Genomic DNA, 227,338 nt, shown 5'->3' with positions numbered 1-227,338 from the left:
CGCATTATTGATGAGGAAGACCCCATGACGAGCGATACAGCCGCACTTGCCGCCGAAATTGTGGATTTCTGGAAGAAGGCAGGACCGGACAAATGGTTCGACAAGGACGCCGCCTTCGACGATCACTTTCATGACCGTTTCCGCGATGCCCATTTTGCCGCTGCAAGGCGCGAATTGGATGGCTGGCTGGACGGTGCGGAAAGCAGCCTCGCGCTGATGCTTCTGCTGGATCAGTTCCCGCGTAACTGCTTTCGCGAGACAGCGCATATGTATGCGACCGATCCGCTGGCACGCATGTTCGCCAGCGAGGCCATCCGTCGCGGCCACGATCAGGCGGTGACCGAGGATTTGCGGGTCTTTTTCTATCTGCCCTTTTCCCATTCGGAAAGCATCGAGGATCAGGAGCGTGCCTGCACGCTCAACCGGCCGCTTGGCGGGCTTTATCTCCACCATGCCGAAGAGCATCGCGATATCGTCGCGCGTTTTGGCCGCTTTCCGCATCGCAACGACATATTGCTGCGGGAAACGGCGCCGGAGGAACGGCAATATCTTGATGCGGGCGGTTTTACTGGCTGATATCAACGAAAAACGCCGCCAGTCCCGAAAGACGGCGGCGCTTTTTTTTGGTGGGTAACGGCCGCAGATCAGCCGTCGAAGAATTCCTTCATCCGGGCAAAGAAGCCGGTCGATTCCGGATTATTCTCCTGGGACGAGAGTTGCTCGAACTCCTGCAACAGCTCGCGCTGGCGCTTGCTGAGCTTCTGCGGTGTCTCGATCTGGATCTGGATGTAGAGATCGCCAGTCTGCGCCGAACGCAGCACCGGCATGCCCTTACCCTTCAGGCGGAACTGCTTGCCTGGCTGGGTGCCTTCCGGAACCGTGACGCGAGACTTCGTGCCGTCGAGCGTCGTCACATCGAAGGTGCCGCCAAGAGCGGCCGTCGTCATGGAGATCGGCACGGTGCAATAGAGATCGGCGCCGTCGCGCTGGAAGAACTCATGGGGACGCACGGACAGGAAGATGTAGAGATCACCCGCCGGGCCACCACGCATGCCGGCTTCGCCTTCGCCCTGCAGGCGAATGCGGGTGCCATCCTCGATACCCGAGGGAATGTTGACCGAAAGCGAACGCTCTTCCGTCACGCGGCCCTGGCCGTGGCACTTGCTGCACGGATCGGAAATCGTCTGTCCACGCCCGTGGCAGGTGGGGCAGGTGCGTTCTACCGAGAAGAAGCCCTGGGCTGCGCGCACGCGACCGGAACCCTGACAGGTGCCGCAGGTTTTGGGTTGCGTGCCGGGTTTTGCGCCGGAACCGGAACAGACATCGCAGGTTATCGAGGTTGGAACCCTGATCTGCGCCGTCTTGCCGGCAAACGCTTCTTCCAGCGTGATTTCCATGTTGTAGCGAAGGTCGGCGCCGCGCTCGCGACCGCCGGAAGAGCGGCGTGCGCGTCCGCCGCCCATCATCTCGCCGAAGATGTCTTCGAAGATATCCGAGAAGCCGCCATTGGCGAAACCGCCGCCGCCCATACCACCGCCGCCCATGCCGCCATTTTCAAAGGCGGCGTGGCCAAAACGGTCATAGGCCGCGCGTTTTTGCGGGTCCTTCAGCGTTTCATAGGCTTCGTTGATTTCCTTGAACTTCCGTTCGGAATCAGCATCATCCGGGTTCTTGTCCGGATGGTATTTCATCGCGAGTTTGCGGAAGGCGCTTTTCAGCTCTTTTTCGTCCGCGGTCTTGCTGACGCCGAGTGTTTCGTAAAAGTCTGCTTTCGCCATTAAGATAACAAGCCTCGCAAATGGATTTCCGGCTGCACTTCGGCAGCCGGATGTCTTGCATGTATCGACAGGAGACGGGAAGCCACGCGATTATGCGGACTTCTTGTCGTCCTTGATTTCCTCATAGTCGGCGTCGACGACGTCGTCCTTGCCGCCTTCTCCGTTAGCACCGGCTTCAGCCTGCTGCGCTTCGTAGATGGCCTGACCGAGCTTCATGGAAACTTCCATGAGGGTCTGGGTCTTTGCCTGAATGTCGTCGGCATCCGGTTCGGAAGCCTCAACGGCCGTCTTCAGGCTGGCAATGGCGTCTTCGATGGCCTTGCGGTCGGTTTCGGAAACCTTGTCGCCATATTCCTTCACCGATTTCTCGGTGGAGTGAACGAGGCTTTCGGCCTGGTTCTTGGCTTCGACACCCGCACGACGCTTCTTGTCGGCTTCGGCATTGGCTTCAGCGTCCTTGACCATCTTCTCGATGTCGGCATCGGAAAGACCACCGGAAGCCTGGATACGGATCTGCTGTTCCTTGCCGGTGCCCTTGTCTTTCGCCGAAACCTGCACGATGCCGTTGGCGTCGATATCGAAGGTCACTTCGATCTGCGGAACGCCGCGGGGTGCCGGCGGCAGGCCGACGAGGTCGAACTGGCCGAGCAGCTTGTTATCCTGTGCCATTTCGCGCTCGCCCTGCGAGACGCGGATCGTCACGGCCGACTGGCTGTCTTCGGCGGTCGAGAAGGTCTGGCTCTTCTTCGTCGGGATCGTCGTGTTGCGATCGATCAGACGGGTGAAGACGCCACCCAGCGTTTCGATGCCGAGCGACAGCGGCGTCACGTCGAGAAGCAGAACGTCCTTGACGTCGCCCTGCAGAACGCCGGCCTGAATGGCGGCGCCCATGGCAACCACTTCATCAGGGTTCACGCCCTTGTGCGGCTCCTTGCCGAACAGCTGCTTGACGACTTCCTGCACCTTCGGCATGCGGCTCATGCCACCAACGAGAACGACTTCGTCGATCTCGGCAGCGGTAACGCCGGCATCCTTAAGGGCAGCCTTGCAAGGGGCGACGGTGCGCTGCACCAGATCGTCCACCAGGCTTTCGAACTTGGCGCGGGTCAGCTTCAGCGTCAGGTGCTTCGGACCGGAAGCATCAGCCGTGATGAACGGCAGGTTGATTTCGGTCTGCTGCGACGACGAAAGTTCGATCTTGGCCTTTTCGGCAGCTTCCTTGAGGCGCTGCAGAGCGAGCTTGTCGTTCTTCAGGTCGATGCCCTGATCCTTCTTGAACTCGCCGGCCAGATATTCGACCAGACGCATGTCGAAGTCTTCACCGCCGAGGAAGGTATCGCCGTTGGTGGACTTCACTTCGAAAACGCCGTCGCCTATTTCCAGAACGGAAATATCGAAGGTGCCGCCGCCAAGGTCGTAAACGGCGATGGTCTTGCCGTCCTTCTTGTCGAGGCCGTAAGCGAGGGCTGCTGCGGTCGGCTCGTTGATGATACGCAGGACGTCCAGACCGGCGATGCGGCCGGCATCCTTGGTTGCCTGGCGCTGGGCGTCGTTGAAGTATGCCGGAACGGTGATGACGGCCTTCTCGACCTTTTCGCCGAGGTAGGATTCAGCCGTTTCCTTCATCTTCTGAAGGATCATCGCGGAAATCTGCGAAGGGGAATAGTTCTTGTCCTGAGCCTTCACCCATGCGTCGCCATTGTCGCCCTTGACGATTTCAAAGGGAACGAGAGCCTTGTCCTTTTCGACGGTCGGGTCTTCATAACGGCGACCGATGAGGCGCTTGACCGCAAACAGGGTGTTGGTCGGGTTGGTGACCGCCTGGCGCTTGGCCGGCTGGCCGACAAGGCGTTCGCCATCGTCGGAAAATGCCACCATGGATGGCGTAGTGCGCGCGCCTTCCGCGTTTTCAATAACTTTCGTGTCCTTGCCGTCCATCACTGCAACGCAGGAATTGGTTGTGCCAAGGTCGATACCGATTACTTTTGCCATGCTCTTCTCTCCTTGAAGCGAGCTGTCGGAACCCCGTGAGGCATTCCATGGACAACTCCTTGACTTGGATTTGCAGTATTCGCTGCTGTTATGCGGCGTATATAAGGAGCGATTTTTCCTGCTGCAAGGCGCAAGAGAGGGTGAAGCGCTGCAAAAAAGCGGATGAAACCCCTGTCTGTGCAGAAGCATAGCCATCAAGGCATGCAGAAGGGCAAAAACGTGACTTTGACTGCCACGGTCATGGCGACGCGGAGGCGCGTTTATAAAGTCATTGAGGTGAGGTGAAATGGCGGACAGGGTGGGATTCGAACCCACGGTACGCTTTCACGCACACACGCGTTCCAGGCGTGCGCCTTAAACCACTCGGCCACCTGTCCTTTTTTCAAATCTGCATGTTTTGAGGAATGCAAATCACTGGAACGGCGCGATATATACCGATGAATTCGCTGGGATCAACACGAATCTGACAGTTTTTTGAATTGTCGGCAATTTCCTGCCTTCCGATGCGATTGCAAACCGGTTTTCCCGCCTTTATCGATGCAATATATCTTTCAAAACATGGCTGTCGAAACGACGGGCCGCAACCGAGGTATCCTGATGAAAGCTTTTTTGCGGTTTTTGAGCTTTCTTCTTCTCACTGCAGCTGTTTTTCTTGGCGTACTCGATTCGATCCGCTCGGTTTCCACATCCTCGGTCAATATCACCGGCATCCTGTCCGTCTGGAACTATCTTCTTCCTGCCTCGCGCACCATGGTGGAAACGGCCTTGGCTCACTATATTCACCCTGAAGCGTGGCGCTTCATTGAAAATGCCCTGTCGGGACTGCCGGCATTTGCTTTTTTCCTCGCGCTATCCCTGCTTTGCTGGATGGCCGGTTACAGGAAGCGCAAAGTGATGAGGCGTTCGTCAGTCTGAATTTATCAACTGACAGCGCGCGCCCCGCAGATGTGAACCCTGAGAAGCGGCATAATCGGCCGCACGGAGGACCGAATGTTCCTGTTCGATACGCTTTCAAAAAAGACGACGATGCCGACCGAAGAGACGGCTTTGCCCGGCCGTGAAGAGGCGCTTGCCGTGCCCGAGACCCATTTCGTCAATGGTCGGCCCTTGAAGGGGCCTTATCCCGATGGTTTGGAAATCATCTATCTGGGTATGGGTTGCTTCTGGGGTGCGGAGCGCCTGTTCTGGCAGACGCCGGGTGTGTGGGTGACGGCGGTGGGTTACGCCGGCGGTTTTACCCGCAATCCCACCTATCAGGAGACGACGACGGGCCAGACGGGCCACGCCGAAGTGGTCAAGGTCGTCTACGATCCGACCGTCATCTCGCTGTCAGGGCTGCTCAAGATATTCTTCGAGGAGCATGATCCGACGCAAGGGATGCGGCAGGGAAACGATGTCGGCACGACCTATCGTTCCGCCATCTATGCCAATACCGAAGGCCAGTTGCAGCAGGCGCAGAAGGCGCACGACACTTTTCAGCAGGCTTTGGACGAGGCGGGGCATGGCCGCGCCATCACCACCGAAATTGGACCGCTTGAAACATTTTATTACGCGGAAGACTATCACCAGCAATATCTTGCCAAGAATCCGGGCGGCTACTGCGGCCTCAGGGGAACCGGCGTAAGCTGCAATATCGGCTAGATTTTTTGCACGTTGCCCAGGTGGAAAGACCAAAAAAACGCCAGAATAAAGTTTTTCCACCGGGTCAAAAAAACCGGATGAATTTTTCATTGAGCCATGCAAGGATATGAGCCAAGCACAGCCGGGATAACGGCTGGCGGTTCCGCAGACATTCCCGGTCAACGGGTTTGCGGGAGGACCCTTAAAATATCAATTGCAACAACAGGGCTGCACAATGAAAAAATCCCTTCTGACGCTTTTTGCGCTCGCCGCCATGTCGGCTTCCGCGCTTGCTGCCGATATCAAGCCGGCATTGGTTTATGGTACGGGCGGCAAGTTCGACAAGTCGTTCAACGAAGCCGCCGCGGCTGGCGCTGAGAAGTTCAAGGCAGAAACGGGCATCGAGTTCCGCGATTTTGAACCGACCAGCGATACGCAGGGCGAGCAGGCTATCCGCAACTTCGCCAGCAAGGGCTTTAACCCGGTTGTTGCCGTGTCCTTCGCCTGGACGTCGGCCATGGAAAAGGTTGCAGCCGAATTCCCTGACACCAAGTTCGTCATCGTCGATTCCGTCGTCGAGCTGCCGAATGTCCGCTCGGTCGTCTACAAGGAGCACGAAGGCTCTTATCTCGTCGGTCTTCTGGCAGGCATGGCCTCCAAGACCGGTAAGGTCGGCTTCATCGGCGGCATGGATATTCCGCTGATCCGTAAATTCGCCTGTGGTTATGCGCAGGGCGCCAAGGCTGCCAACGACAAGATCGAAGTCTTCCAGAACATGACCGGCACCACGGGTGCGGCCTGGAATGATCCGGTGCGCGGTGGCGAACTGACCAAGAACCAGATCGACCAGGGCGCTGACGTGATCTACGCGGCAGCCGGTGCGACCGGTATCGGCGTGTTGCAGACCGCTGCCGACAACAAGAAATTCTCGATCGGCGTCGATTCCAACCAGAACCACCTGCACCCCGGCTCGGTTCTGACCTCGATGGTCAAGCGCGTCGATCTGGCTGTCTACAACGCCTACAAGGATGCCAAGGACGACAAGTTCACCCCCGGCATCGTTGCTCTCGGCGTCAAGGAAGACGGCGTTGCCTATGCTCTCGACGACAACAACAAGGCCCTGATCTCGCCGGAAATGACCGCCGCCGTGGACAAGGCGAAGGCCGACATCATTGCCGGCACCATCAAGGTTCATGACTACATGGCGGACAATTCCTGCCCGAAATGATATGATATGTGTCTGGGGCGCATGGTGATTTTTCACCTTGCGCCCTTTTCATATCCAGCCTTCGGAGAGGTTTCGGTTTGAGTATGGACCCAGCAATCGAACTCGTGGGCATCGATAAAAAATTCGGTGCCGTTCACGCCAATAAGAATATCAACCTGACCGTTGCCAAGGGTACGATCCACGGCATCATCGGGGAAAACGGTGCCGGAAAATCGACCCTGATGTCGATCCTCTACGGTTTTTACCAGGCTGATGCCGGTGAAATCCGGGTAAACGGCGCGCCGGTATCGATCCGCGACAGCCAGGCTGCGATCAGTGCTGGCATCGGCATGGTGCATCAGCATTTCATGCTGGTGGAAAATTTCACCGTGCTGGAAAACGTCATGCTGGGCGCGGAAGGCGGCGCATCGCTTGCCAAGGGGAGGGCTGCTGCGCGCAAGGAGTTGAAGCGCCTTGAAGACGACTACGGGCTGGAAGTCGATCCGGATGCTGTGATCGAGGAACTGCCGGTCGGCCTGCAACAGCGCGTCGAAATCCTGAAAGCCATGTATCGTGGCGCCGAAATCCTGATCCTCGACGAGCCGACCGGCGTTCTCACGCCTGCGGAAGCCGATCATCTTTTCAAGATCCTCGGTGTCCTGCGTGAGCAGGGCAAAACCGTCATCCTCATCACCCACAAGCTGCGCGAGATCATGGCGATCACGGATTCCGTCTCCGTCATGCGCCGCGGCGAAATGGTGGCGACCCGCAAAACCTCCGAAACCAGCGTTGAGGAACTGGCCGAACTGATGGTCGGCCGTCGCGTGCTGCTGCGGGTGGAAAAAGGCGAGACGACGCCGGGCGAAGTTCTCCTTTCCATCCGTAATCTGACCGTCAAGGACAGCCGCGGCGTCACCATGGTGGACGATGTCTCGCTCGATGTCCGCGCCGGTGAAATCGTCGGCATCGCCGGTGTGGCCGGCAATGGCCAGTCCGAACTTCTCGAAGCGATCGCAGGCATCCGCAAGCCTTACTCAGGCGAGATATGGGTGGCCGGGCAGAAGGTTGACCGACCCGATCCGTCCATTCTGCGCGAACTCGGTCTCGCACATATTCCGGAAGACCGGCACCATATGGGGCTGGTGCTGAAATTCGAGGAATATGAAAATTCCATCCTCGGCTATCACCATGACGAGCGATACGGCAAAGGCCCTTTCCTCAACCCCGAGGCCATCCGCAAGGATGCGGTCGAAAAAATCGAGAAATACGATATCCGCCCGCCGAACCCGCAGCTGAAGACCGCCAATTTTTCCGGCGGCAACCAGCAGAAGATCGTCGTTGCCCGCGAAATCGAGCGTGACCCCAAGATGCTGATCATCGGCCAGCCGACCCGCGGTGTGGATATCGGCGCCATCGAATTCATCCATCGCCGCATCATCGAAATGCGCGATGCCGGCAAGGCGATCTTGCTGGTTTCGGTCGAACTCGATGAAATCCGTTCCCTTTCGGACCGGATCATGGTCATGTTCGCCGGGCGTGTCGTTGGAGAAAAAACGGCGGAAGCCGAAGAACAGACGCTGGGCCTGATGATGGCCGGCATCGCCGCATGAGGCATGAATGAGCACCGCTTCCGTACCCCTGCCAAACTGGATCACCTACGGCCTCCTGCCGTTTTTAAATGTAGTTACCGCATTTCTGATTTCCGGCCTCGTCGTCTGGTCGATCGGTGAAAATCCGCTCGCGGCGCTTCGCCTGCTCATCGAAGGGGCGCTAGGTCGTGGCGATGCCATCGGCTTCACGCTGTTTTATACGACGAGTTTCATCTTCACCGGCCTCTCTGTGGCGGTCGCCTTCCATGCCGGTCTGTTCAACATCGGTTCTGAAGGTCAGGCCTATATTGGTGGATTGGGCGCGGCGTTGGTGGCGCTGGCGCTCGACCGTTATGTGCCGTGGTATGTGACGATGCCCTTCGCCATCATCGGCGCTGCGGTTTTCGGCGCGGCCTGGGCGTTTATTCCGGCATGGCTGCAGGCAAAACGCGGTAGCCACGTCGTCATAACCACCATCATGTTCAACTTCATCGCTGCGGCGTTGATGGTCTATCTGCTGGTGAACGTGCTGATCGTGCCGGGCAAGATGGCGCCGGAAACGCGCACCTTTCTGCCAGGTGGGCAATTGCCGAAGCTCGACTGGCTGATGGCGCTGTTCGGCCTGAAGCTCGGGCCGGCGCCGTTCAACGTCTCCTTCATCATTGCACTGGTCATGTGTTTTCTCGTCTGGGTGCTGATCTGGCGCACCAAGCTCGGTTATGAGATGCGCACGCTCGGCGTCAGCCCCTCGGCCGCCGTCTATGCCGGCATTCCCTATGCGCGCACCGTCATCATCGCCATGCTCATTTCCGGCGGTCTGGCAGGTATGATGGCGCTGAACCCGGTCATGGGAGCTTCCGCCCGCTTGCAGGTGGAATTTGTCGGCGGTGCGGGTTTCGTCGGCATCGCCGTGTCGCTGATGGGGCGAAGCCACCCGCTCGGCATCCTGTTTTCGGCGCTGCTGTTCGGCATTCTCTATCAGGGTGGTGCAGACCTCTCTTTCGAGATGCCGAATATTACTCGTGAGATGATCGTCGTCATCCAGGGTCTGGTTATCCTGTTTGCCGGCGCGCTCGAATACATGTACCGGCCGGCTATCGTCCGCATCTACCAGCGCTTGGCAAAGGGGTGAGCTGATATGGATTTCTTCGATATGCTGGTCAGCATTCTCGGCTCGACCGTCCGTCTCACCATCCCGCTTCTGTTCACGGCGCTTGCCGGGCTGTTTTCCGAACGCGCGGGCGTGTTCGATATCGGCCTTGAAGGCAAGATGCTGGCGGCAGCCTTTGCTTCGGCTTGTGTCGCCTATCTCACCGCAAATCCCTGGGCCGGCCTGCTTGCGGGCATTGCCGTCTCCATCCTGTTTTCGCTGATCCACGGCTTTGCCGTCATCACAAATCGCGGCAACCAGATCGTGTCGGGCGTGGCGCTCAACTTCATTGCCGCCGGTCTGACGGTGGTTCTGGGGCAGGCGTGGTTCGGGCAGGGCGGGCGCACGCCGCAATTGCCGGGCGAAGGCCGTTTCGCACCGATCATCCTGCCCGGTGCGGATGCGATGCGCGAAGTGCCTTTCATCGGCCCGCTCTACGCCAATGTCATTTCCGGCAACAATATCCTGACCTATCTCGCCTTTCTGGCGGTGCCGCTGTCCTGGTGGGTGCTTTACCGTACCCGTTTCGGCCTTCGCCTGCGCGCGGTGGGTGAAAATCCGGGCGCGGTCGATACGGCGGGCATTTCGGTGACATGGATGCGTTACCGCGCCGTCATCGTTGCCGGCTTCCTCTGCGGTTTCTCGGGCGCCTATCTCGCCGTTGCGCAATCGGCGGCCTTCATCGCCAACATGTCGGCCGGTAAGGGCTATATCGCACTCGCCGCGCTGATCTTCGCGAAATGGAAGCCGGTGCCGGTCATGTTCGCATGCCTGCTCTTCGGTTTCCTGGACGCTTTCGCCAACTTCATGCAGGGCAAATCCGTGCCGGGTATCGGTGAAGTGCCGGTGCAGATTTTCCAGGCCATGCCCTATATTCTGACCTGCATCCTGCTTGCCGGTTTCATCGGCGTCGCCAAGCCCCCCAAGGCCGGTGGCGTTGCCTATGCGAAGGAGCGTTAAATCCATGTCCCGTGAACCAATGTCCCATCAGTTGTTCGAGGCAGCGGTGGAGGCCATGGCCTTTGCCCATGCGCCCTATTCGAAATTCCCTGTCGGTGCGGCAATCCGCGCTGAAGACGGTAAGATCTACAAGGGCGCCAATATCGAGAACCTCTCCTTCCCTCAAGGCTGGTGCGCCGAGCCTTCGGCCATCAGCGCCATGATCATGGGTGGAGCAAAGAAGATAAGCGAGATCGCCGTCATCGCGGAAAAGCTTGCTCTTTGCCCGCCCTGCGGCGGCTGCCGGCAGAAGATCGCCGAATTCGCCTCGCCAGACACCAAGGTCTATCTCTGTGACGAAACCGGTGTTCAGAAAGTCATGACCATGGATGAACTTTTGCCCTTCAGCTTCAAGACCGAGCTGCCCTGATGCCGGATACGCTGATCGATATTCTGGTGGAGCGTCTGAATGGCCTGATGCCGCGCATCGCCATCGTGCTGGGCTCAGGCCTGGGGTCGCTGGTGGACGAGGTCAGCGATGCGATCCGCGTGCCCTATGCCGAACTTCCCGGTTTCCCTGCAAGCGGCGTTTCTGGCCATGCGGGCGAGTTGGTGGCCGGATATCTCGGTGGCGAGCCGGTGATGATGCTGTCCGGCCGGGTGCACTATTACGAAAAAGGCGATCCGGCCGCCATGCGCGCGGTCATTGAGGCGCTCGCCGGTCTTGGCGTGCAGTCGCTCATCCTCACCAATTCTGCAGGCTCGGTCAGGCAGGACATACCGCCCGGCTCGGTCATGCAGATCACCGATCATATCAATTATTCCGGCATGAACCCGCTGATTGGCGAAGAGAGCGACAACCGCTTCGTCGGCATGACCACGGCTTATGATCCAGACCTGATGCTCGCCATGCGTAATGCCGCGATCCGCGCGACGGTGCCCTTGTTCGGCGGCGTCTATATGTGGTTTTCCGGCCCGAGCTTCGAAACGCCGGCGGAAATCCGCATGGCGCGGCTGCTGGGTGCGGATGCCGTCGGCATGTCCACCGTGCCGGAAGTCATCCTCGCCCGCTTTTTCGGGATGCGCGTTGCCGCCGCATCGGTTATTACCAATTACGGTGCCGGCATGACTGGCGCTGAACTGAGCCATGAGGAAACCAAGGACATGGCTCCGGTAGGCGGCAAGAGGCTTGCCGCCATCTTGAAAGAAATGATCGCAGGAGGAGCGTGACCATGGAACTCCAGCGTCCGCGCGAAGCGGCTGCCCTGACATTATCCTTGCTGGACCTGACCAACCTCAAGGAAGACTGCACGCCCGAGCAGATTGCTGCTTTGTGCCAGAGGGCTCATACCGAATACGGCAATACCGCCGCGATCTGCATCTGGCCGCGTTTCGTCGCCCAGGCGCGTGCCGCTTTCGGAAAAGACCATGCGATCCGTATCGCCACGGTCGTCAATTTTCCGTCGGGCGATCTGGATGTTGCGACCGTGGTGGCGGAGACCGAGGCGGCTATCCGCGACGGTGCCGACGAAATCGATCTGGTCATCCCCTATCGTAAGTTCATAGCAGGCGATGAAACGGCTGTTTCCGAGATGGTGGCTGCCGTACGCAAGGTCTGCGTCGCACCCGTTCTTCTCAAGGTCATTCTCGAAACCGGCGAGCTGAAGGACAAGGCTCTCATTCGTCGTGCTTCCGAACTCGCCATTGCCGAAGGGGCCGATTTCATCAAGACCTCAACAGGCAAGGTCGCCATCAACGCCACGCTGGAAGCCGCCGATATCATGTTGCAGGCGATCCGCGACAGCAGGCAGAAGGTGGGCTTCAAGCCTGCCGGCGGTGTCGGCACGGTGGAAGACGCCACGCTTTATCTGCGGCTGGCGGAAACAATCATGGCGCCCGACTGGGCCATGCCGTCCACGTTCCGCTTCGGCGCTTCCGGCGTTCTCGATGATGTCCTGAACGTGCTGGCCGGCGGCGAACCGGCCAAGGCCGCCAGCGGGTATTGAGCTTGATCCCGCAGGAAATCATCCGCCGCAAACGTGATGGCCTGTCTCTTGCGCCGCAGGAGATTGCCGCTTTCATCGAGGCGCTGTCCAAGGACGGCATATCGGAAGGCCAGGCCGCTGCCTTTGCCATGGCGGTGTTTTTCCGGGGTATGAACCGCGACGAGATGGTGGCGCTGACACTCGCCATGCGCGACAGCGGTGATGTCCTGTCCTGGAACGATATTGGCAGGCCGGTGGCGGACAAGCACTCGACCGGCGGCGTCGGCGACAACGTCTCCCTGATGCTCGCCCCGATCGTTGCCGCCTGCGGTCTTGCGGTGCCGATGATTTCCGGCAGGGGCCTTGGCCATACCGGCGGCACGCTCGACAAGCTGGAAGCGATCCCCGGTTACGATGTGATGCCGGACGAAGCCCTGTTCCGCCGGACGGTCAAGACGGTCGGCTGTGCCATCATCGGCCAGACGGGCGATCTCGCCCCCGCAGACAAGCGCCTCTATGCTATCAGGGACGTGACCGCGACGGTAGATTCCATCCCGTTGATCACCGCCTCCATTCTATCGAAGAAGCTTGCGGCCGGACTTCAGACGCTGGTTCTGGATGTGAAGGTCGGCAACGGCGCTTTCATGCAGAGTGTGGAGGATGCCCGTAATCTCGCCGTCGCGCTGGTCGATGTGGCAAATGGCGCAGGCCTGCCGACGACGGCTCTTATAACCGACATGAACCAGCCGCTTGGCGATGCCGCAGGCAATGCGGTCGAAATCGTCAATTGCCTGGACTTTCTGGCTGGCCGCAAGGCTGGAACACGTCTCGAAAAGGTGGTTCTTGCCTTTGCTGCGGAAATGCTGGTGCAAGCGGGCAGCGCGGCCACTCTGGATGAAGGCGAGGCGCTGGCTGAGGCCGCCCTTTCCTCCGGGCGTGCCATGGAAGTCTTTGCGAAAATGGTCGCAGCACTTGGCGGGCCTGCGGACTTTGTCGATCATCCATCGCGTTACCTGCCATCGGCGCCGGTCATTCTCCCGGTTTCGGCTGAGCGCAGCGGCTGGCTGGCATCCTGTGCGACGCGCGATCTCGGCATGGTCGTTGTCGAGCTTGGCGGCGGCAGAAGAATGCCGTCAGACAAGATCGACCCTTCGGTCGGGATTTCCGATATCCTGCCGCTCGGCACAAAAGTGGAAAAAGGCGAACCACTCGCCTGCGTCCATGCGGCCTCTAAGCAAGAAGCGGAACTTGCCGTCAAAAGGATTACGGCCTGCTATGGGGTTGCTGACACTGCGATGGAAACCAGCACTGTGGTCCTCGAGCGAATTACCTGACCAGCCTCATTTCGCCACCCGATACCTTGAATGACGATAGTTGTTTCAGGAAGCTCATGCCAACAAGCATGTTGCTCAACGCATTATCTTTCAGCACCATGGCGTCGACATTCTGAACGCGGATCGTGCCGATTTCCACCCGGTCGAGCTTCAGATAGGCCGCCATGGTCTGGCCGTTGGCGGTTGAGATCGGATATTTGAAATCGAGGCTGTTGACGCCGAAACCGAGCCGCCGGGCGATCGTCTCATTGATGGCAACCATGGAGGCGCCGGTATCGACAAGCCCGTCGAAAGATTTACCGTTGATACGGAAGGCGGCGTTGAAGTGGCCGCGTGCGTCCGCTTTCAGATTGACGCCACCAAGCGAAACGGGCTCCGGTTTGACGGCTTCCGATTTGACTTCGGCTTTTTCCACCGTGGCTTCCGGGCGCGGCTGAAATTTTTCCACCAGCGCCGGAATCTGCGTGGCGCTGACCGAAAGACCGATAAGCAGAAAAATCGTACGCGCCAGCAAGTCGTCGCTCCTGAGAAGGCAGGGTTATCCCTATGCAGAATAGACGCAAAACGTGCTGAAATCTTAAAAGAAAAAAGCCATTCGCCGCTTGTTGGTCGGCGAATGGCTCAAACGGTTAAGCGATGATGAACGGTGTTATTTCGTGCCGTACATGCGGTCGCCCGCATCGCCGAGGCCGGGAACGATATAACCCTTTTCATTCAGCTGCTTGTCGATTGCGGCAGTATAGATCGGCACATCGGGATGCGCTTCACGGAAATTCTTGATGCCTTCGGGTGCAGCCAGCAGACACAGGAAGCGGATGTTCTTCGCGCCCCGCTCTTTCAGCTTTTCAACCGCAGCGATGGAGGAATTGCCGGTCGCCAGCATTGGATCGACGACGATGATAAGGCGGGCATCGAGGCTTTCGGGAGCCTTGAAGTAATATTCGACCGCCTCCAGCGTATCGTGATCGCGATACACACCGATATGCGCAACACGCGCCGAAGGCACGAGTTCGAGCATGCCTTCCAGAAGGCCGTTGCCGGCACGCAGGATGGAGGCGAAAACCAGCTTCTTGCCCTCCAGCACCGGAGCCTCGATGGTTTCGAGCGGCGTATCGATGGTTTCCATCGTCATTTCAAGGTCGCGCGTCACTTCATAGCAGAGCAGCGTCGAGATTTCCCTGAGCAGGCGGCGGAAGCCGGCTGTCGAGGTTTCCTTCTTGCGCATGATGGTAAGTTTGTGCCGCACCAGCGGATGTTCGATGACTGTGACGCCGTCCATGAAACTGGCCTTCCTTTTTTATCCTGTGCCCCTGTAATTCACCGAAAGCAGGCTTTTCGCAAGCCTTCTTCGCGGTTTTACCCCGCCAACCGATGCCTAGTGGCTATCGAGTTTCGCAAGCAGCCGGGCGCGTGTGACTTCATCCACAAAGGCGCTTTCCAGTGCGGTTCGGGTCATGCGGTTGATCTCGGCATCGCTGAAACCGAAAGCATCCGCAGCCAGCGCGTATTCCCGGGCAAGCGAGGTAAAGAAGAATGGCGGATCGTCGGAACTGATGCAGACGCGCACCCCGGCATCGCGCAACGCCCTCAGCGGATGGCTGCCGAAATCGGGATAAACGTTGAGCGCGATATTTGATCCGGGGCAGACCTCAAGCACTGTTCCCGCCTCAACCAGCCGGGCGACGAGAGCGGCGTCTTCGATGGCGCGCACGCCATGCCCGATGCGCGACGGCTTTACGAGGTCGAGCGCATCGACGACGCTTTCCGGTCCGCAGACCTCACCCGCATGGATGGTCAGCCCAAGGCCGGCATCGCGGGCAATGTCGAAGGCGCGTGCGTAATCGGCGACGCGGCCCATGCGCTCCTCGCCCGCCATGTTGAAACCGGTCACCAGCGGGTGTTTCGTCCGTGCTGCATATTCAGCCGCCGCGATGACCCGTTCAGGACCGAAATGCCGCTCGCCGGTCACGATGATGCGGGTTTCGATACCGGTCTTTTCTTTCGCGATCCGGATGCCCTCGGCGATACCGGAGAGATAGGCGTCAGCGCCGAGCCCGATGCGGTCGCCATGATCGGGCGAGATGATGAGCTCGCTATAGATCGTATTGGCCTCGGCAAGTTCGGTCAGATAGGTTTGCGTCAGAACCGCATAGTCCTCATCGGTCTTGAACACCTGCGCCACCGCATCGTAGCACTGGATGAATTGCGCAAAATCCGACCAGACGTACTGGCCGTCGCGCAGAAAGCTACTGGTGTCTATGCCGTATTTCTCGGCCTGTTTTGCGACGAGGGCAGGGGGTGCCGCACCTTCCAGGTGGCAGTGAATTTCCGCTTTCAGCAAATGCGATGTCAAATGAAGCTCCTGCCGTGCGAACCGGCCTCGATACCTAGATGGTGGGCGATGCTCTCGCCGATGTCGGCGTAGCTTGAACGAATGCCGACATCGCGGGAGCGGATGCCCGGCCCGAATGCCATGATCGGGACTCTTTCCCGTGTATGGTCCGTGCCCCGCCATGTGGGATCGCAACCATGGTCAGCGGTAAGAATGGCGATGTCGCCCGGCGCCATTTTGCGATGGATTTCCGGAATGCGCGCATCGAAGGCTTCAAGCGCCGCCGCATAACCGGCAACATCGCGGCGATGGCCGTAGAGCATGTCGAAATCCACGAAATTGGTGAAGACAAGATCGCCGTTTTCGGCTTCGTCAATAGCGTGCAGCGTTGCATCCATCAGGGCGCTGTTGCCATTTGCCTTGATGACGCGCGAGACACCCTTGTGGGCATAGATATCGCCGATCTTGCCGATCGCGTGCACTTTCCTGCCAGCCTCCACAAGGCGGTCGAGCAATGTCTGTTCGGGCGGCGGAACGGAGAAGTCGCGGCGGTTGCCGGTGCGTTCGAAGGTTGCGACCGTCTCGCCGATGAAGGGACGGGCAATGACACGGCCGATATTCAGCGGATCGAGCAGCTTGCGCACCGTCTCGCAGAGCGTGACGAGCCGCTGCAATCCGAAATGGGCCTCGTGCGCGGCGATCTGGAACACGGAATCGGATGAGGTGTAGCAGATCGGCTTGCCGCTCCTGATATGCTCTTCGCCGAACTTCGCGATGATCTCGGTGCCGGAAGCGTGGCAATTGCCGAGAATGCCTGGAATATCCGCTTGCGTGCAGATGGCTTCCACCAGTTCGGGAGAAAAGGCGTCGCCTTCTGTCGGGAAGTAGCCCCAGTCGAAGGTGACGGGCGTGCCCGCGATCTCCCAATGGCCTGAGGGCGTATCCTTGCCCTTCGATATTTCGCTGGCAGAGCCATGCAGGCCGAAAATACGTTCCGGCGGTTCCATGCCGGCGGGAATGTCGCCGCTTGATTGTCGCGCAATCTCCAGAAGACCAAGCGAAGACATGTTGGGCAGCTTCAGCGGACCCGCCCGAAGGCCAGGCCTGTCGGCAGCACCTGCCGCGCAGAATTCGGCGATATGACCGAGCGTATTGGCGCCGAGGTCGCCATAATGCTCCGCGTCAGGCGCACCGCCGACACCGAAGGAATCCAGAACGAGAAGAAATGCTCTTGCCATAACTCACCGAAACGAAAATGCGCCGACGGGCAATGTCAGGCCGAACTGTCGTTATAGATCAGCAAAACGTGAAGAAGGAAGTGATTTTATGAACCATCCGGTAAAACCGGCTGTTCAATCCTCTTCCCGTTTCGATTTCGGCGCGTTGAGATTGCGCAGCACATACCATCCAGCGGCAATTACCATGGCCGCCAGAATATACCATGTGATGGCGTACGACAGGTGGTTGTTGGGGAAGGTGAGCATGGTCTTGCCGCCGACCGGTAGGCCACCCGGATTGGGCGTCGCATCGGCATCGACATAAAAGGGCGCCACGCCGGAAAGGCCGGATGCCTGCGATATCTGCGGGATATTGCGGGAGTACCAGCGCCGATTTGCCGGATCGTTGGTTCGAAGGAAAAGCCCGCCGGTTTCTGGCGCGCGCATCAGCCCGACGATCTCGACCTGCCCGGTTGGTTCCCCTTCGCGGCGCGAGGATGGATCGCGTTTGTCGGAAGGCACGAAGCCACGATTGACGATGATATTCGATCCGTCATCGCGTCTCAGCGGCGTCATCACCCAGTAGCCGGGGCCGAGATCGCTGACCGTATAGACCTGGACCTCCTTGTCGTTGAGGAAGGTGCCGGACAGTTTCACGCGGCGATATTCATACTCTGCGGGATCGGCAAGGGCCGGCCATTCGCGGGCTGCCGGTGCATCCACAGGTGCGGCATGGGCGCGAGCTTCGACGCGTTCGATGAGATCGAGCTTCCAGAAGAGGCGTTGAACCTGCCATGTTCCAAGCGCCAGCAGGAAGCCTGTCAGTACAATAGTCAGAAGCAGGACGACGATTGCTGCGGGGCGGATGCGTCGCGTGTGCGGGGCGGTTGTCGACGGATCGGTCATGGTTTCACAGTCCTTGCAAGGCCATGCGGTTTGCTGCGGCAACACTGTCGGCTGTCGGCTGTCGGCATCCGGGTCTTCCAGCAAATAACCCCATAAATCGCGCCGACGATTCATGGGGTTATGCGCTGCGGGGGTCGTGTGCTGGCGCAGAAAGCGGCCCGCCGGAAATCCGGCAGGCCGTTGATCTATGGCTGCTCAGGGCAGGTTTTTCACATCCTCGATGTGCAGCGGCATCATGTTCTTGTTCATGTTGTACATGACCCAGAGTGAGCCGGAGAGCGTGATCAGCAGCACCACGACGGTGAAGATCAGCGCCATGAAGGTCCAGCCGCCTTCGGACTTGGTGTCCATGTGCAGGAAGTAGATCATGTGCACGAAGATCTGGATGACGCCGAGACCCATGATCGCGATGACCAGCAGCGTCTTGTTTTCAAGAACGTCGCCCATGACCAGCCAGAACGGGATCGCCGTCAGGATGACCGACAGGACGAAGCCGATCATGTAGCTTTTGAACGTGCCGTGGCTGGCGCCATCATGGTGATGATGGTCGTCGCCATGCGCGTCGTGGTGTGCGTGTGCTTCGGAACTCATCAAAGAACTCCCATGAGATAAACGAAGGAGAAGACGCCGATCCAGATGACGTCAAGGAAGTGCCAGAACATCGACAGGCACATCAGGCGACGCTTGTTTGCGGCGATCAGACCATGTTTTGCGACTTGGAACATCAGTGTGACGAGCCAGATCACGCCGAAGGTGACGTGCAGACCGTGCGTTCCAACCAGCGCGAAGAAGGCGGAAAGGAACGCTGAACGCTGTGGACCTGCACCTTCTTCGATCAGGTGATGGAACTCGTAAAGTTCCACGGCGAGGAAGGCGAGACCGAAGAGACCGGTGATGCCGAGCCAGATCAGCGTCGTCTTCACCTTCTGCTTTTCCATTTCCAGCATGGCGAAGCCATAGGTGATGGAAGAGAAAAGCAGGAAGGCGGTGTTGATCGCCACAAGCTTCAGATCGAACAGATCTGCGCCCGAAGGGCCGGCCGCGTAGTTGCGGCCGACAACGGCATAGGTGGCAAACAGCGTTGCGAAGATGAGGCAGTCGCTCATCAGATAGAGCCAGAAGCCCAGCGAGGTGCCGTTCTCCGGATGGTGGTCTTCTTTCAGGTAGAAGACCGGTGTTTCCGCGCCCGCGGCGCTTTGTGCAGGTGTATGAGCCATATTCGTTACGCCTGTTCCGCAAGCAGCTTCGTACGTTCCGCCTCGACTGTCGAAACATCGGAGGCAGGAATGTAGTATTCGCGGTTGTAGTTGAAGGTATGGGCGATCGAGACCGCGATGATGGCGAGCATGGACAGAGCCGCCAGCCACCAGATGTGCCACACCAAGGCAAAGCCAAGCACGACGCTGATGGCGCTGATGATTACGCCCGCACCGGTGTTCTTCGGCATATGGATCGGTATGAAGCCTTCCTTGGGACGGTCGTAACCGCGCTTCTTCATATCCGCCCAGGCGTCGACGTCATGCACAACCGGCGTGAAAGCGAAGTTGTAGGCAGGCGGAGGCGACGAGGTCGACCACTCCAGCGTACGCCCATGATAGGGATCGCCTGTCACGTCACGGAGCTGATCGCGCTTCAAGAAGCTGACGATGAGCTGGATGACGAAGGAAGCGATGCCAAGCGCGATCAGGAAGGCGCCGAAGGCTGCGATCAGGAACCAGATCTGGAGCGAATTGTCTTCGAACTGGCTGATACGGCGGGTCACACCCATCAGGCCGAGAATGTAGAGCGGCATGAAGGCGAAGTAGAAGCCGATGAACCAGAACCAGAAGGACAGCTTGCCCCAGAACGGATCGAGGCGGTAGCCGAAGGCCTTCGGGAACCAGTAGACGATACCCGCAAGCACACCGAACACCACGCCACCGATGATGGTGTTGTGGAAGTGGGCGATGAGGAACAGCGAGTTGTGGAGCACGAAGTCCGCCGGCGGAACAGCGAGAAGAACGCCGGTCATGCCGCCGATGACGAAGGTGATCATGAAACCGATCGTCCACAGCATCGGAACGTCGAACTTGATGCGGCCCTTGTACATGGTGAAGAGCCAGTTGAAGATCTTCGCACCGGTCGGGATCGATATGATCATCGTGGTGATGCCGAAGAAAGCGTTGACGCTTGCGCCGGAACCCATGGTGAAGAAGTGGTGCAGCCAAACGATGTAGGCGAGGATGGTGATGACACCCGTCGCATAGACCATCGAGGCATAACCGAAAAGACGCTTGTTGGAGAAGGTCGAGACGATTTCCGAGAAGACGCCGAAGGCCGGCAGCACCAGGATGTAAACTTCGGGATGGCCCCAGATCCAGATGAGGTTGACATACATCATCGGGTTGCCGCCGAGATCGTTGGTGAAGAAATTCGTGCCAACGTAACGGTCAAGGGTCAGAAGGGCGAGCGTGCCGGTGAGGATCGGGAAGGATGCCACGATCAGGATGTTCGAACACAGCGACGTCCAGACGAAGATCGGCAGGCGCATCATGGTCATGCCAGGTGCGCGCATCTTGATGATCGTGACGATCAGGTTGATACCCGAGAGCGTCGTGCCCACACCGGCGATCTGCAGACCCCAGATGTAATAATCCACACCCACGCCCGGACTTCCATCAATGCCGGAAAGCGGCGGATAGGCAAGCCAGCCCGTCTGCGCATATTCACCGATGAACAGCGAGATCATGGTGATGACGGCGCCGGCCGTGGTCATCCAGAACGAGAAGTTGTTGAGGAAGGGGAACGAAACGTCGCGGGCGCCGATTTGCAGCGGCACGACGAAGTTCATTAGACCGGTGATCATCGGCATGGCCATGAAGAAGATCATGATGACGCCATGGGCCGTAAAAATCTGGTCGTAATGGTGCGGCGGAAGATAGCCTTCCGATCCACCAGAGGCGATCGCCTGCTGGACGCGCATCATGATGGCATCTGCGAAACCGCGCAGCAGCATGACGAGTGCCAGAATGATGTACATGATACCGATCTTCTTGTGATCGATGCTCGTGAACCATTCATTCCAGAGATAACCCCACAGCCGGAAATAGGTGAGGGCGCCGACGACGGCGATGCCGCCCAGAGCCACTGCCGCGAAGGTCGCGACGAGAATGGGCTCGTGAAGCGGGATGGACTCCCATGTCAGCTTCCCGAACAGGAATGACGTTTGATCGGAATTGACGATCATTTTTAGCCTCTTGCGATTCTAAGACATAAGATCGGCGCAGCCATTGGCCGCGCCGCATAATGCCGGGACTTATCCGTCAGCCAGCGACTTGTTTCGTTTCCGGCAGCGCCGCGGGTTCGAAAGTCTGTCCTTCGATCGCAGCCGGAGTGGATTGGGGTCCGCTCGCGACACCGTAAGGTGAAAGCGGTGTACAGACGACGGAGTTCAGCGCCTTGGCGATATCGATGCCTTCCTTGCCGCCGCCGCCCTTGGCGTCGATATGCATCATGTCACGCATGCAGAGCTTGTTGGGCTCGACACAGCGGTTGAGGATGGCATCGTAAAGCTGCGGATCGACGGAGGCGAAATATTGCACCGGCTCACGTTCCGAAGGCTTGGCAAAGTCGAGATATTCCTGGCGGCCGAAGCCTTTGCCGCCATCCTTGATCTTCGCAACCCACTGATCGAAGCCTTGCTGGCTGAGACCATGGAACTTGAAGCGCATATGCGAGAAGCCAGGGCCGGAGAAGTTGGCCGAGAAGCCGTCATAAACGCCTTCCTTGTTGATGACCGCGTGCAGCTTGGTCTGCATGCCACCCATGGCGTAGATCTGGCCGGCGAGTGCCGGAACGAAGAACGAATTCATCGCGGTCGTGCCGGTGATCTTGAAGTTGATCGGAACATCGACCGGAGCTGCAAATTCATTGACGCTGCCAATGCCGAGCTCGGGGTAGAAGAACAGCCACTTCCAGTCCATGGCCACCACTTCCACCGTAAGCGGCTTGGTCTCGGCGGTAACCTGACGGTTTTCGTCGATACGCTCCAGCGGGCGGTAGGGGTCGAGACGGTGGGTGGAAATCCAGGTCACCGTGCCTAGCATCAGGATGATGGCGACCGGGGCGGACCAGATCACCATTTCAAGGCGCGTCGAGTGATGCCACTCGGGATCGTAGTCCTCGGCCTTCGCCGATTCGCGATACTTCCACGCGAAGAACAGCGTCAGGGCGATAACCGGGACGATGATGAGCAGCATCAGAACCGTGGACGTGATGATGAGGTCGCGCTGCTGGATGGCGACGTCGCCCGAAGGGTTCATCACCACGAGGTTACAGCCGCTAAGCAGCAGCAGTGCGGGGATTGCCAGAAGGGCAGATGTGATTTTCTTGATCATGCGCACGTTCTTTGAACTCGTACAGTTTGGATTATGCCGCGATTAATTGCCGAACATCATTTTTGAAATGAGGTATATTGTCGCGGTGCAGCGAAACCTTCGCGATGCACCATAGGCTTAGCGGAGCCGCGTTTGAAGGCGGAGCGGCTGCATTATCGCATAGGGAGCTTGCGGGGCAAGCCTTTCTTATCAAACTTCAATTGACGTTACGTAGGGTGCGTGTGACAATCCGTCGCATCGTAACGCTAAGGAAGAGGAGCCGGCGCGTTACAGGAAATGGTTCGTCCATGACGCAGGAGGGATATTATGAGTTATACTGATGCTGCTCCATCTTTTGGGCAGGCGCCGGAAGCGAAGGGACATGGGACCGATCCGGTCAAGGTCGATCCGGATCGCATTACAATTGCTGTCATTCTTGCGAGAATGACGGAGTTTTTCGACTTTTTCATCTACGCCATCGCCTCCGCGCTCGTTTTTCCGCATGTCTTCTTTTCCTTCGTCGATCCGCTGACGGCGACGCTTTATTCCTTCGCGGTCTTCTCGCTGGCCTTCATCGCTAGGCCGATCGGTTCATTGATCTTCCTCCAGATCGACCGAAAGTTCGGCCGTGCCGTCAAGCTGATGGCGGCCCTGTTCACTCTTTGCGGTTCCACGATGGCGATCAGCTTTCTTCCGTCCTATGCGGAAGCCGGCATGCTTGCCCCCTGTCTTCTGGCGGTATTCCGTATCGGTCAGGGACTTGGTCTCGGCGGTGCCTGGGATGGTCTTGTCTCGCTCCTCGCCATGAACGCACCGCCGAAGCAGCGCGGCTGGTACGCCATGATGCCGCAAATTGGTGCGGCGATGGGCTTTGGTCTTGCCAGCGCATTCTTCATCGTGTTCGTGACGCAGCTCTCCAGCGCGGAATTCTTGGCCTGGGGCTGGCGTTTCCCGTTCTTCGTTGCACTGGCGCTCAATGTTCTCGCGCTCTTTGCCCGCCTGCGCATGATTGTCACGCCGGAATTCCAGTCCATGCTTGCACAGCATGAGCTGGAGCCGCGCGCCGTGTTCAAGATGCTGCGCTCGCAGTTTCCGGTCGTGCTGACGGGCGCTTTCGTGCCGTTGGCAAGCTTCGCGCTCTTCCATCTTGTCACGGTCTTCCCGCTGAGCTGGGTTTCCCTCAATACCACCCAGCGGGTTTCGGACTTTCTGTTCGTGCAATTCGTCAGCGCCATCATCGCCGGCGGCATGATCGTCGTGTCTGGTATTCTCGCCGACAAAATCGGCCGGCGGAAGCTGCTGGCTTTCGCCGCAGTGCTGATCGGTCTTTTCAGCCTCGTGGCGCCGCTTCTGCTGAGTTCGGGCGATATAGGGCGCTATCTTTTCGTCTTGGTCGGCTTTGCATTGCTTGGTCTGTCCTTCGGCCAGGCGGGCGGTGCGCTCGCCTCCCGCTTCAGCCGCGAATACCGTTATACCGGCGCTTCGCTCACCTCGGATATTTCGTGGCTGATCGGCGCTGGTTTTGCACCGCTCGTGGCGCTCGGATTTTCGTCCAAATTCGGACTGTTTGCGGTCGGCATTTACCTGATGTCGGGTGCAGTCTGTACACTGGTCGCACTGTGGTTCAGCCGAACGCTGGACATGCCCTCGGAGTGAGCAGGGCAATATAAACATCTCTGCAGCCATCGCGCCGCGGAATCCTGTCGGATTTCGCGGCGTTTTTGTTTTTTTATTGCGTGGGACCGATTTTAATCTTGACTCGGCCAATCATGAAATATTATGTAAGCAATACTGACGTAATTCAATGTGTCTCACTGCCGGAATTGCCGGCCATCAGGGAACGCAATGCGAACGATGACGATCATTATTTGCGAGAAAGCGGCCAATGCCGCCACGCCGTTTGGCGGCCGCAAAACGACCGTTCGCGCCATTAAACGCCGATAAGCAGAAAAGAAGAGGAGCAGCCAGGTCGCCTGCGGCTCCGCCCGCAGAGTGCCGGCTGACGCGCCGGGTTTCGGGAAAAGGGCGATGCCGCGCGGAATGCGCAACGAGAGGAGAGAACCTTGAGCGTGACGGAGCAAAAATTCGGCCTTTACGATGCGGCTTTTGAGAAAAGCAGCTGTGGCGTCGGTTTCATCACCCGCAAGGACGGCGTGCAGACGCATGATGTGCTGAAGCGCGGTCACGAGGCGCTCTGTGCCGTGCCGCATCGCGGCGGCATGTCGGCGGAGGGCGTGGGTGATGGTGCTGGCGTGTCGCTCGATCTTTCACTCTCATTTTTCCGGAAGCTGACGGACAACGATTCCTTGCAAGCCGGCCGGTTCGGCGTCGGCAATTTTTTCCTGCCGCAGAACCCTGCTTTTCATGACCAGGCGATCGGCATCATCGGCAGTGCTCTGGAGGAACAGGGCTTCTCGATCCTGCTCGTCCGCAATGTACCGGTGAATGACGCGGCCATCCGCGCGGCCGCCATTTCCTACCAATTGCCGATCCGGCAATGGGTCTTTTCGGCCCCAGCGGAATGCGCAACCCTTGCCGAGTTCGACTGGCGTATTCACAAGGCGCTGCTCGCTATCGAGGCGCTTGCCTATACTGCGCCGGAACTTGCCGGTTTTTATCCGCTGTCGCTCAGCGCACGCACGCAGGTTCTGAAAGGGCGTTTGAACTCGCATGAGGTCATGCCCTATTTCTGCGACCTGACCGATCCGCGCCATGAAGTGCATACGATGTATTTCCACACGCGGTTTTCCACCAATACGGATCCGCACCCCTCCATGGCGCAGCCCTTTCGGCTGATGGCGCATAATGGCGAACTCAACACTGACAAGAAGAACCGGCTGTCGGAAGCGGCCGTGGCGCTGGCGAAAAATGCAAGCATCATCCGGCCGAAGGGCCAGTCTGATAGCTGCCGTCTGGACCAGACATTGCAGGCGCGGGTGATGGAAGACGGTCTCGACCTCGTCACCGCCGTCGTCTCGATGATGCCGCCCGCCTGGGAAAACGACGACACGCTCTCGCCCGGCGTCAAGGCGATGCTGGAATATTTCTCGCTCTACGAGGAGAAGAATGACGGCCCGGCTGCGCTGATTTTCGGCGACGGCACCGTCATCGGCGCACGGCTTGATCGCCTCGGCCTGCGCCCGCTGCGGACCGTCGAGACAGACGATTATCTCTGCGTCATGTCGGAGGCGGGGCAGATCGCCTTTCCGGCCGAAAGCGTCATTCGTCGCGGCCGCATCGAGGCCGGCGGCATGCTTTATTACGACCACGCCGAACGGCGCGCCTTTTCCACCGTCGAGGCGCTGGAGCTTCTGGCGGCGCGGCGGGACTACCCGTCGCTATTGTCTGAAGCGCGCGTCATGCTTGCGGATTTGCCGGAGGTGCCCGCCGAAAAGCAGGGATCGCCGCTTCGATACAATGGCGATCTGGAACGGCATCAGCGTTATGTCGCCTATTCGCACAATCAGGAAAGCTTCAAGTTCCTGATGGATCCGATGCTGGCGTCGGGTGCTGAAAAAATCTCGGCCATGGGTTATGGCAATGCCATCAACGCGCTCTCCGATCAGGAAGGCGGGGTCGCCAAATATTTCTCGCAACGCTTTGCGCAGGTCACCAACCCCCCGCTCGACAGCATTCGTGAAGCCGATGGCATGACGCTGCGCGTGGCGCTTGGCGCAAAGCCGAATAGCGGTGCGAAAGCGGCCCGGCAGATTGTCGTGCGCTCCCCGATCCTGACCCATCTCGACATGCTGCGCATTCGCGAGCAGTCGGAGACGCCAGTTCGTCGTTTCGAGATGCTTTATACGCCGATCTTTGATGCTGCGAGTGCCAACGAAGCGGCCTTGCGTCAGGCGATAGATGGCCTCTGCGGTGAGGTTGTGGCTTTCGCGGCCGGGGAGGGCGGTATTGCCGTCGTCACTGACCGGCACGTTTCGGCAGGTCGTGCGGCGTTGCCTATGATCATGGTCGTCTCCGCCATCAACCAGCGGCTGATCGAGGAGGGGCTTCGGCTACGCGTGTCCCTGATCGTTGAAAGTGGGCAATTTTCCTCCTCGCATCACATCGCAGCGGGCCTTGGTTTCGGGGCTTCGGCTGTCTACCCACTCGGCGTGCAGTTCCGTGCCGAGGAGAAATTTGGTGCCGATGCTGACAAGGCCTTCAAGCGTTTTGCCAAGGCGGCTGAAAAGTCGCTGATGAAGACCATGGGCAAGGTCGGGCTGTGCACGGCGGAAAGCTATATTGGCGGCGAGTTCTTCGAACCGAACTTCCTCGACACCAACGATCCTGTGCTGAAGCGTTATTTCCCCAATGTTAAGACCCCGGTCGGTGGCGTTACCTTCGCTGTCATCGCGCAGGCGGTGTCGGATTGGCATCGCAAGGCGCTGTCGGTAAAGGGTGAAAACGACATTCCGCTGCTCGGTCTCTTCAAGGAGCGCGCCGAAGGTGCTGGCCATTCCTATGGCACGACGGCGGTTCGCGGTTTCGTCGATATGACGGAGGAAAAGATCGGTTTCGACAAGGGAACCGACAACGAAGAGGCGCTGCGTCTCCTGCCGCTCAACCGGCTGGAGGATGCTTTCGGCCTCAGCGATGCGGCCTATTATCACAACAGCTTCGACCGGCTGACGCCCGAAGCAATCGACGCTTTCGAGGTAACGCCGGGTTACCGCGCCTTCGCACGCATGATGGCCGAAGAAAGGGCCCGCCGTCCGGCAGCCCTGCGTGATGTTCTGGAATTGCCGGCTGATGTGACCTTTGCCGGTTCGGCCGAAGAATTCCGCCGCGAGATGGGGCGCTTTTCCAGACGTGGCAACAACAGCTTCATGGTGCGCGGATTGCTCTGCGAAAGTGGCGGGGAAGGCGCGTTCCGGCTGCAATTGACCGGCCCGCACGGTCATGAGCTTGCCCGGCTTGCCGCACTCGGACAGTCGCTGCTCGATCGTTTCGGTGAGGATATTGCCGGCCATTGGCTGGAGGGCGGCGCGCTTCTGGTTCGGGCGAAGGGTGAAGCATTCACCTATCTGTCGCTGATCCGCACCGCACCTGACAGCATTGCGCTCGACGCTGTGCAAAAGGCGAGTGAGATCACCAAGACCCTCGCTTCGGGTGCGATGAGCCATGGCGCGCTGGTCGCAGCCGCCCATGAGGCGGTGGCGCATGGCACCAATATGGTTGGCGGCATGTCGAATTCTGGGGAGGGCGGCGAGCATATTTCCCGTTACGGCACCATCCGCGCCTCGCGCATCAAGCAGTTCGCCTCTGGCCGTTTTGGTGTCTGGGCGGGTTATCTTGCCGACCCGATGCTGGAGGAAATAGAGATCAAGATCGGCCAGGGTGCAAAGCCCGGCGAGGGCGGGCAATTGCCGTCTCCCAAGGTAACGGTGGAAATAGCCGCGGCCCGTGGCGGCACCCCAGGCGTCGAGCTGGTTTCGCCGCCGCCGCACCATGATACCTATTCGATCGAGGATCTGGCCCAGCTTATCCACGACGCCAAGGCGGCGCGCGTGCGCGTCATCGTCAAGCTCGTTTCGTCGGAAGGCATCGGCACGATTGCAGTCGGTGTTGCGAAAGCGGGTGCGGATGTCATCAACGTTGCCGGCAATACCGGTGGCACGGGTGCGGCCGCTGTCACCAGCCTCAAATATACCGGCCGCGCGGCGGAAATCGGCATCGCCGAGGTGCATCAGGCGCTTTGCGCCACGGGCCTTCGTGCCAAGGTGCTGCTGCGCTGCTCCGGCGCGCACCAGACGGCGAGCGACGTGGTGAAATCGGCCCTTCTCGGCGGCGACAGCTTCGAATTCGGCACCACGGCGCTGATGATGTTGAAATGCGTCATGGCGAAGAACTGCAACATCAAGTGCCCCGCCGGTCTCACCACCAATCAGGAAGCCTTCAACGGCGATCCGCGCGCGCTGGCGCAATATCTCATGAACATCGCCCATGAAACCCGCGAGATATTGGCCGCACTGGGGCTGCGCTCGCTGCGCGAAGCTCGGGGCCGTTCCGATCTTCTTCACCTCCTCGATCATCCGGCTAGCGTCGGCCAGCTTGACCTGCGGGCGATGCTTACGGTGGTGGAGGAAGTGAAGATCGACAGCCCGGTCTATATGGAAAAGGACTTCGCGCTGGACGATGCCTTCATTGAACTCGTGCGCTCGGCTCTGATCGACAGCAGACGGGAAAACATCGAGCTTGGCGGCAACCGCTTCCTCAACAATTGCAACAAGAGTGTTGGCGGCCAGCTCGCCGTCGATATCGAGCGCATGCTGAACCACGAACTTTCCGACGAAGAGGCGGATGCGCTTCCGGCTGTGAAGCGGGATAGCCGTGGCCGCCGTTTTCTGGAGGCGGGTTCGGTGCGCATCGAAACATCAGGTTCAGCAGGGCAGTCCTTCGGCGCTTTCTGCAATGACGGCATGGTCATGGTCCATACCGGTACCTGCAATGATGGCGTCGGCAAAAGCGCCTGCGGCGGCACCATTGTAGTGCGCTCCCCCGGTGGCGGTTCGCAAGATGCTGATGGCAATGTGCTCGTCGGCAATTTTGCATTGTTCGGCGCCACCGGCGGTCGCACTTTCGTGGAAGGGCAGGCGGGCGACCGTTTCGCGGTGCGCAATTCGGGTGCGACAGCCGTTGTCGAAGGTGTGGGCGACTTCGCCTGCGAATATATGACCAATGGCGCTGTGCTTAACCTCGGCAGTTTCGGCAAGGGTTTCGGCAACGGCATGAGCGGCGGCTTCGTCTATCAATATGACCCTTACGGCGATCTGCTGAAGAAGGTGAGCCATGATTCCATCATGCTCGGCTCCATCACCGGCGAGGACGAACAGGCATCTATCCACAATCAGGCCGTTCACCAGCTTTTGACCTGGCATGTCGACGAAACAGGGTCGGCCAAGGCCGCATGGATTCTGGAAAACTGGGAAAGCGAACAGCACAATTTCGTTTACGGCATGCCGCGCGCCCTGTTGCTTTATCAGGACAGCGACGAAATTCTGAAAGCCAAGCCCCGCAAGGAGCTGCTGGAGGAACTGGCATCCGCGCTTGCCGCCCATCAGGTGCGGAAGTTCAAGCTGGCCTATCGCGACCGCAAGGCCGTGTTGAACGGAACCGTCCCTGGTTATGGTGAGACGGATACGGAAGACATGTATGCGCTCATCAACAACTACACGGTTTTGAGTATGGCGCAGGCCATTGCTCTCCAACGGTTGCCGATGGCATCCGGTCCTTCCGATCCCGCCATCGAAAAAGCCGTGCGCAATCTCGTCCTCACGGAGGACTATGCGCTGATGCAGCGGCTGCTGAAATATGCGCGCGAGGCGCTTTCCGATCATGATGACGAGCAGCTTGCGGTGATGATCGCCGCCAAGCGGCTTGACGATTACAAGCAGGCGCTTGCGCGCCGCAACATCTGGTCGGTGGATAGTCCCGGCACCTATGGCTGGATCATTCAGCAGAACCGCAAAAACATCGAGAAGATCGGTCGTCTGCCGGGCTTTGAGGAGCTTTTCGCGGCGCGTGCCATTCCCGACCTTGCCACCGCATCCAGCCAGAACAGGGCAGCATGATGAAGATACCTTACATTCCTCAAGATGCCCCTTTCAATGGCGACCAGCGCGCTTGGCTATCCGGCTTCCTGGCCGGGCTTCATTCCCGCGCAGCAATGGGTATGGACACATCGGTTGCCGCTGCCGCTCCCAAGGCGGCGGCCAGCGTGCTGAACATTCTCTTTGGCACCCAGACCGGCAATGCCGAGGCGCTGGCGATGGATATAGCCGACGCCGCCCGTGCCCAGGGCATGCAGCCTGTGGTGACAGCCTTGGACGATGTTTCCATGGATAGTCTGGGCGTCATGAAGCGCGTCATTGTCGTCACCTCCACCTACGGCGAAGGTGAAATGCCTGACAATGCCCAGCTTTTCTGGGAGGCACTTTCCACGGAGGCCGCACCCCGGCTGGATGAGATGAACTTTGCCGTGCTTGCGCTTGGCGACACCGGTTACGATGGCTTCTGCCAGGCGGGCAAGCTCATCGATACCCGCTTCGAGCAGCTTGGCGGCAAACGCATGAAGACGCGTATCGATTGCGATATCGATTTCGAAGATGTCGCCGCCAACTGGATCGGCGAGACCCTGCCACTCGCGCTCGCCATCGATGGTGGCAATAAGGTGGCGGTTGTGCCGGCGATCGCCGAGGCGCCCGCGCGGGCAAAACAGGGCTGGAGCCGCAAGAACCCCTATGCTGCGCAGGTGAGCGTCAATCGCCTTCTTTCCGGGCATGCTTCGTCCAAGGAAATTCGCCACTACGAATTTGATCTTGGCGAAAGTGGTCTCGATTATGAGGCGGGGGATGCTCTGGGCGTCGTTCCCCTAAACGACCCGAAACTAGTGGGCGCGCTGCTCGAACGCTTCGGAGTGAGCGCGGATGGCGAAGTCGCCGGACTCGACCGTCCGGTCGGCGATGCGCTTCTCAATATGTTCGAGATATCGACACCGTCGCGTGAACTGGTCGCGGAGATCGGCAAGCGCGCAGGGCACGATGAACTCAGCCACATCCTTGCGAATGGAGACAGGGAACAGCTTGCCGCCTTTCTCTGGAGCAAGGATATTCTCGACCTGCTTAGTCTCGGTGAAAAACCCGTATTCGAGCTTGCTGAATTCGTGACTTTCCTGAAGCCGTTACAGCATCGCGCCTATTCTATCTCTTCCAGCCCTCTGGCCGCGCACAACAGCGTGCATCTGACAGTCGCCAGCGTGCGTTATCGCGCCGAAGGTCGCGAGCGTGGCGGCGTGTGCTCCACCTATCTCGCGGACCGGGTAGAAGCGGGGCAGAGTGCCGGGATTTTCGTCTCTCCGAACAAGGCGTTTCGCGTGCCTCAGGATAATGACGCACCTGTTATCATGGTGGGACCCGGCACGGGCATTGCGCCATTCCGGGCTTTTTTGCAGGAACGGCAGGCGCGGGGCGCAAAGGGCCGGAACTGGCTGTTTTTCGGCGATCAACACCGGCAGTCGGATTTCATCTACGAAGACGAACTTGGAAAGATGAGTCGCGATGGCGTGCTGACCCGTCTCGATCTCGCTTTCTCGAGGGATCAGGCCGAAAAGATCTATGTTCAGACCCGTATGCGCCAAAACGGCAAGGCACTCTATCAATGGCTCGAAGAGGGCGGCCATTTCTATGTTTGCGGCGACGCGACCCGCATGGCGAAGGATGTTGACGATGCCCTGTACCGGATCGTTATTGACGAGGCGGGCATCTCTGCGGAAGCGGCAAGCGACTATGTAAACCGGCTGAAGCGCGAAAAACGGTATCTGCGCGATGTTTATTAGAGCAAAGCGCTGAGGCGCATCAGCAATTGGAGCAGGTTATCTCAGCGTCGCGCTGCTTGAAGAAATAATCGCGTGCGATCGTGATCGATCGTACGCCGGACGAAGAAATATCTGGCATGAACATCAACAATTCATGCGGCACGGAAAGCTCGACGTGGATGAGGAAACTGTCCGCTACAAGCAAACGTGTGGGAACGGAGACTGGTGATCCCACCACATAGGGCCGCGCGTTTTTCTCGTTCCAGGACCAGGCGATAGTCGCCTGTTTCTGCTTGTCGATCTTGATGCCGCTGATCTTCAGCTGCAGACCCTTGGTGCTGTAAGGCGCAAAGACGGCAGCCGTTACGTCCTGCATGCTTGTCAGATAAGCCTTGTCGACGGAATTTGTTTTGGAGATCAGGTCGTTGATCGTTGCGGAGGCGCTGCTTGCCCGCTTGTAGGTATTATAGCCGATTGTGAGTTCGAAGGACGTCAGATAAAGCGCAAGCAATATCGGGAAGACGATTGCAAATTCTACCGCACCCACGCCACGGCGATCCCTTGCGAAGCGTGCAACGAGCGCGATGAAACGAAGTCGGCCGTTCGTGATGGTGGAAACAAGACCTGCCATCATGAGCCCCCGCTCGTGGTGTATTTCTCATTCATGAAAGCGTCGGTCGCGACAATGAGGAAATGCGACGGCATCGACCCGTCGGCTGGGCGTATTTTGGTAAGATATGGTCGGATGATATCTGCGACTACACGCCAGCGATAATAGACGCGCAGCATGTTGATCGTGTCCGGCCCACCCGGCTTGAAGCCGAATTGCGCCGTGTCGAGATCGTAATATTCGCCGTTAGCTTTCAAAGGTATCGTAGTTGGAATATCTTTGAAGGCGGTGAAGGAGCGAAGGTCTATGTAAAGCTTCTGTTCTTTTTTGATCTCATCAGCCGAGCAGGTGATAATCACCGAAACTTCGTTGCAGAAACTCTTGCGAAAATCCTCTTTGGAAATCGAACTGCTGATCTGCCCGGTGCGCAGACGCCTCGCCATCGTGTCGGTAGCATTGACGACCACTTGCTCCGCCATCAAGGCGATGAAAGTTTCGATGATCGCAAAGACGACGAGGAAATAGGGAAGCGCCAGGATCGCGAATTCGATGGCTGCTGTCCCGTCACGCGAGAGCCCGAATTTTTCCAGCAATGGCTTCAATTTGGCCAGTCGCATATGTCGGTGTCGATCTTTAGAATATGCGGCAAGCGCAACCGTTGAATTTGTTGCGGACCATAACCAGCCGGTGTTTAAATTCAGTTACCCCAACGAGTTATACTTTATCAGTTCGCAAAAATGGCACAGGCTATAAACGCAAAAAGCCCGGCATATCGCCGGGCTTTTACTTACTGGAAAAACGATAGCTTATTCCGCATCCGCTTTTGAGAGAACCTCAAGGGTGGGTGTGGAGGTGATGTTGTAGCCGCAATCCACGTAGTGGCACTCGCCGGTAACGCCGCGCGACATGTTGGACAGCAGATAAAGTGCCGATCCGCCGATATCGTCGATATCCGCTGTCCGCCGCAGCGGTGCGTTTTTCTGGTTCCACGCATAAATTGCGCGCGCATCGGAAATGCCGGCGCCCGCCAGTGTGCGGACCGGTCCGGCCGAGATGGCGTTGACGCGAATATCGCGCGGGCCATAGTCGGCAGCGAGATAACGCACGGACGCTTCTAGAGCTGCCTTGGCAACGCCCATGACGTTGTAGTTGGGGATGACCCGCTGCGAACCGTTATAGGTCAGCGTCAGCATGGATCCGCCATTCGTCATCAGTTCGGCGGCACGCTTGGCGATTTCTGTGAACGAGAAACAGGAGATAACCATAGTGCGGCTGAAATTCTCGCGGGTCGTATCCGCGTAAAGACCCTTCAGCTCGTTCTTGTCGGAAAAGCCGATCGCGTGCACGACGAAATCCAGCGTACCCCATTTTTCGCGGATTGCCGCAAAAAGCGCGTCAACCGAGGCGATATCCTCGACATCGCAAGGCACGATAAAGTCGGATCCGAGCTCGGCGGCGAGCGGCTTTACCCGCTTGCCGAGCGCCTCACCCTGATAGGTGAAGGCGAGCTCTGCGCCCTGCGCCGCAAGAGCCTTGGAGATACCCCAGGCGATAGAGTGATTGTTTGCGACGCCCATGATGAGGCCGCGTTTACCCTGCATGATGCCGTTCATGGCAATTATCCGTTATGACGCTGGAAGACCAGCGTGGCGTTGGTGCCGCCGAAGCCGAAGGAATTGGAAAGGATCGTGTCGATCTTGGCATTGTCGATGCGGCTGCGAACAATCGGGACGCCCGCAAATTCCGGATCGAGTTCGGAAATATGCGCGCTCTCGCCGATGAAGCGTTCCTGCATCATCAACAGGCCGTAGATCGATTCCTGAACGCCTGCTGCGCCCAGCGAGTGGCCGGTGAGGGACTTGGTCGACTGGATATGCGGGATCTTGTCGCCGAAGACTTCCCGGATCGCGCCGATTTCCTTGCTGTCGCCAACCGGCGTCGAGGTGCCGTGGGTGTTGATGTAGTCGATATCGCCCTTGACGGTGGAAAGGGCTTGACGCATGCAGCGGATCGCGCCCTCGCCGGAAGGAGCCACCATGTCGTAACCATCCGAGGTTGCGCCATAACCGACGATCTCGGCGTAAATCTTGGCGCCGCGCGCCTTTGCATGTTCCAGCTCTTCAAGAACCAGTACGCCAGCACCGCCGGCGATCACGAAACCGTCGCGGTTGACGTCATAGGCGCGGGAAGCGAGGTTTGGCGTCTCATTATATTTCGACGACATCGCGCCCATGGCGTCGAAGAGGTTGGACATGGACCAATCGAGGTCTTCATGGCCGCCAGCAAACATCACGTCCTGCTTGCCCCACTGGATCATCTCCGCGGCGTTGCCGATGCAATGCGCCGATGTGGAGCAGGCCGAAGAGATCGAATAGTTGACGCCGTGGATCTTGAACCAGGTCGCAAGTGTAGCCGATGCGGTCGAGGACATGGCCTTCGGCACGGCAAACGGGCCAATACGCTTCGGACTGTTGTTCTTCAGCGTGATATCGGCGGCTTCGACGATGGTGCGGGTGGAAGGACCGCCCGAACCCATGATGATGCCGGTGCGCTCGTTGCCGCTGATGTCGCTTTCCTCGAGACCGGAATCGGCAATCGCCTGCTTCATGGCAACGTGGTTCCATGCGCCGCCCTGCGAAAGGAAGCGCATGGCGCGACGGTCGACCAGCTCGGTCGGATCGAGAGACGGCTTGCCCCATACCTGGCACTTGAAACCGTGTTCAGCAAAATCCGGTGAAAATGAAATGCCGGATTTGGCGTCGCGCAGGGATGCGGTGACTTCGGCGGCATCACCACCGATGGAAGAAACAATGCCGAGGCCGGTGACAACAACTCGTCTCATGAAATGGACCTTTTCTTAAGATTTCGGCTGGACGACCGAAGCCGCCCGGCGTTTGCCAGGACTATTCCGTCCGCTTCAGGCGGTCTTTTCCTTCGACAGCCCCACACGAAGGTCCGTCGCTTGATAAATGGTTTCGCCGTCTGCCTTCAGCCATCCGTCTGCGGTACCCAGGACGAGACGTCCGCGCATCACGCGCTTGAAATCTATGCCGTACTGGAGGAGCTTCGTCTCCGGGCGAACCATGCCCTTGAACTTGACTTCGCCGGTGGAGAGCGCCATGCCGCGGCCTTCTTCGCCCAGCCAACCGAGGAAGAAGCCGGTCAGCTGCCACATGCCGTCAAGGCCGAGGCAACCCGGCATGATCGGGTTGCCCTGGAAATGGCAGGGGAAATACCAGTCGTCTGGGCTGACATCGTATTCAGCGCGGATGAAACCCTTGTCGAACGCGCCGCCGGTTTCGGAAATTTCGGTGATGCGGTGAACCATGAGCATGGGAGGCAACGGAAGCTGGGCATTTCCCGGACCGAACAATTCGCCGCGTCCGCAGGAAAGGATCTCCTCGTAATTGTAACTTGATTGCCTCGTTGCCATACCGCTTTCACTTCCTCAATCACTGGTGTTTATCGACTTCACTAGAGCAAGTTAGGTTCAAAATGAAGCGCTGCAAGGGCAGAGGCCATTATGCCCCCATTCTTTGTCTTCGAACCTTCTTTAGAGAAGTCATTACCTCAATATGCCGTCCGCATACAGGAACCATCCGGCAGGAACCAGAGGAAATTTGCAAGAATGGCCGGTTTGCAGCCATTTGCGACACTCGGCGACGCTGAAACTATTGAAAGCATTCACCGCAAAAGATATATGCTATTGCAATTGATGGGTTTCACACCTGTGTTTGGAATGGGATTGCATGGCATTTGACGCCACATTGGATATCGGGACGAGGCTGCGGCGCTCGGGGCTGCGCCCCACGCGCCAACGCGTTGCTTTGGGCGATCTTCTTTTTGCAAAGGGTGATCGCCACCTGACGGTCGAGGAGCTGCATGACGAGGCGGTGACCGCCGGCGTGCCCGTTTCTCTCGCGACGGTATACAACACGCTGCATCAGTTTACCGAAGCCGGCCTGATCCGCGTTCTGGCCGTCGAAGGTGCGCGCACCTATTTCGACACCAACGTGTCCGATCACCATCACTTCTTCGTGGAAGGAGAGAACGAGGTTCTCGACATTCCCGTCAACAATCTCCAGATCGACAATCTGCCAGAGGCGCCCGAAGGCATGGAAATCGCCCATGTGGATGTGGTCATTCGCCTGCGTCGCAAGCGCGGTTGAAGCTTTTACCCTATCACGGAATGTAAATGGCGCCCACGGGTGCCATTTCTGTTTTCAGCGCTCATTTCTGTGGAATGTTTCGATGGCTTATGCTTTCGGCTGAGGCAGAACTTCGCGCCGAAAGTATTAATTCTTCTTCGATTCACAACGTTCCCGTGCGATCAATTTTTTCCGTAAATTATCTTATGTAGTTGTGTTGAGTTTCAAAGTATTTTATAAGAAATTCTCTATATTAATGGCTTATTTTTTGGATTTGTATTTTATGAAAAATAACAAAAAAAATTCTACTTTAGAAAAAATAGAAAAAGACACAACAAATTACTATAAATTATTCAATGGTGGAGAGCAAATTAAAGGAATTTTTAATGGAATTAATTTAATATTGTCGCTTTTCATTAAAAAAACAAAAATAATACTGATGAATGAATATAATGCAATGCAAATATAGGGATGTAAAATACGAACTGGGTAGCGAACGCCGTAGTCATGTGCTGTCTTTTAGAGACGAGGAAAATGATGCTGAATTTATGGGTTTGGTATTCTCAGCGCTGGAGTTGTTTCCTATCTAGAACTTAAAGGGTCACCGCAAGAGTTGGCGCGACCGCCATAGGCGTAAGTTATATTACTTCAATATATCTTCAGGCCGTCTGCCGGGCTTGCCCTTATAGGGCGGAAAGGTCCATCCGAAGATCAACGCTCCGGACCGGACACCGAAAGCCGTCAATACGCCGATGCCCGACGCGACATAAAGCGGCGCGCCGAGGAAATAAGCGCCGGTGAAGATGGAGGCCCCCAAAAGCGCGCAAGTGATGTAGATTTCCGGGCGCAGCAGCACGGAGGGTTCTCCCGCGAGAACATCGCGCAATACGCCGCCGAACGTCGCTGTCAAAACGCCTGTCACGATCGCCACGGTTGCGGAGCCGCTTGCAGCCAGACCCTTGGCGGCTCCCATGACGCAATAGGCTGAGAGGCCGACGGCATCGAGCCAGATGAGCACCCGATACCGGGATTCGAACAGGTAGGCGGTGAAGAAAAGCAGAACCGCAACCGATACGCAGACCAGAATATAGGTCGGGTTCAACACCCAGAACACGGGCGCCCTGCCCAGCACGAGATCGCGCACCGTGCCGCCGCCGATCCCGGTCGCGGCGGCGAAAAACAGGAAGCCGATCAGGTCGAGCTGCTTGCGTGAGGCGGCCAATGCGCCGGTTGCGGCAAACACGGCAACGCCGGCATAATCGAGAAAACCCAGCAGTGTCATGGAAAAGGTCCCCCCGGAAATTTGGATGCGTTTGCGTCAGTGTCGCGCAAGCACGGAACTCTAGGCTGGTCGCCCGGATGATCGCAACATCCATAAACGAAACGGATGCAAAGGAAAATGCCGTGCGAATCGCTATCGTTGCCGCTCTTCAGGCGCTGGTCCTCTTGATGTTTCCGGTCGCGCTGGCGGCACAGCAGCAGCTGGTGAACGATCCTGAGATCTATGAGAAGGATCATTTCCGCAAGGAGTGCAAGACGGCTGGCTTCGGCGATGATTTCATCACCAGACTGGATATCAACAATGATGGCCTGATGGATGCCGTCGTCAATCACGGCGTGCTGGATTGCGATGGCGAAAAAGGCCGCAGCTGCGATGACGAAGGTTGCCCTTACAATTTTTACGTCCAGGTCAAAGAGGGCGGATATCTGATGATCGCGACGGCCCGGATTTACGGCTACGATTTCATCAAACGTTTCGGCAACATGGTCTTCGTACTGAAGATGCACCCGCGTTATTGCGATCGAACCGACAAGGAAGCCTGCCTGATGACGGTGCGGGTGCGCGGCACGAAATTCGTCACCATCTCACGCAAGTGACGACGCAGTCCGTCAGGGCGAGATGCGCCTGATCCGGACCCTTTGATTATAGCGGTGGCGAAGCGAACGCGGAATGACGAGTGTGGCGATGGCGACCGCAAAAACGGTTGCCGCAACCACCCACAGGGCATCGTACTGCAGCGTGGCGCCCAACACCGCCCCGCAGATTGCGCCGCTTATCATACCGAGCCAGGGCACGATCTGGATGCCCCAATCGAGGCTTCGCTCCCCCAGAAGATAGCGACCGATGCCACGGCCAAAACGGGAAAGGGCGCCGGTCACATAGGTAAGACCGATCGGCAGCCCCTCAATATGTTCGACGGCAGCGTTGACCATCCCCATGGCGAAAACGACAAGATAAAACTGCGCCAGGGCGGAAGCATCGCCGCGCAGCAATGCGGCAATCGCCACCAGCGACCCGACGGCCACGAGAACGGCAAAGATGCTCCGGTCGAATTTATGCGCGACCACGATACCGCCAGCATTGCCCGCCACGAAAGCGATGATCGCGAAGAGTAGTTTCGCCGCATGGGAATAAACGCCAGCTTCCACCGAAATGGCCGCGCGGGTGGTGTTGCCGGTCATGAAGGAAACGAAATCGCCGGAAAGATGAAGACCCACCGCATCTGTCATTCCGGCGATGAATGAAATGGCGGCGACGAGCGCAATGCCGGTGCCGGTGCGCCTTGCCCTGATGATGTTACGGCGTCTCTGTCTGGTCATGGAAAAGCTCGATATGGAAAACAGCGGGCCGATGCGCCGGGCTGTGCTATCCTATGTCTAGAATGCCGGGCGGCTTGTTTGCAATCTTTCTGGAAGCGTTTGAGCGCCTCTATTTTGTCTAGACAAATGCAAAATCCCTGCCTAGCATGCCTCAAATAAAGCGAAAAAAATATCGCACAAAAATAAATCAAAAGGGGTTCCGATCATGAAAAAGACATGGGTTATCGCCGCAATCGCGACGCTTGTTTCATCTGCTTCCGCCTATGCCGAAACATCGGTTACAATAGGCATGTCCGGCTGGACCGGCTTTGCGCCACTGACGCTTGCCAAGCAGGCCGGCATTTTCGAAAAGAATGGCCTCAAGGTCGATATCAAGAAGATTCCGCAGGCAAGCCGGCATCTGGCGCTTGCTTCCAGTGACATCCAGTGCGCCGCCACCACGGTCGAAACATGGATCGCGTGGAATGCCAACGGCGTGAAGTCCACCCAGATTTTCCAGATGGACAAGTCGCACGGAGCCGACGGCATTGCGGTGCGCAGTGATGTTGCAAAGGTGTCGGACCTGAAGGGCAAGACGGTTGCCGCTTCTGCACCGGGCACATCCCCCTATTTCTTCCTTGCCTGGATACTGAAGGAAAACGGCTTGACCCTGAAGGACGTGAAGGTCGTCAACCTTGAGCCGGGACCGGCCGCGCAGGCATTCGTCGCCGGCCAGAATGAAGCCGCCATGACCTATGAGCCTTATCTGTCCACAGTGCGCGCCGCACCGGACAAGGGGAAAATCCTTGCGACGACGCTGGATTATCCCGCCGTCATGGATACGTTCGGCTGCACGCCGGATTTCTTGAAGGCCAATCCGCAGGCGGCAAAAGCCCTTGCGGACAGCTATTTCCAGGCGCTCGAGCTCATCAAGACGGACCCTGCAAAATCCTATGAGACCATGGGAGCGGACGTAAAACAGGCGGGCGAGGCATTCGCAGCTTCGGCGAAATTCCTGGAATGGCAGGACAAGGCCGCCAACCAGAAGTTCTTCGACGGTGAATTCAAGACATTCTCCGAAAAATCGGCTGATCTGCTTCTGGAAATCGGCGTGATAAAATCGAAACCCGATCTTTCGACACTCGCGGACACGTCCTTCATCAAGTAACAGAAGCAAACTGCTGCTTTTCCTTCGGGGATTATTGCAGCCAGTGAGAAGCCTTACAGCGCCTGTGTGTCACGGACGACGCACGGCGCCTAGATGGTGCGGCGATAGAGTGCCGCGCCCGTTTTCCGGACAGGCGACAGAATGCAACCTCTTCAACCCATAAAGAACAGCACGCGGATTTTTCTCGGCATTCTGTTCTTCGTGCTTTTTTTCTCCGCCTGGGGCTTTGCCACGCTCGGCGGCTTCGTATCGCCGACCTTTCTGGCTGACCCGATCACCATGCTGAAGGACGGCATCTATCTGCTGACCGATCAGGGATTTGCCAGCGATATCGGCATGACGATCTGGCGTGTTGTCGGCGGCTTCGTGCTGGCCTCGCTCGTTGCCGTACCGGTCGGCATCGCCATGGGCGCTTACAAGCCGGTCGAGGCGCTGCTTGAACCCTTCGTCTCCTTCGCGCGCTATCTTCCGGCTTCCGCCTTCGTGCCGCTGCTTATTCTCTGGGCCGGCATCGGCGAGATGCAGAAACTGCTGGTGATCTTCATCGGCGCAGTTTTCCAGATCATTCTCATGGTTGCCGTGGCGGTTGCCGGCACAAGACGCGATCTGGTGGAGGCTGCCTATACACTTGGCGCAAAAGACCGGGGCGTGGTCCGCCGCGTTCTCATTCCCGCCAATGCGCCCGATATTGCGGAAATTCTCCGTCTCGTCCTCGGCTGGGCCTGGACCTATGTCATTGTTGCCGAGTTGATCGGCGCGTCGTCGGGCATCGGCTATATGATAATCAACAGCCAGGCGCTGATGGCGACCGGGCAGATCATCTTCGGCATCATCGTCATCGGTGTCATCGGACTTATTTCTGACTTCGCGTTCAAATCGCTGAACCGGAAGCTTTTCGCCTGGAGGCTTGCCTGATGAGCGAACTCGTTATCAAGGGCGTCAGCCGCACTTTCCCCGGCGTTCAGGGCGGCCAGCCAACGCTGGCCTTGCAGCCCACGGATCTGGAAATCTCCCGCAACGATTTCGTCACCATTCTCGGCCCGTCCGGATGCGGAAAGTCGACCTTGCTGCGCATCATCGCCGGTCTTGACCGTCCAACGACGGGTGAAGTCCTTTTGTCCGGCCGGGCAGTGACAGGGCCGGGGGCGGATCGCGGCATGGTGTTCCAGTCCTACACGCTGTTTCCGTGGCTAACGATCCGGGAAAACGTCGCCTTCGGTCTGCGCGAGCGTGGTGTGGCCGAGAAGGAAAAATGGGAGATCGTCGACAGCTATATCGACAAGGTTGGCCTGCGCGGTTTCGAGAACCATTGGCCGAAACAGCTGTCCGGCGGCATGCAGCAGAGAACAGCCATCGCTCGCGCTCTGGCAAACGGCCCGAAAATCCTGCTGCTGGACGAGCCTTTCGGCGCACTCGACAACCAGACGCGCGGACTGATGCAGGAATTGCTGCTCGGCATATGGGAGCGCGAGCAGAAGACCGTCATTTTTGTGACGCATGACATCGAGGAGGCGGTATTCATGGCGTCGCGGGTTGTGACGATGTCAGCGCGGCCGGGGCGCATCAAGTCGATCATGCCGGTCGACCTGCCGCATCCGCGTCACTACACCGTCAAGGCCAGCCCGGAGTTTTCGCAGCTACGCGCCAAGTTGACGGAGGAAATTCGCAGCGAGGCGATTGCCGCCGCTGCCCATGGATAGTTGATCCATAGAACCGGGAGGAAGGAAGCATCGGTATGAGGAGTATAGGCGCCGATCTTCAGGAAAAATCACTGCACGAGCGCATCCGCAACGATGTCGAGCGCCACATCATGTCGGGCGAGTGGCCGCCGGGGTACCGTATTCCCTACGAACACGAGATGACCCGGCAATATGCCTGCTCGCGCATGACGGTGAACAAGGCGCTCGGCGAACTGGTGCAGCGTGGCCTGATTGAAAGACGCCGTCGTCTTGGCACTTTCGTTCGCCAGCCCCATGCGCAATCGGCCGTGCTGGAAATCCACGATATCGAGCGGGAGGTGCAGGCCCTCGGCCTCGTTTACGGTTACCGTCTCGACAGACGGCGACTGCGCCCTGCGGGGGAAGAAGACGGCGCGGCCATGGCGCTTGCCGCGGATGCCCCGGTTCTGGAACTCACCTGCACGCATTTTGCCGGCGGCGTTCCCTTTTGCCTCGAGGAACGCATCATCAATGTCACCGCCGTTCCGGAGGCTGAGGCAGCGGATTTTTCACAGATCGGGCCGGGCACTTGGCTGCTGAAAATGGTTCCCTGGAGTGCCGCGGAACATCGCATCAGCGCAGTTTCCGCTGATCGCAAAAATGCGACCGCGCTCGGCATTGCTTCCGGTGCGGCGTGTCTGGTCATCCACCGCCGCACCTGGCACGGAGCGGATTATGTCACCAGTGTTCGGGTCACCTATCCCGGCGACCGACACGCGCTGGTGGCGCAGTTTTCGCCTTCGCAAAACACCTGAAGACCGCAGGTGGTCAATTTTTTGTAAAGAAGAGTTTACGGGTCGTCTTTTGGCAATATAATAGTTGTCAAAAGAACTCAGGTTTATTATCGGAACGTCAAGCTTTCACGACGGCATCCGTTCATGGCCCCGGTTTTAATGAACCGGTCAATCTGCGGATGAGTTCATCGACGGAAATCCGGGATAAAAATTATGTCAGCTGAGACCTCAACTTCTTCCGCGTGCTTCACCAGAGCAAACAAAACACGGCATATCTCACTTGCCATGACGGTCACTTTGCTGGCCGGCTTGAGTGCCGGAGCGGTTTTTGCTCAGTCGGCATCCGAAACCCAGATCCAACCAGCACCTGCACCGGCAACGGAAACGATGCAGCCCGCGCAGTCGCCGGCTGAGACGCCGAGCGCTCCGGCAGTCCAGCCTGTGCCGCCTTCCGCTGCCGCGCCCACACAGCCCGCGCCGGCCCAGCCTGCGCCCGCCGCAAGTAATCCCACGCCGGCAGCCGAAGGTGTTTCACCGCAGCCGACACAGACGGAGCAACCCGCTCCGACGAACGGTACGGCAGCGCCGAACGAGGTCTCCACCCCGGTTGAACCGGTAGTCGCCGAACCCGCAAGTGCCGGACATCGTGCGGACATTCCGCACAACCTGTCTCCCTGGGGCATGTTCATGGCGGCGGACTGGGTCGTGAAGGGCGTGATGATCGGTCTCGCTTTCGCATCGCTCGTCACCTGGACGGTCTGGGTGGCGAAGTCTATCGAGCTGGCCGGTGCACGGGTGCGCGCCGGTGCGACGCTCAAGGTTATTCGCAGGGCGAAAACCCTGAACGAGGCGACTGAGGCCGTCGAAAAGAAGGGCGGGCCGGCAGCGCTGATGTTGCGCATGGCAACTCACGAAATGCAGCTTTCCGACGCGGTGGTCGAACACACCGACGGCGGCGGCATCAAGGAGCGTGTATCCTCGGCCCTGTCACGCATTGAAACCCACGCCGGTCGCCGCATGTCGCGCGGAACGGGCGCCTTGGCGACCATCGGCTCCACCGCTCCCTTTGTCGGTCTGTTCGGTACCGTCTGGGGCATCATGAATTCCTTCATCAGCATCTCGGAATCGCAGACCACCAATCTTGCCGTCGTGGCACCCGGCATTGCCGAGGCGCTGCTTGCCACGGCAATCGGCCTTGTTGCTGCTATTCCAGCGGTGGTGATCTACAACGTCTTCGCCCGCTCGATCACGGGATACCGGCATTTGCTGGCGGATGCCGCAGCCGGCGTGGAACGCCTCGTCAGCCGCGACCTCGATTTCCGCCGCATTCCGCCGGGCAGCAGCAAGCCCGCTGTGTCGTTGGTTGGGCGGTGATCGGTCATGGCTGGCGGTATTCGCGAAAATAGCGGAGACGATCTCTCCGAAAACCACGAAATCAATGTCACGCCTTTCATCGACGTGATGCTGGTTCTGCTCATCATCTTCATGGTTGCCGCACCGCTGGCGACCGTGGATGTGAATGTCGATCTGCCCGCATCCACCGCCAAGCCGGCGGAGCGCCCGGAAGAGCCGCTTTATCTGACCGTCAAGGATGATCTGTCGCTCAATCTCGGCAATGATGCGGTTGCCCGCGAAGCCCTGGCAGCGGCGATCGACCGGCAGACGGGCGGCAAGAAAGATACGCGAATTTTCCTGCGCGCCGACAAAGCCGTCGACTATGGCCACTTCATGGAAATCATGAACCTGCTTCGCGATGCCGGATATCTGAAAATCGCTCTGGTAGGGCTGGAAAATGCCGCTGCGGCAACGCAGCCAGCCGGTGCCGTTCCGCCCGCCGCGCCCGCAGTGCCAGGAACCGCGCCATGACTGAAAACGGCTACCCGCAGTCCCGACATTCCCGCCTCGGGGAAGCGGCGTTGTGGTCCGCCGCAGCACTGCTCATGCTGGGCGTTCATGCGGGTTTTGCCTATTACCTGATGCAGGAACCAGAGGAACTGGATGCCGGCGGGCCGCCGCCTGCCGCGATCATGATCGAAATGGCAGCCATACCGGAAGCCGTCAACACCGAGGAAACGACGCCTGCGCAGGACGTTGAAGATGCCGAAGAGGTAAAGAGCGACAACAGCCAGCCGGTAGAGGAAGTCACCCCGGAGGAGCCGCCGCCGCCTGAGCCGGTTGTGGAAACGCCGCCGCCGGAACCCGTGCAGCCGCCGGAACCGCCGGTCGAGGAGATCGTCGAGCCGCAGGAAATTCCCGAACCGGTGGAGCCGATCGATCCCGTGCAGGAACAGATGATGGCGGAACTCGAAAATGTCGAGGTTCCCTTGCCCGTCATCCGGCCGCCGCCGCCGCCGGTCGAAAAGAAGGTGGAGAAGAAAGAACCGGACGACAAGAAGAAGGTCGAGCGCCAGCGCCCCAAACCGCAACAGGCATCGGAACTGCGCGAAACGGCCAAGGCCGAGACACAGCAATCCGACCGGACGGCGGCATCGCGCAACAATGCCGGTTTCTTCTCTTCATCCTCCGCCTCGCCGGCAAAATGGGGATCGAAGGTTCGCTCGCATATCCAGAGGCGTAAGCCCCGCTCGCTTCGCAGCGATGCGATGACAGCGACCGTGCGGTTCCGGGTTAACGATACAGGCGCCATCAGCGGTGTCAGTGTGGTGCAGTCCACTGGTGATTCCTCCATCGACCAGCAGATTGCGGCCTGGATCCAGAGCGCGTCACCCGTGCCCGCGCCGCCACCGGATGCAAATAAGACAATCACCTTGCCGATCAGCATCCGCTAGATCGATTCCAAGGCCACGTCGCGGTTCTGCTGGAATAAGCTCTTGCCTGGTATGACGCCCTGCCAAAGGGCGAATGCGTGCCCGACCGTTATTCTCGATAAGATATCCATTCGGGCCTGAATTGCATTTCGCGAATGTTTTCGATGGTGTAGGTCTTGTCGACTTAACACGCAGAGGCATTCCGGAATGAAATTCTCAATCGCAGAGGCGGAGGATCTCGTATCCTCTATCTTTGAGCGTAACGGCGTTCTGCCGCAAAACGCCCGCTCCGTGGCGAAGGCGCTCGTGGCATCCGAGGCTGCAGGCCAGGGCGGCCACGGTTTTCGGCGTATCCCCGTTTATGTCCGTCAGGCGCGGGTTGGCAAGGTCAATGGCAATGCGCGGCCGGTGGCAAGTCGTGTCAAACCGGGTGTGCTGTCAATCGACGCTAACAACGGTTACGCCTATCCCGCGATCGACTGCGCCGTAGACGAGTTGCCGGACATGGCCCGGCAGCAGGGCATCGCGCTCGCCGCGATCCATCGCTCCCATCATGCAGGCGTCATGGCACTTACAGTCGAGCGTTTCGCGGAAATGGGCCTCGTGGCGCTGATGTTCGCCAATGCGCCTGCATCCATGGCGCCTTGGGGTGGCACCAAACCGCTCTATGGCACCAATCCGATTGCTTTCGCCAGCCCTGTTGGCGAGGCAGATCCGCTGGTGATCGATCTGGCGCTTTCCAAGGTTGCGCGCGGAAAGATCATGGCGGCCCGCCAGAAGGGCGAAACCATTCCGGGCGACTGGGCGCTTGATACGAATGGCCGGCCCACGACCGATCCCGAAGAAGCCCTAGCCGGAACGATGGTGCCTGCGGGCGAGGCCAAGGGTGCTGCCCTGGCGCTGATGGTGGAGATCATGGCCGCCGCGCTCACCGGTGGAAGCTTCGCCTTCGAGGCCTCTTCCCTTCTGGACGACAAGGGTGCGCCACCCTCTCTCGGCCACACGATCATCGCCATAGACCCCGTATCGTCGGGCGGTGCGGCCTTTACCGAGCGACTGGCGCTTATCGCCGGAGAGATAGAGAAGCAGGAAAACGTGCGTTTGCCCGGTCGGCGAAGCCAGGGCATTCGAAGGCAGGCGCTGGAAAGCGGTATCATCGTCGAAAGCGATATTCTTGCCGAGATTCAGTCGCTGTGAGGAACTGAAAATGAAAACCCGGCGGACCGGAAAGTCCGCCGGGTAAACCGTGTATGGCTGCCTTGCAGTTGCGCCGATAGGCCGGAAATCATTTCCGACCCGCCTTTTGGTCCGCCGTCCCGCCATCGAAATGGTGGGTTTTTGGCGCAGAAAGCAACACATCCGGTTTTGGCTTACGGGAAGGGGACGATTTCGCGTAAGCTTTTGGAGCGAGAGGGAAGCTCTAAATATCCTGTTCGATCAGTCCACGCAGCAGGGCGATGCTGACGGCATTCAGCAGATTGGCCGCACCTAGCCTTAGGCGGACCCGTTCCAGAGTATCTTTAACATCCGCTTCGTCCGCTCCCGTTATCAAGGCAATGTGAGAAGGATGTCGGCCTCGCGCAACGAGCCCCAGATATTGCCGCTCACGATCCGAAAGGACGATTTCACGCGCCTGATGACGTTCATGCTGCGTTTTTGACGACATAGTCTTTCAGCCTCAAAAGAGATTGACCTTCCCAAAGCCGGATGTGGCCTCAGGAACCAGGCAGTAAGCAGCTGATCTCGCAGCCAGCCGGTCCCGGCATGGGCATATCCTCGGCGATGAAAGAATGACTGCATCGTCCTTCCCAAAAACCTGAAATCGGTTCTTGTCCAGAACAATGTAAAATTCAAAGCTTTGGAATGTTTTCCGTCATGCCCGAAGGCATATTGCGGCGTTCTATTAGGCGGTCTGCCATCTCAAGAGAATAACATCTCACGCCAAGTTTTGCGTTTTTATTGTTATGTTTCGATACATAATCCAATGAACGCCGACATATTTCCCAATTTTATTTTGGATATATGGAATATTGATGCTGGGAATGCGTCCTATACGGCGGAATGATGCGCGTGTTTCTTGCGAATATCCGTGGGCGTTGCCCCGAACCAGCGGGAAACGGAACGCGAAAACGCACCCGGCGTAGAATAGCCGAGCCTGTAGCTGATATCGGAAACCGGAAGATCGCTTTCCACGAGGAGCTTGAAGCCGGCATTCTTGCGAATGGCGTCCTTTATCTCGTTGAGATTAGTCCCAAGCTCGGCAAGCCGTCTTTGAAAACTGCGTTCCGACAGGTTGAAATAGGGGGCGATCTCGCTCAGCGAAAGCTCGGCATCCGACAGCCGCACCTGCATGTAACGCTTCACCTGATCGATGAAATGCGTGGCGTCTGCCGATGTCTCCGGCCGCAGCATCCGGCATTGCAAGTTCATCAGCTCGAACAGCCGCTCATCTGCATTTGGGTTGACCACGTCCAGAAGTGATGTGGGAAGACGCATGGTATGGATGGGTTGCGAAAAGCTGACGCGCTTGGTCATTCTTTCTTTAAATAGCTGAATATTAACCGGTTTCGGCCGTTCCAGACCGATCTCGATCAGGTTGACGCGCTCCCCCAGAATATCGCGAAGGCGCTGGATCAGAGCTGTCAGCGACAAATCCACATATTGATCGCGTTTGGCGATGACAGGCGCAAAGGACCACGACAGGGTTACGTGCGCGGCATCCGTGACCATGGTGAAATTGCTGTTATTGGTCGCGTAATAAACGTGATCCTGAAGAAAACGCAGGAAAGCCCGCACTGTCGGCGCGCTGATCAGGCCATATCCGAATGCGCCGGATGCGCCGGCGGGAAAGGTGGACGCGCATTGCAAACCAAAGGCGTCGTCGCCGGAAATCAACGCACATGTCTCGAGCAGGCGGCAAAATCGGTCGAGGCTGATGCGCTCCGTCACGCTGCCGAAAGTGGCGGGATCGATATCGAGAGCCTTGCAGATGGGGGCAATATCGATGCCCCGCGACCGTGCATAATTGGCGACGCCGGCGGCCAGACCGGCCACCACTGTTATCTCGTCGCTGACCCTCTTTTCAGGCATCCCTCGCCTTGGCGTACCATGTTTGGAAATTGTCGCCTGATGGTAAGCGTTGGGAAGCCATTTGTCGAGCAGTTCGGCCTATGGAGTTTAAATGTGGCGACGGCAGGCGCTCTGCTCCAGCACCTGCATGATGGTTTTGCCCGCATCTTCCATGGAACCGCTATTGTCCACGGTCGTCACATCAAAATCTCCGACGACCGTGAGCGAACTGCGTTCCAGCCGCCGGAGAATATCCTCCCGGCTTTCCCGCCCGCGCTGCTCCAGCCGCTTCGCCAGCACGTCCGGCCGTGCAACGATGTTCACGACCTTGAGGCGCGCAAAGGCGGTGCCGAACTGGGGCAGGGCCGAGCGGGAGCCGTTGGCGATGACCACGTCTCCCGCATTAAGATGACGATAGACGGCGGCCGGAATGCCATATTTCAGCCCATGCGCCTGCCAGGAAACGGCAAAAGCACCTTCCTCTTCCAGCCGGTTGAACTCGTGCATGGAAACCGCATCGTGATTTTCGCCGCCGGCATCGCCGCTGCGGGTAATGACCCGGCGGGTGAAATGGAAGCCCGGCCGCCCGGACAGCTGCGCTGCCGCATAATCCATCAGCGTGTCCTTGCCGGCCCCACTCGGGCCGACAATTACGATCATGGTTCCGGGCACCGTACCCAGTGTCTGGCCGTCAAGCCGGCTATCCTGTCCGTTGCCGGTCATGCCACACGTTTGCCCTGACGCCAGACCGAGCGGGCGACGGGAACGCCGTCCTCACGGTGAACTCGGACCAGATCGGCCCGCAATCCCGTTGCGATGCTGCCGCGATCGCGAAGGCCCACCGTTCGTGCCGGCGTGGAGGTAACCATGCGCAACGCTTCCGGCAGAGTGATGGCTTCCACCTGGTCGGCGAGCAGGAACGGTGCGTAAAGCAGGCTGAACGGCACATAGTCGGAAGAGAGAACATCCAGCACGCCAAGTTCGGCAAGATCACGCGCGGCGATGTTGCCGGAATGGGACTTGCCGCGAACGATGTTCGGTGCGCCCATCAGCACGCTCATGCCGGCGCTGTGCGAAGCCTTAGCCGCCTCGACGCTGGTGGGGAACTCCGCGAGTTTCACGCCGTGCCCGATCGCTTCGCCCACATGCGCTTCTGTAGCGTCGTCATGGCTTGCAACGGTTATGCCGCGCTCGGCGCAGCGGGCCGCCAGGTAATCCCGGTGCTTGGCAGAAAACTCCGCCGATGCCGTCTGCCGGCGTCTGACGAACTCGGCGAAAGCCTCGTCGCTCAGTCCGCGCTTCTTCTGGTAATAGAAGATATATTGGTCCATCGACTGGAACTGGCGCTGTCCCGGGGAGTGATCCATCATCGAAATCAGCCGTACACGCGGATCGGTCTCAAAATCTTCGAAATGCTCGAGCACATCGGCGGAGGCGACTTCACAGCGCAGGTGCAGCAGGTGATCTGCCCGCAGGCGGTTCTGATCGGCAGCGGTTTCAATGGCATCCGCCATTTCCCGCATCTCGCCCTTCTTGAACCCGCCATCTTCGTCGGAGCCCAGCCGCAGGCAGTCGAAAACAGTGGTAATGCCTGATGACGCGACCTGCGCATCGTGAGCCTGAATGGCGGCGATCTTATCCCAGATAACCCCGGGACGCGGCGAATAGTGCTGTTCCAGATGGTCGGTGTGCAGTTCCACCAGACCCGGGATGAGGAAATCGCCTTCAAGATCCTCACCGGTTTTGGAGGCGCCTTCGCTGATATCGGCGATCTTGCCGTCACGGATCAGAACGGATCCCAGAATAATATCGTCTTCCAGAACGATACGGGCGTTGGAAAGGGCATGCTCGGTCATGGGTCAGCATCTTTCTTTGGCGGCTGGCCAAGCGGGTGCCAGCGATGAACGGTAAATGGTGCGCCGCGCGTTTCCTCAACGAACAAAGCGAGGCCGGAAATGGTGAGAGGCCGGTCGACGAACTCGGAAAACTTTGTCGAAAGCACACCCTCGATAGCGGGCGCGTCGCTTTCGTCGATGCGGCCCGTCAGCGTCATATGAAAGCGGAAGTCGTCCATGACATGCGGATAACCCCAGAGCGAAAGATTTTGCCGCTGGCTTTCGGTCAGGTTTTGCGGGCGCCGGCGGGCAATGTCGGTCTCGGACAAGGGCGCGCGAAACCGGTCGAAATGGTCGACGATCTCAGCGGCAAAATCCTGCAGCGGCTGGTAGGTGCGATCCGGAACGAGCGCGAAAAACGGCCCGAGTGCGCCGATGACAACACGCGGAATATCGAAGACGGACTGGCTGGCCGCAAACTGTTCGAGGGCGGCGACGAGTTCCGCTTCGCTGTATTTTTCGGAAAGCTCGAAGGGGGCTTTCAGCGTCGCGTGGAAACCGTAACGGCGCGGCTCCTCCGTCATCTCCGCATAAGCGGCATGGTCATCATGTTGCGCGCCGGAAAACGCATTGCGTCCCAGCCAGCGCGACGCCGCTTCAGTCAGTGGATGATCTTTAGCCGGAGAAAAATAGATGGCGTAGCGCACGGCAAGCACTCTTCGGTGTCATGGAAAACCTGGATGAAAAGCTATTTGGCGTGACTCGCCCGCTTCCCGCAAGGTCAGGAGTGCGAGGTAATCGCTTTCCGTGACAGAATGATGATGCCCCAGGAAAAAAAGCGCTTGAAACGCCGCGTGTCTCTCGAATGTCCGCAAGACGGATGCTGGCGCATTGAGGGGATGTATCTGACTTTGCAAAGAGGTTCCGGTTTTGCGCACGTCTCGGGAAGCGGGATAACCAAACCCCGCTCCCGCTTTATGAATTAATGCTGGGTTTTCCCGATCAGGCGCGATCGCAGGGAATTCGAGATGTGGTCGAACAGGAAAACCACGAAGAGAATGAGCAGCACCATATAAGCGACCTTGTCCCAGTCGGCATTGGTACCCATCGCTTCCAGCAGTTTCAAACCGATGCCGCCAGCGCCAACCGCACCGATGATCGTGGCGGAACGGGTGTTGCTTTCCCAGAAATAAAGCGACTGGGAAATGAAGACCGGCAGGACCTGCGGAAGCACGCCGAAACGATTGACGGCAATGGGAGAAGCGCCAACCGATTTGACGCCCTCGCGCTGCTTGTCGTCAACATTCTCCAGCGCCTCGGCATAGACCTTGCCGAGCGCACCGGTATCGGTGAAGAAGATCGCGGCAATCCCGGGGATCGGCCCCGGACCGAAGCTGCGGGTGAAAAACAGCGCCCAGATCAGCATGTCGATCGAGCGCAGGAAGTCGAACAGACGCTTCATGCCCCAGTTGGCGGCCCTGTTGGCGGTGATATTGCGTGCGGCGAGAAAAGCGAGCGGCAGGGCAACGAGCGTGCCGAACAGCGTACCCACAAAGGCCATCACCAGCGTCTGCATCAGCTTGGAAAGAATATCGGCGTGCTGCCAGACACCATTGTCGAGGAAATCATCGACCATGTGGCTGATGTTTGAGCGCGTGGGATCGAGCCTTTCCCCCCACAGCGCCAGTGCGGCAAGGTCGCCGTAGCCCTTGCCCCAGAATTCCGATTTGGTATCGAACAGGAAGTTCGCCCACCCGAGGAACCGCCGCTGCACGTAAACCTGGCTGGTGCGGATTTCCGCCTGTCCGGCAAAACCGTAGTGCACGAGAACCTTGTTGCCGTCCTGCGTGATCTCTTGCGGCAGGACCTCAGGCGCCAGAGCCTTGTCGCCATTGATGATGACGGGATAGTTCTTGCCGTCCACATAGACGTCCACCCGGGTCGGCGTTACGTCGAGACGGTTTTGCGTGCCCGCGTAAACGACGCTGTAGCCGCCATCCGGCAAGGGTTGCAGCCAGTCGATCGGCGCATCGGCGGGATATTGCATCCGGCTTGACCACTGCGGGTTCACCTTGCCGTCTTCGAAACGAAGGCGTGGCTGGGCCCGCCAGGAATACCAGTCCTGAATGTAGCTCGAAGCGCGATCCCATCGACCCTGCATGAAAGCGGGGCCGACATTGAAGAAGAAAAAGCAGGCGGTGAGATAGACGAGGACGGCGACAATACCGGTCAGCAAGCCGTATCGCTGCATGAAGCCGCGATTGAAAATTGCGGGATGTGCGGCCGTCAGCCTCTCGCGGTCTGCGGTATTGAGAATGAAGCTGGACGACATCAGGCCGCTCCCCGTCCGAATTCGAAGGATTGATGGCCGATCAGCCTGCGGCGCAACCAGCTTGAAAACTGGTCTACGGCGATGATGGTGATCAGCAGCAGGATGATGATGGCATAGGTCTTGGAAGCGTGATCGTTACCGATCGACAGCCGGAAGACCTCGCCAATGCCGCCACCACCAACGGCGCCGATGATGGTCGAGGCGCGTACGTTGATTTCGGCACGCAGCAATGCATAGGACACGAAATTGGGCAGGACCTGCGGCACGATGGCAAAGCGAACCCGCTCCAGCCAGTTGGCACCCGCGGCACGCAGGCCTTCATCCGCCTTCATGTCGGCATTTTCCACGACTTCGAAGAATAGCTTCCCCAGAGCCCCGATGGTGTGCACGGAAATCGCGATGATCGCCGCGATCGGCCCGATCGATAAGATGGCAGTCAGCAATCCCGCGACGACGATCTCCGGAAAAGCGCGCAGGATCTCCATTACCCGGCGTACAACCCAGCGCACGAGGCCGGCACCGATAAGGTTGGTGGAGGCAAAGAAGCACAGCACAAATGCGAAGGTCGTGCCTATTATCGTCGAGACCAGCGCGATGTTGAGCGTGATGATCAGCTGATAGATGAAATGCGGTATGTAGAAACCGTTGGTGATGTAAACGCGATCCGCGACATAGTTGTATTTCAGCGAACCGTTGTCATAGGGCGACGGCAGGTCGAACATCGCCCGGAAGACCTCGAGCGGGCTATCCGGCACGAATGTTTTCATGAAGTCGAAAAAATATGGCAGGCGCTCGAAGAACTTGCCCGAATTGGCCTCATTGGCGAAATTCAGTGAGGCGGCAAGGACGATGAGGAAGATAACGAGCGACATAACGGTATAAATCCGCCGTGTCCTAAGCTGCTGTTGATAATGACGCATCACCGTTCGGGACGATGCGCTCAATCCCTCGGGCGTGAGGGTACCATGTTGCAGTGTGGTCGCCATGCCGCTTTCCTTTATTGGCAAAAGCGGCGGTGCCGCAAGGCACCGCCGCTTCCGGATATGATCTGAGGATCAGCCGCCGATAACGGACTTACGGGCGTCGATGATCGTCTGGTAGAAAGCCGGGTCGACCTTGATGTAGGCAGTGTTCTTGCCCTGGGTGTAACCCTGGAAGCAGGCGAGATCCTTCTTCGGCAGTTCCATGAAGAAGTCTTCGACCTTCTGCTTCATGCTGTCACCGATCTTGTTGGCAACGAGAAGCGGACCGTTCGGGATCAGCGGGGATTTCCAGACCTGAACGATATCGTCCATGTCGAGGTTGCCCTTCTTGACCATCTGGTGAAGGTTGCCGCCGGAGTAGCCTTCTTCCCACTTGCCGACGCCCGAACCGAATGTCGTGCCGACGTCGAACTTTTTGTCGAGAACGGCGAGAACGAGGTTCTCATGGCCGCCGCCGAAGCCGGTTTCGGAGAAATATTCCTTGACCGGAACGCCGGTTTCCTTCGGGATCGATACGTTCGGGACGAGGAAGCCCGAGGTGGAGTCAGGGTCGGCGAAGCCGATCTTCTTGCCCTTGGCGTCAGCCAGAGACTTGATGCCGCTGTCCTTGCGGGCAACCATGATCGTGTAGTAGCCGCTGGAACCGTCAGAGCCGGTATAGGTCAGGATCGGATCGACGGCCTTGGGATCGGCAATGGCGATCTTGGCGTAGGAAGAAGCGCCCATGGATGCAATGTCGATGGTGCCGCCGAGCAGGCCCTGGATAACGCCGTTATAGTCCGGCGACGGGAAAACCTGAACTTCGGAAACGCCGGTTGCAGCCTTGAGGCCATCGGCAACGCACTTCGTGTTGCGGATCTGGTCGGCTTCATTTTCCGAACCGTCGAGGCCGATACGCAGGACCTTGACGTCCTGAGCCATGGCCGAACCGGCCAGAACGCCAAGGGCGACTGCCGAAAGAAGGATTTTCTTCAACATGGACTTTCTCCTGTTTCCCGGCGAGCCGGAGTTTGTTGTGAAGTATCGGCCCTTGACGCGGGCGCAAACGATGCTGAGCGGTTCCTCAGAGCCCGGCGAGAGCCAGCGGTTCGGGACCGGCAGATTGCTGAACCGGACGCGCGGCAAGCTGCGCGCCGGGAATATTGATGCTGGTCGAGGTCATGGTCTCGTCGATGCCGGCGCCGTGTGAATCCGTGCCGTAAATCTCCGTGACCGCCGCCGCCGTCAGTTCGGCGGGTGTTCCGTCGAAAACGACTCGACCCTGCGACATGCCGATGATGCGTTCGCAATAATTGCGCGCCGTATCCAGCGTATGCAGATTGGTGATGACGGTGATGCCTTCACGCTCGTTGATGTCGCGCAGGGCGTCCATGACGATCTTGGCGTTCAGGGGATCGAGAGAGGCGATCGGCTCGTCGGCGAGAACCATCTTCGGAGACTGCATTAGTGCCCGGGCGATAGCGACGCGCTGCTGCTGGCCGCCGGAAAGCGTGCCCGCCGCCTGCATGGCCACGTGCTCGATGCCGAGCCGCTCGAGGGCGGCAATCGCCATCAGGCGCTCTTCATCCGTGAAAATGTTGAACAGGCTGAGCACGGTCGAACGGTGGTTCAGGCGGCCGAGCATGACATTGGTGAGCACGTCGAGACGCGGCACCAGATTGAACTGCTGGAAGATCATCGCGCAGTCGCGCTGCCAGTTGCGCAGGGCGGCACCCTTCAGCGAAGAGACTTCCGTGTCGTTGAAATGAATGGAACCCGAGGAGGGATCGACGAGGCGGTTGATCATGCGCAGCAGCGTTGACTTTCCTGCGCCAGAACGTCCAATCACGCCAACCATCTGGCCTTGCGGAATTTCCACATTCACGGAATCGACCGCAGTGTGGTTGCCGAAACGGCGCGTGACTTGCTTCAGGTGAAAGCTCATTTCCCCGTCCAATCTTCTTCTGATGGGGTTCGACCTAACAGCGGTGCGTGAAGCGTGAATGTCAGTTTGATGAAGAAAATATTACAGAATGCGCAGATAAGGCGTGCGCGTGGTCGCCTGCGAACCTTTTAGTAGTCGTGCCAAGGGCTTGAAGCCCGCGCTTTGTCTCGCAGACATGGTTAGGGAGACCCCGGAGCATGACCCCGGAATCTGCAGTTTCTTCGGTGTGGGGCGATTTTACCCGGCGTATTTCGCCACGAAATCCTCGGCGGCGAGGGTGCGGAAATCGTCCAGTGCGCCGCGCAGCTTTGCGTGGTCCCAGTCCCACCATTTGAGATCGTCCATGCGCTGGCCAAGGTCCGCCGGGAAGCGGTTCCTGATCAGCCGGGCGGGTACGCCGCCGACGATGGTATAGGGCGCAACGTCTTTCGACACGACCGCACCGGCCCCGATTACCGCACCGTTTCCGATTGTGACGCCAGGCAGGATGGTCGCGCCATGGCCGATCCAGACATCGTGGCCGATCACCACGCGCTTGGCGCGGCGGGCGGCGAAGAAGTCATTTTCATCATCGGCGTCGTCCCAATAATTGCGGGCGCGGTAGGTGAAATGGTGAAGTGTGGCGCGCGACATCGGATGATTGGTCGCGTTGATGCGGACGGATGCGGCGATGTTGACGAATTTGCCGATGGTGGCGCACCAGATCGCACCGTCCTGCATGACATAGGAATAGTCGCCCATCTCCACTTCCTCGATGCGGCAGCGTTCCGAAATTTCGGTATAGCGGCCGATCGATGAATTGGTGACGCGGGCACTTTCGTGGACAACAGGTTCGAGACCGACCTTCACACTCATGCCGCTGCCTTCCGGGGGGAGAATTGCGAGACATCCAGAACGCGATCGGCCACGGCTTCCCGCACTTCCTCGTCATGGAAAATACCGAGCAAGGCCGTCCCTTTGCGCTTCTTTTCCGCGATCATCTCCACGACCACCCGTCGGTTGGCGGCATCCAGGGATGCGGTCGGTTCATCGAGAAGCAGGATCGCGTGATCGGTGATGAAACCGCGTGCGATGTTGACGCGCTGCTGCTCGCCGCCGGAAAAGGTTGCTGGCGGCAGCGACCACAGTTCCCGCGGCAGGTTGAGTTTCGAAAGCAGAACGGCTGCCTGCTTGCGGGCCTCTTCCGCGGCAACCTTGCGCGCAAAAAGCGGCTCGGCGACGACGTCGATCGCCGGAACGCGCGGCACGGTGCGCAGAAACTGGCTGACATACCCGATGGTGCGATGGCGAATCTCGAGGATGGTGCGCGGCGAGGCGCTGCCCATGTCGATGACCTGATCCTCGTGGCGGATGAGGATCTGGCCGCTGTCGATGGCATAATTGCCATAGAGCATTTTCAGGATCGAGCTTTTGCCGATGCCGGACGGGCCGCCGAGCACGACACATTCTCCGCCGGACACGGAGAAACTGACATCGCGGACAACAGGCAGTTCGATGCCATCGCGAAGATGCATGGTGAAGCTTTTGAAGACTTCCGAAACGATGAGGGGTGTCGGCATGGCGTCAAACCTGCAAAATGGAGGAAACAAGCAATTGCGTGTAGGGTTCGCGCGGATCATCCAGCACCCGGTCTGTCAGACCGTGTTCGATGACGTCACCACCCTTCATCACCATCATGCGATGGGAAAGCAGCCGCGCGACCGCCAGATCATGGGTGACGACGATAACGGCGAGGCCGAGATCGTTGACGAGACCACGCACGAGATCGAGCAGGCGTGCCTGCACCGAGACATCGAGGCCGCCGGTCGGTTCGTCCATAAAGACGAGGCGCGGTGAGGTCACCAGGTTGCGGGCAATCTGCAGACGCTGACGCATGCCGCCGGAAAAGGCGCGTGGCTGGTCGTCAATGCGGTCTGTGCCGATTTCCACCCGCTCCAGCCACTCGCTGGCTGATTGCCGGATATTGCCGTAATGCCGGTTACCGACAGCCATAAGCCGCTCGCCGACATTGGCGCCCGCCGAAACCGCCATGCGTAGTCCATCCGCTGGGTTCTGGTGCACGAAACCCCAGTCTGTCCGCATCAGGAAACGCCGTTCGGCCTCGCCCATATGATAGAGGTCTCGCACCGAGCCATCGCGCATGCGATATTCCACGCTGCCAGCCGTCGGCACGAGCCGTGTGGAAATGCAGTTGAGAAGCGTGGTCTTGCCGGAGCCGGATTCACCGACGATTGCCAGAACTTCGCCCGGATAAAGCTCGAAGGAGACGTTGCGGCAACCGGCGCGGTCGCCGTAATATTTCGAAACGTCCCTGACTTTCAGAAGCGGTGCGTCGCTCATTCTGCGGCCTCCTTCACATCCGCCAGCAAATGGCCCTTGTGGCCATGGGCGCGGCGGTCTTCGCAATGGTCGGTGTCGGAGCAGACGAACATCCGCCCGCCCTTGTCGTCCAGCACCACCTCGTCCAGATAGACATTCTCCCCGCCGCACAGCGCGCAGGGCTTGTCGAAGCTCTGGATTTCAAACGGATGGTCCTCGAAATCCAGGCTGACGACATCCGTGTAGGGTGGCACGGCATAGATGCGCTTTTCGCGCCCGGCCCCGAACAATTGCAGGGCGTCCGACAGGTGCATTTTCGGATTGTCGAACTTCGGGGTTGGCGAGGGGTCCATCACATAGCGCCCCGCAACCTTCACCGGATAGGCATAGGTGGTGGAGATACGGCCGTTGCGGGCGATGTCCTCATAAAGCTTGACGTGCATCAGGCCGTATTCCTCCAGCGCATGCATGACGCGGGTTTCGGTCTCACGCGGCTCGAGGAACCGCAAGGGTTCAGGAATGGGAACCTGATAGACAAGCACCTGCCCCGAATGCAGTTCTTCTTCGGGAATGCGGTGCCGCGTCTGGATGATGGTTGCATCCTTGGTGCGGGTGGTGACGGCGACATCAGCGACCTTCTGGAAGAAGGCGCGGATGGAAACGGCGTTGGTGGTGTCGTCGGCGCCCTGGTCGATAACCTTCAGGACATCGTCTGGACCGAGGATGGCGGCGGTCACCTGCACGCCGCCGGTGCCCCAGCCGTAAGGCATGGGCATTTCACGGGAAGCGAAGGGAACCTGATAACCGGGAATGGCAATTGCCTTCAGGATCGCCCGGCGGATCATCCGCTTGGTCTGTTCGTCCAGATAGGCGAAGTTGTAGGCAGCCAGCCCGTCGTCGAATGAAACTTCTTTAAGCATTGCGCGTTAACCTTGCGAAAAAAGGAGTACAAGCTCATGGAGATTGGAATTCTTGCAGCCGTGTTCTTTGCCGCTTTTGCAGCATTGACCGTCTTTTGCGCCTATTGGTTCGGCGAGCAGCACAGTCGCTGATTTATTCGGCGGCATCGCTCATCCATTCCCCGGCATCGGTGTCGGTCGCGTCGAAATCGGCGCGCATTTTGCGCACCAAGCCCAGTTCGGCCTGAAAATCCACGTAGTGCGGCAATTTCAGATGTTCGACAAAGCCCGTCGCCTGCACATTGTCGGCGTGCGAGATGACGAATTCCTCGTCCTGCGCCGGGGCAACCACATCCTCACCGAATTCAGCGGCGCGTAGCGCACGGTCGACCAGTGACATGGCCATCGCCTTGCGCTCGCTCTGGCCGAACACCAGACCGTAACCGCGGGTGAATTGCGGAGGTGCCTTGGCAGAACCCTTGAACTGGTTGACCATCTGACATTCGGTGACCTTGATGTCGCCGAGCGAGACAGCAAAACCGAGCTCCGGCACATCCAGTTCGACCTCCACCTCGCCGATGCGGATTTCACCGACGAACGGGTGTGTGCGTCCGTAACCGCGCTGCGTCGAATAGGCGAGCGCCAGAAGAAAGCCCTCGTCGCCGCGTGCAAGCGATTGCAGGCGCAGGTCGCGCGCCATCGGAAACTCTATTGGTTCGCGTGTCAGATCGCCGGCAACGTGGTCATCCGGCATGTCGCCGTCACTTTCGATCAAGCCTTCTTCGGCGAGAATGTCGGATACGCGCATGACGTATTCTGTCTCGCCCTCACGGATGGCAGGGATCTCGACAGCTCCGTTCTCCAGCAGCGAGGGATCGAGCAGGCGGTGGGTGTAATCGAAGGTCGGTCCCAGCAATTGCCCGCCCGGCAAATCCTTGTAGGTCGCCGAAACGCGCCGTTGGACCGTCATCTTCGCAGTATCCACGGGAACAGAGTAGCCGAAACGGGGCAGGGTCGTGCGGTAGGCGCGCAGCAGGAAAATCGCTTCTATCATGTCGCCGCGAGACTGCTTGACGGCAAGGGCGGCCAGCGACTGGTCGTAAAGCGAAGCCTCCGCCATGACCCGGTCAACGGCGAGCGAAAGCTGCGAAACGATCTGCGTCACCGTCATGGCGGGCAGGTCGCGGTCTCCGCGCCGCTTGTCGGCCAGAAGCCGGTGGGCGTTGGCGATGGCGGTTTCCCCGCCTTTGACAGCAACATACATCTTATGCCTCCACGGGTTGAATGCGCGTCGTGCGTGGCAGGCAGACGAATTTGTCGCCAGCCGTCAGGATGATGTCGATGCCGCGCGGGAAGATGGCGTTGTTTTCCGCCCATAGCCTCGGGAATATGTCCGGCAGGCCGGATGGGCTAATGATGTTGATATGGCGGATGCCGGGGCCGGACAGCAACAGTTCCCGTCCGCCGTCAAGATCGGGCAATTCGATGATGACCGTCGTGGAACGGTCGGGGTATTCCTGACTGCCCTGGGCAAAGAGACCGAAGGAGGCAATTGCGCTTCCCGCCTCAATGACGGCGAAATGCGCCGCGCTTTTTTCCTCTGTTGTAACCGCCCCGGTGTGAAATCCGATCCATCCCGGCACCGTGGTTTTGCGTAGCGTGCCGCTCAGCCAGACCGGCGTGTCATGGTCGCAAAGTGCAAGAAGAACGGCGCCGCTGGCCGCGCCAAGCGGCAGCGGCGGGGCAACTGTTGTTTCAGTGGTTTGCGCTGTGCCTGGCCGGGCCATGCCGTCCATGAGCTTCTTGAAGATTCGCTGTGAATCGAAAACGGCGTCGGAAAAACCGCCCGTCAATGCTTCCGCTTTCACGCCCATCAATCCTCTCCTCGAACCATGGTGAAGAAATCCACACGAGTTGCGGCTGTTTCTTTCGTTTTCCGGTCTTTCTCCTCGGCCAGTCTTTTTTCGACCGGTGAAAGAAGCTCGGTCTCGATGAAGCCGCGTGTCGGGTTTTCCTGCCAGAGCGCATCGAAAACCGCAGCGTACCAGGCCTTCTTGCGACCGGTGCCGAGCACATGCGCATGGCCGACGGTGCCGGATGCGAGCTTCACGGTTGCCCGGGTCACGGTGGTTTCGCCCAGATTAAAGGGCGCACCGCCGCCGCCGATACGGCCCTTGACCATCACGAGGCCGGTTTCAGGCCCCCGCACGTTTTCCGTCTGCGGGCTGGCATCCTGCCGGCTCCAGACGGCCTCAAGTTCCTGAACGGTGGCGCGGGCAAGAAGTGCTGCCACCCGTTTCCTTTCCGCATGTGAATTCGCATCTTCGTTATTCATCGCTTGACCTCTAATGTCTATTGATATAGACAACTATACAATATAAGTTACAATTAACGTCGATGAATGACAAGCGTGTGACATGAGCCCTTCGGCAGCGATGAAAAGAAAGAACGGCGTGGCGCTCTGGCGACAGATCGCCGACAGGATCAGGGGCGAGATCGCAGCGGGCGATCACGACGCAACCGGCATGTTGCCGCCAGAAATGACGCTGGCCGAAAAATTCGGTGTCAACCGCCATACCGTCAGGAGCGCCATTGCCGCGCTGGCAAGCGAAGGCATTCTCGAGGCGAGGCAGGGGCGCGGCACGATGATTGCGCGCAAGGAACGACTGAGCTTTCCGATTTCACTGCGCACACGGTTCACGGCCGGTATCAGCGATCAGGTGAAGGATATGCAGGCGCTGCTTCTTTCCCACACCACCGAGCCGGCAAATGCCGACTTGGCGGCACGGCTGCAATTACAGCCGGGTGCACCGCTTGTGCGTCTGGAAACCCTGCGAAAGGCCGACAGCCGGCCGGTTTCCCGCTCGACCACGTGGTTTCCGGCGGACCGTTTTTCAGGGATAGGGGAAGCCTATCAAAAAAGTGGGTCGATCACCGCCGCCTTCGAAATGCTGGGCGTCGCGGATTATGTGCGCATCTCTACCGTCATTTCCGCGAGCCACGCTGATACGCAGGATCTGGCCGATCTCGAATTGTCGCCGGGCGCAATACTGCTCGTCACTCAGGCGCTGAACGCGGATATGGACGGCATTCCCGTGCAATATGCCATCAGCCGGTTCTCGGCCGATACGGTTGAGTTTACCGTGGAAAATTAAGGCGCAGACATAGACTGAAGCGTTATTCTGCCTGCGAAAGGCCGAGAACATCCAGCATCGAATAGAAGCCCGGCTTCTTGTCGAAGGCCCAGACCGCCGCCGCAATCGCGCCGCGTGCGAAGATGGAGCGGTCCCCGGCGTAGTGGGAAAGCTCGACGCGCTCTCCCTCGCCAGCGAAGATCACCGAATGTTCGCCGATCACCGAGCCGCCGCGCAGCGTCGCAAAACCGATTGTGCCCGCTTCGCGCGCACCCGTATGCCCGTCACGCACACGAACGGAGGAGGTGGCGAGATCGACCTTACGGCCCGCTGCCGCCGCTTCGCCGAGCAGCAGCGCTGTTCCGGAGGGCGCGTCCACCTTGTGTTTGTGGTGCATTTCCAGGATTTCGATATCCCAGTTCTGCGCATCCAGTGCCTTGGCGGCCTGCTGCGTCAAAACGCTGAGCAGATTGACGCCGAGGCTCATATTGCCCGATTTGACGATGCGGGCATGGCGTGACGCTGCCTTGAATTTTTCCTCGTCGCCCAGTGAGCAACCGGTGGTGCCAATGACGTGCACGATGCGGGCCTGCGCGGCGAGACCGGCGAAAGTGACGCTGGTTGCAGGCGAGGTGAAGTCGATCACCCCTTCCGCATGCAGGAATGCCTGCAAGGGATCGCTGGTGATCTCGATGCCGATTGGTCCGAGACCGGCAATCTCGCCGGCATCGCGGCCAACAAAAGCAGACCCTTCGCGCGCCACGGCGGCATGCAGCGTTACACCCGGTGTCTGGTGAATAAGGCGGATCAGCGCCTGTCCCATGCGGCCCGCCGCACCAACCACCACCAGTTTCATATCGCTGCCGCTCATGCCTTCACTCACTTTTCACGTCCTGCCGTTCAAGGTCGCCATTCAATTGACTGACCCATACCTCACCGACGTTAATGACCGCCCGCCCGCTTCGCAAGCCTGTCCCAAGCGCAGATCAGGCTCTCCAGCGCCGCCCGTCGAGTGAAAGGCCGAAATCCGAAGGGGTGCGCGCGTAGGTGGCGAGACCGGAAAGGGCCGCCTGTGGATGCGTAACGACGAAGGTGGGAATGCTGCGCATCAGGGCACTGTGCGGCGCCTTGTCTTCGAACGCCGCCCGGAATTCAGGGCTTTTCAGCGCCGGAACGATTTTCTGCGAAATGCCACCTGCGAGATAGACACCGCCCTTGGCCATGAAGATCAGGGCAAGGTCACCCGCCACACGGCCGAGATAGGTGCTGAAAAGCGAAAGCGTCTCTTTCGCCTGCGGGTTCTGGCCCGAAAGCCCCTGCGAGGTTATGTCGGCCGGATCGGAAAAGATCGGCTCGATGCCATCGGCGGTGCAGATGGCCCGGTAAAGATTGACCAGCCCGCGCCCGCAAAGGATCTGTTCGCCGGCGACACGGCCCTCGATGGTCTCGATATGCGGAAAGACCGCATAGTCACGCGCGCTTCTGGGGCCGATATCGATGTGGCCGCCTTCGCCGGGCACTGGAAACCACATATGCCGGGCGTAAACCAGACCGGCAACGCCAAGGCCCGTGCCTGGTCCGAGAACGACGCGCGATGCCAGCATGTCTTTTTTGCCGGAGCCGATAGAATCGCGGTTGTCGTCGTCGAGCGCGGCAATAGCCAGTGCCTGCGCCTCGAAATCGTTGATGACGATGACGTCTTTCAGGCCGAGTTTGGCCAGCATATCTTTCGGCTTCACAACCCAATGGCAGTTGGTCAGCGGAATTTCGTCGCCTTCGATGGGGCCGGCGATCGCAAGGATGGTCGACACGGGCTGAAGCGAGGTCTTGTCCAGAACCGCCTGCTGGATGGCGTCGTCAATTGTCGGATATTCCGCTGTTTTCACGGTGGTGAGGTGCACCGGTTCCGCAAAGGAATCGATCAGAATGGAAAAGCGGGCATTGGTGCCGCCGATGTCGCCAAGAAGGATCGGAAAGGAAAGATATTCGGTATCGGACGTCTTCGGCATTACCTGTTCCATGTTGGCGCGTCATTTGGCGAGGTTGAAGTCGATCAGGTTTTCTGCGGTGGCGCGATTGAGCGCCATGGGAATGTCGTAAACCGTGGCAAGCCGCGTCAGCGCCTTCACATCCACATCATGCGGCATCGCCGTCAGCGGGTCGGTGAAGAAGATAAGCATATCGACCTCACCGGTGGCGATCATCGCACCGATCTGCTGGTCACCGCCAAGCGGGCCGCTTTTGAGGCGAATGACGCTGAGGTCGGGGCAGGCTTCCTGAACGCGCCCGCCGGTGGTGCCGGTGGCGACGATCTTGAAGCCGGAAAGCACCTTTTGGTGATGACGCGCAAAATCCGCCATATCGTCTTTTTTCTCGTCGTGAGCGATGAGTGCGATACAGCGTTGTCCTGCCATGTCCCCAGCCTGTTCCCATAAAGAATTAAATCGATTTGAAGCCTTCTATAACAGCTTGTCCCCATTTGAAAAGGGAAGCTGTTTAATGCCGCATTTCTGTTTCAGTTCAATGTCGGGCGCTGGGTCGGAAGCGGAATATCCGCAGGTGGCTGAATGGCCGGAGCGTTCTGGATGATCTGTTCCACGCCTTGCTGGCGCACGGCCTGGGCCGGGGAATATGCCTGGGCAGCAAAACCTTCCGTATTGGCGGATGGGGCGGCGGCCACGGCGGCACAGGCTGCGGGCAGATCGGAGACCATGACCTGACGGGGTTTCACAGGCTTGGCATTGGGGTCTTTTTTCGGCGGCGCCCATGGTTCCTTGGTGAACCACCAGGCCAGCGACTTGTCGCAACCGTCACCTTTGCCAACTTCGGCCTGAGGTTTGCAGTTGGGCGCGCCAGGCGGGCATTCCAGCCGGATGTGGAAATGTTCGTCGTGACCGTAGATTGGCCTGATCTTGCCCATGAAGGTGCGGTCGCCGGTCCATGTCTGGCAGAGTTTCTGCTTGATTGCCGGGTTAACGAAGACCCGCTCCACCTGCGGATAGCTCGCTGCCATCATTACCAGCCGTGCATTGAGCGGCGACCATTTGCGGTCATCGACCGTCAGGAACTTGGACTTATCAAGCATGGAAATGAAAGGCAGCGTCTCGCGCTGCTGCACCGTCAGCCTTGGGTTCGGCATGGGCCGCCACCACACATCGACATCGAGGCCGATCTGGTGCGAGGCATGGCCTGTCAGCATCGGTCCACCGCGCGGCTGTGAGATATCTCCGAGCAACAGGCCCGGCCAGCCGATTTTCTGTGCATCCTGCGAAAACCGCTCGAGGAAGGAAATCAGCTGCGGTTGGCCCCAGTTGCGATTGCGGGAAAGGCGCATGGCTTGCCACGTCGGGCCATCTGCGGGCATGGCGATGGCGCCGGACTGACATCCCTTTGCATAGGAGCCGATCGGCTGGGAGCTATTCGCAGATGGCAGGTCGATGTGGCCGAATACTTCTTTCGCGGGCCTGTCCTCGGCCGATGCGATTTGCGTCTGCAACTGGAGCGCCGAAACGACCGAAATCGCCAGCATGGCCGCCTTGAAAATTCTGGATGATCCCGCCGTCATATATTCGTGCCCGTTCCGACTAAATGATTCTCTCGCCCCTCAGGATAAACTGGATCGGGATTTTGTTGAAACCATGTTTCAAGCCGCCTGCACCAAGGCATGCGAATAAAGGCCTCAATAAAGAGCTTGTGAGCCGGAGCATCTGTTTTTTGCCAATGTTTGTTTTATGCTCTCTTCAACAAACACGAAAACAGGGAACGTCCCGAATGAAATTGGCACCGTTGAAATCCCGGCTCCTCGTCGCTCTTGCGGCCTCCGCCATGCTGATGCCGGCGGCCGCCTCCGCACAGTCTGCGGATGTGTGGCGAAAGGGAATCTCGACGGTCGGTGAATTGAAGCATCCCGATGGTTTTGATCATTTTGACTATGTGAACACCAAGGCGCCGAAAGGCGGCACACTACGCCTGTCGACATCGGGAACCTTCGACACGCTCAATCCGCTGCTCGCCAAGGGTGAGGCGGCCACAGGTCTTTCGCTGGTTTTCGACACTCTTATGAAATCGACGGAAGAGGAACTCTCGGCCTCCTACGGTCTCCTGGCCGAGGGTGTGAGCTATCCCGACGATATCTCCAAAGCCACCTTCCGGCTGCGTGCAGAAGCGAAATGGGCCGACGGCAAGCCGGTGACGCCGGAAGATGTCGTCTTCAGTTTTGAAAAAGCCAAAGATCTCAGCCCGCAGCTTGCGACCTATTACACCCATGTCACCAAGGCAGAGGTGACGGGTGAAAGGGACATCACCTTTACCTTCGATGAAAAGAACAATCGCGAATTGCCGCAGATCGTCGGGCAGTTGCTGATTGTTCCCAAACACTGGTGGGAGGGCGTTGGTCCGGATGGCAAGCCGCGCGACATATCGCGTGGCACGCTGGAGCCGGTGATGGGTTCTGGCCCCTATAAAATAGCGTCGCTGTCTCCCGGATCGACGATGACCTATGAGCGACGTGACGACTATTGGGGCAAGGACATCAATGTGAATGTCGGCCAGCACAATTTCAAAACAATCACCTATACCTTCTTTGCCGATCAGGACGTCGAGTTCCAGGCTTTCAAATCAGGCACAGTCGATTTCCGGCAGGAGGCTTCTTCCAGCCGCTGGGTCACTGGTTATGATTTTCCGGCCGTCAAGGAAGGCCGCGTCACAAAGGAGGAATTGCCGAACATCTATCGCGCCGTCGGCATCATGCAGGCCTTCGTGCCGAACATGCGGCGGGAGAAGTTCCAGAACCCGAAACTGCGCAAGGCGCTTAACTATGCTTTCGATTTCGAAGAGCTGAACAGGACGCTGGCTTACGGTCAGTTTCAGCGCATCAACAGCTTTTTCATGGGCAGCGAGCTCGCCTCTTCCGGCCTGCCGACCGGTCGTGAACTCGAAATTCTTCAGGAGTTGAAGGATCAGGTGCCGCCGGAGGTCTTCACCACCGAATATAGCAATCCCGTCGCCGGTGAACCCGCCAAACAGCGTGACAATCTGCGCGAGGCGGTCAAGCTGATGAAGGAGGCCGGTTATGAGCTTCGCGGCAACCGCATGGTCAACGCGGCGAGCGGGCAGCCGCTGGATATGGAGTTTCTGATCGATTCCTCCGGCATGGAAAGAACTATCCTGCCCTATGTCCAGAACCTGAAGAAGATCGGCGTCAATGCGACCATCCGCACCGTCGATGCCTCGCAATATACCAACCGTACCCGCAGCTTCGATTTCGACGTTGCGGTCAAGCTCTGGGCGACGTCGGCAAATCCCGGAAACGAACAGGCGGATTTCTGGGGTTCGGCGGCGGCCGACCGGCAGGGCTCCAACAATCTCGCCGGCATCAAGAACCCTGCCGTCGACGCTTTGGTCAGGAAGGTCATATTTGCGCCCAACCGGGATGAGCAGGTGGCCGCCGCGCGGGCGCTTGACCGGGTGCTTCTGGCAAACAGCTACGTCATACCGCAATTTTATCGCGGCGAGATGTTCATCGCTTACTGGAACACGCTCATCCGTCCGGAAAACCTGCCGCAATATGGCATCGGTTTTCCGGAAGCATGGTGGTCCAGCCAGGCCGCAAACTGACGCCGCGCTTGCTTTCGCGCCGAAGGCTTGATTCACATAGGGCGAGACGAATCGCTTGGATCGCGCAAGGCAGCGCTTTCAGGAAAGGACCGGGTTTGACAGAAACGAAAACCGCTGACGTATCAGCCGGGAGCAAAGGCTGATGGGCGCCTATATTCTCAGACGTCTGGCGCTGATGATCCCGACCATTATCGGCATTATGGGCATTTCGTTTCTTGTCATCCAGTTCGCGCCGGGCGGGCCGGTGGAACAGGTCGTCGCGCAACTGACTGGGCAGGGCGACAGCGCCTCCGACCGCCTCTCCGGCGGCGGCGATCTTATGGGCCAGTCCGGCGGTTTCGATGAAAGCGGCTCGAAATATCGCGGTGCGCAGGGCCTTGATCCGGAGCTGATCGCCAAGCTTGAGAAACAGTTCGGTTTCGACAAGCCGCCGCTCACCCGTTTTCTCGAAATGATGTGGAATTACATACGCTTCGATTTCGGCGACAGCTTCTTCCGCAATTCCTCGGTCATCGATCTCATCATCGACAAGCTGCCGGTCTCGATGTCGCTCGGCTTCTGGATCCTGATCATCTCCTACATGATCTCCATTCCACTCGGCATCAAGAAAGCCGTTTCCGACGGCTCGACCTTTGATATCTGGACATCAGGCATCATCATCATCGGTTATGCCGTTCCAAGCTTCCTGTTCGGCATTCTTCTCATCGTGCTTTTCGCCGGCGGATCGTTCTTCGACTGGTTCCCGCTGCGCGGTCTGGTATCGGACAATTTTGACCAGCTGAACTGGTGGCAGAAGATCATCGACTATTTCTGGCACCTGACCCTGCCGCTGATCGCGCTATCGCTTTCGGCTTTCGCGACGACGACGCTTCTGACGAAAAATTCCTTCATTGACGAGATCAAGAAGCAATATGTCGTGACCGCCCGCGCCAAGGGGCTCAGCGAACGCAAGGTTCTTTATGGCCACGTCTTCCGCAATGCGATGCTGATCGTGATCGCCGGTTTTCCGGGCGCCTTCATCTCGGCATTCTTCACCGGTTCGCTGCTGATCGAGAATATCTTCTCGCTGGATGGCCTAGGCCGCCTCGGTTATCTCTCGGTCGTCAATCGCGACTACCCGATCGTGTTCGGCACGCTCTTCATCTTTTCGCTGATGGGCCTCGTGGTCAGCCTCCTATCCGACCTTATCTACACATGGATCGATCCGCGAATCGATTTCGAGCGGAGGGACGTGTGATGACGCTTGCCCATACCGCCGCAACGGAAACATTGGTAAAGCCGAAGCGCCCGTGGTTTTCACCAACCACCAAGCGCCGCTGGCAGAATTTCAAGGCAAACCGGCGCGGTTACTGGTCCTTCTGGCTGTTCCTGATCCTGTTTTTCCTGAGCCTGATTGCGGAATTCATCGCCAATGACAAACCCATTTTCGCTTCCTACAAGGGCGAATTTCTGGTGCCGGTCATGGTCGATTATCCGGAGGAAAAGTTTGGCGGGTTCCTTGCCCAGACTGACTACAAATCCTCCTTCATTCAGGACGAGATCAACGCCAATGGCTGGATGATCTGGCCGCCGATCCGCTATTCCTATCAGACGGTCAATTCCAACATTCCGCATTCCGCCCCCACAGCACCCTTCTGGCTGATGGATGAAAAGGACCGCTGCTCGGCCTATCCGCAGGGTAATGCCGATCCCGGCTGTACGCTCGGCAATCTCAATTGGCTTGGAACCGACAATCAAGCGCGCGACGTCACGGCGCGGATGATCTATGGCTTCCGTATTTCCGTGCTTTTCGGCCTGACGCTGACGATCGCATCCGCCCTCGTTGGGGTGACTGCCGGCGCCATCCAGGGTTATTTCGGCGGCTGGACGGACCTGCTGTTGCAGCGTTTCATTGAAATCTGGTCATCGATGCCAGTGCTTTACATCCTGCTGATCATCGCGGCTATTCTGCCGCCGGGTTTCTTCGTGCTGCTTGGCATCATGTTGCTGTTTTCATGGGTCGGCTTCGTCGGCATCGTGCGCGCGGAATTCCTGCGTGCCAGAAACTTCGAATATGTCCGCGCCGCCCGCGCCCTTGGCGTCGGCAACTGGACAATCATGTTCCGGCATCTTCTGCCAAACGCCATGGTGGCAACACTGACCTTCCTGCCGTTCATCCTCTCCGGCTCGATCACCACTTTGACCTCGCTCGATTTCCTCGGCTTCGGCATGCCGCCGGGATCGCCATCGCTGGGCGAGATGATCGCGCAGGGCAAGAACAATCTTCAGGCGCCCTGGCTTGGCCTCACCGCCTTCTTCACCATGTCCATCATGCTGTCGCTGCTGATCTTCGTCGGCGAGGCGGTGCGAGACGCCTTCGACCCACGCAAGACGTTCCGGTGATCGCCATGATGGAAACAAAGACGCAGCCGCTTCTCTCCGTCCGTGATCTCTCCGTTGCCTTTCATCAGGGTGGAGCGACCAGCGTCGCCGTAGATCATGTCTCCTTCGACCTGATGCCGGGCGAAGTTGTCGCCCTAGTCGGGGAATCCGGCTCCGGAAAATCGGTCACGGCGAACTCCATTCTCAAATTGCTGCCCTATCCGGCGGCGAGCCATCCTTCAGGCAAAATCCTGTTCGACGGCAAGGATATGCTGACCCTGCCGGAACGCGCGTTGCGCGCTGTTCGCGGCAACGACATCACCATGATTTTCCAGGAGCCGATGACCTCGCTCAACCCGCTCCACACCATCGAGCGGCAGATCGGCGAGATTCTGGAGCTGCATCAGGCAATCACCGGCGCTGAAGCGCGGGCGCGCACGCTGGAACTGTTATTGCAGGTGGGCATCCGCGAGCCGGAAAAGCGCCTGAAGGCCTATCCGCATGAATTGTCCGGCGGCCAGCGGCAGCGCGTGATGATCGCCATGGCGCTTGCCAACCGGCCGAAACTGCTGATCGCAGATGAACCCACGACCGCACTCGATGTAACCGTTCAGGCGCAGATCCTTGAACTGCTGAGCGACCTCAAAAACCGGCACGGCATGTCCATGCTGTTCATCACCCACGATCTCGGCATTGTCCGTAAGTTTGCCGATCGTGTCTGCGTGATGACCAAGGGAAAGATCGTCGAGACCGGCACGGTTGAGCAGGTGTTTACCGATCCGCAGCATGCCTATACCCGCCATCTTCTGGCTGCCGAACCCAAGGGCGAGCCGCCGCTTTCCGATGCCAGCAAACCTGTCGTCATGCAGGGCGACGACATAAAAGTCTGGTTCCCGATCAAGGCGGGGCTGATGCGCAAGGTGGTCGACCACGTGAAGGCGGTTGACGGTATCGATATTACCCTGCGCGCAGGACAGACGGTTGGCGTCGTGGGCGAATCCGGCTCCGGCAAAACGACACTTGGTCTCGCCCTATCGCGTCTTATAGCGTCTGAGGGGCGTATCAGTTTCATCGGTCAGTCGATCGACAGCTATTCCTATGAAATGATGAAGCCGCTCAGAAATCGGCTTCAGGTGGTGTTTCAGGATCCTTATGGTTCGCTCAGCCCACGCATGTCGGTGGGCGAAATCGTTGCCGAGGGTCTGAAGGTGCACGAGCGACAGCTTTCCGCCGATGAGCGGGATACCCGTGTCGCCCAGGCGCTGGAAGAAGTCGGGCTCGACCCGGCGACGCGCTGGCGCTATCCGCATGAATTTTCCGGTGGCCAGCGTCAGCGTATCGCCATTGCCCGCGCCATGGTGTTGAAACCCCGCTTCGTCATGTTGGACGAGCCCACATCGGCGCTCGACATGAGCGTGCAGGCACAGGTGGTCGATCTCTTGCGCGATCTTCAGGCCCGCCACGAACTCGCCTATCTCTTCATCAGTCATGACCTGAAGGTAGTTAAAGCGCTTGCCAACGACGTAATCGTCATGCGCAACGGCAAGGTGGTGGAGAGCGGCCCGGCAGCGGAGATATTCGCCGATCCGCAACAGGAATATACCAAGGCCCTGCTGGCTGCTGCTTTCAATATCGAGGCAGTCGAAACTAAAGCGGTGAGCCAGTAGCAGGCGCATTGCTCTTTCTATTAAGACGATGATTTTTCTGTTGCTTTGCGCAAAATGCCGACCCATGTTGAGGGGACGAGATACGCAAACGGATTGAATGCCATGGCAGCGGATGTGATCGTTTTGGGGGCGGGGATCATCGGGGTCTCCGTCGCTTTGCAACTGGCCCGCAGGGGCAAATCGGTGGTGCTGGTGGACCGGCGGGGACCGGGTGAGGAAACCTCCTTCGGCAATGCCGGACTGATCCAGAGAGAGGGTGTCGTTCCCTACGCCTTCCCGCAGGAAGTTAGCCGGCTTCTCCGCTATTCCCTGAACAACAGCATCGATGCCCGTTATCATCTCTCGGCCCTGCCCAGGATCGCGCCTTTTCTTGGCCGCTACTGGTATAATTCCGCAGCCACGCGCCACGCAGCAATTGCCCGCGCCTACGCGCCGCTGATCGAGCACTCGGTCTCCGAACACAGCATCCTGATCGATGAAGCCAAGGCTGGCGATCTAATCGTGAAAAACGGTTGGATGGAGGCCTACAGGACCGCCGAAAGGCGGGATGCAGACTTTGCTTTCGCCGAACGTCTGGCGCGCGACCACGGCATCTCCCACACGAAACTCGATGGGGCGGAACTCGCCGCGGCGGAGCCGCATCTCAGCCGGGATTTCGTCGGCGGTTTGAAATGGAACGATCCATGGTCGGTGCGCGATCCACATGCGCTGACGCTCGCCTATGTCAAACTGTTCGAGAGCCTTGGCGGAACCTTTGTCCGGGGTGATGCATCCACGCTCAGCCAGACGACAAGTGGTTGGACGGTACGCACCGAAACCGGGGCGGTGGAGGCTGAACATGCCGTTGTCGCACTAGGCCCCTGGGCGGATACGGTGACGGAACGGCTCGGTTACCGCTTTCCGCTCGGTGTGAAACGCGGCTATCACATGCACTATGCGCCGCAGGAGGGCACCAAGCTCAACAACTGGTTGATCGACGCCGAGCGCGGTTATTTCCTCGCGCCAATGCGCAAAGGCATCCGCCTGACGACCGGCGCGGAATTTGCCGAACGCGATGCGCCGAAATCTCCCGTGCAGATCGAGCGGGCGGAACGGGTCGCCCGCACCGTCTTTCCTCTGGGCGGCAGGCTGGATGCGGAACCCTGGATGGGCGCGCGTCCCTGCACACCGGATATGATGCCGATCATCGGCAAGGCGCCGCGCCACAGGACATTGTGGTTCTCGTTCGGTCACGCCCATCACGGCCTGACACTCGGGCCCATCACTGGCCGTGTGCTGGCGGAAACCATGCTGGGAGAAACGCCGGTCATCGCCATCGATGCCTATCGACCCGAAAGGTTCAATCCCTAGATCCTGATGAACTGAAATCATCTCTGGCGAAAACCGTGTACACTTTTCGCCATCCCGCTCTGATGGCCGAATCCGCTGGCCTTCCCGCGGCGGGCCACGTAACATGAGCTTATAAAAAGGGAAAAGGGGCAAGCGTCATCATGACGGCGAGGTTTCTCATCTATCAACAGCAGGACGATTTTCGTTAGCGAAGCGCTTCTGCGCGCGAAACAGAAGAGAAACAGCCTGCTGGTGCATGATGGATGATATTGAAAAAGCAAAGAAATTTTTCGACGATAACCCCGATATCGAAATTCTCGAAGCCTTCGTCATAGATGCAAATGGCGTGCCGCGCGGCAAATGGATTCCGCGCGAAAGGGCGATCGATGTCCTTGAAAAGGGAATGGCGATCCCACGCTCGGTCTATGCGCTGGATATCTGGGGCCGCGATGTGCATGCCGCAGGCCTCGCCGAAGGGACGGGCGATCCGGACGGGTTCTGCTTTCCTGTTCCCGGCACGCTGTCTCGGGTGACATGGCTCGGCCGGCCGACCGCGCAAGTCCTGCTCGCGATGAAAAATCCTGATGGAACCGGGTTTTATGGCGATCCGCGCAATGTTCTGGCAAGGGTGCTGGAAGCCTACAAAAAGGCCGGCCTCACGCCGGTCGTGGCGACCGAACTTGAATTTTACCTGATCGACCCGGTTCGCTCTGCGCTCGATCCGGTGCGTCCGCCGCACAGCCGCGAAGGCCGGTGGCACACGGGCCAGACACAGGTTCTGTCGATTTCCGAATTGCAGGATTTCGAGGATGTCTTCCATGATATCGCAACCGCATGCAGGGCGCAGGGTGTTCTTGCCGACACGACGCTGCGGGAGAACGGCCCCGGCCAATATGAAATCAACCTCAATCATGTGCCGGACGCGTTGCGGGCCGCCGATTTCGCTGTTTTCCTGAAACGTATCGTCAAGGGTGTGGCGCGGCGGCACGATCTCGACGCCACCTTCATGGCGAAGCCGTACGGGTTACAGGCCGGCAATGGCATGCATGTGCATTTTTCTGTTCTCGATAGTGACGGCAGGAATATCTACGCCGGCGAAAACGGCCCATCGGACGCGCTGATGCATTCCGTCGGCGGCCTTCTGGAAAACATGGGGGAGAGCATGGCGATCTTCGCTCCCCATGCCAATTCCTATCGCCGCCTGACGCCCAGCGAACATGCGCCCACCTATGCCTCCTGGGGCATAGACAACCGCTCGGCGGCGGTGCGCGTTATCACTGCCAGCAAGGCCGCAACCCGCATCGAACATCGTGTCGCCGGTGCCGATACCAATCCCTATCTTGTTGTGGCGATGATCCTGAGTGCTGCCCTTGCCGGCATGAAGGAAAAACGCCAGCCGGGCGGCGCGATTTCCGGCGACAGCCACGCCATCAATCACGAACCTTTGCCCACCAACTGGGATTATGCATTGCAGCGTTTCACGCGTTCGAGTTTCGCCTATGCGACGCTTGGCCAGCGTTATCGCACGCTGTTTTCTGCCTGCAAACAGCAGGAACTTTCCGAATTTTCCCTGCGTGTAACCGACGTCGAATATGACGCCTATATCAGGACGGTGTGAGATGGCTGAGGTGACGACTATTCCCAATCCCGGCCACACATCCTCCTGGTATGCGGCCTCCGCCAATGTCAAATCCGTGCGGCCAACGCTTGAAGGCGCAATGGAAGCGGATGTCTGCGTCATCGGTGGCGGGTTTACCGGTATTTCCGCAGCACTCGAACTTTCCGAACGCGGCTATTCCGTTATCGTGCTGGAAGGCGTGCGGGTCGGCTTCGGCGCCTCGGGGCGCAATGGCGGCCAGATCGTCAATGGCTATAGCCGCGACCTCGAAACAATCGCCAGTCGTTACGGCCACGACAAGGCGGTGAAACTCGGCGAAATGTCGCTGGAAGGCGGGGAGATCATCCGCAGCCGCATTTCGAAATACGCTATCGATTGCGATCTCGTCGATGGCGGTTTCTTTGCGGCCTTTACGACGAAACAGATTCGCGAGATGGAGGCCCACAAGGCCCATTGGGAAAAACATGGCCATGGCGGGCTTGAGATGGTCTCCAAAGCCGATGTCGGAAAATACGTGCGGACCGATCGTTATGCCGGCGGCATGATCGACCGTTTCGGCGGCCACATCCATCCGCTCAATCTGGTGCAGGGGGAAGCCGCGGCGGCCGAAAGTCTCGGTGCGCGCATATTCGAAAATTCGAGGGTCATTTCGCTGGAGCAGGGCGTAAACCCTGTCGTGCGCACGGCGACGGGCAGCGTGAAGGCGAAATATGTTCTCGTCTGCGGCAATGCCTATCTCGGCAAGCTGCTGCCGGAAATCGGCGACCGGATGATGCCGGTCTCAAGCCAGGTCATGGCGACAGAGCCGCTTGATGCCGATCTGATCGAGCAACTCCTGCCAGCCAATTATTGCGTCGAGGATGCCAATTATATTCTCGATTATTATCGCCGCACCTCCGACAACCGCCTGCTTTATGGCGGTGGTATCGGTTATGGCGGCAGCGATCCGGCGGATCTGACCGGGGTGATCCGTCCGAATATGCTGAAGACTTTCCCGCAACTGGAAAAAACGAAGATCGATTTTGCCTGGAGCGGCAATTTCGCGCTGACGCTGACGCGCATCCCGCATATGGGCAAACTGTCGGACAATGTCTATTTTTCGCATGGCGACAGCGGCCACGGTGTCACCACCACGCATCTGCTCGGCAAGATATTGGGCGAGGCCGTTGCAGGCCACGCAGAGCGTTTCGATGTCTGGAGTTCCCTGCCGAATTATCCGTTCCCGGGCGGTAAGACGTTCCGCGTGCCGCTGACCGTGCTTGGTGCATGGTGGTACGGCCTGCGCGACAGGCTCGGATTTTAAAAAATCACCGCTTTCAGGCCCGAAAGTGCGTTTGCGGTAATTTCCTCCGGCGTGGCGTCGATGCTGACGGTTACGACGCCGGGTTCGCCGGTCGGCACTTCCAGCGTGGCAAGCTGGGTCTGGAGCAGCGAGAGCGGCATGAAGTGGCCCTTGCGTTCGCCCATACGCCTGCTGAGAAGTTCCAGGCTGCCGTCCAGATAGACGAAAGCGAGCGGGCCACCGGTAGCCTCGCGAAGGCGGTCGCGATAGATTTTCTTCAGCGCCGAGCAGGAAACGACGACACCGCTATTTTCGTTTCCCTTGCGCAGTTCTGCGCCAATCAGATCGAGCCAGGGCCAGCGATCTTCGTCGGTCAGCGGAATGCCCTCTGACATTTTGTCGACATTGGATTTCGGGTGAAGCTTGTCGCCCTCAATAAAGGCAATGCCCAGTTTTTCCGCCAGTTCCTCTGCGACCGTGGACTTGCCAGAGCCGCTCACTCCCATCACGACGATTGCCTTTGTCACCCGAACCTCGAATGTTTCTGTTTCGACGGTCCGCCCCTAACATGCGCGGCGGATGTCGTGAACATAAAAATGAGGAGCTTGCATTTGTCAGTGCCCGGTTTTGCGGGCCGCTGCTTTTTCCAGTGCAGAAAAGCTGGCGTGGATCAGGATTGCCAGCACAGCGACGATCAATCCGCCCTGAAGGATGAAGGCGAGATTGTTGGATTGCAGGCCGGCGATAATCACCTCTCCGAGCGTGCGGGCCGCGACGGTGGAACCGATGGTTGCTGTTGAAAGGCTGATCACCGCCGAAAGCCTGATGCCTGCGAGGATCGCCGGAAGGGCAAGTGGCAGCTCCACCTTGACGAGCCGTTGCCAGCCGGTCATGCCGGCGCCCTTTGCGGCATCCATGACGGTTGGCGGCAGCGTGGTCAGCCCTGTCAGCGTATTTTCGAAAACCGGTAAAAGCGCATAGAGAAACAGCGCGATGAGCGTCGGTTTCTCGCCAAAGCCGATCATCGGCACGGCAAGCGCCAGCACCGCCACCGGCGGAAAGGTCTGGCCGATATTGACGATGCTGCGCGATAGCGGCAGAAAATCCGCGCCGAAAGGGCGGGTGACGAGAACCGCAAGGGCTCCCGCCACCAGCGTGGCCAGCCCCGTTGCGATTGCGACAATGGTCAGATGCGACAGTGTCAGGGAAAGCAGATTGGCCTGCGTGTAGATCGCCGGCGCGTTGGTCTGCACAAGAGGGCGGAATATCGGTGCGAAAACCTGCGGCGCCGCGAGAAAGGCCATCAGCGCCAGCACCAGAAGCCCGGGGGCGAAAAACGAAGCGGCATTTTTCATGGGGTTCCGGCAGCCCGCTGGAGCAGAACATCGCGCCGCACGATACCTGCGGGTTTGCCATCGTCTTTCAGCACCGGCAAGGTATCGCAGCCCGCCCACAACATTGCAGACAGGGCGTCGCGCTGGCTGGTATGTTCATTCAAAGGTTCGCCTTCAGCGCTTCCCGGCTCCACGACGTCTGCAACCGACAGGACGGATAGCAGTTTCAGGGCGCGCTCGTTTTCGCCGATCATGGTGCGGACGAAATTCGTTGCCGGTTTCAGCACCAGCTCGGCCGGCGGGCAGTCCTGAACGATACGGCCCTTGTCCATGACGGCAATACGATCCGCCAGGTGAAAGGCCTCGTCCATATCATGCGTGACAAGAACGATGGTCACACCGAGCTTCTTCTGGATATCGAGAAGATCGTTCTGGGCCTTGGCGCGGATAACCGGGTCCAGTGCACCGAAAGGTTCGTCCATCAGGAGAATGTTCGGTTCTGCTGCAAGCGCGCGCGCCACGCCGACACGCTGTTGCTGGCCGCCTGAAAGCTCATGCGGAAAGCGGTTGGCATAAAGCGCCGGATCCAGCTGGAAGAGCTGCATCAGCGCGTCGATTTTCGCATCGATGCGCTTGCGGTCCCAGCCGATGAGCTGCGGAACCGTCGCGATATTCTCCGCCACGGTGCGATGCGGAAACAACCCATGGCCCTGAATGGCGTAGCCGATCTGACGGCGCAGCTTGTAGCCGGGCATGGTGCTCACATCGTCTCCGTCGATGCGGATAGTGCCGGAGGTCGGCTCCACCAGCCGGTTTATCATGCGCAGCAGTGTGGTTTTTCCCGACCCGGAAGTGCCGACGATGACGGTGACGGTGCGCGGCGCCACAGTCAGGGAGACCTGGTCGACCACGACCGTATCGCCATATCGTTTCGTGATGGTGTCGATCTCGATCATGCCTTTTGCCTTCCGCCTGCGCTGAAGAGATTGCTGTCGATAAGGGCGTCGAGCGTAATCGCGGCGGCGAAGCCGAGCAGAACGGTCGGCACGGTGCCGAGCAGTACGAGGTCCATCGCGGTCTGCCCTATGCCCTGAAACACGAAAACGCCAAATCCACCGCCGCCGATCAGAGCTGCGATGGTCGCAAGACCGATATTCTGCACCAGTACGATACGGATGCCGGTGAGGATGACGGGCATGGCGAGCGGAAACTCCACCCGCAGCAGCCTTTGCAGTGGCGTCATGCCAAGCCCGCGCGCGGCTTCCCGCACTGCCTGCGAAACGCCGGACAGGCCGACCACCGTATTGGAGACAACGGGCAGCAGCGAATAGAGAAATAGCGCCACGAAGGCCGGCGCCATGCCGATGCCGGCGATGCCGATCTTCGCCGCACCCGGCACATTGGCTGCCATCCATCCGAGTGGCGCGATCAAAAGGCCGAAAAGCGCGATGGAGGGAATGGTCTGGACGATATTGAGAGCGTTCAGTAGACCGGAGCGCAAACGCTCGACCTTGTAACAGAGAATGCCGAGCGGGATACCGGCGAGGGTGGCTGCAACCAGCGACCCGATGGCAAGTTCCACATGCCGCAGTGCTTCGGTCCAGAAGATATCTGCCCGGCCGGTATATTCCTTGATGATGGAGAGATCGTCCCAGAGGCCGCTTGTCAGTACCGCCGCAAGCGTCCCGGTTGCCACCAGCAACAGCAAAATCCGCAAAGTGGGTTTCGGCTGGAGACGTGCAATGCAATCGGCGGCAAGCAATGCAAGCCCTGCAAACATCAACCAGAAACCGCTGGCGGGCGAAACGCGGGCAAAACTGTTGCCCTCAGGTGTCAGCGCAGACGCCGCCTGCCCGACGAAGATCGCCAGTGCCGCGAGACCGACCAGCGCAGCGGCGAGTTTCAGGTGCGCCGGAAACCGGAAAAAGGCGATGAAGGCGGCGACAATAATGATGGCGACGAGGAGGGTAGCAGCAGCAACCGGAAGCGCCTCGAAGATCGTCCGCGTTTCACCCTGAATGATCCGGTTAGCTCGGAATGTCATGAAGGGGGCCGCTGCAAGCGCGTAGAGAAGCAGGCACGAAATCAGCACGCCTACCTTGTCAGGCCATTTCGTCAAATTCCGCTCCCCCGGGTCATAGGTTCGGACGGGATGGTGAACCTCACATCGTTTCCGATATCCCGCCCCAACGGTTCTCTGGAAATTACTTGAGGAAACCGTTCTTTGTCAGGAAGTCGGTCGCAACTGCCTTGGCCTGTTCGCCCCCCACCTGCACGCGGGCGTTCAGCTCCTGCAAGGTTGCCAGATCCAGCTTTTCGAAAACAGGTTTCAGCAATGTCTCGATATTGGGGTTCTTTTTCAGAACTTCCTCGCGAATGATCGGCGCGGGCTGGTAGACGGGTTGCACATGCTTGTCGTCCTCAAGCACGACAAGACCGGACGGCGCTATGCCACCATCGGTGCCATAGACCATGGCCGCATTGGCATTGTTCGTCTGATTTGCGGCGGCAGCGATAGTGGCAGCCGTGTCGCCACCGGAAAGCGTGATCAGCTGATCCGGCTTCATGGTAAAGCCGTAGGTTGTCTGAAATGCCGGCAGGGCGGCTGCGGAATTGACGAATTCCGAGGAGGCGGCAAGAACCACCTCACCGCCACCGGCAATGTATTTGCCGAAATCCGAAAGCGTCTTCAGATTGTTCTTGTCGGCAACATCCTTGCGCAGCGCGATCGCCCAGGTGTTGTTTGCGGGCGATGGTGTCAGCCAGACGATCTTGTTGGCGTCATAGTCGAGTGTCTTGGCTTCCTGATAAGCCTTGGCGGCATCTTTCCAGAGCGGGTCGTCCGCCTTGGAGAAGAAGAAGGCGGCGTTGCCTGTGTATTCCGGATAAATGTCGATCTCGCCAGCAGTGATCGCTTTTCTGACGACCGGGGTAGCGCCAAGCTGGATGCGATCCGTCGTCTCGATATTGTTCTTGTTCAGCACGGCAAGGATGATGTTGCCGAGAACGCCGCCCTCCGTGTCGATTTTAGACGACACCACCACCTGCGCCTGAGCGAAGGAAACAGAAAGGGCAAGCGCAAATCCGGCGCCTGTCAACATCATCAAGCGGTTCATGAATAGTCCTCCGGTGGGTCAGCCTGTCGAACACGCGAAAAATCGCCGCCGCAATTGCGGAGAAACATGAACGGCCAGAGGAACAAATGGTTGCAACGCCATTGGCGTTTTTTACCTGAATGGCGAGGGCGCTGGCCCGGCTTAGATTTCGCCGTCCCGCTTGCGTGCATCCTTGCCCATGACGAGCGGCATGAGAACCGACAGGAACAGGAGCCGTAAGACGTGATGTGACCCGACATAGGCGGTATCGGCATGCATCATCACGGCCATCGCCGCCATGGTTTCAAGACCGCCCGGCGAATAGGCGATCATCACCGCATTGAGCGGAACGCCTGTAATGTTGGAAATCATCCAGGCGATACTTCCGGCGATCACCATCACGGCGATGGTGACGACGAAACCTGCCAGAAAGCCTTTTCGCACATCCATCAGCGACACATTCGAAAAGCGCGTGCCGATGAGACAGCCGATCAGCACATAGACCGGCAGGCTGAGCCAGCTCGGAACACCGCCCTCGGTAAGGCCGGTAATATGAGTGCCGATGGAAACGGCGACGCCGCCCAGCAGCAGGGCTGCGGGAAATCTCCAGCGAAGGAACAGCCATCCCATCGCAAGCGACGCGCCAATGGTCAGGGCCAGTGTGAACAGGCCCATCGGTGGATTGGCGATGAGCGGTTCCGTGCTGACGAGATCGAAATATTCAACAATCAGCGGCACGGAAAGCGTCAGCGCCAGCACCCTCACGCTTTGCACGATGCTGACGGTCGCAAGGTCGCTTTTCGTCTCGGCGCCGAGGCTGATGATATAGCTGAGGTGCCCGGGCGAAGCGCCCAGCATCGCCGTCGTCCTGTCGTATCCGAAGCCGTAATGCAGGATCCAATAGGCGACATACAGCATGATGACGACTGCAACGAGCACGATGACGAAGCTCAGTGGCCATGTCTTCGCGGCATCGATCACCGACGGCGTTACGCTCGTTCCCATCGAAATGCCGACCACAACGAAACAGGCATTGCGGATGAAGGCGGGAATCCCAAGCTTCACGCCCGCCAGTCCCGTAATCGTCACGGCGAGCGCCGGACCGGACAGAAACGGCGCTGGAACGTTAAGGAGACTGGCAAGCAGCGCACCCATGCTGCCGACGAGCGCGGTAAGTGCAAATGTATGGAATTCAGGCTTGATGATCATTGCGACGCTGGCTGATTGCTTCAAAAAAGCTCGCGACCAAATGCGCCGCTTCGTCTCCTGGCGTCAACACGCTCGACCAAAAATATTGCATTTCCGAAGTATTCTATAAAAGAAAAGCCGGTGACCGGCGGACACGGGCTAGCGCAATTGTTGCTTGGGCAATGGGATGATCAGGCGGCCGGCAAGGCGGCGATCTTCGGCATTTCCGTGTCGATGCCGAGCAGGAAGTTGATCTGCGGCCGCGCCTTGACGAGATCGTCGATGGAATATTCCGCCAGCACATCGAAGAAGGCATTGAGCGCCTTGCGAAGCGCCGAGTTGAGGCCGCAGCTATCTACAAGCGGACATTCGACAGCACCGTCCTCGAAACATTCCGCCATGGCAAAACTGTCTTCGGTCACCTTCACCACGTCAAACAGGCTGATTTTCTCAGCGGGTTTGCCAAGACGCACGCCGCCGTTACGGCCGCGCACGGTTTCCACCAGACCGGCCTTGTTGAGCGGCTGCAGAATTTTGAAAAGGAACAGCTCAGATACGCCATAAGCCCTGGCGATCTCCGGAATGCGGCTCAACTTGCCTTCATTTGCGGCGCAATACATCAACATGCGAACGGCATAGTTGGTCTGTTTGGTCAAACGCATGCTGGTCTCCTAACTCTCAATGTGGAGTTATATAGTCTCTTTTTCAGTTTAGAACAATTCCAGAAACTGAAAAAACTGGCAGCCATCCGATATTTCTCGGACAGCGTTGTTGACCGCTTTGATGATTCATGAACAAACAAGTCAAGAATCTGAATGTAATGGAGGCATTCTTAATGGCAAGCTTGAAATCGTGTTTTTCCGCTGCCGTTTTTTCGGGTCTGACGATCCTTTGGGCCGCGCCCGCTGCTTTTGCGGACGGCGAGGTGAACGTCTATTCCTACCGGCAGCCCGAGTTGATCCAGCCGCTGCTCGATGCCTTTACGAAAGAAACGGGCATAGAGGCCAACGTTCTCTTCCTCGACAAGGGTCTGGTGGAGCGCATTCAGGCAGAAGGCGTCAATTCGCCGGCCGACGTGCTGTTGACGGTCGATATCGCCCGGCTTGTCGAGGCAAAAGAAGGCGGTGTCACACAGCCGGTGCTGAACGATCCCGTCATTGAAAAGGATATCCCGGCCAATCTGCGCGATCCGCAAGGCGAATGGTTCGGCCTGACGACGCGTGGCCGCGTGGTATATGCCTCGAAGGAGCGGGTCACCCAGAAAGACATCACCTATGAAGAGCTTGCCGATCCGAAATGGAAGGGCAAGATCTGCATTCGCGACGGCCAGCATTCCTACAATATCGCGCTGATCGCCTCGATGATCGCCCATCATGGCGTCGATTATACCCGGACATGGCTGACCGGCCTTAAGAACAATCTTGCCCGCAAGCCTGATGGAACAGACCGCAGCCAGGCCAAATCGATCTTTTCCGGCGAATGCGATATCGCGCTCGGCAATACCTATTATGTCGGCCTGATGCTGACCAACGACCGCGAGCCGGAGGAAAAGGTCTGGGCGGGATCGGTGCGGGTGATCTTTCCCAATGCGGGAGATCGCGGAACGCATGTGAATATTTCCGGCATGGCGCTGACCAAATACGCACCCAACAAGGACAATGCGCTGAAGCTGATGGAATTCTTGGCATCGCGCGAGGCGCAGGAAATCTATGCCAAGCAGGTCTTCGAATACCCGGTGCTGCCCGGCGCGGAGCCTTCCGATGTCGTGAAGGGCTTCGGCCCCATCAATCCGGACAAGCTGCCACTGACGGATATTGCCGCCCACCGCAAACAGGCATCCGAGCTGGTGGACGAAGTGGGTTTCAACGACGGCCCGACCAATTGACGCCGTTAACACGCCTGTGACCGGTTAGGATACCGGCGGGTCAATCGCCCGCCGGTTCATTGTTTAGAGACGCATTGCTTACTTCATCGTCGGCATGACGAATTCGGCACCCGATTTGATGCCGGACGGCCAGCGCGAGGTGATCGTCTTGGTCTTCGTCCAGAACTTGATCGAATCCGTTCCATGCTGGTTGAGATCGCCGAAGCTTGAGGCCTTCCAGCCGCCGAAGGAGTGGTAGGCGAGCGGAACAGGGATCGGAACGTTGATGCCGATCATGCCGATATTGATGCGGCTGGCGAAGTCACGCGCAGCATCGCCGTCACGGGTGTAGATCGCAACACCGTTGCCATATTCATGCTTCATCGGCAGTTCCAGCGCGTCTTCGTAGTTCTTGGCGCGAACGACGGAGAGAACAGGTCCGAAGATTTCCGTCTTGTAGATGTCCATGTCAGGGGTGACGTGGTCGAACAGGCAGCCACCGACGAAATAGCCGTCTTCATAACCCTGGAGCTTGAAGTCGCGGCCATCGACTAGCAGTTTCGCGCCCTGCTCGACACCGCTGTCGATCAGACCCTTGACGCGCGTCTGGGCTTCCTTGGTAACGAGCGGGCCCATATCGGCCTTGTCGTCGGTGTAGGGGCCGATCTTCAGTGCTTCGATCTGCGGGATGAGCTTTTCAACGAGACGGTTGGCCGTTTCTTCGCCAACCGGAACCGCAACCGACACAGCCATGCAGCGTTCGCCGGCCGAACCGTAACCGGCGCCCATCAGGGCGTTCACGGCCTGATCGAGATCGGCATCAGGCATGATGATCATGTGGTTCTTCGCGCCGCCGAAGCACTGTGCGCGCTTGCCGTTCATGGCGGCAGTACCGTAGACGTAGCGGGCAATCGGCGTGGAACCGACGAAGGAAACCGCGCCAATATCCGGATCGGTCAGGATGGCGTCGACAGCGCCCTTGTCACCATTGACGACGTTGAGGATGCCGGCCGGAAGACCTGCCTCGATCATCAGTTCGGCAAGGCGGATCGGCAGGGACGGATCGCGCTCGGAAGGCTTGAGGATAAAGGCGTTGCCGCAGGCGATTGCCGGCGCAAACATCCACATTGGGATCATGCCGGGGAAGTTGAACGGCGTGATGCCCGCACCGATGCCGACCGGCTGGCGGATCGAATACATGTCAATCGCGGGACCTGCGCCCTCGGTGAACTCACCCTTCTGCAGATGCGGAATGCCGCAGACGAATTCGCAGACTTCGAGGCCGCGCACGATATCGCCCTTGGAATCTTCGACGGTCTTTCCGTGCTCGCTGGAGAGCAGCACCGCCAGCTCATTCATGTCGCGGTTAAGAAGTTCGACGAACTTGAAGAAAACGCGGGCGCGGCGCTGCGGGTTGGTGGCGGCCCACTTCGGCTGTGCCGCTTTTGCGCTTTCCACGGCAGCGCGCAGCTCGGCGTCGCTGGCAAGCGCGACAGTCGCCTGCACTTCGCCGGTTGCCGGGTTGTAGACGTTAGATGTGCGGCCACTTGTGCCAGACACATGCTTGCCGTTGATGAAGTGACCGATTTCCCTCATGGGGCTTTCCTCCGCGATTTTTTGATGGGTGTAGCATTGCACTTGAATTTGTACAAATCAATGAACTCAGATAAGAAACCGTTGTGCGTAAATTGAAGCAAGGCGAGTATTTTGAGGGTGGCGGCGGATTTCCGACACCCACACGTTCGCCGGTCAACAGAAGGTCAGAAGCTTGATGAGCGATGAACCGGTCGTGCGGATGGCTGAAATCGAAATCGATCCAACCCAGCTGGATGCCTACCGCAGACTGCTTGCAGAAGAGATCGAAGCTTCGGTCAGCCTGGAAATTGGTGTGCTTGCATTAAATGCGGTGGCAATTAAAGGCAGCCCGGAAAAGATTCGCATCCTCGAAGTCTACGCGGACCGGGCGGCATATGAAGCGCATCTGCAAACGCCGCATTTTCTGAAATACAAAGAGGGTGTGGCAGGAATGGTGACGTCGCTGACCTTGCTTGACGTCGAACCCATAATGCTGCGCAGCAAACCATGAATTGGGATGACGTCCGCATCTTCCTCGCCGTTGCCCGCTCCGGGCAGATCCTTGCCGCATCGAAACGGCTCGGCCTCAACCACGCAACGCTTTCGCGACGATTGACGTCGCTGGAGCAGGCACTGAAGACCCAATTATTCATCCGCCGGACGAACGGTTGCGAACTGACCGAAGAAGGTCAGCTGTTTTTGGGCGCCGCCGAGCGCATGGAAACCGAAATGCTGAATGCGCAGGCAAATCTCGGTCGTGTCGATACGGCAGTGGCGGGAACGGTGCGCATCGGCGCGCCCGATGGTCTCGGGGTTTCTTTTCTTGCGCCACGGCTTGGCCGGCTGACCGCGCGTTATCCCGACCTGAAAATCCAGCTCGTGCCGGTGCCGCGCTCCTTTTCCCTGTCGCAGCGAGAGGCCGATATCGCCATCACCATCGAGCGGCCGGAACAGGGTAGGCTGATGTTTTCCAAGCTCACCGACTATTCGCTGGGGCTCTACGCATCGAAGTCCTATCTCTCCGAATATGGAACGCCGGCGGATGTGGAAACACTCAAGCGCCATCGGCGCATCGGCTACGTCGAGGATCTGATCTTCTCGCCTTCTCTGAACTATACCGGCGAGATCATGCGCGACTGGGACGCCGCCTTTGAAATATCCAGCGCCACCGGTCAGACCGAGGCGGTGCGCTCGGGCGCCGGTATCGGCATCCTGCACAATTACATTGCCGGACAATATCCCGAACTTCTGCGGATCATGCCGCATATGAGCATAAGTCGGTCCTATTGGACGGCCTATCACGAATCCGCCCGTCAGTTGGTCCGCGTGCGCACGGTGGTCGATTTTCTCCAGGAACTCGTTGCCGAAGAGAAGCGCATGTTCGCGTGACATCGAAATTGCCGATTTATTAGTACTATTAATACGCGACTCCTCCCGCTTCGGGCTTGACAAACGAGGGCTGGCTGAACGACCAATGCAGCCATTGGGAGAGAACGGAACCTGACATGCCGAATATATTACGAAAGCTTTCGCCGACTGGCCTCGGCGTGGCCGTCATGCTGCTTGGAATGCTGCTTTTCGCGTTGAACGACGCTATGGGAAAATGGCTGGTTTCGACCTACAGCCAGGGGCAGGTGATCCTCATCCGCAGCGTCGCTGCCCTTGTCATTCTGGTTCCGATCGTGTGGAAAGGCGGTCTTTCCGGCCTCATGAAAATCGAGCGACCGTCTCTTCAGGTGGCGCGCGTATTCTTCTCCACCGCCGAGCTTTTCTGTTTCTATTTCGCAGTCGCTGCCCTGCCGCTGGCAGACGTGATGACCTACTGGCTCGCCGCCCCCATTTATGTGGCGGCTCTATCGCCGTTTCTCCTGGGAGAAAAGGTCGGCTGGCGTCGCTGGACGGCCATCGCCATTGGTTTCGTCGGTGTTCTCATTGCCTTGCAGCCAAGCTCGGCAAGCCTCACCTCGGCCGCACTGTTTTCCATTCTCGGCAGCGCCGCCTTCGCCTTCATGATGTTGTCCGGACGCCAGCTACGCAACACGCCTGACACGGTGCTCGCTTTCTGGCAGATCATCGGTGCGGGGCTTGCGGGCCTCGTTGCGGTGTTCGTCACGCCGTCTGGCTGGTTGCCGGTCCAGTCCGGTTTCGATCTCGCTTTCCTCGGCCTGCTCGGCGTGGTCGCCATGGCGGCGCATGTGCTGGTCAACCGCGCTCTGAAGCTCGCGGACGCCGCGACCGTCGCGCCGCTGCAATACACATTGCTGCTCTGGGCGGTGGTCTTTGGTTGGCTGTTCTTTGATGATGTGCCGCAGACCAGTATCGTCGTCGGTGCGGGCCTGATCGTTCTTTCCGGCCTTTATATTTTCTTCCGTGAAAATACGCTCAAACGCGGTCGCGAAAAGGTGGATATACTGGCTGCGGACTAGACATTTCCTCTGTTTACCCGTGATGTTGCCGCCGAAATCATCACGGGACTTGACGAAGAGGTGATCTTCGAGGAGTAAGAGAAGGTCCTGCGATCATATGTCTCGCAAGGGCAGAGGAAACAAAGGTGCCGGGCCCCTCTGGCGAGAGTTTTACGGCGCTCTCGTGATGTCGGTACCGCCTGCAAAAATTGGCCGGCGGATTAAAAACTATGAAAAACCTGAATGTGCTTCGCGCGCGTGCTTTCTGCGTGCGGCCCGACGTCCTGCGTCGTTCCGCAATCGCTCTCGTTACCGGAGGTAACCGGACATGAGCGCCGCCCAGAAAACCACACTTTCCTACTTCAAGTGGGCTTTTATCGTCACCATCGTCGGTCTGATCCTTGGCGGCTATCTCGGCTGGGAAATGACCGGAACTGTCAGTGGAACAGCGACGATCTTCTTCATTTGTGCGGTGCTTGCCGTGCTGGAAATTTCGCTTTCCTTCGACAACGCCATCGTCAACGCCAACAAGCTGAAAGAGATGACGCCAGTCTGGCAGCATCGCTTCCTGACCTGGGGTATTCTGATTGCCGTTTTCGGCATGCGTATCGTCTTCCCGCTGCTGATCGTGGTCGTTGCCGCCAATGTCGGCCCCTGGACGGCGCTCGTCATGGCGGCCACGCAGCCGGAACGTTATGCAGAAATCATGCGTGACGCCCATCTGCCAATCGCTGCTTTCGGCGGTACCTTCCTGATGATGGTCGGTCTCAACTTCTTCTTCGACCATGAAAAGGACGTGCACTGGGTGCGCTGGATCGAGGAAAAGGCTGCGGTCTATTCCTCCGTCAAGGGTATCGAGATCGCCTTCGTGCTGGTCGTCATGCTGGCCTTCTCTCGTATCATCGGCGCCAGCGACAATCCGGAGCTTGGTCCGGTTGCGGCCAACACCTTTTTCCATGCGGCAATCTGGGGTCTTTTGACCTTCCTGCTGGTGGAAGTCGTCGGCGGTATTCTCGATCGTAGCCAGGAAGTGCTCGAAGGCGCTGCAAAAGGCGGCTTCGGTGCGTTTCTCTATCTCGAAGTGCTCGATGCAAGCTTCTCCTTCGATGGCGTCATCGGTGCTTTTGCGCTGACGCAGAACCTGTTCATCATCGCCATCGGCCTCGGTATCGGCGCCATGTACGTGCGCTCGATGACGATCATGCTGGTGGAAAAGGGAACGCTCGCCGAATACCGCTATCTGGAACACGGCGCTTTCTACGCGATCCTCATCCTGTCCGTCATCATGTACGTGCAGACGATGTTCCACATTCCGGAGGTCATTACCGGCCTTGGTGGCGCGACCCTGATCGGCATTTCGCTCTGGTCGTCGATCCGACATAACCGGCGGCACAATGCAGATGCGACCGATGCCGCTCGCGGTGCGGAAATCTGACCCATCCCGATCCCAGCCTTCCGCTGTTACGGCGGAAGGCAGTTTTTAAGCACTGAATTGCTGATTGCCTGTTTTTGTTGCTGTTTCCGCCTTGCGGAAAATTTGAACATAACATCGGAATTATACCCCAAGCACCTGTTTTTGCTCATATTTGTGCACTGCAGTAAAACTGGCACGCTTCCTGCATCTCATCTTGCAAGTCCAGAGGGGACATTAAAGGCCCGACAAACGGGTTGAAACAACACCGCCGCGCCGCGCGATCTTTTATGATCTGCGAAGGCGCGGCGGTTCTGTTTGTGCGGTATGCTTCTTGAGTTTTCCGCTCCGTTGAATGAAAACGGTGGGATAACGACTGGAAGGTTACCGGTTTGCCTGCAGAACTTTCGCCTACGGAGGCCTTGGGGCTTTGGCATCGCGTATCTGCTGCGCAGGTCACGGCCGATGCGCCGGATTTGACCTTGCGCCAGACTACAATCCTGCTGCAGATATACCTCGTGCCGCCGCCACATACCGTCCGGGGCCTCGCCGCCTTGCTGTGCGTGACCAAACCGGTCATCACCCGCGCACTCGACAGTCTGGGAGCGCTCGGGCTGGTTGACAGGGTGCGGGACGAACGGGACAAGCGCAATGTCGTGATAAAACGCACCGTGGCAGGTGCGCTCTATCTGGAAAAATTCGGCGATCTGATTATTGATCAGGCACGCAAGATCTAACCTCTGGATGTGAAACCATGATGCTCGACCGCCGCCTGAATGTCTTCCGCTCCGATCTGGCCGATGAGAAACTGCAAGGCGTGGTTCAGGCCGAGCGTTTCGTCAGCGGTTCGCCCGCCCAGATCGCGGTGCCTGTTATTGGCCTGCGGCCAACGCCTGACCTCGCCGCCGGCATCGATACGGAGCTGCTGTTTGGTGAAACCGTGCGCATTTTCGACCGGGCGAATGGCTGGGCCTGGGTGCAGGCGGATGCGGATGGTTATGCCGGTTACGTGCCGGAGACGGCAATCGGCGATGTCGTTGCCGTTACCCACCAGGTGGTTGCGCCACGCACCTTCCTCTATCCTTCCGCCGAATTGCGCAAACCGCCGGTCGCAGCCATTTCCATGGGCAGCATGGTCCGGATCGTTGGTGAGGCCGAGACACGCGGCACCCGCTATCTGCTGACTGAAAAAGGCGAGGGCATAATCGCCGCCCATTGCCGACCAGTCGATGCCGCTCTCGAAGAGGACTATGTTGCGGTGGCCTTGCGCTTTATCGAGACACCTTATCTCTGGGGCGGCCGCTCCGGCTTTGGCATCGATTGCTCGGGCCTCGTGCAATTGTCCATGGCGATGACGGGCCGACGGGTTCTGCGCGATACCGACATGCAGGTGAAATCGCTCGGCGTGGAAATAGAACGCGATGAATTGCGCCGCGGCGATCTGGTTTTCTGGAAGGGCCATGTCGGCCTTATGGAAAACGAAGAGACGCTGCTGCATGCCAATGGCCACACGATGAATGTTGCACGCGAAAATCTCAATGAGGCCATCGAGCGCATCGGCTGGCTTTACGAAAAGCCGACGGCTTTCCGGCGTCTGGAAGGCTGAGGCGGCGGCTTCACGAAATTGTGCCTGCCTCGCCCTTTGTGCGACCACAGCCGAAAGCCTACATCGGTTGAATGATGGTACGGGACCGGCATCGATGAACACAAAAATGGCAACACGATTGGCAGCGATCCTGGCAGCGCTTTTAATGAGCGCTTCCGCGCAGGCGCAGACCGTTTTTCAGAATGGTTTTGCTCCGGCTCCAGATGCCTATGCGAACCTGCCGGGTGTCAAGGACCCGCGAACGCTACAGCCCAAGGTGCGTTACAATTGCCATAGCGAACTTGGTGTAACTGGATATGCCCGCGGCCCATACCGGGATGTTTTCGGTAGCCGCGGTCTGCCGGTTCAGGGCTATCGCTGCACTGATGAGAACGGCATCTCCAGCTTCGGTGGCAGAAATCCCATCTCCAAGGACTGGTATCCCGGCATCAATCCTGTCGACCCGACCTTCTGAAGTAATATGACTTAAAGCGGCGTTTGCGCCGCCCGCACTCTGGACTTGTTGTTGCTTTTTCAGATAAATCTTTGACATGACAGGTTGATAATACCTGCCGAGGTGCGGGGTGACGTCGGCCCTGCCGATGTTCTGGGCCGATGCTGGGGAATGCAAGCATGACGAAGACCGATATAGCAACCCGTGTCCACAATCACACCTGGAAACTCGATCCGATCGTCCGCAGCCTGATCGATACGGATTTCTACAAGCTGCTGATGTTGCAGATGATCTGGAAACTCTATCCGGAAGTCGACGCGACGTTTTCGCTCATCAACCGCACGAAGACGGTGCGGCTGGCGGAAGAGATCGACGAGATGGAACTGCGCGAGCAGCTCGATCACGCGCGTACCCTGCGCCTCTCCAAGAAGGAGAACATCTGGCTTGCGGGTAACACCTTCTACGGCCGCTCGCAAATCTTCGAGCCTGAATTCCTCTCCTGGCTTTCGAGCTACCAACTGCCCGAATACGAGCTTTTCAAGCGCGACGGGCAATATGAGCTGAATTTCCACGGCCGCTGGATGGATACGACACTCTGGGAAATCCCGGCACTGGCGATCATCAATGAGCTACGCTCGCGCAGCGCAATGCGCTCGCTTGGTTATTTCACGCTGGATGTTCTCTACGCCCGCGCAAAGGCCAAGATGTGGGAAAAGGTCGAACGGTTGCGGGAACTGCCGGGCCTGCGCATTTCCGATTTCGGCACCCGCCGCCGCCACAGTTTTCTGTGGCAGCGCTGGTGCGTCGAGGCGCTGAAGGAAGGCATCGGCCCTGCCTTCACCGGCACGAGCAATGTCCTTCTCGCCATGGATTCCGACCTTGAGGCGGTCGGCACCAATGCGCATGAATTGCCGATGGTGGTTGCGGCGCTGGCGCAGACCAACGAGGAATTGGCCGCAGCACCCTATCAGGTTCTGAAGGACTGGAACCGGCTTTACGGCGGCAACCTGCTGATCGTGCTGCCCGATGCTTTTGGCACGGCGGCCTTTCTGCGCAATGCGCCGGAATGGGTGGCGGACTGGACGGGCTTCCGTCCCGACAGCGCGCCGCCGATCGAAGGCGGGGAAAAGATCATCGAGTGGTGGCAGAAGATGGGCCGTGACCCCCGCAAGAAGATGCTGATTTTCTCAGATGGGCTCGATGTCGATGCCATCGTCGATACATACAGGCATTTCGAAGGCCGGGTGCGCATGAGCTTCGGCTGGGGCACCAATCTGACCAATGATTTCGCCGGTTGCGCGCCGAAGACCATCGCCAGCTTGAAGCCAATTTCCATTGTCTGCAAGGTCAGCGACGCCAATGGTCGGCCAGCCGTCAAACTCTCCGATAATCCGCAAAAAGCGACAGGCGAACGATCCGAGGTGGAGCGTTATCTGAAGTTCTTTGGTGAGGAAGATCTCAAGGAACAGAAGGTTCTGGTTTGAGTAAGGCCGGGCGCTCCGCTTAACGAAGCGCCCGTGGGCCAGTCAGATCAACCGTGGTACCGATTTACTTCGCAAACTGGTGTGTGATGTAATGGAAGAGTGCTCTGATACCTTGAGCCTCGCCGCCGATCGATGAATGGTGCCTTTCGCTCAAGGACCAGCCGTAAATATCGAAATGTGCCCATTTTTTCGTATTGGTGACGAAACGCTTCAGGAACAGGGCGGCGGTGATCGATCCTGCCATGCCGCCTGATGGCGCGTTGGTGATATCGGCCGCGCGTGAGCGGATATCCTTGTCGTACCCCATGTAGAGCGGCATGCGCCAAAGGGGATCGTCGGTATCGATGCTGGCTTCCGCGATATCGTGGGCCAGATCGTCGTCATCGGTATAGAAGGGCGGCAGATCCGGGCCGAGAGCAACGCGGGCGGCACCCGTGAGCGTTGCCATGTCAATCATCAGGTCCGGCGCATCCTCGTCGGCATAGGCCAGCGCATCGGCCAGAACGAGACGGCCTTCCGCATCCGTATTGTCGATCTGTACCGTCAAGCCCTTGCGGCTCCTGTAGATGTCACCGGGACGGAAGGCATTGGCGGAAATGGAGTTTTCGACGGCGGGCACGAGGACGCGAAGATTGACCGGCAGTTTCGCGTCCATGATCATCAGCGCGAGACCGAGAACATTGGCCGCACCACCCATGTCCTTCTTCATCAGCGCCATGGAGGCGGCTGGCTTGATATCGAGACCACCAGTATCGAAGCAGACACCCTTGCCAACGAGGGTCAGGCGGGGATTTCCCTTCTTGCCCCAGTTCATTTCCAGAAGGCGCGGTGCGCTTTCGCTGGCGCGGCCGACGGCATGGATGAGCGGGAAGTTTTCCTTCAGCAGATCGTCGCCGGTTATGACGCCCACCTTTGCCTTGTAGTGTGCGGCAAGGCTGCGGAAGGCGATCTCAAGCTCGTCCGGTCCCATATCGTTGGCCGGAACATTGATGAGATCGCGGGCGAGGAAGACGCCGGCCAGAACGCGCTTGATCTCGCCATCTTCGGCATCCTGCGGAATGAGAAGCTTGGCCCCGCTGGTTTTGGTTGTCTTGTATTTGTCGAAGCGGTAGCTGCCGAGGCCGAAACCGAGAGCCAGCCGATTGGCCGTCAATGGCGCGGTTTCAATATGCCACTCGCCTTCGGGCAGCTCGCGGGCCAGTTTTCCGGTTATGAACGGGATTTCTGAGGGATTGCCTCCAAGGCCGAGAAGAACGCCACCCAGCGAACCATCGGAAGAGGGAACAAGCAATACGGCGCCTGCTTCGGCCTTGAAACCCGCTTTTTTCGCCCAGTCCAGAGCAACAGGATCTATGGCACCCTGTTCGATATGGGCTGGCGTCACGGCGAAAACCGGCAGGGTGCTGCCAGCCTTGGAGCTGAAAGGTGTCGGGCGTTCGATGAACTGATAGGGCGCCATGGTCTGCTTTCGTAACTGTCGAGAATCGGTGCGATTAACGCTCTGTTAGGGTTAACAGATTATTGCTTAAGCGAAAGTTGCGTCATGTGAGTCTGTCGTATGTCGGGCGCAAGATCGATAATTCTTGGGCGGGGGCACTGCCATGACTGCTTTTTCTTTGAGCGAGATAGGTCGGACAGGCTTACTGCGGGGAGCATGTCTCGCAGCGCTGGTTTTCGCCGTTTCCGGATGCGCGAGCACCAACAAGCCGGATCGCATGTCCACCGGCTCCATTCCTGCGGCCACACGCTCCTATGACCACATGAACATGGACCAGCTCCGGCAGGCGGAAGAGACGGCCGGCAAGGCCTATGAACGCAGCCCCAAGGACAGGTCCGTCGGCATGAATTATGCCAACGTGCTGATGATGACCGGCAAGAACACGCAGGCGCTCGCGGTCATGCAGCAGATCGCCATCGCCAATCCGGCCGACCGTGAGGTGCTTGCCGCCTATGGCAAGGCGCAGGCAGCATCAGGCCAGCTCGAACAGGCCCTTTCAACCATCCAGAGAGCACAGACGCCTGATCGTCCAGACTGGCGGCTGTATTCTGCCGAAGGTGCCGTGCTCGACCAGCTTGGCAGGTCGAACGAGGCCCGCACCAAATACAGGCAGGCACTCGATCTCAAACCGAACGATCCAAGTGTGCTCTCGAACCTTGGCATGTCGTATGTCCTGTCGAGCGATCCCCGTACCGCCGAGACATATCTGCAATCGGCCATTGCCCAGCCGGGCGCCGACAGCCGCGTTCGCCAGAATCTCGCGCTCGTGGTGGGTCTTCAGGGACGGTTTGCCGAGGCTGAGCGCATCGCGGTTCAGGAACTTTCGCCACAGCAGGCGCAGGCAAATCTCGGTTATCTGCGTGCAATGCTGTCGCAGCAGAATTCCTGGCAGCAACTGGCGAAGAAGGACAACAAGCCAGCAGGCTGATGCGGGTTCAGGCACGTCCATCAATGCCAGATCGCAGATAATTTCACAGCTCCGCCTCATCACGCGCTACCGCCTATAGTGCGGGCGCGTTTAGCGTGTCAAAACGTATCGGCGACGCGAATGCCGGCTGGTCCGAGAATGACTGCGATGAGCACCGGCAGGAAAAATATGATCATCGGCACGGTCAGCTTTGGCGGCAGGGCGGCGGCCTTCTTTTCGGCTTCGTTCATCCGCTCGTCGCGGCCTTCCTGGGCCAGAACGCGCAGCGCCTGAGCCAATGGCGTGCCGTATCGTTCCGCCTGGATAAGCGCTTGCACCACGCTTTTGACGCCGTCTAGCTGCGTGCGCATGCCAAAATTCTCAAGTGCGATGCGCCGGTCCTGAAGGAAGGAAAGCTCCGCAGTCGTCAGCATCATTTCCTCCGCCAGTTCGGGCGACTGCTCACCCATTTCTTCCGCAACACGACGCATGGCGGCCTCCATGGACACACCGGATTCGATGCAGATCAGCATCAGATCCAGCGCATCCGGCCAAGCGCGCCTGATCGAGGCCTGCCGCTTGTTCATGGCGTTGGAAACATAGATATTGGGTGCGTAAAAACCCAGATAACCGAAAATGAGCACTGCCATCAGCCGGACGACGAAAGCCTTATCGGCGAGGTTTCCGAGAACGAAAACCCAGGTAAAGGCCAGGGCCAGAAAAACGAATGGCAGCACGAACCGGGCGGCAAGAAATGTGTTGAGCGCATTCTGTGAACGAAAACCCGCAGCGCGCAGCTTGTTCATCGTGTTCTTGTCGGCAAGCGCTTCCTGAAGGTTGAATTTTTCGACGATGCGGCGCGCCGATTTATTATTATTGCCACGCAGGGAGGCCTTGCCGTCCCTAGTGGCGGCGGCCAGGCGCTCACGCTCGCGGCTGCGAATGAGATCGCGCTCCGATGACACGGCTTTCATGCGCTTGGCGAAGTCTTTTCGCTCAAAGAGCGGCATGATGAGCGTATAGAGGGTTGCGAAAACCGCAAGGGTGACGAGAATGGCAATGATCGTTTGCGGGTCCGTCAGGCTGGAAAAGAGGCTTCCTGTCATGGTCGTGCCCTCATATGTCGAAATTGATCATTTGGCGCATGATGAAAATCCCGATCAGCATCCATAATCCCGACACCCCCAGAATGATGTGCCCACGCATGTCGGTGAAGAGCACCGACAGATAGTCGGGCGAGGTGAAGTGCACCAGCAGCATGACGATGAAAGGCAGCGCGCCAATAATAACTGCCGAGGCCTTCGCCTCCATCGATAACGCGTTGACTTTGGCACGCATTTTCCTGCGTTCACGCAGAACTTTCGAAAGGTTGGAAAGAGCCTCCGAAAGGTTGCCGCCCGCCTGCGCCTGAATGTTGATGACGGTGCTGAAGAAGCTAACTTCGAAAAGCGGCACGGTCAGCATCATGCGCTCGATCCCCTGCGGAATGCCGATGCCGACCTGCTGCGCATCGACGACGCGCTGGAACTCCGTCTTCACCGGTTCCTGTCCGTCCGACGCGATCAGTCGCACGGCGTCGTTGAGCGGCAATCCGGATTTGATCGACCGGCACATGACATCCAGCGCATTTGGGAATTCCTCGAGGAATTTTTTCTGCCGGCGCTTGAGTATAAATCCCAATACCCATCTCGGCAGTCCCAAGGCCACGACGGCTCCTATGAGCAGAGCGATAAGCAACGACAGGCCATAAAGAAGCGCAATGACGACGGAGAAAGCAGCCGCGCCTGCGCTCAGAAGGTGGAACTGCCGGACAGAAAGTTGCAGTCCCGCCTGAACCAGCTTTTCGCGCAAACCGACATTCTTTGCTTTCTTCGCCTTTTCGCTTTGTTTCTTTTCCATTTCCCGCAGGCTGTCCTGCATGGACTTGCGGCGTTTGCCAAGTTCCTGGACCCGGTCCCGCGCGGCCTTGATGTTTGCGTGATCCGTTTCGGCGGCCTTGACCCGCTTGACGCGACTGGTGGTCTTTTTCTCGACCTCGATCTGCTGGAAGAGGAAGGCATAAGCAAGCGCCCCTGCCGAAATAGCGACAAGTGCGGCCAGTAACAGGATTGTGGGGTCCATGGCAGTCGCCTTCCTTAGAGCATTTCCAGTAAAATTGCGTCGTGGTTATCCGTCCGGAAAATGCGTAGAAACAAAGTGTTAGAGCACGTCAGACGATTCCGTTTAAACAAGACTTGCTCTAGGATGTCTTTTCCATCTCGTCGAGCGCGGTGGCCAGGCGTTTTTCCTCGCCATAGTAGCGCGCGCGATCCCAGAAATGAGGTTTGCTGATGCCCGTGGAGACGTGCTTGCCGATCAGCTTGCCATGCGCGTCTTCGCCGTCAATTTCGTATCGCATCAGATCCTGGGTCACGATGACGTCGCCTTCCATGCCGATCACTTCGGTGATCTGCGTTATCCGGCGCGAGCCGTCGCGAAGGCGCTGGGCCTGAATGACGATATCGATAGAGCCCGAGATGATTTCGCGTACCGTCTTTGCCGGCAGGGTAAACCCGCCCATGGCGATCATCGATTCGATACGGCTGAGGCATTCCCGCGGCGTATTGGCGTGGAGCGTTCCCATCGATCCGTCATGGCCGGTGTTCATCGCCTGAAGAAGGTCGAAAACCTCCGGTCCACGCACTTCGCCGACGATGATACGTTCAGGCCGCATACGAAGGCAGTTCTTGATCAGATCACGCATGGTGATCTCGCCTTCACCTTCGATATTCGGCGGGCGCGTTTCCAGCCTCACCACATGCGGTTGCTGCAGTTGCAGTTCGGCGGTGTCCTCACAGGTGATGACGCGTTCATCCTTGTCGATGAAGCTCGTCAGGCAATTGAGAAGCGTGGTCTTGCCCGAGCCGGTACCACCAGAGATGACGACATTGCAGCGGACGCGGCCGATGATCTTGAGCAGGGTCGCGCCTTCAGGCGTGATCGCGCCGAAACGCACCAGCTGGTCTAGCGTGAGCTTGTCCTTCTTGAATTTTCGGATCGTAAGCGCCGGACCATCGATGGCGAGCGGTGGTGCGATGACGTTGACACGCGATCCATCGGGTAAGCGGGCGTCGCATATCGGGCTCGATTCGTCCACGCGTCGGCCGACCTGGCTGACGATGCGCTGGCAGATGGAAAGTAATTGACCATTGTCACGGAACCGTATGTCGGATTCGATGGTCTTGCCGCCGACTTCGATGAAGGTCTGGCCGGAACCGTTGACCATGATATCGGCAATATCATCGCGTGCGAGAAGCGGCTCCAGCGGCCCATAACCAAGAACGTCGTTGCAAATGTCTTCGAGCAGCTCTTCCTGCTCGGCGATGGACATGGCGAAATTCTTGATCGTTATGATATCGTTGACGATATCACGGATTTCCTCGCGTGCGCTCTCCGCGTCGAGCTTGGCGAGCTGCGAAAGGTCGATCGTATCGATGAGCGCGGAAAAGACTTGGCCCTTGGTATTGTAATAATCTTCCGTGCGGGCACGCTTTTTCTGCGGCGATTGCATGGGAGATTGTGCCTGCCGCGTTGCAGGCGATTGGCCGGGCTCCAAAGTGTCGATCGCCAGAGATCGCGGCTCAGGCGTTGCCTTCACCTGCTGTATGGCAGGCGCGACAAAATCCGGCTTTATGGTTCTGGCTGGGCCTTCTGGCCCGCGTTTTCCGAACATCGGCGTTTCCGTCTAAAGGCCCAGAAAGGGAGCCTATTTGCGCTTGAGAATATTCTTGAGCTTGTCCAGACCGCCGCGCTTGTTTTTGCGCAGAATGGTACGGCCTGTAATGGTATGGGCAATTTGCGAGAACGTTTCCGCGATCTGGGATTTTTCGTCCATCTCGCTGATCATGCGACCGCTGTTGGCGGCATTTCCGAACAGCTGGGTGTCGAACGGAATGATGGCGACCGGCTCGATTTCCAGTGGGTCGAGAAAATCCGCAGGGGCGATCTCCGGGCGTTTCGGCATGCCGACCTGATTGAGAACGAGATGCGGTAACTTGTCGTTGGGTCTCAGTTTTATCAGCGCGTCGAACAGGTTCTTCGTATTGCGCAGGTTTGCGAGATCCGGAACCGCCGTAATGACCACCTCGTCGGCTTCCGCAAGCACCGCCCGCGTCCAGTCACACCATTGATGGGGAAGGTCGAGAACGGCGACGGGCGCACTGCGCTGCAGGACCTCAAGAATCGGCAGAAACGCCTGACGATCGAAATCATAGGTCCTGTCGAGGAGAGAGGGTGCGGCCAAAAGTGAGAGGTGGTCGGAACATTTCGTCAGCAGACGGTCGAGGAACACCTCGTCCAGCCGTTCCGGCGAAAACACCGCTTCCGCCATGCCCTGAGCGGGATCCTGATCGAAATCGATGTTGGCCGTGCCATAGGCAAGATCCATATCCGCCAGAATGGTTTCGGTGGAGAAGAGGGTAGAGATGCCGAAGGCGCAATTATGCGCGATCGTCGACGAGCCCACCCCGCCTTTGGCACCGATAAAGGCTATGTTGCGACCGAGCGGCTCCGCTTCCGGATCAACGAAGATCGTCGCGATCGAGGCCAATAGATCGGCCATGTTGATCGGTGCGACGAGATATTCGGAAATGCCGTTGCGGATGAGATCGCGATAAAGCGTTATGTCGTTGTGCCGGCCAACGATGATGACACGGGTGGTGGGGTCGCAGACCTCCGCCAGAGGAGCGAGATCATCCAGCAGAGAAGACGGTGAGCTTGCTGTTTCGAGAACGATGAGGTTGGGCGTTGGTGAGGCGGAAAACATCGTCGCCGCCGCGTTGATGTCGCCCTTGGTTACCCGCAGGGTGACCTTGCTCATCCGCCTGTCACTGGACAAGGCATCCATCACGCGCTGCATGTTTTCGCTGACGCAGAAGGCATGGACGGATATGCGGGGCAGGGGCCGCAGGCGATCCATATCCGAGGCACGCGGCGCCGACTGTTCGGCTTCCGCGTCGCCGCTTGACTTGATATCGTATTCTACAGCGCTCATCGTCTTTCCTGCCCTGACAATTGTTGGAACCGCGTCAATTTGGCGTCGCCGTGTTTTTGCCGCTGCGATAGGCGTCAATCACCACTGCTCGGCGCTCCGCGTCGATCGGACTCATTCCACGCGGGCCAACCAGATCCATGGGGTTGGCAACCTGTGCCGCGAGATTGCTCTGGGAGGCACATCCGAAATTGTACCAGTTCTTGTTGGCAAAGGTATTGTCGGAAAGGTCTTCAGGCCATTGGCCGCATTGCCCGGTCATGGCGGTAACGGCCACATAACTCAGTCGAATGGGGGCGGCGTCGCCATTCGGGGATGCAGCGTAACGTGTTTCCATGATCTTGCCAGAAGGCACACCAGCGCCGGAAAGCGCGGAGCGGATTTGTCTCGCCATTTTTGAAGCCGCTGCCGAGTTGGCTGATCCCGACGGCATCTGGATATTGACGATACCGGTCGACATCGAGGCGTAATTCTGGGCGAAACCACGGACATTATCTGCCATTGCCGTGGTCAGCCGGCTATCGCCTGCGGAAACCGGAATATCCAGCGAATGCTCGGCTTCCGAGAGGGTGATCGGATGGCGCGTGCGGTAGTCGTCGGGAATGGCGTTGGTCGTCATCGGGTCGCGTGCGCAACCCTGCAACAGGCCGGCGGCAAGCGCCACCATGGCGACGAGACCTGCCCGTCTGCCCGGCAGGCTTGAGGAAAAGGAGGGAGGGTTTTCCTGCATGGCGTTTCCTGCCCGGACCGGGCTTGCTGTGAAAAAGGGATTTCGTGCGCGTGTCGTCATTTGTAGATGAACCCCACTGATCCCTGATAGGGAGCCGCCTGAACCTGGTCCTTGCGGCCATAGACCTTGTTGACACGGTTCATGAAATACATGGCCGCATCGTTTTCCGGGTTGAAGTTGTCATCCGGCCGGGCGATCTGGTTGCGCGCAACGGGACGTACCAGATAGGGCGTTGCTATGATGACAAGCTCCGTCTCGTTGCGGATGAAATCCTTGCTGCGGAAAAGCGTGCCGAAGATCGGGACTTTGGAAATGCCGGGAAGTCCTGACATGGCCTGGCGAATATTGTCCTGGACCAGACCTGCGATCACAATCGAGCCGCCGGACGGAAGTTCGACTGTTGTCGATGTCTCGCGTTTGCGGATCGACATGTAGGTAGAACCTGGGATGGTGCGGCCCGCATTTCCGGTTACAACGTTGCCTTCATATGTCGGCTCGGAAACATTGGTCTCGATTTTAAGGCTGATCCGTCCCGGTGAAAGCACGACGGGCCTGAAGTTCAACGTGATGCCGTAGTCGACCGTGTTGGTGGTACGCGTTATGGTTGGCTGGCCCGTTTCCTTGTCGATGGTAACTTCCTGCTCTGCAGGCAGACGGAAATCGCCCCCCACGTAGAACTTGGCCTGTTCGCCGGAGATGGCGGTAAGACTTGGTTCGGCCAGAGTGCGCACGACACCCGCCTGTTCCATGGCGTTGAGATAGGAAGCAAAGTTGAGCGAGCCGGAGCCAATCGCGCCACTGGCTATTCGCGACGCACCGCTAATTGCATTTCCGAGATTGGACGGATTTGAAAATTCGAAACCGTTATTGCTTGTCGAGCTGCTGATGGAACCATTGAAGCCAAGCTGTTTCAGCACCTGCCGGCTAACTTCAGCAACGGTGACTTTCAGCGTCACCTGATCTTCGCCCTCAATCGTCAGCATATTGACGATCTGCGATGTCTGGCGGTTTTCGGCAAATATAGCCGCGTCACCGCCATTGTCACCGCCCGTCAGCGATATGTTGCGGGTGGTGGCTTCGCCGCCTTTCAGAAATGCTTCGGCAAGCTGGACAGCGCGTGCAGAATCCTGCGGCGTGCGCACTGATCCAGTGAGAACGATGTTGTCCGAAACGATCTCTACCTTGATGTCCGATTCGGGAATGAAACGGCGGATATTGGCCTCAAGCCCGGAGATATCGCGCTCGACCTCAAGATCAAGACTGACGATTTCGCGCCCACCATCTCCGAAAATGAAGATATTGGTCTGGCCCACCGTTTTTCCGAACAGGTAGATGCGCTTGGACGTACGGGTTACGGCATCGGCAAGGCTCGGATCGGCGACGAGAATATCATGGGCATCCTCCGGCAGATCGATGACCAGTGCCTTGTTGAGACCGAGCTTCAGGCGCTTGCGAATGCCACTACCGCTTTCGGTGATCCGCACGATGCTCGCGCTTTGAGCCTCGGCTTCGCTGATACGCAAAAACGCGGGTGAGTGCTGACCCGGAATACCTGAAAAAGCCAGGCAAAATGCAAGGCTGCCCGCCATCGAGGAACGCAGGTGTTGTTTAATGCGCTTTGCCATGGAACCCCCGGTCATTGCGATGCTCCCTGTCCGGCTTTGACGATCGAACCGGATTTGATCACCTGAATCTCCGGCTGCCCGGAGCCGCCGTTGAGAAGGTAACCTGCTGAAAGCGTGTCGTTTTCCTGCGCATCGGCGACTGAGCGCAAAGCCAGCGTAAGGCGATCCGCCATCTGTTGCGCCACGGTGATGATTTTGGCCTGTTCGGGTGTGAGTTCGAGCGTTGCGGTTGCACCCACAACGGCTGAGGTGCCGTCCTCGCCTTCCTTGATCTGCTGGTCGATCGCCAGAACACGGACATTGTTCAAAACATTTTCAGTTAAAAAATGACCTGAATCGCCCTTGCGGACCATGATGACATCGACTCGGTCATTCGGCAGCACGAAACCGCCAGCACCTGTCGAGACGGAAATTTCCGTGGCGACGGCGCGTTTGCCGGCCGGCAAAAGCGAGGACATGATGCGGGTGCTGGAATCGACCACTTTTTCAGGCCGTACCGGCTCGCCCTGAAACAAAGGCAGCCGCACGACAGCGCCGGATAGTTCGGTTATGGCGTTCGGGTTTTTCGCTTCCGTTATGAAGCTGTCGATGACGTTACCAGTGGGCCAGGGCGTCCAGTGTACCGAACTATCGTTCAGGCGGCTGCCAACGGGTAGGTTGACCGAGGAAACGAGAACGTTAACCGTCGGTTCCTTCTCTATGATCGTTTCCGCTTTTTCGATGACCTGCTTCGCGCCGGAAATCTGCATGGCAACGATGCCGGCAAGACCGGCGGCGACCAGGGCAACGGAGAGAATGACGATACGCGACGGTTTCATGCTCGATCCTTGAGGGAATCAGATTCTTCTCCCGTCAGGATGGCCCGTCATTGGTATAATTATGGTTAATATTATGCTTGGATTTCTGGTTAACAAGCCTTTAACCTGCAGTGAACGCAGATTTCTCAGGAAAGACTTGCGATGGCGGCTTTCACAATTGGTGTTTCGCCATAGGTCAAAAGCCCGGCAATGGCGATGCCTATGCCATAGGGGATTTTCTTCGCAACCAGCAGGGAATCCGGAATGGGAATGCCGGCCGCCATGATTTCCTGCGAGCGCGATCGCAGAAGCAGGATTCCAAGCGTCAAGACACCGCCGATCAATGTCACTGCAAGTAGAAAGTCTACGAGAGAAATGTTGAAGCCGTACCACACTGCCGCTCCCGTCAACAGCTTGGCGTCGCCCCCGCCCATAACATTTGCAGCGAATAGGGTGAAACAGCCAAGAAAAACGGCCAATCCGGCAGCAAGACTCAAGCCGAAAGTGTGTAAATTCATTCCCGCCAGTGGCGCGACGAAAGCGAAAGAAAGCAAAAGCACGACAGCTATCACGTTGGGAATCGTCATGCTGAAGAGATCGTTAAGGGCAGCAAAACTCAGGCAAAGCGGAACGATGAGGAAAATCGCTGCGATAACCATAAGTAGAATTCCCTTGCGATTCGGTTTTGGTTCAATCCAAGAAAATACAGGTGATGTCCCAGCGGATCATCACCTGTATTGTACTGTCAGTAAAATCAAACGCCGCCGGTAGAAGCCTTGGAATTCGTAAACTGAGTACTGATGTAATCAAAGGTCGTCTTGAGTTTGCTGCCAACGGTTGTGGCGCCGCCAACGATAGCGACAGAAATAAGCGCAGCAATCAGGCCGTATTCAATTGCCGTTGCGCCGGACTCATCCTTCAGGAAGCGAGCGAAAATCTTGGTCATGGGTCTCTCCTAACTCTTGTGTTGTGTTCAGCACGCCGACAACTGTTTTCCGTTGTTCGGTTGCGTTCAAATTACAGGTGAGCGATTTCCAAGCGCTTAAAGAAGAGGATTAATCCAAAGTAAACGACAGGATGAGTTTCTCTTGGTAAACAAAACAAAAAAGTATTGTCTCTATTTTTATAGTTGCTGATAAACAAATATATTCCAGAGACTGTCAGTTTCTTATTTCCGGCAAAGTGTCCTCCCGGTGAGACATAGATGTTCAGTTTTGGTGCGGGACAGCGAGAGCCTCGAAAATATTGCCATGTCAGGCATGGTTACCGTTCACATTAGGGGCCTCTATCATTTAACGCTTCATTCACTAAAAACACGCATTCTGCTGCACAGTAAGTGCGGGTAGTGAGCAGGGGCGAAACGCGTGTCATCCGGAAAACTGGCGAAAATCGTGGTCGGCTTGTCCGTCATCCTATCGGGTTCGTTACAGCCTGTTTTTGCTCAGGAAGATATATTGCGCGTTTCGATGAACCACGCCCGTGTCCTTCGCCTCGACCGCCCGGTAAGCAAGGTTATTGTCGGCAACTCGAAAGTCGCCGATGCGACGGTGGCCGATGCCACCACGATCGTGCTGACCGGGCGCAGTTTCGGCACGACGAATCTTGTTCTTCTCGATGCCGAGGGCAATCCAATCGTCGATGAGCGCATTCTCGTCTCCATCGATGAGGGCAATACGGTTCGCGTTTTTCGACAAACGGAACGGACCGTGCTTTCCTGTACGCCGAATTGCGAACAGCATTCGCAAAACAGTGGCGACAAAGACGCCCAGCCTTAAGCGAACTACAACCCAATACCAGGTCTGAATATATCGGAATTCCGCGCGCGAGAATGGCTGGCATTTTGTCAAAGTGACAAAGGCTTAGTGCTCGTCCTGGGCAGTATTTTTATGGGAAAAATCGGGGTTGATCGCCAGCAAAACGAAAAACCGCAACATGTTCCCCTGCGTTTTGCAGGAGGACTGAATGTTGCTGTTTTTTCGTCTAAGTGTTTGATCTGGCTAAGATCAAAAATGGAATGGTGCCCAGAAGAGGACTCGAACCTCCACACCCTTGCGAGTACCAGCACCTGAAGCTGGCGCGTCTACCAATTCCGCCATCTGGGCGACGGAGAGCGATGTACGAGGGCAGCCGCCCGGTGTCAACAGACTTTTTGAACTTTTATGACGATCATTGATTTTAAAGGGAAAAAACTTGGTTAGACGCTGTTGAAACATGTTGCCGCGTCAATTGTCGAGCCCTTCATGCTTCGTCCTGTCGACGTGACCTAGGTCCCGTTCCGGGTCGATGACATCGCGGATTCTCTGTTTGAGCTCTTTTGGACCGGGGAAACCGCCATCGCGCTTGCGCTCCCATATGGTTTCACCATCAACGGTGATCTCGAACAGGCCACCCGTTGAGGGAATGAGGCTGACTTCGCCGATGTCAGAAGCGAAGGTTTGCAAAATCTCCTGCGCCATCCATCCCGCACGAAGCAGCCAGTTGCATTGTGTGCAGTAGCGGATGGTTATGCGGGGCTTGGTCTCGGCCATGATCACGTCTCCTTCAGCGCCCGATGACAATAATGCTCACGATAATGTCAACTATGACACTCATGTTTTTACCTGCGGCATGCTTGTTCTTATCATGCTGCTTTGCGAACAGATAAGCCATCGAAGGCTAAAACGCGGAGATCCCATGGCCCAGTTCGACAATAATCGTCAGCGTCTTTTCGTTCCGGCGGTCGCACCTCTTTATAATTCGACACATGATCTGGTGGAGACCGTTCTGCGCGTCGTGGCCGGGCTTCTTCTTGTCACCCACGGCTTCGGCAAGATCGCCAATCCGTTCGGGGCTGTCGGCATGGTGGAGAGCCTCGGCTTTTATCCGGGTGTATTCTGGTCACCTCTCCTGGCCGCCACCGAATTTTTCGGTGGAATTCTCGTGGCCATTGGGCTGTTCACGCGGCCGGCATCCTTTGCCGCAATGATCGTGCTTTTAGTAACGGTCTATTTTCACGGTATCGTAAAGGCGGAAGGTCTGGGTGGCGCGGAAAAATCAGTTCTCTGGGCAGCCATTTTCCTGTTCTTCGCTGTCCGTGGCGGCAACCGGCATTCCGTCGACGCGAAGCTGTCGCGGGAATTTTAAGATGCCACAGGCCGGCTTGTCCCCTTATTGCCTCGCTAACGATATCGCGCCTCTTGAAAATCCGTTTTTCTCGTGGTGAAGCTGAATTCGATCGGCGATACCGGCCGATCGAATTCCCCGTTGTCGGCAAGAGGCCCCATGCGCGTTGCAATTATCGAAAACATGGCGGGCACGCCGCATGGACAGATCGGCGTCGCTCTGGAAGAGGCAGGGGCTGACGTGCATGTCATCTGCGCCTATTCGGGTGAGCCTCTTCCTCTCGATGCAGCTGCACACGATGCGCTCGTCGTTTTGGGCGGGGAGCAGAACGCTCTTGACGACGTGCTTTATCCCTATCTTCCAGACCTCGCACTTTTGATGAAAGCGTTTGGCGATGCGGACAAGGCCGTGATGGGCGTCTGTCTCGGCAGCCAGTTGCTGGCGCGCGCCTATGGCGGAGAAAATATTCTGGCCGGCCCGCCCGAATTCGGCTGGGAAGACGTATCCCTCACGGAAGAGGGCGTGTCCGATCCGCTCTTGGCGGGGCTCGACAAGACATTTCCCATTTTTCAGTGGCATTGCGACACATTCACGCTTCCGCCCGAGGCAACGAGACTTGCGACCAATGGTGCAACGCGAAATCAGGCTTTTCGCGTTGGCCGCGCTGCCTATGGCACGCAATTTCATTTTGAGGCATCCACGGCCGTGGTCGACGGATGGTGTGAGGCATTCCCTGCTTCCGTAGAAAAAATGGCGCCCGGCTGGATGAACAATTACCGCGATCACCGTGGCGGGCGTGCCGATGTGGCCGATGCGACCGGTCTGGAAATTGCCCGTGCCTGGGTACGGCTTGTCTGATCTGGCAATTATCGGTTGCGAATATGGCCAAGGCCGCTCAGAATTGAGTGTGTTTCACCGACGTTTGCCAAGGAGGCACCAAGATCATGTATAAATTCGAAATCTATCAGGACAGGGCCGGGGAATATCGCTTCCGCTTCAAAGCATCCAACGGGGAAACGATGTTTTCCTCCGAAGGATACAAGGCCAAGGCATCGGCCATCCACGCCATCGAATCGATCAAGAAAAATTCCCCCGGCGCCGATACGGTCGATCTGAGCACGATGACCGCCTGAAGCTCGCCGTTTCGCGAAACCTCGAGGCATTCTCCTGCCAGAAATGACGGGCGCGTTGGAAGGTGTCGGCGTAAAGATAAGATTCAGTCTTTTTTGATAATCTTCCGTTAGCAATTGTATTTCGAGGTTCCCGGGCGGCGTCAGAGTGCCCCTGGATTGTTTTGCGTACGGGTTCTCATGCGTTCATCGGCTGTGCCAGCACTTCTCTTCGGTTGCCTTCTGCTTGGTGGCTGTACGTCCAGTTCCGGGCCGGAAAGCCTGATGGCCGGCCTGCCGTCGAAGGAAACCACGAGCTCGGTTACGCCATCCGCGCCGGTGCCGCAGGCAAGCGTGGGCAGCCAACCCATCACGGCCCAGCCGCGACAGGAAGTTCTGGCATGGGGCGGGCCGGTGCCCGAAGAGCCAAAGGCCTTTTCAGCCGTTACCCCACGAGCGCCCGTGCCGCAGAACGCGCTTGAAACCCGTTTGCCCTCACCGTCACAGGCTGGAATGGTACGACCGGCAGAGCGTCCGATGGAGCGTCCGGTACAATTGGCCATGGCTGCAGCCCCGGCGGCCAGTGCCGGTGCGCAGATCCGTTCGCGCATTTTCCGCTCCAGCTTCAGCGATGCCAAACCGATCAATTTCGGCAGGGTTCAGCCGCGCCATTTTCAGGTCCACGGGGTGGATGTCTCGCGCTGGCAGGCCAATATAGACTGGCCGCAGCTGCGCACACGCGGTGCCAACTTCGCCTTCATCAAGGCTACGGATGGCGGCGATCATCTTGACCCGATGTTCCGCACCAACTGGCAGCGTGCGAAGGAGGCGGGCATCCGTCGTGGCGCCTACCATTTCTTCTACTGGTGCCGGTCGGCCGGCGAGCAGGCGGATTGGTTCATTCGCAACGTACCGCGCGATCCGGATGCGCTGCCGCCGGTGATCGACGTGGAATATAACGGCGAATCGAGCTGCAAGATGCGCCATTCCCGTGAGCGTATTCTCGAAAAGATGCGCGTGTTCATGGACAAGCTGGAGCGCCATTACGGCCAGCGTCCGATTATCTATACGGCGCCCGATTTTTATAAGGACAATCTGACCGGCGAGTTCCAGGACTATCCCTTCTGGCTGCGCGCCGTTGCCCAGCATCCGTCCGTGGTCTATCCCGGCCGCAAGTGGTTGTTCTGGCAATATTCCGGCTCCGGCCTGTCGCATGGTGTCGATGGACGCATCGATCTCAATGTCTTCAACGGCAGCGAGGATGCCTGGCATCGCTGGGTAGACCGCCGCTCGAGTTGACGGGGCGGGCGTCAGCGCGAAAATTTTCGCGCGCCGGCAACGCAGAGCACCACCACGAGCGTGATGCCGATCATCGCAGGGCTGACCTCCTCGTGAAGCAGGGTTGCTGCAAGCACCAGCCCGAAGAACGGCTGCAGCAATTGCAGCTGGCCCACTGCGGCAATGCCGCCAAGCGCCAGCCCGCGATACCAGAAGATGAAGCCGATCAGCATGCTGAACAGCGAGACATAGGCAAGGCCGCCCCAGGCCTGCGGGTCGATGCCTGCGAGGGTTTGCGGCCCTGTGAAAAAGGCAAGCGGCAGCATCAGAGGCAGGGAGAGGACCAATGCCCATGAGATGACCTGCCAGCCCCCCAGTTTGCGGGAAAGGGCAGCACCCTCGGCATATCCCAGCCCACAGACGATAATCGCGCCCAGCATCAAGAGATCGCCGGCAAGTGAGGCTCCGAGCCCGGAGGCCAGCGAATTCGACAATGAAAAGCCGGCAACGAGGACGCTGCCCAGGCAGGAAAAGAACCAGAAGGCGGGCCGCGGGCGTTCTCCCCCACGCAGCACGGCAAAAACCGCGGTTGCGAGCGGCAAAAGCCCGACAAAGACGATGGAGTGGGCCGAGGTGATGTGCCGCAAGGCGAGAGCAGTCAACAGCGGGAAGCCAACCACCACGCCGAAGGATACGATGAAAAGCGATGCCAGATCATCGCGCGCCGGGCGTTTTTGCCGGAACACAAAAAGCAAAGCGAGCGCCAGAAGGCCGGCTATGCTGGCGCGGGCGAGGGTCAGGAACACCGGATCGAAACCCGTTACCGCAACCCGCGTGGCGGGCAGCGAGCCGCTGAATATCACCACGCCGATAAGGCCGCTTAGCCAACCGCTTGTCGTCTTGTCCATGACCGTCTCCTGCAATTTCACTTTCTTGATCTGGAACGGCTGGTGAAAACAGCGACAATCATATACAATTTCAAGAAACTGTTATGGTTGTTTGGACGGTACGGTTGGAGAGAAATGTGGACGGACACCTCGCGACGGGAACGCGCATAGAACAGGTGATGGCCAGCATGCGGCAACGCATCGCTTCGCGAAGCCTCGTTCCCGGCGCCAGATTGCCATCCGTTCGAGCGCTTGCGAAGGCCATGCAGGTCTCAACTTCAACCGTCGTCGAGGCGTATGACCGGCTGGTTGCCGATGGCACCATAAGCTCGCGACCGGGTTCGGGATTTTATGTGGCGGGTCCGCTAGCGCCCCTGTCTCTGGCCGATATCGAGCCTCGGCTGGACAGGGCGGTGGATCCGCTCTGGGTGTCGCGCCAGGCGCTGGACGAGGGGGCGGCGCTTGCCAAGCCCGGCTGCGGCTGGCTTCCAGCGTCATGGATGCCGGAGCAAGCGCTACGGCGGGCGATGAGGGGGCTTGCCCGCGCGGATGCGTCCTTGCTGACGGATTATGCGAGCCCGATGGGGCTGTTGCCGCTACGCCAGCTTTTGTCCCGCAGACTTGCCGAACATGGCGTCCAGGCGGGCGCCAGCCAGATCATGCTCACCGATTCCGGCACGCAGGCGATCGATCTCCTGTGTCGTTTCCTGCTGCAGCCAGGGGATACGGTTATTGTCGATGATCCCTGCTATTTTAACTTCCGCGCTCTCTTGCGGGCGCATCGGGTGAAAATCGTTGGTGTGCCCTATACGCCGGCTGGACCGGACCTGCCGCTTTTCGAGCAGGCACTGAAAGAGCATCAGCCGCGCCTTTATATCACTAATTCCGCGATCCATAATCCGACAGGCGCAAGGCTTTCTGCCGTTTCCGCCCATCGCCTGCTGATGCTGGCCGAACAGGCGGGCCTCACCATCATCGAGGATGATATTTTTGCCGATTTTGAAACGCAGGCGGCACCACGGCTGGCTGCTTTCGATGGTCTGAACCGGGTCGTCCAGATCGGTAGTTTTTCAAAAACCCTGTCTGCTTCCGTGCGGTGCGGTTTCATCGCAGCGCCTCCGGCATGGGTGGAAGCCCTGACCGATCTCAAGATTGCCACTGCTTTTGGTGGAGCAAATTTTTCGGCTGCATTGATCCTGTCGCTTTTGACTGACGGTAGTTATCGCAAGCATGTCGAGGCTCTTCGACAGCGTCTCGCGGCGGCGGTGCCTGAGGCGGCGGCGCGTTTGAAAGCGCTTGGATGTGTGCCGTGGATCGAACCGCAGGCGGGCATGTTCTTATGGTGCCGCCTGCCGGAGGGGGTCGACGCCGCCGATGTTGCACGCCGGGCACTGGTGCAACAGGTGGTGCTGGCACCCGGCAATGTTTTCAGCTCCGCGCAGAACGCATCCGCTTTCATGCGTTTCAATGTGTCGCAAATGGCCGCTCCTCAGGTCATGGCCGTGCTGGCAGATGCCCTCAGGCAGAGCGCGTAATTGTCGCCCATATTGTGCTGGCCGAGGAGAATCGGAACAAAATCCCGTGAACGCCGTTTTCTTCTCAGAATGAAGAGGAGGAAATACCATGACATTCGATCCAAACAATCCGCGCCCGGACCGTGATCTTCGTCCGGAACTGAATATCAGCAATGAACCGCTTGCCCGCAAGTCTCCGTCCTGGATGCCATGGCTGGCGATTCTCGTTGTCGCATTGGTGGGCGTTTTTGCCTGGTCGCAGATGAGCGGCCCGAACACCGATCCGGCCACGACATCCTCGACCATGCCGCCTGCGGCAACGCAACAGGCACCGGCGCCCGTGACTCCGACTGTCCCGGCAACACCGCCTGCCAACAATGCAGCACCGGCAAGCCCGAATACTGGCGGCACGCAGACGCAGCCGTAATGGGTTAGATCATCTGACAAAACCGCCTGCCTTACGGCAGGCGGTTTTTTATTGCGCCAACTCTGCGGCGTTAGAGCTGATCCATCGCGGAGGGGTGGTTGGACAATCTGGACCAGCGGCTCATCGATTCCTCCGCCAGCGCCGAAAGCGTAATGTTTCCGAAGCGGGACAGGAGAATGGTCTCCGCCTCGTTCATGGCATCGAAAAGGGCAGCATTGACGGCCTGCTCTATGACGCAGTTAGGATTATCTCCTGCCAGCCCAATCGAGAACAATTCCGGCGCGCCAAGCGCCCGGTAAATATCGAGCAGCGTGATTTCGCTGAGCGGTCGCGCCAGAACCCAGCCACCGCCATGGCCTTTTTCCGACGACACGTAACCGTGCTCCCGCAAGCCCGCCATGGTTCTGCGCACCACCACCGGGTTCGTCTGCAACATCGCCGCGATGCTTTCCGAGGTCGCCGCACCCTCGTGTTTCTCCATATGGATCAGAATATGCAGCACCCGTGAAAGGCGCGTGTCGTGTCTCATCGGTGAAATCCGCCTGTTTTTCGCGACATTACCAGTTAGCATATGACGTAACAATATAAGTTGCGTGACTATTGACTCTAAAATTCATGTAACAATATAAGTATCGTGAAACGAACGGGCGCTTCCGGCTCGGTGAACGATAGGTGCATCATGAAATACGAAGTCATCATCATCGGCGGCAGCTATGCGGGCCTGTCCGCCGCCCTGCAGCTCGGGCGCGCGAGAAAAAACATCTTGGTGGTGGATGCGGGTGAGCGGAGAAATCGCTTCGCCAGCCATTCCCACGGTTTTCTCGGACAGGACGGCAAGGCGCCGGGCGACATCATCGCCGAGGCACGCCGCCAGATCGAGCGCTACCCGACGATACACTGGGCAAAGGGCAGGGTAACGAATGCCGAAGGATCATTCGATGACTTCGTTATCGAGATCGATGGCAATCGCCGCGAAAGGGCGGCCAGACTAATCCTTGCCACAGGCGTTACGGATGAACTGCCTGATATAGCCGGGCTGAAGGAACGCTGGGGCAGCGCCGTCTTCCATTGCCCCTATTGCCACGGATACGAACTGGATCAGCGCAGGATCGGCGTCATCACGGCCTCACCGCTGGCCATCCACCATGCATTGATGCTTCCGGACTGGGGTGAAACGACCTTTTTTACCAATGGTATATTCGTTCCGGATGCCGAACAGAATGCGCTTTTGTCAGCCCGGGGCGTTCGGGTGGAAAAAGAGCGTATCAGAGAGATCGCAGGGCATGCGGATGTCGTTCTTGCGGATGGGCGTAGCATTGCTTTGGCCGGTCTTTTCACGCAACCGAAATTGCGGATTGCCTCGGATTGGATCGAAAAGCTCGGTTGCACCGTGGAAGAAGGGCCGATGGGTTCAAGCATCGTGACGGATGCCATGAAACAGACGACAGTGCGCGGAATCTTCGCATGCGGTGATGTGGCGAGGCCCGCTGGCTCGGTCGCTCTTTCCGTGGGCGATGGCGCCATGGCAGGGACTGCGGCTCACAGGTCGATCATGTTTCCGGAATGATCAGTGCGAAACAAGGCTTAGCCAGCGCCCCGGAGGCATTCCGAAGGCATTCTTGAAGTGGCGGGTAAAATGCGCCTGATCCGCAAAGCCGCAGGCAAACGCCGTTTCCGCAAGACCCGCACCAGCCCGCATCATGTCCTTGCATTTTTGCAGACGCCGCATGATGAGATAACGGTGCGGGCTCGTGCCAAACAGGGAGCGGAAGTGCCGAAAGAGCGTGAAGCGATCTAACCCGCTTATTTGCTCCAGCTTCTCTGAGCTGACGGCAAGCGCGCTGTTCTCCAGCAGGTAATCCCGGCAACGGAAAACGGCGATTCGGTCAAGCCGCTTGATTGTTCTCTGGTTTCCGTTCGAATGCTTCCAGAGCAGATCCGACAGTCTCGATTGCCAGTCGGTCAGGAGCAGATTGTCCGGCTCGCCTTCGAGATTGCCGAGAGCCTCTATCAGGCATTGACGGAACTCATCGTCTTCGATGACGGGATTTTTTGCAAATGGCAGCGCGTGAAATCCGGTCGGCACCTGCATGGTTTTTTCCGGCGGAAGATAGAGCATACGGTAGCGCAGACCTTCGTCGGTGCCGGCACCACCATCGTGAACTTCGTCCGGATGCAGCACGATAACCTTTCCGGGCGTGCTGAAATGCGATGTGCCACGATAGGAAAAGGTCTGGACGCCGGAAAGCGTCACACCGAGCGCATAGGTGTCATGGCGATGGGGTGCATAGGCGTTGCCGTGAAAGCGCGCTTCAATGCGCTCGATCCCTTCGCTGGAAGGGGCCTGCACGATCCCCTCGAATTTGCACGAACGTTCAAGATCGCTCGTACCCTGAGGGGCTAGGGTCGCTTCTCTTTCGTAACCACAGCCAGATTGAGTTCGCATGTTTGATACCAAGATCGCCGTCATCCTTCGTGATGACCTTGCCGTGTGGCAAAAACTGAACGTCACCGCATTTCTCATGTCCGGCATCGTCGCCCAGACCAGAGAGATCATCGGGGAACCATACCGCGACGGGGCGGGTAACGTCTACAATCCCCTGTCCGTCCAGCCGATAGTCGTCATGGCCACGGATCAGGAGGCACTGCGCAAAATCCATCAGCGATCCCTGGAACGCGAGGTCACGACATCGCTCTATATCGAGGAAATGTTCGCAACCGGTCATGATGTTGCCAACCGCCAGGTGTTTTCGGAATTTTCTCCCGACAATGCAAAGGTCGTCGGCATGGCGCTGAGGGCGGACAAGAAAATCGTCGACAAGATTACCAAGGGCGCGAAGCTGCATGCCTGAGCAGGTGCCGTGAATGTAAAAAGGGAGGCCGTGAGCCTCCCTTGTCAAATCAGCGACGATTTAGCGGCCGCTTATTCGTCGTTCATCTTCAGCGCAGCGATGAAAGCTTCCTGCGGAATCTCCACCTTGCCGAACTGGCGCATGCGCTTTTTGCCTTCCTTCTGCTTGTCCAGAAGTTTGCGTTTACGCGTCGCATCGCCACCGTAGCACTTCGCCGTCACGTCCTTGCGCAGCGCGCGCACGGTTTCGCGGGCGATGACCTTGCCGCCAATGGCCGCCTGGATCGGGATCTGGAACATGTGCGGCGGAATGAGTTCCTTCAGCTTTTCGCACATGCCGCGTCCGCGCCGGTCAGCCGCCGAGCGGTGGACCAGCATGGAGAGTGCGTCCACCGGGTCGCCGTTCACGAGGATCGACATCTTAACGAGATCGCCTTCACGATAGTCGATGATATTGTAGTCGAACGAGGCGTAACCCTTCGAGATGGATTTCAGGCGGTCGTAGAAATCGAACACCACTTCGTTGAGCGGCAATTCATAGGTGATCATCGCGCGGTTGCCGACATAGGTCAGCTCCGTCTGCAGGCCGCGCCGGTCCTGACAGAGTTTCAGAATACCACCGAGATATTCGTCGGGTGTCAGGATCGTCGCCTTGATCCACGGTTCGCGGATTTCCTTGATCTTCACGACATCAGGCATATCCGCCGGGTTGTGCAGTTCCTTCTCGGTGCCATCCGTCAGCGTCATTTCATAGACGACCGAAGGTGCTGTGGCGACCAGATCGAGATTGAACTCGCGCTCGAGGCGTTCCTGAATGATTTCAAGATGCAGCAGACCGAGGAAGCCGCAACGGAAACCAAAGCCGAGAGCGGCAGACGATTCCATTTCGAAGGAGAAGGAGGCGTCGTTGAGGCGAAGCTTGCCCACCGCCGCGCGCAGATCTTCGAAGTCGGCTGCATCGACAGGGAAGAGGCCGCAGAAAACCACGGGCTGCGCTGGCTTGAAGCCGGGCAGGGCCTGCGCCGTCGGGCGCTTGTCGTCGGTAATGGTATCGCCAACACGCGTATCGGCGACTTCCTTGATCGAGGCGGTGATGAAACCGATCTCGCCGGGGCCGAGGCTGTCGACATTGACCATCTTCGGGGTAAGTACGCCAACGCGCTCGACGCCGTATTTCGCGCCGGAACCCATCATGCGGATCTGCTGGCCCTTGGTCAGCACGCCGTCGATGACGCGCACCAGAACCATGACGCCCAAATAGGTGTCGTACCAGCTGTCGACGAGCAGCGCCTTGAGCGGCCCGTTCTCGCCGACTTCGCTCTTGGGCGGTGGCAGGCGGTTGACGATGGCTTCGAGAACATCGGGGATGCCAAGCCCGGTCTTGGCCGAAATCAACACAGCTTCGGAAGCATCGATGCCGATTACTTCCTCAATCTGTTCCTTGATCCGGTCGGGCTCCGCGGCCGGCAGGTCGATCTTGTTCAAGACCGTCACCAGCTCGTGATTGTTGTCGATCGCCTGATAAACGTTGGCCAGCGTCTGGGCTTCCACACCCTGAGATGCGTCCACCACCAGCAGCGAACCTTCGCAGGCCGAAAGCGAGCGGGACACTTCGTAGGCAAAGTCGACGTGACCGGGCGTGTCGATGAGGTTCAGCACATAGGTTTCGCCGTTATTCGCCTTGTAGTGCAGGCGCACGGTCTGGGCCTTGATGGTGATGCCGCGCTCGCGTTCGATATCCATCGAATCGAGAACCTGTTCCGACATATCGCGCTCGGCAAGGCCGCCTGTCGACTGGATCAACCGGTCGGCCAGCGTCGATTTGCCGTGATCGATGTGGGCAACGATCGAGAAGTTGCGGATATGGTCCAGGGGCGTGCGGGTCGAATTTGTGCTCATGCCCCGCGCTATAGCAGGGGCTTCTCATGCCGCAAAGCGGGAATTTGGTTAAAAGCCCTTTAAAATGGGCTTTTCAGATCGCAAACTGCTCCGGCCAGTCGCGGCGGGTGGCCACTTGTCCTTCGGTTCTAAGCTTGGCCACGGCAGCAAGGTCGATATCGGCGATCAGCAACGTGCTGTGTGTCACCGCATCGCTTTCGCTTTCCGCGACGATACCCGATGCCGGCATGCCATAGTCGGATGGCACGTAAAGTGCTGCGCGGCCACGATTTTCATCGACGGCGGGAGACCATGGAGCCTCACCCGCCGTGGGGGAGGAAAGAACGGCATATTGGTTTTCCAATGCCCGCGCCTGCGCGCCGATGCGCACCCGGTAGGCGCCGGCCAGCGTATCGGTGCAGCTGGGAGCGAGAACCAGTTCGACGCCAAGCTCGGCCAGCTTCCGGCCAAGCATCGGGAACTCGTTGTCGTAACAGATGAGGATGCCGAGCCTGCCGATCGGCGTCTCGAAGGCTTTCAGACCCTCGATGCCGGCATGGATGTTCCATTTCTCCCGCTCGAACCGCGTCATGATCTGCTTGTCCTGATACCCGATCAGTCCGTTGGGGCCGAACAGCCATGCGCGGTTGCGGAACTTGCCGTCCTTGTCTTTCACTGGCGCGCTGCCCGGCTGAAACAGGATTTGATGTTGCCGCGCCAGCTCTTCGCAAAGCTCGACCCATGAGGGGATGAGCGGCTGTATCTCTTCGATGGAGCGGTGTAGGTCCGAGCGCGCATCCGGCGGCAACTGCCCGGTCAGCGTCATGGCCGAATATTCCGGCAACAGCAGCAGCTCGGCGCCTTTTTCTTTCGCCTCGCGCACGATCGCGGAAAGATGGGCGGCATAGCCTTCCCATGTCTCGATGAGTTCGATGGCATATTGGCTGGCGGCGAGTTTCGTCATCTGTTTTCCTCTCCGGCAGCAATGGTCTTCATCCAGAATGACAGGGGCTTTGGGCTTTCGGTGCTCTCGTCTAGATCCCGCCAGGTGAAGCTGGTGTGCAATTCCGGGTGATGGCGATAGCCGCGTTTTTCCCAGAAGGTATTCAGCGGCACGTAATCCAACGGCCGGCGCGGGTGGTCGGCGGGGCGCTCGACCTCGCAGAAGGTGCAGCAGTTGAAGCCGAGCTTGCTCGCATGCGCCTCCCGCTCCGCAAAGAACCGCACCCCGATGCCATGCCCGCGATAGCTGGGCAGAAGCACGCTTTCGCCGAAGTAAAATATCCGGTCCGGATCGTAACCCGCCTTCAGGAAGGGCGCCTTCACCTCGTCGGTCTCGGCCGCCATCGGCATGCCGGTGGACATGCCCACCACGTGTGCGCCATCCAGCGCCAGCACGAAAACCGCGCCTTTCGTGTCGGCATAGGTGGCGAGATATTTGCGCTCGTAATCCAGCGATCCGTCATAGAGATAGGGAAAGGCGCGAAACACTTCGATCCGCAGGCGCGCAAGGTCATCGAAATAGGGCGCGGCCTCGATGCCGGAAAGAGACTTGATTTCGACGGTCATGGGCATTTTCACTTTCGGTTGCACTGGTTATACCGTCATGGAAAACCCGCGCAAGCATTGAACGGAGAAGACAATGACCGCCACTGAGACCATCCGCGCCTATTACGATGCCTTCAACCGTCAGGACATGGATGCCTTTCTGGCGCTTCTTCACGACGAGGTGGTACATGACATCAATCAGGGCGAGCGTCAGACCGGAAAGCCGGCTTTTGCGTCCTTCATGCAGCACATGAACCGCTGCTATAAGGAAAACCTCACCGACATGGTCATCATGGCGAGCGAGGACGGTAAGCGCGCCTCTGCGGAATTCATCGTAAACGGCGAATATCTCGCAACCGATGAAGGCCTGCCGGAAGCCGATGGCCAGACATACGTCCTGCCGGCTGGTGCATTCTTTGACCTGAAGGATGGAAAAGTTAGTCGAGTAACGAACTACTATAATCTGAACGATTGGATCGCCCAGGTCGGTGCCTGATGCATCTTTGCCGCGCGCAGAACCCGCGGTAAAAAAGCGATCGTAATTTCCATTATGGTAGATATTGACTCCATCTTGTGAGAATGTATTCTCGCATGATGGAAAACGAAGATCATATTCTCGAACGCTCTATCGGCGACCGCATCAAGACGTTGCGCGCTGAAAATGGTTTGACGCTGGATCGGCTCGCCGCCGAATCCGGCGTCAGCCGCGCCATGATTTCCCGCATCGAACGTGGCGAGGCGAGCCCCACGGCCTCGCTTCTTGCCCGCATCTGCGCAGCGCTAGGCCTGTCGCTCTCCGGCTTTTTCGCCGAAGACGAAGAGGCTGTTTCACCGCTGGTGAAAAAGCGTGACCAGCAGCTCTGGAAAGACCCGGAGACCGGTTATGTGCGCCGTGCCATCTCTCCGCCACGCGTCGGTTCCGATGTCGATATTGTCGAGGTCGAGTTCCCGGCGGGCGCACGGGTCGGTTTCCCGCCGCATGCGGCAAGCCGCGGAATGACGCAATATGTCTGGCTTTTCGAAGGTGTGCTGGAGATGACGAGCGGTGGAGACGTGCACCGGCTGGAACCCGGCGATTGCCTTTTCATGCCGGTGGGTGAGGGACATGTCTTCCACAATCCCTCAGAAAAACCTGCCCGTTATGCCGTCGTGCTGGATCAAAGACAGCGCTGATTTTCCCCGACAGGAGTTATTAATGGCCACCATCCGCGTATTGAACCGGGCAGAGACGATCAATGCCTTGCCCGAACTTTGTAACGTTATCGCCGACTGCGTTAATGGCGGCGCGTCTGTCGGTTTCATGCTGCCTTTCTCCCCAAAAGATGCCGAGCCGTTCTGGCAGGATGTAGCCGATGCCGTGGAAGCAGGCGGCACCATTCATGTGGTGGCGGAAGTAAACGATAAAGTGGTGGGCACGGTGCAGGTCGGTCTGGCCTCCAAGCCCAACCAGCCACATCGCGGTGATCTGATGAAGCTTCTTGTGCATCGGTCGGCACGCGGGCTGGGACTTGCACGAAAGCTCATGGAAAAGGTGGAGCAGGAAGCGGCAAAACGTGGCCGTACCCTCTTGGTGCTGGATACGGCCACGGGTAGCGATGCGGAGGCAATTTATCCCCGTCTTGGCTGGGAACGCGTCGGCGTCATCCCCGACTATGCGCTTTTTCCCGACGGGCGTTATTGCGGCACGACCCTGTTTTACAAAAGGATCGGCTAGGTTCTTATTGTTATTGACCCGCCTTCAGCGTGCGGTTGAAGGCGTTGACGATCATCGTTTCCAGCTGTGCATGAATATCCTTACGGTCGCGGGGCCCGGCCGGTTCGCAGATCGGATCGCGCTCGCCAACGGATTTGAGAAACGCGTCGGCATCCGGCTTGCAAAGGGGCAGGAAGCTGAAATGGTTGGCCTCGTCGACCTGTCGGTAAGTAGAGGCAGGCACTTGTGCTGCAAGCTCGTCGGCAAGCACGGCGGGCGGTATTTTACCTTCGCTGCCAAGATTGATGAAGGTCAGCGGAATATCGATTTGTCTCAGGCTGTCCGGCTGGAAAGCCAGCGCCAGACCCGGATCGACCAACACGGCGGAACGGATGCGTGGATCGCGGTTCTGCTGCTCGAAACGGGCCTTGTCGATGGTTCTTAGATCGAGCTTCGGTACGCTGACCGGCTCGTTATTGACATAGGCCCGGCCGCCGGCAAACCACTGGCAATCCATCATTGCTGCATCCTCTTCACAATAGCGCACATAGGCGTCAAGATCGGCGCGTGCACCTGCAATCTCCATCGCCGCGCTACCGCCCAGCGAAAAGCCGAGAACACCGATGCGTTGCCCGTCGATCGCACCTGACCACGTGCCGTCCGTCGTCAAGGCCGTAACGATTGTGGTTAGATCGTTCGTCCGTTCCCAGATTTTCGGCGTATCGGCAGGCGTCGAGTCACCACTGGTCGTGCCGGGATGATTGGTTCCGGCGACGATGAAACCTTCGCTGGCGAGTTTCGCGGCGATCCAGGCCATGCCTTCACCGCGCGAGCCGGACCCGTGCGAAATCAACACGAGGGGGAAATGGCCGTCTTTGATGGTCGCGTCCTTCCGAACCGCCGTTCCCTGAAAGATACGATTCTCGGAGGAAAGCGCCGGTGTGCCGTCTCCGCCTTTGGCCGGATACCAGATCGTAACGTCAAGGTTTGTGTCGCGAGCCTTGGAAGAAACTGGGATGCTGGTAAGCCCGACATCCTCTGCGGCAAATGCCTGTGGGGAAAAAGCCGCGCACATCAGAAGTGCGACAAGGGTGTTTTTCAGTGTCATGAGAGCCTCTCCGTTTGACAAGGTGGATGCTCCCGTTTTCCTTCTAGGGTGAATAAATGCGTCCTTGATCGCGTTAAAGGTCGTGCCGAAACGCGATCTGGTCCATGAATGGGTGGTAATTCATCGCTTCGGGATCGTTATCCGTGCTTTTCATTCCATTGCCTTTTGTCGTCGCACTTCTGCTGGTCGTCATGTTCATCGTCTTCTTTCGAGGCGCAGAGGATATGCGAACCAACCGGGCGTTTCTGGCGCTCATCTCGCTTTGCGCCGTGCAGTCCGTTCTTGTCGGCTTGCGCTGGGGATATGGTGTGAGCGAAGCGCGTTATGTTTTGCCTGTTCTGGCTGCCTGCCTGCCGCCTCTCGTCTACATCGCCTTTCGCGGACTGATGGGCGTTGGAGTTGAAAGCAGGAGGGCGATGTTTGCCAGTCTTCTGCTCTCACCTTTCTTCGTCGTCTTTCTGGAGTTCGTCCTTCCCGTTGCGATCGATTTTGCGCTGATCGTGATTTTTGTCGGGCACGCCATTGCCTTGCTTCTCTTGGCAAGAAAAGGGCCGGATGGGCTGGACGAGGCACAATTTGCCAGCGTCGCATCTGCGCACAAGGCGCTTATTGTCGCCGCGGTCGCTCTCTGCGTTTCCGCGTTCTTCGATCTTCTGGTGTTTTTCGATTTCGAGTGGGCGCATGGAGAAAATGTCGCCGCACTTGTTAGCAATGCCAATCTTCTCGGGCTTCTGCTGATCGGTCTCATGGCTGCACTTGCCGGCAAAAGCAAAGCGCCGCAAACGGCTGCCCAGCCTGCTGCGGAGTTGTCTTCACCGGCGCCTTCACAACAGGACCGGGACGTTGTCGAAAGGCTTGATCGCTTGATGGAGACCCACACGCTCTACCGCGATGAGAACCTAAACCTGTCACGGCTCGCAAAACGTCTCGGTCTGCCGAGCCGGCAAATCTCGGGCGCGATCAATCGCTCGCTCGGCGTTAACGTCTCGCAATATGTCAACCAGCTGCGCATCCGCGAAGCCTGCCGGCTGCTGGAGGAGACGGATCAGTCGGTCACTGCGATCATGCTGTCTTCCGGCTTTCAGACCAAATCCAACTTCAACCGGGAATTTCGCCGCGTCACCGGCATGAGCCCGATGGACTGGCGTGAACGCGAGGTGTGGAAGCTGGTGTCGAATACAAAAACGGCCACCCGGCAGATGCCGGATGGCCGTTTGAAGATACTGAAATGAGGATCAGAGCGTGCCGTTGCGCTGCTGGATCATCATATAGGTGTCATAGGTATATTCGGCGATCTGTGCCCAGAGATAGGCGTCTTTCTTGAACGCCTGCTGGCTTTCGTAGATCTTCTTGAAGCTTTCGTTCTTGGCCGAAATCTCGGCATAGGTGTCCTGCGCCGCCTTGTGGCAGACGTCGAGGATTTCCTGGCTGAACGGCCGCAGGATGGCGCCCTGCGCCACGAGTTCCTTCAAAGCCTTCGGATTGCGCGCGTCATAACGCTCCAGCATGCTGGCGCTGCCGGCGGCGCAGGCGTCTTTCAGAATACGCTTGTAGTTCTCCGGCAACTCGTTGAACTTCTGCAGGTTCACGAAAGCATGAACGGCTGGGCCACCTTCCCACCATGCGGGGTAGTAGTAATATTTCGCAACCTTGTAGAAGCCGAGCTTCTGGTCGTCATAGGGACCGACGAATTCGGTTGCATCGATGGTGCCCTTTTCGAGAGCGGCGTAAACATCGCCGCCGGCGATCTGCTGCGGTGTCACGCCAACCTTCTGCATCACCTGGCCGGTCAGGCCGGCAATGCGCATTTTCAAGCCCTTCAGGTCATCGATGGTGTTGATTTCCTTGCGGAACCAGCCGCCCATCTGGGCGCCGGTATTGCCGAGCAGGATCGAGTAGATATTGTGCTGGGCAAGAAACTCATTGAGCAACTCGTTGCCGCCCGCCTGATTGAACCATGCATTCGTCTGGCGTGCATTGAGACCGAAGGGAACCGAGGTCCCGAGCGCGAAGGTCGGGTCCTTGCCGACATAGTAGTACGAGCAGGTATGCGCCATTTCGACGGTTCCGGCCGTCACCGCATCCGCTGCCTGCAGCGCCGGCACGATTTCGCCACCGGCGAAATGCTGGATGACGAAGTTGCCGCCGGATGCTTCCTTGACATGATCGGCGACGATCTGGCCGGCACCGAATAGAATGTCGAGGCCCTTGGTGAATGACGACGTCATGCGCCAGGTGATTTTGGGGTTTTCCTGCGCAATGGCCGGAGCGGCCAGCACGGTTGCGGTAACACCGGCACCAACAGCGCCCGCCTTGCGAATAAATGATCTGCGATCCATGTCGATAAGCCCTGATATGTCTGCATATTACAGGCGAACCGTACGGTACGCCTCCCAGTGGCTACTAAACATTTATCCTCGCGGCCATCAAGGGGAATATTTGAACTTGCCGGGCCTGCTATCATCGCCCGGATGGGGCTTCGGATGCATGCGTTTTAACGCCGGATCATCCATTGCAGGATTATAAAACAGCGAAAGCGTCAGGCTTTTTGCGATGCGTTCCGCAGTTTCCATGAACCAGCTATGGGCTTGTGGGCTCGGCGCGATATCGTCAAGGGTGGCCGAAAAAAGCGCCAGCCATTGCGGGAACAGTTCCGCCGACATGCCTTTTACGCCAAGATGCGCCTGCACCGGCTTGCCGCCGTAGCCGCCATTCTTGAAGGCGACGGCGGCCCAGAACTGTTTCATCCTGGCCATATGCTCCGGCCAGCGCCCGGAAAGCCGCGCATCGAAGACAGGGCCCAGCGTGGGATGTTCCAGAACGCGGGCGTAAAATGTCTCGACCAGCAGGTCGACGAAACCGGCGTCGATGCCGATAGCCGCCATGGCCTTTTCCGCCCTGTTCTGAATTTCCGCGTTGTGGGCGGCCTTTGCCGCGATCTGGTCCTGCATTGTGCTTCCTTTTGCGGCAGAACCTACGTGGCTCTTCGACACTCCGCAATGCGACCCTTTGGCATATTAGAATAATTCTAAAAGGCTTGATTGTGACGTGATCAGGATGTATTTAGAATTATTCTAAAGAGGTTCCAGTCATGTTCCGCAGTCTTTTTTCCCTGTCCAAACGCCCGTTCTCCTCGCTTGGCGAACAGGAAATCCTCGCACTTGCCATCTCGTCCGAAGAAGACGATTCCCGCATCTACCGCTCCTATGCCGATCATCTGCGCGCGCAATATCCGCAATCCGCAAAAATCTTCGATGATATGGCCGAGGTGGAGCAGCAGCATCGAAACGTGCTGATCGACATGCACCGCAGGCGATTTGGGGAAACGATCCCCCTGATCCGCCGTGAGCATGTGCGTGGCTTTTACGAGCGCACGCCGGACTGGCTGGTGAAGAACCTGTCGCTTGACAAAATTCGTGCGCAGGCGGAATTGATGGAGGCCCAGGCGATCCGTTTTTACGATGAGGCTGTCAAGCGCACCAGCGATGCCTCGACCCGCAAGCTGCTCGGCGATCTGGCCGAGGCGGAGCGTGGTCACGAAGACATCGCACAGATGCTGGAAGAGAAACATCTCGACGAAAACGGCAAGACAGAAGAGGCGGAAACCGCAAAGCGGCAATTTCTTCTGACCTTCGTGCAGCCGGGTCTTGCGGGACTGATGGATGGTTCCGTATCGACGCTGGCGCCGATCTTCGCAGCCGCCTTCGCCACGCAGGATACGTGGCAAACCTTCCTGATCGGTCTTTCGGCCTCCGTTGGCGCGGGTATTTCCATGGGCTTCACCGAGGCGGCCCATGATGATGGCAAGCTTTCCGGTCGTGGCTCTCCGGTAAAGCGCGGTCTCGCCTCAGGCATCATGACGGCCGTTGGTGGCCTTGGCCATGCGCTGCCCTATCTCATTCCGCATTTCTGGACAGCAACGGCCATCGCCGCGGTCGTCGTCTTCGTGGAACTCTGGGCCATCGCCTTTATTCAGAACCGCTTCATGGAAACGCCGTTCCTGCGGGCAGTGTTTCAGGTAGTGCTCGGCGGTTCGCTGGTGCTGGCCGCCGGTATCATCATCGGCAACGCCTAGTGAATAATAAAGCCCGCAGCGTTTGCTGCGGGCTTTCTGCATTGAGCCTATAATATCTGCCGATCAGCGCAATGCGCCGACCAGAACGTCGCGGCCATCCTCGATGGAAACCCAGCGGCCCGAATTGAAGGACGCCTGCCGCTTCAGATAAGTGTAGTTGGTGTCGGTCCAGAGCTTCACGTCGTCGGTGAGATTGTCGAGAATATAATCGCCATCGGTGGTGCGGAGCGTCAGCACGGCGTGGCCCTCGCCATCAGGCTTGCGCACGACAGTAATTAGCAGGTCAGCAACGGAAAACCCACGCTCGATCAGCTTCTTGCGCTTCAGCAGCACGAAGTCCTCACAATCGCCAGCGGTCGTGGGATATTCCCAGACTTCTTCCTTGCCGTAGATTTCCATGTCGGTCATGGCGACGATCGAGGTGTTGACGGATGTGTTGATCTCGCGAACCACACCCCAGCCATACTCCGTGACGCGTGGTGGCGGCGTCAGCTTGCTTCGAATGTTGCACTCGCTCGCGTATTTCTGACAGAACTCATAATGGCCGATCGGCTGGGATGTGATCCCGCCCGTCACCATGGAAGGGCTTCCCTTGGTTTCCGCCACGGCGGAGGCAGCAGTCAATAGCCCGGCGGCAACTGCAAACAGCAGCGCACGCGCCAGCGGTGCGTTCATCATGAAACCCGTCCCTTAATTCTTAATGAAAAGTTAAGAGGGTTGGGGGGCAGGAGTCAATCACTAGCCATCGGCGGCGCGCAAGACTCGTTAAATATGGTTAAGATCGTTGCGCAAATGCCTATGTTGCAAGGGCTTTGACGGCAGCCAGCATCCTGTCGATATCCTGCGGCCGGGACAGCCGGTGGTCGCCATCCCGGATCAGCGTCAAGACGACGTCGTCGGCAGGAAGATGTTCGAGGAGCTTCAGCGCATGCTGATAGGGAACATCGGGATCGCGCATTCCCTGCAGGATGTGAACCGGGCAGCCCGTGGTAATGATGCCGGTGAGGACGCGGTTCTGCTGCCCGTCTTCCATCAGCGCGCGCGTAAAGATGTTCGGCTCGGGGCTGTATTCCGAATGTTCCTCGAAATAACCCTTGTCTTCAAGCGACCGTTTTTCCGCATCCGTGAGGCTCGGCTCTATCAGGTCCGCCGTGAAATCGGGGGCTGGCGCAATGAGGACCAGACCAGCGACGGACGGCGTGCCGCCAGCCTTGCGCAGTTCCTCGACCATGCGCAGCGCGATCCATCCACCCATCGACGAACCGATAAGGACGACGCGCGATGGCGCCTTTTCGCGCACGACGGCAAGTGCCTCTTCCAGCCATCTTGAAATCGTGCCCTTTTTGAAGTCACCGCCGGAAGCGCCGTGCCCGGAATAATCGAGCCGCAGGCACGCAATGCCGTTTTCCGCCGCAAAGCGGTCGAGTTCCACCGCCTTGGTTCCCGTCATGTCGGAACGGTAACCGCCGAGCCAGACAAGCGTGGGTGCATCTTCTCGTGAAGTTGACGGGCGGTGAAGGACGGCGATGTCGCGGGCGTCGTCGCCCATGCCTACACGCAGGAATTCAGCGGCTTGTTCTGTCATGTATATGCAATTCTCCTGAATTTCGCGCAACAAAGGCGGCGTATTTGCAAAAACCGTGACAACAGGTGATCTTTTCGGGCAGATATGCTATTGACTTCGCCACGGCAATAACGACATTTCCGCCGCTTGTACCAAACAAGCTGTTTTTTGCCGATGTGATCCAGAAACAGATCAGGAGAATACGACCATTCGCAGACCTTTCAAAGCCGATGCCCCCGTCAAGGAGGGCCCGCGCTCCAACCGGGAAATCCGGGTTCCCAGAGTTCAGCTTATTGATGAAGAGGGCCAGAACCTCGGTAGCATGCCGACGGACCAGGCTTTGAAAATGGCGGAGGATGCCGGTCTCGATCTCGTTGAGATTTCGCCGAACGCTGAACCGCCGGTATGCAAGATCCTCGATCTCGGCAAGCTTAAATACTCGACCCAGAAAAAAGCCGCTGAAGCGCGCAAGAAACAGAAGATCGTCGAGGTCAAGGAAATCAAGATGCGCCCCAACATCGACACGCATGACTATGACGTGAAGATGAAGGCGATGAACCGTTTCTTTGACGAAGGTGACAAGGTGAAGGTGACGCTGAAGTTCCGCGGCCGCGAAATGGCCCACCAGGAACTCGGCATGAAGCTTCTCCTCCAGGTGAAGGAAGATACCCAGGCGATTGCCAAGGTTGAAGCCGAGCCGAAGCTGGAAGGCCGTCAGATGATGATGGTTCTCGCGCCGAAATAACTCTTTCGCGCACGCCGCCCGGGCGGCATGAAGCACCACCGCAAGGGGAAGTTCGTATTCCCCGTTGCGCTTTTAACCGACTGCGGTTATAAGCGCGCGTCCGAACGGTCCGGCAGGGCATGCCGAGGCCGTTCCTGAATAGCTTGAAATAGGCCTCGTCTGCCTGTTTCGATACAAAAACACGGAGTAGCAAAATGCCCAAGATGAAGACGAAGTCCGCTGCAAAAAAGCGGTTCAAGATCACCGCCACCGGCAAGGTTGTTGCAGCCGCCGCCGGTAAGCGCCACGGCATGATCAAGCGTACCAACAAGTTCATTCGCGACGCGCGTGGAACCATGGTTCTCGCCGAAGCTGACGGCAAAAAAGTCGTCAAGAACTACCTGCCGAACGGTCTCTGAGACTTTTCCGCACTTTTGGACACTTTAAGGAGATCATGACATGGCACGCGTAAAACGTGGCGTAACTTCCCGCGCCAAGCACACCAAGACACTCAAGGCAGCCAAGGGCTTCTACGGCCGCCGCAAGAACACCATCCGCGCAGCTAAGGCTGCCGTGGATCGTTCCAAGCAGTACGCTTACCGCGACCGCAAGGTCAACAAGCGCAACTTCCGCGCTCTGTGGATCCAGCGTATCAACGCTGCTGTTCGCGAATTCGGCCTGACCTACGGCCGCTTCATCGACGGCCTGAACAAGGCTGGCATCGAAGTTGACCGCAAGGTTCTGTCCGACATGGCTATCCATGAGCCGGCAGCATTCGGCGTGCTCGTCGAGACCGCGAAGAAGGCTCTTGAGTACCTCAAGGAAGCTGGTACGACCAACGAGTTTGAAACCGCTGTAAAGTAATTACGGCGCGGACAATCTGTTGTTCATTTGAAACCCGCGCCGGTCCTCCGGCGCGGGTTTTTCGTTTTCAGTTTCTGATACAGCTCTATCGGCGTTTTTTAATTTAGAAATTTAGAAGAGTTGGAGTATTCACGCCGTTTGAAGCGAAATCCTTGGTGGACGGAAATGCTGGTCAATAAAATTCAGGTTGTGGAAGCAGAAGGCTTTCGCGTTCATCTCGACGATGACGACATCGCAACCCTGATGCGCGTCCTCCTGAAAAGTGACCGGCGCATTCAAAAGGTCGAGCTCTCGCAATTGACGGTTTGGATCAAACGGCAGGGCACGGAACGTGTGACCTGGTGGATGAAAATGCAGAAGCTGCTGTCAAAACTTCTGCCTTATGCTTTTCTTCGCCCTTCTGAACCGCTGGACGGCGCGGGCCTCATGCAGCGAGAGCTGGAAACGTTGCAGCAGTTCCAGCAAGGCGGTTTCCCGGTTCCGCCGCTGATCTACTCGTCGCGCACAGCAATGGTGCTGGGAGATGTCGGTCCGACGCTCATGGAGCGGATGGATGCGCTAAAGGCGTCCGATCCGGTGCGACATGACGCCTTGCTTGTGAAATCCGCAGAAGCGCTTGGCGAGCTGCATGCGGCGGGCCTCTGCCACGGCCGCCCGCATGTGCGTGACTTCTTTTTAAAAGACGACCGTATCGGTTTCATGGATTTCGAGGAGCGCCCTCAGGAGGTCATGCCGCTGGAGACGGCGCAGGCGCGCGATATCTGGCTGCTGTTTTTGCAGGTCGCGACCCGCGCCTGCGATGCGCCTAAAACCTGCGACGCCGCCTTTGCCCGCTGGCGTGAAAACGCCCCGCCGCGGGCGCTTGAAGAATTGTGCCGTCTGATCGGCATTCTGGGGCGATTTTTACCGCTTGCCCGGTTGATCGGGCGCGTGCGGATGGGTAGTGATCTGCGACGCTTTATCATGGCGACCGACTATCTGATGAATGCTGTGAACCCCGAAGCCGCTGTTAAAAATACCGGCAAGGCAGGAAAAGATGACTGAACTTGATACCTTGAAATCGCAACTGATGTCGGAGATCGCCGCCGCCGCCGATGAGCCGGCCATCGAAGCCGTGCGCGTCTCCGCGCTTGGCAAGAAGGGCTCGGTTTCGGAGCTTCTGAAGACGCTGGGGTCGATGACGCCGGAAGAGCGCCAGACCCGGGGCGCTGCCATCAACCAGCTCAAGACTGAAATCACCGACCTGATCGGTGAACGCAGGAGTGGCCTGAAAGATGCTGCGATTGCCGCCCGCCTGAAGGCGGAAACGCTTGATGTCAGCCTGCCGGTCCGCCAATCTCCGACCGAGCGCGGCCGCATTCATCCGATCAGCCAGATCGTCGATGAAATCACCGCGATCTTTGCGGATATGGGCTTCTCGATCGCCGAAGGTCCGGATATCGAAACGGACTATTACAACTTCACGGCGCTGAATTTCCCTGAAGGCCATCCGGCCCGCGAAATGCATGACACCTTCTTCTTCCAGCCGGATGAAAACGGCGAGCGCAAGGTGCTGCGCACGCACACCTCGCCGGTGCAGATCCGCACCATGGAAAGCCAGAAGCCGCCGATCCGCATCGTCATTCCGGGCAAGACCTATCGTCAGGATTCCGATGCCACCCATTCGCCGATGTTCCATCAGGTCGAAGGTCTGGTGATCGACAAGAAGGCGCATGTTGGCAATCTGCGCTGGGTACTTGAAGAGTTCTGCAAGACCTTCTTTGAGGTGGATAGCGTTGTCATGCGCTTCCGCCCGTCGTTCTTCCCCTTCACGGAGCCGAGCTTCGAGGTGGATATTCAGTGCGACCGCTCCGGCCCGATCGTCAAGTTCGGCGAAGGCAACGACTGGATGGAAATCCTTGGCTGCGGCATGGTGCACCCGAATGTGCTGCGCGCCGGCGGTCTGGACCCGGATGAATATCAGGGCTTTGCCTGGGGCATGGGCCTCGACCGCATCGCCATGCTGAAATACGGCATGCCGGACCTGCGTGATTTCTTCAACGCCGATGTCCGCTGGATGAACCACTACGGCTTCCGCCCGCTCGACATGCCGACGCTGTTCGGCGGTTTGAGCGTTTAATCCGGTTAGCCAAGGAGCAAAGACATGAAATTCACTCTTTCCTGGCTGAAAGAGCATCTCGAAACGGATGCGACGCTGGACGAGATTTGCGAACGGTTGACGGCGATCGGGCTTGAGGTCGAGGACGTCGACGACAAGGCGGCCTATAAGCCTTTCGTCATTGCCAAGGTCGTCTCCGCCGAAAAACATCCCGAGGCCGACCGCCTCAAGGTGTTGATGGTGGATGCCGGTGACGGCAAGCCGGTGCAGATCGTCTGCGGCGCACCGAATGCGCGCGCCGGCCTCGTCGGTGCGCTGGCGCGTCCTGGCGTTTACGTGCCGGGCATCGATGTCACGCTTGCCGTCGGCAAGATACGCGGTGTCGAAAGCCACGGCATGATGTGCTCGGAAAAAGAGCTGAACATTTCCGACGATCACGACGGCATCATCGATCTGCCGGAAGACGCGCCGGTCGGCACTTCTTTCGCGACCTATGCCGGACTTGACGATCCGGTCATCGAGATCAATCTGACGCCAAACCGCCCGGATTGCACCTCGATCTATGGCATCGCCCGCGATCTCGCCGCTTCCGGTCTCGGCAAGCTCAAGACCAAGCCAGCGCCGTCCTTCAAGGTCGAAGGCTCAACCCCGGTCGACGTGAAGCTGGAGCTGGATGACGCGGCGCTCTGCCCCGGCTTTTCGCTGCGCATCGTGCGCGGTGTGAAGAACGGCCCGAGCCCGAAGTGGATGCAGCAGCGTCTGATGGCGATCGGCCTGCGTCCCATCAATGCGCTCGTGGACATCACCAACTACATGACCTTCGATCAGGGCCGGCCGATGCACGTCTTCGATGCCGCCAAGGTCAAGGGCGACCTGACGGTCCGCCGTGCGAAAGAGGGTGAGACGATCCTCGCGCTTGATCAGCGCGAATACAAGCTCGGCCCGAACAATGTCGTCATCGCCGACGAAAAGGGCCTCGAGTCCATCGGCGGCGTCATGGGCGGTGAACACTCCGGCTGTGATGAAAACACCGTTGACGTGTTGATCGAGTCCGCTCTCTGGGATCCGATCAACATCGCCAAGACCGGCCGTTCGCTCGGCATCATCACCGATGCCCGTTATCGCTTCGAGCGCGGCGTCGATCCGGAATATATGGTTCCGGGTCTGGAACGCACCACCGAACTGGTTCTGGAACTCTGCGGCGGCGTTGCCGGCGAAGCCAAGGTCGTCGGTTACAAGGGGCATCAGCCCAAGGTCGTTGATTTTCCGCTCTCGGAAGTTAAGCGTCTGACCGGTCTAGAAGTTTCGGCGGAAGAAAGCCTGGCCATTCTCAAGGGTCTCGGTTTCGGCATCGAGGGAACGGGCGAGCGTGTTTCCGTCACCGTGCCGTCCTGGCGCCCGGATGTCGACGGCAAGGCCGATCTGGTGGAAGAGGTCATGCGTATTCATGGCGTCGACAACATCAAGCCGGAACCGCTGGAGAGCTTCGGTGCCGTCAACCGTCGCATTTTGACGACGCTGCAGGTGCGCACCCGCACCGCGCGCCGTGCGCTTGCCAGCCGTGGCATGCTGGAGGCCGTCACGTGGTCCTTCATCCCGGAAGCTCACGCGAAGCTTTTCGGTGGCGGTTCGCCCGCTCTGAAACTGGCCAACCCCATCGCGGCCGATATGTCGGATATGCGTCCTTCGCTTCTGCCGGGCCTTCTGACCGCAGCACAGCGAAATGCCGACAAGGGCCATGGCGATGTGGCAATCTTCGAGGTCTCCGGCACCTATGAGGGTGACACGCCAGACACCCAGCGCCGTGTTGCCGGCGGTGTACGCCGTGGCACGGCCTCGCTCGCAGGCAGCGGCCGCATGTGGTCCAATGCCACAAAGGGCGGCGGCAAGCCGGTGGATGTCTATGACGCCAAGGCCGATGCGCTTTCGGTGCTCGAAGCCTGTGGCCTGCCGATGGCCAATGTGCAGATCGAGGCCGGTGCTCCCGGCTGGTATCACCCTGGCCGCTCCGGCACCATCAAGATGGGTCCGAAGGTCGTGCTCGGCTATTTCGGTGAATTCCACCCGAAGACTCTGTCAGAGCTGGATGTTTCCGGTGTCTATAGCGGTTTCGAGATCTATCTCGACGCCATGCCGGAGCCGAAGAAGAAGGCGACCCGCACAAAGCCGGCCCTTGAGCTTTCGCCCTTCCAGGCGGTCAAGCGCGACTTCGCCTTCGTGGTCGACAAGTCGGTCGAGGCAGGGGCCATCATCAAGGCTGCAACAAGCGCTGATCGGAAGCTGATCACCGGCGTCAATGTCTTTGACGTCTTCGAAGGTGCATCGCTTGGCGAAAGCCGCAAGTCCATCGCCATTGAAGTTCAGATCCAGCCGGTCGACAAGACGCTGACGGACGAGGATTTCGAGGCGCTGACCGCAAAGATCGTCGGTAATGTCGAGAAATCGACGGGCGGCGTGCTGAGAGCGTAAAGCTCTGTTTCATGAATTGAAAAAGCCGAGGCAGTCGCCTCGGCTTTTTTGTTTTTAGCGGTTCGCCATCTGGGACATACGCTCGGGATATCGTTGGCCGGCAACCTTTGCTGGAGAAAGCAACGCGCCGAGGCTGGCGACTTCTTCTGCCGTCAGCGATACATCCGCTGCCGCCACGTTTGACTCAAGATTGGCGATTTTCGTCGTACCGGGGATCGGAACGATAAAGTCACCCTGCGCCAGAACCCAGGCCAGCGCCAGTTGCCCGGCGGTAACACCCTTTTCGGCAGCCATGTCTTCCAGAAGCTTGATGAGCGCCAGATTGGCATCGAAGTTTTCACTTTGGAAGCGCGGCAGGCCGCGGCGGAAATCGTCGGATGCAAGTCCGTCGAGCGACTTCAGCGCGCCCGTCAGGGCACCACGCCCGAGCGGGCTGAAGGGGACGAAACCGATACCGAGTTCGCGGCATGTTTCCAGCACGCCGTTTTCCTCCACATCGCGGGTCCACAACGAATATTCGCTCTGTATGGCAGCGATCGGGTGAGTGGAGTGCGCCTTGCGAAGTGTTTCGGCACTCGCTTCCGAAAGGCCCAGATGTTTCACCTTGCCCTGCCGGACCAGTTCCGCCATGGCGCCGACCGTATCTTCGATTGGAACATCCGGATCGACGCGATGCTGATAGAACAAGTCGATGGTGTCGACGCCTAGGCGTTTGAGAGAGGCTTCGGCGACGGCGCGCACATTTTCCGGGCGGCTGTCGGTACCCACCATCATCTGGCCTGCGGGTTTGCTGGCGTCGATTTTGAAACCGAACTTGGTAGCAATGACCACCTTGTCGCGATAGGGCTTCAAACCCTTGCCGACGAGGATTTCATTGTTGTAGGGCCCATAGACCTCTGCCGTGTCAAAAAAAGTGACACCGAGTTCGACGGCGCGGTGCAGCGTCGCTATTGCACTATTTTCGTCGCCGGTCGGGCTATAGGCATGGGTCATGCCCATGCAGCCGAGGCCAAGCGCCGAAACGGAAAGGTTGTTTCCGAGAGTTCTTTTTTTCATCTGTTCGTCCTTCCATGAGGAACCGCCCGTTGTCAGGGGCGTGGTGAGAAGATAGCGCCCTAAGACGGCAAAAATAATCGCTGCAAATCGTTGCGGGTTGTTCTATTATTTAGAACAATGAACCGTGTGCAACTCTCTCAACTCGCTGTCCTCGCTGCCGTTGCCGAAGGCCGCAGCTTTCGTAAAGCTGCCGCCGAACTTGCCATTGCGCCTTCCGCCGTCAGCCATGCAGTATCGTCGCTCGAAGCGAGCCTTGGCCTGCGCCTGCTGCATCGTACCACCCGCAGCGTTTCGCCGACAGAGGAGGGCAGGCGGCTTCTCGAGACGCTTGGGCCGGCCCTTGCTGAAATCGATGCCGTCATCGATACGCTTGCCGAGCATGGCGGAAGGCCGGCCGGACCGTTGCGGATAACCCTGCCAAGACTTGCGGCGGAGGACCTGATCATGCCCCGGCTTGGCGAGTTCCTGCGGCTATATCCAGATATCTCGCTGGAGATTTCGACCGATGACCGCTTCGAGGATATTGTCGCGAAAGGTTTCGATGCCGGCCTGCGGCTCGGCGAGAATCTTGAAGCGGATATGATTGCCGTGAAGGCGAGCGGCCCATGGCGTGGCGCGATTGTCGGCGCGCCCACCTATTTCGAAGAAAATCTGCCGCCCCGTGAGCCGAGGGATTTGATGCGGCATCGCTGTATTCTCCGTCGCTTCTCCAGTGGTCTGCTCTACCGCTGGGAGCTGGAAAAGGACGGCAGACCTTTGGTGGTCGATGTGCAGGGGCCGCTCATCCTGTCGGACCAGAGCCTTATTCGCCGGGCGGCGATCGACGGCGCGGGTCTGGCTTTCGTTTTCGAACAGCGCGTAGAAGACGACATCAAGGAAGGCAGGCTGGTCCGGGTGCTGGAGGACTGGTGTGCGCCCTTCGATGGTTTTTATATCTATTACCCCTCGCGCCGGCAGATGCGCCCGGCGCTAAGGGCTTTCGTGGATTTCTTCCGCTTCAGAGGGTGATCAGAACTTGATGCGATAGCGGATATGGCCGTCGCTTTTGACGTAGCTGTCGTAAAGCTTCTGGGCACGGTGATTGTGCTCGTCCGTGTTCCAGTAAAGCCGGGACCAGCCCTTTTCCTTGCATATGGCAATGAGGTCATCCATCAGCGCCCGGCCTGTTCCCTTGCCGCGGATCGCGCCGTCAACGAACAGGTCTTCCAGATAGCAGTCGGGCGTTTTCACCCAGGTGGAATCATGGAAGTGATGGATGGCGAAACCGGCCATCCTGTCGCCCAGAAGAGCCACGCGCATTGAAACGCGTGATGCCGGATCGAGGACACGCGCCCATGTATGGTCCGTAACTTCCTCGGCAAGGTGTACGTTATAGAAGGCGAGATAGTCGTGCCACAGGCGCAGCCATTCCGCCCGGTCTTCCGGCTCCGCGTCGCGAATTACAAGGTCCATGTCACGCGCCCGCCTTGTCGAGCAGCGTCATCATCTCATCCGTCAGCTTGAGATTGACGGCGCGTTTGAAGCTTTCGAGTTGCGGCAGGCTGGTGGCGCTGGCAATCGGTGCCGTTACGGCCTTCTTCCGCAATAGCCACGCCAGCGCGATATCGGCAAGCTTGGCTCCGGTTTCCACGGCAACCGCATCCATGGCGCCCAGAACGGCAAGGCCGCGGGCGTTGACATATTCACCCACCCGGTAGCTGCGGGCGACGCCCTCGGTATCCGCCTTGGCGCGATATTTCCCGGTGAGGAACCCTGCCGCGAGGCTATAATAATTGATGACACCAATTTCCTGGGCGACGCAAAGATCGGCAAGCGGGCCTTCGAAATCCGCACGGTTGTAGAGATTATATTCCGGCTGCAGCACATCGTAACGGGGCAGATCGTTCTTCGCGGCCGTGTCCAGCGCTTCCTGAAGCTGGCTCACCGAATAGTTGGAGCACCCGATGGCGCGTATCTTTCCCTGTTCCTTCAGCTTTGCAAAGGCTGCAAGCGTTTCCTCCAGCGGCACATCCGCGTCCGGCTTATGGGCGAGGTAGAGATCGATATAGTCGGTTTGCAGGCGCTTCAGCGAGGCGTCGACAGCCTCTGCGATCCATTTGGCGCTAAGGCCTGTCTTCTGACCGCGATTGTCGAAACCGACCTTGGTAACGATCACCGCGTCCTCACGCTTGACGCTCGACTGTTTCAGCCATTTTCCGATGATTGCTTCCGACTCGCCGCCCTCATGCCCGTCCACCCAGGCGGAATAGACGTCTGCCGTGTCGATGGCGTTGAACCCGGCGTCGAAAAATGCATCGAGCAGGGCAAAGGAAGTCTTCTCGTCCGCTGTCCAGCCGAACACGTTGCCGCCGAAGACGATCGGGGCGATGGAGAGGCCGGTGCGGCCAAGGCTTCGTTTTTCCACGGGGAATGCTCCTGTTGCTGTCTTTGGCGGCAAGGTTATCAACTGCTTGCCGGCATAACCATTCAATTCCTTTGATGGCATTCATCAGGCAACGGGCAAAAGCGGGTGAGATCAGGCCTGAAAGCCGCGATAGTGGCTGGGCGGGAGGTGATTGTGCTGTTGCCACACGCGCCGCAAATGCCGGGCGGAGGCAAAGCCCGCCCGCTCGGCAATGGCTTCCATATCCAGACGGCTGTTTGCAAGGATGTCGCGGGCAAGATTGACACGCATCAGGTTGACGTAGTCGATGACGCTGATGCCGGTATGCTCGCGAAACAGGCGGGACAGGTGCCTCTCGCTCAGTGCGGCAATATCGGCCAGCCGTTCCAGCGACCAGTCCTGAGCCGGTTCAGTCATCACCCGGTCCTGCACCCGGTGAATGGCGGGGTGAATGTGGTTGCGGCCGGTAAGCCAGGGGGAGATTTGCGGATCACTGCCGCTGCGCCTGAGATAAACGACCATATTTTTGGCAATGCGCGCCGCGACCGCAGGCGATGTCAGTCGGGAAACGACATGCAGCATGAGGTCGGTGCCGGTGGAAATACCGGCGCTGGAGAAGCGGTTGCCATCCTCCACGAAAAGACGGTTTTCGGCCACCTGCGACAGCGGTGCGGTGCGGCGCAGCGCTTCGATGCAATCCGCATGTGTCGTACAGCTCCGCCCGTCGAAAAGTCCTGCTTCGCCCGCCAGCAGTGCGCCGGAGCAAATGGAAATGACTGTGGTGTCCGCGCGCACTGCGCGGCGCAACCATGCCACCAGCGCCTGCCGCTCCCGTCGCATCTCCGGCGCGTTGTCGAATCGGGAGATGCTGCCGGAAATCAGCAGGAAAGCATTGTCCGGCAGGCTCTCGGGCAAGGCCTCCAGCCCGCAAAGCCCAAGGCCGATGGAGGATTGCTGTTGGTCATGTTCCGCGATGTAACGGCAGTCGAAATGGATATCCCGCTGTTCCGCGTTGGCATAACGGATCACCTCCAGCGGGCCGGCAATATCGAGCAACAGCGCGTGTGGCGGCACAAGCGTATAAAAGGGAATTGTCCGCGTGCCGCCATTGTCCATCAGGCGGCCTTTCGTACCGTTTCGAGAACGTCGCCGACGGTTGCGATGCGCGCAAAGCGACCGGCCAGCACCAGCTCGGTTCGGGTGCGAATATCATCAGGGCTGAACACGGTGCCTGAGGCGTGCGTCATTGGAAAGGTAAGCGTCGCCTCGGTGACGTAATCGACTGTGTAACCGAGGTCCGATGCATGCCGTGTGGTCGTTTCGCAGCACTGTTCGGTGCGGATGCCGGATACGATCAGCCGGTTGATACCCTTTTGCGTCAGCCAGATATCGAGGCCGGTGCCGGCGAAAGCAGAGTGGCGGTTCTTGCGAAAGGTGACGTCAGGGGTAATGCGCACACCTTCCAGCGCGCGAATATAGGCGCTCTCCTCTGCAAAGGCCCGGTCGCCATCGACATGAAAGATTTGCACGATTGGAATGCCCGATGCCTTGGCGCCGTCGATCAGTGCCTGCTGTTTTTCCAGATAGGCGGGAAGTTCGCTTTCCTCGAAATAGGGGGTGTGCCGAAAGGATTCCTGAACGTCGATGACAAGGAGTGCTGTGTGAGAAGAGGACATTTCATGATTCTCCATTGGGTTCATGCATAGCATAATTCACCTTTGAAAGGCTGGATAAAAGCATGGAAACCGACAAAGGAAGGACGAATCCGGCCATAGCGTTTGCAGTTACGTTTCGTGCGACTTGCCAGGCGTCGCGACAGTGGTAAGTTCCCGGAATTACAGAGTGGGAGAATGAGATGCTGCGCTTCGGAATAATTTCAACGGCGAAAATCGCTCAGGATCACGTCATTCCGGCGATTCAGGATGCGCGGAACTGTGTGGTCAGCGCCATCGCCAGCCGCGATCATGCCAAGGCGCGCGCGGTTGCAGATCGTTTTTCCGTCCCGCATGCCTTCGGCTCCTATGAGGAAATGCTTGCGTCCGATGTCATCGATGCCGTCTATATTCCGCTTCCCACCTCGCAACATGTGGAATGGACCATAAAAGCCGCCAATGCCGGCAAACACGTGCTGTGTGAAAAGCCGATCGCACTCAAGGCTGAAGAGATCGACGCCATCATCGCGGCGCGGGACGACAATGGCGTTGTCGTGTCGGAGGCTTTCATGGTCACCTATTCTCCTGTTTGGGCCAAGGTGAAGGAATTGCTGGCATCAGGTGCAATCGGAACGCTGAAGCATGTGCAGGGCGCTTTCAGCTACTTCAACCGCGATCCCGGCAATATGCGCAATATTCCCGAACTGGGCGGCGGGGCCTTGCCGGATATCGGTGTCTACCCGACCATCGTCACCCGTTTTGCCACGGGTGCCGAGCCGAAGCGCGTACAGGCGAGCGTCGAGCGTGATAAGGAATTCGGCACCGATATCTATTCCAGCGTCAGGGCCGATTTCGGCGGCTTCGAACTGAGCTTTTATCTGGCGACGCAGCTTGCCGCCCGCCAGCTGATGGTTTTCCACGGCACGGACGGGTACATCGAGATCAAGTCTCCCTTCAATGCAAATCGCTGGGGTGCGGAGGAAATCGAGTTGACCAACCAGGGCCATAACCAGTCGCAAGTCTTCCGGTTTCAGGATAGTCGCCAGTACAAGCTGGAGGCGGAGGCCTTTGCCCGCGCGGTGAAAGGTGAGGGCGAGGTCGTCACCCTGGAAAGCTCGAGGAAGAACCAGCTTTTCATCGATGCCATCTACCGTGCGGCGGAAAAGGACGGTTGGGAGACGGTTTAATCCTGATCCGCACGCTGCTTTTGAAGCCGCCTATAGCCGTAAAGCGCCAGCACCAGTGCCGCGAGTGCCGAAAAGGCAAGCGGGACCAGCGGCTGCACCAGTGGATTGCGCCATTGCAGCAGGGCGAACAGCCCGACGCCAACCATGCGGGAGATAAGCGTGACGGCGTTCATTAGAAAGCCGTTCAGCTCATTGCGGCCATCGCCATTCGAATGGTTTAGCCTCCAACTCGTCGCAAGCCCTGCCAAAGCGCCCGGAAGACGGGCGGCAAGCGGGTCGATGCCGATATAAAAAATCAGCAGAAAAGAGATGGAAAGGTCTACAGCCAGTCCGTAAACCTCGGTCAGGGCGAAGTGGCGAAGCCGCAAGGCCGTGTGCTTTAAAGCGTCGGCTGGGTGGAGCGCGGACGTTGCAGCACGAGAAGGCCGATGACCACACTCACAACGCCGAAATTATAACCCGCAAGCGCCAGGAGCAGCGACATCAGCGGCACGGCGGTTGCAGAAATCGCCAGTGCGACACCATAGGCGCCGATAACCATCAGGCAGATGAAAATGATGCTGAATACCGAACGCAACGCAACTGCGGTTACGCCGAGCAATGTGGCGGTAAGAAAAATCATGAATGCCGCCTCCTCTTTGGTTGCCGGGTCTGGGATAAGACGTAGCGTCCTCTTCCCTAACGAACCCTTGTTTTCTCCTCCCTCACCCATTTTCCTAACTCGTTAGTTGAGGATATGGTTTCACCGCCGTTAAAATAGACCCGGCCAGTACCGGCATTTCCGAATCGACGGGTTTTGGTTACAAACGGGCATGAGCGATATTTTCTCCAATGCCGCATTGAGCAATCTTGCCGAGTTCTCGGTTTCCGAACTGTCGGGTTCCATCAAGCGAACGGTGGAGACGGCTTTCGATCAGGTGAGGGTGCGCGGCGAGATTTCCGGCTACCGGGGTCCGCATTCTTCGGGTCACGCCTATTTCTCCCTGAAGGACGATCGCGCCCGCATCGATGCGGTTATCTGGAAGGGTACTTTCTCGCGGCTGAAGTTCCGCCCGGAAGAGGGCATGGAGGTCATCGCCACCGGCAAGGTCACCACCTTTCCCGGCTCCTCGAAATATCAGATCGTCATAGAAAGCCTGGAACCGGCCGGAGCGGGCGCGCTGATGGCTTTGCTGGAGGACCGCCGCCGGCGTCTGGCGGCGGAAGGGCTGTTCGATGCGGAACGCAAACGCCGCCTGCCGTTCATGCCGCGTGTCATCGGTGTTGTCACATCGCCCACGGGCGCAGTCATTCGCGATATTCTCCACCGCATTTCGGATCGCTTTCCGGTCCATGTCGTCGTCTGGCCGGTCAAGGTGCAGGGGGAAGGCTCGGGTGAGGAAGTGGCGAACGCCATTCGCGGTTTCAATGCGCTTCAGCCCGGCGGTGAGATTGCGCGCCCCGACGTGCTGATCGTCGCCCGTGGTGGCGGCAGTCTGGAAGATCTCTGGAGCTTCAACGACGAAATCGTCGTGCGCGCCGCTGCCGAGAGCGAAATCCCGCTGATTTCCGCTGTGGGGCATGAGACGGATACGACCCTGATCGACTACGCCGCCGACGTGCGCGCACCGACACCGACGGGTGCCGCCGAAATGGCCGTGCCGGTGCGTGCGGAACTGGAGGCGCAGCTCTCCGGCCTTGCGGCGCGCCTTTCCGGCTCGGTATCACGCCAAATGGACAATCGCCGACAGGGCGTGCGTGCTCTGGTGCGTGCGCTGCCATCGCTTGACCAGCTTCTGGCTCTGCCGCGCCGTCGTTTCGACGAGGCCGCAAGCGGTTTGGGTCGCGGGCTTGAAATGACGACGCTCAACAAGCGCCGCGCGTTCGAACGCTCTACTTCGGGTCTGAGGCCGGAAATCCTGCTGAATGGCCTGCGGCAGCATCGCCAGCGTGTTACGGAACGCATGCAGAGGGCCGAGGCGCTTGTGGAGCGCCGCCTGTTGCAGGCGCAGTCGAGAATTTCCTCGACCAATTCCGCGCTGCGTTCGCTGCCCGCCCGCTTGCTCGGCCAGTTGGAGCGGCAGAAGGAACGGGTCGTCACCGCAACGCGACGTGCCGATACCGCCGTGCTTCACCGCATGGCGCAGAACCGCTCGGGCCTTGCTGCCCATGACCGCATCCTGCAGTCGCTGTCCTACAAGAATGTGTTGAACCGCGGTTATGCTGTCATCCGCGACGAGGAGAACCGGCCCCTGACCCGGGCTGCTGCCATCGCGTCCGGCGCTGTGGTGTCGATGGAGTTCGCCGACGGTCGCGTGGCCGCCCTGACGACAGGCGAGGCTACTCCATCATCTGACGTTCCCACGCCTGCCGCTCCCAAAAAGAAGCCGGTGAAACCGGCCTCTTCCGACCCGGGAAATCAGGGCAGTCTGTTCTGATCAGATCGATGCCGCATCTGAAAAACGACGGCTGACGGTGAAGGTCTTTTCAATATCGGGATGCAGCTCCATGCCAAGGCCGGCACCCGGCGGCACGGTGATCATGCCGTTTTTAACTTCCGGCAATGCGGTAACGAGATCGCGGTACCAGGTCTTGTAGAAGGCGCGCACGCTTTCCTGAACCAGCGCATTCGGTGCGTTGAGCGACAGATGCGTGGAGGCGCAGAGTACCACCGGGCCGGTGCAATCATGCGGCGCAACCGGCAGATGCCAGGCTTCGGCCATGGAAGCGATCTTGCGCGCTTCGGAAAGTCCACCACACCAGCTGATGTCAAGCATCACCACGCCGGCGGCGCCAGTTTCCAGGAGATCTCGGAAAGCCCATCGTGAGCCGAGCGTCTCCGATGCGGAAATCGGCGCGGGTGAAACGGCGGCATAACGCGTCAGGCTGGAAAGGCTGTCCATCTTGATCGGATCTTCGTGCCAGAAGGTCTGGTAAGGGGTGAGCGCCTTGGCGATCTGCATGGCGGGCAGCAGCTGCCACATGGAGTGAAACTCCACCATGATATCCATCTTGTCGCCCACCGCCTTGCGAATTTTCTCGAACGGCTCGAGCGCGCTTTTCAGGTCAGGCATCGAGATATATTGGCCGCGCGTCTTTTCCGCCGCCGCATCGAAAGGCCAGATCTTCATGGCCGTGATGCCGTCTTCCAGCAGCGAATGGGCAAGCTCGTCGGCCCGGTGCAGGAAGCCGTTGAGGTCGTCATAATCCTTGCCGCCGGACAGGCCGTAATTGGCCGTCTGCTGGCCGGTCGCCTTCTTGATATATTCCGTGCCCGCGCAGGTATTGTAGGTGCGGATTTCCCTGCGGCTGAAGCCGCCAAGCAATTGCGCAATAGGCTGGTTGGTGGCCTTGCCGAAAATATCCCAAAGCGCGATATCGAAGGCCGAATTGCCGCGTACTTCCGCCCCCGATGAACGGAAGCCGAGATAACCGACAAGGTCCTGTGCCAGAAGGTCGATCTGCAGCGGATCGCGGCCGATCACGCGGGGTGCGATATATTCATGCACATAGGTTTCAACCGTCTCGGCGCCGTAGAAGGTTTCACCAAGTCCGGTAATGCCCTCATCCGTGTGGACCAGAACCCAGAGCAGGTTTGCCCGTTCCGCCACGCGGACGGTTTCGAGTTTCGTAATTTTCATGAAGTGTCTCCTCCAGAGGCAGGCAGTTTTCGGTCTGGAACTGCGTTTGAAAAATCAGGCGATGCCGGCGGCCAGAAGCGCATGCACGCTTTCATCGAAATGCCGCGCCATAAGTGTTGAGGCCGTTTGCGGGTCGCCCGCGGCAATGGCCTGTCCGATGGCGATATGAAGTTCAGTCGCGGCATGACGCTGCGCGTCGGATTTGCGGCTCTTCCAGCCGATCGGCCATGTCTGGCGTGTCACATTCTGAAAGGCGCCGAGAATGAGTTCGAAAACCGGGTTCTTGGAGGCTCTGGCAACGGCAAGGTGAAAGGCAAGGTCGTGTTCCATGACCCTGTCACTATTACCGAAGTCCCGCTCCATATTGTTGGCGTGGTCGAGAATGGTGAGCGCCTCCGCATCCGTTCGCCGCAGCGCCGCCAATGTCACGGTTCTGACTTCGATGGTGCGGCGCACGTCGTAAATCTGCTGGATGTTGATCTGCTCGGTGTGAATGCCATGTTCGAACATCAGCGACATCGCGCCATGATCCAGCGTCGCCACCGTGGCGCGCTTGCCGACGCTGACATCGATCAGCCGCATGGCCGACAAGGACCGGAAAGCCTCGCGAACCACGGTGCGCGAGACACCGAGCTGCTGCGAGAGCGAAAGCTCGCTGGGCAGCTTCGCTCCGGGGGCAAGTTCGTTTTCGCGAATGTGGCGCGTGATTGCGCCAATCGCGCTGCTGACGAGATCGGTTTCCTGCGAAATGGGCTTATACAATCGTTCCTCCAACCTGTAGGACAGGTTAACGGAAAATTGCTTAAAGGATTCTTAGCGCCAAAACAAGCGCCATCACCTGCGCGATTGCTGGTTCCTGTCCGCTTTTTAGGGAACTAAGCTTCAAACCCCTGTAGAAACCGCTTCACAAGCTTGTTCAGCGCCGTGCGTTCTTCTTCGCTGAGCTGTGCGACCAGCCGTTGCTGGTTCTCGACATGGGCGCTGACCGCGTCCTCGACAATGGCAAATCCCCGCTCCGTCAATGATATCAACACGCTGCGACGATCCAGCGGGTTGTGGACGCGCTCCACCAGACCCGCTTTTTCCAGCTGGTCGATCCGGTTGGTCATTGTGCCGGAGCTTACCATTGTCATGGCCAGCAGATCACCGGGCGAAAGCCGGTAGGGCGCGCCCGCGCGCCGTAATGTCGCCAGCACATCAAAAGCGGAAGAGGAGAGGCCGTGTTTCAGCAGCACCGCCTCCACCTCGCGACCCAGGTGCGTGGTTAGCCGTTTCAAGCGCCCAAGCAGCCCCATTGGCTCGACATCAAGATCGGGCCTCTCCTTGCGCCATTGCGCCAGAATGTGATCGACGTGATCAATCGGTTCTTTGTTCATCACCAAGGCATAACAACTGATATCTTGACGTCAAGATAAAATTGGCTAAGTTGTATTTATCTTGATATAGAGATTCTTGAAATGAAGAAAAATACCGCCTACGCCGCCGATGTGCTGGTGACGGCACTTGCGCCCGCCATCTGGGGGACGACCTACTTCGTCACCACCGAATTCCTGCCGCATGGATATCCATTCCATGTTGCGATGCTACGCGCCTTGCCGGCCGGAGTATTGTTGTTGCTTCTGGTCAGAAAACTACCGAAGGGCATCTGGTGGTCTCGCAGCCTTATTCTAGGTGCGCTGAATTTCTCGTTTTTCTGGGCGATGCTTTTCGTTTCGGCTTACCGGCTGCCGGGTGGAGTGGCTGCGACTGTGGGTGCGATCCAACCCCTGATCGTCATCGGCCTTTCGCGGTTGTTTCTCGCCGCGCCGGTCCGGCCGCTGGCCATTGTCGCTGGTCTTCTGGGTATTGTCGGCGTCGCACTTCTGGTTTTGGCGCCGGGTGCTGCCGCGCTGGATGCCGTCGGCGTGGCTGCGGGTCTTGCAGGCGCCGTATCCATGGCCTTCGGAACCGTGCTCACCCGCAAATGGCGACCGCCGGTGTCGAACCTCACCTTTACGGCCTGGCAATTGACGGCTGGAGGCATTCTGCTTCTGCCGGTCGCATATTTACTGGAACCGGCCCTGCCTGCACCTACCGCGGCCAATATTCTCGGCATGGCCTATCTCGGCATTATTGGTGCCGCCTTGACCTATTTTCTGTGGTTCCGGGGTCTCGCCCGCATCGAACCCTCTGCTGCAGCCTCGCTCGGTTTCCTAAGCCCCGTCGTTGCGACCCTGCTCGGCTGGCTGGCGCTCGGCCAAAGCCTCACGCCAGCGCAAATCGTCGGCTTCGTTGCAGTGCTTTTCAGCATCTGGCTCAGTCAGCGGAGCCAGCTGCCGAAATAGCTCAGGCCCATTCGCCCTTGCGCATCACCGGAACTGTGGAGCCATCCGGCTTCACGCCATCGATATCCACCTTATCGGAACCGATCATCCAGTCGATGTGGATCAGGCTGGAATTGCCGCCTTGCGCCTTGATCTGGTCCTGCGACAACGAAGCACCATCAACGAAGCATTTCGAATAGCATTGGCCGAGCGCAATGTGGCAGGAGGCGTTTTCGTCGAACAGCGTGTTGTAGAACAGGATGCCACTTGCCGAAATCGGCGAGGAATGCGGCACCAGCGCCACTTCACCCAGACGCCGCGCACCCTCGTCGGTATCGAGCACCTTGTTCAGCACGGCTTCGCCCTTCGAAGCCTTGGCTTCCACGATGCGGCCGTCTTCGAACTTCACCTGGATATCGTCGATCAGCGTTCCCTGATGTGAAAGCGGCTTGGTGCTGGACACGTAACCATCCACGCGCAGCGCATGCGGTGTGGTGAACACTTCTTCCGTCGGAATGTTCGGGTTGCAGGTGACGCCGTTCTTGGCGGTGGAGGCGCCCCCATGCCATTCGTGGCCGTCCGCCAGGCCGATTTTCACGTCCGTGCCGGGACCGGTGAAATGCAGCGAAGAGAAACGTTCACCGTTCAGCCATGCCGAACGCTTGGCGAGATTGGAGTTATGCTCCGCCCATGCCGCGACCGGATCGGCGAGATCTACCCGCGAAGCAGCGAAGATGGCGTCCGCGAGCTTGCGAACCGCTTCGTCTTCCGTCACGCCGGGAAAGACCTGTTTTGCCCAGGACGGGTTTGGATAGGAGATGATGTTCCAGTTGATATCGAAGTTGGAAATCTTCTCAAGCGCCGGCTTATAGGCCGTGGAATTGGCCTTGTTGGCGCGCGCCACCTTGGCGGGATCCTGTTCGGCCAGCAGCATGGGGTTGTCGCCGGCAATTGCAAGCCGCGCCGCGCCATTGGCATAGGCCTTGGCCATGCCGTCATAGAGCCAGCCGGAAGCCCGGTCGAAATTGGCGTCGCTGGCGTGGCGGTAGCGGGAAAGCGTGGTTTCTTCGTCGGAATAGAAGGTGGTGACCAGCCCGCCGCCGGCAAGATAGGCGTGTTTGGTCAAAAACCGCACCAGCGGCAACGCCGCCAGCGGAGCGGTGATCACCAGATCCTGATCCTTCTGCAATTGCAGGCCGACCTTGACGGCGACTTCAGCCAGTTTCTCGAGTTTGACGGGATCGATGGGGGAAACAGTCATGATCTGCCTTCGTATATTTCAATCGGAGGCGCCGACCATAGCCCATTCGCTTCGAAAGCCAAATGCTTTCAAAGCTGTGTCGAGACGTCAATCGGCCACCAAAGGTGCGACAACGGCTTTCAGCGCCGCCTGCGCGTCGCCGGGGGAAAGCCTTACCTGCAAACCGCGCTGGCCACCATTCATGTAGACATAGGAATGGGTCATGGCCCCAGTCTCTATGGCGGTCGGAACCTGTTTTTTCTGTCCAAAAGGGCTGATGCCGCCCACATGATAACCGGTTGCCCGCTCCGCATCGGCGGGCTTCATCATGCTGGCAGATTTCCCCCCGAAGGCGGCGGCGAGCTTCTTCATACTCACTTCCCGGTCGGACGGGACGACGACGCAGACCGGCTTGCCATCCAGCTCAGCCATCAGTGTTTTCAGAACCAGATGTGGCGGTTCGCCGATAGCTTCGGCCGCCTGCAGGCCGATCCGGTCGGCATTCGGGTCGTAGTCATAGGTAACTGTGGTGAAGTTCACACCGGCCTTGGTCAGCATCTGCGTAGCGCGGGTTGTCTTGGACATGGTGGCCTGCGCTCACGCAAAGAGGGACTGATAGGTTTCCGGCTTGAAACCGACGGTTATCGCCTCCTTGGCCTCCAGCACCGGTCGCTTGATCATGGAGGGCTGCTCCAGCATCAGGCCAATGGCCTTTTCGCGCGTAAGATCGGCTTTCTGGCTATCGTCCAGTTTTTTGAAGGTGGTGCCGGCCCGGTTCAGAACCGTTTCCCAGCCCGCGGCATCGCACCATGTTTCGAGATGGGCCTGGTCGATGCCGGCCGTCTTGTAGTCATGGAAAGAATAGTCGACACCGTTGGCTTCCAGCCAGCTTCTGGCCTTTTTCATCGTGTCGCAGTTCTTGATGCCGTAAATGGTGACCGTCATGTTGCCTGCCTCTTTGTCTTGAACTTCCGGCATAACAAATAATGCGCCGTATTCAACCCGCAGCCTTAAGCACGGAATTCGAGCCATGCAAAAATGCAGTGTCTGACATCCAAACGAGCGCGAGCAAAGCTGCATGGCTTCCCTGCTACATCATGAGTTGTAGCAGAGGCCAAAAATGCCCATTATCTGGGCATCAAAGATGGAGAGAAAAATGCGTCAGGTTGCAAAGACATCGCGTAACTTCTTTGGCGAAACTTTCGCCGTTCTTGGTGCCGCACTTTCGGTTTCGGCCGCTGTTCGCGCGCATCGCAAGCCGGCCCGCGCCGACCTCGAAGCGCTTGGCATCGACGGCAAGGCTTTCGACAAGGTTCAGCTCTAAGCTGATTATCGTTTGCAGCGAGGCGACATCGCCTCGCTCGTGCGTATATGTTGGCGGGCCTTAGCGTTCCGCCTGCTTTCGGTTAGGCCGTTTTCTCGGACCGATCAGTTTATCCGGTAAATGCAGCTGGCTTTCGAGCGGCTCATAACGATCTGCTTTTGCGGAGAGTGCGAAGCGTCCAAGGGACTCATGTCGCGTTTCGCCATTATGGCTGAAAACAAGCTCGAAATTACCCGCAAGCCAGCTATAGGGTTTTCCTGCCGGCATCGGCTCTATCTTCCCGCAGCCATAAATCATCGTGATATGCGGCGTGAAAGATGGTGCCGCGATATAGGGAAGGTTTGCTTGTCGAAGCGCGCGTTGCAGCAGCTTCACCAGAGCGTTGATCTCCGGCAGATCACCACCGTTTCGCAGCACCAGACTATTGCGACTGCCGAAAAGCGCGCTTGCGTCCAGGGTGACTGGAACAGGCCGCGCGTTTACAGCACCCATTGCTGCCTTCAGCCTGCTTGTCAGTCCGTGAGGGATTGTCTCGAAACATCCCAAACACAGCAGGGTTATGTGCAGAAGCTCGGCGGGATATGCCTCGCGGGTTGTCCGACCCATGGCATGATGCGACGCATCGACAAAAATTCTTTCCGCCAATTGCCGTGGTGGCTTCAGCAGTAGCAGGAGCTTGTTTCGAAAGCGCGGATTGATGCGCCGTATTTTCTGCGGTTCCAGCCCATCAAAACAAAGCTGCCTTAAGGCTCTTTCGTCCGCCAACTCGCACTCCATGACGATGCTCCACAGCCTTATACCAAGGCCGGAAACCTATCATTGCGCGGTGATAAAATAAAGAACAAAAGAGGAGCAAAAGGCGGAATTGCTCCGCCTTCGTTTTATTCCCACTCAATTGTCGAAAACTCATCTAAAGCATTGATATGAATTGGCTTTTTCTTTCATTACACGCAGGTCGCCGACCCGTGGGCCGTCAAAATCGTACGGTATTGATTTTAAAGGGAAATCACTTTTAAAAAAAATTTAGCGGCTTCGCCATCTATCGGCACCAATCGACCGCTAAAGTCAGAATTTCTGGACCGCACCATTCTTACCGGCACCACCTAGAAGTACCGCCATCAGCGATTTTAGCACGCCAGCTCCCCAAAATCGAGACGGCCTGGGACGAGCTCTTCGGCGTTCAAGGCTCGCTCCTTGTATGTCAGAAAAACATACACCATTTTCTGACGCATGAAGATGATCGCTTCCTCCGTTCCCGCTCGGGTTATGAAGCGTGTCCGCGCGAGTGGACGAGGCAGTGTCTTCACGCCCAGCGATTTCCTTACCGTCGCCGCCCGTTCATCCGTCGATCAGGCCCTCTCGCGGCTGGTGAAGGCCGGCCAGCTTCGTCGCCTCGCGCGCGGGCTATACGACTTCCCCAAGATGCATCCAAAGCTCGGTGCGCTCTTGCCCGATCCCGATGATGTCGCCCAGGCCCTCGCCCGGGAGACAGGCTCGCAGGTGCAGATCGCAGGTGTGCGGGCAGCGAACGCGCTGGGCCTCTCGGCGCAAGTTCCCGCCCAAAGCATCTATCTGACCGATGGCCCATCGCGGCGCGTCGTCCTGGGAAAGCGTGTGGTCAACCTTCGCCACGCGTCGCCCAAGCATCTGATCGCTCCCGGCAGTCCCGCCGGTACGGTCGTTCAGGCGCTTCGTCATGTCGGTCCTGCGCGCGCAGCGGATGTCGCACAGGTCGCGGCGCGGCTGCTTTCGGCCAGCGACAAGAAGACACTGGCCTCGACCGCCGCTCAGGGTCCCGCTTGGATGCGGCCAACGCTGACCTTGATCGCCAACACGGCGGCGGCCAATATCGATGGATAGGATTGCTCTTTTCGTCGCCGACGATCGCATCGCCCTCGCGGAGGCGACCGCCAACAGAGCTACTGCCGACATTAGAGAATTTTGTTTGCGCGCCACGCAGTTCCGGAAAACCGGAGTTAATCCCAGTAGATCCGATCAAATCCGCTTTACTGCTGTATATGTTGATGTAATAGTTCGATTATTCGCAGCATGCGGAGAAAGGGTGACTCATGACTGATCGCTGGATGTCCGTCGAGGAAATCGCCGGCTATCTGGGTGTCAGCAAAGACACGGTCTACGGGTGGATAACCAAGAGAGATCTGCCGGCCCATAAGGTCGGAAGGCTCTGGAAGTTCAAGTCGGATGAGGTTGATTCATGGGTGAGAGCTGGCAAGGCTTGCGACGACAGTAGTGAGAATACGGCGAGCGATCCGCGGAGCAGCAAAGGGCCTGCCACGAGAGGGAAGAAATGAGCGAAGTCGCCTGTATTGATCTGTTCTGTGGTGCCGGCGGCTTGACGCATGGTCTCATCCGAGCAGGTGTCCCGGTGGTCGCGGGCATCGACGTCGATACGGCATGCCGCTATCCGTTTGAGGCCAATAATGGTGCGCGGTTCCTCATCAAAGATATCAAGAGCGTCAAGCCATCGGATCTGAACAAGTTGTATGGCGATGCAAAGATACGGATTCTGGCGGGCTGTGCTCCGTGCCAACCGTTCTCGACGTACTCCCAGCGGTACGACACCCTCACCAGTCCACGTTGGCCGCTGCTGTATCAGTTCGCGCGCCTCGTCAAATCCGTCCGCCCTGATATCGTCACCATGGAGAACGTGCCTCTGGTCGAAAAGCACGCGGTCTTCGACGACTTCGTCGCCACGCTTGAGCGGCTGGGCTATAAAGTCTGGAAGAGCGTCGTGGATTGCACCCAATATGGGTTGCCTCAGACCAGACGGCGTATGGTCATCCTTGCGAGTCTGATCGGCCCAATCGAGTTGATCTCGCCGACCCACAAGAAGCCGCGCACCGTCAAAGACGTCATTGGAAAGCTACCCGCCATCAAGGCGGGGAGCGTCCACGACGATGACAGCTTCCATATCGCTTCCAGGCTTTCGGATTTAAACTTGGAGCGCATTCGTGCTTCCCGTCCCGGCGGAACTTGGCGTGATTGGCCCGAGAATCTAGTTGCCGAATGCCATCGGCGAGAAACGGGCCGTACCTATCCCGGCGTCTATGGGCGCATGACTTGGGAAGATCCGTCTCCGACGATTACCACGCAGTTCTTTGGTTTTGGGAACGGGCGCTTCGGGCATCCCGAGCAAGATAGGGCAATCTCCCTGCGGGAGGGGGCGATCTTGCAAGGCTTTCCCAAGAAATACGCATTTGTGGCGGATGATGGCCCTACCCACTTCAAGGCGTTGGGCCGGATGATCGGCAACGCGGTCCCCGTCGCTCTCGGCGAGGCGATCGGCCAAAGCATCGTGACGCATCTCGGCGTCGGAGTGCAAACGGAACAGGCGAAGAAGGGAGGCACCGCGAATGTCGCGCGTAAGCCCCTCGTCGCATGAGGCGAGCCTCCGCATGGCTCGAGTGCGGCAGAAGGGCACTGACGTCGAGCTCTCTTTGCGCAAAGAACTACATGCGAGAGGGCTGCGCTATCGTCTGCAAGTGCCGCTGCTGACCAAGCCGCGGCGGGTTGCTGACATCGTCTTTCCCCGCGCCAAACTCGCCGTCTTCGTCGACGGTTGTTTCTGGCATGGTTGCCCTCAGCACGCCTCTTGGCCGAAAAGCAACGCGCAGTTTTGGCGTGATAAAATCGAAACGAATCGCGCCCGAGATGCGGACACCGATCGACGCCTCAGCGCTTCGGGTTGGCGTGTCATCCGCGTATGGGCGCATGAGCTCCCCGGCGAAGCGGCTGAACGCATCGAGAGCATCGTTCGAAGTGGGAGTGAGCTGCAATGATCATCGCAGATGCGAGCAGCGCGGCGGCTCAGATCGCTCACCACACGATTCCAGAGCCTGGTCAGTTGGTCGAAGCGCGCAGACGGCAATGGATCGTGTCGGAGGTTGATGGCGGATCGACGGGCCCCAGTCTTCCCACACGCCACCTCATCCGATTGACGTCAATCGACGAAGACGCCCTTGGCGAAGAAATCGAAGTCCTTTGGGAGTTGGAACCTGGCGCTCATGTCATTGAGCGAGCGGGCCTCCCACGCATCACCGGCTTGGATGACCCCGCCTCCCTGCAGGCGTTTCTTGATGCCGTTCGATGGGGCGCCGCCACCAATGCTGACAGGGCATATCTCCAAGCCCCATTCCGCAGCGGCGTAAGCATTGAGGACTTCCAGCTCGATCCATTGGTGCGAGCCATCGATATGGCCCGCACCAGCCTGCTCATCGCGGACGACGTCGGCCTCGGAAAGACGATCGAAGCCGGACTGGTGATACAGGAAATGCTCCTACGCCACCGCGCCCGCACTGCGTTGGTATTGTGCCCAGCCTCCCTCCAGGAGAAGTGGCGCACGGAGATGCAGGAGAAATTCGGTCTCGACTTCCGCATCGTCGATACCGAGTTCGTCAGGCGTCTGCGTCGCGAGCGCGGCCTGCACGCCAATCCCTGGACTTCGTTTCCCCTCCTCATCACATCAATGGATTGGGTGAAGCAAGGCGAAGGGCTGCGTCTGTTCCGAGATGCGCTGCCACCTACCGTCACCCATCCTCGAAAATTCGATCTCCTGGTCATCGACGAGGCGCACAACATTGCGCCCACGGTCGGACACTATGCGGTCGAGAGCCTTCGAACCCGGCTGGTGCGGCTGCTCGCGCCGCATTTCCAGCACAAGCTGTTTCTCACCGCCACGCCTCATGACGGCTACACCGAGTCGTTCACCGCTCTGCTCGAACTACTCGACGACCAACGCTTCGCCCGAAACGTCCTGCCGAGTGAGCCCCAGCGCGCTCGGGTCATGGTGCGGCGACTGAAGAGCGACCTGGTGGATGCGAACGGCAAGCGGCTCTACCCGGTGCGGCGGCTCGAAGGTCTCCCCATCAAGTATGAAGATGACGAGAGGCAAATCCGGCTTCTTCTCGGCGACTACATATCGTCACGAGAGAATGGCGAGGGCAGCGCACGGGCCGTCGATCGCTTCGTCCACCAATTGCTGCGCAAGCGCCTCGCGTCGTCCCCCGCCGCGTTCGCGGCGACGCTGGAAAAGCACATAGCGACGATCGAGGGCCGTTCGTCGGCCGACCAGCCCCGGCGCAAGCTGGACGATCGCATCCTTCGCCGTGCCATATCGAAAGCCGAAGAAGACTACGCCGACGACGCATTGCGCGAGGCGGCGGAAGACGACGCGCTCAGCGAAGCCGGCAAACACATCCGGCCACCCAGTGAGCAAGAGCGGCGTATGCTGGAACGCCTGCGCTCCTGGGCGCAGCAGGCGTCACGCAGGGCAGATTCCAAGGCGCGCGCCATATTGGAATGGCTGACCGAGCATCTCCAGGAAGGCGGCGAATGGACGAATGAGCGGGTCATCCTGTTCACCGAATACCGGACGACGCAGCAGTGGATGCAGGAGACACTCGTTTCTCACGGCTTCGGCGGCGACCGGCTGGAGCTGATCTATGGCGGCATGGATCACGACGAACGCGAAGCCGTGAAGGCGGCGTTCCAGGCCAACCCCTCCGAATCGCCGGTCAGAATCCTGTTGGCGACCGATGCGGCATCCGAAGGCATCGACCTTCAGAACCATTGCCACTTAATGATTCATCTGGAAATTCCATACAATCCCAACGTGATGGAGCAGCGGAACGGGCGCATTGATCGCCACGGCCAACGCTCCAGCGAGGTGGTCATCTGGCATCCGGTCGATGACGAAGGCGATCACGGACAGGACATCCTGCGGGCGCTTCGGAAGCTCGACGCCATGCGGGCCGATATGGGAAGCGTCAATCCGGTCATCGCCCCGCAGCTCCCGGACCTGATCGAGGGAAGTCGGCGCGACCTGGATACCCGGCTGGCCGAAGCTCGCATGGAAAAATCGCGGCGCTTCGTCAGGGCCGAGCGCGACCTCCGGGATCGGATCGCAAAGCTGCATGAACGCCTCGCCGAGACCAAGCGCGAGCAAAATCTCACGCCCGATCACATCGAACGGGCCGTGAGAGCGGCCCTGCGCCTTTCAGACAAACCCGACCTCGGGGCCGCGTCTCTGCCCGGCGCTCCCGACGGGAGCATTTTCACCATGCCGGCGCTGTCCGGTTCATGGACGCGGTGCCTGGAAGGACTGGAGCATCCCTATACGAAAAAGGTCCGACCTATCACGTTCGACCATGACGTGGCGAAGGGGCGCGATGACGTCGTGCTGGTGCATCTCAATCATCCCCTCGTCCAAATGAGCCTGCGCCTGCTGCGCGCCGAAATCTGGGCACGGGACGACGTGAAGAAGATCCATCGCGTCTCCGCCCGGTCCTTGCCCGATGGCCAGCTCGAAGGCCCAGCTGTCATCGTGGTTTCCCGACTGGTCATCACCGGCGGCAGCCATTACCGCCTGCACGAGGAACTCACCGAGGCCGGCGGTTATCTGCGTGACGCCGGATTCCGTCGGGAAGATCGCGTGACGGAGGTGCGCCGATGGCTCCAGGATTCCACCCCCGCCGTCTTGCCCGACACGACATTCGCGGCCCTGAAAACCCGCTTCGATAAGCAGCGCGACTCCGTGTTGGGGTCGGTCGATGCGCGCTCCAAGGATCGTCTGCGCTTCCTGTCCAATTCGATCGACACCCGTAAGGAACGGGAGAGCGACGACATCCGGCAAGTGCTGGACGATCTGGACAAGGCCCTGCGCGCCGAACTCGTCGTCGACCGCGAACCCCAACAGCTTTCCCTCTTCTCCGAGGACGAGCGCACCCAGCTCCGGCGCGATCACATCGCCCTCGAAGCGCGTCTCGCCCGTATCCCGCTAGAACGGGAACAAGAGGTGCGCGCCATTGAGAACAGATATTCCAATGTTAGGGATCACACCTTTCCCGTCGCGGTCATCCTGCTCGTACCGGAGTCCTTGACGAAGGGACAGACCCGATGAGTGCCAACCACGACTGGCTCAACCTCATTGAGGTGTCGGGACCATTCCTTGCGGTGCCGGTCCTGCACGAGGTGCTGCCCCAGGGATTGGAAGCCTTAAATTCCGGCCGCCCGCAGCGGCTGAGCGCTGCCTATAACGAATGGCGTGATGCCGTCGATGCGGACGATGCCGACCTGTCGGCGATCCATTCGGCGTGGATCGACGAGGTTCTCCAGAGTGCTCTGGAGGTGGACGATCAGGTTTTGTGGTCGGCGGCGACTTTGCCGGAGCGGTTTAAGGTGTCGCTACCGGAACATGGCGTTACGATCGCGCCTGACCTGGCGATTGTAAATCCGACCCAGGGTGACGCCCCGCTGTTGCTCGTTCAGCTCTACGCTCCCGACACCGATCTCGACGCCACTCGGAATTACGACGGGTTGGCCACGACACCGGGCGACCATATGGTGGCACTGCTTCGTTCCGTCGGGTGCACGGTCGGTCTCGTGACCAACGGCGAACGCTGGATGCTCATTCATGCACCGGTCGGCGCCGTCGCGAGCCTCGCCAGTTGGTATGCCCGTCTTTGGAACCAGGAGCCCGAAACGCTCCGTGCGTTCGTCAGTCTGTTGGGAGTTCGCCGCTTCTTCGGCCCGGAAGCCGAAAGGCTCCCGGCTCTGTTCGAGCGGTCATTGAAACATCAGGACGACGTGACCGACGCGCTCGGTGAGCAGGTCCGTCGCGCGGTGGAGTTGCTGGTTCAGTCACTCGACCGTGCCGACCAGGATCGGAACCGGGATCTGTTGCACGACGTCGATCCGAAGGAACTCTACGAAGCCGGCCTGACGGTCATGATGCGGCTCGTCTTCCTGCTGGCGGCGGAAGAGCGCGGCCTGCTCCTCCTCGGCGATCCTCGCTACGACGCCTTCTATGCGCTCTCCAGCTTGCGGATGCAGTTGCGCTCCGACGCCGAGGAGATACTCGAACGCCGCCGCTCGGCCTGGTCGCGGCTGCTCGCCCTATTTCGTGGCGTTTATGGTGGCATCGACCATCCGCTCCTGCGGCTACCGGCGATGGGCGGCTCGCTCTTCGACCCGGATCGTTACCCTTTCCTGGAAGGCCGCAAGAAGGGCACGAATTGGCGGAGCGATCCTGCCGAGCCATTGCCGATCGACGACCGGACGGTCCTGCTACTACTGGAAGCTATCCAGACCTTCGAGGGGCGCACGCTCTCCTATCGCGCGCTTGATGTGGAGCAGATTGGTCACGTCTATGAGGGCCTCCTCGAACGCACGGTTCAGCGAGTCGAGGACGTTACGCTCGAACTCCAAGGGTCGGCCAAGGCCAAGAATACGCGCGTGGTGCTCGGCGAGATCGAGTCCGCACGGCTCGACGGCGCTGCCAAGATCGTCGATCTCCTGAAGGAGCGCAGCGAGCGTTCCGAGCCGGCCATTCGCAACGCCATCGTCCGGGAACCGGATGAGCGCGTGGCGGCGCGACTGCTCAGCGTGTGCCGTGGCGACGTGGCGCTACGTGACCGCATCCTGCCCTATGCCGAGCTCCTGCGGACGGACCCGTGGGGATACCCCCTGGTCCACCACGCCGGCGCTTTCGTCGTCGTCCTCGGTTCCGACCGCCGCGAGAGCGGAACCCACTACACGCCCAAGAGCCTGACCGAGAAGATCGTCGAGGAGACGCTGACCCCGATCGTCTATCGCGGCCCGGCCGAAGGCGCGGCACGAGAGGATTGGACACTCAAGAGCGCCGAAGAACTTCTCGATCTCAAGGTCTGCGATCCCGCGATGGGATCGGGTGCGTTCCTCGTACAGGCTTGCCGCTGGCTCGCCGATCGGTTGGTCGAAGGCTGGTCAGCCTTGGAAGCGGCGGGCGGAAGGATCGACGACGAAGGCCGCACCCGCGCCGCCGACGACACAGCCGGGTTTGAGCCGCTATCACGCGACACGGAAGAGCGGGCTATCTTGGCGCGTCGGCTGATCGCCGAGCGCTGCCTCTACGGCGTCGACAAGAACCGGCTCGCGGTCGAACTCGCCAAGCTGTCGCTGTGGCTGACCACCCTCGCCAAGGGGCGGCCCTTCGGCTTCCTCGATCACAACCTTCGCAGCGGCGACAGTCTGCTAGGGATCCATAATCTCGGTCAGCTCATTGAGCTGGATATGAAGCCGAAGGGCAAGGCGCAGCTCCGCCTTTTCGGTCGAACGATCCGATCAGCCGTCGACAAAGCGCTCGCACTTCGCATCCAGCTTCGCTCAATCCCCATCCGCGACATCGGCGATGTCGAGGCAATGGCCGCACTCGACGCTAAGTCGCGGATTGAACTGTCTCTACCGGAGCTGCTCGCCGACGCACTCGTTGGTGTATTCCTCGCCGATAAGCGAGCCGTGAGAATTACGACACTGGGGACGTTGGCCGATGAGGCCGCTGGCGGTAACGAAAATGCACGGCTCGGCTTGATGGGGCAAGCAACGGCCGACCTGTCGAATGATGTTCCAGACGGAACGGTACGACGCCCGTTCCATTGGCCGCTCGAATTCCCGGAAGTCTTTTTACGGGAGAATGGTGGGTTCGACGCTTTGGTAGGCAACCCTCCCTTCTTGGGAGGGAAGCGCATTACCGGTGCTATGGGAACAGCATTCCGCAATTGGCTGGTGGCTCACATGGCGGAGGGACGCCGCGGCTCTGCGGATTTGGTCGCTTACTTCTTTCTACGGGCATGGAGCCTAATGCGTAGCAGCGGCGGGTTCGGACTTCTTGCCGTGAACACGATCGCTGAAGGCGATACGCGGCAGGTCGGGTTGGAGGCTATGGTCGGCGCAGGCGCCATCATCCAGGCCGCCTATCCGAACGAACCTTGGCCCGGAAAAGCGGCGGTCGTCACGAGCCGAGTACACGTTCGGAAGGGAGCTTGGGACGGGACGCGTTCTCTGCTCGGTAAATCAGTTAAATTCATCTCGGCTTATCTCTCCGATCAAGACGAATGGAGCCCAATTCGACTGAAGGGGAGAGAAGGAAAGTCTTTTCAAGGATCGATTGTAATCGGTATGGGCTTCCTACTCTCGCATGACGACGCCCAGCAGATGCTTGACGCAGATCCTCGCAACGCAGACGTCATATTTCCTTACCTCAATGGTGAAGACCTCAATTCAGACCCTCTACAGAAGCCAAGTCGTTGGGCAGTCAACTTTTGGGATTGGTCCGAGCAGAAGGCGAGATCCTACGATAAGCCATGGAGATGGATTGAAGAGCGCGTACAGCCAGAGCGTCAACGCTGTGACGAGAACGGCGATTATGTACTTCGAAATCCGTTACCTCAGCGGTGGTGGCAGTATGGAGATAAACGCCCCGCACTCTATCACACCATAGGACGCGGGCGCTTCTTCGACCATCACCCCGAAGGCTGGACTCAAAATTCACTTACCCTGCCTTCTGTTTTGGCCATTCCCGAAACGACAAAATATTGCCTATTCTCACTTATCGAAAATAATATTGTATTTTCGCATATGCTAAAGATCGTTGCGGACGACTCTTACGAAATGTTGTGCATCTTAAACTCAACAATTCACGAGGCTTGGGCAAGGAAGCAGTCGTCTACTCTCGAAACTCGCTTAAAGTATATAAACACGGCGGCCTTCGAAACTTTTCCATTCCCTATTACTAAAAGTATTGATTTCGAGCATCTCGGCAGTTCCCTATCAGAACTACGTCGCAGCATATGTCAATTGAATCAAATTGGACTAACCAAGCTTTACAACCTCGTTCACCGCCCCGATGAACATGACGCTCGCATTGAGAAGCTTCGGATAGTCCACAAGGAAATTGATGAGTTTGTAACTAACTCGTATGGTTGGGAAGATATAGATTTGAACCATAGTTTTCGCGATGTTCCCTATTTGCCGGAGAACGACCGCGTGCGCTTCACCATTTCGGAGGAGGCGCGCATCGAAATACTTCGGCGTCTATCGGAATTGAATCGAAATCAATACGAACAAGAGGTCGAAGCAGGGCTGCACAAGGCTACCAGGAAGTCATCACCGACCAGAAAACGAGCAAGTCTAGTTTCTGGCGATCTATTCAATGCTGAAAACGCTGAATTGGGAGCGGTTGATGACTGATATCTGCAAAACTGATAGTCGCTATAAATGTGCTCGAGAATATTAAGAAGAGGGCCTGCCGATGACAAAACCTAGCGCCGACCGGGCAGAGGCGAGCCCAACAAAACGGTTCTTTGTGTCGATGCTAACGCGCGACATCAACCTGGCGGATGCGATCCTCGACCTGCTCGACAACTGCCTCGACGGTGCTCTCCGACTGGCTGACGGCAATAACGTCGATTACTCGCAGCACTTCGTGAAAATCGAACTCGCTGGCGATCATTTCTCGATAGAAGACAACTGCGGCGGCATCCCGCGCGAGGTTGCCAAGAACTACGCTTTCAAGATGGGCCGCGAGCCTGACGATGACCGTGACTCCGAAACCGAGACCATCGGGATGTACGGCGTCGGCATGAAGCGCGCGATCTTCAAAATGGGGCGTGAAGCGCTGGTGCGAACCCGCCACGGGGATGACACGTTCGAGGTGCCGATCACCTCGACTTGGCTCGAAGCCAAAGGCTGGGATCCTTTACCGATCAATGAGCCGACGGACGCGAGTGAGAAGCTCGCGGAGCCTGGCACTGTGATCCGGGTCGACGAATTGTATGAGGGCGTCGCAAGACACTTCGCCAACGAGGCATTCGAGAACGAAGTCCGCACAGCCATCTCTGAGCATTTCACTATGTTCCTGCAATGGGGGTTGAGGGTCGATCTCAACGGCAAGCCGGTGGAGCCCGTCTTTGTCGAAGTTTTGGTATCAGACCGTGCTGATGGACCGGCCCCGTTCGTTTTCCAGAAAACCATCGACGATGTGCTCGTTTCGATCACCGTTGGTCTTAACACGGGTCGCAGCCTGGGTAGCGAGGACGACGACGAGCCGGGTTTCGAGCGCGACCGCTCGTCCGCGACCGCCGGTTGGACGGTCCTCTGTAACGATCGCGCGGTGATCGTCGGCGATAAGAGCCGCCTGACGGGCTGGGGCGACGGCATCCCGCTTTACCATCCGCAGTTCGCGATCATCACCGGTATCATCGAATTCCGCTCCAAGCTTGCCGACAAACTCCCTGTCACGACGACGAAACGCGCGCTCGATACGTCTTCGAACGTTTGGCTCGAGTCCTTGGTAAAAATGAAGGAAGGTATGCGGATCTGGATCTCGTATACCAACCAGTGGAAGAACCATCCGCGCGCAGATCAGTCGAATTACTGGGAGGACTCCAAGCCCTTGTCTTTGGGCAAGACGATCGCAGCCATCGCTTTGCGTAGCGATGTCAAGAAGAGTGACAGCCAAATCGAATTCAATCCGCAGAAGGCGAAGGTTTTGCCGGAACCGCCAGGAAAGACGCCGTCATCAAGGCGGATCGTATTTTCCCGGCCCGTGGAAGAATTGCGACTCGTTTCAAAAATGCTATTCGACGTCGAGGACGAGAAGCCAGGGATCGTCGGAGAGAAATGTTTTGAGCTGACACTCGCCAAAGCCAAGAAACAGGACGCTTGAAACATGAGCGCCGGATCTTCGCTTCCCTACCGGCTGAGGCCCAACAAGGCCGTCGATCGAGAATTGTTTCTCTCGCTATTGATGCGTTTAGCTCCAGTCCTTTCGCTCGAGAAATATCATTACGTCGGCCTTGGCGGACCATTCCTTGAAGACTTCCGATTGGTTCATGCCAGGCTGGGCGTTGGGCGGATGACCTGCGTCGAAACTGAGGCTGAGGTCCATAAACGGCAACAATTCAACCGACCGGTCGCTTCTATCGAGTGCGTACACAAGACGCTCGAAGACTACCTTGATGGGCACGATTTCGAGACGCCCGCTATTATCTGGTTCGACTACACAGAGCCGAAGGGTATCACCACACAAATCGAACGCTTCGCTCGAACGATCGGCACTGTTCCTTTGGGAAGCGTGCTTCGCGTGACATTGAATGCCAATCCTGAATCGCTGGGGAAGCCGCTCCCAAACGACATCTCCGTTGAGATCGGTGACGCTGCATCCGATGATCGTGCGGCAAAGCCAACAGTGCAAGAGTGGCGCCTCGCTCGTTTCAAGGAACGGGTTGGTCAACTCTTTCCGAGCGGGCTGTCCCCCGAGGGTATGACGCATAAGACCTATGGGGCGAGCGTGCTGCGCGTTCTCAAACTGGCGGTCGAGAAGGAAGCGCTCAATTTTCGCGATCGTGAGATCGTATGGTCACTATCGACCCATTACAAGGACGGCCAGGCCATGGTGACGGCTGCACTCGTCGTGTGCGCAGCCGCTGACGCCACCGTTGGAAATCTCCTGAAGGAATGGGAGTTTCTTTCGACGCCGGACATTCCCCATCGCCTTGATCTGCCCGCGCTCTCCACTCTGGAGCGGTTGACCATGGAATCGAACGACGATGTTCGGGAGAAGATGGCCTTCGACCTCCCCAAGTCTGACATGGGCGAAGATCCGATAACGGTCTTCAAGAAATTCTACCGCATCTATCCACATTTCTCGCGCGTCGAGCTGTAGAGACTTATTCGGGGGCGACGCATGACCTTGACTACTGATCCAAACGTGCAGAGCTGGCTTGCCAATGAACCGACCTGGCCCAGCCCATGCACAGCTCGATTGAACGGCGAGCGTTCGGCCTATTCGGCGATCGCTGAAGGGCATTGGATCGTCGCGGCTGAAGCCGATGGCACTCTGACAAGAGCCGGTCGGATTTTGCGCATTCGCGGTGACCTCGATAGCACGACGATCTATCTTGACCATGTGCATACGTTCCGCACGTCGGGGACGGTGTTCGGCCTGGGGCTGACGCTGCCGACCGGCCCGATCGCGCGCCTCCGGCCAGAAGACTTGACGGGCATTTTCGCTCTCGACGGCATTTCTCTCAACGATGTTCCGCTCATCCAAAACGTCGCCTATGTCCGTGACCTGCTTGAAATAGCCGTCCGCGACGATCTACTCGGACCGGCCGGCGGGCCGCACGAACTCATCAAGGACATGAGCGTCCGCGACCGCTACCTAGTCGGCAAGCTCGCACCCCGTCGGCCCAGCGACATCTATATCGTCGCCGTGGAGCCGGCGACCGGCGCGGATGAAATTCGGGACATCGAGGATGAGCGGGCGGCACCGATCCACGAACCCGGCGCCGAGTTCGCGAGCGTGTCAGGGCGCGTGGAGCCGGAGGACGACGCCCTCGACGAAATCGACACCACCAACAATCAGTCTCTCGTTCCGTCCAGCATGGGGCTCACCTTCTGCGTCGCGCCAGGTGTGAAGTCACTCGCCGCCGAGGTCCGGTGGGGCCGCTACGAGCGCGTCCCGGGCGACGAGCATGACATCGTCAAGACACGTAAAAATCGAGCGACCGGCCATGAGGAAGAGACCAAAGTCAGGGTATGGCGGAGAGTCCCGTGCGGCGGTGAGGTTTGCCTCTCTCTGAAAGACGGACCGGTGCGGCCGGCAACGCCGGATCGTGACCAGCCCGAGGTGCGGCTGCAGGGGACTATCCGAACGAATGCCCAAGGAGAGCGCCTCGTCACCCTCTTCCTGGTGAACGGCCAGTTGGAGCCCGACGACAACAAGGATCGCGCCTGGCTGTTCCAACCGGAAATCTCGGTGGCTGCGGCGGAAGGCGTCGCAGACCCGTCGATCTTCAGACGGCGCCCATCGAATGAAATCGTGGTCGATGACCCAGAACGCGATCGCCTGGCTCTGATCTATCGCAACCGACTGGAGTTCGCCGTGGGCCACGGCGTCTCCGTACACGCGGACACGACGTCAGAGGATTCCGCGAAAGCTTCGCTCCTGCGCACGGAAATCATCCCGCGCTACGAGGTCGCTGTGACCGAAACGCCTGGCCTCGATTCGGGCGACCGTCCTGCCATGCGTCGGATGGTCGATGAAGGGTGGCTTGACATGAGCCACCTCGCGGAGATGGAGGCGCAGCAATTGGGGGAGGCTCTGTCGTGCCTAGTTGACGACTATGCCGCCTGGATCAGGGAACAGCAAGCACGACTGAAATCCGAGATCTCCGGTTTCGACGTTCCGGGACAAGACGTGATCGCCCGCTGCGAAGAGATCTTGCGCCGTCTTCGAGAAGGAATGGACACGCTCTTTTCCGACGAAGCTGCGCTATCGGCATTCCGTTTCGCCAACAAGTCGATGGCACTCCAGCGAGTGCGCAGCCTCTATGCCCGCAAACGCAGACAAGGCGAGACGGCCGACGCAGCGCAACTCGACATCCCGACGAATCGGTCCTGGCGCCCGTTCCAGTTGGCGTTTCTTTTGCTGTCGGTTCCATCTCTCGCCGATCCAGCGCATCCAGATCGGACGAAGCCCACGGAAGCCTTCGCTGATCTCCTCTGGTTCCCGACGGGCGGTGGCAAGACCGAAGCCTATCTGGGTGTAGCGGCCTTCGCCATGGCGATGCGACGATTGAAGAGTAATCTCGGCGGCCTTGATGCATCACGTGGTCTGGCCGTTATCATGCGGTACACGCTGCGCCTTTTGACGCTGCAACAGTTCCAGCGTGCTGCGGCGCTTCTTTGTGCGATGGAAGTGATCCGCCGCGCCGATGAAAAACTCTGGGGCAATGAGCCATTTTCGCTGGGCTTGTGGGTCGGCAATCGGGTGACACCGGGCCGAACCGACGACGCCCATCAAGCAATCGAGGCATTGCGGAACGGCGACCGAAACAAATCTGGTGTTGCGTCGCCGGCACAGTTGACGAGTTGCCCTTGGTGCGGGTCCGAGATCTCCGCGGGGCGCGACATTGAGGTCGATCGTGTCGCAGGAAAAACGCTCATTCATTGCAGCGACAAACTCGGAACGTGTGAATTCTCTCGTGCCGGCTCAAGCGGCGGCCCACATCCCGGCTTGCCCGTGAAGGTGGTTGATGAGGAAATCTATCATCGTCCGCCGACCATGATGATCGCCACCGTCGACAAGTTCGCAATGATGGCCTGGCGGCCAGAAGTGCGAACCCTGTTCGGTCGCGTCGATGAAGAATGCGAACGTCACGGCCTGCTCTGGCCGGGGCACGATTGTGGCACAGGGCATCGCGCGCGCGGCGCTCACCGCGCTGCTAGGGTGAAGCCGGTTCGCGCCGCCGTTCGGCCTCCCGATCTCATCATCCAGGATGAGTTCCATCTCATCAGCGGGCCGCTCGGCACCATGGTTGGTCTCTACGAGAGCGCCGTCGACGAGTTGAGTTCGTGGCATCTGGACGACACGAAGGTCCGGCCCAAGGTCGTGGCATCGACCGCCACAGTTCGGCGTGCCGAAGATCAGGTCCGCAATGTATTCATGCGGCGCACCTCGATCTTTCCACCCACCGGCCTCGACGTCGAGGACAATTTCTTTTCGGTCCAGCGCCCCGTCGACGCGAAGCCCGGCCGCCGTTACATGGGTATCTGCGCGCCGGGTAGTTCCCGACCTGCGGTTTTAATCCGGACGTACACGGCCTTTCTCACCGCCGCCCAAGCTCTCTACGATCGCTTCGGCCCGGTCGCCGACCCCTACATGACGCTCGTCGGTTACTTCAATTCGTTGCGCGAGTTGGGCGGAATGAAGCGTCTCGCGGAGGATGACGTGCAGACGCGTTCCTTCCGCGTCAACATGAGCTTGGTGGATCGGCCGGGTTTGTCACAACGCCGCGTCGATGACGTTCGTGAACTCACCTCACGTGTCTCCAGTCATGACATCCCGCGCTATCTCGATCAGATGGAGATTCCATTCACGGGGACCCTTGACCCCGCAACGGGGAAATGGGCGGAGCATCGGACTCCGGGCTCCCCGCGCCCTATTGATGTCGTTCTCGCCACCAACATGCTTTCAGTCGGCGTCGACGTGAATCGTCTCGGCGTCATGGTCGTCAACGGTCAGCCAAAGGGAACCGCCGAATATATACAGGCGACCAGCCGTGTGGGTCGCTCGCCGCCGGGTCTGGTTGCTACCGTGCTCACTTGGGCCCGTCCTCGTGACCTCTCTCACTATGAGACGTTCGAGCACTACCACGCGACCTTCTATCAGCATGTAGAAGCCCAATCCGTGACGCCATTCTCTCCGCGGGCGTTGGATCGCGGTCTCACGGGGGCGATGCTGTCCATCATGCGAAACACTTATGATCCCTTCGCTCCAAATGTAGGCGCGGGCGCCATGAATAGCCCCAGCCGACCAGAAATGACGGCGACGATAGGCGTCGTTTCCGAACGAACCTGGGAGGTCACGGAAGACTCGGCAAAAAAATCGTTGGCCGAGCAGGAACTCAAGCATCGCGCCGACGACTGGGCCAAGGAGGCGAGCGTCGGAGGTCGCACCCTTGTCTATCAAAAATATGGCGCTGGCCCAACAGCCTATCCCCTGTTGGAAACACCGGGGGTGAAGCCTTGGACGGATTGGACCGTTCCGATGTCAATGCGCGAAGTCGAACCCGGCGTGAGACTAGTGATGGAAGATTCGCGATCGACCAGCGATCCGGTTTGGCGCGCCCGCGTTGTTCCAGCCGATAGGGGTGACGCATGAGCAAGACGCCCGTCGGTGAAATTCGGCCCAGCCAACTCCTTTGGACTTACGGCCCCGGCGCCCTGATCGATCTACCCAACCTCTCTGTCGTCACGATGGGCACCGACCGTTGGGAGAAAGACAGGTGCCAGCCCATTCAGGAGGCCCGCTTACTCGCAAACGTTCGAAGCGTTCTCGGCCCGCAAGTCGAATCGCTCCGAATGCCCCCGTTAGGCGATCGTGATGTAATCGACCCATTCTCCGCTGCGGCGCTTATAGGTGTCCCGGTCAAGCCGTTTCCCCGTTGGTTGCGATGCGTGAAATGCGGTCTGCTGTCGCCTTACGATGCTGGCCTCTTCAAATTGAAAGAGAACCGGTATCGTCCGGAACTGACACGCTTCGTCCATGAGGGATGTCGAGGTTCGAACAACGATCAGCGGGCCAAGGACGCCGATGCCGTGCCTGCTCGTTTTTTGATGGCCTGCCGTGCGGGGCATCTTGATGATTTCCCATGGCACTGGTTCGTTCATGGCGGCCCGTCGGAATGCCGTGGGACACTGAGGTTTTTCGAAAGCGGAGCATCACTGCAAACCGAGAATCTCTGGGTTAAGTGCGATGCCTGCGGCTCAGCGAAGAATATGGCCCAGGCCTTCGGTCAAGCCGGAAGAGACAACCTCCCTGCCTGCCGCGGACGGCATCCCCATATCGATCGGTTCGATGATGACTGCCCCGAAGATCCTCGTGCGATCCTTCTCGGCGCTACCAATGGGTGGTTTCCGGTAACCTTGTCCGTCCTCGCCATTCCTCAAACGGGGAGCCCTTTGGCGCAACTGATTGGAGATGGCTGGACCTTCTTCGAAGACGTCTCGTCGGCCGACGAGGTCGGATTCGTGGTCAAGACACTTAAGAAGACAGCTCAGCTTCCCGGTATCGAAAAGTTCTCCAGCCAGCAAATTTGGACTGCGATGGAGGCTCAGAGAAGCGGAGGCGTGGACATCGACCAAAGCGACCTCAAAGAACCCGAATGGCAGGTTCTCACGGCAGACGATCCACCGACCGACTACCCGCATTTCATGAGCCGGAAGGTTGGGATTCCAAAAGGCTTCGAAAAGGCAATCTCTCGCGTCTTGCTATTGGAACGCCTTCGCGAGGTGAATGCTTTGCTCGGTTTCACGCGCGTCGAATCACCTAACGAGGGATCCGGCGACGATGCTGCGCCACGGGCTCCGTTGGGGCGTTCGGCACCCAATTGGGTCCCGGCGACCCAGGTGCATGGTGAGGGAATCTTCATTCGCTTCAATACCGGTGCATTGGACGCTTGGGCGGACGAGAATCCGGTCAAGGAAATCGATGCCCGTCTGCGTACAGGACATCGAGGGTGGCGCCAAAAACGTAACCTTGATCCGAGAGAAGGTTATCCGGGCGTGCGGTATGTGTTTCTACACACCTTAGCCCACATTCTGATCAGAGAACTGGCACTCGAATGCGGATATAATTCCGCCAGCATCCGCGAACGAATATATGGAGAAGTCGACGGCGAAAAAGATCAAGCCGGAATCTTGATTTATACCGCCGCGGCAGATTCCGACGGAACGCTTGGTGGCTTGGTCGATCTGGGGAAACCTGAAAACCTAGGACGATTGCTCAGGCAGGCTCTGGAACGCGCCCACGTCTGTGCTTCCGACCCTCTATGCTCCGAGCACGATCCTAGCAAAGACCAGTCACTGCACGGCGCCGCCTGCCACGCCTGCTCCTTCGTCTCGGAAACGTCGTGCGAAAGGGGCAATGGGCATTTGGATCGTGCGCTGGTGGTCCCCACGCTTGAAAATCCGAACGCGGCGTTCTTCCGGAGTTCATGATGGGACCGCTCTTGGATGCGGTCGCGAAACTCGTGGCCTTGGTGTCGCCATCGAAGATCGAAGCAATAGCGTCACGACTGCGTGGCGCTTGCGCTTCCGACCGTGAGCAAAACCTCCGGGAGGTAATTGGCACACCAGCGGCTCGATCTGCCTTGGCCGCGCTTATGACTGCATGGCGGGACACCGATTTGCCCGGTGACGTCGTGGCGGGAATGCTGTTGGGGGCCGCTCATTCCAGGCAGCAGACGCAGCGAGACCATAGCGTCGAACTCGTGTGGACTGGACCGACGACGCCGTTCGTCGCGACCCGTCGTACCGAACAGGTGCTCCTGGATCTCATCCGACAGGCAAAGCGAGAGCTTTTTGTCGTGAGTTTCGTCGCCTACGATGTTCCTTCGGTGATTGCTGCAATAAACGACGCTATTGATCGAGGTGTCGACACCCGCATTCTCGTCGAGGCCTCTTTGACCCAAGGTGGTAGTTTGCTCGTCGATCCGGTGGCGACAATGAGAAAAGCCGTTCCCTCGGCCCGATTATATGTCTGGACTGATCGCCCGCACCCGTTCACCAACGGCCGGGTCCATGCGAAAGTCGCCGTCGCTGACGGCGCCATTGCATTCTTGACGAGTGCCAATTTGACGGGACACGCACTTGAAAAAAATATGGAGGCAGGGGTTCTGCTCACGGGCGGACCAACCCCTGCCAATTTGCGTGATCACTTGTGCGCACTAATCGAAACAAAGGTCATTAGAGTTACTGGTTAATTCAGCATCGGAAGTATTGCAGTGATTCAGCGTCTGGTCATCGACAGCAATATGCTGCAATCGGAAAACCTCAGGCATTTTCTCAAGACGTCATCTACCAATTTTGCGGTTCTGCCCGATTTCGCTTGGTTTGAAATTTACAAGCAGAGATCAATCGAAGCGGTTGTTTCCGCCCTGGCTGTGATCGGTGATTTTCCTGAACAGGTTATTGTTCTGAAGTCGGGACGAGAGATTGCGGAAATCGATCCCCGCACGGCAAAGATGCTGTTCATGATGCAGTATGAGGATGCGGCAGGGAGCATTCGAGAAATGGTCGATATCCTGAATGGACCTGCCCGAAGCGACCCAGAGATTCTAGATCAATTGGATCGCCTGTGGGATGGCGCCGTGAATTTTCTTCCTGGCATGCTCGAAGGCGCTCAAGATATAATCACATCTCTGCCAGAGATGTCTGAGCAAATGTTCAAGCCACAGCACCTTCGTATTATCAGGCAGAACTCGCAATATACTACGGAAATGTTCTCTTCGATTTTCGGAGCTGCCGACCAGATATGTGAGACCTTGTCGGATAAAGGAAAGCAACGTTCCACTCCGACAGGACCCGACGAGCATAGAACTCACACCTATCTATACCGCTACGCTCTCGCGCTCGTCATCTACCTTCTGTGGTGGATCAAGAATGGAAATCAGGCCCAAAGGCGAATCGATCGAGCAAGAAACGATCTCATCGACCTAAGCTTTGCTGTGTACGCCACCTATTACGAGGGGCTGATGACTTCCGACAAGAAGGCGGGATGGATGTATGAAAACCTTCGCCTCGCACTCAATGCCATTGAGATGCAAACGACGACAAGCCGGTAATTCCGTTTGCGCTTTTGCGGCGTCCACCGCATGCGTCTGCCCTCCGCACGTCATGCGTCTCCACGGTAGGCGTGGATGTACGTGAAAAATGCCTGACAGTTGGCTCTCGTACCTTTAGCATTTGCGGAATGTCGACCGGACCTTGGACAGACGAAGAGAATGATCTGATCGTCGTGGATTATTTCACGATGCTCGCGGATGACGTTGCGGGCCGTCCTTACAGCAAATCCGATCACAACCGGGAACTGTTGGAGAAGATCGACCGTTCTCGAAAGTCCATCGAGTTCAAGCACCAAAACATCAGCGCGGTACTGAAGGGCCTCGGCGAGGATTGGATTCCGGGCTACAAGCCCGCGTTCCATTTCCAGGCATCTTTGGTCGACGCGATAGTGCGCTGGCTTGTCCGCAACCCACATTGGATAGCTCGGAAGCCGGACAGGTCGTCCCGGCTATCACTGAGTGAGCCTTCGTCTATTTGGATAGGACCTCCGCCCACACATTCCAATCAGCCACCCCCGCAAGAATTGGAGCAGACGCTTAATATCGCCCGGAAATTCGACGTTGCGGGAAGAGACCAACGCAATCGTGCGCTGGGGCGAGCTGGAGAAGAACGCGTATTGGAGCACGAACGCGCAGCTTTGCTCGGCGCAGGTCGCAATGACCTCGCCCGGAAGATACGCTGGGTAGCGAACGAAGATGGGGATGGCCTCGGATACGATATCGAGAGTTTCACTCCCGATGGCCGATCACGCCTCATTGAGGTCAAAACCACCAATGGCTGGGAACGTACTCCCTTTGAAATCACGCGGAACGAACTCTCGGTTGCCGACCATAGGCGCTCGGAGTGGTGCCTTTTCCGCCTGTGGAACTTCTCTCGCGAGCCAAGAGCGTTCGAATTATACCCGCCACTGGATGCCCACGTCTCGCTGACTGCGACGGCATTTCAAGCGAGTTTTCGTTGATAGCCGAATAAAACGAGCCATGAAGATCTAATAAATCCGATATCGGAGCCACTTTCATCAGCGCACCCCAATCAATTGATTTAATCTCAATACGCGAAAAACGGATCGTTCTTCTGATGGGCGCGGCACGTCTCGAACGGTGTTGACTTCGTCCAACGAGAGTCTGGCTTCTTTTTCTTGTCTGACCTGACGAAAACGTCCGCCATTTTCGTGATGACCCGCTTTTCGAGTGTAATGGTCCGCCCAATTTTCTTTCCTGCGGCAGCTTGCGCTCTCTCGAAGGCGGCCTTTGCAGCCGTTTTGTTTTCAAACTCGCCCCACAGCGTCGTGTTGGTCAGCCGCGCGAGTTCTTCGCCAACGTTATATACATAGATAAAACCTTCCAGCTCGGCGCATTTGACGAACTCTTCCCATTGCTTCGACGCGCCGTCCTTGAAATCATAAGTGACGAGATAGTCTGCCAAAATATAGTCCTCCCAAGAGATTCTTCTGCAGTATCTGGGGTGTCGATTCGCTCAATCCAAGAGCATGGCAATCGCTCGCAACGCATATGCCCGCAGAAAGGGCAGGACAGGAGACAGGGCATGCTCACGCTTGAAATCTTCGATGACGGCGGTGTTTTCCGTCATGGCGATGACTATGATCGGACCGTCGAGGAACTGGATGACGCGCTCGAGCAGCGCGATGGCGGGTCGCTCCCGCCTGCAAAGTACCTCAAGACGCTGAAGGTGCTGGTCGATCGTCATCCCCACTTCATCGATGGCCATGCCCATCTGGGCAATGCGCTCATGGAGGAAGGCAAGCCCAAGCTCGCACTACAAGCCTGCCTTCAGGGTCTGGAAGTGGGTGAGCGCGCGATCCCCGCCAGCTACGCCGGTTCGATCGAATGGGGCTTCCTCGAAAATCGCCCCTTTCTGCGCGCGGCGCATGGCGTTGTCCTTTCGCAGCTCCGGCTTGGCCAGCGCAAGGATGCTCTACGGCTGATGGAGAGGATGCTTGCCTGGAATCCGAACGACAATCAGGGCATCCGCTACCTGATCGGTCCGGAATATCTGCGTGCTGGCGAAACGGCAAAGGCCGAGCGCGTTTTCACCGACGAAGCCCTGCACTACCCGCCCTATCACTATGAGCATGCCCTGCTGTACCTGAAAGCCGGTGATCCCATCGCTGCCGCGACGAGGCTGCGCCATGGTTTTGTCGCGAACGGCTATATCGCCGAGATGTTGTCAGGGAACCCCGAGCCGGCGGCGCTTGCGATCTGGCACGGCTCGAACCTTGCCGAACCGGAGACGGCTCGCAGCTATCTGGATCAGTGCGGGGACCTTTGGCAGCGAACCCCAGGTGCGGTCGCCTTTGTCCGCTGGCTGCACACCCATCCGAAGGTACTTGCCGAAAGGGTCGCAGTCCTCGAATGCCAGGAGGCGCTGTTGTGGGAGCACGACTTTGAAAAACGGCAAGCGTTGGGCTTGAAAGAGGAGGCAGCACGCGCGCGGATCGACGACGTGCTTTCGGCGGAGATCGTTCGGAAGAAGGCCGACCGTCATGGGCGGCCGATGGATCCATGGCGATATCAACGCACGCGTTTTTGAGGCCTTGAGCACGGTACCCGGCTTCATGGTTCTCTGGATCGTCCCCGCAACCATCTAGGCGGCGCAAGATGGTTCATGAGGCGGATCGGTGATCTTAAAAATCATATTTGACCAACAATCGTCAATAATTCGCCAAATATGACTTAAAAACTTCGCGCCGTTACCATCTCATCGCTGACGAAAGCAGCCTCATAGTCGCGCGCCAGCGCGCCAGAGACGCCCACCTGTCTGAAGGCTTCACGCCAGCCGTCCGATATGCACTGCGCCGTTGTTCGGATGATCTCCCGTGCCTCGGCCTCGGGGATCTCGAAAAACGCGCAGGCTTCCAGCGCGACGGCGACCGACCGATCATGGGCACCGCCCTCAAGGATCGCGGTCTCGAGATGCGGATCGCGGTCCGGCGCCGGGTTCACGTCGAATACCGGCGACAAGCGCCACTGACCCGCCCCCACATAGAGGAAGCCGTGGTTCTTCAGGTGATCGTCCTTGTTGGACACGAGGATGGTGAAGATCAGACGCCGATAAAGTTCGCGAAAGTCGGACATGGGGTCGGATGAATGAGACCGCATGAAATCGACGATCTCTGTATAGGAACCCAGTTCTGCGCCCGTCTTGCCGAGCGCGGTACGCGCGGAGATGTAGGGAATCCGTGCGGACCCGCGCCGGTCGAACCGTTTGATCAGCGCCACCGGAAACGGCGTGTCGGCCAACTCCAACCGTGTCTCGGGCGTGCGGATACCGCAGGCGGCCGCCAAGCGCAGCGTCGCGACCTCGACGCGCTCGATCGGCTGCTGATCGTGGACCGAGGTGAACTTCGCCAGCCAAAGCGCATCGCTGTCCCTGACATTGGCTTTGGGGCGAGCGCCGCCGGATCCGCCGGCGCCGGCCAGCGCCTGCATCTCCTCGGGCGAGATTTCCTTGCCTTGCTCATAGGCGCGCGCGATCGCCGTGATGGTTTCGAGATCGACCAGACGCGGAACGGCGTCCGCGGCCTTGCCGCGAATGACCTCGCCCTTTTCATCCAGAAAGCGCAGCGCGCCTTGCCGGCAGGCATCGTCGGAAAGCGTCAGATACTCGAATTCGTTGAGACCATTGCCATAGGCGCGTTCGAGCAGCCTGCGTCCCCAACTGTCTGGAGCCGCATCCGCGAAAACGCCCGCCAAGGCGTCGCGCATGTTGCCGGGCTGACCCGAGGTGTGAAATGGGCCGGCCTCGAGAGGGAAATCGGGCTGTATGGCGAAGGCGCGCGGATTCTCGATCCATTCGGCGCCATAGGCGAAGGTCGAGAATTGACGCGGCCCGGCATGGGTGAAACGCAACTGGCCCACCGATGTCCGGCCTTCGCCAAGCGCGACATGGGCGACGAAATCGGCCATCAGAAGGAAGCCCCGTCAGGGTCCACAACGTCCTGCCGATCCTGCGTCTCCTCCGTCTGAGCCTTCTGCTTTTTCAGCCTTGCCGCGAAGGAGCGGCCCCGGCGCGGTCCGTGCTCCGCTGCCAGCGCCAGCCCCAGATCGTCCTTGCGGATATCGACCAGGTCAGCGAGCCGCTCCAGAAGGCCCAGCACAACGAGAACGTCGGCAAGCGTTCCGATGGCAACGCCCGGATCACCCCGTTCAAGGCGGGCGACGGAACTTGGCGAGGTTCCCGCACGCACAGCGAGATCCGCCACGGCGATGCCACGCCGCAGACGCGCGTTGCGGATATCCTGTCCCAGCCGTTCCAGTGCTGGCTTCGCCTTGGGGGAACCCATGTTAATCATCCATATTTGACGTAATGCATCCCATTAACTGTCATATATGAGGAATTACATCTAGGTCAAGAATTCTCGTCCATGCCCGTCCGGACCACATCGCTCGTTTTGGCAATCTGCGAGGCGGGGCGCGAGCTAAGGAGCCGATAGTCTCGACCTCGCTAGCCATTGGCGGTCAGTGCCTCGAGATAGGGCCGAATGACCGTGGCGACCGCTCCTCGCTCAGCCCGGCTGGCAATCTCGCTTGGCGTCGTCTTGCGCTGACGCAGCGCTTCCTGCAGGCCTTCGATCGCCACCGACAGGCCAATCTTATTCCGATATCGGAAGCAATCGGCGATGGTCTTGGCAACGCCGAAGACCTTTACGTCCACCCCCTCGACAGCGTGGGTTTCAACACCCTCCGTCAGGAGACGATCTGTGAAACGTACCAGCCGAATGGGCGTACCATCGGGTTTGGGGGACCAATCCTTCTGCCCCACGGCGAGCCAAACCTGCCTCGGCAGTTGATCGGTCAGCCCGTGGAACGCCAGGGCCGAAACGAGGCAGACTACGCCCTTGGGGGCCCGCTTGGCGACCTCTGCAAGACTGTGGTGGACGTCGAGGGGCGCGTCAGAAAGCTGATAAAGTCCGCGCGCGAGCCGAAGCACCTCGCCGTCACGTTCCATGCGGCTCATGGTGGCGGCTGTTACGCCCGCCTCGCGCAGTTCTGCCAGGCGCGCAATTCCGCGTGCGGTCAGCACGGTATGGGCGATCTGGCGTTGGGACATGGATGTTGGCACGTTACAGAAACTCGGAGCGTAGAACCTATCATCCGAGGATTTGTATCATTCTCTGTCGATGAAGAAAGGTGCCAGATCGAAGAGGCAGCAGTTCCACGAAACCCGTTCGCCTCAAACAGATCTCACCAACAGCGACGACCGCTCTTCGGATCACCTTTTAAATCCGCATCGGAAGGGGAAGGCCTTCCCCTGCGTTCCGAGCCCTGCGGTCTCGGCCGACCCCTTCTGCGGGACTGCTGCCCCGCAACGCCCCGCTGAGAGTGAGAGAGGGGATCGGTTTTCCGTGACGGGTTGAGGGTTGGAGAAGAGGTCTCCGACGCCCGTCATGGAGTTTGGTCCCATGAATATGCAGGTCCTCGATGCGCGCCGTGACACCGGCGGCGGTTACAAGGTCGATGTCAGCCGGGGGGAGCGGGTCGGCCGCGTCTCATCTGAGTGGTTCTCTCGCCCGGCCGACGAGCGCTACCTGTCGCTGTCCGAGTTGGCGCGATCGGTGCGCGACCGCGCCGATCGCAGCCGGACGCGGGTGGTGGAAAGCGCGCTCATCCATGTCGAGGCAAACCGCAATTATTCAGAACGGCTGGCGCTGATCCTGCCCGGCACAGATATGGCAGTCGCGCCGACCCATTGGAGCTTCGGACAACTCGCCAGCCTGGTTGGCGCCCCCGCCGCCTATTTGCGGCAGCTCCCCGCAGCGCTCGCCGCGATCAACCTGCAATATGGCCTGACCTCCAATCGGGCGGAGCAGATCAAGACGCTCGAAACCGACAACGGCCGCGTCGAGCTTCGCGCCGTCACTGGCCCCGATTATGGCCGCATCTTCGACCATGAACTGGTCGAAGCGGTGCAGCGCATCGCCGGCAATGGCACGGGCGACACCCGCTGGAAGGTTCCGGGTGTGCTCGATTGGTCGACCGGGATCTACAATCCCCGCGTCGACATCACCAAGGACACGACCACGCTCTACGCCTCCGACCGCGACGTCTTCCTGTTCCTGGTCGACGACCTGAATCCGATCGAGGCTGGTCGCCTTCCAGATGGTTCGCCCGACCTCTATTTCCGGGGATTCTACTGCTGGAATTCCGAGGTCGGCGCCAAGACGCTCGGCATGGCGAGCTTCTACCTCCGCGCTGTCTGCCAGAACCGCAATTTGTGGGGCGTGGAGGATTTCGAGGAAATCACCATCCGCCACTCCAAATATGCGGCCAATCGCTTCGCGCACGAGGCAGCCCCGGCGCTGGCGAACTTCGCCAATTCCTCGCCGATGCCATTCGTCAACGGCATCAAGATGGCCCGCGAGCGGATCGTGGCGCGCACCGACGAGGATCGTACCGACTTCCTGCGTCGCCGCGGCTTCTCGAAGGCCGAGACCGGCAAGATCATCGACACGGTGCTGGCCGAGGAAGGTCGGCCGCCGGAGAGCATCTTCGATTTCGTGCAGGGCATCACTGCAGTCGCGCGCGACAAGCCGCATCAGGACGCCCGCCTCGACATGGAGGGCAAGGCCAAGAAGCTGCTCGATCGAGCCGCCTGATTTCCGCGAAGCCGGGGATGCGGTTTTCCGTGTCTCCGGCTTTGCGCTTCCGTGCCTTTCAGGTTTGCCGGTTCGTGGCGCTGCCCCCTTTAGAGGAAGAGGGCGGCGCTTCGCTTCGTGACGGGTTGGAGGTTGAGAGAGAGTCTCTCGGCCGCCCGTCGCGGAGTAAATCCCGATGGCTACTGCCGTTCAGAAGATCATCCTGTCGTCCTCGCGCGACATCCCCTTCAACAAGCTGGTGCTCAGCCAGTCCAACGTCCGGCGCGTGAAGGCCGGCGTCTCGATCGAGGACCTGGCGGCTTCGATCGCTCGTCGCGGCCTGATCCAGAGCCTCAGCGTCTTCCCCGTCGTTGACGCCGAAGGCAACGAGACCGGCATGTTCGAGGTGCCCGCCGGCGGCCGCCGCTTCCGCGCACTCGAACTGCTGGTGAAGCAGAAGCGTCTCGCCAAGGTCGCGCCCGTGCCCTGCGTGGTGCGCGATCGCGACGGCGCCATCCTCCCCGAGGAGGTGTCGCTGGCCGAGAATATCGAGCGCGCCCCGCTCCATCCGCTCGATCAGTTCCGCGCCTTCCACGACATGCTGACCAAGGGCATGACCGAGGAGGAGATCGCCGCGGCGTTCTTCGTGCCCGTCAACGTGGTCAAGCAGCGGCTGCGCCTCGCAACCGTCTCGCCCGCTCTGCACGACGTCTATGCCGACGACGGCATGACGCTGGAGCAGCTCATGGCCTTCACGGTCTCCGTAGACCACGAGCGTCAGACCCTGGTCTGGGACGCGATCAAGGACGCCTGGTCGAAGGAGCCCTACCAGATCCGGCGCATGCTGACCGAGACCACCGTGCGCGCCTCCGACAAGCGTGCCGTCTTCCTGGGCATCGAAGCCTATGAGGCGGCCGGCGGCATCGTCATGCGCGACCTGTTCCAGGCCGACGACGGAGGATGGCTGCAGGACGTCGGGCTTCTCGATCGCCTCGTCGCCGAGAAGCTGAAGGCCGAGGCCGAGGCGATCGCCGCCGAGGGCTGGAAGTGGATCGAGGTCGCGGTCAGCTTCCCCTACGACGTGGTGCGCGGCCTGCACGAGGTCTCCGGCACGCCGATCGATCTATCGGCCGAGGAGCAGGCGACGATCGAGGCGCTCACCGCAGAGCAGGCCAGGCTCGAAGCGGAATATCAGGACGCCGACGAACTGCCTGACGAGATCGACGAGCGTATGGGCGAGATCGAGACGGCTCTGGCCGCGTTCGACGATCGCCCCGAGCATTTCGACCCGGCCGACATCGCCATCGCCGGCGTGTTCGTCAGCATCAACGCCGACGGATCACTTTCGGTCGATCGCGGCTTCGTCCGGCCCGAGGATGTGCCTCAGGTCCGGACCGATGGTGAGGAAGGATCGGAGAAGGAGATCGAATCCGATTGCACCGCGAGCCCGTCGGTGCAACGCGCCGTCATCACGATCGGCGGCCGGCCTGCCGAGCCCGATGACGACGAAGAGGACGACGGGATCAAGCCGTTGCCCGAGCGCCTCGTCATCGAGCTGACCGCCTACCGCACCCTCGCGTTGCGCAACGCGGTGGCGGAAAACCCGCACATCGCCATGACGGCGCTTCTCCACAAGCTGGTCTCGGACAGCTTCATGACCCGCATGTACACGGGCGCCATGGAAGCGGGGGTGAAACACATCTTCTTCCCCGTTCAGGACGAGACGCTGAAGGACAGCCCCTCCGCGCGGGCTGTGCAGGAGCGTCACGACGCCTGGGCCGCCGACATCCCGAAGGACGACGACGCCCTGTGGGATTGGCTCGCTGGTCTCGACGATGCCAGCCGCATGGCGCTGCTGGCGCATTGCGTCAGCTATGGGGTCAACGCGCTCTATGAGCGGCCGAACCCGCACAGCGCGGACGGCGTGTCGCAGCATACGCTCGATATGAGGCTCGCGCAGGCCGACCGGCTGACGCGGGCGACCGGGCTGGACTTGGTCGAAGCCGGCTGGCGTCCGACCTTCGGCAACTACCTCAACCGTGTCACCAAGCCGCGCATCCTCGAAGCCGTCCGCGAAGGCACCGGCGAACGGGCGGCCGAGCTTATCGGTCATCTGAAAAAGGGCGACATGGCCAAGGAGGCCGAGCGTCTCCTGGCCGACAGCGGCTGGCTGCCCGAGCCGCTTCGACTTGCCGGTGTCGACGGCGATCCGGCACCGGACGCGGACGACGATGGCAAAACCGAGGACGCCGCGCTGCCCGACTTCCTCAGCGCCGACGACGAGTCGGAACCGCCGGCCGATGGCGAGGACGACGAACGTCACCTCATCGCCGCCGAATGATCGGCTCGCGGGGCAGCTTCGGTCGCTCCGCACCTTCCAATCCCATCCACTCAGAGCCCGGCCCAGCGCCGGGCTCTTTTCGTTTCAGGAGCCTGATATGGCCGAATATCTCACCCGCTTCTCCTGCCTGCTCGACGTCGGCTCGGTTGCCAATGTTGCGCGGGCCTTCGACATCTACACCGCGCTGATGGCCGAAAACGGTCGCGAGGGCCCGCCCGCCGAGCCGTTCCTGCTCTCCCTGACACCCGAGCACGGCGCGACGCGCCTCTGGCTTCGCGACCCCGGAACCGCCGATCCGCAATTGCTGGTCACCTTCGTCACCCGCTGCGCGGAGACATTCGCACTCACCGGCACCTGGGGATTTCAGTGGGCCGGTATTGCTTCTGACCCTGTCGTGGAGGGCTTCTCCGGCGGCGCCCATCTGCTCGACCTCGGCACAGGCCGCACGATTGAATGGATCAGTACCGGCCGCTGGCTGGCCGAAAGCCGAATGCGATGATCCCCGACCATGCGCGCGCCCGGCCTCACGGTCGGGCGCTTTTTTATATCAGCGGACAAGAGGAAGAGGACGGCCGGGATGGGTCGAGTTCGGGCGGTCGAGAGAGAGCGCCGACCGGGCTTGTCCCTTCCGCTCTCCCGAGATTCCTCCCATGAACATTCTGTCTCCCGCGGCCCTTCCGGCCGCGCCCGTCACCCGTGCGTCCCCGATCCTCGCCGTGGCGCAGCAGCTTCTCGAACATCTCGAACGCGGCCAGCGCATCGATGCCGCGATCCTCCGTGCAGCGATGGAAACAGCCTTCGGCGCATCCGACACCAGCGGCGTCTGGGACTGGAAGGTGGCCTATGAGGCATGCGAGGTCGCGACAGTCCTCTTCCTGCGCAAATACGGAAAGGCGCTTTTCCGTAAGGCCGCATCTCCGGCTGCACGTCTTTCCGCTCTTGCGAAGATCGCCGGGCTCCTGCCAACGCATACGCGGCGCTCGGAAGAATCGCAGGCGCTCCAGCAGTTCTCGACGCCGGTGCCACTCGGCCTTGCCGCCGTGGCGGCCGCCTCCATAACTGCTGGCGACATCGTGCTGGAGCCGTCGGCTGGCACCGGCCTGCTCGCCATACTGGCGGAGATATCAGGCGGAACGCTCCTCCTCAACGAGTTGGCCGATACCCGCGCCGATCTGCTCGCTGCGCTGTTTCCGGCTGTCGCCGTCATGCGCTTCGACGCGGCCCAGATCGACGATCACCTCGCGCCGGACGCCACCCCCACAGTCGTGCTGATGAACCCGCCATTCTCCGTCATGGCGCACGTCTCCGGCCGCGTGGTCGACGCCGCCTATCGCCATGTCGCTTCAGCACTGGCCCGGCTTGCCGATGGCGGGCGGCTGGTGGCGATCACCGGCGCCAACTTCAGCCCCGACCACCCGGCTTGGGCAGCGGCCTTCGTCCGGCTTCAGGAGCGTGGCCGCGTCGTCTTCACCGCAGCCGTGGACGGCTCGGTCTATGCCAAGCACGGCACGACCATCGGTACGCGGCTGACGGTCATCGACAAGCTGCCGGCCGACGATCATTCGGCATTTCCCCTCTCGCCAGGCATCGCACCCGACGTCTCCACGCTGCTCGGCTGGATCGCGACACAGGTTCCGCCGCGTCCGACTGCAACCCTGCCGCCAGTGAAAACCTCGGCGTCCGCCGCGTCGCCCCGCACCATTCGTGGATACCGCGCCGGTACCACTGCCGCGCCCGCCACGCCCGCGTCCATCGAGCCGGAAGGCGTCGACCTCGCCTATGAAACCATGGAATGGACACCCGCCGAAGACGGCCGGATCACCGACGCGATCTATGAAGAATATGGATTGCAGGCGATCCGTATTCCCGGGGCGCAGGCCCATCCGACCAAGCTTGTGCAATCCGTCGCGATGGCCTCGGTCGCGCCGCCCAGGCCGAGCTACCGGCCCCGGCTGCCTGCAAACATCGTCCCGGATGGCCTGCTCTCTGACGCCCAGCTCGAAACCGTTATCTACGCCGGCGAGGCGCATGCCGACTTCCTCGCGGGATCATGGACGCTTGACGACACATTCGACGTCATCTCGGCCGCGCCAGACGACGCGCCGAACGCTGCGCGCTTCCGCCGGGGCTTCATGCTCGGCGACGGCACCGGCGCCGGAAAGGGTCGCCAGTCGGCCGGCATCATCCTCGACAACTGGATGCAGGGCCGCCGCAAGGCGGTGTGGATCTCCAAATCCGACAAACTGCTGGAGGATGCACAACGCGACTGGTCGGCGCTCGGCATGGAGCGCCTGCTGGTCACGCCGCTGTCGCGTTTCCCGCAGGGCAAGAACATCACGCTCTCGGAAGCCGTCCTATTCACCACCTATGCCACGCTACGGTCCGACGACCGGGGCGAGAAGCTTTCCCGCGTCAAGCAGATCGTCGAATGGTTAGGCTCCGATTTCGATGGAGTGATCATTTTCGACGAGAGCCACGCCATGCAGAACGCCGCTGGTGGAAAGGGCGAACGCGGCGATGTCGCCGCTTCGCAGCAGGGTCGTGCGGGCCTTCGGCTCCAGCACGCCCTGCCGAATGCGCGCGTCGTCTATGTCTCGGCAACCGGCGCGACCACCGTCCACAACCTCGCCTACGCCCAGCGCCTCGGTCTGTGGGGCGGCGAGGACTTCCCGTTCTCGACCCGCGCCGAATTCGTCGAAGCGATCGAGGACGGCGGCGTCGCGGCGATGGAAGTGCTGGCCCGCGACCTGCGCTCACTCGGCCTCTACACCGCGCGGTCGCTCTCCTATGACGGCGTCGAATACGAACTGCTCGAACACCAGCTAACCCCCGAGCAGATCGGCATTTACGATGTCTACGCCGGGGCCTTCGCCGTCATCCATAACAATCTCGACGCCGCAATGCAGGCCGCCAACATCACCGGCGGCCCTGATGGCAGCGGGGGCACGCTGAACCGGCAGGCCAAGTCCGCCGCCCGCTCGGCCTTCGAATCCGCCAAACAGCGCTTCTTTGGTCATCTCCTCACCAGCATGAAAACGCCGACCCTGATCCGGTCAATCGAGCAGGACCTGGCGGACGGCCATGCCGCCGTGATCCAGATCGTCTCGACCGGCGAGGCATTGATGGAACGCCGGCTCGCGGAGATCCCGACGGAAGAATGGAACGACATCCGGGTGGACATCACCCCGCGCGAATACGTTCTGGATTATCTCGCCCATTCCTTCCCGGTGCAGCTTTACGAGCCCTTCACCGACAGCGAGGGCAACCTGTCGTCGCGACCGGTGTTTCGCGACGGCCAGCCGGTCGAGAGCCGCGATGCCGTTGCCCGTCGTGACCGCCTGATCGAGAGGCTCGCTTCGCTGCCCCCGGTTCCCGGCGCGCTCGATCAGATCGTCCAGCGCTTCGGAACCGATGTCGTGGCGGAGGTGACGGGACGTTCGCGCCGCATCGTCCGCAAGTCCAGCCCCGGCGGCATCGCCCGCCTTGCCGTGGAGAACCGCGCCGGATCGGCCAATCTCGCCGAGACTCAAGCGTTCATGGATGATCAGAAGCGTATCCTGATCTTCTCCGACGCCGGCGGCACCGGGCGCAGCTACCACGCCGATCTGTCGGCGCGGAACCAGCGGCTGCGCGTCCACTATCTGTTGGAGCCGGGGTGGAAAGCCGACGCCGCCATTCAGGGCCTGGGCCGCACCAACCGGACCAACCAGGCGCAGCCACCGCTGTTCCGGCCGATCTCGACGGACGTGAAGGCCGAGAAGCGGTTCCTGTCGACCATCGCCCGCCGCCTCGACACGCTGGGCGCGATCACGCGCGGCCAGCGCCAGACGGGCGGCCAAGGCCTGTTCCGGCCGGAGGATAATCTCGAAAGCCATTACGCCCGCGACGCGCTGCGGCAGCTCTACCTGCTGTTGGTGCGCGGCAAGGTCGACGGCTGCTCGCTCCAGATGTTCGAGGACGCCACCGGCCTCTCGCTGATGGATTCCACCGGCATCAAGGACGAACTGCCGCCGATCACCACCTTCCTGAACAGGCTGTTGGCACTGACCATCGACCTTCAGGGTGTCCTGTTCACCGCGTTCGAGCGGCTGTTGAACGCCAAGATCGAAGGCGCCATCGCCTCGGGCAGCTATGACGTCGGGCTAGAGACACTGCAGGCCGAGAGCTTCATCGTCACCGACCGCCGAACCATCCACGTCCATCCTGGCACCGGGGCCGAGGCTCGGCTGCTGACCATCACCCAGCGCCAGCGAAACCGTCCGGTGACGCTGGCCGAGGCGCTCGACCATCTCGATGATCCGGGCGCGAAGCTGCTGGTCAACGAGCGTTCGGGCCGCGGCGCCGTGCAGATCCCGACCACCAGCATCATGCTGGACGATGGCGAGATCGAACGGCGCGTGCGGTTGATCCGACCGATGGAGGCGCACAACATCCCCATCAAGATGATGGATGACACCCATTGGGTCGGCGCGGACCGGGCGGGCTTCACCGCGGCATGGAACGCCGAGGTAGGCGAGGTGCCGGAGTTTGCCGAAAGCACCATCCATGTCGTCAGCGGCCTGTTGCTGCCGATCTGGAAACGCCTCCCGAGCGAGTCGACGCGGGTGTATCGACTCCAGACCGACGACGGCGAGCGCATCGTTGGCCGCCGTGTCTCCGCCGCCTGGGTAGCCGGCGCGCTCGCCACCGGCACATCGACCCTGACACCGGACGACGCCTTCATGGCGCTGATGGATGGCAAGACCATCCTCGACCTGGCCGAGGGGCTTCAACTCCGTCGCGTCCGGGTCATGGGCGCCAACCGCATCGAGCTGTCGGGCTTCACCGACGCCATGCGCGATCGCCTGCGGGCCTATGGCCTGTTCCACGAGATCATCTCGTGGAAGCTGCGGATGTTCGTGCCGACCGATGGGACCGGCGCTGCCATTCTGGCCAAGGTGCTGGAGCGCTATCCCGTCGAGCGCGTCAGTGAGCGGGAGGCGGCGTGATGGCGCGGCAGGACGCTTCCGAACTGGCGATCCGTCTCGGCCGACAAGCCGAGGCGGTGTGCCGTCATTATCTCAAGGCCGGTCATCGCGAGGGCCGCTACTGGCTGGTCGGCGATGTTCGCAACACCCCCGGCCGCTCGATGTTCGTGCGGCTGAAGGGTGGCGAGACCGGCAAGGGCGCCGCCGGCAAATGGACCGACGCCGCCACAGGCGAGCATGGCGATCTCCTAGACGTCATCCGCGAGAGCTGCGGCCTGGTCGACTTCAAGGACGTCGCCGACGAGGCGCGCACCTTCCTGTCGATGCCGCATCCCGAACCGGACCGTTCGCATGGCGGCGAGCGCCACTCACCGGCGCCGACCGGATCACCGGAAGCGGCACAGCGGCTCTTCGCCATGGCGCAGCCGATCTCGGGCACGCTCGTAAAGACGTATCTCCGCACACGCGGCATTACGGATTTGCACGGAATCGGAAGCCTCCGCTTCCACCCCCGCTGCTATTACCGGCCCGACGAACACTCCCCGACCGAGACCTGGCCAGCAATGATCGCATCGGTCACAGATCTCGCCGGACATCAGACCGGCGCGCACCGCACCTGGCTCGCTCCCGACGGCTCGGGCAAGGCTCCGATCGACACGCCGAGACGGGCGATGGGCGATCTGCTGGGGCATGCCGTTCGCTTCGCTGTGGCGGGCGAAGTGATGGCGGCGGGCGAAGGCATCGAAACGATGCTGTCGCTCAGGATGGCGCTGCCCACCATGCCGATGGCGGCGGCGCTTTCGGCGGCGCATCTCTCGGCCATCCTGTTCCCCGACACGCTGCGCCGACTCTACATCGCCCGCGACAATGATCCGGCCGGCGACGGCGCGATGGCGACCTTGATCGAACGGGCGAACTCGGCCGGGATCGAGGCGGTCGTGGTGTCTCCAACATTGGGCGACTTCAACGAGGATCTCCGCCTGACGGGGCTGGATAGCCTCCGGGCAGCGGTCCGCGTGCAGATCGCGCCCCAAGACGTCGCACGCTTCATGGCGCTGGCGGCATAGACCGCGAGGAGAATGCAGGCGGCGGGAGCGCCGTCGTCGACATCGCTCGAATGATCCCAGGTCGGAGAGAACCGCGTCCCCGGCCTTCGAGAGGGCGATCGGCCAGCAAACGGCCCGGACCCGCAACGTCTGCGGCGGACTATTTTCCGGCGGCCCTGCGGGCCTTTCCATCGCGAGGCAAAATAGCCCGCCTTCGCCATCCTCCGCTGCGCTCCGGCCCTCCGCTTCGCTGCGGATGCAGGTCCGGCCCGCCCGCCGGCTTTCGTCGCCATGAAGGCCGCGAGGGTCGCGGTCGAACCGACGGAGCATCCCGATGAGCGAGCACAACGACTACGACGCTACCCAAGCCTCTTCACCCACCGCCCATATCCTCAGCGAACTCCAGCTCTACGGCTACCGTCCCTTCACGGATGAACCCGACCCCCGGCCGCTTCCGGAGGGCGACCAGGTCGCCGGCGCCATCGCCGACATCTTCGACGCCCTGATAGCCCCGCTGGAAGACACCCGCCTCGAGCCCGACCTCCACGATCTCCTCTGGTCGACGGTCAACGTCTTCCATCGGGCCACCGAACGGATCGAGCGCGAGTTGGACGACAATGAACAGGCGCAGCGCCGCGGCCAGCGCGAACAAGACGGCAGCGAAGTGAAGGCCGTCGAGCTGGAGCGCCTTACGGCCGAGGGCCAGACCATGATCGAACGGCGCAACGCCTTCGAGCTAATGCGCGACCAGGCCGCCGAGCACTACGAGCACCACACCGGATCGAACTGGCGACCGCGCAGCGGATCGATGGTCAACCATCGCAACCTGACCTCGGCGATGATCGACAGCCGCGATTTCCTCGCCGCCAAGAAGCGGGCTGACAATCAAGTGCTCCTGCCCGCCGGTCCTAAAATTGCCCTCACCGGCGGGCTCGACTTCAATGATCACCGCCTGATCTGGGCCAAACTCGATCAAGTCCACGCCAAGCACCCGGACATGGTGCTGTTGCACGGCAAGTCGCCGAAGGGCGCCGAGAAGATCGCCGCCAAATGGGCCGACACGCGCAAGGTGCCGCAGGTCGGCTTCGCCCCCGACTGGACGAAACACGCCAAGGCCGCACCGTTCAAGCGCAACGATCAGATGCTCGACGTCCTGCCGATCGGGGTCATCGTCTTCCCCGGCACCGGCATTCAGGACAATCTGGCCGACAAGGCGAGGAAGCTCGGCATCCCGGTCTTCGACTTTCGCCCGAAGGGAGGCGGCGCGTGAGCGCCGTCACCCCAGGTCGACGCCCCAGAACTTCAGCACCGCGAGCACTTCCTCCTTCGGGTAATGGAGGAATGCAGCATTCGCGAGGTCAGCCTTCAGCTTGCGCTTTCGCTTGGCAATCTCACGCTCGATCCGTTCCCCGAACGGCGCGGTCCCGGGCGGAAGCAGTCCAGGGCGCTCCGGGCAAGGCCAACTCTTCGGATAGCCTTCGGGAATCCAGCCGTTCTTGACCTTCTCATATTGCTCGGCAACCGATGGATGCTCGCAAGCCCAGCCATAAAGGTGGAAAGCGCAGACCCGCAGCATCGCCTTGATTTCAGGCATCGTGTCCGTGAAGCCTTTGAGCGGGGTCGGCAGCCACACCATATTGGCGACGCAGGAGAAGTAGCGCAGATCCTGGACGACGCTGCTTTGCTGAGCAAACGAGGGATCGTCGTATCCCCAGATGTGACACACGGTCCAGTTCTTCGGCTTCGGCGCCGCGACCCCCAGAGCCGCCACGAGTGCATTGAGCGCGGCGACATTGCCCTCGAACTTCTCAGCGGTGATCTTGGTCGCCTTTTTCGTGTTCGTGTACCGGCGCGACCACGCGGCGTCATAGAGAGGCCGGCCGCGAGCCGTATGCGGCGCCCATACCGGCAGACGCCGGAAAGTCTCCGGATTCACCCACCGGGCCGTACGCTCGATCAGTTCGACCACTGCCGGAAGATCATCTCGAAGGGCGTCGTTGCCGTCTGGTATGTGAAATCCGGATGCCATCGTTTGCTTGCGCCCTCCTGCCTTCCGACGCGGACGACCAGGACACGGCTCGAATCCAACGCAGTGAATTGCTGTGGGGCGATCCTAGCACCCGGTCGAAGCGAGAAACCATCCCCCGCTTCCATTGCGCTAATCCTTGGTCCAGCCGCTGGCCTGACGCCATCAACCCGTGAAGGGTCGGACTACGCAAAGCGTGCCGCCGCTCCAGCTTCGCCTTCGCGGTGATTGCGGCCATCGGCCGGACACATCGGGCGCCTGTCGCGCGAAAGATGGTCTCCCGCCTCCAAGACAGGAGCCGGTCATATGTCTCTCAATCAAGCTCACGCCTTCGCCTTCAGCCTCGCCGCCACCCTCATGGTCTCGATCGTCATCTTCCGGGCCGGGGACGGCACCATGGGCGTCATGCCCGCAGGCGAATATGACGGCGAAGCCGCCGCCATCGTTCACGAGATCGACCCCTTCTCCCGCTAGTCGCGGGCAAGGCGACAGGGCCGCAAGCGGCAGTCCCGCGGGATTTCCGCTCCCGTCCTGCCTTCTCTTCGGCTATACTATCAATGCGCCGTGGTGGTGGTGGTGGCGCGACCGTCAGACCTTTATCTCACGGAGAACACCACCATGGTCTTCATCGGCATCCTCTCCGGCATCCTCTCCGGCATCGCGGCGATCGGCGTCCTGTGCTGGCTTCTATTCACACTAGCTGTCTTCGCGCTGCCGTTTTTCGCGGGCGTCAGCGCCGGGACTTGGGCCTATAGCAGCGGCGCTGGTTGGCTCGGAGCGATCCTCGTCGGCCTCGCCGCCGCCGCAGTGACGCTCGGCCTCGGCCAGTTCCTGCTCGCTTTCATCCGTCCGCTCTGGATACGGCTCACGATCGCACTCGCCTTCGTCGCGCCCGCGGCGCTCGCCGGCTACCACGCGACGCATGGCATCGTGAAACACACCATGCCCTCCGACATCTGGCAGCTCATCTTCTCAGTTATCGGCGCAATCGCCGTTGGCGTCACGGCGCTGATCCGGGTGACGGCCATGGGCACGCCCGGGCCAACCGGGCAGACCATCGTGCGAACCTGACATCGGTGCAGGCGGCGGCGGGATGGTCAATTGATGTCTTGGCGGTCATGCCTTCCATGTCGCGAGGCTGGTTTGCAATCGCGCTGACCGGATCGACGGCTAACCCAACCGATGCGCCATGCCATCGGTGACGGCGCCGGTGGCAATGCCGTGACAGCGCGCAGACGGTGCGAGTGCCGGGAGGGGGCGATCTCGTGGGCGACGGGCAGGAATCGGCGGTACGTAGCGTCTGGCGGAGCTGGTTTGACCCGCGGTGTCAGACGTCGCTACGGGTCCATCGGTCGGTATGGTCGCCACGTTCTCCTGTGATGCGTCTCTGTCATATCGACCGCTCCAAAACGGCCTCTTCAATGGGCTGATCTGGCCGAAGGTCGGCTGCGCCTCGATCGCCTATGCCGCAACAGCGGCGTCGAAACTTTCTTCCCCTGCCGGCTGCGCCGTCATTCCTCGCGAGGCAAGAAAGCCTCTCCTTTGCTGTCAGGCCCCTGCGGGGTGCGCCGCCAATCGCCTCCGGCCTCTCGATCGCCATCGAGGCCGCAATGGTGCGGGCTCGGAACAGCGTTCAAGGAGAACTACCATGGCGACCATCGGCACCTTCAAGAAGACCGGCAACAACGAGTTCACCGGCGAAATCGTCACCCTCAGCGTCCAGACCAAGAATGTCCGCATCGTCCCCGAGGCTCGCGCCACCGGCGAGAACGCCCCCAGCCACCGCGTGTTCGTCGGCCGCGCCGAGATCGGCGCCGCCTGGTCCAAGACCTCCAACGAAGGGCGTGCCTATCTGGGCCTGAAGCTCGACGATCCCAGCTTCAACGCCCCGATCTACGCTAACCTCTTCGACGACGAGGAAGGCGAGACCCTCTCGCTCATCTGGTCCCGTCCCAACGGGCGCCGGGGCGACTGAGGCCCCCCGCGAGGCCCCGACCGGAAGGCCGGGGCCTCGGCTTTGCTGCGACCGAATCAGTTGCGATCTCGGCGGCCTGACAGAGAGCAAATAAGCACTTCCGACTGGAATACGCTGCCAAGAACGACTATTATAGTCGTAGTTTTGGCGTACGCGTAGGTCCGTGTGGGAGGTGATCATGCATGATCACCGCCCGACAGTTTCGGGCCGCACGTGCGTTGCTGGGTTGGACACAGGAGACGCTCGCTGACAAGGCCCGGGTCTCATTGACCGCGCTCAAACGCCTCGAATCCACCAGTGGCCTCGAGGTTTTTGAGAGCACGCGCGATGAGGTGAGACGGGCTTTCGAACGCGCCGGCATTGTCTTCCTGAACTCCGATCAGGGCAAGGGAGTGCTGCTCGTTGATGCGAAGAAGGAAACCTGACGTTCGACAGGTCGCGGCGTTGCAAATTCGTCTCGCGTCAAGGTCATGCGTTATCATTCCGATCAAATCACGGTTAACAATATCCTCCAGTTTGGATACATCTCGCCATCGGGGGATGTTGTGACCAAAGACGATTTTCTCGACCAGCCGCCGGCTGGGGCGGCATTGACCGCCTATGACGAGGCGCATCTGAAGCTGTACGTTCGGCTGCTGGATGCCGACGCTGAAAAAGCCGACTGGCGCGAAGTCGTCGAAGTCCTCTTCGGCCTCGATGCCAAGGCCGAACCGGAACGCGCTCAGCGCATCTACACCAGTCATCTCGACCGCGCGAAATGGATGACGAAGAGCGGTTTTTGCGAGTTGCTCCAGGGCCGCCTGCACTGAGGTGATGCGTAAACCGCATCACGTTGCGGCCACTTCGTTCTTCCCGCGCCCCGTTCAACCCGGAATCGTATCCACTGCAAAACTCGCGTTGCACAACCTTACGCGGAGGCAGTGGAGAATGTCCGAGGATGAAAGTTGGCGGTCTGAAGCCGCTTATGACTATATCGAGAAGTTGACGCCCAGCGATCTCGCCTGGGAGTTCCTGCGTCGCAACCCTGAATACAGAAAATCCTATCAGGAACTGGTAGCCGTCGGGCGGTTGACCGAGGATGTCGCGGGCGAGTTCGCCGAGCAATGGGGTTTGCGATTTCGTCGCCGACCCTCGCAACTCGGCGCTCGTCCAGCCGATCTTCTGGACCCCGCAAACCGATCCCGCGACACTGCCGTTCACCGTCGGACCGAACCCGGCGGGACATCTCCGCCTCCGCGTTGAGGATCTGCACGCCCACGCCATCATCAAGCATGATCCTGGTCTGATCCGGCTCGTACTGCGCGGCGACCCCCACGACGTCGCCCTGACCGGCGTCGATGATGCCCGCCCCCTTGGCGCGTTCATCATATTCGATGAACTGACGCCCGACCGACTGACCGCGGTTGAACGCCTCTGGCACGCGATGTTCGGCAAGCGCGTGCCGCCCGATCCACGCCTGACGCCACAAAGACGTCAGCGCGCCCGCCAGATGCTGCGCGCGATCGACGCGCGCGAGAGCGGCGCGATCTACCGCACCGTCGCCGAGCATCTCTTCCCCCAGCACAAGATTGACGCAGCATCCTGGGTAGGCGACCCGATCCGGGAGATCACCATCCGTCTCGCCCGCGACGGCATGAAGCTCGTTCGCGGCGGCTATCGGACATTGCTGCGCCGCCCACGCCGGGATCGCTGATACCCGCTCGCGTGTCGATTTTAGCATCTTACTTCGACATCGTCCGGGGCGCCGTCTTCGCGCCACCGTGCTCGCAACCCGCCGCTTATTCGAAGCGGCCGCCCGCGAGACCACGGAGGTGCGATCATGGCCGAAAGAGCCGCCAATTTACCGCCACGCTACCTGAGAACGCAGGAGGCGGCGCGCTTCCTCGGCCTTTCCGAACGCACCCTTGAGAAGCATCGGACCTACGGGACCGGTCCGATCTACCGCAAGCTCGGCGGCCGCGTGGTCTATTCCGTCGACGACCTTCAGGCCTGGGCGGATCGCGGTCTCGTCACCTCCACGTCCGATCCGCGGGGCGGCACTGTTTTACCGGCCAAGCGCCAAACAGCCTCGACCGCCGCCGGCGGACGCTTCCCGCGCTGAGACGACCGGCCATGTCGTCCCGCCACACCCAATACGATGAGCGCGCCCAACTCGATCTGTTTCGGGCGCTGCCCGGCGATCTCGCGCCGCGCGATGCGCAGGACCTCATGGCCTACCCGTTCTTTTCGCTCGCCAAGTCGAAGCGTCTGGCGCCGATAGACTTCAAGGCCGGCTCGGTGAAGATCCGTGTCGAAGCGGTGCCGGAACATGGCATGGCGACGATCTGGGACGCGGACGTCCTCATCTGGGCTGCCTCGCAGATCGTCGAGGCGCGCGATGTCGGCTTGCGCCCATCGCGCCTGATGGCGACCACCCCCTATGAAATCCTGAACTTCATCGGCCGCGGCGTATCGCTGCGCGACTACGACCGCCTGAAGGCGGCACTCGACCGATTGCAGTCGACCACGGTCGCGACCTCGATCCGCCAGCCGACCGAACGGCGGATGCACCGCTTCTCCTGGATCAACGAATGGAAGGAGCGCGCCGACCATCGAGGCCGGCCGCTCGGTCTCGAACTGATCCTCCCCGACTGGTTCTATGGCGCGGTGCTTGACGATGCGCTCGTGCTGACGATCGACCGCAAATACTTCGATCTCACTGGTGGCCTGGAGCGCTGGCTTTACCGCCTCGTGCGCAAGCACGGCGGCAAACAGGAGTTCGGTTGGAGTTTCGACTTCCCGCACCTCCACGCGAAATCCGGCAGTCTCTCTCCACTTAAGCACTTCGCCTACGACCTGCGCGACATCGTCCGCCGCCAGCCGCTGCCCGGCTACCGCCTGACCATCGAGCAATGCCTCGGCGGTCCCGAAATCTTGTCCTTCGCACCCACCGATCCCGACGCGCTCGGCATCCCGCGCCGCCGTCGCCGCTCGTTAACTCGCCCTGGGGATAAGCTGTGAATAGTCTCGTGCTATCAGGGACCGGCACTATCGTGCCATCGGGGACCGGACTCTCGTGCTATCGGGGACCGGAATCGCCGATTCATCGCGCTGAATCAGTCGCTTGCGAGCCCTGTAACTTATCTAACCTAGATTCCTTCGGAATCTCTCTAACGGAACCCGCTTTTTCGCGCCGTGTGGACGAGTCCCCGTTTCCCGGGAGACCCGCATGATCGTCGCGCTCCTCAACCAGAAGGGCGGCGTCGGCAAGACGACGCTGGCGCTGCATCTCGCCGGCGAATGGGCTCGGCGTGGACAGCGCGTCACGCTGATTGACGCCGATCCGCAGGGCTCGGCGCTGGACTGGTCGCAGCAGCGCAGCCGGGAGGGATTAGAGCGGCTGTTCGGTGTTGTCGGCCTGGCGCGCGACACCCTGCATCGCGAAGCGCCGGAACTGGCGCGCAACGTCGATCATGTCGTCATCGACGGACCGCCGCGTGTCGCCGGTCTGATGCGCTCGGCGCTGCTCGCCGCCGATCTCGTGCTGATCCCGGTGCAGCCGTCGCCGCTCGATGGCTGGGCCTCGGCCGAGATGCTGGCGCTACTCGGCGAAGCGCGCATCTACCGCCCGCAGCTTGCCGCTCGCTTCGTGCTGAACCGCTGCGCGGCGCGCACGGTGTTGGCGCGCGAAACCGCAGAGACACTCGCGGATCATGATCCGCCATTACTCGCGACGACAATCGGCCAGCGCATCGTCTTTGCTGATGTCGTGCAGACCGGTCGGATCGCCGCCGAGCATGACGAGGATTGTCCGGGCGCGCGCGAGATCGCCGCGCTCGCGGCCGAAATCGCGAGGATCGGCGCATGAGCGAACGATCCCCCAAGCGCGGCTTCGCATCCCGGCCTGGCGATCCGGAGAGCTGGATCAAAGCGACCGATCGCCAGACGCAGCGCCCGCAACTCGCCGACGACTTCTCGGCCAGGCTGACCATCGACGTGACCGCCGACATGCGCGGGCGGATCAAGATCGCGGCCTTCCAGCGCGGCCAGACCGTCGCAGACATGCTGCGCGCGCTGTTCGAGCGTGAATTCCCACCATCCCAAGGAGACGACTGATGACCGGCCTTGCCGCCGCATCCGCGCGCGCCGGCCGCGCTCTTCACGCGCCGCCGGAATATCTCACCCAGATCGAACTCGTCTGGATCGAGAAGCAGACGGAGCACTGGATCCGCTTCGGCCGCGAGGTGCGCGAACAGGTCCTCGACCGTCGCCGCCGCATCCTCTTCTTCCCTCCCGGCACGACCTTCGCGCTGGTGCGCTGGGCCTCGAACGAGCATGGCACCGTGCTCTCCCGCCTCGACATTCTGCGCGCGGTCGGTGCCGACGAACCCTGCCAGACGATCCCAACCGTGAAGCCTGGCGGCGACGTCCTGCTGCGCGTCGATGGCTGGCCGAAGGTGGAGCGCATGCTCCAGCTCATCGACGCGATCGAGGCGATCGGCATCGATCCCGTCGATGTCTCGCCGGATTACTGGCGACACGTTCACAACCGCCTGGCCGTCGGCGAGACGCCGCGCGGCTACACGATGCAGCGCCACCGCGCCTTCCTCCTGGCGCGGAGGATGGGCGCATGACCCGGCTCGGCTACGCCATCACGACCACCGCCGCAGCGTCGTTGCTCGGCATCCTGTCCTTCGTATCCTTCGTATCCTTCGCACCGAAGCTGATCTGGAACGCGTCGGCCAGCACGCCGATCGGGCTCTACGCCATCGAAGCCGACCAGTCCCCGGACGTCACCGATTTGGTCGCCGTGAATGCGCCCGAGCCGCTCGCGAGCTTCCTCGCCGATGGCGGCTACCTGCCGCGTGGCGTGCCGCTGCTGAAGCGCGTCGCCGCGCTCCCGGAACAGCGGGTTTGCCGCACCGGGCTCGCCATCACCGTCGACGGCGTGCCGATGGGCGACGCTCTCGACCACGATCGTCGCGGCCGTCCGCTCCCGATCTGGCAGGGCTGCCGATTGGTCGCGAATGGCGAGCTGTTCCTGATGAACTGGCAGGTCCGCGACAGCCTCGACGGTCGCTATTTCGGCCCGCTTCCGGCCACCGCTGTGATCGGCCGGGCCACCCCTCTCTACACCGACGAGGACGGCGATGGCCGCTTCGTCTGGCGCGCGCCGACGCGGTGACGGCGCGCCCATGACCAGTCCACCGCATCTGAAGGAGACGACCCATGCCCGTGATCGGTCAATTCATGCGCGAGAATGATGGCTTCATCGGCCACCTGACGACGCTGTCGCTGCATCAGGACATCATCATCGTCGCGGCCGAGCCGGCCGAAGCCGAGAACGCGCCGGACTACCGCGTACATTTGCTCGACACCATGAGCAACGAGACCGGCGCGGAGATCGGCGCGGGCTGGAAACGTACCGGCGAGAAGGCCGGCGAATACGTCTCGCTGCAGCTCGACGATCCGACCTTCGAACATCCGATCCGCGCCAACCTGTTCCAGTCGGCCGACGACAAATCCGCCTGGGGCCTGCACTGGAATCGCCCGCCGAAGCGCGGCGAGCGGGACTGAACGATGCCCGCCGCGCCCCTTCAGCCTGTCGTCCGAGGAAGGATCACCCTCCGACGTGCAGCCCTCCTTCTCCTTTCCGGCCTGATCCTCGCCGCACCGGGGGCCAACCCGGCCGGCGCACAGCAGGCGCCCGCCGAGCGGCCGTCGCCCAGTGATCCCTATGGCGCTTTCATCACCGAGGCCGCGCAGAGGTTCGGCGTCCCAGAAGCATGGATTCGCGCCGTCATGCGTGTCGAAAGCGCTGGCGACGTGCGCGCCATCTCGTCGGCGGGCGCGATGGGCCTGATGCAGATCATGCCCGCCACATGGGCCGACCTGCGCGTCCGCCATCGGCTCGGCGGCAACCCCTACGATCCGCGCGACAATATTCTGGCGGGCGCCGCCTATCTGCGCGAAATGCACGACCGCTACGGATCGCCCGGCTTCCTGGCGGCCTACAATGCCGGTCCCGGCCGCTACGAAGAGTTTCTCGCCGGTCGACCATTGCCGGCCGAAACGCGCGCCTATGTCGCGACGCTCGCCCCCATTGTCGGTGGCGGTGAACTCGCCGGCCCTGTCGTGGTAGCGGCCGCCGATCCGCTCGCCTGGACGCGCGCGCCGCTCTTCGTGGTGCAGTCGTCTGGCAGTGGACCTGCCGCGCCAGCGCAGTCCGAAGGTGCGCCCGGTGACGTCACCGCGGCTACACCGGCGCGCGATCAAGGCCCGGCGGCTTCGCGCACCGATGGCCTTTTCGTTGCGCGCCATGTGCCTGGTGGCCCGCGATGACCGCGTTCGCACCCGTTCGCATTGTGGCGTGCTCTGGCGGGCAAATGGCGGTCCGGAGAGGGGGAGCAGTCAGCACAACCGCACGATGGCGAGATAAAAGCGCGCGAGGTGCGGCTTGGTGCGGTCGTGTCTTTTCAGGGGCTTACAGAGCATTTGCGCGAGGTGCGCCTGATCGGTGCAGCCTGCGCTCTCGCAATTTATTCGGGATTTTCCTCGGCTTTGCGCGATGTGCGGGGCTTCGGCCATGAGCGGAGAGGACGATTTCCGCATCCGGCCTGGCCGCATCCGCTCCACCCGGGCTCAAGCGGCGCGGCCTTTCATTGCGCAAGCGCTGGCGGCCGCGCAACGCGCCGGCGGCAGCGTCTCGCGCTCCGGCAAGATCAGCTCGGGCAACCGCTCGCGGTTCGGGCGTGGTCAGCGCGCGACCGTGCAGGCCAACCGGCTGCTGACCAGCCGATCACGCAACACGGTCATTAAGACCCGCGTTGTCCGCCATACGGCGCGGGCCGCGCCGCTTTCCGACCACCTCAGCTATCTTCGTCGCGAGGGCGTCACCCGGGATGGCGAGAAGGCCCACCTGTTCGGCCCCGAGACCGAGGACGCCGATCCGAAGGCCTTCGCCGAGCGCACCCAGGACGACCGGCATCACTTCCGCTTCATCGTGTCGCCCGAGGACGCGACCGAGATGTCCGACCTCAAGACCTATGCCCGCGAGCTGATGCGGCAGATGGGGAAAGACCTCGGCACCAAGCTCGACTGGGTCGGCGTTGATCACTGGAACACCGACAATCCGCATGTCCATATCATCCTGCGGGGGCGGACCGACGACGGCCAGGACCTCGTCATCTCCCGCGACTACATCAAGGAAGGCATGCGCGCCCGCGCGCAGGATCTCGTCACCCAGGAGCTGGGGCCGCGCACGGATCACGAGATCCGCCGCAATCTCGAACGGCAGATCGAGGCGGAGCGCTGGACCAATCTCGATCGCCAGCTCGCCCGCGACAGCTATCGCACCGGCGTCGTCGATCTCGCTCCGCACCCGGACCGCCAGCCCGACGAATTCCACGCGATGAAGGTCGGCCGGCTGGGCAAGCTGGAGACGCTCGGCCTCGCCGATCAGATCGGACCGGGCCAATGGGTCGTGTCCGAGAATGCCGAGGCGACGCTGCGCGCGCTCGGCGAGCGTGGCGACATCATCAAGCGCATCCACCGCGGCCTGACGGAACGCGGCATCGAGCGTGGCGCCGCGAGCTATGTGCTCGCCGGCGAGAGCCTCAACGATCCTATCGTTGGTCGGCTCGTTGATCGTGGTCTCGACGATGAGCTGAAGGGCACGGCCTATGCCGTGGTCGACGGCACGGACGGGCGCACCCACCACATCAAACTTCCCGACCTCGATGCCGCTGGCGACAGCGCGCAAGGCTCGATCGTCGAGCTGCGCAAGTTCGATGACGCGCAGGGTCGGCGCCGCGTGGCGCTCGCCGTCCGCTCCGATCTCGACATCGAACGGCAGGTCAGTGCGGCCGGCGCTACGTGGCTCGACCGGCAGGCGATCGCCCGCGATCCCGTCGCGCTTGGAGGTGGCGGCTTCGGCGCGGAGGTGCGTCAGGCGATGGACCGGCGTGCCGACCATCTCGTCAGCCGGGGCCTCGCCGAGCGGCAGTCGCGCGGTGTCAGTTTTGCGCCGGGGCTGATCGACCAGTTGCGCCAGCGTGAGGTGGAAGCTCTGGGCGAGAAGCTTGCCGCCGAAACCGGGCGTCCGTTCACAAAGGCCGGAACGGGCGAGTATGTGGCGGGCACTTACCGGCAGCGCTTCGCGCTCGCCTCGGGCCGCTTCGCCATGATCGACGACGGCCTCGGCTTCCAGCTCGTGCCCTGGTCTCCGTCCCTCGAACGCCAGCTCGGTCAGCACGTCTCAGGCGTATCGCGCGGCCCCGGCGGCGTCGACTGGAGCTTCGGCCGCAATCGCGGCCTCGGCATGTAGCCCAATCAAGAAAGGAGTGCCCGCCATGTCGGCGACGAAAATCCTCTGGGGCCAGATCCTCACCGTCTTCCTGATCGTGCTGATGACGACCTGGGGCGCGACACAATGGACGGCCTACCGGCTCGGCTTCCAGCCACAGCTCGGGCAGCCCTGGTTCGAGCTGGCGGGCTGGCCGATCTACTATCCGCCGGCCTTCTTCTGGTGGTGGTATTTCTACGACGCCTACGCCCCGCCGATCTTCATCGAGGGCGCCTATATCGCCGCGTCGGGCGGCTTCATCTCCATCGCAGTTGCCATTGGCATGTCCGTGTGGCGGGCACGCGAAGCGAAGAACGTGGAGACCTACGGCTCGGCCCGCTGGGCGCGGCCGGAAGAGGTGAAGGCCGCCGGCCTCCTCGGTCCCGACGGCGTCGTCCTCGGCATGCATGAGCGCGAGTATCTTCGCCATGACGGTCCGGAGCATGTCCTGTGTTTCGCGCCAACACGTTCCGGCAAGGGCGTGGGCCTGGTCGTGCCCTCGCTCCTGACCTGGCCGGGCTCGGCGATCGTTCACGACATCAAGGGCGAGAACTGGACGCTGACCGCCGGCTATCGCGCCCGGCACGGCCGCGTGCTGTTGTTCGATCCGACCAATGCCAAGTCGGCAGCCTATAATCCGCTGCTCGAGGTGCGCCGCGGCGAATGGGAAGTCCGTGACGTGCAGAACATCGCCGACATCCTGGTCGACCCGGAAGGTTCGCTCGAAAAGCGGAACCACTGGGAGAAGACGTCGCACGCGCTTCTGGTCGGCGCGATCCTGCACGTCCTCTATGCCGAGGCCGACAAGACCTTGGCCGGCGTCGCCGCCTTCCTGTCGGATCCGAAGCGCCCGATCGAGTCGACCCTCGCGGCGATGATGAAGACCGCACATCTCGGCGAGGCCGGTCCGCACCCGGTAATCGCCAGCGCGGCCCGCGAGTTGCTCAACAAATCGGACAACGAGCGGTCCGGCGTGCTGTCCACCGCGATGTCGTTTCTGGGTCTGTATCGCGATCCCGTCGTCGCCGAGGTGACGCGCCGCTGCGACTGGCGCATCGCCGACATGGTCGGTGGCAAGCATCCGACCACCCTCTACCTCGTTGTGCCGCCCTCCGACATCAACCGGACCAAGCCGCTGATCCGCCTGATCCTCAATCAGGTCGGGCGTCGGTTGACCGAGGATTTGCAGGCGAAGGGCAACCGCTATCGGCTGCTGCTCATGCTCGACGAGTTTCCCGCGCTCGGCCGCCTCGACTTCTTCGAGAGCGCCCTGGCGTTCATGGCGGGTTACGGCCTGAAAGCATTCCTCATCGCGCAGTCGCTGAACCAGATCGAAAAGGCCTATGGCCCCAACAACTCGATCCTCGACAACTGCCACGTCCGGGTCAGCTTCGCGACCAATGACGAGCGTACCGCCAAACGCGTTTCCGATGCGCTCGGCACCGCCACCGAGATGAAGGCGATGAAGAACTATGCCGGTCACCGCCTCTCGCCCTGGCTCGGCCACTTGATGGTGTCGCGCTCGGAGACCGCCCGGCAATTGCTGACGCCCGGCGAGATCATGCAGCTCCCGCCCTCCGACGAGATCGTCATGGTTGCCGGCATTCCGCCGATACGCGCGAAGAAGGCCCGCTACTATGAGGATCTGCGGTTTCAGGAGCGCATCCTGACGCCGCCCGGCCTGACCAAACCCGCGAGCGCAAGAGCAGACGATTGGAGCACGCTGGCTTTGCCCGAACGGCCGGTGCTGGATAGGCCCGTCGCCGTGGACGACGTGGCCGATGACGATCCGACGGATTCAGAGCGCCGGCATCAGCCCGAGCTGAGCCGCACCAAGACCGTTGAGCGAAAGCCCGTCATCGAAAACGAATTCGAGATCGATTCCCGTGATGACGTCGACGAAGATGCCGCCCGCCTCAGCCGCATGACGCAAACGATGCGCCAGGTCGCGCGCCAAGCCTCGCTCGATCCGGGCGACGGCATCGAATTGTAGGAGGCGCCCGTGAGCAAGCAGCCGAAGAAGCAGCGCCTTTCCGTCTATCTCGATCCGGACGTGATGAAAGCGCTGGCGGCTCATGCAGCACGACGCGATCTATCGTTGTCGCTGGTTGCCGAGGCCGGTATCGCCTCTTTCCTCTCACCAGATGCCGCGGAACGGCAGGAAGCCGCGACAACAAAGCGGCTCGATCAGCTCGACCGCCGCATGGCGCGCATGGAGCGCGATGTCGGCATATCGGTCGAAACGCTCGCCGTGTTCATCCGCTTCTGGCTGACCTCTAATCCGCCGCTCCCGGAGCCGGCTCAGGTCGCGGCACGCGCCAAGGCGGCGGAGCGCTACGAAGCGTTCGTGACCGCGCTCGGCCGGCGACTCGCGCAGGGACCACAACTCAGACAGGAGATCTCCGAGGACATTGACGCCGCTGATGACCAACGATGACGCCGTATCGTGATTTCGCGGCTCAACTAGCTGCTAGTTGTTGGGCTTCCTTCCTCAACACGTCGAAGGCTTCAGCATAACTATCCGCTGCATTCATCCACGCCGGCGGGTTCGATGCGATATGGCGCCAAATCGCGAGATCGTCGCCCGTCCTGATGCCGTGCCGCACATTCTGAAGAAAGTACGTCTCGTAGCCACCGGCCTGTTTCATCCATGCCTCGGCGACAGACTCCGCGCCAGGCTGGCTGGTCTCTGGATCGGTGGCAGTGGCCAACACGATATCGAGTTCGATGGGCTTCCCGTCCAAATCGTTCGGCCACGGAATATCAAACTCGCCATCGGCGGTTACGACCGACAGTGCTTTACCGCCACTACCTTTGAAGCGCTCGCTCCAATCCGACGCCAGCCGCTCGCGCGCGCCGGCATTTCCAAACAAAACACCAACGCTTCCCCACCCAGCGGCAATTTTACCGACCTTCGAGTCTGGAGCCTCCGCCTTCCAGAGCGCGCGCGCTTCTTCCACCAAATCATCGATGCTTTCGACGTCGCGCTTGCAAGGCACTAGGCGGGCGAAACCTGACGGCTCTTCCTGACGAAACGTCATCGTGAAAGTGCCGCCGCGTTTTACTGATTTCCGTCCGTAATATATCGGTGCCCGGACCAAACCGGACATTTCCATTGTAAGGCGATCACGTCGCCACTCAGCTCGCCCGGCGGTGTCGGCATCCCAAAACAATGAGCCAATGATCAGAATTCCACACTTCATCGACACCCGCGCTACCGTTAGCAATTATTTCATTGAGCTAGCTTCGATGCATACCAAATAGGCTGCGCTTAGATAAGCGTGGCGCAGCCAGTATTCCTCGGTACGCGAGATTCATCTAGCCACGGCCTTGGGAGAACGACCCCGCCGTTTCCCTGTCTTTGTACGCCACACTACGACGGCCACATGATGGTTGTTGTCAGACCATAATTTCTGCCTCTTTTACTCATCCCCGATCCAGGGCCGCGTGTCGCGGTCCCGCAAGAGAACGGGGACGACGTGGCGGCAAATCACCAGAAATCGGAAGCGATCCTACGCGGCGCGCGCATGCTGCGCACCGCGCTCGGCCCCGCCATCGCCCGGTTTCTGGAAGACCCCGCGATCGTCGAGGTGATGCTCAACCCCGATGGGCGGCTCTGGGTCGACCGTCTTTCAGAAGGGCTTTCGGACACAGGTGAGCTGCTGTCGCCGTCGGACGGCGAGCGGATTATCCGTCTGGTCGCGCACCATGTCGGTGCCGAGGTCCATCCCGGCGCTCCGCGCGTCTCGGCCGAGCTGCCCGAAACGGGGGAGCGGTTCGAGGGGCTGTTGCCCCCCGTCGTGTCCTCTCCGGCCTTCGCAATCCGCAAGCCTGCCGTGGCGGTGTTCACGCTCGACGACTACGTCGCCGCCGGCATCATGGCAGCGGGCCAGGCCGAGATGCTGCGCCAGGCCGTGGCGGATCGGCGCAACATTCTCGTCGCCGGCGGCACCTCGACCGGCAAGACCACCCTCACCAATGCGCTGCTGGCCGAAGTCTCGAAGACCTCGGACCGCGTCGTCCTGATCGAGGACACCCGCGAGCTGCAATGCGCGGCGCCCAATCTCGTCGCCATGCGGACCAAGGACGGCGTCGCCTCGCTCTCCGATCTCGTCCGGTCATCGCTGCGCCTGCGCCCCGACCGCATTCCGATCGGCGAGGTGCGCGGCTCGGAAGCGCTCGACCTGCTGAAGGCCTGGGGCACCGGCCACCCCGGCGGCGTGGGGACCATCCACGCCGGCACCGCCATCGGCGCGCTGCGCCGCATGGAGCAGCTCATCCAGGAAGCCGTCGTCACCGTCCCGCGCGCGCTGATCGCCGAGACGATCGACCTGGTCGCAGTGCTCTCCGGCCGCGGCTCTTCACGCCGCCTCGCCGAACTCGCCCGCATCCAGGGCCTCGGCCCCGACGGCGACTACCGCGTCACCCCCGCAAGCCAGCCCCTCACAGGAGACCCGTCATGATCAAGCATGCTTTGCGCATTCGCCGCCACATCGCCACGGCGGTGTCCGTCACCTTCCTGACGCTCGCCCTCGCGCCGGCCGCCCATGCGTCCGGTTCGTCCATGCCTTGGGAAGCGCCGCTTCAGTCGATCCTCGAATCGATCGAGGGGCCGGTCGCCAAGATCATCGCCGTGATGATCATCATCATCACCGGCCTGACGCTCGCCTTCGGCGATACGTCGGGCGGCGCTCGCCGCCTGATCCAGATCGTGTTCGGCCTGTCGATCGCCTTCGCCGCGTCGAGCTTCTTCCTGTCGTTCTTCTCGTTCGGCGGCGGGGCGCTCGTCTGATGGCCGAGGGCGCGGATCATAGCGGCGAGGTTCCGGGCTTTTCCGTGTCCGTCCACCGGGCGCTGACCGAGCACATCCTGCTCGGCGGCGCCCCGCGCTCGATCGCCATCCTCAACGGCACGCTGGCGGCCGCGCTCGGCCTCGGCCTTCGTCTCTGGCTGGTCGGTCTTGGCCTCTGGGCTCTCGGCCACTTTGCTGCCGTCTGGGCAGCCAAGCGCGACCCGCAGTTCGTCGACGTCGTGCGCAAGCATCTGCGCATCCCCGGTCACCTGTCGGTCTGAGGAGCGGCGCGATGATGAACCTTGCCGAGTACCGCAACCGCAACACCCGGCTCGCAGATTTCCTGCCCTGGGCCGCGCTCGCCGGCGAAGGCGTCGTCCTCAACAAGGATGGCAGCCTGCAGCGCACCGCGCGCTTCCGTGGCCCAGATCTCGACAGCGCCGTGCCGGCCGAGCTGGTCGCCGTCGCCGGCCGGTTGAACAATGCCTTCCGTCGCCTCGGCTCCGGCTGGGCCATCTTCGTCGAGGCGCAGCGCCATGGCGCCGCGACCTATCCGGCTAGCATGTTCGCCGACAGCGCTTCCGCGCTGGTCGACGCCGAACGCAAAGCCGACTTCGAGGAAGCCGGCGCGCATTTCGAATCCAGCTACTTCCTCACCTTCCTGTACCTGCCGCCGGCCGAGGACGCGGCCCGCGCCGAGACCTGGCTCTACGAGGGCCGCGATCACACCGGTGTCGATGCGCACGAGATCCTGCGCGGCTTCATCAATCGCACCGACCGCATTCTGAACCTCATCGACGCCTTCATGCCGGAATGCGCCTGGCTCGATGATGCCGAGACACTCACATACCTGCACTCGACCATCTCGACGAAGCGGCACCGCGTCCGTGTTCCCGAGACGCCGATGTATCTCGACGCGCTGCTGGCCGATCAGCCACTCACCGGCGGGCTCGAGCCGTGCCTCGGCGACACGAACCTGCGCATCCTCTCCATCGTCGGTTTCCCGTCCGCGACCACGCCCGGCATCCTCGACGAGCTCAATCGGCTCGCCTTTCCCTATCGCTGGTCTACCCGGGCCATCCTGCTCGACAAGACCGACGCCACCAAGCTGCTGACCAAGATCCGCCGGCAGTGGTTCGCCAAGCGCAAATCCATCGCCGCCATCCTCAAGGAGATCATGACCAACGAGGCCTCGGCGCTCGTCGACACCGACGCGGCCAACAAGGCGGCCGACGCCGACATGGCGCTGCAGGAGCTGGGCGCCGACTATGCCGGCCAGGCCTATGTGACGGCGACGATCACGGTCTGGGACGATGACCCCCGCATTGCCGCCGAGAAGCTGCGGCTGGTGGAGAAGGTCATCCAGGGGCGCGACTTCACGGCGATGGCCGAGACCATCAATGCCGTGGATGCGTGGCTGGGCTCGCTGCCTGGTCACGTCTACGCCAATGTCCGCCAGCCGCCCATCAGCACTTTGAATCTCGCCCACATGATCCCGCTGTCGGCGGTGTGGGCGGGACCGGAACGGGACGAGCACTTCGAAGCACCCCCACTGCTTTACGGCAGAACGGAGGGCTCGACCCCGTTCCGGCTTTCCATCCATGTCGGCGACGTCGGCCATACGCTGATCGTCGGGCCGACCGGCGCTGGCAAGTCCGTGCTGCTGGCTCTCATGGCGCTTCAATTCCGGCGCTATGCACAATCCCAGGTCTTCGCCTTCGATTTCGGCGGATCGATCCGCGCCGCCGCACTCGCCATGCGCGGCGATTGGCATGATCTCGGCGGCGGATTGACCGACGGCGCCGATGACAGCGTTTCGCTCCAGCCGCTGGCCCGCATCGACGACATCGCCGAGCGCGCCTGGGCCTCCGACTGGCTGATCGCGATCCTCTCCCGCGAGAGCGTACCAGTCACGCCGGAGGTCAAGGAGCATCTCTGGTCGGCGTTATCCTCGCTGTCGTCCGCGCCCGTCGCGGAGCGTACGCTCACGGGCCTGTCCGTCCTGCTCCAGTCCAATGACCTGAAGCAGGCGCTGCGACCCTATTGTGTCGGCGGTCCCTATGGCCGGCTGCTCGACGCCGAGTCCGAACATCTCGGCGAGGCGAATGTCCAGGCCTTCGAGACCGAGGGCCTGATCGGCACCGGCGCCGCCGCCGCCGTGCTCGCCTATCTCTTCCACCGCATCGAGGACCGCCTCGACGGACGGCCGACGCTCCTGATCGTCGATGAAGGCTGGCTTGCTCTCGACGACGAAGGGTTCGCCGGCCAGCTCCGCGAATGGCTGAAGACGCTGCGCAAGAAGAACGCCAGCGTCATCTTCGCCACCCAGTCGCTGTCCGACATAGACGGCTCGGCGATCGCACCGGCCATCATCGAGAGCTGCCAGACGCGCATCCTGCTCCCCAACGAGCGCGCGATCGAGCCGCAGATCACGGCCATCTACCGCCGCTTCGGTCTCAACGATCGCCAGATCGAGATCCTCGCGCGGGCCATGCCCAAGCGCGACTATTACTGCCAGTCGCGGCGGGGCAATCGCCTGTTCGAGCTGGGCCTATCGGACGTGGCCCTGGCTCTGTGCGCGGCCTCGTCGAAACAGCACCAGGCGATGATCGCCGACGTTCATGCCCGCAGCGGCACGGACGGGTTCCTGCGCGAGTGGCTCGCGGCGAACCGACTCGACTGGGCTGCCGACCTCATCGCCGGCCTCACCAATGTCATCCCGCAAAACCAACCGGAGGTACGTCCATGATCCGTTCCCTTCAAAGCCGCGCGCGCACTCTGCGCATGACGGCCGCAATTCTTGCGGCCCCTCTTGCTCTGTCTCCCGTCCTCACGCCGCCCGCCGCCGCGCAGTGGATCGTCTACGACCCGACTAACTATGCGCAAAACGTGCTGACGGCGGCGCGCACGCTCCAGCAGGTCAATCAGCAGATCACCCAGCTTCAGAACGAAGCGACCATGCTGATCAATCAGGCTCGCAACCTGGCGAGCTTGCCGTACTCCTCGCTCCAGCAGCTTCAGCAGTCCGTCCAGCGCACGCAGCAGCTTCTGCAACAGGCGCAGGGCATCGCCCTGAACGTCCAGCAGATCGACCGCGCGTTCCAGACCACCTATGGCAATGCGTCGATGTCCGCGTCGGATCAGGCGCTCGTCACGCAGGCGCGCGAGCGCTGGCAAAACACCGTCGGCGGCTTGCAGGACGCCATGCGCGTGCAGGCCGGCGTCGTCGGCAACATCGACACCAATCGCAGCGAGATGTCGGCGCTGGTCGGCCAGAGCCAGGGTGCGACGGGCGCGTTGCAGGCGACGCAGGCCGGCAATCAGCTTCTCGCCCTGCAGGCCCAGCAGCTCGCGGACCTCACCGCCGTCGTCGCTGCCAATGGCCGCGCCCAGAGCCTGTCCGAGGCCGAGCGGGCGGCAGCGGCCGAGCAAGGGCGCGAGCAGCGCCGCCGCTTCCTGACGCCGGGCAGCGGCTACCAACCCGGCAACGCCCGCATGTTCCCTAACGGCAACTGAGGCACGGCGATGGACGGGAAGATGCTCGCTCGCCTCGGCGCCGTCGTGTTCGTCGCGGTCGCGATCACCGCGACGGCTATCGAGATGACCCGGAAAGAGGAAGCGCCTGAGACCTGGCCGTCTGGCCGCGCCGCGGAGACGCCGGCCGATCCCCTGCGGGACGCATTGATCCGCTGCCAGGCGCTCGGCGAAGAGGGGCCGCACGATCCGGAATGCCGCCGTGCCTGGGCGGAGAACCGCCAGCGCTTCCTCGCGCCAGGCGCCCGTCCCGCCGAGCGGTTGCCGGACATGCCGCCCGCACCGCGCGATCGCCTTACCCCTCCATCCCAGCGGACCGACGTGCCGACCGCGACACCCTCCGCACCGAGCAATCCGCAGCTCGACGAGGCGCGATAGCATCATGGGCGGCACCGGCGTCATCGACCATTTCCTCGAGGTCTTCACCCGCTACATCGACAGTGGGTTCGGGCTGCTCAGCGGCGAAGTCGCCTTCATCGCCACGACGCTGATCGTCATCGACGTGACGCTCGCAGCGCTGTTCTGGAGCTGGGGCGCCGATGACGACATCATGGCGCGGCTGGTCAAGAAGACCCTGTTCGTCGGCGTCTTCGCCTACATCATCGGCAACTGGAACAACCTCGCCCGGATCGTCTTCGAAAGCTTCGCCGGCCTCGGTCTGAAGGCGAGCGGCACCGGCTTCTCGACCGCTGACCTCATGCGTCCCGGAAAGGTCGCCCAGACCGGCCTCGACGCTCGCCGGCCGCTGCTCGATTCCATCTCCAGCCTGATGGGCTACTGGTCGTTCTTTGAGAACTTCATCCAGATCGCCTGCATGTTCCTCGCTTGGGCGCTGGTCCTGCTCGCCTTCTTCATCCTCGCCATCCAGCTCTTCGTCACGCTCATCGAATTCAAGCTGACGACGCTCGCCGGCTTTGTGCTGATTCCCTTCGGCCTCTTCGGCAAGTCCGCCTTCATGGCGGAGCGCGTGCTCGGCAACGTCATCTCGTCCGGCATCAAGGTGCTGGTGCTCGCCGTCATCATCGGCATCGGCTCGACGCTATTTTCCGAGTTCACCGCTGGCTTTGGCGGCGCCACGCCCTCGATCGACGAGGCGATGGCGATCGTCCTCGCCGCACTGTCGCTGCTCGGCCTCGGCATCTTCGGACCCGGCATCGCGAGCGGCATCGTCTCGGGCGGTCCCCAGCTCAGCGCCGGCGCAGCCGTTGGAACGGGTCTCGCCGCAGGCGGCATGGTTGCGCTCGGCGCTGGCGCCGTCGGCGCGGCCGCCTCCGGTGGCGCGGCTTTGGCTGGAGGTGCAGCGGCCGCCGCTCGCGGCGGCGCAGCCGTCGCGGGAGGCGTATCGACTGCCTACAGCCTCGGCGCAGCCGGACAGTCCGGCGCGGCCGGCGTCGCATCCGGCCTCGGCGGCATTGCTCGTGCAGGCGGCAGTGCCGCCGTCTCACCGCTACGCCGCGCCGCATCGCGTGCGGCCGATAGCATGAAGTCCAGCTTCAACGCCGGCGGCAAAGCGGCATTCGAAGCCACGGGCGGCTCATCCACCACGGGCTCGATCGGCGGTGATGCTGCCGGCGACGGCGCGGCGCCTGCGAGTGCTGGCGGTCCTCCCGCCTGGGCGCAGCGGATGCGTCGCACCCAGCACATGACCCACGCCGTCCAGGCTACGGCCCACGCCGTTCGCTCCGGCGACCCGCATGGCGGCGGCTCTTCCGTCAATCTTTCCGAAGGCGACCGCTGATGTTCAAACGACCCTCCACCCATTACGGCAAAGCACCCGAGCCGGAGACGCCGTATCAACGCGCGGCCCAGGTCTGGGACGAGCGCATCGGCGCCTCGCGCATCCAAGCCAAGAACTGGCGGCTGATGGCCTTCGGCTCGTTGGTTCTCTCCGCCGGGTTCGCCACCGCGCTCGTCGTTCAATCGGCGCGCGGAACCATCGTACCGTGGGTGGTTCAGGTCGATCGGCTCGGTCAGGCCCAGGCGGTCGCACCCGCCGAGGCGGATTACCGCCCGACCGATCCGCAGATCGCCTTCCACCTCGCGCGCTTCATCGAACAGGTCCGCAGCATTCCCGCCGACGCGATCATCGTGCGTCAGAACTGGCTCCGGGCCTACGATTTCACGACCGATCGCGGCGCGATGGCGCTGAACGACTACGCGCGCTCGAACGACCCGTTCACGCGGGTCGGCCGCCAGCAGGTTGCGGTGGACGTGTCCAGCGTCATCCGCGCCTCTCCGGACAGTTTCCGCGTCGCCTGGGTCGAGCGACGCTATGAGAACGGCCAGCTCGCCGAGACCACGCGCTGGACCGCGATCCTGACGATCGTCGTGCAGGTCCCCAGAAACGCCGATCGGCTCAGGGCGAACCCGCTCGGCATCTACGTGAACGCCATCAACTGGTCACGGGAGCTTGGGCAATGAAGCCGTCTTTCCGTAAAGCCGGAAACCCGGCTTCGCACACACGCGCGTTCCCGGCTCTGCGGAGAGCCGCGATCCCGATGGTTCTGCTGGCGACAACCGCGCTCGCCGGCTGCGCCACCACCAACCCGCCGCCCGAGATCTCCTACGACAACGCGGCTCCCGCCGTGCAGGCGGTCGATCCGCCAGCGCCGGTCACCGTGGTCGAGCTGCCGCGACCGCTCCCGCTGCCTGGCCAGTTGCAACGTGTGGAGCCTTCGCGGCGCACACCCGAGGCCGCTGACCCGACCGCGCGGGTGAACCAGGCCAATGCCGCCGCGCGCATCCAGCCCGTGCGCGACGGCTTCATCAATTCGATGCAGGTTTACCCCTTCACGCAAGGGGCGCTCTATCAGGTCTATACGGCCGTCGGACAGATCACCGACATTGCCTTGCAGCCCGGTGAGCAGCTCGTCGGCTCCGGCCCCGTCGCGGCGGGCGATACGGTGCGCTGGATCATCGGCGACACCGAGAGCGGATCGGGGGCGACGCGCCAAATCCATATCCTCGTGAAGCCGACCCGCCCCGACCTGATGACGAACCTCGTCATCAACACCAACCTGCGCACCTATCACATGGAGCTGCGCTCGACCGAGCGGACCTATATGGCCTCCGTCTCCTGGCAGTATCCGCAGGACCAGCTCATCGCGCTGCGCCGGCAGAACGCCGAGGCGCAAGTCGCCCAGCCGGTGGCAAGCGGCGTCGACCTCGCCAACGTCAACTTCCGCTACGCGATCGAAGGCGACCGCGCCCCTTGGAGGCCGCTGCGCGCCTTTGACGACGGCCGCCAGGTCTTCATCGAATTCCCACGCGGTATTGGCCAGGGGGAGATGCCGCCGCTGTTCGTGGTTGGTCCCGAGGGTAACACCTCGGAACTGGTGAACTACCGGGTTCGCGGCCATCACATGATTGTCGATAGGCTCTTCGCCGCCGCCGAGTTGCGGTACGGCTCCGGCGATCGCCAGAAGCGCGTTCGGATCGTGCGCACCGATGGGAGACCGGCGTCGTGAGCGAGACGGAGCCCCGGAATGAGGAAGTGCCGGACGATGACGCGCAGCCGCTGACCGGCGAGCCGGCCAGCGCCGCGCCGATGCGGCTGCGCGCGGAGCCGCCGCGCGTGACCCGGTTATCTCGAAAGGTTCTCGCAGGCGTCGGTCTGGTCGCCAGCGTCGGGCTCGGCGGCGCCCTGATCTACGCGCTCCAGACCCGAGACGGCGGCCGTCCGAACGAGGAACTCTATTCGACGGAAAACCGCTCGACCGCCGATGGGCTGGCCGGTCTCCCACGCGATTACAGCGGAGTGCCGCGCCTGGGTCCGCCGCTGCCGGGCGATCTCGGTCGCCCCATCGTCAGCGCCCAGGATCGTGGACAGCCTGTGCCGACGCCGAATGTCGCCACCCCGAATCCCGGCATCAGCCCGGAGGAACAGCGCAGGCTGCAGGAGATCGAAACGGCGCGGACGAGCAGACTCTTCTCCGGGACCGAGACCCGCGCCGGAGCGGGAACACCATCAACCGCTATCGCACCTCCGCCGGTGCCCGACCTGGCCAGCCTCGGCCTAATGCCTCCTCCGGCGACACCTTCTGCGCAGGACCGTCAGAACGCCTTCCTCAATGCGGCCGCCGATCGGCGCACCGTCGCCGCCGATAGAGTCGCCGCACCGGCGTCGCCGAATATCCTGCAAGCGGGCGCCGTCATATCGGCGGCCCTGATCACCGGGATCCGGTCCGATCTTCCGGGCCAGATCACCGCGCAGGTCACCGAGAACATCTATGACAGCCCGACCGGCCGCATCCTTCTCGTCCCGCAGGGAACGCGTGTCATCGGCCAGTACGACAACAATGTGCAGTTTGGGCAGAGCCGCGTACTGCTTGTCTGGAATCGGCTGATCTTTCCGAACGGCCGCTCGATCGTTCTCGAGCGTCAGCCTGGCGCTGACGCTGAGGGTTACGCCGGCTTGCAGGATGGCGTCGATTACCATTGGTGGGATCTTGCCAAAGCTGCCGGGCTTTCAACGCTGCTCAGCGTTGGCGCCGAACTCGCCGTAGACAATGATGATCGCCTCATCCAGGCGATCCGCAATGGTGGCCAGGACACCATCAATGACGCCGGCCAGCAGATCGTCAGACGTCAGCTCAACGTTGCGCCCACGCTGACGATACGACCGGGCTTCCCGGTTCGGGTCATCGTCACGCGCGATCTCGTTCTCGAACCCTACGGAGGTTGATATGACCAAGCTGAAGCTCGGCGCGATTGCCGATGACAAGCCAATCAAGTTCAACATCGAATTGCCGGCGCTACTGCACCGTGATCTCGTTGCCTATGCCGAGATCCTTGCGCGCGAGACGGGGCAACCTGTCAGCGATCCGACCAAGCTAATCGCGCCCATGATTCAGCGCTTCATCGCCACAGACCGCGCCTTTGCGAAGGCGCGCCGGCAATCCTCGTGACAGCAATTGCGCCATTAGCTTCTACAATCTCGGATGGGTCCATTGATCTTTGACACTACTTCATGCGTCGCTGGCTGCTCATGGCCAACAAGAATTTGAGCGCTGGATTCTGATTGGTCGCGGACCACACGGCGCTAAACGAAAACGTCTCTTCGCCGCAGCCGATTGGGACGAAACGAAGGCCAGGATAATTGACGCCACCGACCGAGCTTGTGGCGAGAGTGATCCCAAACCCCTGAGCGACCATGCTCAGCAGATTGTCGCAACCGATGTGCTGTACGGAAATCGCCGGGCAAACTCCGAAGCCTGATAGTTGCCGCTCCAGATAATCTGTAACCTCTGGTCCTGCTGCGTCTGCCATGACGAGAAAAGTCTCATTCTTCACATCTTCCCAACTGACCCCGCCCAACGTCGCGACCCGGTGGGACGTAGGAACCGCGACGTGAATTGTTTCGTCCCACAGCCTTTCAGATCGGCAGCCTGGCAATCGCGGATCTGTCAGCATGAAGGCAACGTCGAGCCGGCCGTTCAGAAGAGCACCAGCGGTGGTTTGCGATGTGCCATCTTGGAAAGAAACGTCGATATCCGGATAGCGCCGATGATATGCGGCAAGCAGCTCGGCCAGAAAACCGTTGCCGAAGCAGGCTGTCAGACCCACGCGGAGCACACCTGTAGCGCCACGTTTGGCTTGAGCGACTGCATCAACAGCCTGGTGAAGATGTCTCGCGCCGATCACCGCCTCCCTGAGAAAGCGCTCGCCCGCAACGGTTACGCGAGCACCCGACCTATGCCGCTCAAACAGGGCGATACCGATACGTCGCTCCAATATTTGGATGCGCCTGCTGACGGTAGACTGCGATACCGAGAGGAGCTCCGCCGTGCGCCGGAAACTACCATGCTCCGCAGCGAGCATCGCGTAACGCAGATAACGCAAGTCAAAGGAGACGTCCGGCACTGTTGTCTCCTTTCGCAAAGCGCCGCGCCTGTCGGCGTGCTGTTGCGGCGGCGCGCCTCAGATTTGAACGAACAACAAGTACGTGAAATGGCCTAATTAGATTCAGATAAGCGCGCCCAAAGGTATTGTGACAATGAACGACCGTCGTTACGACGACTTCGAAAGCGCCCTCGCCATTCAACGCCCCCAGCAGTATCGACGCTCTGAAATCAAGGTGTCGATCATCCACACCGAGCACCAGTTCGTTTTCTGATCGAGATAGGACGGGGAAAAAGGCGATGGACTCGTTCTCGCGCGCGTTGCGTTGAAGTTCATCCGTCGTTTTCAAGCCAAAGCGAGCTACGGTCATATCGCGTGTCGCGAGGAGCCCGCGGACCCACCAGGCCGGACGGCCGAGGATCGCGTGCGCTACAGCTTCCGGGTCACGCGAGATTCCAGCACCGAAGGTCGTGGCAAAAGAATCAACCAGGTCGGCTCCGCCGTACCAGCCCGCGATGCTGCTTTGAGCGGGCGGCGCCATCGACCTCACGCCGCCGACCGCGTTGTACATATTTCCCGCCATGGCGCCGCTAGATCGCCATCACCGAGCCGCCATCAACCCGAAGATTTGTCCCGGTAATGAAGCTCGCCCGTTCCGACGCCAGAAACACGACCGCAGCGGCGACGTCCTCCGGATTGCCGGGGCGGCCCACCGCGATATTGGGCCGCAGGGCCGGCTGGAAATGAGCGGCCAGTTCGTCAGGCGAGAGATTGTCTGCCCCGTCCTGCTGGGCCAACAAATCACGAAGAATGGGAGTATCGACATAGGCCGGCGACACCACGTTCACGACCACGCCGCGGCTCGCGTAGGTCTTCGAGATGCCCTTGGTCAGGATGTTCAGCGCGCTCTTGGCCGAGGCATATTCGAGCGCGACCGCGTCGGGTTGGATGCCGCTCTCCGACGAGATGTTGATGATCCGACCCCATCCGCGCTCCGCCATTGCCGGCGCCAACGCCCGGGTGACACGCACCACGGAAAGGACATTGAACTCCCAGGTCTCCAGCCAATCCGCATCGGGGATTTCCTCGAAGGGCCGGAACAGCTCGCCCGTCGACGACCGAAGGCCGCCCGCATTGTTCACGAGGATGTCGATCGGTCCGAGTTTCGCTTCGATCGTGGCAAGCGCCTGCGCCAGGCTCTCTTCATTGGTCACGTCAGCGCCGACCGCCAGCGCTCGCTCGCCGAGCGCATCGGTGATCGCCGCCAGTTTCGCTTCGCTGCGGGCCAGGAACGCCACCTTGGCGCCCTCGGCGTGCAATGCGCGGGCGATCGCCTCACCGATGCCCTGGCTTGCTCCGGTCACCAGAGCAGTACGACCATTGAGTTGCGTGTCCATTCCAGCCTCCTTTGAAGGGACGCAGCTCCTCTTTGGTGGAGCCCTTCATGTGGCTCCTGCCATGCCGCGTCGGGTGTTAAGGGACGTCGGGCTTAGCGATAGACGAGCCCGCCATCGGTCAGGATTGCTTGACCGGTGATGTAGTCGGCGTTGTCGCTACAGAGGAACGCGACAAGAGCCGCAACATCTTCCGGCGTCTGGGCGCGGCCGAGCGCGATGCCCTCGACATACTTCTTGTCGGTTTCGCCTTTCGGCGCACCGGTGAGCTGCGAAAAGCGCTCGTCGATCTCGACCCACATGTCGGTTCCGACGATACCGGGGCAATAAGCGTTCACTGTTATGCCGGCGCTGGCATATTCTTTGGCGGCGGCTTGCGTCAGCGCTCGGACGGCAAACTTCGTCGCCGAATAAACGCTCACCATTGGAAAGCCTTCGTGGCCGGCGGCAGAAGATGCGTTGATGATTTTGCCCTTCTTGCCGCGCGCCTTGAACTTGGTCGCAGCGGCCTGAATGCCCCAAACGACGCTGTCGACATTTACGCGGAAGATTCGCTCCATGTCGTCCGGAAGGACGTCGGCGAGCGGCTTTACCTGCGCTATGCCCGCATTGTTGACGATAGCGTCGAAGCCGCCGAGATCCCGATCGACCTGATGTACGGCCGAAAACACCTCATCGCGTTTGCTGACATCGGCAACAACAGATGTGGCCCTGGAACCAAGAGCCTCGACCTCTTCCTTGACCTCGGCGAGTTTGTCTTCTTTCAGATCGACCAATCCGACCTTGGCACCGTCTTTGGCCAGACGTAGCGCAATCGCACGTCCGATACCCTGGCTCGCTCCCGTAACCAGAACGACCCGTCCTTTTGGCTGCGTGACCATAGGTCCTCCTACGGCTTGCCGATGTTGCTGTTGGGGGATGCGCGGAATTCCGGCTTGCGCTCCGGACTAGCCGCGGCCAGCGCCTTGCGGACGCCTTCTGCATTTAGATTGGCAGCATAGACCGGGGTTCCCGGCTGCTGGCGCCAGGACTCGTCGAGCGGGCCGGCATCGATACCGTCGTATCCGAGTTCGTCGAACAGTCGGATGACCCGCGCTTTGTGGGCCTCGCTATCGCCAGCGACCGGCAGTGCGATGCGGCCCGGCGTGCCCGCGGGCTCGCCGCCATCGAGGAGGCTGCGCCAGTGCAGGTTGTTGATGGCCTTCAGCACCGGCCGACCAAGCTGATTTGCCACCCAGCGGCTTTCGGCCATGCCCTGTTCGATCGGATCGATCCGCCCATCCCGCTCCTGGGGATAGTAATTTCCCGTCTCCACGACAGCGACATCGGCATCGACCTCGTCGAACAGATTCTTCGGCAGATCGGCGATCTTGAAGGCCGGGATCGCGACGAAGACGATGTCGCCGCTGCGTGCCGCTTCATGGACGGTCACGGCCTTGGCGCCGGTCTCGGCGGCGAGATCCGCAAGCGATCCAGGGCCGCGCGAATTGGCGATGGATACTTGATGGCCCAGCTTTGAGAGCCGTCGGGCCAGCGAGCCGCCAATTTCCCCTGATCCTATGATTCCAATCTTCATCATCGCTCTCCCAAGCTATGGAATGGTTCGGACGTCGCCTGCGTGGCGGCGGACCGTTGCCGGCGCCGACGCATGCGAGCGCCGACGCCGGGGCAGTTCAGCCGATCAGAGCCTGTAGCCGCCGCTCGCCTCGATCACCTGACCGGTCACCCATCGGGCTTCGTCAGACGCGAGGAAGGCAACCACCGCGGCGATGTCCGACGTTTCACCGAAGCGGCCGAACGCCGTGTCGGCCTCGATGGCCTTTACGATGTTGGCATCCTCTCGGACGGCAGCATTCATGTCCGTTCGCGTCCAACCCGGTGCCACCGCATTCACGGCAATCCCGCGCGGACCAAGCTCCATTGCAAGCGCATGGGTGAGGTTGTTGATCGCCGCCTTTGCCATCGAATAGATCGGCACCATTGGTTGCGGGCGCGTGGAGAGGCCCGACGAGATATTGATGATCCGCCCGCCATCCGACAGACGGCTTAGCGCCGACTGCACCATGAAGAACGGCGCGCGGGCATGGACCGAGATCATGGTGTCCCAAGCCTCCGGCGTGGCGTCGGAGAGACCGCCCCAACCCGAATTGCCCGCATTGTTAACGAGAATGTCGAGCGTCTTGCTGCCCTTGCGTTTCGTCAGCTCGCGATCCAGCTCGTCGTACAAGCCAGGGATCGACCCGGCGTCGGAGAGATCGGCGTGCAGCGAAAAAGCGGTGCCACCCGCCTTCTCGATGGCGGCGACAGCCTCTTCAGCGCCGGCGCTGCTTGCATTGTACGTGATCGCTACGGTCGCGCCGGCAGCAGCGAGCCGTTCAGCGATCGTCCGGCCGATGCCCCGGCCCGCGCCGGTCACGAGGGCGGTTTTGCCATTCAATGTCTGCGCCATTGTAATTTTCCTTCTTAAAGCGAATTGCGATTTTGGAATTTGCGCTCGAGCTGGCTCGCTCGATCAGGCGACACGTTCGCGCGTGATCGGGCCAGGATTGGCTTCGACGACTGCAAGCGCGAGGCGGATCAGGTCAGGGTCGCCGCCATATTCATTGTCTGCGACGTGATGCAGAAGCACGCCGACCTGTTCGAGCTGCCGGGCGCCCTTGAGATTGCCGGCGTTGACGGGCTTAAAGCCCGCGTCGGCGATGAGGCCCCGCGTTACGTCGCCAGCGGCACTGTCGTCGGTTGCGTAGAAGACATTGGCCTGCACCGGCGCTTCAGCCCATGCCGCCGCCTCAAGCGACGGAGCCGCGATCAAGTTGAATCCCTTGACGATGCGCGCCTTAGGCAAGCGCCGCTGCAGGTCTTCTGAAGTCGAGCTGTCGCGCATGAACTCCAGATCGTGGAAGTGCACGAAATCGGCGGTAACACCGAGCGGGTTCATGGTCTCGATAACGACCTTGCCGTCGAGCGCATCGCCAACCTCGGCAACGATTGCTTCGACCCGCGGCCAATAGACGGAGAATAGAACGGCGTCGCCGAACTCGGCCGCCTCGCGAATCGTGCCGGGTCGAGCCTTATCGCCCAGTTCCGCAAGTAATGGCGCGATCTTCCGGTCCTCACCGTCCTTCGCGATCACGAGGTCATGGCCTGCGGTCGCCCAGGCTCGCGCCAGACGACTGCCGAGATTGCCGGCGTTTAAGATTCCGATTTTCATTGAATATCCTGTCTACTCAACATTTATGCCCCCGAGGAGCGGTTCTGTTGAAAGTTAGGATATCGCTCAGGAATAGATTAGATGCCGGACGAACCTCAGTCTGTTGTTCATACGAGCAACAATCATGGGCGCTCCAAGATCACGGGCGTCGTCCCCCCCATTTTTCGCATGTGGTCCTGGAATTGAGCAGGCAAAGGGCAGCCCGCCTAATTTCCGTTGCGCGGCGCAGGAGGAGGTGTTTGGGTCCGACCCGATAGCAGCGGGCTTCTGCCGATCGAGCGCGGCTCCTACTTCGCATGGTCGCATGCTACCGCAGCTGTAAATGGCTTCTCGTCAGCGTAGATCCGTGTCGCCGTCATCCCTGAACGCATCGCGACAAAGATCGATGAAGCCACGCACCTTCGGGTCCATGTAGCGTGTGGAGGCGAAAACTGCGTGAACCGGCATTGGGATACTCGCCCAGCCTGGCAAAACTTTCACCAGAGCTCCCTCGACCACGTGTGGCTCGGCCATGAATCGCGGGAGTTGCGCAATTCCTAAACCGGATAGCGTCAGGTTCTTGGCCGCGATTATATTGTCGAGTGCGCAGCGCGGTGTCTGCGACACCTTCTCCGTTGCCTGACCATTGACCAAGGTCCAAGTTGAGCGGCCACTCGATGTTTTCATGATGAGATCATGGCGTTTCAGGTCTTCGACCGTGCGGTGCGGCGCGGCACGCTTCAGGTAATCAGGGGAAGCATAAAGACCGTAGGTTATCTCTCCGAGTTTGCGCGCCGACAAATCAGAATCCTGCAAGGCGCCGATGCGGATCGCGACGTCGATACCCTCATGAATGATGTCGACGAAGCGAATGGAGTATACCGTTTCCACGGAAACCTTTGGCCATGTGGACAAGTACGCGGCGACCCAGTGGTCGACACGGGTCGTGCCAAACTCTGGAGTTGCCGTGATCTTCAAGCGGCCCGTGGGTTCCTGGCTTTGCTGCGCTACCGCGGCCTCGGCCGCTTCTGCGGCCGCCAGGATCGACGAGGCGCGTTCGAAATAATCCCGACCGACTTCCGTCACGCTAAGTCGCCGCGTTGACCGATTGAGGAGTCGTGCGCCGAGCTTCTCCTCGATGCGCTGCACGATGCGGCTCACCCGCGCCTTGTCGGTCTCAAGCCGTTCGGCTGCGGCGGTGAATGATTCTTCCGTCACCACAGCGACGAAGACCTGCATTTCGGAAAAACCAACTGTTGTCATGAACAACGTCCTGTCATGCGCCGCTCGTATTATTAAATCAACGCAAGCCCCTCGGGCTGATATTACCGATCCCGCACCGACGCACTGTTATGGTTTGGATAATCATGAAGTGCAGACGATCTGGAACCTGCGACCAGCATTCACGCGCGCGGCATTATCTCGATCGCATCGACACGGTCTGGATAAAACGCCAGATGCCCCTTGATCATCAGCATGTGGTCGAAGGGGTCCTCGTAGGACCAGGCAACATCTTGGGTGACGCTGTCGCATGCATCAAAATAGCTGGCGTCCCCCTTATAGGGCAATGGGTGCGTGTTGGGCTAGACATTAGCGCTTCCATCGCCACGTCGGCGCGCGGAATGTAGAAGACCGGCGGCAAGCTTGCTTCACGAAGTATCAGCGCATTGCAGCTTTCCGCCAAGACAGTACTGCCAATCCGCACGATGACCCTCTCATCCGCCGGTGCGACGGTAATCGGATGATCAGGACTGGGCTGCTTTCCACCTTGCATGAACTTTTTCCTTGTTGACGACCATCCCCATGTGAATGAGGACGGCACTGTGAATTCAAGCCCCCCGCGATGTCGGGCGCACGATCAGCAGCGATGTCGCGACGCCGCCGATGCCGACAGAGATTACAGCTACTGTGTTTGTTTCAGCGGAACCAGTTGAAGGGCCTGGCCACCGAGCTTTGGAACAAGTTTTTGCTGCACAGCGACGACGGCGGCCAGCGGGCGCCATGCGATGGTCATGGTCTCGATGCGGCCATCGTCGCCCAAGTGGACGTGGTCGAACGCATCGATCACATGATCTTCGAAACGGATCGTGATGACGGCGATGACGTCGGCACCGTCGCGCATCATCATCTTCGGCTCGAACGCGTCGACCGTGGAGAGCAGTTCGCGGAGGACAGCGGCCACACTGACCCGTCCCTTGAATGGCGCGGGAAGGATCGGGCTATTGAGTTCGACGGCCTCGGACAAGTGCTCGCTGGCGCGCGCAACGTCGCCCTCGTGCATTGCCTCAAGGAAAGGGGTGAGATGGTCTTCACTTAGCATCATGATTATGTGCGTCCCGGCGAGCCCCGCGGGGCCTCCAACAACCAAATGCCGGACGCCCTTGGAGGGGCGTCCGGCAGGGGGTCAATTTGCGACGGTCGCGGCGCTTGCCTGGGCCATGAAGAGGTCGACATGGACCTGCGGCATGCCCTCGAAGGTGCCGCCGATCGGCGACGGGCGCACGGCCTCATCGATCAGCTTGCGAGCATCGTCGCGCGACACCGGCGAGCCGGGCTGCGTGTAGGCGCGCTCGGCTTCCGGGCCTGTCGCCTTAAGGTCCACCGTCGGAGCGTAAGCCCAGAAGTAGATCGGCGTGCTCGGCTCGATGCGCCAGCTATCCGCGAGCGAACCCGCGTCGATGGCATCGAAACCGATCTTGTCAAAGAACTCGGTCACCGCCTGCTTCGCGCCGGCGTCGTCGCCCGCGATCGGCAGCGTCGTCCGGGACGCCGAACCCTTCGGCGTCGCGTTGGCCTTCATGTGGAGCCAGCTGAGGTTGTGGAAGCCCTTGACGACCTTCGCCCCCGGCAGACGCTGCTGGATCAGCTCGCTGGAAGTCAGCTCGGCCTTGTCGAGGACGTCGTTGTTGCCGAATGCTGGATAGTAGTTCGTCTGGTCGAGTACGACCTTGCCCGCGAACTTGTCGGCGGGCAGCTGTTCGGAGGCGGCGATCGGGATCGAGAGCGTGACGATGTCACCCGCCGCGATAGCCTCCTCTGTGGTGCCGGCGCTCGCCAGCGGACCAAGCTCTGCGATCAGCTCCTTGATGGTTTCCGTGCCGCGGGAGTTGCTGATCAACACCTTGTAGCCAGCTGCGATCGCGAGACGCGCGACTGCCTTGCCGACAAGGCCTGAGCCGATAATTCCGATTGTTTGTGTCATGTAAGATATCTTTCTTCATAGAGGCGGTAGCCGCCAACGGGATTCATGTGCCCCCGCGCTGCCTCTCACGCACCGCGTCGGTGAGAGCCACAGCAAGCGGCACGACCGAGAAATATGAATTTGGCAAAGATGCTAACAGTGGGGCAGACGACAACACACTGTTGTCTCTTGGGCCGACAATACTTCAAGCAGTGGAAGCACAGCGCCGGACAACTGGAGAATAGGTTGCGCGCGACGACTGGTTCCGTTGCACGCGCCATGACCTCAAGGGCTGTGCAGGCGCCGCCTCAGTCGAAGCTCTCGACGTCATTCAGAAAGCCATCGCGACAGACATCGACAAAGCCCCGTACCTTCGGGTCCATATAACGCGTCGAAGCGAAGACGGCATGGACCGGCACCGGGATACATGCCCAGTCATGGAGGACCCTGACAAAAGCACCGTCCGCCACATGCGGCTCAGCCATGTATCGCGGAAGCTGCACGATCCCCAGGCCAGACAGCGCGAGGTTCCTGGCGGACATGGTGTTATTGACGGCGCAGCGTGGCGCCTGCCACACCTTTTCGGTCTGCTCGCCATTCACCAAGGTCCAGGCCGGACGGCCGCGCGGCGCATGCATGATCAGGTGACGTCGCCTCAGATCATCGATCGTGCGCACAGGCGCGGCACCCTGCACGTAGTCGGGCGCGGCATATAGGCCGTAGGTCAGTTCTCCAAGCCGACGGGCCGAAAGCTCTGAGTCCTGCAGGGGTCCGATCCGGATCGCCACATCGACCCCTTCATGGATGATGTCGACGAGACGGTTCGTGTATTCGGTCTCGACGGTCACCTTCGGCCACTTGCGCAGGAACGTGGCGATCCAGCTATCGACGCGCATCGTACCAAACTCAGCGCCGGCCGTTATCTTGAGACGACCCTTTGGCTCCTGAGTCCGTTGCGCCACTGCGGATTCGGCCGCTTCGGCTGCGGCCAAAATCGACGAGGCGCGCTCAAAATAATCACGGCCGGCCTCCGTCACGCTGAGGTGCCGGGTCGATCGGTTCAAAAGCCGCGCGCCAAGCTTCTCTTCCATTCGCCGCACAATACGGCTCACCCGCGCCTTGTCCGTCTCAAGGCGCTCTGCCGCTGCTGTGAAAGATCCTTCCGTCACCACAGCGACAAAGGCCTGCATCTCAAGGAAATCTACTGTTGTCGCCATAACAACAGTCTGTAATTTTTTGAACGAATTATCAAGATGCAAACAACTGTCATTGTGCCTCATCGGCAGCCATTGGGTTGCGAGCATCAGGGAACCAACGATGAGCAACAGCACGAACATGCCCGCGCGTGCGCCCTGGCGCGCGAACGCGCATGGAGGACGTCATAATGGCTGAGACACCCAATATCGAAGCGACGAAGGGCTTTTTAAACGCCCAACGCGACGATGGTTTCGATCGTGCGATGATCGGCTACGTCCATCCTGATTTCCGCTTTGTGGTCTCGAGCGCAAACAATGACGAGCTGCGCGCCCTCATTCCTTGGGCGGGTTATGAGCACAAGGGTTGCGAAGGTTACAAACGCCTCAGGGCTCTCGTCTTCTCCGAATACCAATCGCTCGCGTTTGAAGTCACGCGCTTCACCGACGCTGGCGACCAAGTCTTCGTTGAGGGCCATTTTCGGTTGCGTCATCGCGAGACGGCGAAGATCGCAGACAGCGATTTCATTGTCCGCTTTGAGATGAAGGATGGAAGGATCGTCCGAGGGCAGATGTACGAAAACACTGCCGCTGTTGCCGAAGCTCGCCGCGCCGACTGAACGCTCCCAAGCTCACCGTCCACGCGGCGACTACTTCACTTTTCCAAGATAGCGAAATCGAAGATGAGAGATCACGAACACAATTTACCTACCGCAAATGCGGCACCGACGGCTGGAATGGTGCTGGTTCTTATTGCCGTCTGTTGCGCGGCTATAACCGCGCCACTGGCGTTTACCGGCATTGCGGTCGGCTTGCCTGCGATCAGCCGCGAACTCGGCGGCAGCCCGATTCAGCTCAACTGGGCTCTCAATGCTTTTATCCTGACATTCGGGAGCACGCTGATGGCGGCCGGCGCGCTCGCCGACAGCTATGGACGCAAGAAGGTGTTCCTGTCCGGCCTGGCGGCTTTCGGGCTGCTTTCGGTCGCCCTCATTTTTACACGCGACATCGTCTGGTTCGACCTTCTGAGGGCGCTTCAGGGCGTGGGCGCGGCGGCAGCCTTTGCCGGTGGCCTAGCTGCGCTTGCCCAAGAATTCGACGGGGCCGCGCGGCTTCGCGCATTCAGCATCGTTGGCGCCAACTTCGGCATCGGGCTCGCCTTCGGGCCGGTCGCGGCGGGATGGATGATCGCCACGATGGGCTGGCCGGCAATCTTCATGCTGCTCGTGGCGCTGGTGGTGATCGGGCTTCTTCTCGGCGCGATCTTCATGCGGGAATCGGGAGATCCGACTGCCTCTGGGATCGACTGGAAAGGGGCCATCAGCTTTACCCTCGCACTCACCGCACTGACCTTTGGCGTGCTACAGGCTCCGGAAAGCGGCTGGGGCGATCCACTCATCGTCGTGCTGCTGATCGGTGCTGTCCTGCTGTTCGTCGCCTTCGGAATGATCGAACGGACGGTTGCCCGGCCGATGCTGGACCTTTCGCTGTTTCGCTTTCCGCGTTTCGTCGGCGCACAATTGCTGGCGGTGGCGCCAGCCTATGCCTTCGTCGTGCTCCTGGTTCTGATGCCGGTGCGCTTCATCGGGATCGAGGGGATGGACGAGATCGCAGCCGGCCAGATGATGATTGCGCTGTCCGCCCCCTTGCTCGTTCTGCCGATCGCAGCCGGGCTACTGACCCGCTGGCTCGCGCCGGCCACGATCTGCGGAGCAGGACTCGCGATCGCCGCAGCGGGCCTCTACTGGCTCGGCCGGTTCCCGGTCGGTTCCGACCCCGCTGCACTGATTGCACCGCTGATCACCATAGGCGTGGGTGTAGGCTTGCCTTGGGGCTTGATGGACGGGCTTGCCGTCAGCGTCGTGCCTAAGGAGCGGGCGGGCATGGCGACCGGCATCTTCAGCACGTCTCGCGTGGCCGGCGAGGGCATAGCGCTTGCATTGGTGTCGGCGGGGCTGTCAGTGCTTATCAGCACCAACCTTGGCGCGGCCGCTGGTGGCCAAGCGGGCGTGATCGCGCAGCGACTCGTCACGGGTGACCTTCCGGAGGTGGCGGCGCACGTGCCATCCATGGAGCGGTCGGCACTCCTCCCAGGATATAGCGATGGATTCTCGACACTGCTGTGGTTGCTGAGTGCGATCACAGCGCTGACCGCCGTCGTCGTCTTCCTCTTCCTCGGCCGAAGCCACGAAACGGTGGAGGATATCGAGGATGAAGCGGAGCAGGCCGCAGCCGTCGCGATGCCATCCGACAAGGCGGCATTTTGCAGCCAGCCCTAAGGTAGCGTCCCTCGAACGCGCCGGGAACGCGTGCTGACCCAGACGCTGCACAAGCTGGAGCGCAACGGCATGGTGACGCGCAGGGTTCTGGATGGGCGCGTTCTCGGCGTTGCATATGCGCTGACACCGCTCGGCCTATCGCTGCAAGGACCGTTTGCGATCCTGTTCGACTGGACCGTCGAGAACATCGAAGTGATTCAGGAGTCTCAGCGCAGCTATGATGCGCGCGAAGATCAGGTTGCGCCTGAACGGTGGGGTTGAACAGCCGTTCAACGCGAGCCAGCAGCGAGCGCCCATCTAGCGCCTCCTACTGACGGGTGAAAGCAAACTCGGGATAAGGATGGTGCGGGTGGCCGGGGTCGAACCGGCACGCCTTTTGGAACAAGATTTTGAAGGGAGTCGCGTTTACTGAATGCGTCCCCTCGTAGCGAGCCCCACACGTTTCCAGCTTATCAAACAGCGCCTGTTCGCCCGTATACTGCACCAAGCAGTCAAGAAGAACCCGCCGATGTGTACGCTATAGCCCGAAAACACCGCACGGAATATCGGCAGGGCTTCCAGTATCGGCATCTATCAGTCTCAATCGCTTCAGCAACGCAGGAGATTGAGCATGGCAAAGATCGAAACTACGCAAATTCGGAGAACAATCCGGCGGCAGCAGTTGCGCGAGATGGTGCCGATGGCTGACAGCACTATTTATGAAATGGAGCAGCGTGGCGAGTTTCCCCGCCGGTTTGCGCTCTCGCCACGCTGTATAGTTTGGGACCTGGCCGAGGTCGAGGCTTGGCTGATGGCCCGGCGGGCTGCGCCGATCCGGCGCGCCCAACACCCCGATGTCACCAAGCGTAAAACCCGCCCCGTCAAAGGGCGGGATCAAGCTCCATCAAGGGCATAGCTTGCGGCAAAAGTGTGGGGGCGTACTTCCGGCCGTCGATCCAGGCGTCCACGGTATCCGCCCACTGCTGCATCATATGCCGACGCTGCACCTCGTACTCGGCCTTGTTATAGACGCCGCGCGACGAACGCCCGTCCTCGTGCGCCAGGCACTTTTCGATCCAGTCGCTGTTAAAGCCGAGCTCATTTAACAGCGTCGACCCCGTCCGCCGCAGATCATGGACCGTGAATGGCTCCAGCGGGAGCCCCTCCTTCTTGGCTCGCTCGACGACGGAGTAGGTGATCCGATTGAAGGTCGCGCGGGACATTGGCGCGTCCGCGTCGTACCGGGATGGCAAAAGATATCGAGAGTTGCCGGAGCACGTCTTGAGCGCGATCATGATGTCTAACGTCTGTCGGCACAGGTACACGTTGTGCGGCTTCGACCGCTTCATGCGCTCCTTCGGGATGGTCCAGACGGCGTTGTCGAAATCGATTTCGTCCCAAACTGCATCCTGCAACTCGCTCTTCCGGACCATGGTGAGGAGGTAGAGCTTCATACCGAGGCGGATCGTTGGCAACGTCGCAACATGCTCGAGCTGCTTGAACATGATGCGGATCTCTGCGGGTGAAAGCGCGCGGTCCTTGGGCGTAAAGGTAGCGATCGAGGCTGGACCGACGTCATCGGCCGGATTGGCGACCTTCTCACCGTGCAGAATGGCAAAGCCGTAGATCTGCTTCAGGATATCCCGCACATGGATAGCAGTTGCAGGCGCACCCCGTTCGACGATCTTGCCGCAGTGAGCGCGTAGATCATCCGGTGTGATCTCCGTCAGGAGACGATTTCGCCAGACTGGCATGAGTTCGCGTTCGAAGATGGAGCGACGCATCGCGCGCGTGCTGTCGGCCATGGTCGCGTTGGTCAGCCACTTCTCGCCGAACTGGCCGAAACTCTTTGCCTCCTTGATCCGGCGCTTGTCCCGCTGCTTCTCGATGGCGGGGGACCGCCCCTCGGTGATCGCGCGCCGCGCGTCGATGCATAGCTCGCGAGCCCTGGCGAGCGATATTCCGTCACGGGCATATCTGCCGAGATAGACGGTCTCCCGCCTGCCGTTCAGCCGATAGTCGAGCCTGAACGAAATGGCACCCGACGGCGCGACGCGCACATACATGCCGTCACGATCGGAAACCTTGTACATTTTGGCTTTTGGTTTCAAAGACTTGAGCGCTGCATCGGTCAACATTTAGGGCCTCCTCGCGGAAAAGTACCGTCACGCGGTTTTTGGAGGCCGATGTCGTCGAAAACGCTTATATTTCAGCGTATTAGTTCGAAAAAAGTACCGTCATTGGCCTCGGTTGACCTGACGGTACTTTCGTTTTTCCGGCTGATCAATGGGGGCGAGGCCCGTCAGCGAGGCCGCCGAAGGCCATCTATGCCCACCGATAGATATCGATAGGAACAGGATAATTTTATTTTTGTTTTCAGTATCTTAGATCGTACCGGAGCGTAGAATCGGCGGCGTTCGGATGGGCCTGAATCATTCCCACTCGATCGTGCCGGGCGGCTTGCTCGTCACGTCATAGACGACACGGTTGATGCCGCGGACTTCGTTGATGATGCGGGTCGCGGCGCGGCCGAGGAAATTCATGTCGTAGGGGTAGAAATCCGCCGTCATGCCATCCACGGAGGTCACAGCGCGGAGCGCACAGACGAAGTCATAGGTGCGGTAGTCACCCATGACGCCCACGGTCTGCACCGGCAGGAGCACTGCGAAGGCCTGCCAGATGGTGTCGTAAAGACCCGCCTTGCGGATTTCGTCGAGATAGATCGCATCTGCCTTGCGCAGAATATCGAGCTTCTCGCGGGTAACCGCACCGGGGCAACGGATCGCCAGACCCGGGCCGGGGAAGGGATGGCGCCCGATGAAGCTTTCCGGCAGGCCAAGTTCACGGCCAAGCGCACGCACCTCGTCCTTGAAGAGCTCGCGCAGCGGCTCCACCAGCTGCATGTTCATGCGCTCGGGAAGGCCACCGACATTGTGGTGGCTCTTGATGGTGACGGAAGGACCGCCAGAGAAGGAAACGCTCTCGATGACGTCAGGGTAAAGCGTGCCCTGCGCGAGGAAATTCGGAGCACCCTTGCCGTCTGCTGCGATCTTGGCAGCTTCCGCCTCGAAGACCTCGATGAACAAACGGCCGATAGTCTTGCGCTTCACTTCCGGGTCGGAGACGCCAGAAAGCTGGCCCAGGAACATGTCTGCGGCATCCACATGTACCAGCGGAATATTGTAATGGTCGCGGAACATGCCGACGACCTGCTCGCTTTCGCCAAGCCGCATCAGACCGTGGTCGACGTAAACGCAGGTCAGCTGGTCACCGATCGCCTCATGGATGAGGATCGCCGCAACCGAGGAATCGACGCCGCCGGAGAGTGCGCAGAGCACGCGCCCGGTGCCGACCTGATCGCGGATCTTGCGGATCATCTCGGCGCGATAGGCTGCCATCGTCCAATCGGATTTGAGACCGACGATCTTGTGCACGAAGTTGGAGAGCAGCTTGCCGCCATCTGGCGTATGCACCACTTCCGGGTGGAACATGGTGGTGTAATAGTGGCGTGTCTCGTCGGCAGCTATGGCGAAGGGTGCGTTCTCGGAGGTTGCGATAACCTCGAAACCCTCCGGCAGTTTCGTCACGCGGTCGCCGTGGCTCATCCAGACGGGATAGCTCTTGCCCTGTTCCCAGAAACCGTCGAACAGAGGGCTTGCCTTTTTGATGTCGATATCGGCGCGCCCGAATTCCGCCGCGTGACCGCCCTCGACAACGCCGCCGAGCTGGGTGCAGAGCGTCTGCTGGCCGTAGCAGATGCCGAGGATCGGAACCTTGCTGTCGAACACCGCCTGCGGCGCACGCGGGCTGCCTTCCGCCGTGACAGATGCGGGGCCGCCGGAGAAGATCACGCCCTTGGGCTGGAGCTTCTCAAACGCCTCTGCGGCATTCTGAAACGGGTGGATTTCGCAATAGACCCCGGCTTCGCGAATGCGGCGCGCAATCAGCTGCGTCACCTGGCTGCCGAAATCGATGATGAGAATGCTGTCGGGATGGGCTATCTGGGTCATGGCGAGCCTTTAAAGAAAATGGCGGCTTTAGGCAACCCGGAAGCGGGCATCTAACAGCGGAAATTTACTAAAATCGCGAGGTTCAAAGGGTGATCGCACCATCTTCGATAGCGCGGCAAAGCCTGTCGACGGCGTCTGCGAGCTTTTCATCGATGATATGCAAGTATTCCGTCCAGTCGTCCACATGGTTCACATCTTCCCTGCCATCGGAAATACCGCGCAGGCCGATGAGCGGCACGCCGAAGCGCTGGCAGGCCCGGAGCACGGCATAGGTTTCCATTTCCACCATATCGGCATCGATCGACCCATAGGTGGCACCAGAGACGACGTTGGCGCCCGTGGAAAGTCGCGCCTCGGCAATATCGGGTATGCGCAGGGGCAAGGCCACCTCGGCCGGCAGATCGAGAAACGGCGTGCGACCCTTTTCAAAACCGAAGGCTGAGGCATCCATGTCGCGATAGGCAACAGAAATCGCCTGATAGATGCCAGTCTGGTCGAGCGTCCGCGAGCCGGCGGAGCCGAGCGAAACGACAAGGTCAGGCAGATGGTCCGCCGCATCGAGACCGGCAAGAATTGCCGTGACCGAAATCGCTGCCTCGACCGGGCCGACGCCGGTCATCAAGGGCGCGATGCGCGCCTGCAGGTGGGGGCCGTATTCGGCGGAAGCCGCCATGACGAAAAGTATGGATTTGTCTGCAACATGCAAAAGCCGGTAGCTCATCCGGTAATATCCTCGCGGCCCTTCACCACCATCATCGTGCCTGTCATGGAGGCGATGAGCTTCGCCGGCCCGTCGGAAAGGGCGTAAGCGCGGCCATCGGCAACGATCAGGTTGTTGCCCGGCTTGATGATTTCGCCACGAAACAGAAACCGCTCGCCGCGCCCGGGCGACATGAGGTTGACCTTGAACTCGATTGTCAGCAGCGAGGCTTCCGGCTCTATGATCGTATAGGCGGCATAGGTGCAGGCGGTATCCAGGCCGGCGGCAATGACACCGGCATGCAATATGCCGTGCTGCTGTGTCAGCTTTTCATGAAACGGCAGCTCGATTTCCACCAGACGGTGTTCGATGCGGCTTATCTGCGCACCGATTGCCTGCACCACACCCTGCCGCGCAAAGCTTCTTTCTATCCGCTGACGAAAATCGCCGGGATCCGTGATCTCCATTGGCTTACCTGCCTGCTTTTGTCCTCACCGCAAACTGACATGGCGTGTGGCGGCGGGCAAGGCAAGTGCCGCAGGAGCAATTAGTTCAGCACGGCGATGCTGGCATTCAGCAGCGTGGCAAAGGCGACCCAAAGGGCGTAGGGCACGAAAAGCCACATGGAGATGCGGTCGCGACTATAGGTGAGCGCAATGAAAGCCAGAATGCAGATCAGCATAGGCACGATGATAACGAGCGCGCCTGTCGGGCTTTGCATGCCGAAAAAGATGGGCGACCACAGGAAATTCAGCACCAGCTGCGTGAACCACAGACGCATGCGCGTGCCCGCCGGTCTCACGATCCATGTTCGCGCGCCTGTAATGCCGATCATCACGTAGAGCGTTGTCCAAACGGGGCCGAATATCCAGTTGGGCGGGTTGAAGGGCGGCTTCTGAAGCGACTGGTACCATTCGCCCGGCACGTTGTTGATGCCGATGAGCGCACCCAGCGCAACAACCACAACCACGAAAATGATATACACGGACAGGTTTTTCATGACGCCTCAAATGCTTTTTGGTCTTTTTTGTTCCGATGCATTTTCAGTATTTTAGCCTGAAATACGCGCGATATGCTGGTCCCACGCCACGTCGCTGCGAATAGCCTCGAAAAATCCGTCATAGGAAGAAACCGCAATGCCCTTTATGGCGGGGGCAACGCCCGCAGCCTCCCGCACGGTCGTCTCGGATACAACACGCCCGGTTTTCGCATCCAGCGTCACGGCCGCGTTGCCATTGGGTGAGGTCAGGCCCACCAGGCCATCGCGCCGGTTGACGGCGATGGCACCGACATAATTGGCAAGGCGCACCGTCGTTTGCTCTGGTAGATCGACGAAGGCAAGGTCCTCGCCCTTCGAGAAATGGCCAACAAGCGGCGGAAGATCGTTGCGCGGTCCCTCATATTGGCAGGCGAACCAGACACGCCCGTCATCGCCGAGATCGACATGGCGGGTGGAAAGCTGTCGCAACTGGTCTGGCATCGTATGTTTCTGGATCAATTGGCCGCTGGCGGCGTCCAGAAGCACGAGCGACGGCTGCATGCTGTCGACATTGAGTTTGGTTCGGCCGAAATCCGGGTGGGTCTCGATGCCGCCATTGGCGATCACGATCAGCCTGCCATCGTCGCTCACGGTCATGTCATGGGTGCCAATGCCGTGGGCGTCGTATTCACCGATGCGGGCAAATCCGTTGCGCGCATCGTAAAGCCCGATAACACCGCGATTGCCATCGAAGTCGTTTTCGCTGGCGTAGAGGATCGCACCGTCGGGAGAAAATTGTCCGTGGCCGTAGAAGTGGCGGTTTTCCGGCGTGTGCATCACGACAGGCTCGCGGCGTCGCGCGGGGTCAAAGGCCATGAAGAAGGTGCCGGGCCGGCGCGCAAAGGCCACTGTCATGCCGGTCGCATGGCTCGTTGCCATTCCATGGGCGCGGGCCGGGAGCGCAACACGGTCGATGATCTCGCCGCGTTCGCTCACAGTCGCAATGCCGTAGGAACCGTCATGAGCGCGAAAAGCGGAAGCGAAGACAGCGTCGGCGCGTTCAAGCGCATGCAGCGAGCCGGGAGCGAGCGTCGCTAGGAACGGAATGCCCGCCGCCTTGATGAAGCTGCGCCTGTCTATCAGCGTCGGCTTTTTGCATGATATCACCGCCTCAATCTCCGTCGGCGAAGGAAAAGCCGGAGCTGAGACCGATTGCGCCGCCATACTGGTCGTTGAGGCGGTAGATGAGGTCTTTGCCGTTCAGCAGCAGGTAATCCACCTTG

Annotated in this window: 229 protein-coding genes, 2 tRNA genes and 1 pseudogene (2 of these 232 only partly in view); 123 read left to right on the top strand and 109 right to left on the bottom strand. The window is 59.8% G+C overall.

The window, feature by feature from the left end:
- Both J5276_RS14515 and J5276_RS14510 read left to right on the top strand, forming a co-directional pair.
- Positions 1 to 11, top strand: partial view of a SlyX family protein gene (locus tag J5276_RS14515; protein ID WP_013635242.1) — the 3' end only. The gene continues 202 nt to the left of window position 1, outside the view; only the last 11 of its 213 coding nucleotides appear in the window; the start codon falls outside the window, past its left edge; its stop codon occupies positions 9 to 11.
- Positions 12 to 24: 13 nt separating this feature from the next.
- The gene (locus J5276_RS14510; protein WP_112154838.1) at positions 25 to 576 is read left to right on the top strand and encodes a DUF924 family protein; all 552 of its coding nucleotides are present in this window, start codon (positions 25 to 27) and stop codon (positions 574 to 576) included.
- 68 nt (positions 577 to 644) lie between these two features.
- Here the strand turns inward: J5276_RS14510 and dnaJ are convergent, their stop codons facing one another.
- The 3 genes from dnaJ to J5276_RS14495 form a co-directional block, all read right to left on the bottom strand.
- Positions 645 to 1,778, bottom strand: a complete 1,134-nt coding sequence (dnaJ, locus tag J5276_RS14505; protein WP_003514371.1) for a molecular chaperone DnaJ — start codon at positions 1,776 to 1,778, stop codon at positions 645 to 647.
- Between the two features lie 90 nt (positions 1,779 to 1,868).
- Positions 1,869 to 3,770: a molecular chaperone DnaK gene (dnaK, locus tag J5276_RS14500; RefSeq protein WP_003514373.1), complete on the bottom strand. Its 1,902-nt coding sequence runs from the start codon at positions 3,768 to 3,770 to the stop codon at positions 1,869 to 1,871.
- Positions 3,771 to 4,057: 287 nt separating this feature from the next.
- Positions 4,058 to 4,147, bottom strand: a tRNA-Ser gene (locus tag J5276_RS14495).
- 220 nt (positions 4,148 to 4,367) lie between these two features.
- Between J5276_RS14495 and J5276_RS14490 the strand changes: the two genes are divergently transcribed.
- The 10 genes from J5276_RS14490 (at position 4,368) to deoA (ending at position 13,594) form a co-directional block, all read left to right on the top strand.
- Positions 4,368 to 4,685, top strand: coding sequence for a hypothetical protein (locus J5276_RS14490; RefSeq protein ID WP_112154872.1), 318 nt, complete (start codon positions 4,368 to 4,370; stop codon positions 4,683 to 4,685).
- A gap of 75 nt (positions 4,686 to 4,760) precedes the next feature.
- Positions 4,761 to 5,411, top strand: a complete 651-nt coding sequence (gene msrA / locus J5276_RS14485; RefSeq protein ID WP_112154837.1) for a peptide-methionine (S)-S-oxide reductase MsrA — start codon at positions 4,761 to 4,763, stop codon at positions 5,409 to 5,411.
- Between the two features lie 214 nt (positions 5,412 to 5,625).
- Positions 5,626 to 6,618: a BMP family protein gene (locus J5276_RS14480; RefSeq protein ID WP_209159309.1), complete on the top strand. Its 993-nt coding sequence runs from the start codon at positions 5,626 to 5,628 to the stop codon at positions 6,616 to 6,618.
- 83 nt (positions 6,619 to 6,701) lie between these two features.
- Positions 6,702 to 8,207 (top strand): ABC transporter ATP-binding protein, encoded by a 1,506-nt coding sequence (locus J5276_RS14475; RefSeq protein ID WP_003514394.1) that lies wholly within the window; start codon positions 6,702 to 6,704, stop codon positions 8,205 to 8,207.
- 7 nt (positions 8,208 to 8,214) lie between these two features.
- Complete coding sequence (locus J5276_RS14470) at positions 8,215 to 9,318, top strand: ABC transporter permease (protein WP_003514397.1); 1,104 nt, start codon at positions 8,215 to 8,217, stop codon at positions 9,316 to 9,318.
- A 6-nt stretch (positions 9,319 to 9,324) separates the two neighbouring features.
- Complete coding sequence (locus tag J5276_RS14465) at positions 9,325 to 10,296, top strand: ABC transporter permease (protein ID WP_003514401.1); 972 nt, start codon at positions 9,325 to 9,327, stop codon at positions 10,294 to 10,296.
- A gap of 19 nt (positions 10,297 to 10,315) precedes the next feature.
- Positions 10,316 to 10,705 (top strand): cytidine deaminase, encoded by a 390-nt coding sequence (locus tag J5276_RS14460; RefSeq protein WP_019564546.1) that lies wholly within the window; start codon positions 10,316 to 10,318, stop codon positions 10,703 to 10,705.
- Entirely contained in the window at positions 10,705 to 11,505 is an 801-nt protein-coding gene (locus J5276_RS14455; RefSeq protein ID WP_003514406.1) for a purine-nucleoside phosphorylase, read from the top strand. Before J5276_RS14460 ends, J5276_RS14455 begins: the two co-directional genes overlap by 1 nt.
- Before the next feature lie 2 nt (positions 11,506 to 11,507).
- Positions 11,508 to 12,281, top strand: coding sequence for a deoxyribose-phosphate aldolase (gene deoC, locus J5276_RS14450; protein WP_003514408.1), 774 nt, complete (start codon positions 11,508 to 11,510; stop codon positions 12,279 to 12,281).
- Positions 12,278 to 13,594, top strand: coding sequence for a thymidine phosphorylase (gene deoA, locus J5276_RS14445; protein WP_112154836.1), 1,317 nt, complete (start codon positions 12,278 to 12,280; stop codon positions 13,592 to 13,594). Before deoC ends, deoA begins: the two co-directional genes overlap by 4 nt.
- On the opposite strand, the gene J5276_RS14440 is transcribed toward deoA, so the two are convergent.
- From J5276_RS14440 to cyoA, 9 genes are all read right to left on the bottom strand, one after another.
- Entirely contained in the window at positions 13,587 to 14,108 is a 522-nt protein-coding gene (locus tag J5276_RS14440) for a TIGR02281 family clan AA aspartic protease (protein ID WP_111804238.1), read from the bottom strand. The genes deoA and J5276_RS14440 overlap by 8 nt on opposite strands.
- A gap of 135 nt (positions 14,109 to 14,243) precedes the next feature.
- On the bottom strand, positions 14,244 to 14,873 hold the full coding sequence (gene upp, locus J5276_RS14435) for a uracil phosphoribosyltransferase (protein ID WP_003493096.1): 630 nt from the start codon (positions 14,871 to 14,873) through the stop codon (positions 14,244 to 14,246).
- Positions 14,874 to 14,969: 96 nt separating this feature from the next.
- Positions 14,970 to 15,947 (bottom strand): adenosine deaminase, encoded by a 978-nt coding sequence (locus J5276_RS14430; protein WP_013635251.1) that lies wholly within the window; start codon positions 15,945 to 15,947, stop codon positions 14,970 to 14,972.
- A complete protein-coding gene (locus J5276_RS14425; RefSeq protein ID WP_112154835.1) occupies positions 15,944 to 17,164 on the bottom strand; it encodes a phosphopentomutase in 1,221 nt (406 codons plus the stop codon). The genes J5276_RS14430 and J5276_RS14425 overlap by 4 nt, the downstream gene beginning before the upstream one ends.
- A 114-nt stretch (positions 17,165 to 17,278) precedes the next feature.
- The gene (locus J5276_RS14420; RefSeq protein ID WP_112154871.1) at positions 17,279 to 18,049 is read right to left on the bottom strand and encodes an SURF1 family protein; all 771 of its coding nucleotides are present in this window, start codon (positions 18,047 to 18,049) and stop codon (positions 17,279 to 17,281) included.
- A 195-nt stretch (positions 18,050 to 18,244) separates the two neighbouring features.
- Positions 18,245 to 18,640: a cytochrome o ubiquinol oxidase subunit IV gene (gene cyoD, locus J5276_RS14415; RefSeq protein WP_003514416.1), complete on the bottom strand. Its 396-nt coding sequence runs from the start codon at positions 18,638 to 18,640 to the stop codon at positions 18,245 to 18,247.
- On the bottom strand, positions 18,640 to 19,266 hold the full coding sequence (cyoC, locus tag J5276_RS14410) for a cytochrome o ubiquinol oxidase subunit III (RefSeq protein ID WP_003514417.1): 627 nt from the start codon (positions 19,264 to 19,266) through the stop codon (positions 18,640 to 18,642). Before cyoC ends, cyoD begins: the two co-directional genes overlap by 1 nt.
- A 5-nt stretch (positions 19,267 to 19,271) precedes the next feature.
- Positions 19,272 to 21,275: a cytochrome o ubiquinol oxidase subunit I gene (gene cyoB / locus J5276_RS14405; protein WP_003514419.1), complete on the bottom strand. Its 2,004-nt coding sequence runs from the start codon at positions 21,273 to 21,275 to the stop codon at positions 19,272 to 19,274.
- A 76-nt stretch (positions 21,276 to 21,351) separates the two neighbouring features.
- On the bottom strand, positions 21,352 to 22,425 hold the full coding sequence (gene cyoA / locus J5276_RS14400; RefSeq protein WP_003514421.1) for a ubiquinol oxidase subunit II: 1,074 nt from the start codon (positions 22,423 to 22,425) through the stop codon (positions 21,352 to 21,354).
- Between the two features lie 306 nt (positions 22,426 to 22,731).
- On the opposite strand from cyoA, the gene J5276_RS14395 reads away from it, so the two are divergent.
- From J5276_RS14395 to J5276_RS14385, 3 genes are all read left to right on the top strand, one after another.
- Positions 22,732 to 24,060 carry an MFS transporter gene (locus tag J5276_RS14395; RefSeq protein ID WP_209159310.1) on the top strand — a complete coding sequence of 443 codons (1,329 nt, stop codon included), beginning with the start codon at positions 22,732 to 22,734 and terminating at the stop codon, positions 24,058 to 24,060.
- A gap of 407 nt (positions 24,061 to 24,467) precedes the next feature.
- Entirely contained in the window at positions 24,468 to 29,972 is a 5,505-nt protein-coding gene (locus J5276_RS14390; protein WP_112154833.1) for a glutamate synthase-related protein, read from the top strand.
- Positions 29,969 to 31,735, top strand: a complete 1,767-nt coding sequence (locus J5276_RS14385) for a sulfite reductase subunit alpha (protein ID WP_112154832.1) — start codon at positions 29,969 to 29,971, stop codon at positions 31,733 to 31,735. Before J5276_RS14390 ends, J5276_RS14385 begins: the two co-directional genes overlap by 4 nt.
- A gap of 19 nt (positions 31,736 to 31,754) precedes the next feature.
- Here the strand turns inward: J5276_RS14385 and J5276_RS14380 are convergent, their stop codons facing one another.
- The 5 genes from J5276_RS14380 to fabA form a co-directional block, all read right to left on the bottom strand.
- Positions 31,755 to 32,348, bottom strand: coding sequence for a TadE/TadG family type IV pilus assembly protein (locus tag J5276_RS14380; protein WP_003514432.1), 594 nt, complete (start codon positions 32,346 to 32,348; stop codon positions 31,755 to 31,757).
- Complete coding sequence (locus J5276_RS14375; RefSeq protein WP_003514434.1) at positions 32,345 to 32,941, bottom strand: TadE/TadG family type IV pilus assembly protein; 597 nt, start codon at positions 32,939 to 32,941, stop codon at positions 32,345 to 32,347. The genes J5276_RS14380 and J5276_RS14375 overlap by 4 nt, the downstream gene beginning before the upstream one ends.
- Positions 32,942 to 33,130: 189 nt before the next feature.
- Entirely contained in the window at positions 33,131 to 33,937 is an 807-nt protein-coding gene (gene fabI, locus J5276_RS14370) for an enoyl-ACP reductase FabI (RefSeq protein ID WP_003514436.1), read from the bottom strand.
- Positions 33,938 to 33,942: 5 nt separating this feature from the next.
- A complete protein-coding gene (gene fabB / locus J5276_RS14365; protein WP_003514438.1) occupies positions 33,943 to 35,166 on the bottom strand; it encodes a beta-ketoacyl-ACP synthase I in 1,224 nt (407 codons plus the stop codon).
- Between the two features lie 75 nt (positions 35,167 to 35,241).
- A complete protein-coding gene (gene fabA / locus J5276_RS14360; protein WP_003514441.1) occupies positions 35,242 to 35,757 on the bottom strand; it encodes a 3-hydroxyacyl-[acyl-carrier-protein] dehydratase FabA in 516 nt (171 codons plus the stop codon).
- 195 nt (positions 35,758 to 35,952) lie between these two features.
- On the opposite strand from fabA, the gene J5276_RS30370 reads away from it, so the two are divergent.
- The 3 genes from J5276_RS30370 (at position 35,953) to J5276_RS14350 (ending at position 36,941) form a co-directional block, all read left to right on the top strand.
- On the top strand, positions 35,953 to 36,084 hold the full coding sequence (locus J5276_RS30370; RefSeq protein WP_003514443.1) for a hypothetical protein: 132 nt from the start codon (positions 35,953 to 35,955) through the stop codon (positions 36,082 to 36,084).
- Positions 36,074 to 36,493, top strand: coding sequence for an iron response transcriptional regulator IrrA (irrA, locus tag J5276_RS14355; RefSeq protein WP_003507276.1), 420 nt, complete (start codon positions 36,074 to 36,076; stop codon positions 36,491 to 36,493). Before J5276_RS30370 ends, irrA begins: the two co-directional genes overlap by 11 nt.
- Positions 36,494 to 36,755: 262 nt before the next feature.
- Positions 36,756 to 36,941 (top strand): hypothetical protein, encoded by a 186-nt coding sequence (locus J5276_RS14350; protein ID WP_162632891.1) that lies wholly within the window; start codon positions 36,756 to 36,758, stop codon positions 36,939 to 36,941.
- Positions 36,942 to 37,115: 174 nt separating this feature from the next.
- Here J5276_RS14350 and J5276_RS14345 read toward each other — a convergent pair whose 3' ends face one another.
- Entirely contained in the window at positions 37,116 to 37,754 is a 639-nt protein-coding gene (locus J5276_RS14345; RefSeq protein ID WP_003514444.1) for a trimeric intracellular cation channel family protein, read from the bottom strand.
- A 77-nt stretch (positions 37,755 to 37,831) separates the two neighbouring features.
- Here J5276_RS14345 and J5276_RS14340 point away from each other — a divergent pair, with 77 nt between their 5' ends.
- On the top strand, positions 37,832 to 38,350 hold the full coding sequence (locus J5276_RS14340) for a hypothetical protein (protein ID WP_019564536.1): 519 nt from the start codon (positions 37,832 to 37,834) through the stop codon (positions 38,348 to 38,350).
- Positions 38,351 to 38,362: 12 nt separating this feature from the next.
- Here the strand turns inward: J5276_RS14340 and J5276_RS14335 are convergent, their stop codons facing one another.
- Complete coding sequence (locus J5276_RS14335; protein ID WP_112154829.1) at positions 38,363 to 39,073, bottom strand: YoaK family protein; 711 nt, start codon at positions 39,071 to 39,073, stop codon at positions 38,363 to 38,365.
- Positions 39,074 to 39,278: 205 nt separating this feature from the next.
- Here J5276_RS14335 and J5276_RS14330 point away from each other — a divergent pair, with 205 nt between their 5' ends.
- From J5276_RS14330 to J5276_RS14295, 8 genes are all read left to right on the top strand, one after another.
- Positions 39,279 to 40,220, top strand: a complete 942-nt coding sequence (locus tag J5276_RS14330) for an ABC transporter substrate-binding protein (RefSeq protein WP_209159311.1) — start codon at positions 39,279 to 39,281, stop codon at positions 40,218 to 40,220.
- 141 nt (positions 40,221 to 40,361) lie between these two features.
- Positions 40,362 to 41,135: an ABC transporter permease gene (locus J5276_RS14325; RefSeq protein WP_003514452.1), complete on the top strand. Its 774-nt coding sequence runs from the start codon at positions 40,362 to 40,364 to the stop codon at positions 41,133 to 41,135.
- On the top strand, positions 41,135 to 41,920 hold the full coding sequence (locus J5276_RS14320; protein WP_013635262.1) for an ABC transporter ATP-binding protein: 786 nt from the start codon (positions 41,135 to 41,137) through the stop codon (positions 41,918 to 41,920). The genes J5276_RS14325 and J5276_RS14320 overlap by 1 nt, the downstream gene beginning before the upstream one ends.
- 35 nt (positions 41,921 to 41,955) lie before the next feature.
- Positions 41,956 to 42,693, top strand: a complete 738-nt coding sequence (gene hutC / locus J5276_RS14315; RefSeq protein ID WP_080799834.1) for a histidine utilization repressor — start codon at positions 41,956 to 41,958, stop codon at positions 42,691 to 42,693.
- A gap of 192 nt (positions 42,694 to 42,885) precedes the next feature.
- Positions 42,886 to 44,046 carry a tonB-system energizer ExbB gene (gene exbB / locus J5276_RS14310; protein WP_065703610.1) on the top strand — a complete coding sequence of 387 codons (1,161 nt, stop codon included), beginning with the start codon at positions 42,886 to 42,888 and terminating at the stop codon, positions 44,044 to 44,046.
- A 6-nt stretch (positions 44,047 to 44,052) separates the two neighbouring features.
- Positions 44,053 to 44,538, top strand: a complete 486-nt coding sequence (exbD, locus tag J5276_RS14305; protein ID WP_013635265.1) for a TonB system transport protein ExbD — start codon at positions 44,053 to 44,055, stop codon at positions 44,536 to 44,538.
- Complete coding sequence (locus tag J5276_RS14300) at positions 44,535 to 45,461, top strand: TonB family protein (protein WP_003514462.1); 927 nt, start codon at positions 44,535 to 44,537, stop codon at positions 45,459 to 45,461. The genes exbD and J5276_RS14300 overlap by 4 nt, the downstream gene beginning before the upstream one ends.
- Positions 45,462 to 45,647: 186 nt before the next feature.
- Positions 45,648 to 46,637, top strand: a complete 990-nt coding sequence (locus J5276_RS14295; RefSeq protein WP_019564530.1) for an Ldh family oxidoreductase — start codon at positions 45,648 to 45,650, stop codon at positions 46,635 to 46,637.
- Positions 46,638 to 46,860: 223 nt separating this feature from the next.
- Here the strand turns inward: J5276_RS14295 and J5276_RS14290 are convergent, their stop codons facing one another.
- The 16 genes from J5276_RS14290 to phnG form a co-directional block, all read right to left on the bottom strand.
- The gene (locus J5276_RS14290) at positions 46,861 to 47,106 is read right to left on the bottom strand and encodes a LuxR C-terminal-related transcriptional regulator (RefSeq protein WP_003514469.1); all 246 of its coding nucleotides are present in this window, start codon (positions 47,104 to 47,106) and stop codon (positions 46,861 to 46,863) included.
- Positions 47,107 to 47,489: 383 nt separating this feature from the next.
- Positions 47,490 to 48,530 carry an AraC family transcriptional regulator gene (locus tag J5276_RS14285; protein ID WP_065659758.1) on the bottom strand — a complete coding sequence of 347 codons (1,041 nt, stop codon included), beginning with the start codon at positions 48,528 to 48,530 and terminating at the stop codon, positions 47,490 to 47,492.
- A gap of 87 nt (positions 48,531 to 48,617) precedes the next feature.
- Positions 48,618 to 49,232 (bottom strand): phosphonate metabolism protein/1,5-bisphosphokinase (PRPP-forming) PhnN, encoded by a 615-nt coding sequence (gene phnN, locus J5276_RS14280; RefSeq protein ID WP_162632890.1) that lies wholly within the window; start codon positions 49,230 to 49,232, stop codon positions 48,618 to 48,620.
- On the bottom strand, positions 49,229 to 50,365 hold the full coding sequence (locus J5276_RS14275; protein WP_003514474.1) for an alpha-D-ribose 1-methylphosphonate 5-triphosphate diphosphatase: 1,137 nt from the start codon (positions 50,363 to 50,365) through the stop codon (positions 49,229 to 49,231). Before J5276_RS14275 ends, phnN begins: the two co-directional genes overlap by 4 nt.
- On the bottom strand, positions 50,362 to 51,051 hold the full coding sequence (locus J5276_RS14270) for a DUF1045 domain-containing protein (RefSeq protein ID WP_111782953.1): 690 nt from the start codon (positions 51,049 to 51,051) through the stop codon (positions 50,362 to 50,364). Before J5276_RS14270 ends, J5276_RS14275 begins: the two co-directional genes overlap by 4 nt.
- A gap of 275 nt (positions 51,052 to 51,326) precedes the next feature.
- Entirely contained in the window at positions 51,327 to 52,676 is a 1,350-nt protein-coding gene (gene phnE / locus J5276_RS14265; RefSeq protein WP_025592096.1) for a phosphonate ABC transporter, permease protein PhnE, read from the bottom strand.
- The gene (gene phnE, locus J5276_RS14260) at positions 52,676 to 53,662 is read right to left on the bottom strand and encodes a phosphonate ABC transporter, permease protein PhnE (protein ID WP_013635271.1); all 987 of its coding nucleotides are present in this window, start codon (positions 53,660 to 53,662) and stop codon (positions 52,676 to 52,678) included. Before phnE (J5276_RS14260) ends, phnE (J5276_RS14265) begins: the two co-directional genes overlap by 1 nt.
- 69 nt (positions 53,663 to 53,731) lie before the next feature.
- A complete protein-coding gene (gene phnD / locus J5276_RS14255; RefSeq protein WP_003514479.1) occupies positions 53,732 to 54,637 on the bottom strand; it encodes a phosphonate ABC transporter substrate-binding protein in 906 nt (301 codons plus the stop codon).
- 85 nt (positions 54,638 to 54,722) lie between these two features.
- On the bottom strand, positions 54,723 to 55,583 hold the full coding sequence (gene phnC, locus J5276_RS14250) for a phosphonate ABC transporter ATP-binding protein (protein WP_003514481.1): 861 nt from the start codon (positions 55,581 to 55,583) through the stop codon (positions 54,723 to 54,725).
- A 237-nt stretch (positions 55,584 to 55,820) separates the two neighbouring features.
- Complete coding sequence (locus J5276_RS14245; protein WP_112154828.1) at positions 55,821 to 56,438, bottom strand: DapH/DapD/GlmU-related protein; 618 nt, start codon at positions 56,436 to 56,438, stop codon at positions 55,821 to 55,823.
- Entirely contained in the window at positions 56,435 to 57,142 is a 708-nt protein-coding gene (gene phnL, locus J5276_RS14240) for a phosphonate C-P lyase system protein PhnL (protein ID WP_111782898.1), read from the bottom strand. The genes J5276_RS14245 and phnL overlap by 4 nt, the downstream gene beginning before the upstream one ends.
- Before the next feature lie 4 nt (positions 57,143 to 57,146).
- The gene (gene phnK, locus J5276_RS14235; protein WP_003514488.1) at positions 57,147 to 57,923 is read right to left on the bottom strand and encodes a phosphonate C-P lyase system protein PhnK; all 777 of its coding nucleotides are present in this window, start codon (positions 57,921 to 57,923) and stop codon (positions 57,147 to 57,149) included.
- On the bottom strand, positions 57,920 to 58,822 hold the full coding sequence (locus J5276_RS14230) for an alpha-D-ribose 1-methylphosphonate 5-phosphate C-P-lyase PhnJ (RefSeq protein ID WP_003514490.1): 903 nt from the start codon (positions 58,820 to 58,822) through the stop codon (positions 57,920 to 57,922). Before J5276_RS14230 ends, phnK begins: the two co-directional genes overlap by 4 nt.
- A 133-nt stretch (positions 58,823 to 58,955) precedes the next feature.
- Entirely contained in the window at positions 58,956 to 60,065 is a 1,110-nt protein-coding gene (locus J5276_RS14225) for a carbon-phosphorus lyase complex subunit PhnI (protein ID WP_112154827.1), read from the bottom strand.
- Between the two features lies 1 nt (position 60,066).
- Complete coding sequence (gene phnH, locus J5276_RS14220) at positions 60,067 to 60,675, bottom strand: phosphonate C-P lyase system protein PhnH (RefSeq protein WP_162632888.1); 609 nt, start codon at positions 60,673 to 60,675, stop codon at positions 60,067 to 60,069.
- Entirely contained in the window at positions 60,675 to 61,136 is a 462-nt protein-coding gene (gene phnG, locus J5276_RS14215; RefSeq protein WP_112154825.1) for a phosphonate C-P lyase system protein PhnG, read from the bottom strand. Before phnG ends, phnH begins: the two co-directional genes overlap by 1 nt.
- An 82-nt stretch (positions 61,137 to 61,218) precedes the next feature.
- On the opposite strand from phnG, the gene phnF reads away from it, so the two are divergent.
- Positions 61,219 to 61,956: a phosphonate metabolism transcriptional regulator PhnF gene (gene phnF, locus J5276_RS14210; RefSeq protein WP_080799808.1), complete on the top strand. Its 738-nt coding sequence runs from the start codon at positions 61,219 to 61,221 to the stop codon at positions 61,954 to 61,956.
- Positions 61,957 to 61,978: 22 nt separating this feature from the next.
- Here phnF and dapB read toward each other — a convergent pair whose 3' ends face one another.
- The 4 genes from dapB to mepA all read right to left on the bottom strand — a co-directional run bounded on the left by dapB (position 61,979) and on the right by mepA (position 65,500).
- Positions 61,979 to 62,806 (bottom strand): 4-hydroxy-tetrahydrodipicolinate reductase, encoded by an 828-nt coding sequence (dapB, locus tag J5276_RS14205; RefSeq protein WP_019564517.1) that lies wholly within the window; start codon positions 62,804 to 62,806, stop codon positions 61,979 to 61,981.
- Between the two features lie 115 nt (positions 62,807 to 62,921).
- Positions 62,922 to 63,944, bottom strand: a complete 1,023-nt coding sequence (locus J5276_RS14200) for a glucokinase (protein WP_065703630.1) — start codon at positions 63,942 to 63,944, stop codon at positions 62,922 to 62,924.
- A gap of 21 nt (positions 63,945 to 63,965) precedes the next feature.
- The gene (locus J5276_RS14195; protein ID WP_065703632.1) at positions 63,966 to 64,349 is read right to left on the bottom strand and encodes a methylglyoxal synthase; all 384 of its coding nucleotides are present in this window, start codon (positions 64,347 to 64,349) and stop codon (positions 63,966 to 63,968) included.
- Positions 64,350 to 64,450: 101 nt separating this feature from the next.
- On the bottom strand, positions 64,451 to 65,500 hold the full coding sequence (gene mepA, locus J5276_RS14190; RefSeq protein WP_065703634.1) for a penicillin-insensitive murein endopeptidase: 1,050 nt from the start codon (positions 65,498 to 65,500) through the stop codon (positions 64,451 to 64,453).
- A 206-nt stretch (positions 65,501 to 65,706) separates the two neighbouring features.
- On the opposite strand from mepA, the gene J5276_RS14185 reads away from it, so the two are divergent.
- The 7 genes from J5276_RS14185 (at position 65,707) to J5276_RS14155 (ending at position 75,829) form a co-directional block, all read left to right on the top strand.
- Positions 65,707 to 67,551, top strand: a complete 1,845-nt coding sequence (locus J5276_RS14185; RefSeq protein ID WP_065661496.1) for an extracellular solute-binding protein — start codon at positions 65,707 to 65,709, stop codon at positions 67,549 to 67,551.
- 142 nt (positions 67,552 to 67,693) lie between these two features.
- Complete coding sequence (locus J5276_RS14180; protein ID WP_003514512.1) at positions 67,694 to 68,788, top strand: microcin C ABC transporter permease YejB; 1,095 nt, start codon at positions 67,694 to 67,696, stop codon at positions 68,786 to 68,788.
- A complete protein-coding gene (locus J5276_RS14175) occupies positions 68,788 to 69,933 on the top strand; it encodes an ABC transporter permease (protein WP_003514514.1) in 1,146 nt (381 codons plus the stop codon). Before J5276_RS14180 ends, J5276_RS14175 begins: the two co-directional genes overlap by 1 nt.
- A gap of 5 nt (positions 69,934 to 69,938) precedes the next feature.
- Positions 69,939 to 71,579: an ABC transporter ATP-binding protein gene (locus J5276_RS14170; RefSeq protein WP_029658722.1), complete on the top strand. Its 1,641-nt coding sequence runs from the start codon at positions 69,939 to 69,941 to the stop codon at positions 71,577 to 71,579.
- 102 nt (positions 71,580 to 71,681) lie between these two features.
- Positions 71,682 to 72,929 carry an FAD-binding oxidoreductase gene (locus tag J5276_RS14165; protein WP_065661495.1) on the top strand — a complete coding sequence of 416 codons (1,248 nt, stop codon included), beginning with the start codon at positions 71,682 to 71,684 and terminating at the stop codon, positions 72,927 to 72,929.
- A gap of 235 nt (positions 72,930 to 73,164) precedes the next feature.
- Positions 73,165 to 74,526 (top strand): glutamine synthetase family protein, encoded by a 1,362-nt coding sequence (locus J5276_RS14160; RefSeq protein ID WP_003514517.1) that lies wholly within the window; start codon positions 73,165 to 73,167, stop codon positions 74,524 to 74,526.
- Between the two features lies 1 nt (position 74,527).
- Positions 74,528 to 75,829, top strand: a complete 1,302-nt coding sequence (locus J5276_RS14155; protein WP_003514518.1) for an FAD-binding oxidoreductase — start codon at positions 74,528 to 74,530, stop codon at positions 75,827 to 75,829.
- Here the strand turns inward: J5276_RS14155 and J5276_RS14150 are convergent.
- From J5276_RS14150 to rirA, 7 genes are all read right to left on the bottom strand, one after another.
- Positions 75,826 to 76,314 (bottom strand): gluconokinase, encoded by a 489-nt coding sequence (locus J5276_RS14150; RefSeq protein ID WP_162632898.1) that lies wholly within the window; start codon positions 76,312 to 76,314, stop codon positions 75,826 to 75,828. The genes J5276_RS14155 and J5276_RS14150 overlap by 4 nt on opposite strands.
- A 108-nt stretch (positions 76,315 to 76,422) precedes the next feature.
- Positions 76,423 to 77,163: an ABC transporter permease gene (locus J5276_RS14145; protein ID WP_003514520.1), complete on the bottom strand. Its 741-nt coding sequence runs from the start codon at positions 77,161 to 77,163 to the stop codon at positions 76,423 to 76,425.
- Positions 77,160 to 78,098, bottom strand: a complete 939-nt coding sequence (locus J5276_RS14140) for an ABC transporter ATP-binding protein (RefSeq protein WP_003514521.1) — start codon at positions 78,096 to 78,098, stop codon at positions 77,160 to 77,162. The genes J5276_RS14145 and J5276_RS14140 overlap by 4 nt, the downstream gene beginning before the upstream one ends.
- Positions 78,095 to 79,261 (bottom strand): ABC transporter permease, encoded by a 1,167-nt coding sequence (locus J5276_RS14135; protein WP_065703642.1) that lies wholly within the window; start codon positions 79,259 to 79,261, stop codon positions 78,095 to 78,097. Before J5276_RS14135 ends, J5276_RS14140 begins: the two co-directional genes overlap by 4 nt.
- An 85-nt stretch (positions 79,262 to 79,346) precedes the next feature.
- Positions 79,347 to 80,258 (bottom strand): ABC transporter substrate-binding protein, encoded by a 912-nt coding sequence (locus J5276_RS14130; RefSeq protein WP_013635286.1) that lies wholly within the window; start codon positions 80,256 to 80,258, stop codon positions 79,347 to 79,349.
- 141 nt (positions 80,259 to 80,399) lie between these two features.
- Positions 80,400 to 81,446 carry an AbrB family transcriptional regulator gene (locus J5276_RS14125; protein WP_003514529.1) on the bottom strand — a complete coding sequence of 349 codons (1,047 nt, stop codon included), beginning with the start codon at positions 81,444 to 81,446 and terminating at the stop codon, positions 80,400 to 80,402.
- Positions 81,447 to 81,616: 170 nt separating this feature from the next.
- Positions 81,617 to 82,087, bottom strand: coding sequence for an iron-responsive transcriptional regulator RirA (gene rirA, locus J5276_RS14120; RefSeq protein ID WP_003514531.1), 471 nt, complete (start codon positions 82,085 to 82,087; stop codon positions 81,617 to 81,619).
- A gap of 173 nt (positions 82,088 to 82,260) precedes the next feature.
- Here rirA and J5276_RS14115 point away from each other — a divergent pair, with 173 nt between their 5' ends.
- Positions 82,261 to 83,310, top strand: coding sequence for a Fe(3+) ABC transporter substrate-binding protein (locus tag J5276_RS14115; RefSeq protein ID WP_019564505.1), 1,050 nt, complete (start codon positions 82,261 to 82,263; stop codon positions 83,308 to 83,310).
- A 78-nt stretch (positions 83,311 to 83,388) separates the two neighbouring features.
- Here J5276_RS14115 and J5276_RS14110 read toward each other — a convergent pair whose 3' ends face one another.
- Entirely contained in the window at positions 83,389 to 84,885 is a 1,497-nt protein-coding gene (locus J5276_RS14110; RefSeq protein ID WP_003514535.1) for a CoA-acylating methylmalonate-semialdehyde dehydrogenase, read from the bottom strand.
- A gap of 175 nt (positions 84,886 to 85,060) precedes the next feature.
- Between J5276_RS14110 and J5276_RS14105 the strand changes: the two genes are divergently transcribed.
- The 8 genes from J5276_RS14105 to pncB all read left to right on the top strand — a co-directional run bounded on the left by J5276_RS14105 (position 85,061) and on the right by pncB (position 92,203).
- A complete protein-coding gene (locus J5276_RS14105) occupies positions 85,061 to 85,375 on the top strand; it encodes a putative quinol monooxygenase (RefSeq protein WP_013635289.1) in 315 nt (104 codons plus the stop codon).
- Complete coding sequence (locus tag J5276_RS14100; protein ID WP_003514539.1) at positions 85,372 to 86,253, top strand: LysR family transcriptional regulator; 882 nt, start codon at positions 85,372 to 85,374, stop codon at positions 86,251 to 86,253. Before J5276_RS14105 ends, J5276_RS14100 begins: the two co-directional genes overlap by 4 nt.
- 116 nt (positions 86,254 to 86,369) lie before the next feature.
- Positions 86,370 to 87,290, top strand: a complete 921-nt coding sequence (locus tag J5276_RS14095) for a DMT family transporter (protein ID WP_019564504.1) — start codon at positions 86,370 to 86,372, stop codon at positions 87,288 to 87,290.
- Positions 87,291 to 87,597: 307 nt separating this feature from the next.
- The gene (locus J5276_RS14090) at positions 87,598 to 88,704 is read left to right on the top strand and encodes a DUF475 domain-containing protein (protein WP_003514542.1); all 1,107 of its coding nucleotides are present in this window, start codon (positions 87,598 to 87,600) and stop codon (positions 88,702 to 88,704) included.
- Positions 88,705 to 89,072: 368 nt separating this feature from the next.
- On the top strand, positions 89,073 to 89,417 hold the full coding sequence (locus tag J5276_RS14085; RefSeq protein ID WP_112154824.1) for a MarR family winged helix-turn-helix transcriptional regulator: 345 nt from the start codon (positions 89,073 to 89,075) through the stop codon (positions 89,415 to 89,417).
- Positions 89,418 to 89,434: 17 nt separating this feature from the next.
- Positions 89,435 to 90,286 (top strand): C40 family peptidase, encoded by an 852-nt coding sequence (locus tag J5276_RS14080; RefSeq protein WP_013635290.1) that lies wholly within the window; start codon positions 89,435 to 89,437, stop codon positions 90,284 to 90,286.
- Between the two features lie 94 nt (positions 90,287 to 90,380).
- Positions 90,381 to 90,740 (top strand): hypothetical protein, encoded by a 360-nt coding sequence (locus tag J5276_RS14075; RefSeq protein WP_065659879.1) that lies wholly within the window; start codon positions 90,381 to 90,383, stop codon positions 90,738 to 90,740.
- A 158-nt stretch (positions 90,741 to 90,898) separates the two neighbouring features.
- Positions 90,899 to 92,203, top strand: coding sequence for a nicotinate phosphoribosyltransferase (pncB, locus tag J5276_RS14070; protein WP_003514549.1), 1,305 nt, complete (start codon positions 90,899 to 90,901; stop codon positions 92,201 to 92,203).
- A 64-nt stretch (positions 92,204 to 92,267) separates the two neighbouring features.
- On the opposite strand, the gene J5276_RS14065 is transcribed toward pncB, so the two are convergent.
- Entirely contained in the window at positions 92,268 to 93,662 is a 1,395-nt protein-coding gene (locus tag J5276_RS14065) for a leucyl aminopeptidase (protein WP_013635292.1), read from the bottom strand.
- A gap of 142 nt (positions 93,663 to 93,804) precedes the next feature.
- Between J5276_RS14065 and J5276_RS14060 the strand changes: the two genes are divergently transcribed.
- Positions 93,805 to 94,629, top strand: coding sequence for a tetratricopeptide repeat protein (locus J5276_RS14060; protein WP_112154823.1), 825 nt, complete (start codon positions 93,805 to 93,807; stop codon positions 94,627 to 94,629).
- A 98-nt stretch (positions 94,630 to 94,727) separates the two neighbouring features.
- On the opposite strand, the gene J5276_RS14055 is transcribed toward J5276_RS14060, so the two are convergent.
- From J5276_RS14055 to J5276_RS14015, 9 genes are all read right to left on the bottom strand, one after another.
- Positions 94,728 to 95,714: a type II secretion system F family protein gene (locus J5276_RS14055; protein ID WP_013635294.1), complete on the bottom strand. Its 987-nt coding sequence runs from the start codon at positions 95,712 to 95,714 to the stop codon at positions 94,728 to 94,730.
- A 10-nt stretch (positions 95,715 to 95,724) separates the two neighbouring features.
- Positions 95,725 to 96,729, bottom strand: coding sequence for a type II secretion system F family protein (locus J5276_RS14050; protein ID WP_013635295.1), 1,005 nt, complete (start codon positions 96,727 to 96,729; stop codon positions 95,725 to 95,727).
- A 118-nt stretch (positions 96,730 to 96,847) separates the two neighbouring features.
- Complete coding sequence (locus tag J5276_RS14045; protein ID WP_003514561.1) at positions 96,848 to 98,320, bottom strand: CpaF family protein; 1,473 nt, start codon at positions 98,318 to 98,320, stop codon at positions 96,848 to 96,850.
- 33 nt (positions 98,321 to 98,353) lie between these two features.
- Positions 98,354 to 99,640 (bottom strand): CpaE family protein, encoded by a 1,287-nt coding sequence (locus J5276_RS14040; protein WP_111790094.1) that lies wholly within the window; start codon positions 99,638 to 99,640, stop codon positions 98,354 to 98,356.
- A 34-nt stretch (positions 99,641 to 99,674) separates the two neighbouring features.
- A complete protein-coding gene (locus tag J5276_RS14035; protein WP_112154822.1) occupies positions 99,675 to 100,367 on the bottom strand; it encodes a CpaD family pilus assembly protein in 693 nt (230 codons plus the stop codon).
- Positions 100,368 to 100,423: 56 nt separating this feature from the next.
- The gene (locus J5276_RS14030; protein ID WP_080799768.1) at positions 100,424 to 102,007 is read right to left on the bottom strand and encodes a type II and III secretion system protein family protein; all 1,584 of its coding nucleotides are present in this window, start codon (positions 102,005 to 102,007) and stop codon (positions 100,424 to 100,426) included.
- Entirely contained in the window at positions 102,004 to 102,810 is an 807-nt protein-coding gene (gene cpaB, locus J5276_RS14025) for a Flp pilus assembly protein CpaB (RefSeq protein WP_003514566.1), read from the bottom strand. The genes J5276_RS14030 and cpaB overlap by 4 nt, the downstream gene beginning before the upstream one ends.
- A 125-nt stretch (positions 102,811 to 102,935) precedes the next feature.
- Entirely contained in the window at positions 102,936 to 103,448 is a 513-nt protein-coding gene (locus tag J5276_RS14020; protein ID WP_065703653.1) for a prepilin peptidase, read from the bottom strand.
- Between the two features lie 95 nt (positions 103,449 to 103,543).
- Complete coding sequence (locus J5276_RS14015; RefSeq protein ID WP_065703655.1) at positions 103,544 to 103,735, bottom strand: Flp family type IVb pilin; 192 nt, start codon at positions 103,733 to 103,735, stop codon at positions 103,544 to 103,546.
- A 445-nt stretch (positions 103,736 to 104,180) separates the two neighbouring features.
- Here J5276_RS14015 and J5276_RS14010 point away from each other — a divergent pair, with 445 nt between their 5' ends.
- Positions 104,181 to 104,564, top strand: a complete 384-nt coding sequence (locus J5276_RS14010) for a pilus assembly protein N-terminal domain-containing protein (protein ID WP_046205577.1) — start codon at positions 104,181 to 104,183, stop codon at positions 104,562 to 104,564.
- A 240-nt stretch (positions 104,565 to 104,804) separates the two neighbouring features.
- Here J5276_RS14010 and J5276_RS14005 read toward each other — a convergent pair.
- Positions 104,805 to 104,891 (bottom strand) — tRNA-Leu (locus J5276_RS14005).
- Between the two features lie 120 nt (positions 104,892 to 105,011).
- Positions 105,012 to 105,317, bottom strand: coding sequence for a SelT/SelW/SelH family protein (locus J5276_RS14000; protein ID WP_003514570.1), 306 nt, complete (start codon positions 105,315 to 105,317; stop codon positions 105,012 to 105,014).
- 145 nt (positions 105,318 to 105,462) lie between these two features.
- Between J5276_RS14000 and J5276_RS13995 the strand changes: the two genes are divergently transcribed.
- From J5276_RS13995 to J5276_RS13980, 4 genes are all read left to right on the top strand, one after another.
- Complete coding sequence (locus J5276_RS13995) at positions 105,463 to 105,912, top strand: DoxX family protein (RefSeq protein WP_003514571.1); 450 nt, start codon at positions 105,463 to 105,465, stop codon at positions 105,910 to 105,912.
- Positions 105,913 to 106,050: 138 nt separating this feature from the next.
- On the top strand, positions 106,051 to 106,749 hold the full coding sequence (locus J5276_RS13990; protein WP_065703894.1) for a type 1 glutamine amidotransferase: 699 nt from the start codon (positions 106,051 to 106,053) through the stop codon (positions 106,747 to 106,749).
- 86 nt (positions 106,750 to 106,835) lie between these two features.
- On the top strand, positions 106,836 to 107,024 hold the full coding sequence (locus J5276_RS13985; protein ID WP_003514584.1) for a YegP family protein: 189 nt from the start codon (positions 106,836 to 106,838) through the stop codon (positions 107,022 to 107,024).
- A gap of 177 nt (positions 107,025 to 107,201) precedes the next feature.
- The gene (locus tag J5276_RS13980; protein ID WP_013635302.1) at positions 107,202 to 108,299 is read left to right on the top strand and encodes a GH25 family lysozyme; all 1,098 of its coding nucleotides are present in this window, start codon (positions 107,202 to 107,204) and stop codon (positions 108,297 to 108,299) included.
- 11 nt (positions 108,300 to 108,310) lie between these two features.
- Here the strand turns inward: J5276_RS13980 and J5276_RS13975 are convergent, their stop codons facing one another.
- Positions 108,311 to 109,186, bottom strand: coding sequence for a DMT family transporter (locus J5276_RS13975; RefSeq protein WP_111795069.1), 876 nt, complete (start codon positions 109,184 to 109,186; stop codon positions 108,311 to 108,313).
- 116 nt (positions 109,187 to 109,302) lie between these two features.
- On the opposite strand from J5276_RS13975, the gene J5276_RS13970 reads away from it, so the two are divergent.
- Together J5276_RS13970 and J5276_RS13965 are read left to right on the top strand one after the other, a co-directional pair.
- A complete protein-coding gene (locus tag J5276_RS13970; protein ID WP_162632887.1) occupies positions 109,303 to 110,700 on the top strand; it encodes a PLP-dependent aminotransferase family protein in 1,398 nt (465 codons plus the stop codon).
- 88 nt (positions 110,701 to 110,788) lie between these two features.
- On the top strand, positions 110,789 to 111,106 hold the full coding sequence (locus J5276_RS13965) for a hypothetical protein (RefSeq protein ID WP_003514590.1): 318 nt from the start codon (positions 110,789 to 110,791) through the stop codon (positions 111,104 to 111,106).
- Positions 111,107 to 111,176: 70 nt separating this feature from the next.
- Here J5276_RS13965 and J5276_RS13960 read toward each other — a convergent pair whose 3' ends face one another.
- Entirely contained in the window at positions 111,177 to 111,635 is a 459-nt protein-coding gene (locus J5276_RS13960) for an Rrf2 family transcriptional regulator (protein ID WP_003514591.1), read from the bottom strand.
- A 150-nt stretch (positions 111,636 to 111,785) separates the two neighbouring features.
- Here J5276_RS13960 and J5276_RS13955 point away from each other — a divergent pair, with 150 nt between their 5' ends.
- Complete coding sequence (locus J5276_RS13955; protein ID WP_112154820.1) at positions 111,786 to 112,673, top strand: NAD(P)/FAD-dependent oxidoreductase; 888 nt, start codon at positions 111,786 to 111,788, stop codon at positions 112,671 to 112,673.
- Here the strand turns inward: J5276_RS13955 and J5276_RS13950 are convergent, their stop codons facing one another.
- A complete protein-coding gene (locus J5276_RS13950; RefSeq protein WP_038489506.1) occupies positions 112,674 to 113,456 on the bottom strand; it encodes an AraC family transcriptional regulator in 783 nt (260 codons plus the stop codon).
- Positions 113,457 to 113,550: 94 nt separating this feature from the next.
- Here J5276_RS13950 and J5276_RS13945 point away from each other — a divergent pair, with 94 nt between their 5' ends.
- A complete protein-coding gene (locus J5276_RS13945) occupies positions 113,551 to 113,958 on the top strand; it encodes a DUF2000 family protein (protein ID WP_003514594.1) in 408 nt (135 codons plus the stop codon).
- A gap of 71 nt (positions 113,959 to 114,029) precedes the next feature.
- Here the strand turns inward: J5276_RS13945 and lepA are convergent, their stop codons facing one another.
- The 3 genes from lepA to J5276_RS13930 all read right to left on the bottom strand — a co-directional run bounded on the left by lepA (position 114,030) and on the right by J5276_RS13930 (position 117,404).
- Positions 114,030 to 115,868: a translation elongation factor 4 gene (lepA, locus tag J5276_RS13940; RefSeq protein WP_025592156.1), complete on the bottom strand. Its 1,839-nt coding sequence runs from the start codon at positions 115,866 to 115,868 to the stop codon at positions 114,030 to 114,032.
- A gap of 61 nt (positions 115,869 to 115,929) precedes the next feature.
- Positions 115,930 to 116,799, bottom strand: a complete 870-nt coding sequence (locus J5276_RS13935; RefSeq protein ID WP_111790102.1) for a carbon-nitrogen hydrolase family protein — start codon at positions 116,797 to 116,799, stop codon at positions 115,930 to 115,932.
- Positions 116,796 to 117,404, bottom strand: a complete 609-nt coding sequence (locus J5276_RS13930; protein ID WP_174011235.1) for a GNAT family N-acetyltransferase — start codon at positions 117,402 to 117,404, stop codon at positions 116,796 to 116,798. Before J5276_RS13930 ends, J5276_RS13935 begins: the two co-directional genes overlap by 4 nt.
- Before the next feature lie 73 nt (positions 117,405 to 117,477).
- On the opposite strand from J5276_RS13930, the gene J5276_RS13925 reads away from it, so the two are divergent.
- From J5276_RS13925 to J5276_RS13915, 3 genes are all read left to right on the top strand, one after another.
- Entirely contained in the window at positions 117,478 to 117,879 is a 402-nt protein-coding gene (locus J5276_RS13925; protein ID WP_003514602.1) for a ketosteroid isomerase-related protein, read from the top strand.
- A gap of 95 nt (positions 117,880 to 117,974) precedes the next feature.
- Positions 117,975 to 118,556 (top strand): helix-turn-helix domain-containing protein, encoded by a 582-nt coding sequence (locus tag J5276_RS13920; RefSeq protein ID WP_065703672.1) that lies wholly within the window; start codon positions 117,975 to 117,977, stop codon positions 118,554 to 118,556.
- 22 nt (positions 118,557 to 118,578) lie between these two features.
- Positions 118,579 to 119,097, top strand: coding sequence for a GNAT family N-acetyltransferase (locus tag J5276_RS13915; RefSeq protein WP_112154819.1), 519 nt, complete (start codon positions 118,579 to 118,581; stop codon positions 119,095 to 119,097).
- A gap of 10 nt (positions 119,098 to 119,107) precedes the next feature.
- On the opposite strand, the gene J5276_RS13910 is transcribed toward J5276_RS13915, so the two are convergent.
- A complete protein-coding gene (locus J5276_RS13910) occupies positions 119,108 to 120,184 on the bottom strand; it encodes an alpha/beta fold hydrolase (RefSeq protein ID WP_112154818.1) in 1,077 nt (358 codons plus the stop codon).
- 143 nt (positions 120,185 to 120,327) lie between these two features.
- On the opposite strand from J5276_RS13910, the gene J5276_RS13905 reads away from it, so the two are divergent.
- A complete protein-coding gene (locus J5276_RS13905) occupies positions 120,328 to 121,416 on the top strand; it encodes a helix-turn-helix transcriptional regulator (protein WP_162632886.1) in 1,089 nt (362 codons plus the stop codon).
- 3 nt (positions 121,417 to 121,419) lie between these two features.
- On the opposite strand, the gene J5276_RS13900 is transcribed toward J5276_RS13905, so the two are convergent.
- Both J5276_RS13900 and J5276_RS13895 read right to left on the bottom strand, forming a co-directional pair.
- Complete coding sequence (locus J5276_RS13900; protein WP_003514611.1) at positions 121,420 to 122,523, bottom strand: TRAP transporter substrate-binding protein; 1,104 nt, start codon at positions 122,521 to 122,523, stop codon at positions 121,420 to 121,422.
- 87 nt (positions 122,524 to 122,610) lie between these two features.
- Positions 122,611 to 123,135 carry a group III truncated hemoglobin gene (locus tag J5276_RS13895; RefSeq protein ID WP_112154817.1) on the bottom strand — a complete coding sequence of 175 codons (525 nt, stop codon included), beginning with the start codon at positions 123,133 to 123,135 and terminating at the stop codon, positions 122,611 to 122,613.
- A gap of 140 nt (positions 123,136 to 123,275) precedes the next feature.
- Between J5276_RS13895 and mbfA the strand changes: the two genes are divergently transcribed.
- Positions 123,276 to 124,259, top strand: coding sequence for an iron exporter MbfA (mbfA, locus tag J5276_RS13890; RefSeq protein ID WP_003514615.1), 984 nt, complete (start codon positions 123,276 to 123,278; stop codon positions 124,257 to 124,259).
- Between the two features lie 63 nt (positions 124,260 to 124,322).
- On the opposite strand, the gene J5276_RS13885 is transcribed toward mbfA, so the two are convergent.
- Positions 124,323 to 124,937 carry a transglutaminase-like cysteine peptidase gene (locus tag J5276_RS13885; RefSeq protein WP_003514617.1) on the bottom strand — a complete coding sequence of 205 codons (615 nt, stop codon included), beginning with the start codon at positions 124,935 to 124,937 and terminating at the stop codon, positions 124,323 to 124,325.
- 118 nt (positions 124,938 to 125,055) lie between these two features.
- A complete protein-coding gene (locus tag J5276_RS13880; RefSeq protein ID WP_112154816.1) occupies positions 125,056 to 125,844 on the bottom strand; it encodes a carboxylesterase in 789 nt (262 codons plus the stop codon).
- Between the two features lie 187 nt (positions 125,845 to 126,031).
- On the opposite strand from J5276_RS13880, the gene infC reads away from it, so the two are divergent.
- The 6 genes from infC to pheT all read left to right on the top strand — a co-directional run bounded on the left by infC (position 126,032) and on the right by pheT (position 131,978).
- Positions 126,032 to 126,568, top strand: a complete 537-nt coding sequence (gene infC / locus J5276_RS13875) for a translation initiation factor IF-3 (RefSeq protein WP_060641871.1) — start codon at positions 126,032 to 126,034, stop codon at positions 126,566 to 126,568.
- 194 nt (positions 126,569 to 126,762) lie between these two features.
- Positions 126,763 to 126,966: a 50S ribosomal protein L35 gene (gene rpmI / locus J5276_RS13870; protein ID WP_003493355.1), complete on the top strand. Its 204-nt coding sequence runs from the start codon at positions 126,763 to 126,765 to the stop codon at positions 126,964 to 126,966.
- 40 nt (positions 126,967 to 127,006) lie between these two features.
- Positions 127,007 to 127,411: a 50S ribosomal protein L20 gene (rplT, locus tag J5276_RS13865; protein WP_003514622.1), complete on the top strand. Its 405-nt coding sequence runs from the start codon at positions 127,007 to 127,009 to the stop codon at positions 127,409 to 127,411.
- 165 nt (positions 127,412 to 127,576) lie between these two features.
- Entirely contained in the window at positions 127,577 to 128,455 is an 879-nt protein-coding gene (locus J5276_RS13860) for a lipopolysaccharide kinase InaA family protein (RefSeq protein ID WP_111782883.1), read from the top strand.
- Complete coding sequence (gene pheS / locus J5276_RS13855) at positions 128,448 to 129,530, top strand: phenylalanine--tRNA ligase subunit alpha (protein WP_065659795.1); 1,083 nt, start codon at positions 128,448 to 128,450, stop codon at positions 129,528 to 129,530. The genes J5276_RS13860 and pheS overlap by 8 nt, the downstream gene beginning before the upstream one ends.
- Before the next feature lie 24 nt (positions 129,531 to 129,554).
- Positions 129,555 to 131,978, top strand: coding sequence for a phenylalanine--tRNA ligase subunit beta (gene pheT / locus J5276_RS13850; protein ID WP_111804267.1), 2,424 nt, complete (start codon positions 129,555 to 129,557; stop codon positions 131,976 to 131,978).
- Positions 131,979 to 132,032: 54 nt separating this feature from the next.
- On the opposite strand, the gene J5276_RS13845 is transcribed toward pheT, so the two are convergent.
- On the bottom strand, positions 132,033 to 133,034 hold the full coding sequence (locus J5276_RS13845; RefSeq protein ID WP_112154815.1) for an aldo/keto reductase: 1,002 nt from the start codon (positions 133,032 to 133,034) through the stop codon (positions 132,033 to 132,035).
- 117 nt (positions 133,035 to 133,151) lie between these two features.
- Here J5276_RS13845 and J5276_RS13840 point away from each other — a divergent pair, with 117 nt between their 5' ends.
- The gene (locus J5276_RS13840; protein WP_025592183.1) at positions 133,152 to 134,042 is read left to right on the top strand and encodes a LysR family transcriptional regulator; all 891 of its coding nucleotides are present in this window, start codon (positions 133,152 to 133,154) and stop codon (positions 134,040 to 134,042) included.
- Here J5276_RS13840 and J5276_RS13835 read toward each other — a convergent pair whose 3' ends face one another.
- The 4 genes from J5276_RS13835 to J5276_RS13820 all read right to left on the bottom strand — a co-directional run bounded on the left by J5276_RS13835 (position 134,043) and on the right by J5276_RS13820 (position 137,093).
- Positions 134,043 to 134,486 carry a GNAT family N-acetyltransferase gene (locus J5276_RS13835; protein WP_112154814.1) on the bottom strand — a complete coding sequence of 148 codons (444 nt, stop codon included), beginning with the start codon at positions 134,484 to 134,486 and terminating at the stop codon, positions 134,043 to 134,045. It abuts the gene before it with no gap.
- A 1-nt stretch (position 134,487) separates the two neighbouring features.
- On the bottom strand, positions 134,488 to 135,438 hold the full coding sequence (locus tag J5276_RS13830) for an aldo/keto reductase (RefSeq protein WP_065703896.1): 951 nt from the start codon (positions 135,436 to 135,438) through the stop codon (positions 134,488 to 134,490).
- A 111-nt stretch (positions 135,439 to 135,549) separates the two neighbouring features.
- Positions 135,550 to 136,533, bottom strand: coding sequence for a GlxA family transcriptional regulator (locus J5276_RS13825; protein ID WP_038489544.1), 984 nt, complete (start codon positions 136,531 to 136,533; stop codon positions 135,550 to 135,552).
- Positions 136,533 to 137,093, bottom strand: a complete 561-nt coding sequence (locus J5276_RS13820) for an isochorismatase family protein (protein ID WP_111782878.1) — start codon at positions 137,091 to 137,093, stop codon at positions 136,533 to 136,535. The genes J5276_RS13825 and J5276_RS13820 overlap by 1 nt, the downstream gene beginning before the upstream one ends.
- A gap of 179 nt (positions 137,094 to 137,272) precedes the next feature.
- Between J5276_RS13820 and J5276_RS13815 the strand changes: the two genes are divergently transcribed.
- Entirely contained in the window at positions 137,273 to 138,256 is a 984-nt protein-coding gene (locus J5276_RS13815; RefSeq protein WP_003514640.1) for a Gfo/Idh/MocA family protein, read from the top strand.
- Here J5276_RS13815 and J5276_RS13810 read toward each other — a convergent pair.
- Both J5276_RS13810 and J5276_RS13805 read right to left on the bottom strand, forming a co-directional pair.
- Positions 138,253 to 138,624, bottom strand: a complete 372-nt coding sequence (locus J5276_RS13810; RefSeq protein WP_111782877.1) for a hypothetical protein — start codon at positions 138,622 to 138,624, stop codon at positions 138,253 to 138,255. The genes J5276_RS13815 and J5276_RS13810 overlap by 4 nt on opposite strands.
- Positions 138,625 to 138,635: 11 nt before the next feature.
- Positions 138,636 to 138,878, bottom strand: a complete 243-nt coding sequence (locus tag J5276_RS13805) for a hypothetical protein (protein ID WP_038489554.1) — start codon at positions 138,876 to 138,878, stop codon at positions 138,636 to 138,638.
- A gap of 190 nt (positions 138,879 to 139,068) precedes the next feature.
- Between J5276_RS13805 and xseA the strand changes: the two genes are divergently transcribed.
- Positions 139,069 to 140,673 carry an exodeoxyribonuclease VII large subunit gene (xseA, locus tag J5276_RS13800; RefSeq protein WP_111782876.1) on the top strand — a complete coding sequence of 535 codons (1,605 nt, stop codon included), beginning with the start codon at positions 139,069 to 139,071 and terminating at the stop codon, positions 140,671 to 140,673.
- Here the strand turns inward: xseA and J5276_RS13795 are convergent, their stop codons facing one another.
- From J5276_RS13795 to J5276_RS13785, 3 genes are all read right to left on the bottom strand, one after another.
- The gene (locus tag J5276_RS13795) at positions 140,674 to 141,876 is read right to left on the bottom strand and encodes a mandelate racemase/muconate lactonizing enzyme family protein (RefSeq protein WP_003514648.1); all 1,203 of its coding nucleotides are present in this window, start codon (positions 141,874 to 141,876) and stop codon (positions 140,674 to 140,676) included. It abuts the gene before it with no gap.
- A 54-nt stretch (positions 141,877 to 141,930) separates the two neighbouring features.
- On the bottom strand, positions 141,931 to 142,638 hold the full coding sequence (locus tag J5276_RS13790) for a FadR/GntR family transcriptional regulator (RefSeq protein ID WP_019564469.1): 708 nt from the start codon (positions 142,636 to 142,638) through the stop codon (positions 141,931 to 141,933).
- Positions 142,639 to 142,751: 113 nt separating this feature from the next.
- Positions 142,752 to 143,252, bottom strand: coding sequence for a MarR family winged helix-turn-helix transcriptional regulator (locus J5276_RS13785; protein WP_162632885.1), 501 nt, complete (start codon positions 143,250 to 143,252; stop codon positions 142,752 to 142,754).
- Between the two features lie 81 nt (positions 143,253 to 143,333).
- Between J5276_RS13785 and J5276_RS13780 the strand changes: the two genes are divergently transcribed.
- Positions 143,334 to 144,200, top strand: coding sequence for an EamA family transporter (locus J5276_RS13780; protein WP_209159312.1), 867 nt, complete (start codon positions 143,334 to 143,336; stop codon positions 144,198 to 144,200).
- A 1-nt stretch (position 144,201) separates the two neighbouring features.
- On the opposite strand, the gene J5276_RS13775 is transcribed toward J5276_RS13780, so the two are convergent.
- The 3 genes from J5276_RS13775 to J5276_RS13765 all read right to left on the bottom strand — a co-directional run bounded on the left by J5276_RS13775 (position 144,202) and on the right by J5276_RS13765 (position 146,364).
- Entirely contained in the window at positions 144,202 to 145,440 is a 1,239-nt protein-coding gene (locus tag J5276_RS13775) for an aminopeptidase (protein ID WP_112154813.1), read from the bottom strand.
- Positions 145,441 to 145,527: 87 nt separating this feature from the next.
- Entirely contained in the window at positions 145,528 to 146,004 is a 477-nt protein-coding gene (gene ybaK / locus J5276_RS13770) for a Cys-tRNA(Pro) deacylase (protein ID WP_065688399.1), read from the bottom strand.
- 12 nt (positions 146,005 to 146,016) lie between these two features.
- Positions 146,017 to 146,364, bottom strand: coding sequence for an ArsC family reductase (locus J5276_RS13765; protein ID WP_038492648.1), 348 nt, complete (start codon positions 146,362 to 146,364; stop codon positions 146,017 to 146,019).
- A gap of 211 nt (positions 146,365 to 146,575) precedes the next feature.
- Here J5276_RS13765 and J5276_RS13760 point away from each other — a divergent pair, with 211 nt between their 5' ends.
- Positions 146,576 to 146,743 carry a hypothetical protein gene (locus tag J5276_RS13760; protein WP_003503889.1) on the top strand — a complete coding sequence of 56 codons (168 nt, stop codon included), beginning with the start codon at positions 146,576 to 146,578 and terminating at the stop codon, positions 146,741 to 146,743.
- A 60-nt stretch (positions 146,744 to 146,803) separates the two neighbouring features.
- On the opposite strand, the gene J5276_RS13755 is transcribed toward J5276_RS13760, so the two are convergent.
- On the bottom strand, positions 146,804 to 147,520 hold the full coding sequence (locus J5276_RS13755; protein ID WP_112154811.1) for a 2'-5' RNA ligase family protein: 717 nt from the start codon (positions 147,518 to 147,520) through the stop codon (positions 146,804 to 146,806).
- Positions 147,521 to 147,973: 453 nt separating this feature from the next.
- Here J5276_RS13755 and J5276_RS13750 point away from each other — a divergent pair, with 453 nt between their 5' ends.
- The 13 genes from J5276_RS13750 (at position 147,974) to J5276_RS13690 (ending at position 168,671) form a co-directional block, all read left to right on the top strand.
- A complete protein-coding gene (locus J5276_RS13750; protein WP_247749937.1) occupies positions 147,974 to 148,603 on the top strand; it encodes a DUF6088 family protein in 630 nt (209 codons plus the stop codon).
- Between the two features lie 209 nt (positions 148,604 to 148,812).
- Positions 148,813 to 149,055: a helix-turn-helix domain-containing protein gene (locus J5276_RS13745; protein WP_209159313.1), complete on the top strand. Its 243-nt coding sequence runs from the start codon at positions 148,813 to 148,815 to the stop codon at positions 149,053 to 149,055.
- Positions 149,052 to 150,146, top strand: a complete 1,095-nt coding sequence (locus tag J5276_RS13740) for a DNA cytosine methyltransferase (protein WP_209159314.1) — start codon at positions 149,052 to 149,054, stop codon at positions 150,144 to 150,146. The genes J5276_RS13745 and J5276_RS13740 overlap by 4 nt, the downstream gene beginning before the upstream one ends.
- Complete coding sequence (locus tag J5276_RS13735; RefSeq protein WP_209159315.1) at positions 150,118 to 150,543, top strand: very short patch repair endonuclease; 426 nt, start codon at positions 150,118 to 150,120, stop codon at positions 150,541 to 150,543. Before J5276_RS13740 ends, J5276_RS13735 begins: the two co-directional genes overlap by 29 nt.
- The gene (drmD, locus tag J5276_RS13730) at positions 150,540 to 153,662 is read left to right on the top strand and encodes a DISARM system SNF2-like helicase DrmD (protein WP_209159316.1); all 3,123 of its coding nucleotides are present in this window, start codon (positions 150,540 to 150,542) and stop codon (positions 153,660 to 153,662) included. The genes J5276_RS13735 and drmD overlap by 4 nt, the downstream gene beginning before the upstream one ends.
- Entirely contained in the window at positions 153,659 to 157,768 is a 4,110-nt protein-coding gene (locus tag J5276_RS13725) for a type IIL restriction-modification enzyme MmeI (RefSeq protein ID WP_209159317.1), read from the top strand. Before drmD ends, J5276_RS13725 begins: the two co-directional genes overlap by 4 nt.
- Before the next feature lie 61 nt (positions 157,769 to 157,829).
- Entirely contained in the window at positions 157,830 to 159,245 is a 1,416-nt protein-coding gene (locus J5276_RS13720; protein WP_209159318.1) for an ATP-binding protein, read from the top strand.
- 3 nt (positions 159,246 to 159,248) lie between these two features.
- Positions 159,249 to 160,244: an O-methyltransferase gene (locus J5276_RS13715; protein WP_209159319.1), complete on the top strand. Its 996-nt coding sequence runs from the start codon at positions 159,249 to 159,251 to the stop codon at positions 160,242 to 160,244.
- A gap of 21 nt (positions 160,245 to 160,265) precedes the next feature.
- On the top strand, positions 160,266 to 164,246 hold the full coding sequence (gene drmA / locus J5276_RS13710) for a DISARM system helicase DrmA (RefSeq protein WP_209159320.1): 3,981 nt from the start codon (positions 160,266 to 160,268) through the stop codon (positions 164,244 to 164,246).
- Positions 164,243 to 166,084, top strand: a complete 1,842-nt coding sequence (drmB, locus tag J5276_RS13705; protein ID WP_209159321.1) for a DUF1998 domain-containing protein — start codon at positions 164,243 to 164,245, stop codon at positions 166,082 to 166,084. The genes drmA and drmB overlap by 4 nt, the downstream gene beginning before the upstream one ends.
- Positions 166,084 to 166,848, top strand: coding sequence for a DISARM system phospholipase D-like protein DrmC (gene drmC / locus J5276_RS13700; protein ID WP_219256697.1), 765 nt, complete (start codon positions 166,084 to 166,086; stop codon positions 166,846 to 166,848). The genes drmB and drmC overlap by 1 nt, the downstream gene beginning before the upstream one ends.
- Before the next feature lie 21 nt (positions 166,849 to 166,869).
- The gene (locus J5276_RS13695) at positions 166,870 to 167,709 is read left to right on the top strand and encodes a hypothetical protein (RefSeq protein WP_255609295.1); all 840 of its coding nucleotides are present in this window, start codon (positions 166,870 to 166,872) and stop codon (positions 167,707 to 167,709) included.
- A gap of 128 nt (positions 167,710 to 167,837) precedes the next feature.
- Positions 167,838 to 168,671, top strand: coding sequence for a DUF3883 domain-containing protein (locus tag J5276_RS13690; RefSeq protein ID WP_209159323.1), 834 nt, complete (start codon positions 167,838 to 167,840; stop codon positions 168,669 to 168,671).
- Positions 168,672 to 168,757: 86 nt separating this feature from the next.
- Here J5276_RS13690 and J5276_RS13685 read toward each other — a convergent pair whose 3' ends face one another.
- Complete coding sequence (locus J5276_RS13685) at positions 168,758 to 169,135, bottom strand: hypothetical protein (protein WP_209159324.1); 378 nt, start codon at positions 169,133 to 169,135, stop codon at positions 168,758 to 168,760.
- Between the two features lie 120 nt (positions 169,136 to 169,255).
- Here J5276_RS13685 and J5276_RS13680 point away from each other — a divergent pair, with 120 nt between their 5' ends.
- The gene (locus J5276_RS13680) at positions 169,256 to 170,260 is read left to right on the top strand and encodes a hypothetical protein (protein WP_209159325.1); all 1,005 of its coding nucleotides are present in this window, start codon (positions 169,256 to 169,258) and stop codon (positions 170,258 to 170,260) included.
- 143 nt (positions 170,261 to 170,403) lie between these two features.
- Here the strand turns inward: J5276_RS13680 and J5276_RS13675 are convergent, their stop codons facing one another.
- The 3 genes from J5276_RS13675 to J5276_RS13665 form a co-directional block, all read right to left on the bottom strand.
- The gene (locus J5276_RS13675; RefSeq protein ID WP_209159326.1) at positions 170,404 to 171,636 is read right to left on the bottom strand and encodes a type II toxin-antitoxin system HipA family toxin; all 1,233 of its coding nucleotides are present in this window, start codon (positions 171,634 to 171,636) and stop codon (positions 170,404 to 170,406) included.
- A complete protein-coding gene (locus J5276_RS13670; RefSeq protein ID WP_209159327.1) occupies positions 171,636 to 172,013 on the bottom strand; it encodes a helix-turn-helix transcriptional regulator in 378 nt (125 codons plus the stop codon). The genes J5276_RS13675 and J5276_RS13670 overlap by 1 nt, the downstream gene beginning before the upstream one ends.
- Positions 172,014 to 172,174: 161 nt before the next feature.
- Positions 172,175 to 172,780 carry a type IV toxin-antitoxin system AbiEi family antitoxin domain-containing protein gene (locus J5276_RS13665; RefSeq protein ID WP_247749939.1) on the bottom strand — a complete coding sequence of 202 codons (606 nt, stop codon included), beginning with the start codon at positions 172,778 to 172,780 and terminating at the stop codon, positions 172,175 to 172,177.
- A 352-nt stretch (positions 172,781 to 173,132) separates the two neighbouring features.
- Between J5276_RS13665 and J5276_RS13660 the strand changes: the two genes are divergently transcribed.
- The 6 genes from J5276_RS13660 (at position 173,133) to J5276_RS13635 (ending at position 183,929) form a co-directional block, all read left to right on the top strand.
- The gene (locus J5276_RS13660; RefSeq protein WP_209159329.1) at positions 173,133 to 174,326 is read left to right on the top strand and encodes a DUF932 domain-containing protein; all 1,194 of its coding nucleotides are present in this window, start codon (positions 173,133 to 173,135) and stop codon (positions 174,324 to 174,326) included.
- Positions 174,327 to 174,501: 175 nt separating this feature from the next.
- Positions 174,502 to 176,646, top strand: coding sequence for a ParB/RepB/Spo0J family partition protein (locus J5276_RS13655; protein WP_209159330.1), 2,145 nt, complete (start codon positions 174,502 to 174,504; stop codon positions 176,644 to 176,646).
- A gap of 97 nt (positions 176,647 to 176,743) precedes the next feature.
- On the top strand, positions 176,744 to 177,145 hold the full coding sequence (locus J5276_RS13650) for a hypothetical protein (RefSeq protein WP_209159331.1): 402 nt from the start codon (positions 176,744 to 176,746) through the stop codon (positions 177,143 to 177,145).
- A 151-nt stretch (positions 177,146 to 177,296) separates the two neighbouring features.
- Positions 177,297 to 181,634: a strawberry notch family protein gene (locus J5276_RS13645; RefSeq protein WP_209159332.1), complete on the top strand. Its 4,338-nt coding sequence runs from the start codon at positions 177,297 to 177,299 to the stop codon at positions 181,632 to 181,634.
- Positions 181,634 to 182,680 carry a toprim domain-containing protein gene (locus J5276_RS13640; RefSeq protein WP_209159333.1) on the top strand — a complete coding sequence of 349 codons (1,047 nt, stop codon included), beginning with the start codon at positions 181,634 to 181,636 and terminating at the stop codon, positions 182,678 to 182,680. Before J5276_RS13645 ends, J5276_RS13640 begins: the two co-directional genes overlap by 1 nt.
- A 313-nt stretch (positions 182,681 to 182,993) precedes the next feature.
- Positions 182,994 to 183,929: a DUF2493 domain-containing protein gene (locus J5276_RS13635; RefSeq protein WP_209159334.1), complete on the top strand. Its 936-nt coding sequence runs from the start codon at positions 182,994 to 182,996 to the stop codon at positions 183,927 to 183,929.
- Between the two features lie 6 nt (positions 183,930 to 183,935).
- Here the strand turns inward: J5276_RS13635 and J5276_RS13630 are convergent, their stop codons facing one another.
- The gene (locus tag J5276_RS13630; protein ID WP_209159335.1) at positions 183,936 to 184,688 is read right to left on the bottom strand and encodes a hypothetical protein; all 753 of its coding nucleotides are present in this window, start codon (positions 184,686 to 184,688) and stop codon (positions 183,936 to 183,938) included.
- A gap of 303 nt (positions 184,689 to 184,991) precedes the next feature.
- Between J5276_RS13630 and J5276_RS13625 the strand changes: the two genes are divergently transcribed.
- From J5276_RS13625 to J5276_RS13545, 18 genes are all read left to right on the top strand, one after another.
- Positions 184,992 to 185,159 (top strand): hypothetical protein, encoded by a 168-nt coding sequence (locus J5276_RS13625; protein ID WP_209159336.1) that lies wholly within the window; start codon positions 184,992 to 184,994, stop codon positions 185,157 to 185,159.
- A gap of 144 nt (positions 185,160 to 185,303) precedes the next feature.
- Positions 185,304 to 185,756, top strand: a complete 453-nt coding sequence (locus tag J5276_RS13620; protein ID WP_209159371.1) for a hypothetical protein — start codon at positions 185,304 to 185,306, stop codon at positions 185,754 to 185,756.
- A 577-nt stretch (positions 185,757 to 186,333) separates the two neighbouring features.
- Entirely contained in the window at positions 186,334 to 186,660 is a 327-nt protein-coding gene (locus J5276_RS13615) for a DUF736 domain-containing protein (protein WP_031310163.1), read from the top strand.
- Positions 186,661 to 186,842: 182 nt separating this feature from the next.
- Positions 186,843 to 187,085 carry a helix-turn-helix transcriptional regulator gene (locus tag J5276_RS13610; RefSeq protein ID WP_024021493.1) on the top strand — a complete coding sequence of 81 codons (243 nt, stop codon included), beginning with the start codon at positions 186,843 to 186,845 and terminating at the stop codon, positions 187,083 to 187,085.
- 120 nt (positions 187,086 to 187,205) lie between these two features.
- Positions 187,206 to 187,469 (top strand): DNA -binding domain-containing protein, encoded by a 264-nt coding sequence (locus J5276_RS13605; RefSeq protein ID WP_188583632.1) that lies wholly within the window; start codon positions 187,206 to 187,208, stop codon positions 187,467 to 187,469.
- Between the two features lie 4 nt (positions 187,470 to 187,473).
- Positions 187,474 to 187,902, top strand: a complete 429-nt coding sequence (locus tag J5276_RS30365) for a transcriptional regulator domain-containing protein (RefSeq protein ID WP_370647563.1) — start codon at positions 187,474 to 187,476, stop codon at positions 187,900 to 187,902.
- Positions 187,817 to 188,353, top strand: coding sequence for a DUF2285 domain-containing protein (locus J5276_RS13600; RefSeq protein ID WP_255610169.1), 537 nt, complete (start codon positions 187,817 to 187,819; stop codon positions 188,351 to 188,353). Before J5276_RS30365 ends, J5276_RS13600 begins: the two co-directional genes overlap by 86 nt.
- 126 nt (positions 188,354 to 188,479) lie before the next feature.
- Positions 188,480 to 188,761 (top strand): AlpA family transcriptional regulator, encoded by a 282-nt coding sequence (locus tag J5276_RS13595; RefSeq protein WP_048648556.1) that lies wholly within the window; start codon positions 188,480 to 188,482, stop codon positions 188,759 to 188,761.
- An 11-nt stretch (positions 188,762 to 188,772) separates the two neighbouring features.
- Positions 188,773 to 189,660 carry a replication initiator protein A gene (locus tag J5276_RS13590; protein ID WP_209159338.1) on the top strand — a complete coding sequence of 296 codons (888 nt, stop codon included), beginning with the start codon at positions 188,773 to 188,775 and terminating at the stop codon, positions 189,658 to 189,660.
- A gap of 208 nt (positions 189,661 to 189,868) precedes the next feature.
- On the top strand, positions 189,869 to 190,507 hold the full coding sequence (gene parA, locus J5276_RS13585) for a ParA family partition ATPase (protein WP_209159339.1): 639 nt from the start codon (positions 189,869 to 189,871) through the stop codon (positions 190,505 to 190,507).
- A complete protein-coding gene (locus tag J5276_RS13580) occupies positions 190,504 to 190,755 on the top strand; it encodes a hypothetical protein (RefSeq protein ID WP_137859490.1) in 252 nt (83 codons plus the stop codon). The genes parA and J5276_RS13580 overlap by 4 nt, the downstream gene beginning before the upstream one ends.
- Entirely contained in the window at positions 190,755 to 191,273 is a 519-nt protein-coding gene (locus J5276_RS13575) for a DUF2840 domain-containing protein (protein ID WP_209159340.1), read from the top strand. Before J5276_RS13580 ends, J5276_RS13575 begins: the two co-directional genes overlap by 1 nt.
- Positions 191,270 to 191,824 carry a S26 family signal peptidase gene (locus J5276_RS13570; protein ID WP_209159341.1) on the top strand — a complete coding sequence of 185 codons (555 nt, stop codon included), beginning with the start codon at positions 191,270 to 191,272 and terminating at the stop codon, positions 191,822 to 191,824. The genes J5276_RS13575 and J5276_RS13570 overlap by 4 nt, the downstream gene beginning before the upstream one ends.
- Positions 191,825 to 191,868: 44 nt before the next feature.
- A complete protein-coding gene (locus tag J5276_RS13565; RefSeq protein ID WP_209159342.1) occupies positions 191,869 to 192,216 on the top strand; it encodes a DUF736 domain-containing protein in 348 nt (115 codons plus the stop codon).
- A gap of 3 nt (positions 192,217 to 192,219) precedes the next feature.
- Positions 192,220 to 192,981, top strand: coding sequence for a lytic transglycosylase domain-containing protein (locus J5276_RS13560; protein WP_209159343.1), 762 nt, complete (start codon positions 192,220 to 192,222; stop codon positions 192,979 to 192,981).
- Positions 192,982 to 193,225: 244 nt separating this feature from the next.
- Positions 193,226 to 194,965 (top strand): VirD2 family relaxase/mobilization nuclease, encoded by a 1,740-nt coding sequence (locus J5276_RS13555; RefSeq protein WP_209159344.1) that lies wholly within the window; start codon positions 193,226 to 193,228, stop codon positions 194,963 to 194,965.
- Positions 194,966 to 194,990: 25 nt separating this feature from the next.
- Entirely contained in the window at positions 194,991 to 196,976 is a 1,986-nt protein-coding gene (locus tag J5276_RS13550) for a conjugal transfer protein TraG (RefSeq protein ID WP_209159345.1), read from the top strand.
- Positions 196,977 to 196,985: 9 nt separating this feature from the next.
- Positions 196,986 to 197,420: a CopG family transcriptional regulator gene (locus J5276_RS13545; RefSeq protein WP_209159346.1), complete on the top strand. Its 435-nt coding sequence runs from the start codon at positions 196,986 to 196,988 to the stop codon at positions 197,418 to 197,420.
- A 22-nt stretch (positions 197,421 to 197,442) separates the two neighbouring features.
- Here the strand turns inward: J5276_RS13545 and J5276_RS13540 are convergent, their stop codons facing one another.
- Positions 197,443 to 198,024: a hypothetical protein gene (locus tag J5276_RS13540; RefSeq protein WP_219256695.1), complete on the bottom strand. Its 582-nt coding sequence runs from the start codon at positions 198,022 to 198,024 to the stop codon at positions 197,443 to 197,445.
- 438 nt (positions 198,025 to 198,462) lie between these two features.
- Here J5276_RS13540 and trbB point away from each other — a divergent pair, with 438 nt between their 5' ends.
- From trbB to J5276_RS13485, 11 genes are read left to right on the top strand one after another with little or no spacing between them, the layout of a single operon-like run.
- A complete protein-coding gene (gene trbB / locus J5276_RS13535) occupies positions 198,463 to 199,446 on the top strand; it encodes a P-type conjugative transfer ATPase TrbB (protein WP_209159348.1) in 984 nt (327 codons plus the stop codon).
- Complete coding sequence (locus tag J5276_RS13530; protein WP_209159349.1) at positions 199,443 to 199,775, top strand: TrbC/VirB2 family protein; 333 nt, start codon at positions 199,443 to 199,445, stop codon at positions 199,773 to 199,775. The genes trbB and J5276_RS13530 overlap by 4 nt, the downstream gene beginning before the upstream one ends.
- On the top strand, positions 199,775 to 200,056 hold the full coding sequence (locus J5276_RS13525; protein ID WP_209159350.1) for a VirB3 family type IV secretion system protein: 282 nt from the start codon (positions 199,775 to 199,777) through the stop codon (positions 200,054 to 200,056). Before J5276_RS13530 ends, J5276_RS13525 begins: the two co-directional genes overlap by 1 nt.
- Before the next feature lie 11 nt (positions 200,057 to 200,067).
- Positions 200,068 to 202,524: a conjugal transfer protein TrbE gene (trbE, locus tag J5276_RS13520; RefSeq protein WP_209159351.1), complete on the top strand. Its 2,457-nt coding sequence runs from the start codon at positions 200,068 to 200,070 to the stop codon at positions 202,522 to 202,524.
- Positions 202,521 to 203,291 (top strand): P-type conjugative transfer protein TrbJ, encoded by a 771-nt coding sequence (trbJ, locus tag J5276_RS13515; protein ID WP_209159352.1) that lies wholly within the window; start codon positions 202,521 to 202,523, stop codon positions 203,289 to 203,291. Before trbE ends, trbJ begins: the two co-directional genes overlap by 4 nt.
- Positions 203,292 to 203,300: 9 nt before the next feature.
- Positions 203,301 to 203,687 (top strand): putative entry exclusion protein TrbK-alt, encoded by a 387-nt coding sequence (gene trbK-alt, locus J5276_RS13510; protein ID WP_209159353.1) that lies wholly within the window; start codon positions 203,301 to 203,303, stop codon positions 203,685 to 203,687.
- Between the two features lie 4 nt (positions 203,688 to 203,691).
- Complete coding sequence (gene trbL / locus J5276_RS13505; protein WP_209159354.1) at positions 203,692 to 205,047, top strand: P-type conjugative transfer protein TrbL; 1,356 nt, start codon at positions 203,692 to 203,694, stop codon at positions 205,045 to 205,047.
- Complete coding sequence (gene trbF / locus J5276_RS13500; protein WP_209159355.1) at positions 205,047 to 205,730, top strand: conjugal transfer protein TrbF; 684 nt, start codon at positions 205,047 to 205,049, stop codon at positions 205,728 to 205,730. The genes trbL and trbF overlap by 1 nt, the downstream gene beginning before the upstream one ends.
- Positions 205,727 to 206,776, top strand: a complete 1,050-nt coding sequence (trbG, locus tag J5276_RS13495) for a P-type conjugative transfer protein TrbG (RefSeq protein ID WP_209159356.1) — start codon at positions 205,727 to 205,729, stop codon at positions 206,774 to 206,776. Before trbF ends, trbG begins: the two co-directional genes overlap by 4 nt.
- Positions 206,773 to 207,993: a TrbI/VirB10 family protein gene (locus tag J5276_RS13490; protein WP_209159357.1), complete on the top strand. Its 1,221-nt coding sequence runs from the start codon at positions 206,773 to 206,775 to the stop codon at positions 207,991 to 207,993. Before trbG ends, J5276_RS13490 begins: the two co-directional genes overlap by 4 nt.
- Position 207,994: 1 nt before the next feature.
- Entirely contained in the window at positions 207,995 to 208,216 is a 222-nt protein-coding gene (locus tag J5276_RS13485; protein ID WP_209159358.1) for a DUF2274 domain-containing protein, read from the top strand.
- Positions 208,217 to 208,271: 55 nt separating this feature from the next.
- On the opposite strand, the gene J5276_RS13480 is transcribed toward J5276_RS13485, so the two are convergent.
- The 12 genes and pseudogenes from J5276_RS13480 to J5276_RS13425 all read right to left on the bottom strand — a co-directional run bounded on the left by J5276_RS13480 (position 208,272) and on the right by J5276_RS13425 (position 218,252).
- Positions 208,272 to 209,171, bottom strand: a complete 900-nt coding sequence (locus tag J5276_RS13480) for a LysR family transcriptional regulator (RefSeq protein ID WP_209159359.1) — start codon at positions 209,169 to 209,171, stop codon at positions 208,272 to 208,274.
- Positions 209,152 to 209,721 (bottom strand): DUF2867 domain-containing protein, encoded by a 570-nt coding sequence (locus tag J5276_RS13475; RefSeq protein WP_247749941.1) that lies wholly within the window; start codon positions 209,719 to 209,721, stop codon positions 209,152 to 209,154. The genes J5276_RS13480 and J5276_RS13475 overlap by 20 nt, the downstream gene beginning before the upstream one ends.
- A 19-nt stretch (positions 209,722 to 209,740) precedes the next feature.
- Positions 209,741 to 210,547, bottom strand: a complete 807-nt coding sequence (locus J5276_RS13470; RefSeq protein ID WP_209159360.1) for an SDR family NAD(P)-dependent oxidoreductase — start codon at positions 210,545 to 210,547, stop codon at positions 209,741 to 209,743.
- A 92-nt stretch (positions 210,548 to 210,639) separates the two neighbouring features.
- Positions 210,640 to 211,425 (bottom strand): acetoin reductase, encoded by a 786-nt coding sequence (locus J5276_RS13465; protein ID WP_209159361.1) that lies wholly within the window; start codon positions 211,423 to 211,425, stop codon positions 210,640 to 210,642.
- 8 nt (positions 211,426 to 211,433) lie between these two features.
- On the bottom strand, positions 211,434 to 212,120 hold the full coding sequence (locus J5276_RS13460) for an NADPH-dependent F420 reductase (protein ID WP_209159372.1): 687 nt from the start codon (positions 212,118 to 212,120) through the stop codon (positions 211,434 to 211,436).
- A 105-nt stretch (positions 212,121 to 212,225) separates the two neighbouring features.
- Positions 212,226 to 212,993: an SDR family NAD(P)-dependent oxidoreductase gene (locus J5276_RS13455; RefSeq protein WP_209159362.1), complete on the bottom strand. Its 768-nt coding sequence runs from the start codon at positions 212,991 to 212,993 to the stop codon at positions 212,226 to 212,228.
- Positions 212,994 to 213,056: 63 nt separating this feature from the next.
- Positions 213,057 to 213,755 (bottom strand): NADPH-dependent F420 reductase, encoded by a 699-nt coding sequence (locus J5276_RS13450; protein ID WP_209159363.1) that lies wholly within the window; start codon positions 213,753 to 213,755, stop codon positions 213,057 to 213,059.
- 333 nt (positions 213,756 to 214,088) lie between these two features.
- Entirely contained in the window at positions 214,089 to 214,973 is an 885-nt protein-coding gene (locus J5276_RS13445) for a LysR family transcriptional regulator (protein WP_209159373.1), read from the bottom strand.
- Positions 214,974 to 215,137: 164 nt separating this feature from the next.
- Positions 215,138 to 215,508: pseudogene (locus tag J5276_RS13440) on the bottom strand (DUF427 domain-containing protein).
- A 129-nt stretch (positions 215,509 to 215,637) separates the two neighbouring features.
- On the bottom strand, positions 215,638 to 216,057 hold the full coding sequence (locus J5276_RS13435) for a nuclear transport factor 2 family protein (protein WP_247749943.1): 420 nt from the start codon (positions 216,055 to 216,057) through the stop codon (positions 215,638 to 215,640).
- Between the two features lie 81 nt (positions 216,058 to 216,138).
- A complete protein-coding gene (locus tag J5276_RS13430; RefSeq protein ID WP_209159364.1) occupies positions 216,139 to 216,936 on the bottom strand; it encodes an NADPH-dependent F420 reductase in 798 nt (265 codons plus the stop codon).
- A gap of 287 nt (positions 216,937 to 217,223) precedes the next feature.
- On the bottom strand, positions 217,224 to 218,252 hold the full coding sequence (locus tag J5276_RS13425) for a LysR family transcriptional regulator (RefSeq protein WP_247749944.1): 1,029 nt from the start codon (positions 218,250 to 218,252) through the stop codon (positions 217,224 to 217,226).
- Positions 218,253 to 218,299: 47 nt separating this feature from the next.
- Between J5276_RS13425 and J5276_RS13420 the strand changes: the two genes are divergently transcribed.
- The 4 genes from J5276_RS13420 (at position 218,300) to J5276_RS13405 (ending at position 221,282) form a co-directional block, all read left to right on the top strand.
- Positions 218,300 to 218,728: a nuclear transport factor 2 family protein gene (locus J5276_RS13420; protein WP_209159365.1), complete on the top strand. Its 429-nt coding sequence runs from the start codon at positions 218,300 to 218,302 to the stop codon at positions 218,726 to 218,728.
- Positions 218,729 to 218,791: 63 nt separating this feature from the next.
- Positions 218,792 to 220,387 (top strand): MFS transporter, encoded by a 1,596-nt coding sequence (locus tag J5276_RS13415; RefSeq protein ID WP_247749945.1) that lies wholly within the window; start codon positions 218,792 to 218,794, stop codon positions 220,385 to 220,387.
- Positions 220,388 to 220,417: 30 nt separating this feature from the next.
- Complete coding sequence (locus tag J5276_RS13410; RefSeq protein WP_209159366.1) at positions 220,418 to 220,648, top strand: helix-turn-helix domain-containing protein; 231 nt, start codon at positions 220,418 to 220,420, stop codon at positions 220,646 to 220,648.
- Positions 220,649 to 220,997: 349 nt separating this feature from the next.
- A complete protein-coding gene (locus tag J5276_RS13405; protein WP_151689128.1) occupies positions 220,998 to 221,282 on the top strand; it encodes an AlpA family transcriptional regulator in 285 nt (94 codons plus the stop codon).
- Here J5276_RS13405 and J5276_RS13400 read toward each other — a convergent pair.
- The 7 genes from J5276_RS13400 to J5276_RS13370 all read right to left on the bottom strand — a co-directional run.
- Complete coding sequence (locus J5276_RS13400) at positions 221,248 to 222,504, bottom strand: site-specific integrase (RefSeq protein WP_209159367.1); 1,257 nt, start codon at positions 222,502 to 222,504, stop codon at positions 221,248 to 221,250. The genes J5276_RS13405 and J5276_RS13400 overlap by 35 nt on opposite strands.
- A 294-nt stretch (positions 222,505 to 222,798) precedes the next feature.
- Positions 222,799 to 224,376, bottom strand: coding sequence for a glutamine-hydrolyzing GMP synthase (gene guaA / locus J5276_RS13395; protein WP_003514664.1), 1,578 nt, complete (start codon positions 224,374 to 224,376; stop codon positions 222,799 to 222,801).
- Between the two features lie 82 nt (positions 224,377 to 224,458).
- Positions 224,459 to 225,097, bottom strand: coding sequence for a 5'-methylthioadenosine/S-adenosylhomocysteine nucleosidase (locus J5276_RS13390; RefSeq protein WP_019564462.1), 639 nt, complete (start codon positions 225,095 to 225,097; stop codon positions 224,459 to 224,461).
- The gene (locus J5276_RS13385) at positions 225,094 to 225,543 is read right to left on the bottom strand and encodes a PaaI family thioesterase (protein WP_003514669.1); all 450 of its coding nucleotides are present in this window, start codon (positions 225,541 to 225,543) and stop codon (positions 225,094 to 225,096) included. Before J5276_RS13385 ends, J5276_RS13390 begins: the two co-directional genes overlap by 4 nt.
- Before the next feature lie 80 nt (positions 225,544 to 225,623).
- A complete protein-coding gene (locus tag J5276_RS13380; protein ID WP_013635337.1) occupies positions 225,624 to 226,076 on the bottom strand; it encodes a TspO/MBR family protein in 453 nt (150 codons plus the stop codon).
- 51 nt (positions 226,077 to 226,127) lie between these two features.
- Positions 226,128 to 227,222 carry a DUF1513 domain-containing protein gene (locus J5276_RS13375; protein WP_112154866.1) on the bottom strand — a complete coding sequence of 365 codons (1,095 nt, stop codon included), beginning with the start codon at positions 227,220 to 227,222 and terminating at the stop codon, positions 226,128 to 226,130.
- A 4-nt stretch (positions 227,223 to 227,226) separates the two neighbouring features.
- Positions 227,227 to 227,338, bottom strand: partial view of an imelysin family protein gene (locus tag J5276_RS13370; RefSeq protein WP_112154810.1) — the 3' end only. It continues 1,010 nt past the right edge of the window; 112 of the gene's 1,122 nt are visible here — the last part of the coding sequence; its start codon lies beyond the right edge, outside the window — the gene reads right to left on this strand; the stop codon is at positions 227,227 to 227,229.

It is taken from the genome of Agrobacterium sp. S7/73 (assembly GCF_019355535.1).
Lineage (GTDB): Bacteria > Pseudomonadota > Alphaproteobacteria > Rhizobiales > Rhizobiaceae > Agrobacterium > Agrobacterium tumefaciens.
The sequence above is the reverse complement of the archived record's forward strand: the minus strand, read 5'-3'. Positions and strand labels throughout refer to the sequence as shown.

Coding starts and splice junctions, on each gene's coding strand:
- J5276_RS13680 (WP_209159325.1), top strand. CDS start 169,256: ATGCTCACGCTTGAAATCTTCGATGACGGCGGTGTTTTCCGTCATGGC.
- J5276_RS13985 (WP_003514584.1), top strand. CDS start 106,836: ATGTATAAATTCGAAATCTATCAGGACAGGGCCGGGGAATATCGCTTC.
- J5276_RS13620 (WP_209159371.1), top strand. CDS start 185,304: ATGGTCTTCATCGGCATCCTCTCCGGCATCCTCTCCGGCATCGCGGCG.
- J5276_RS14295 (WP_019564530.1), top strand. CDS start 45,648: ATGAAATTCTCAATCGCAGAGGCGGAGGATCTCGTATCCTCTATCTTT.
- J5276_RS14015 (WP_065703655.1), bottom strand. CDS start 103,735: ATGACCAAGATTTTCGCTCGCTTCCTGAAGGATGAGTCCGGCGCAACG.
- J5276_RS13560 (WP_209159343.1), top strand. CDS start 192,220: ATGCCCGCCGCGCCCCTTCAGCCTGTCGTCCGAGGAAGGATCACCCTC.
- dapB (WP_019564517.1), bottom strand. CDS start 62,806: ATGAGCGGCAGCGATATGAAACTGGTGGTGGTTGGTGCGGCGGGCCGC.
- J5276_RS14470 (WP_003514397.1), top strand. CDS start 8,215: ATGAGCACCGCTTCCGTACCCCTGCCAAACTGGATCACCTACGGCCTC.
- rirA (WP_003514531.1), bottom strand. CDS start 82,087: ATGCGTTTGACCAAACAGACCAACTATGCCGTTCGCATGTTGATGTAT.
- J5276_RS13640 (WP_209159333.1), top strand. CDS start 181,634: ATGGCGCGGCAGGACGCTTCCGAACTGGCGATCCGTCTCGGCCGACAA.
- J5276_RS13845 (WP_112154815.1), bottom strand. CDS start 133,034: ATGAAAAAAAGAACTCTCGGAAACAACCTTTCCGTTTCGGCGCTTGGC.
- cpaB (WP_003514566.1), bottom strand. CDS start 102,810: ATGAAACCGTCGCGTATCGTCATTCTCTCCGTTGCCCTGGTCGCCGCC.
- J5276_RS14320 (WP_013635262.1), top strand. CDS start 41,135: ATGAGCGAACTCGTTATCAAGGGCGTCAGCCGCACTTTCCCCGGCGTT.
- J5276_RS13435 (WP_247749943.1), bottom strand. CDS start 216,057: ATGATGCTAAGTGAAGACCATCTCACCCCTTTCCTTGAGGCAATGCAC.
- J5276_RS14420 (WP_112154871.1), bottom strand. CDS start 18,049: ATGACCGATCCGTCGACAACCGCCCCGCACACGCGACGCATCCGCCCC.
- phnG (WP_112154825.1), bottom strand. CDS start 61,136: ATGAATAACGAAGATGCGAATTCACATGCGGAAAGGAAACGGGTGGCA.
- J5276_RS13975 (WP_111795069.1), bottom strand. CDS start 109,186: ATGGACAAGACGACAAGCGGTTGGCTAAGCGGCCTTATCGGCGTGGTG.
- J5276_RS13785 (WP_162632885.1), bottom strand. CDS start 143,252: ATGAACAAAGAACCGATTGATCACGTCGATCACATTCTGGCGCAATGG.
- mbfA (WP_003514615.1), top strand. CDS start 123,276: ATGTTCCGCAGTCTTTTTTCCCTGTCCAAACGCCCGTTCTCCTCGCTT.
- irrA (WP_003507276.1), top strand. CDS start 36,074: ATGGCATTTGACGCCACATTGGATATCGGGACGAGGCTGCGGCGCTCG.
- J5276_RS14375 (WP_003514434.1), bottom strand. CDS start 32,941: ATGCGACTGGCCAAATTGAAGCCATTGCTGGAAAAATTCGGGCTCTCG.
- deoC (WP_003514408.1), top strand. CDS start 11,508: ATGGAACTCCAGCGTCCGCGCGAAGCGGCTGCCCTGACATTATCCTTG.
- J5276_RS13910 (WP_112154818.1), bottom strand. CDS start 120,184: ATGACACTGAAAAACACCCTTGTCGCACTTCTGATGTGCGCGGCTTTT.
- cyoD (WP_003514416.1), bottom strand. CDS start 18,640: ATGAGTTCCGAAGCACACGCACACCACGACGCGCATGGCGACGACCAT.
- J5276_RS13955 (WP_112154820.1), top strand. CDS start 111,786: ATGAAATACGAAGTCATCATCATCGGCGGCAGCTATGCGGGCCTGTCC.
- pncB (WP_003514549.1), top strand. CDS start 90,899: ATGACGAAGACCGATATAGCAACCCGTGTCCACAATCACACCTGGAAA.
- phnK (WP_003514488.1), bottom strand. CDS start 57,923: ATGAGCGACGCACCGCTTCTGAAAGTCAGGGACGTTTCGAAATATTAC.
- J5276_RS14345 (WP_003514444.1), bottom strand. CDS start 37,754: ATGACACTGCTGGGTTTTCTCGATTATGCCGGCGTTGCCGTGTTTGCC.
- J5276_RS13740 (WP_209159314.1), top strand. CDS start 149,052: ATGAGCGAAGTCGCCTGTATTGATCTGTTCTGTGGTGCCGGCGGCTTG.
- J5276_RS14080 (WP_013635290.1), top strand. CDS start 89,435: ATGATGCTCGACCGCCGCCTGAATGTCTTCCGCTCCGATCTGGCCGAT.
- trbF (WP_209159355.1), top strand. CDS start 205,047: ATGTTCAAACGACCCTCCACCCATTACGGCAAAGCACCCGAGCCGGAG.
- J5276_RS14035 (WP_112154822.1), bottom strand. CDS start 100,367: ATGCAGGAAAACCCTCCCTCCTTTTCCTCAAGCCTGCCGGGCAGACGG.
- J5276_RS13915 (WP_112154819.1), top strand. CDS start 118,579: ATGGCCACCATCCGCGTATTGAACCGGGCAGAGACGATCAATGCCTTG.
- J5276_RS13735 (WP_209159315.1), top strand. CDS start 150,118: ATGTCGCGCGTAAGCCCCTCGTCGCATGAGGCGAGCCTCCGCATGGCT.
- phnH (WP_162632888.1), bottom strand. CDS start 60,675: ATGGGCGTGAAAGCGGAAGCATTGACGGGCGGTTTTTCCGACGCCGTT.
- J5276_RS13570 (WP_209159341.1), top strand. CDS start 191,270: ATGACCCGGCTCGGCTACGCCATCACGACCACCGCCGCAGCGTCGTTG.
- pheS (WP_065659795.1), top strand. CDS start 128,448: ATGACTGAACTTGATACCTTGAAATCGCAACTGATGTCGGAGATCGCC.
- J5276_RS13885 (WP_003514617.1), bottom strand. CDS start 124,937: ATGATGAACGCACCGCTGGCGCGTGCGCTGCTGTTTGCAGTTGCCGCC.
- J5276_RS13815 (WP_003514640.1), top strand. CDS start 137,273: ATGCTGCGCTTCGGAATAATTTCAACGGCGAAAATCGCTCAGGATCAC.
- trbE (WP_209159351.1), top strand. CDS start 200,068: ATGATGAACCTTGCCGAGTACCGCAACCGCAACACCCGGCTCGCAGAT.
- J5276_RS13835 (WP_112154814.1), bottom strand. CDS start 134,486: ATGGACCTTGTAATTCGCGACGCGGAGCCGGAAGACCGGGCGGAATGG.
- J5276_RS13880 (WP_112154816.1), bottom strand. CDS start 125,844: ATGACAGAACAAGCCGCTGAATTCCTGCGTGTAGGCATGGGCGACGAC.
- cyoC (WP_003514417.1), bottom strand. CDS start 19,266: ATGGCTCATACACCTGCACAAAGCGCCGCGGGCGCGGAAACACCGGTC.
- J5276_RS14020 (WP_065703653.1), bottom strand. CDS start 103,448: ATGGTTATCGCAGCGATTTTCCTCATCGTTCCGCTTTGCCTGAGTTTT.
- hutC (WP_080799834.1), top strand. CDS start 41,956: ATGAGGAGTATAGGCGCCGATCTTCAGGAAAAATCACTGCACGAGCGC.
- J5276_RS14130 (WP_013635286.1), bottom strand. CDS start 80,258: ATGAACCGCTTGATGATGTTGACAGGCGCCGGATTTGCGCTTGCCCTT.
- J5276_RS13455 (WP_209159362.1), bottom strand. CDS start 212,993: ATGGCGCAGACATTGAATGGCAAAACCGCCCTCGTGACCGGCGCGGGC.
- J5276_RS13720 (WP_209159318.1), top strand. CDS start 157,830: ATGACAAAACCTAGCGCCGACCGGGCAGAGGCGAGCCCAACAAAACGG.
- J5276_RS13485 (WP_209159358.1), top strand. CDS start 207,995: ATGACCAAGCTGAAGCTCGGCGCGATTGCCGATGACAAGCCAATCAAG.
- J5276_RS13820 (WP_111782878.1), bottom strand. CDS start 137,093: ATGTCCTCTTCTCACACAGCACTCCTTGTCATCGACGTTCAGGAATCC.
- J5276_RS30365 (WP_370647563.1), top strand. CDS start 187,474: ATGCGTAAACCGCATCACGTTGCGGCCACTTCGTTCTTCCCGCGCCCC.
- J5276_RS13550 (WP_209159345.1), top strand. CDS start 194,991: ATGTCGGCGACGAAAATCCTCTGGGGCCAGATCCTCACCGTCTTCCTG.
- J5276_RS13540 (WP_219256695.1), bottom strand. CDS start 198,024: ATGACGTTTCGTCAGGAAGAGCCGTCAGGTTTCGCCCGCCTAGTGCCT.
- J5276_RS14145 (WP_003514520.1), bottom strand. CDS start 77,163: ATGAAAAATGCCGCTTCGTTTTTCGCCCCCGGGCTTCTGGTGCTGGCG.
- J5276_RS13430 (WP_209159364.1), bottom strand. CDS start 216,936: ATGACACAAACAATCGGAATTATCGGCTCAGGCCTTGTCGGCAAGGCA.
- J5276_RS14465 (WP_003514401.1), top strand. CDS start 9,325: ATGGATTTCTTCGATATGCTGGTCAGCATTCTCGGCTCGACCGTCCGT.
- J5276_RS14285 (WP_065659758.1), bottom strand. CDS start 48,530: ATGCCTGAAAAGAGGGTCAGCGACGAGATAACAGTGGTGGCCGGTCTG.
- J5276_RS13575 (WP_209159340.1), top strand. CDS start 190,755: ATGACCGGCCTTGCCGCCGCATCCGCGCGCGCCGGCCGCGCTCTTCAC.
- J5276_RS13465 (WP_209159361.1), bottom strand. CDS start 211,425: ATGGTCACGCAGCCAAAAGGACGGGTCGTTCTGGTTACGGGAGCGAGC.
- J5276_RS14475 (WP_003514394.1), top strand. CDS start 6,702: ATGGACCCAGCAATCGAACTCGTGGGCATCGATAAAAAATTCGGTGCC.
- J5276_RS14160 (WP_003514517.1), top strand. CDS start 73,165: ATGATGGATGATATTGAAAAAGCAAAGAAATTTTTCGACGATAACCCC.
- fabA (WP_003514441.1), bottom strand. CDS start 35,757: ATGGCAACGAGGCAATCAAGTTACAATTACGAGGAGATCCTTTCCTGC.
- phnD (WP_003514479.1), bottom strand. CDS start 54,637: ATGTTGAAGAAAATCCTTCTTTCGGCAGTCGCCCTTGGCGTTCTGGCC.
- J5276_RS13385 (WP_003514669.1), bottom strand. CDS start 225,543: ATGGAGATCACGGATCCCGGCGATTTTCGTCAGCGGATAGAAAGAAGC.
- J5276_RS14290 (WP_003514469.1), bottom strand. CDS start 47,106: ATGTCGTCAAAAACGCAGCATGAACGTCATCAGGCGCGTGAAATCGTC.
- J5276_RS14340 (WP_019564536.1), top strand. CDS start 37,832: ATGATCGCAACATCCATAAACGAAACGGATGCAAAGGAAAATGCCGTG.
- pheT (WP_111804267.1), top strand. CDS start 129,555: ATGAAATTCACTCTTTCCTGGCTGAAAGAGCATCTCGAAACGGATGCG.
- J5276_RS13590 (WP_209159338.1), top strand. CDS start 188,773: ATGTCGTCCCGCCACACCCAATACGATGAGCGCGCCCAACTCGATCTG.
- phnE (WP_025592096.1), bottom strand. CDS start 52,676: ATGTCGTCCAGCTTCATTCTCAATACCGCAGACCGCGAGAGGCTGACG.
- upp (WP_003493096.1), bottom strand. CDS start 14,873: ATGGACGGCGTCACAGTCATCGAACATCCGCTGGTGCGGCACAAACTT.
- J5276_RS13665 (WP_247749939.1), bottom strand. CDS start 172,780: ATGTCCCAACGCCAGATCGCCCATACCGTGCTGACCGCACGCGGAATT.
- J5276_RS13630 (WP_209159335.1), bottom strand. CDS start 184,688: ATGGCATCCGGATTTCACATACCAGACGGCAACGACGCCCTTCGAGAT.
- J5276_RS13805 (WP_038489554.1), bottom strand. CDS start 138,878: ATGATTTTTCTTACCGCCACATTGCTCGGCGTAACCGCAGTTGCGTTG.
- J5276_RS14075 (WP_065659879.1), top strand. CDS start 90,381: ATGAACACAAAAATGGCAACACGATTGGCAGCGATCCTGGCAGCGCTT.
- J5276_RS14195 (WP_065703632.1), bottom strand. CDS start 64,349: ATGGCAGGACAACGCTGTATCGCACTCATCGCTCACGACGAGAAAAAA.
- J5276_RS14380 (WP_003514432.1), bottom strand. CDS start 32,348: ATGATGGCAGGTCTTGTTTCCACCATCACGAACGGCCGACTTCGTTTC.
- J5276_RS14110 (WP_003514535.1), bottom strand. CDS start 84,885: ATGAGGGAAATCGGTCACTTCATCAACGGCAAGCATGTGTCTGGCACA.
- J5276_RS14150 (WP_162632898.1), bottom strand. CDS start 76,314: ATGGGAGTGAGCGGCTCTGGCAAGTCCACGGTCGCAGAGGAACTGGCG.
- J5276_RS13580 (WP_137859490.1), top strand. CDS start 190,504: ATGAGCGAACGATCCCCCAAGCGCGGCTTCGCATCCCGGCCTGGCGAT.
- J5276_RS14045 (WP_003514561.1), bottom strand. CDS start 98,320: ATGTTCGGAAAACGCGGGCCAGAAGGCCCAGCCAGAACCATAAAGCCG.
- J5276_RS13380 (WP_013635337.1), bottom strand. CDS start 226,076: ATGAAAAACCTGTCCGTGTATATCATTTTCGTGGTTGTGGTTGTTGCG.
- J5276_RS13655 (WP_209159330.1), top strand. CDS start 174,502: ATGGCTACTGCCGTTCAGAAGATCATCCTGTCGTCCTCGCGCGACATC.
- J5276_RS13595 (WP_048648556.1), top strand. CDS start 188,480: ATGGCCGAAAGAGCCGCCAATTTACCGCCACGCTACCTGAGAACGCAG.
- J5276_RS14245 (WP_112154828.1), bottom strand. CDS start 56,438: ATGAGTGTGAAGGTCGGTCTCGAACCTGTTGTCCACGAAAGTGCCCGC.
- J5276_RS13980 (WP_013635302.1), top strand. CDS start 107,202: ATGCGTTCATCGGCTGTGCCAGCACTTCTCTTCGGTTGCCTTCTGCTT.
- cyoA (WP_003514421.1), bottom strand. CDS start 22,425: ATGATCAAGAAAATCACATCTGCCCTTCTGGCAATCCCCGCACTGCTG.
- J5276_RS13415 (WP_247749945.1), top strand. CDS start 218,792: ATGAGAGATCACGAACACAATTTACCTACCGCAAATGCGGCACCGACG.
- J5276_RS13900 (WP_003514611.1), bottom strand. CDS start 122,523: ATGGATCGCAGATCATTTATTCGCAAGGCGGGCGCTGTTGGTGCCGGT.
- J5276_RS14350 (WP_162632891.1), top strand. CDS start 36,756: ATGAAAAATAACAAAAAAAATTCTACTTTAGAAAAAATAGAAAAAGAC.
- J5276_RS14165 (WP_065661495.1), top strand. CDS start 71,682: ATGGCAGCGGATGTGATCGTTTTGGGGGCGGGGATCATCGGGGTCTCC.
- J5276_RS14030 (WP_080799768.1), bottom strand. CDS start 102,007: ATGACCGGGGGTTCCATGGCAAAGCGCATTAAACAACACCTGCGTTCC.
- J5276_RS13945 (WP_003514594.1), top strand. CDS start 113,551: ATGTTTGATACCAAGATCGCCGTCATCCTTCGTGATGACCTTGCCGTG.
- J5276_RS14055 (WP_013635294.1), bottom strand. CDS start 95,714: ATGACAGGAAGCCTCTTTTCCAGCCTGACGGACCCGCAAACGATCATT.
- J5276_RS13470 (WP_209159360.1), bottom strand. CDS start 210,547: ATGGACACGCAACTCAATGGTCGTACTGCTCTGGTGACCGGAGCAAGC.
- J5276_RS14060 (WP_112154823.1), top strand. CDS start 93,805: ATGACTGCTTTTTCTTTGAGCGAGATAGGTCGGACAGGCTTACTGCGG.
- J5276_RS30370 (WP_003514443.1), top strand. CDS start 35,953: ATGGCCGGTTTGCAGCCATTTGCGACACTCGGCGACGCTGAAACTATT.
- J5276_RS13825 (WP_038489544.1), bottom strand. CDS start 136,533: ATGGACAATGGCGGCACGCGGACAATTCCCTTTTATACGCTTGTGCCG.
- J5276_RS14170 (WP_029658722.1), top strand. CDS start 69,939: ATGATGGAAACAAAGACGCAGCCGCTTCTCTCCGTCCGTGATCTCTCC.
- J5276_RS14230 (WP_003514490.1), bottom strand. CDS start 58,822: ATGCTTAAAGAAGTTTCATTCGACGACGGGCTGGCTGCCTACAACTTC.
- J5276_RS14095 (WP_019564504.1), top strand. CDS start 86,370: ATGCCGAATATATTACGAAAGCTTTCGCCGACTGGCCTCGGCGTGGCC.
- J5276_RS14325 (WP_003514452.1), top strand. CDS start 40,362: ATGCAACCTCTTCAACCCATAAAGAACAGCACGCGGATTTTTCTCGGC.
- J5276_RS13450 (WP_209159363.1), bottom strand. CDS start 213,755: ATGAAAATCGGAATCTTAAACGCCGGCAATCTCGGCAGTCGTCTGGCG.
- J5276_RS13895 (WP_112154817.1), bottom strand. CDS start 123,135: ATGCAGGACCAGATCGCGGCAAAGGCCGCCCACAACGCGGAAATTCAG.
- J5276_RS14330 (WP_209159311.1), top strand. CDS start 39,279: ATGAAAAAGACATGGGTTATCGCCGCAATCGCGACGCTTGTTTCATCT.
- J5276_RS13925 (WP_003514602.1), top strand. CDS start 117,478: ATGACCGCCACTGAGACCATCCGCGCCTATTACGATGCCTTCAACCGT.
- trbK-alt (WP_209159353.1), top strand. CDS start 203,301: ATGGACGGGAAGATGCTCGCTCGCCTCGGCGCCGTCGTGTTCGTCGCG.
- J5276_RS13990 (WP_065703894.1), top strand. CDS start 106,051: ATGCGCGTTGCAATTATCGAAAACATGGCGGGCACGCCGCATGGACAG.
- J5276_RS14225 (WP_112154827.1), bottom strand. CDS start 60,065: ATGTATGTTGCTGTCAAAGGCGGGGAAACCGCCATCGCCAACGCCCAC.
- J5276_RS14090 (WP_003514542.1), top strand. CDS start 87,598: ATGAGCGCCGCCCAGAAAACCACACTTTCCTACTTCAAGTGGGCTTTT.
- J5276_RS13860 (WP_111782883.1), top strand. CDS start 127,577: ATGCTGGTCAATAAAATTCAGGTTGTGGAAGCAGAAGGCTTTCGCGTT.
- trbG (WP_209159356.1), top strand. CDS start 205,727: ATGAAGCCGTCTTTCCGTAAAGCCGGAAACCCGGCTTCGCACACACGC.
- J5276_RS14140 (WP_003514521.1), bottom strand. CDS start 78,098: ATGATCGAGATCGACACCATCACGAAACGATATGGCGATACGGTCGTG.
- J5276_RS13995 (WP_003514571.1), top strand. CDS start 105,463: ATGGCCCAGTTCGACAATAATCGTCAGCGTCTTTTCGTTCCGGCGGTC.
- J5276_RS13795 (WP_003514648.1), bottom strand. CDS start 141,876: ATGAAAATTACGAAACTCGAAACCGTCCGCGTGGCGGAACGGGCAAAC.
- phnN (WP_162632890.1), bottom strand. CDS start 49,232: ATGACCGGCAACGGACAGGATAGCCGGCTTGACGGCCAGACACTGGGT.
- J5276_RS13625 (WP_209159336.1), top strand. CDS start 184,992: ATGTCTCTCAATCAAGCTCACGCCTTCGCCTTCAGCCTCGCCGCCACC.
- J5276_RS13445 (WP_209159373.1), bottom strand. CDS start 214,973: ATGCAGGTCTTCGTCGCTGTGGTGACGGAAGAATCATTCACCGCCGCA.
- J5276_RS13780 (WP_209159312.1), top strand. CDS start 143,334: ATGAAGAAAAATACCGCCTACGCCGCCGATGTGCTGGTGACGGCACTT.
- J5276_RS14300 (WP_003514462.1), top strand. CDS start 44,535: ATGACTGAAAACGGCTACCCGCAGTCCCGACATTCCCGCCTCGGGGAA.
- J5276_RS13615 (WP_031310163.1), top strand. CDS start 186,334: ATGGCGACCATCGGCACCTTCAAGAAGACCGGCAACAACGAGTTCACC.
- J5276_RS14175 (WP_003514514.1), top strand. CDS start 68,788: ATGACGCTTGCCCATACCGCCGCAACGGAAACATTGGTAAAGCCGAAG.
- rplT (WP_003514622.1), top strand. CDS start 127,007: ATGGCACGCGTAAAACGTGGCGTAACTTCCCGCGCCAAGCACACCAAG.
- drmC (WP_219256697.1), top strand. CDS start 166,084: ATGGGACCGCTCTTGGATGCGGTCGCGAAACTCGTGGCCTTGGTGTCG.
- phnL (WP_111782898.1), bottom strand. CDS start 57,142: ATGCCGACACCCCTCATCGTTTCGGAAGTCTTCAAAAGCTTCACCATG.
- fabB (WP_003514438.1), bottom strand. CDS start 35,166: ATGAGACGAGTTGTTGTCACCGGCCTCGGCATTGTTTCTTCCATCGGT.
- J5276_RS14115 (WP_019564505.1), top strand. CDS start 82,261: ATGGCAAGCTTGAAATCGTGTTTTTCCGCTGCCGTTTTTTCGGGTCTG.
- drmA (WP_209159320.1), top strand. CDS start 160,266: ATGACCTTGACTACTGATCCAAACGTGCAGAGCTGGCTTGCCAATGAA.
- J5276_RS14040 (WP_111790094.1), bottom strand. CDS start 99,640: ATGAGCGCTGTAGAATACGATATCAAGTCAAGCGGCGACGCGGAAGCC.
- J5276_RS14200 (WP_065703630.1), bottom strand. CDS start 63,944: ATGCCGAAGACGTCCGATACCGAATATCTTTCCTTTCCGATCCTTCTT.
- J5276_RS14065 (WP_013635292.1), bottom strand. CDS start 93,662: ATGGCGCCCTATCAGTTCATCGAACGCCCGACACCTTTCAGCTCCAAG.
- J5276_RS13935 (WP_111790102.1), bottom strand. CDS start 116,799: ATGACGAAACTCGCCGCCAGCCAATATGCCATCGAACTCATCGAGACA.
- J5276_RS14125 (WP_003514529.1), bottom strand. CDS start 81,446: ATGATCATCAAGCCTGAATTCCATACATTTGCACTTACCGCGCTCGTC.
- J5276_RS14050 (WP_013635295.1), bottom strand. CDS start 96,729: ATGGACCCCACAATCCTGTTACTGGCCGCACTTGTCGCTATTTCGGCA.
- mepA (WP_065703634.1), bottom strand. CDS start 65,500: ATGACGGCGGGATCATCCAGAATTTTCAAGGCGGCCATGCTGGCGATT.
- dnaJ (WP_003514371.1), bottom strand. CDS start 1,778: ATGGCGAAAGCAGACTTTTACGAAACACTCGGCGTCAGCAAGACCGCG.
- J5276_RS13690 (WP_209159323.1), top strand. CDS start 167,838: ATGTCGACCGGACCTTGGACAGACGAAGAGAATGATCTGATCGTCGTG.
- guaA (WP_003514664.1), bottom strand. CDS start 224,376: ATGACCCAGATAGCCCATCCCGACAGCATTCTCATCATCGATTTCGGC.
- J5276_RS14000 (WP_003514570.1), bottom strand. CDS start 105,317: ATGGCCGAGACCAAGCCCCGCATAACCATCCGCTACTGCACACAATGC.
- exbD (WP_013635265.1), top strand. CDS start 44,053: ATGGCTGGCGGTATTCGCGAAAATAGCGGAGACGATCTCTCCGAAAAC.
- exbB (WP_065703610.1), top strand. CDS start 42,886: ATGTCAGCTGAGACCTCAACTTCTTCCGCGTGCTTCACCAGAGCAAAC.
- J5276_RS13635 (WP_209159334.1), top strand. CDS start 182,994: ATGAGCGAGCACAACGACTACGACGCTACCCAAGCCTCTTCACCCACC.
- J5276_RS13475 (WP_247749941.1), bottom strand. CDS start 209,721: ATGTACAACGCGGTCGGCGGCGTGAGGTCGATGGCGCCGCCCGCTCAA.
- J5276_RS13650 (WP_209159331.1), top strand. CDS start 176,744: ATGGCCGAATATCTCACCCGCTTCTCCTGCCTGCTCGACGTCGGCTCG.
- J5276_RS14185 (WP_065661496.1), top strand. CDS start 65,707: ATGAAATTGGCACCGTTGAAATCCCGGCTCCTCGTCGCTCTTGCGGCC.
- J5276_RS14105 (WP_013635289.1), top strand. CDS start 85,061: ATGAGCGATGAACCGGTCGTGCGGATGGCTGAAATCGAAATCGATCCA.
- J5276_RS13645 (WP_209159332.1), top strand. CDS start 177,297: ATGAACATTCTGTCTCCCGCGGCCCTTCCGGCCGCGCCCGTCACCCGT.
- J5276_RS13760 (WP_003503889.1), top strand. CDS start 146,576: ATGCGTCAGGTTGCAAAGACATCGCGTAACTTCTTTGGCGAAACTTTC.
- ybaK (WP_065688399.1), bottom strand. CDS start 146,004: ATGTCCAAGACAACCCGCGCTACGCAGATGCTGACCAAGGCCGGTGTG.
- J5276_RS13420 (WP_209159365.1), top strand. CDS start 218,300: ATGGCTGAGACACCCAATATCGAAGCGACGAAGGGCTTTTTAAACGCC.
- J5276_RS14385 (WP_112154832.1), top strand. CDS start 29,969: ATGATGAAGATACCTTACATTCCTCAAGATGCCCCTTTCAATGGCGAC.
- J5276_RS14480 (WP_209159309.1), top strand. CDS start 5,626: ATGAAAAAATCCCTTCTGACGCTTTTTGCGCTCGCCGCCATGTCGGCT.
- J5276_RS13405 (WP_151689128.1), top strand. CDS start 220,998: ATGGCAAAGATCGAAACTACGCAAATTCGGAGAACAATCCGGCGGCAG.
- J5276_RS14490 (WP_112154872.1), top strand. CDS start 4,368: ATGAAAGCTTTTTTGCGGTTTTTGAGCTTTCTTCTTCTCACTGCAGCT.
- rpmI (WP_003493355.1), top strand. CDS start 126,763: ATGCCCAAGATGAAGACGAAGTCCGCTGCAAAAAAGCGGTTCAAGATC.
- J5276_RS13565 (WP_209159342.1), top strand. CDS start 191,869: ATGCCCGTGATCGGTCAATTCATGCGCGAGAATGATGGCTTCATCGGC.
- J5276_RS13555 (WP_209159344.1), top strand. CDS start 193,226: ATGAGCGGAGAGGACGATTTCCGCATCCGGCCTGGCCGCATCCGCTCC.
- J5276_RS13755 (WP_112154811.1), bottom strand. CDS start 147,520: ATGGAGTGCGAGTTGGCGGACGAAAGAGCCTTAAGGCAGCTTTGTTTT.
- J5276_RS13675 (WP_209159326.1), bottom strand. CDS start 171,636: ATGGCCGATTTCGTCGCCCATGTCGCGCTTGGCGAAGGCCGGACATCG.
- J5276_RS14100 (WP_003514539.1), top strand. CDS start 85,372: ATGAATTGGGATGACGTCCGCATCTTCCTCGCCGTTGCCCGCTCCGGG.
- J5276_RS13670 (WP_209159327.1), bottom strand. CDS start 172,013: ATGGGTTCCCCCAAGGCGAAGCCAGCACTGGAACGGCTGGGACAGGAT.
- J5276_RS14455 (WP_003514406.1), top strand. CDS start 10,705: ATGCCGGATACGCTGATCGATATTCTGGTGGAGCGTCTGAATGGCCTG.
- J5276_RS13715 (WP_209159319.1), top strand. CDS start 159,249: ATGAGCGCCGGATCTTCGCTTCCCTACCGGCTGAGGCCCAACAAGGCC.
- J5276_RS13660 (WP_209159329.1), top strand. CDS start 173,133: ATGAATATGCAGGTCCTCGATGCGCGCCGTGACACCGGCGGCGGTTAC.
- J5276_RS14425 (WP_112154835.1), bottom strand. CDS start 17,164: ATGGCAAGAGCATTTCTTCTCGTTCTGGATTCCTTCGGTGTCGGCGGT.
- drmD (WP_209159316.1), top strand. CDS start 150,540: ATGATCATCGCAGATGCGAGCAGCGCGGCGGCTCAGATCGCTCACCAC.
- msrA (WP_112154837.1), top strand. CDS start 4,761: ATGTTCCTGTTCGATACGCTTTCAAAAAAGACGACGATGCCGACCGAA.
- J5276_RS13610 (WP_024021493.1), top strand. CDS start 186,843: ATGATCACCGCCCGACAGTTTCGGGCCGCACGTGCGTTGCTGGGTTGG.
- drmB (WP_209159321.1), top strand. CDS start 164,243: ATGAGCAAGACGCCCGTCGGTGAAATTCGGCCCAGCCAACTCCTTTGG.
- J5276_RS14180 (WP_003514512.1), top strand. CDS start 67,694: ATGGGCGCCTATATTCTCAGACGTCTGGCGCTGATGATCCCGACCATT.
- fabI (WP_003514436.1), bottom strand. CDS start 33,937: ATGAACGGCATCATGCAGGGTAAACGCGGCCTCATCATGGGCGTCGCA.
- phnE (WP_013635271.1), bottom strand. CDS start 53,662: ATGGCGACCACACTGCAACATGGTACCCTCACGCCCGAGGGATTGAGC.
- J5276_RS13390 (WP_019564462.1), bottom strand. CDS start 225,097: ATGAGCTACCGGCTTTTGCATGTTGCAGACAAATCCATACTTTTCGTC.
- J5276_RS13750 (WP_247749937.1), top strand. CDS start 147,974: ATGAAGATGATCGCTTCCTCCGTTCCCGCTCGGGTTATGAAGCGTGTC.
- J5276_RS13960 (WP_003514591.1), bottom strand. CDS start 111,635: ATGAGACACGACACGCGCCTTTCACGGGTGCTGCATATTCTGATCCAT.
- J5276_RS13725 (WP_209159317.1), top strand. CDS start 153,659: ATGAGTGCCAACCACGACTGGCTCAACCTCATTGAGGTGTCGGGACCA.
- J5276_RS13525 (WP_209159350.1), top strand. CDS start 199,775: ATGGCCGAGGGCGCGGATCATAGCGGCGAGGTTCCGGGCTTTTCCGTG.
- J5276_RS13745 (WP_209159313.1), top strand. CDS start 148,813: ATGACTGATCGCTGGATGTCCGTCGAGGAAATCGCCGGCTATCTGGGT.
- phnC (WP_003514481.1), bottom strand. CDS start 55,583: ATGAGCTTTCACCTGAAGCAAGTCACGCGCCGTTTCGGCAACCACACT.
- J5276_RS13965 (WP_003514590.1), top strand. CDS start 110,789: ATGACATTCGATCCAAACAATCCGCGCCCGGACCGTGATCTTCGTCCG.
- trbL (WP_209159354.1), top strand. CDS start 203,692: ATGGGCGGCACCGGCGTCATCGACCATTTCCTCGAGGTCTTCACCCGC.
- J5276_RS13930 (WP_174011235.1), bottom strand. CDS start 117,404: ATGACCGTCGAAATCAAGTCTCTTTCCGGCATCGAGGCCGCGCCCTAT.
- xseA (WP_111782876.1), top strand. CDS start 139,069: ATGAGCGATATTTTCTCCAATGCCGCATTGAGCAATCTTGCCGAGTTC.
- J5276_RS13530 (WP_209159349.1), top strand. CDS start 199,443: ATGATCAAGCATGCTTTGCGCATTCGCCGCCACATCGCCACGGCGGTG.
- J5276_RS13920 (WP_065703672.1), top strand. CDS start 117,975: ATGATGGAAAACGAAGATCATATTCTCGAACGCTCTATCGGCGACCGC.
- J5276_RS13765 (WP_038492648.1), bottom strand. CDS start 146,364: ATGACGGTCACCATTTACGGCATCAAGAACTGCGACACGATGAAAAAG.
- J5276_RS14275 (WP_003514474.1), bottom strand. CDS start 50,365: ATGACCGAGCATGCCCTTTCCAACGCCCGTATCGTTCTGGAAGACGAT.
- J5276_RS13775 (WP_112154813.1), bottom strand. CDS start 145,440: ATGACTGTTTCCCCCATCGATCCCGTCAAACTCGAGAAACTGGCTGAA.
- J5276_RS13425 (WP_247749944.1), bottom strand. CDS start 218,252: ATGTTCGTGCTGTTGCTCATCGTTGGTTCCCTGATGCTCGCAACCCAA.
- J5276_RS14155 (WP_003514518.1), top strand. CDS start 74,528: ATGGCTGAGGTGACGACTATTCCCAATCCCGGCCACACATCCTCCTGG.
- cyoB (WP_003514419.1), bottom strand. CDS start 21,275: ATGATCGTCAATTCCGATCAAACGTCATTCCTGTTCGGGAAGCTGACA.
- J5276_RS13460 (WP_209159372.1), bottom strand. CDS start 212,120: ATGAAGATTGGAATCATAGGATCAGGGGAAATTGGCGGCTCGCTGGCC.
- dnaK (WP_003514373.1), bottom strand. CDS start 3,770: ATGGCAAAAGTAATCGGTATCGACCTTGGCACAACCAATTCCTGCGTT.
- trbJ (WP_209159352.1), top strand. CDS start 202,521: ATGATCCGTTCCCTTCAAAGCCGCGCGCGCACTCTGCGCATGACGGCC.
- J5276_RS13840 (WP_025592183.1), top strand. CDS start 133,152: ATGAACCGTGTGCAACTCTCTCAACTCGCTGTCCTCGCTGCCGTTGCC.
- J5276_RS14335 (WP_112154829.1), bottom strand. CDS start 39,073: ATGACCAGACAGAGACGCCGTAACATCATCAGGGCAAGGCGCACCGGC.
- phnF (WP_080799808.1), top strand. CDS start 61,219: ATGAGCCCTTCGGCAGCGATGAAAAGAAAGAACGGCGTGGCGCTCTGG.
- J5276_RS13400 (WP_209159367.1), bottom strand. CDS start 222,504: ATGTTGACCGATGCAGCGCTCAAGTCTTTGAAACCAAAAGCCAAAATG.
- J5276_RS14395 (WP_209159310.1), top strand. CDS start 22,732: ATGAGTTATACTGATGCTGCTCCATCTTTTGGGCAGGCGCCGGAAGCG.
- parA (WP_209159339.1), top strand. CDS start 189,869: ATGATCGTCGCGCTCCTCAACCAGAAGGGCGGCGTCGGCAAGACGACG.
- J5276_RS14460 (WP_019564546.1), top strand. CDS start 10,316: ATGTCCCATCAGTTGTTCGAGGCAGCGGTGGAGGCCATGGCCTTTGCC.
- J5276_RS14510 (WP_112154838.1), top strand. CDS start 25: ATGACGAGCGATACAGCCGCACTTGCCGCCGAAATTGTGGATTTCTGG.